The 229924-nt window shown below is 44.0% G+C and carries 232 protein-coding genes, 5 tRNA genes, 1 pseudogene and 1 riboswitch (2 of these 239 cut by a window edge); of the genes and pseudogenes, 66 read left to right on the forward strand and 172 right to left on the reverse strand.

Features of this window, described 5'->3' with window-relative positions; all coding sequences use genetic code 11:
- From AC4JOV_RS11205 to yajC, 9 genes are all read right to left on the reverse strand, one after another.
- Positions 1-225, reverse strand: the start of a protein-coding gene (locus AC4JOV_RS11205; RefSeq protein WP_229937501.1) for a hypothetical protein. It extends 381 nt beyond the left edge of the window; the window shows 225 of its 606 coding nt (coding positions 1-225); its start codon is at positions 223-225; the stop codon falls past the left edge of the window.
- Entirely contained in the window at positions 218-1351 is a 1134-nt protein-coding gene (locus AC4JOV_RS11210; RefSeq protein WP_229937500.1) for a succinyldiaminopimelate transaminase, read from the reverse strand. The genes AC4JOV_RS11205 and AC4JOV_RS11210 overlap by 8 nt, the downstream gene beginning before the upstream one ends.
- Positions 1352-1396: 45 nt before the next feature.
- Entirely contained in the window at positions 1397-3106 is a 1710-nt protein-coding gene (gene dacB / locus AC4JOV_RS11215; RefSeq protein ID WP_229937499.1) for a D-alanyl-D-alanine carboxypeptidase/D-alanyl-D-alanine endopeptidase, read from the reverse strand.
- Positions 3103-4260, reverse strand: a complete 1158-nt coding sequence (locus AC4JOV_RS11220) for a MalY/PatB family protein (protein WP_229937498.1) — start codon at positions 4258-4260, stop codon at positions 3103-3105. The genes dacB and AC4JOV_RS11220 overlap by 4 nt, the downstream gene beginning before the upstream one ends.
- Before the next feature lies 1 nt (position 4261).
- Complete coding sequence (ovoA, locus tag AC4JOV_RS11225) at positions 4262-6361, reverse strand: 5-histidylcysteine sulfoxide synthase (protein ID WP_229937497.1); 2100 nt, start codon at positions 6359-6361, stop codon at positions 4262-4264.
- A gap of 45 nt (positions 6362-6406) precedes the next feature.
- The gene (locus AC4JOV_RS11230) at positions 6407-6745 is read right to left on the reverse strand and encodes a DUF6394 family protein (protein ID WP_229937496.1); all 339 of its coding nucleotides are present in this window, start codon (positions 6743-6745) and stop codon (positions 6407-6409) included.
- Positions 6746-6977: 232 nt separating this feature from the next.
- Positions 6978-7952, reverse strand: coding sequence for a protein translocase subunit SecF (secF, locus tag AC4JOV_RS11235; RefSeq protein ID WP_229937495.1), 975 nt, complete (start codon positions 7950-7952; stop codon positions 6978-6980).
- Complete coding sequence (gene secD / locus AC4JOV_RS11240; protein WP_229937494.1) at positions 7952-9523, reverse strand: protein translocase subunit SecD; 1572 nt, start codon at positions 9521-9523, stop codon at positions 7952-7954. The genes secF and secD overlap by 1 nt, the downstream gene beginning before the upstream one ends.
- Positions 9516-9803: a preprotein translocase subunit YajC gene (yajC, locus tag AC4JOV_RS11245; protein ID WP_229937493.1), complete on the reverse strand. Its 288-nt coding sequence runs from the start codon at positions 9801-9803 to the stop codon at positions 9516-9518. Before yajC ends, secD begins: the two co-directional genes overlap by 8 nt.
- A gap of 12 nt (positions 9804-9815) precedes the next feature.
- On the opposite strand from yajC, the gene AC4JOV_RS11250 reads away from it, so the two are divergent.
- Genes AC4JOV_RS11250 through AC4JOV_RS11285 form a run of 8 tightly spaced genes read left to right on the forward strand, consistent with a single transcriptional unit; the run spans position 9816 to position 16952 of the window.
- Complete coding sequence (locus AC4JOV_RS11250; protein WP_229937492.1) at positions 9816-11090, forward strand: apolipoprotein N-acyltransferase; 1275 nt, start codon at positions 9816-9818, stop codon at positions 11088-11090.
- Positions 11090-12877, forward strand: a complete 1788-nt coding sequence (gene asnB / locus AC4JOV_RS11255) for an asparagine synthase (glutamine-hydrolyzing) (RefSeq protein ID WP_229937491.1) — start codon at positions 11090-11092, stop codon at positions 12875-12877. The genes AC4JOV_RS11250 and asnB overlap by 1 nt, the downstream gene beginning before the upstream one ends.
- A gap of 52 nt (positions 12878-12929) precedes the next feature.
- Entirely contained in the window at positions 12930-13301 is a 372-nt protein-coding gene (gene yidD, locus AC4JOV_RS11260; RefSeq protein ID WP_229937490.1) for a membrane protein insertion efficiency factor YidD, read from the forward strand.
- Positions 13267-14286 (forward strand): dihydroorotase, encoded by a 1020-nt coding sequence (gene pyrC, locus AC4JOV_RS11265; protein ID WP_229937489.1) that lies wholly within the window; start codon positions 13267-13269, stop codon positions 14284-14286. Before yidD ends, pyrC begins: the two co-directional genes overlap by 35 nt.
- A complete protein-coding gene (locus tag AC4JOV_RS11270) occupies positions 14279-14923 on the forward strand; it encodes a carbonic anhydrase (protein ID WP_229937488.1) in 645 nt (214 codons plus the stop codon). The genes pyrC and AC4JOV_RS11270 overlap by 8 nt, the downstream gene beginning before the upstream one ends.
- A 54-nt stretch (positions 14924-14977) precedes the next feature.
- Positions 14978-15895 carry a cysteine synthase A gene (cysK, locus tag AC4JOV_RS11275; protein ID WP_229937487.1) on the forward strand — a complete coding sequence of 306 codons (918 nt, stop codon included), beginning with the start codon at positions 14978-14980 and terminating at the stop codon, positions 15893-15895.
- Positions 15896-15903: 8 nt separating this feature from the next.
- Positions 15904-16494 (forward strand): aminotransferase class IV family protein, encoded by a 591-nt coding sequence (locus AC4JOV_RS11280; protein WP_229937486.1) that lies wholly within the window; start codon positions 15904-15906, stop codon positions 16492-16494.
- Between the two features lie 8 nt (positions 16495-16502).
- Positions 16503-16952: a hypothetical protein gene (locus AC4JOV_RS11285; RefSeq protein WP_229937485.1), complete on the forward strand. Its 450-nt coding sequence runs from the start codon at positions 16503-16505 to the stop codon at positions 16950-16952.
- Between the two features lie 18 nt (positions 16953-16970).
- Here AC4JOV_RS11285 and AC4JOV_RS11290 read toward each other — a convergent pair whose 3' ends face one another.
- A complete protein-coding gene (locus AC4JOV_RS11290) occupies positions 16971-17879 on the reverse strand; it encodes a LysR family transcriptional regulator (RefSeq protein WP_229937484.1) in 909 nt (302 codons plus the stop codon).
- Between the two features lie 203 nt (positions 17880-18082).
- Here AC4JOV_RS11290 and AC4JOV_RS11295 point away from each other — a divergent pair, with 203 nt between their 5' ends.
- The 5 genes from AC4JOV_RS11295 to AC4JOV_RS11315 all read left to right on the forward strand — a co-directional run bounded on the left by AC4JOV_RS11295 (position 18083) and on the right by AC4JOV_RS11315 (position 22853).
- Positions 18083-20149: an ATP-dependent helicase gene (locus AC4JOV_RS11295; protein ID WP_229937483.1), complete on the forward strand. Its 2067-nt coding sequence runs from the start codon at positions 18083-18085 to the stop codon at positions 20147-20149.
- A gap of 192 nt (positions 20150-20341) precedes the next feature.
- Positions 20342-21184 carry a tRNA pseudouridine(55) synthase TruB gene (gene truB, locus AC4JOV_RS11300; RefSeq protein WP_229937482.1) on the forward strand — a complete coding sequence of 281 codons (843 nt, stop codon included), beginning with the start codon at positions 20342-20344 and terminating at the stop codon, positions 21182-21184.
- Positions 21172-21951 (forward strand): 4-(cytidine 5'-diphospho)-2-C-methyl-D-erythritol kinase, encoded by a 780-nt coding sequence (locus AC4JOV_RS11305; protein WP_229937481.1) that lies wholly within the window; start codon positions 21172-21174, stop codon positions 21949-21951. Before truB ends, AC4JOV_RS11305 begins: the two co-directional genes overlap by 13 nt.
- A 323-nt stretch (positions 21952-22274) precedes the next feature.
- Positions 22275-22556 carry an Imm27 family immunity protein gene (locus AC4JOV_RS11310; protein ID WP_229937480.1) on the forward strand — a complete coding sequence of 94 codons (282 nt, stop codon included), beginning with the start codon at positions 22275-22277 and terminating at the stop codon, positions 22554-22556.
- An 18-nt stretch (positions 22557-22574) separates the two neighbouring features.
- A complete protein-coding gene (locus tag AC4JOV_RS11315) occupies positions 22575-22853 on the forward strand; it encodes a DUF7957 family protein (RefSeq protein WP_229937479.1) in 279 nt (92 codons plus the stop codon).
- Between the two features lie 428 nt (positions 22854-23281).
- On the opposite strand, the gene truC is transcribed toward AC4JOV_RS11315, so the two are convergent.
- Entirely contained in the window at positions 23282-24052 is a 771-nt protein-coding gene (truC, locus tag AC4JOV_RS11320; protein ID WP_491522154.1) for a tRNA pseudouridine(65) synthase TruC, read from the reverse strand.
- Positions 24045-25247 (reverse strand): cytochrome c family protein, encoded by a 1203-nt coding sequence (locus tag AC4JOV_RS11325; protein WP_229937477.1) that lies wholly within the window; start codon positions 25245-25247, stop codon positions 24045-24047. Before AC4JOV_RS11325 ends, truC begins: the two co-directional genes overlap by 8 nt.
- A 240-nt stretch (positions 25248-25487) precedes the next feature.
- Between AC4JOV_RS11325 and smpB the strand changes: the two genes are divergently transcribed.
- Complete coding sequence (gene smpB / locus AC4JOV_RS11330; RefSeq protein WP_229937476.1) at positions 25488-25949, forward strand: SsrA-binding protein SmpB; 462 nt, start codon at positions 25488-25490, stop codon at positions 25947-25949.
- Here smpB and AC4JOV_RS11335 read toward each other — a convergent pair.
- From AC4JOV_RS11335 to AC4JOV_RS11435, 21 genes are all read right to left on the reverse strand, one after another.
- A complete protein-coding gene (locus tag AC4JOV_RS11335; RefSeq protein ID WP_229937475.1) occupies positions 25943-26872 on the reverse strand; it encodes a hypothetical protein in 930 nt (309 codons plus the stop codon). The genes smpB and AC4JOV_RS11335 overlap by 7 nt on opposite strands.
- Complete coding sequence (locus tag AC4JOV_RS11340; RefSeq protein WP_229937474.1) at positions 26872-27453, reverse strand: hypothetical protein; 582 nt, start codon at positions 27451-27453, stop codon at positions 26872-26874. The genes AC4JOV_RS11335 and AC4JOV_RS11340 overlap by 1 nt, the downstream gene beginning before the upstream one ends.
- A gap of 82 nt (positions 27454-27535) precedes the next feature.
- Complete coding sequence (locus tag AC4JOV_RS11345; RefSeq protein ID WP_229937473.1) at positions 27536-30601, reverse strand: efflux RND transporter permease subunit; 3066 nt, start codon at positions 30599-30601, stop codon at positions 27536-27538.
- The gene (locus AC4JOV_RS11350; RefSeq protein WP_229937472.1) at positions 30594-31667 is read right to left on the reverse strand and encodes an efflux RND transporter periplasmic adaptor subunit; all 1074 of its coding nucleotides are present in this window, start codon (positions 31665-31667) and stop codon (positions 30594-30596) included. The genes AC4JOV_RS11345 and AC4JOV_RS11350 overlap by 8 nt, the downstream gene beginning before the upstream one ends.
- The gene (locus tag AC4JOV_RS11355; RefSeq protein WP_229937471.1) at positions 31667-32857 is read right to left on the reverse strand and encodes a TolC family protein; all 1191 of its coding nucleotides are present in this window, start codon (positions 32855-32857) and stop codon (positions 31667-31669) included. The genes AC4JOV_RS11350 and AC4JOV_RS11355 overlap by 1 nt, the downstream gene beginning before the upstream one ends.
- Positions 32850-33173 (reverse strand): hypothetical protein, encoded by a 324-nt coding sequence (locus AC4JOV_RS11360; protein WP_229937470.1) that lies wholly within the window; start codon positions 33171-33173, stop codon positions 32850-32852. Before AC4JOV_RS11360 ends, AC4JOV_RS11355 begins: the two co-directional genes overlap by 8 nt.
- A 96-nt stretch (positions 33174-33269) precedes the next feature.
- Positions 33270-33575, reverse strand: coding sequence for a hypothetical protein (locus tag AC4JOV_RS11365; RefSeq protein WP_229937469.1), 306 nt, complete (start codon positions 33573-33575; stop codon positions 33270-33272).
- A 403-nt stretch (positions 33576-33978) separates the two neighbouring features.
- A complete protein-coding gene (gene rplS, locus AC4JOV_RS11370) occupies positions 33979-34338 on the reverse strand; it encodes a 50S ribosomal protein L19 (protein WP_229937468.1) in 360 nt (119 codons plus the stop codon).
- Positions 34328-35023 carry a tRNA (guanosine(37)-N1)-methyltransferase TrmD gene (trmD, locus tag AC4JOV_RS11375; RefSeq protein WP_229937467.1) on the reverse strand — a complete coding sequence of 232 codons (696 nt, stop codon included), beginning with the start codon at positions 35021-35023 and terminating at the stop codon, positions 34328-34330. Before trmD ends, rplS begins: the two co-directional genes overlap by 11 nt.
- 1 nt (position 35024) lies before the next feature.
- On the reverse strand, positions 35025-35546 hold the full coding sequence (gene rimM / locus AC4JOV_RS11380) for a ribosome maturation factor RimM (protein ID WP_229937466.1): 522 nt from the start codon (positions 35544-35546) through the stop codon (positions 35025-35027).
- Complete coding sequence (locus AC4JOV_RS11385; RefSeq protein ID WP_229937465.1) at positions 35546-35788, reverse strand: KH domain-containing protein; 243 nt, start codon at positions 35786-35788, stop codon at positions 35546-35548. Before AC4JOV_RS11385 ends, rimM begins: the two co-directional genes overlap by 1 nt.
- Positions 35789-35794: 6 nt before the next feature.
- The gene (gene rpsP, locus AC4JOV_RS11390) at positions 35795-36022 is read right to left on the reverse strand and encodes a 30S ribosomal protein S16 (protein ID WP_229937464.1); all 228 of its coding nucleotides are present in this window, start codon (positions 36020-36022) and stop codon (positions 35795-35797) included.
- A 266-nt stretch (positions 36023-36288) separates the two neighbouring features.
- Entirely contained in the window at positions 36289-37647 is a 1359-nt protein-coding gene (gene ffh / locus AC4JOV_RS11395; RefSeq protein WP_229937463.1) for a signal recognition particle protein, read from the reverse strand.
- 60 nt (positions 37648-37707) lie between these two features.
- On the reverse strand, positions 37708-38445 hold the full coding sequence (locus tag AC4JOV_RS11400; protein ID WP_229937462.1) for an RluA family pseudouridine synthase: 738 nt from the start codon (positions 38443-38445) through the stop codon (positions 37708-37710).
- Positions 38423-38725 (reverse strand): DUF167 domain-containing protein, encoded by a 303-nt coding sequence (locus AC4JOV_RS11405; RefSeq protein ID WP_229937461.1) that lies wholly within the window; start codon positions 38723-38725, stop codon positions 38423-38425. The genes AC4JOV_RS11400 and AC4JOV_RS11405 overlap by 23 nt, the downstream gene beginning before the upstream one ends.
- Positions 38715-39848, reverse strand: a complete 1134-nt coding sequence (gene waaA / locus AC4JOV_RS11410) for a lipid IV(A) 3-deoxy-D-manno-octulosonic acid transferase (protein WP_491522155.1) — start codon at positions 39846-39848, stop codon at positions 38715-38717. Before waaA ends, AC4JOV_RS11405 begins: the two co-directional genes overlap by 11 nt.
- A gap of 50 nt (positions 39849-39898) precedes the next feature.
- The gene (locus AC4JOV_RS11415) at positions 39899-40618 is read right to left on the reverse strand and encodes a zinc ribbon domain-containing protein (protein ID WP_229937459.1); all 720 of its coding nucleotides are present in this window, start codon (positions 40616-40618) and stop codon (positions 39899-39901) included.
- Positions 40619-40644: 26 nt separating this feature from the next.
- Complete coding sequence (locus AC4JOV_RS11420; RefSeq protein ID WP_229937458.1) at positions 40645-41376, reverse strand: Nif3-like dinuclear metal center hexameric protein; 732 nt, start codon at positions 41374-41376, stop codon at positions 40645-40647.
- Positions 41377-41632: 256 nt separating this feature from the next.
- Positions 41633-42526: a glycine--tRNA ligase subunit alpha gene (gene glyQ / locus AC4JOV_RS11425; protein ID WP_229937457.1), complete on the reverse strand. Its 894-nt coding sequence runs from the start codon at positions 42524-42526 to the stop codon at positions 41633-41635.
- A gap of 22 nt (positions 42527-42548) precedes the next feature.
- Positions 42549-43043 (reverse strand): 5-(carboxyamino)imidazole ribonucleotide mutase, encoded by a 495-nt coding sequence (gene purE / locus AC4JOV_RS11430; RefSeq protein ID WP_229937456.1) that lies wholly within the window; start codon positions 43041-43043, stop codon positions 42549-42551.
- Positions 43044-43147: 104 nt separating this feature from the next.
- Positions 43148-44497 carry a peptidase U32 family protein gene (locus AC4JOV_RS11435; protein WP_229937455.1) on the reverse strand — a complete coding sequence of 450 codons (1350 nt, stop codon included), beginning with the start codon at positions 44495-44497 and terminating at the stop codon, positions 43148-43150.
- 81 nt (positions 44498-44578) lie between these two features.
- Between AC4JOV_RS11435 and AC4JOV_RS11440 the strand changes: the two genes are divergently transcribed.
- From AC4JOV_RS11440 to AC4JOV_RS11450, 3 genes are all read left to right on the forward strand, one after another.
- Complete coding sequence (locus AC4JOV_RS11440) at positions 44579-45358, forward strand: histidinol-phosphatase (protein WP_229937454.1); 780 nt, start codon at positions 44579-44581, stop codon at positions 45356-45358.
- A gap of 134 nt (positions 45359-45492) precedes the next feature.
- Positions 45493-46923 carry a type I glutamate--ammonia ligase gene (gene glnA / locus AC4JOV_RS11445; protein WP_229937453.1) on the forward strand — a complete coding sequence of 477 codons (1431 nt, stop codon included), beginning with the start codon at positions 45493-45495 and terminating at the stop codon, positions 46921-46923.
- Positions 46924-47185: 262 nt separating this feature from the next.
- Positions 47186-47572, forward strand: coding sequence for a hypothetical protein (locus AC4JOV_RS11450; RefSeq protein ID WP_229937452.1), 387 nt, complete (start codon positions 47186-47188; stop codon positions 47570-47572).
- Positions 47573-47745: 173 nt separating this feature from the next.
- On the opposite strand, the gene AC4JOV_RS11455 is transcribed toward AC4JOV_RS11450, so the two are convergent.
- The 9 genes from AC4JOV_RS11455 to AC4JOV_RS11495 all read right to left on the reverse strand — a co-directional run bounded on the left by AC4JOV_RS11455 (position 47746) and on the right by AC4JOV_RS11495 (position 59076).
- Entirely contained in the window at positions 47746-49053 is a 1308-nt protein-coding gene (locus tag AC4JOV_RS11455) for a cation:proton antiporter (protein ID WP_229937451.1), read from the reverse strand.
- Positions 49054-49069: 16 nt separating this feature from the next.
- The gene (locus AC4JOV_RS11460) at positions 49070-51244 is read right to left on the reverse strand and encodes a transglycosylase domain-containing protein (protein WP_229937450.1); all 2175 of its coding nucleotides are present in this window, start codon (positions 51242-51244) and stop codon (positions 49070-49072) included.
- Between the two features lie 68 nt (positions 51245-51312).
- Positions 51313-52404, reverse strand: a complete 1092-nt coding sequence (locus tag AC4JOV_RS11465) for an aminotransferase class I/II-fold pyridoxal phosphate-dependent enzyme (RefSeq protein WP_229938361.1) — start codon at positions 52402-52404, stop codon at positions 51313-51315.
- Between the two features lie 43 nt (positions 52405-52447).
- Positions 52448-52999: a septum formation inhibitor Maf gene (maf, locus tag AC4JOV_RS11470; protein WP_229937449.1), complete on the reverse strand. Its 552-nt coding sequence runs from the start codon at positions 52997-52999 to the stop codon at positions 52448-52450.
- Positions 52999-53478 (reverse strand): hypothetical protein, encoded by a 480-nt coding sequence (locus tag AC4JOV_RS11475; RefSeq protein ID WP_229937448.1) that lies wholly within the window; start codon positions 53476-53478, stop codon positions 52999-53001. The genes maf and AC4JOV_RS11475 overlap by 1 nt, the downstream gene beginning before the upstream one ends.
- Before the next feature lie 5 nt (positions 53479-53483).
- The gene (gene alaS / locus AC4JOV_RS11480) at positions 53484-56048 is read right to left on the reverse strand and encodes an alanine--tRNA ligase (protein WP_229937447.1); all 2565 of its coding nucleotides are present in this window, start codon (positions 56046-56048) and stop codon (positions 53484-53486) included.
- A gap of 307 nt (positions 56049-56355) precedes the next feature.
- Positions 56356-56790: a hypothetical protein gene (locus AC4JOV_RS11485; protein ID WP_229937446.1), complete on the reverse strand. Its 435-nt coding sequence runs from the start codon at positions 56788-56790 to the stop codon at positions 56356-56358.
- 52 nt (positions 56791-56842) lie between these two features.
- Entirely contained in the window at positions 56843-57850 is a 1008-nt protein-coding gene (gene murG / locus AC4JOV_RS11490; protein WP_229937445.1) for an undecaprenyldiphospho-muramoylpentapeptide beta-N-acetylglucosaminyltransferase, read from the reverse strand.
- Between the two features lie 44 nt (positions 57851-57894).
- Positions 57895-59076 (reverse strand): FtsW/RodA/SpoVE family cell cycle protein, encoded by a 1182-nt coding sequence (locus tag AC4JOV_RS11495; RefSeq protein WP_229937444.1) that lies wholly within the window; start codon positions 59074-59076, stop codon positions 57895-57897.
- 205 nt (positions 59077-59281) lie between these two features.
- Between AC4JOV_RS11495 and AC4JOV_RS11500 the strand changes: the two genes are divergently transcribed.
- A complete protein-coding gene (locus tag AC4JOV_RS11500; RefSeq protein WP_229937443.1) occupies positions 59282-61375 on the forward strand; it encodes a peptidoglycan D,D-transpeptidase FtsI family protein in 2094 nt (697 codons plus the stop codon).
- A 15-nt stretch (positions 61376-61390) separates the two neighbouring features.
- Here the strand turns inward: AC4JOV_RS11500 and panC are convergent, their stop codons facing one another.
- Complete coding sequence (gene panC / locus AC4JOV_RS11505) at positions 61391-62215, reverse strand: pantoate--beta-alanine ligase (protein WP_229937442.1); 825 nt, start codon at positions 62213-62215, stop codon at positions 61391-61393.
- A gap of 164 nt (positions 62216-62379) precedes the next feature.
- Here panC and prfB point away from each other — a divergent pair, with 164 nt between their 5' ends.
- Positions 62380-63474 (forward strand): peptide chain release factor 2, encoded by a 1095-nt coding sequence (prfB, locus tag AC4JOV_RS11510; protein WP_229937441.1) that lies wholly within the window; start codon positions 62380-62382, stop codon positions 63472-63474.
- Between the two features lie 209 nt (positions 63475-63683).
- Here prfB and AC4JOV_RS11515 read toward each other — a convergent pair whose 3' ends face one another.
- Positions 63684-64334, reverse strand: coding sequence for an ABC transporter ATP-binding protein (locus tag AC4JOV_RS11515; RefSeq protein WP_229937440.1), 651 nt, complete (start codon positions 64332-64334; stop codon positions 63684-63686).
- 105 nt (positions 64335-64439) lie between these two features.
- The gene (locus AC4JOV_RS11520) at positions 64440-65315 is read right to left on the reverse strand and encodes an AraC family transcriptional regulator (RefSeq protein ID WP_229937439.1); all 876 of its coding nucleotides are present in this window, start codon (positions 65313-65315) and stop codon (positions 64440-64442) included.
- Positions 65316-65466: 151 nt separating this feature from the next.
- On the opposite strand from AC4JOV_RS11520, the gene AC4JOV_RS11525 reads away from it, so the two are divergent.
- Together AC4JOV_RS11525 and AC4JOV_RS11530 are read left to right on the forward strand one after the other, a co-directional pair.
- On the forward strand, positions 65467-66888 hold the full coding sequence (locus AC4JOV_RS11525; protein ID WP_229937438.1) for an acetyl-CoA carboxylase biotin carboxylase subunit: 1422 nt from the start codon (positions 65467-65469) through the stop codon (positions 66886-66888).
- Positions 66889-66902: 14 nt separating this feature from the next.
- On the forward strand, positions 66903-67538 hold the full coding sequence (locus AC4JOV_RS11530; protein WP_229937437.1) for a carbonic anhydrase: 636 nt from the start codon (positions 66903-66905) through the stop codon (positions 67536-67538).
- Positions 67539-67615: 77 nt separating this feature from the next.
- On the opposite strand, the gene tsf is transcribed toward AC4JOV_RS11530, so the two are convergent.
- From tsf to bcp, 4 genes are all read right to left on the reverse strand, one after another.
- On the reverse strand, positions 67616-68677 hold the full coding sequence (gene tsf, locus AC4JOV_RS11535) for a translation elongation factor Ts (RefSeq protein ID WP_229937436.1): 1062 nt from the start codon (positions 68675-68677) through the stop codon (positions 67616-67618).
- A 3-nt stretch (positions 68678-68680) separates the two neighbouring features.
- Entirely contained in the window at positions 68681-69610 is a 930-nt protein-coding gene (gene rpsB / locus AC4JOV_RS11540) for a 30S ribosomal protein S2 (protein ID WP_491522156.1), read from the reverse strand.
- A gap of 238 nt (positions 69611-69848) precedes the next feature.
- The gene (locus tag AC4JOV_RS11545; protein ID WP_229937435.1) at positions 69849-70085 is read right to left on the reverse strand and encodes a hypothetical protein; all 237 of its coding nucleotides are present in this window, start codon (positions 70083-70085) and stop codon (positions 69849-69851) included.
- Positions 70086-70132: 47 nt separating this feature from the next.
- A complete protein-coding gene (gene bcp, locus AC4JOV_RS11550) occupies positions 70133-70600 on the reverse strand; it encodes a thioredoxin-dependent thiol peroxidase (protein ID WP_229937434.1) in 468 nt (155 codons plus the stop codon).
- Between the two features lie 45 nt (positions 70601-70645).
- On the opposite strand from bcp, the gene AC4JOV_RS11555 reads away from it, so the two are divergent.
- A complete protein-coding gene (locus AC4JOV_RS11555) occupies positions 70646-70852 on the forward strand; it encodes a hypothetical protein (RefSeq protein ID WP_229937433.1) in 207 nt (68 codons plus the stop codon).
- A 36-nt stretch (positions 70853-70888) separates the two neighbouring features.
- Here AC4JOV_RS11555 and AC4JOV_RS11560 read toward each other — a convergent pair whose 3' ends face one another.
- From AC4JOV_RS11560 to AC4JOV_RS11575, 4 genes are read right to left on the reverse strand one after another with little or no spacing between them, the layout of a single operon-like run.
- A complete protein-coding gene (locus AC4JOV_RS11560; protein WP_229937432.1) occupies positions 70889-72337 on the reverse strand; it encodes a S1C family serine protease in 1449 nt (482 codons plus the stop codon).
- A complete protein-coding gene (locus AC4JOV_RS11565; protein ID WP_229937431.1) occupies positions 72334-72780 on the reverse strand; it encodes a 2-thiouracil desulfurase family protein in 447 nt (148 codons plus the stop codon). Before AC4JOV_RS11565 ends, AC4JOV_RS11560 begins: the two co-directional genes overlap by 4 nt.
- 3 nt (positions 72781-72783) lie before the next feature.
- Positions 72784-73254 carry a DUF420 domain-containing protein gene (locus tag AC4JOV_RS11570; protein WP_229937430.1) on the reverse strand — a complete coding sequence of 157 codons (471 nt, stop codon included), beginning with the start codon at positions 73252-73254 and terminating at the stop codon, positions 72784-72786.
- Positions 73255-73280: 26 nt separating this feature from the next.
- Positions 73281-74729: an aldehyde dehydrogenase family protein gene (locus AC4JOV_RS11575; protein WP_229937429.1), complete on the reverse strand. Its 1449-nt coding sequence runs from the start codon at positions 74727-74729 to the stop codon at positions 73281-73283.
- 156 nt (positions 74730-74885) lie between these two features.
- On the opposite strand from AC4JOV_RS11575, the gene AC4JOV_RS11580 reads away from it, so the two are divergent.
- Entirely contained in the window at positions 74886-75806 is a 921-nt protein-coding gene (locus AC4JOV_RS11580; RefSeq protein WP_229937428.1) for a branched-chain amino acid transaminase, read from the forward strand.
- A gap of 93 nt (positions 75807-75899) precedes the next feature.
- Complete coding sequence (locus tag AC4JOV_RS11585; protein ID WP_229937427.1) at positions 75900-77021, forward strand: prohibitin family protein; 1122 nt, start codon at positions 75900-75902, stop codon at positions 77019-77021.
- 115 nt (positions 77022-77136) lie between these two features.
- Here AC4JOV_RS11585 and AC4JOV_RS11590 read toward each other — a convergent pair whose 3' ends face one another.
- Positions 77137-77859, reverse strand: a complete 723-nt coding sequence (locus AC4JOV_RS11590) for a 2OG-Fe(II) oxygenase (RefSeq protein WP_229937426.1) — start codon at positions 77857-77859, stop codon at positions 77137-77139.
- 166 nt (positions 77860-78025) lie between these two features.
- Between AC4JOV_RS11590 and hisIE the strand changes: the two genes are divergently transcribed.
- Positions 78026-78691, forward strand: coding sequence for a bifunctional phosphoribosyl-AMP cyclohydrolase/phosphoribosyl-ATP diphosphatase HisIE (hisIE, locus tag AC4JOV_RS11595; RefSeq protein ID WP_229937425.1), 666 nt, complete (start codon positions 78026-78028; stop codon positions 78689-78691).
- Between the two features lie 777 nt (positions 78692-79468).
- On the opposite strand, the gene purF is transcribed toward hisIE, so the two are convergent.
- The 8 genes from purF to AC4JOV_RS11635 all read right to left on the reverse strand — a co-directional run bounded on the left by purF (position 79469) and on the right by AC4JOV_RS11635 (position 88409).
- A complete protein-coding gene (gene purF / locus AC4JOV_RS11600; protein ID WP_229937424.1) occupies positions 79469-80842 on the reverse strand; it encodes an amidophosphoribosyltransferase in 1374 nt (457 codons plus the stop codon).
- A gap of 1 nt (position 80843) precedes the next feature.
- A complete protein-coding gene (gene dapB, locus AC4JOV_RS11605; protein ID WP_229937423.1) occupies positions 80844-81614 on the reverse strand; it encodes a 4-hydroxy-tetrahydrodipicolinate reductase in 771 nt (256 codons plus the stop codon).
- A gap of 12 nt (positions 81615-81626) precedes the next feature.
- Positions 81627-82565 carry a thioredoxin-disulfide reductase gene (trxB, locus tag AC4JOV_RS11610; protein WP_229937422.1) on the reverse strand — a complete coding sequence of 313 codons (939 nt, stop codon included), beginning with the start codon at positions 82563-82565 and terminating at the stop codon, positions 81627-81629.
- A 172-nt stretch (positions 82566-82737) separates the two neighbouring features.
- Positions 82738-83055, reverse strand: a complete 318-nt coding sequence (gene trxA, locus AC4JOV_RS11615; RefSeq protein ID WP_229937421.1) for a thioredoxin — start codon at positions 83053-83055, stop codon at positions 82738-82740.
- 149 nt (positions 83056-83204) lie between these two features.
- Positions 83205-83993, reverse strand: a complete 789-nt coding sequence (locus tag AC4JOV_RS11620) for a phytanoyl-CoA dioxygenase family protein (protein WP_229937420.1) — start codon at positions 83991-83993, stop codon at positions 83205-83207.
- 120 nt (positions 83994-84113) lie between these two features.
- The gene (locus AC4JOV_RS11625) at positions 84114-84446 is read right to left on the reverse strand and encodes a YraN family protein (protein ID WP_404820161.1); all 333 of its coding nucleotides are present in this window, start codon (positions 84444-84446) and stop codon (positions 84114-84116) included.
- A gap of 90 nt (positions 84447-84536) precedes the next feature.
- Entirely contained in the window at positions 84537-86159 is a 1623-nt protein-coding gene (locus AC4JOV_RS11630; protein ID WP_229937418.1) for a YcaO-like family protein, read from the reverse strand.
- Positions 86160-86291: 132 nt separating this feature from the next.
- A complete protein-coding gene (locus AC4JOV_RS11635) occupies positions 86292-88409 on the reverse strand; it encodes a molybdopterin oxidoreductase family protein (protein WP_229937417.1) in 2118 nt (705 codons plus the stop codon).
- Positions 88410-88524: 115 nt separating this feature from the next.
- On the opposite strand from AC4JOV_RS11635, the gene AC4JOV_RS11640 reads away from it, so the two are divergent.
- On the forward strand, positions 88525-88773 hold the full coding sequence (locus AC4JOV_RS11640; RefSeq protein WP_229937416.1) for a hypothetical protein: 249 nt from the start codon (positions 88525-88527) through the stop codon (positions 88771-88773).
- A gap of 2063 nt (positions 88774-90836) precedes the next feature.
- Here AC4JOV_RS11640 and AC4JOV_RS11645 read toward each other — a convergent pair.
- From AC4JOV_RS11645 to AC4JOV_RS11680, 8 genes are all read right to left on the reverse strand, one after another.
- A complete protein-coding gene (locus AC4JOV_RS11645; protein WP_229937415.1) occupies positions 90837-91334 on the reverse strand; it encodes a YajQ family cyclic di-GMP-binding protein in 498 nt (165 codons plus the stop codon).
- Entirely contained in the window at positions 91334-92596 is a 1263-nt protein-coding gene (locus AC4JOV_RS11650; RefSeq protein ID WP_229937414.1) for a homoserine dehydrogenase, read from the reverse strand. Before AC4JOV_RS11650 ends, AC4JOV_RS11645 begins: the two co-directional genes overlap by 1 nt.
- Before the next feature lies 1 nt (position 92597).
- On the reverse strand, positions 92598-93818 hold the full coding sequence (locus AC4JOV_RS11655) for an aminotransferase class I/II-fold pyridoxal phosphate-dependent enzyme (RefSeq protein ID WP_229937413.1): 1221 nt from the start codon (positions 93816-93818) through the stop codon (positions 92598-92600).
- 70 nt (positions 93819-93888) lie between these two features.
- Complete coding sequence (locus AC4JOV_RS11660; protein ID WP_229937412.1) at positions 93889-94518, reverse strand: hypothetical protein; 630 nt, start codon at positions 94516-94518, stop codon at positions 93889-93891.
- Complete coding sequence (gene rlmB / locus AC4JOV_RS11665) at positions 94505-95191, reverse strand: 23S rRNA (guanosine(2251)-2'-O)-methyltransferase RlmB (protein WP_229937411.1); 687 nt, start codon at positions 95189-95191, stop codon at positions 94505-94507. The genes AC4JOV_RS11660 and rlmB overlap by 14 nt, the downstream gene beginning before the upstream one ends.
- A gap of 28 nt (positions 95192-95219) precedes the next feature.
- The gene (rsmI, locus tag AC4JOV_RS11670) at positions 95220-96032 is read right to left on the reverse strand and encodes a 16S rRNA (cytidine(1402)-2'-O)-methyltransferase (protein ID WP_229937410.1); all 813 of its coding nucleotides are present in this window, start codon (positions 96030-96032) and stop codon (positions 95220-95222) included.
- A gap of 168 nt (positions 96033-96200) precedes the next feature.
- A complete protein-coding gene (rpmE, locus tag AC4JOV_RS11675; RefSeq protein WP_229937409.1) occupies positions 96201-96401 on the reverse strand; it encodes a 50S ribosomal protein L31 in 201 nt (66 codons plus the stop codon).
- Between the two features lie 184 nt (positions 96402-96585).
- Positions 96586-97326, reverse strand: a complete 741-nt coding sequence (locus tag AC4JOV_RS11680; RefSeq protein WP_229937408.1) for a DUF4395 domain-containing protein — start codon at positions 97324-97326, stop codon at positions 96586-96588.
- A gap of 316 nt (positions 97327-97642) precedes the next feature.
- Here AC4JOV_RS11680 and AC4JOV_RS11685 point away from each other — a divergent pair, with 316 nt between their 5' ends.
- Positions 97643-98812 carry an OprD family outer membrane porin gene (locus AC4JOV_RS11685; protein WP_229937407.1) on the forward strand — a complete coding sequence of 390 codons (1170 nt, stop codon included), beginning with the start codon at positions 97643-97645 and terminating at the stop codon, positions 98810-98812.
- Positions 98813-98846: 34 nt separating this feature from the next.
- Here AC4JOV_RS11685 and AC4JOV_RS11690 read toward each other — a convergent pair whose 3' ends face one another.
- Both AC4JOV_RS11690 and AC4JOV_RS11695 read right to left on the reverse strand, forming a co-directional pair.
- A complete protein-coding gene (locus AC4JOV_RS11690; protein WP_229937406.1) occupies positions 98847-99515 on the reverse strand; it encodes a 16S rRNA (uracil(1498)-N(3))-methyltransferase in 669 nt (222 codons plus the stop codon).
- Positions 99499-99924: a hypothetical protein gene (locus tag AC4JOV_RS11695; protein WP_229937405.1), complete on the reverse strand. Its 426-nt coding sequence runs from the start codon at positions 99922-99924 to the stop codon at positions 99499-99501. Before AC4JOV_RS11695 ends, AC4JOV_RS11690 begins: the two co-directional genes overlap by 17 nt.
- 77 nt (positions 99925-100001) lie before the next feature.
- On the opposite strand from AC4JOV_RS11695, the gene AC4JOV_RS11700 reads away from it, so the two are divergent.
- Positions 100002-101219, forward strand: a complete 1218-nt coding sequence (locus tag AC4JOV_RS11700) for a molybdopterin molybdotransferase MoeA (protein ID WP_229937404.1) — start codon at positions 100002-100004, stop codon at positions 101217-101219.
- A gap of 168 nt (positions 101220-101387) precedes the next feature.
- On the opposite strand, the gene AC4JOV_RS11705 is transcribed toward AC4JOV_RS11700, so the two are convergent.
- The 11 genes from AC4JOV_RS11705 to AC4JOV_RS11755 all read right to left on the reverse strand — a co-directional run bounded on the left by AC4JOV_RS11705 (position 101388) and on the right by AC4JOV_RS11755 (position 111763).
- A complete protein-coding gene (locus AC4JOV_RS11705) occupies positions 101388-102218 on the reverse strand; it encodes a hypothetical protein (protein ID WP_229937403.1) in 831 nt (276 codons plus the stop codon).
- Positions 102215-102766 carry a hypothetical protein gene (locus AC4JOV_RS11710; RefSeq protein WP_229937402.1) on the reverse strand — a complete coding sequence of 184 codons (552 nt, stop codon included), beginning with the start codon at positions 102764-102766 and terminating at the stop codon, positions 102215-102217. The genes AC4JOV_RS11705 and AC4JOV_RS11710 overlap by 4 nt, the downstream gene beginning before the upstream one ends.
- A gap of 994 nt (positions 102767-103760) precedes the next feature.
- Positions 103761-104420, reverse strand: a complete 660-nt coding sequence (locus AC4JOV_RS11715) for a c-type cytochrome (protein ID WP_229937401.1) — start codon at positions 104418-104420, stop codon at positions 103761-103763.
- Positions 104421-104466: 46 nt separating this feature from the next.
- Entirely contained in the window at positions 104467-105048 is a 582-nt protein-coding gene (locus AC4JOV_RS11720; RefSeq protein ID WP_229937400.1) for a 6-pyruvoyl trahydropterin synthase family protein, read from the reverse strand.
- Positions 105049-105133: 85 nt separating this feature from the next.
- Positions 105134-105892, reverse strand: a complete 759-nt coding sequence (locus AC4JOV_RS11725; RefSeq protein WP_229937399.1) for a 7-carboxy-7-deazaguanine synthase QueE — start codon at positions 105890-105892, stop codon at positions 105134-105136.
- The gene (gene moaA, locus AC4JOV_RS11730) at positions 105892-106866 is read right to left on the reverse strand and encodes a GTP 3',8-cyclase MoaA (RefSeq protein WP_229937398.1); all 975 of its coding nucleotides are present in this window, start codon (positions 106864-106866) and stop codon (positions 105892-105894) included. Before moaA ends, AC4JOV_RS11725 begins: the two co-directional genes overlap by 1 nt.
- 337 nt (positions 106867-107203) lie before the next feature.
- Positions 107204-108154, reverse strand: coding sequence for a c-type cytochrome (locus AC4JOV_RS11735; protein ID WP_229937397.1), 951 nt, complete (start codon positions 108152-108154; stop codon positions 107204-107206).
- A gap of 10 nt (positions 108155-108164) precedes the next feature.
- Positions 108165-109385, reverse strand: coding sequence for a cytochrome b (locus AC4JOV_RS11740; RefSeq protein WP_229937396.1), 1221 nt, complete (start codon positions 109383-109385; stop codon positions 108165-108167).
- A gap of 10 nt (positions 109386-109395) precedes the next feature.
- Positions 109396-109902, reverse strand: coding sequence for a Rieske 2Fe-2S domain-containing protein (locus AC4JOV_RS11745; protein ID WP_229937395.1), 507 nt, complete (start codon positions 109900-109902; stop codon positions 109396-109398).
- 151 nt (positions 109903-110053) lie between these two features.
- Entirely contained in the window at positions 110054-110914 is an 861-nt protein-coding gene (locus tag AC4JOV_RS11750; protein WP_229937394.1) for a hypothetical protein, read from the reverse strand.
- A 537-nt stretch (positions 110915-111451) separates the two neighbouring features.
- Positions 111452-111763, reverse strand: coding sequence for a hypothetical protein (locus tag AC4JOV_RS11755; protein WP_229937393.1), 312 nt, complete (start codon positions 111761-111763; stop codon positions 111452-111454).
- A gap of 100 nt (positions 111764-111863) precedes the next feature.
- Here AC4JOV_RS11755 and AC4JOV_RS11760 point away from each other — a divergent pair, with 100 nt between their 5' ends.
- Both AC4JOV_RS11760 and AC4JOV_RS11765 read left to right on the forward strand, forming a co-directional pair.
- Positions 111864-112199, forward strand: a complete 336-nt coding sequence (locus AC4JOV_RS11760; RefSeq protein ID WP_229937392.1) for a type II toxin-antitoxin system RelE/ParE family toxin — start codon at positions 111864-111866, stop codon at positions 112197-112199.
- The gene (locus tag AC4JOV_RS11765; RefSeq protein WP_229937391.1) at positions 112196-112480 is read left to right on the forward strand and encodes an XRE family transcriptional regulator; all 285 of its coding nucleotides are present in this window, start codon (positions 112196-112198) and stop codon (positions 112478-112480) included. Before AC4JOV_RS11760 ends, AC4JOV_RS11765 begins: the two co-directional genes overlap by 4 nt.
- A gap of 288 nt (positions 112481-112768) precedes the next feature.
- Here AC4JOV_RS11765 and AC4JOV_RS11770 read toward each other — a convergent pair whose 3' ends face one another.
- The 6 genes and pseudogenes from AC4JOV_RS11770 to mnmG form a co-directional block, all read right to left on the reverse strand.
- Positions 112769-113245 carry a hypothetical protein gene (locus AC4JOV_RS11770; protein ID WP_229937390.1) on the reverse strand — a complete coding sequence of 159 codons (477 nt, stop codon included), beginning with the start codon at positions 113243-113245 and terminating at the stop codon, positions 112769-112771.
- A gap of 1 nt (position 113246) precedes the next feature.
- Positions 113247-114032, reverse strand: a pseudogene (locus AC4JOV_RS11775) (polymorphic toxin type 10 domain-containing protein); the annotation flags it as partial.
- A gap of 127 nt (positions 114033-114159) precedes the next feature.
- Positions 114160-114309, reverse strand: a complete 150-nt coding sequence (locus AC4JOV_RS11780; RefSeq protein WP_229937388.1) for a hypothetical protein — start codon at positions 114307-114309, stop codon at positions 114160-114162.
- A 417-nt stretch (positions 114310-114726) separates the two neighbouring features.
- Positions 114727-115164: an Imm70 family immunity protein gene (locus AC4JOV_RS11785; RefSeq protein WP_229937387.1), complete on the reverse strand. Its 438-nt coding sequence runs from the start codon at positions 115162-115164 to the stop codon at positions 114727-114729.
- Positions 115165-115177: 13 nt separating this feature from the next.
- Entirely contained in the window at positions 115178-115939 is a 762-nt protein-coding gene (locus AC4JOV_RS11790) for a hypothetical protein (protein ID WP_229937386.1), read from the reverse strand.
- A gap of 312 nt (positions 115940-116251) precedes the next feature.
- Entirely contained in the window at positions 116252-118123 is a 1872-nt protein-coding gene (gene mnmG / locus AC4JOV_RS11795; protein WP_229937385.1) for a tRNA uridine-5-carboxymethylaminomethyl(34) synthesis enzyme MnmG, read from the reverse strand.
- Positions 118124-118290: 167 nt separating this feature from the next.
- On the opposite strand from mnmG, the gene ribE reads away from it, so the two are divergent.
- Positions 118291-118908, forward strand: a complete 618-nt coding sequence (gene ribE / locus AC4JOV_RS11800) for a riboflavin synthase (RefSeq protein ID WP_229937384.1) — start codon at positions 118291-118293, stop codon at positions 118906-118908.
- Positions 118908-119204, forward strand: a complete 297-nt coding sequence (locus AC4JOV_RS11805; RefSeq protein ID WP_229937383.1) for a cupin domain-containing protein — start codon at positions 118908-118910, stop codon at positions 119202-119204. Before ribE ends, AC4JOV_RS11805 begins: the two co-directional genes overlap by 1 nt.
- A 3-nt stretch (positions 119205-119207) precedes the next feature.
- On the opposite strand, the gene AC4JOV_RS11810 is transcribed toward AC4JOV_RS11805, so the two are convergent.
- The 4 genes from AC4JOV_RS11810 to AC4JOV_RS11825 all read right to left on the reverse strand — a co-directional run bounded on the left by AC4JOV_RS11810 (position 119208) and on the right by AC4JOV_RS11825 (position 121476).
- On the reverse strand, positions 119208-119984 hold the full coding sequence (locus tag AC4JOV_RS11810; RefSeq protein WP_229937382.1) for a tRNA (5-methylaminomethyl-2-thiouridine)(34)-methyltransferase MnmD: 777 nt from the start codon (positions 119982-119984) through the stop codon (positions 119208-119210).
- 20 nt (positions 119985-120004) lie between these two features.
- Positions 120005-120310: a hypothetical protein gene (locus tag AC4JOV_RS11815; RefSeq protein ID WP_229937381.1), complete on the reverse strand. Its 306-nt coding sequence runs from the start codon at positions 120308-120310 to the stop codon at positions 120005-120007.
- Entirely contained in the window at positions 120304-120822 is a 519-nt protein-coding gene (luxS, locus tag AC4JOV_RS11820; protein ID WP_229937380.1) for an S-ribosylhomocysteine lyase, read from the reverse strand. Before luxS ends, AC4JOV_RS11815 begins: the two co-directional genes overlap by 7 nt.
- Positions 120823-120906: 84 nt before the next feature.
- Positions 120907-121476, reverse strand: a complete 570-nt coding sequence (locus tag AC4JOV_RS11825) for a DinB family protein (protein WP_229937379.1) — start codon at positions 121474-121476, stop codon at positions 120907-120909.
- 93 nt (positions 121477-121569) lie between these two features.
- On the opposite strand from AC4JOV_RS11825, the gene AC4JOV_RS11830 reads away from it, so the two are divergent.
- Positions 121570-122211, forward strand: a complete 642-nt coding sequence (locus AC4JOV_RS11830) for a TetR/AcrR family transcriptional regulator (RefSeq protein ID WP_229937378.1) — start codon at positions 121570-121572, stop codon at positions 122209-122211.
- A gap of 39 nt (positions 122212-122250) precedes the next feature.
- On the opposite strand, the gene AC4JOV_RS11835 is transcribed toward AC4JOV_RS11830, so the two are convergent.
- The 6 genes from AC4JOV_RS11835 to AC4JOV_RS11860 form a co-directional block, all read right to left on the reverse strand.
- Entirely contained in the window at positions 122251-123204 is a 954-nt protein-coding gene (locus tag AC4JOV_RS11835; protein ID WP_229937377.1) for a thiamine pyrophosphate-dependent enzyme, read from the reverse strand.
- Between the two features lie 2 nt (positions 123205-123206).
- Complete coding sequence (locus AC4JOV_RS11840) at positions 123207-124442, reverse strand: 2-oxoacid:ferredoxin oxidoreductase subunit alpha (protein ID WP_229937376.1); 1236 nt, start codon at positions 124440-124442, stop codon at positions 123207-123209.
- Positions 124443-124451: 9 nt separating this feature from the next.
- Positions 124452-124907, reverse strand: a complete 456-nt coding sequence (locus AC4JOV_RS11845) for a 4Fe-4S dicluster-binding protein (RefSeq protein WP_229937375.1) — start codon at positions 124905-124907, stop codon at positions 124452-124454.
- Positions 124908-124923: 16 nt separating this feature from the next.
- Entirely contained in the window at positions 124924-125487 is a 564-nt protein-coding gene (locus AC4JOV_RS11850) for a pyruvate flavodoxin oxidoreductase subunit gamma (protein WP_229937374.1), read from the reverse strand.
- 150 nt (positions 125488-125637) lie between these two features.
- On the reverse strand, positions 125638-126270 hold the full coding sequence (locus AC4JOV_RS11855; RefSeq protein ID WP_229937373.1) for an HAD family hydrolase: 633 nt from the start codon (positions 126268-126270) through the stop codon (positions 125638-125640).
- Positions 126271-126335: 65 nt separating this feature from the next.
- A complete protein-coding gene (locus tag AC4JOV_RS11860) occupies positions 126336-127823 on the reverse strand; it encodes an MFS transporter (RefSeq protein ID WP_229937372.1) in 1488 nt (495 codons plus the stop codon).
- Between the two features lie 251 nt (positions 127824-128074).
- On the opposite strand from AC4JOV_RS11860, the gene AC4JOV_RS11865 reads away from it, so the two are divergent.
- The 3 genes from AC4JOV_RS11865 to AC4JOV_RS11875 all read left to right on the forward strand — a co-directional run bounded on the left by AC4JOV_RS11865 (position 128075) and on the right by AC4JOV_RS11875 (position 130757).
- A complete protein-coding gene (locus AC4JOV_RS11865) occupies positions 128075-129547 on the forward strand; it encodes an NAD(P)/FAD-dependent oxidoreductase (protein WP_229937371.1) in 1473 nt (490 codons plus the stop codon).
- A 127-nt stretch (positions 129548-129674) separates the two neighbouring features.
- Positions 129675-129836, forward strand: coding sequence for a hypothetical protein (locus tag AC4JOV_RS11870; RefSeq protein ID WP_229937370.1), 162 nt, complete (start codon positions 129675-129677; stop codon positions 129834-129836).
- Between the two features lie 105 nt (positions 129837-129941).
- Positions 129942-130757 carry a peptide deformylase gene (locus AC4JOV_RS11875; protein ID WP_229937369.1) on the forward strand — a complete coding sequence of 272 codons (816 nt, stop codon included), beginning with the start codon at positions 129942-129944 and terminating at the stop codon, positions 130755-130757.
- Here AC4JOV_RS11875 and AC4JOV_RS11880 read toward each other — a convergent pair.
- From AC4JOV_RS11880 to AC4JOV_RS11910, 7 genes are all read right to left on the reverse strand, one after another.
- The gene (locus AC4JOV_RS11880) at positions 130754-130972 is read right to left on the reverse strand and encodes a hypothetical protein (RefSeq protein WP_229937368.1); all 219 of its coding nucleotides are present in this window, start codon (positions 130970-130972) and stop codon (positions 130754-130756) included. The two genes, AC4JOV_RS11875 and AC4JOV_RS11880, sit on opposite strands and share 4 nt — an antisense overlap.
- A gap of 70 nt (positions 130973-131042) precedes the next feature.
- Positions 131043-131603 carry an RDD family protein gene (locus tag AC4JOV_RS11885; RefSeq protein ID WP_229937367.1) on the reverse strand — a complete coding sequence of 187 codons (561 nt, stop codon included), beginning with the start codon at positions 131601-131603 and terminating at the stop codon, positions 131043-131045.
- A gap of 270 nt (positions 131604-131873) precedes the next feature.
- Positions 131874-132263: a 30S ribosomal protein S9 gene (gene rpsI / locus AC4JOV_RS11890; protein WP_229937366.1), complete on the reverse strand. Its 390-nt coding sequence runs from the start codon at positions 132261-132263 to the stop codon at positions 131874-131876.
- 2 nt (positions 132264-132265) lie between these two features.
- On the reverse strand, positions 132266-132688 hold the full coding sequence (rplM, locus tag AC4JOV_RS11895) for a 50S ribosomal protein L13 (protein ID WP_229938360.1): 423 nt from the start codon (positions 132686-132688) through the stop codon (positions 132266-132268).
- A gap of 521 nt (positions 132689-133209) precedes the next feature.
- A complete protein-coding gene (locus AC4JOV_RS11900) occupies positions 133210-133878 on the reverse strand; it encodes a response regulator (RefSeq protein ID WP_229937365.1) in 669 nt (222 codons plus the stop codon).
- A gap of 73 nt (positions 133879-133951) precedes the next feature.
- A complete protein-coding gene (locus AC4JOV_RS11905; protein ID WP_229937364.1) occupies positions 133952-136675 on the reverse strand; it encodes a RecB-like helicase in 2724 nt (907 codons plus the stop codon).
- On the reverse strand, positions 136672-139041 hold the full coding sequence (locus tag AC4JOV_RS11910; RefSeq protein WP_229937363.1) for a PD-(D/E)XK nuclease family protein: 2370 nt from the start codon (positions 139039-139041) through the stop codon (positions 136672-136674). The genes AC4JOV_RS11905 and AC4JOV_RS11910 overlap by 4 nt, the downstream gene beginning before the upstream one ends.
- Positions 139042-139207: 166 nt before the next feature.
- On the opposite strand from AC4JOV_RS11910, the gene hemN reads away from it, so the two are divergent.
- Positions 139208-140584: an oxygen-independent coproporphyrinogen III oxidase gene (hemN, locus tag AC4JOV_RS11915; RefSeq protein WP_229937362.1), complete on the forward strand. Its 1377-nt coding sequence runs from the start codon at positions 139208-139210 to the stop codon at positions 140582-140584.
- Between the two features lie 11 nt (positions 140585-140595).
- Here the strand turns inward: hemN and AC4JOV_RS11920 are convergent, their stop codons facing one another.
- The 19 genes from AC4JOV_RS11920 to rdgB all read right to left on the reverse strand — a co-directional run bounded on the left by AC4JOV_RS11920 (position 140596) and on the right by rdgB (position 157628).
- Complete coding sequence (locus tag AC4JOV_RS11920) at positions 140596-141144, reverse strand: FixH family protein (protein WP_229937361.1); 549 nt, start codon at positions 141142-141144, stop codon at positions 140596-140598.
- Positions 141131-141760 (reverse strand): hypothetical protein, encoded by a 630-nt coding sequence (locus tag AC4JOV_RS11925; RefSeq protein ID WP_229937360.1) that lies wholly within the window; start codon positions 141758-141760, stop codon positions 141131-141133. Before AC4JOV_RS11925 ends, AC4JOV_RS11920 begins: the two co-directional genes overlap by 14 nt.
- 121 nt (positions 141761-141881) lie before the next feature.
- Positions 141882-142112 carry a DUF4006 family protein gene (locus tag AC4JOV_RS11930; protein WP_229937359.1) on the reverse strand — a complete coding sequence of 77 codons (231 nt, stop codon included), beginning with the start codon at positions 142110-142112 and terminating at the stop codon, positions 141882-141884.
- Between the two features lie 12 nt (positions 142113-142124).
- Positions 142125-143012, reverse strand: coding sequence for a c-type cytochrome (locus AC4JOV_RS11935; protein ID WP_229937358.1), 888 nt, complete (start codon positions 143010-143012; stop codon positions 142125-142127).
- On the reverse strand, positions 143009-143227 hold the full coding sequence (locus tag AC4JOV_RS11940; RefSeq protein ID WP_229937357.1) for a cytochrome c oxidase, cbb3-type, CcoQ subunit: 219 nt from the start codon (positions 143225-143227) through the stop codon (positions 143009-143011). The genes AC4JOV_RS11935 and AC4JOV_RS11940 overlap by 4 nt, the downstream gene beginning before the upstream one ends.
- 9 nt (positions 143228-143236) lie before the next feature.
- Positions 143237-143902 (reverse strand): cytochrome-c oxidase, cbb3-type subunit II, encoded by a 666-nt coding sequence (ccoO, locus tag AC4JOV_RS11945; RefSeq protein ID WP_229937356.1) that lies wholly within the window; start codon positions 143900-143902, stop codon positions 143237-143239.
- A 14-nt stretch (positions 143903-143916) separates the two neighbouring features.
- On the reverse strand, positions 143917-145386 hold the full coding sequence (ccoN, locus tag AC4JOV_RS11950; RefSeq protein ID WP_229937355.1) for a cytochrome-c oxidase, cbb3-type subunit I: 1470 nt from the start codon (positions 145384-145386) through the stop codon (positions 143917-143919).
- 365 nt (positions 145387-145751) lie between these two features.
- Positions 145752-146792, reverse strand: a complete 1041-nt coding sequence (locus AC4JOV_RS11955; protein WP_229937354.1) for a D-alanine--D-alanine ligase — start codon at positions 146790-146792, stop codon at positions 145752-145754.
- 115 nt (positions 146793-146907) lie between these two features.
- Positions 146908-148029, reverse strand: a complete 1122-nt coding sequence (carA, locus tag AC4JOV_RS11960) for a glutamine-hydrolyzing carbamoyl-phosphate synthase small subunit (protein ID WP_229937353.1) — start codon at positions 148027-148029, stop codon at positions 146908-146910.
- Positions 148029-148580 (reverse strand): DUF507 family protein, encoded by a 552-nt coding sequence (locus AC4JOV_RS11965; RefSeq protein ID WP_229937352.1) that lies wholly within the window; start codon positions 148578-148580, stop codon positions 148029-148031. The genes carA and AC4JOV_RS11965 overlap by 1 nt, the downstream gene beginning before the upstream one ends.
- A gap of 103 nt (positions 148581-148683) precedes the next feature.
- Positions 148684-149937 (reverse strand): adenylosuccinate synthase, encoded by a 1254-nt coding sequence (locus AC4JOV_RS11970; RefSeq protein ID WP_229937351.1) that lies wholly within the window; start codon positions 149935-149937, stop codon positions 148684-148686.
- Positions 149938-150786 carry an ATP phosphoribosyltransferase regulatory subunit gene (locus tag AC4JOV_RS11975; protein WP_229937350.1) on the reverse strand — a complete coding sequence of 283 codons (849 nt, stop codon included), beginning with the start codon at positions 150784-150786 and terminating at the stop codon, positions 149938-149940.
- Positions 150787-150791: 5 nt separating this feature from the next.
- Complete coding sequence (locus AC4JOV_RS11980; protein WP_229937349.1) at positions 150792-151895, reverse strand: pyridoxal-phosphate-dependent aminotransferase family protein; 1104 nt, start codon at positions 151893-151895, stop codon at positions 150792-150794.
- A 65-nt stretch (positions 151896-151960) separates the two neighbouring features.
- Positions 151961-153160 (reverse strand): ArsS family sensor histidine kinase, encoded by a 1200-nt coding sequence (locus AC4JOV_RS11985; RefSeq protein ID WP_229937348.1) that lies wholly within the window; start codon positions 153158-153160, stop codon positions 151961-151963.
- Positions 153161-153835, reverse strand: coding sequence for a response regulator transcription factor (locus AC4JOV_RS11990; RefSeq protein WP_229937347.1), 675 nt, complete (start codon positions 153833-153835; stop codon positions 153161-153163). It lies immediately after the preceding gene.
- 15 nt (positions 153836-153850) lie between these two features.
- The gene (locus AC4JOV_RS11995; protein ID WP_229937346.1) at positions 153851-154360 is read right to left on the reverse strand and encodes a Spy/CpxP family protein refolding chaperone; all 510 of its coding nucleotides are present in this window, start codon (positions 154358-154360) and stop codon (positions 153851-153853) included.
- 182 nt (positions 154361-154542) lie between these two features.
- Entirely contained in the window at positions 154543-155076 is a 534-nt protein-coding gene (locus AC4JOV_RS12000; RefSeq protein WP_229937345.1) for a YceI family protein, read from the reverse strand.
- 77 nt (positions 155077-155153) lie between these two features.
- Positions 155154-156992, reverse strand: a complete 1839-nt coding sequence (ciaB, locus tag AC4JOV_RS12005; RefSeq protein ID WP_229937344.1) for an invasion protein CiaB — start codon at positions 156990-156992, stop codon at positions 155154-155156.
- A 30-nt stretch (positions 156993-157022) separates the two neighbouring features.
- Positions 157023-157628 carry an RdgB/HAM1 family non-canonical purine NTP pyrophosphatase gene (rdgB, locus tag AC4JOV_RS12010; protein ID WP_229937343.1) on the reverse strand — a complete coding sequence of 202 codons (606 nt, stop codon included), beginning with the start codon at positions 157626-157628 and terminating at the stop codon, positions 157023-157025.
- Between the two features lie 117 nt (positions 157629-157745).
- Here rdgB and AC4JOV_RS12015 point away from each other — a divergent pair, with 117 nt between their 5' ends.
- Entirely contained in the window at positions 157746-159077 is a 1332-nt protein-coding gene (locus AC4JOV_RS12015) for an MFS transporter (protein ID WP_229937342.1), read from the forward strand.
- A 744-nt stretch (positions 159078-159821) separates the two neighbouring features.
- Here the strand turns inward: AC4JOV_RS12015 and AC4JOV_RS12020 are convergent.
- The 3 genes from AC4JOV_RS12020 to AC4JOV_RS12030 all read right to left on the reverse strand — a co-directional run bounded on the left by AC4JOV_RS12020 (position 159822) and on the right by AC4JOV_RS12030 (position 163505).
- Positions 159822-160310: a DUF4405 domain-containing protein gene (locus AC4JOV_RS12020; RefSeq protein WP_229937341.1), complete on the reverse strand. Its 489-nt coding sequence runs from the start codon at positions 160308-160310 to the stop codon at positions 159822-159824.
- 353 nt (positions 160311-160663) lie between these two features.
- Positions 160664-162646 carry a transketolase gene (gene tkt, locus AC4JOV_RS12025; RefSeq protein ID WP_229937340.1) on the reverse strand — a complete coding sequence of 661 codons (1983 nt, stop codon included), beginning with the start codon at positions 162644-162646 and terminating at the stop codon, positions 160664-160666.
- Positions 162647-162650: 4 nt separating this feature from the next.
- The gene (locus AC4JOV_RS12030; protein WP_229937339.1) at positions 162651-163505 is read right to left on the reverse strand and encodes a polyprenyl synthetase family protein; all 855 of its coding nucleotides are present in this window, start codon (positions 163503-163505) and stop codon (positions 162651-162653) included.
- A gap of 58 nt (positions 163506-163563) precedes the next feature.
- Between AC4JOV_RS12030 and AC4JOV_RS12035 the strand changes: the two genes are divergently transcribed.
- The gene (locus tag AC4JOV_RS12035) at positions 163564-163788 is read left to right on the forward strand and encodes a hypothetical protein (RefSeq protein WP_229937338.1); all 225 of its coding nucleotides are present in this window, start codon (positions 163564-163566) and stop codon (positions 163786-163788) included.
- Positions 163789-163860: 72 nt separating this feature from the next.
- Here AC4JOV_RS12035 and AC4JOV_RS12040 read toward each other — a convergent pair whose 3' ends face one another.
- Both AC4JOV_RS12040 and AC4JOV_RS12045 read right to left on the reverse strand, forming a co-directional pair.
- Positions 163861-164379 carry a shikimate kinase gene (locus AC4JOV_RS12040; protein WP_229937337.1) on the reverse strand — a complete coding sequence of 173 codons (519 nt, stop codon included), beginning with the start codon at positions 164377-164379 and terminating at the stop codon, positions 163861-163863.
- A 3-nt stretch (positions 164380-164382) separates the two neighbouring features.
- Positions 164383-164622: a hypothetical protein gene (locus AC4JOV_RS12045; RefSeq protein WP_229937336.1), complete on the reverse strand. Its 240-nt coding sequence runs from the start codon at positions 164620-164622 to the stop codon at positions 164383-164385.
- Between the two features lie 87 nt (positions 164623-164709).
- Between AC4JOV_RS12045 and AC4JOV_RS12050 the strand changes: the two genes are divergently transcribed.
- Positions 164710-165408 carry an SDR family NAD(P)-dependent oxidoreductase gene (locus AC4JOV_RS12050; protein WP_229937335.1) on the forward strand — a complete coding sequence of 233 codons (699 nt, stop codon included), beginning with the start codon at positions 164710-164712 and terminating at the stop codon, positions 165406-165408.
- Here AC4JOV_RS12050 and AC4JOV_RS12055 read toward each other — a convergent pair.
- The 3 genes from AC4JOV_RS12055 to AC4JOV_RS12065 all read right to left on the reverse strand — a co-directional run bounded on the left by AC4JOV_RS12055 (position 165405) and on the right by AC4JOV_RS12065 (position 168832).
- Positions 165405-166730 (reverse strand): MATE family efflux transporter, encoded by a 1326-nt coding sequence (locus AC4JOV_RS12055; protein WP_229937334.1) that lies wholly within the window; start codon positions 166728-166730, stop codon positions 165405-165407. The genes AC4JOV_RS12050 and AC4JOV_RS12055 overlap by 4 nt on opposite strands.
- Before the next feature lie 9 nt (positions 166731-166739).
- Entirely contained in the window at positions 166740-167063 is a 324-nt protein-coding gene (locus AC4JOV_RS12060; protein ID WP_229937333.1) for a hypothetical protein, read from the reverse strand.
- A gap of 165 nt (positions 167064-167228) precedes the next feature.
- Positions 167229-167303, forward strand: a riboswitch (cyclic di-GMP riboswitch).
- Positions 167304-167515: 212 nt separating this feature from the next.
- Positions 167516-168832: a DUF2130 domain-containing protein gene (locus AC4JOV_RS12065; protein WP_318532952.1), complete on the reverse strand. Its 1317-nt coding sequence runs from the start codon at positions 168830-168832 to the stop codon at positions 167516-167518.
- 112 nt (positions 168833-168944) lie between these two features.
- On the opposite strand from AC4JOV_RS12065, the gene AC4JOV_RS12070 reads away from it, so the two are divergent.
- Complete coding sequence (locus AC4JOV_RS12070) at positions 168945-169454, forward strand: 2'-5' RNA ligase family protein (protein WP_229937331.1); 510 nt, start codon at positions 168945-168947, stop codon at positions 169452-169454.
- Between the two features lie 360 nt (positions 169455-169814).
- Here the strand turns inward: AC4JOV_RS12070 and AC4JOV_RS12075 are convergent, their stop codons facing one another.
- The 3 genes from AC4JOV_RS12075 to AC4JOV_RS12085 form a co-directional block, all read right to left on the reverse strand.
- Positions 169815-170720 (reverse strand): TraB/GumN family protein, encoded by a 906-nt coding sequence (locus tag AC4JOV_RS12075; RefSeq protein WP_229937330.1) that lies wholly within the window; start codon positions 170718-170720, stop codon positions 169815-169817.
- Positions 170721-170746: 26 nt separating this feature from the next.
- The gene (gene purN, locus AC4JOV_RS12080; protein ID WP_229937329.1) at positions 170747-171304 is read right to left on the reverse strand and encodes a phosphoribosylglycinamide formyltransferase; all 558 of its coding nucleotides are present in this window, start codon (positions 171302-171304) and stop codon (positions 170747-170749) included.
- 62 nt (positions 171305-171366) lie between these two features.
- On the reverse strand, positions 171367-172779 hold the full coding sequence (locus AC4JOV_RS12085) for an NAD(P)H-hydrate dehydratase (RefSeq protein WP_229937328.1): 1413 nt from the start codon (positions 172777-172779) through the stop codon (positions 171367-171369).
- A gap of 228 nt (positions 172780-173007) precedes the next feature.
- Here AC4JOV_RS12085 and AC4JOV_RS12090 point away from each other — a divergent pair, with 228 nt between their 5' ends.
- The 9 genes from AC4JOV_RS12090 to AC4JOV_RS12130 all read left to right on the forward strand — a co-directional run bounded on the left by AC4JOV_RS12090 (position 173008) and on the right by AC4JOV_RS12130 (position 181191).
- Positions 173008-173619, forward strand: coding sequence for a DUF302 domain-containing protein (locus AC4JOV_RS12090; RefSeq protein WP_229937327.1), 612 nt, complete (start codon positions 173008-173010; stop codon positions 173617-173619).
- A gap of 225 nt (positions 173620-173844) precedes the next feature.
- Complete coding sequence (gene rpsU / locus AC4JOV_RS12095) at positions 173845-174057, forward strand: 30S ribosomal protein S21 (RefSeq protein WP_229937326.1); 213 nt, start codon at positions 173845-173847, stop codon at positions 174055-174057.
- Between the two features lie 135 nt (positions 174058-174192).
- Positions 174193-175356: a formate-dependent phosphoribosylglycinamide formyltransferase gene (purT, locus tag AC4JOV_RS12100; RefSeq protein ID WP_229937325.1), complete on the forward strand. Its 1164-nt coding sequence runs from the start codon at positions 174193-174195 to the stop codon at positions 175354-175356.
- Positions 175356-176285: a D-2-hydroxyacid dehydrogenase gene (locus tag AC4JOV_RS12105; RefSeq protein WP_229937324.1), complete on the forward strand. Its 930-nt coding sequence runs from the start codon at positions 175356-175358 to the stop codon at positions 176283-176285. Before purT ends, AC4JOV_RS12105 begins: the two co-directional genes overlap by 1 nt.
- A gap of 174 nt (positions 176286-176459) precedes the next feature.
- Positions 176460-178064 carry an FAD-dependent oxidoreductase gene (locus AC4JOV_RS12110; RefSeq protein ID WP_229937323.1) on the forward strand — a complete coding sequence of 535 codons (1605 nt, stop codon included), beginning with the start codon at positions 176460-176462 and terminating at the stop codon, positions 178062-178064.
- Entirely contained in the window at positions 178064-178261 is a 198-nt protein-coding gene (locus AC4JOV_RS12115; RefSeq protein WP_229937322.1) for a hypothetical protein, read from the forward strand. Before AC4JOV_RS12110 ends, AC4JOV_RS12115 begins: the two co-directional genes overlap by 1 nt.
- The gene (locus AC4JOV_RS12120; protein WP_229937321.1) at positions 178258-178989 is read left to right on the forward strand and encodes a succinate dehydrogenase/fumarate reductase iron-sulfur subunit; all 732 of its coding nucleotides are present in this window, start codon (positions 178258-178260) and stop codon (positions 178987-178989) included. Before AC4JOV_RS12115 ends, AC4JOV_RS12120 begins: the two co-directional genes overlap by 4 nt.
- A gap of 150 nt (positions 178990-179139) precedes the next feature.
- On the forward strand, positions 179140-180522 hold the full coding sequence (locus AC4JOV_RS12125) for an AAA family ATPase (protein ID WP_229937320.1): 1383 nt from the start codon (positions 179140-179142) through the stop codon (positions 180520-180522).
- 9 nt (positions 180523-180531) lie between these two features.
- The gene (locus tag AC4JOV_RS12130) at positions 180532-181191 is read left to right on the forward strand and encodes a DUF4276 family protein (RefSeq protein WP_229937319.1); all 660 of its coding nucleotides are present in this window, start codon (positions 180532-180534) and stop codon (positions 181189-181191) included.
- A 187-nt stretch (positions 181192-181378) separates the two neighbouring features.
- Here the strand turns inward: AC4JOV_RS12130 and AC4JOV_RS12135 are convergent, their stop codons facing one another.
- The 3 genes from AC4JOV_RS12135 to leuC form a co-directional block, all read right to left on the reverse strand.
- Positions 181379-182068 carry a hypothetical protein gene (locus AC4JOV_RS12135; RefSeq protein ID WP_229937318.1) on the reverse strand — a complete coding sequence of 230 codons (690 nt, stop codon included), beginning with the start codon at positions 182066-182068 and terminating at the stop codon, positions 181379-181381.
- Positions 182069-182180: 112 nt separating this feature from the next.
- Positions 182181-182804: a hypothetical protein gene (locus tag AC4JOV_RS12140; protein WP_229937317.1), complete on the reverse strand. Its 624-nt coding sequence runs from the start codon at positions 182802-182804 to the stop codon at positions 182181-182183.
- A gap of 87 nt (positions 182805-182891) precedes the next feature.
- Positions 182892-184178 carry a 3-isopropylmalate dehydratase large subunit gene (gene leuC, locus AC4JOV_RS12145; protein ID WP_229937316.1) on the reverse strand — a complete coding sequence of 429 codons (1287 nt, stop codon included), beginning with the start codon at positions 184176-184178 and terminating at the stop codon, positions 182892-182894.
- Positions 184179-184394: 216 nt separating this feature from the next.
- On the opposite strand from leuC, the gene AC4JOV_RS12150 reads away from it, so the two are divergent.
- The 9 genes from AC4JOV_RS12150 to AC4JOV_RS12190 all read left to right on the forward strand — a co-directional run bounded on the left by AC4JOV_RS12150 (position 184395) and on the right by AC4JOV_RS12190 (position 193977).
- A complete protein-coding gene (locus AC4JOV_RS12150) occupies positions 184395-185738 on the forward strand; it encodes an NFACT RNA binding domain-containing protein (protein WP_229937315.1) in 1344 nt (447 codons plus the stop codon).
- 47 nt (positions 185739-185785) lie between these two features.
- Positions 185786-186544 (forward strand): phosphatidate cytidylyltransferase, encoded by a 759-nt coding sequence (locus AC4JOV_RS12155; RefSeq protein WP_229937314.1) that lies wholly within the window; start codon positions 185786-185788, stop codon positions 186542-186544.
- A gap of 11 nt (positions 186545-186555) precedes the next feature.
- Positions 186556-187623, forward strand: coding sequence for a 1-deoxy-D-xylulose-5-phosphate reductoisomerase (dxr, locus tag AC4JOV_RS12160; RefSeq protein ID WP_229938359.1), 1068 nt, complete (start codon positions 186556-186558; stop codon positions 187621-187623).
- 117 nt (positions 187624-187740) lie between these two features.
- Positions 187741-188274 carry an RBBP9/YdeN family alpha/beta hydrolase gene (locus AC4JOV_RS12165; RefSeq protein ID WP_229937313.1) on the forward strand — a complete coding sequence of 178 codons (534 nt, stop codon included), beginning with the start codon at positions 187741-187743 and terminating at the stop codon, positions 188272-188274.
- Positions 188275-188386: 112 nt separating this feature from the next.
- The gene (gene tsaD, locus AC4JOV_RS12170) at positions 188387-189400 is read left to right on the forward strand and encodes a tRNA (adenosine(37)-N6)-threonylcarbamoyltransferase complex transferase subunit TsaD (protein ID WP_229937312.1); all 1014 of its coding nucleotides are present in this window, start codon (positions 188387-188389) and stop codon (positions 189398-189400) included.
- 114 nt (positions 189401-189514) lie between these two features.
- On the forward strand, positions 189515-191830 hold the full coding sequence (gyrB, locus tag AC4JOV_RS12175; protein WP_229937311.1) for a DNA topoisomerase (ATP-hydrolyzing) subunit B: 2316 nt from the start codon (positions 189515-189517) through the stop codon (positions 191828-191830).
- Positions 191830-193263 carry a bifunctional diguanylate cyclase/phosphodiesterase gene (locus tag AC4JOV_RS12180; protein WP_229937310.1) on the forward strand — a complete coding sequence of 478 codons (1434 nt, stop codon included), beginning with the start codon at positions 191830-191832 and terminating at the stop codon, positions 193261-193263. Before gyrB ends, AC4JOV_RS12180 begins: the two co-directional genes overlap by 1 nt.
- Positions 193260-193637, forward strand: a complete 378-nt coding sequence (gene queF / locus AC4JOV_RS12185) for a preQ(1) synthase (RefSeq protein ID WP_229937309.1) — start codon at positions 193260-193262, stop codon at positions 193635-193637. The genes AC4JOV_RS12180 and queF overlap by 4 nt, the downstream gene beginning before the upstream one ends.
- A 94-nt stretch (positions 193638-193731) precedes the next feature.
- Entirely contained in the window at positions 193732-193977 is a 246-nt protein-coding gene (locus tag AC4JOV_RS12190) for a hypothetical protein (protein ID WP_229937308.1), read from the forward strand.
- Positions 193978-194014: 37 nt separating this feature from the next.
- Here AC4JOV_RS12190 and AC4JOV_RS12195 read toward each other — a convergent pair whose 3' ends face one another.
- From AC4JOV_RS12195 to AC4JOV_RS12290, 20 genes are all read right to left on the reverse strand, one after another.
- A complete protein-coding gene (locus AC4JOV_RS12195) occupies positions 194015-194230 on the reverse strand; it encodes a putative glycoside hydrolase (RefSeq protein WP_229938358.1) in 216 nt (71 codons plus the stop codon).
- Between the two features lie 213 nt (positions 194231-194443).
- On the reverse strand, positions 194444-194809 hold the full coding sequence (locus AC4JOV_RS12200; protein ID WP_229937307.1) for a hypothetical protein: 366 nt from the start codon (positions 194807-194809) through the stop codon (positions 194444-194446).
- A 328-nt stretch (positions 194810-195137) separates the two neighbouring features.
- Positions 195138-197228 carry an elongation factor G gene (fusA, locus tag AC4JOV_RS12205; protein ID WP_229937306.1) on the reverse strand — a complete coding sequence of 697 codons (2091 nt, stop codon included), beginning with the start codon at positions 197226-197228 and terminating at the stop codon, positions 195138-195140.
- Positions 197229-197239: 11 nt separating this feature from the next.
- The gene (rpsG, locus tag AC4JOV_RS12210) at positions 197240-197707 is read right to left on the reverse strand and encodes a 30S ribosomal protein S7 (protein ID WP_229937305.1); all 468 of its coding nucleotides are present in this window, start codon (positions 197705-197707) and stop codon (positions 197240-197242) included.
- Positions 197708-197830: 123 nt separating this feature from the next.
- Positions 197831-198202, reverse strand: a complete 372-nt coding sequence (rpsL, locus tag AC4JOV_RS12215) for a 30S ribosomal protein S12 (protein WP_229937304.1) — start codon at positions 198200-198202, stop codon at positions 197831-197833.
- 283 nt (positions 198203-198485) lie between these two features.
- A complete protein-coding gene (gene rpoC / locus AC4JOV_RS12220) occupies positions 198486-203018 on the reverse strand; it encodes a DNA-directed RNA polymerase subunit beta' (RefSeq protein WP_229937303.1) in 4533 nt (1510 codons plus the stop codon).
- On the reverse strand, positions 203011-207168 hold the full coding sequence (rpoB, locus tag AC4JOV_RS12225; RefSeq protein ID WP_229937302.1) for a DNA-directed RNA polymerase subunit beta: 4158 nt from the start codon (positions 207166-207168) through the stop codon (positions 203011-203013). Before rpoB ends, rpoC begins: the two co-directional genes overlap by 8 nt.
- A gap of 212 nt (positions 207169-207380) precedes the next feature.
- The gene (gene rplL / locus AC4JOV_RS12230) at positions 207381-207752 is read right to left on the reverse strand and encodes a 50S ribosomal protein L7/L12 (RefSeq protein ID WP_229937301.1); all 372 of its coding nucleotides are present in this window, start codon (positions 207750-207752) and stop codon (positions 207381-207383) included.
- Between the two features lie 84 nt (positions 207753-207836).
- Positions 207837-208325, reverse strand: a complete 489-nt coding sequence (rplJ, locus tag AC4JOV_RS12235; protein WP_229937300.1) for a 50S ribosomal protein L10 — start codon at positions 208323-208325, stop codon at positions 207837-207839.
- Between the two features lie 202 nt (positions 208326-208527).
- Positions 208528-209232, reverse strand: coding sequence for a 50S ribosomal protein L1 (gene rplA / locus AC4JOV_RS12240; protein WP_229937299.1), 705 nt, complete (start codon positions 209230-209232; stop codon positions 208528-208530).
- Positions 209233-209298: 66 nt separating this feature from the next.
- Complete coding sequence (gene rplK, locus AC4JOV_RS12245; protein ID WP_229937298.1) at positions 209299-209724, reverse strand: 50S ribosomal protein L11; 426 nt, start codon at positions 209722-209724, stop codon at positions 209299-209301.
- Positions 209725-209759: 35 nt separating this feature from the next.
- A complete protein-coding gene (gene nusG / locus AC4JOV_RS12250; RefSeq protein ID WP_229937297.1) occupies positions 209760-210290 on the reverse strand; it encodes a transcription termination/antitermination protein NusG in 531 nt (176 codons plus the stop codon).
- 8 nt (positions 210291-210298) lie between these two features.
- Positions 210299-210478: a preprotein translocase subunit SecE gene (gene secE, locus AC4JOV_RS12255; protein ID WP_229937296.1), complete on the reverse strand. Its 180-nt coding sequence runs from the start codon at positions 210476-210478 to the stop codon at positions 210299-210301.
- Positions 210479-210494: 16 nt separating this feature from the next.
- Positions 210495-210570 (reverse strand) — tRNA-Trp (locus tag AC4JOV_RS12260).
- A gap of 25 nt (positions 210571-210595) precedes the next feature.
- Entirely contained in the window at positions 210596-210748 is a 153-nt protein-coding gene (rpmG, locus tag AC4JOV_RS12265; protein WP_229937295.1) for a 50S ribosomal protein L33, read from the reverse strand.
- Positions 210749-210792: 44 nt separating this feature from the next.
- Positions 210793-212004, reverse strand: coding sequence for an elongation factor Tu (tuf, locus tag AC4JOV_RS12270; protein WP_229937294.1), 1212 nt, complete (start codon positions 212002-212004; stop codon positions 210793-210795).
- Between the two features lie 130 nt (positions 212005-212134).
- Positions 212135-212209 (reverse strand) — tRNA-Thr (locus AC4JOV_RS12275).
- Positions 212210-212335: 126 nt separating this feature from the next.
- Positions 212336-212412: transfer RNA gene (locus AC4JOV_RS12280), tRNA-Gly, on the reverse strand.
- A gap of 17 nt (positions 212413-212429) precedes the next feature.
- Positions 212430-212514, reverse strand: a tRNA-Tyr gene (locus AC4JOV_RS12285).
- Positions 212515-212575: 61 nt separating this feature from the next.
- Positions 212576-212652: transfer RNA gene (locus tag AC4JOV_RS12290), tRNA-Thr, on the reverse strand.
- 155 nt (positions 212653-212807) lie between these two features.
- Here AC4JOV_RS12290 and AC4JOV_RS12295 point away from each other — a divergent pair.
- The 4 genes from AC4JOV_RS12295 to AC4JOV_RS12310 all read left to right on the forward strand — a co-directional run bounded on the left by AC4JOV_RS12295 (position 212808) and on the right by AC4JOV_RS12310 (position 216802).
- Entirely contained in the window at positions 212808-213545 is a 738-nt protein-coding gene (locus AC4JOV_RS12295; RefSeq protein ID WP_229937293.1) for a YaaA family protein, read from the forward strand.
- A gap of 221 nt (positions 213546-213766) precedes the next feature.
- Positions 213767-215131, forward strand: a complete 1365-nt coding sequence (mgtE, locus tag AC4JOV_RS12300; protein ID WP_229937292.1) for a magnesium transporter — start codon at positions 213767-213769, stop codon at positions 215129-215131.
- Between the two features lie 20 nt (positions 215132-215151).
- Positions 215152-216318, forward strand: a complete 1167-nt coding sequence (locus AC4JOV_RS12305) for a calcium:cation antiporter (protein WP_229937291.1) — start codon at positions 215152-215154, stop codon at positions 216316-216318.
- 151 nt (positions 216319-216469) lie between these two features.
- On the forward strand, positions 216470-216802 hold the full coding sequence (locus AC4JOV_RS12310) for a translation initiation factor (protein ID WP_229937290.1): 333 nt from the start codon (positions 216470-216472) through the stop codon (positions 216800-216802).
- A gap of 344 nt (positions 216803-217146) precedes the next feature.
- Here AC4JOV_RS12310 and AC4JOV_RS12315 read toward each other — a convergent pair whose 3' ends face one another.
- From AC4JOV_RS12315 to AC4JOV_RS12335, 5 genes are all read right to left on the reverse strand, one after another.
- On the reverse strand, positions 217147-217800 hold the full coding sequence (locus AC4JOV_RS12315; RefSeq protein WP_229937289.1) for a YeeE/YedE thiosulfate transporter family protein: 654 nt from the start codon (positions 217798-217800) through the stop codon (positions 217147-217149).
- A 126-nt stretch (positions 217801-217926) separates the two neighbouring features.
- Complete coding sequence (locus AC4JOV_RS12320; RefSeq protein ID WP_229937288.1) at positions 217927-218433, reverse strand: YeeE/YedE thiosulfate transporter family protein; 507 nt, start codon at positions 218431-218433, stop codon at positions 217927-217929.
- 134 nt (positions 218434-218567) lie between these two features.
- Positions 218568-219842 carry a SagB family peptide dehydrogenase gene (locus tag AC4JOV_RS12325; protein ID WP_229937287.1) on the reverse strand — a complete coding sequence of 425 codons (1275 nt, stop codon included), beginning with the start codon at positions 219840-219842 and terminating at the stop codon, positions 218568-218570.
- A complete protein-coding gene (locus tag AC4JOV_RS12330; RefSeq protein ID WP_229937286.1) occupies positions 219826-220188 on the reverse strand; it encodes a DUF309 domain-containing protein in 363 nt (120 codons plus the stop codon). Before AC4JOV_RS12330 ends, AC4JOV_RS12325 begins: the two co-directional genes overlap by 17 nt.
- Positions 220188-220409 (reverse strand): (2Fe-2S)-binding protein, encoded by a 222-nt coding sequence (locus tag AC4JOV_RS12335; RefSeq protein WP_229937285.1) that lies wholly within the window; start codon positions 220407-220409, stop codon positions 220188-220190. The genes AC4JOV_RS12330 and AC4JOV_RS12335 overlap by 1 nt, the downstream gene beginning before the upstream one ends.
- 54 nt (positions 220410-220463) lie before the next feature.
- Between AC4JOV_RS12335 and AC4JOV_RS12340 the strand changes: the two genes are divergently transcribed.
- Positions 220464-220796: a TraR/DksA family transcriptional regulator gene (locus AC4JOV_RS12340; RefSeq protein ID WP_229937284.1), complete on the forward strand. Its 333-nt coding sequence runs from the start codon at positions 220464-220466 to the stop codon at positions 220794-220796.
- Positions 220797-220904: 108 nt separating this feature from the next.
- Here the strand turns inward: AC4JOV_RS12340 and AC4JOV_RS12345 are convergent, their stop codons facing one another.
- The 5 genes from AC4JOV_RS12345 to AC4JOV_RS12365 form a co-directional block, all read right to left on the reverse strand.
- Positions 220905-221558, reverse strand: a complete 654-nt coding sequence (locus tag AC4JOV_RS12345; protein WP_229937283.1) for a LexA family transcriptional regulator — start codon at positions 221556-221558, stop codon at positions 220905-220907.
- Between the two features lie 366 nt (positions 221559-221924).
- Entirely contained in the window at positions 221925-223127 is a 1203-nt protein-coding gene (locus tag AC4JOV_RS12350) for a molybdopterin molybdotransferase MoeA (protein ID WP_229937282.1), read from the reverse strand.
- 92 nt (positions 223128-223219) lie between these two features.
- Positions 223220-223654: a molybdopterin synthase catalytic subunit gene (locus tag AC4JOV_RS12355; protein WP_229937281.1), complete on the reverse strand. Its 435-nt coding sequence runs from the start codon at positions 223652-223654 to the stop codon at positions 223220-223222.
- 154 nt (positions 223655-223808) lie between these two features.
- Entirely contained in the window at positions 223809-224030 is a 222-nt protein-coding gene (locus AC4JOV_RS12360) for a MoaD/ThiS family protein (RefSeq protein WP_229937280.1), read from the reverse strand.
- 3 nt (positions 224031-224033) lie between these two features.
- Complete coding sequence (locus AC4JOV_RS12365) at positions 224034-224261, reverse strand: hypothetical protein (protein ID WP_229937279.1); 228 nt, start codon at positions 224259-224261, stop codon at positions 224034-224036.
- 49 nt (positions 224262-224310) lie between these two features.
- Here AC4JOV_RS12365 and AC4JOV_RS12370 point away from each other — a divergent pair, with 49 nt between their 5' ends.
- Together AC4JOV_RS12370 and AC4JOV_RS12375 are read left to right on the forward strand one after the other, a co-directional pair.
- Positions 224311-224466 (forward strand): hypothetical protein, encoded by a 156-nt coding sequence (locus tag AC4JOV_RS12370; RefSeq protein WP_229937278.1) that lies wholly within the window; start codon positions 224311-224313, stop codon positions 224464-224466.
- A gap of 116 nt (positions 224467-224582) precedes the next feature.
- On the forward strand, positions 224583-225233 hold the full coding sequence (locus AC4JOV_RS12375; protein WP_229937277.1) for an MqnA/MqnD/SBP family protein: 651 nt from the start codon (positions 224583-224585) through the stop codon (positions 225231-225233).
- On the opposite strand, the gene AC4JOV_RS12380 is transcribed toward AC4JOV_RS12375, so the two are convergent.
- The 3 genes in view from AC4JOV_RS12380 to gltX are tightly spaced (at most 28 nt apart) and all read right to left on the reverse strand, a layout consistent with a single transcriptional unit that may run on beyond the window.
- On the reverse strand, positions 225230-227716 hold the full coding sequence (locus AC4JOV_RS12380; protein ID WP_229937276.1) for a putative bifunctional diguanylate cyclase/phosphodiesterase: 2487 nt from the start codon (positions 227714-227716) through the stop codon (positions 225230-225232). The genes AC4JOV_RS12375 and AC4JOV_RS12380 overlap by 4 nt on opposite strands.
- A gap of 2 nt (positions 227717-227718) precedes the next feature.
- Complete coding sequence (locus AC4JOV_RS12385) at positions 227719-228630, reverse strand: substrate-binding domain-containing protein (protein WP_229937275.1); 912 nt, start codon at positions 228628-228630, stop codon at positions 227719-227721.
- A gap of 28 nt (positions 228631-228658) precedes the next feature.
- Positions 228659-229924, reverse strand: partial view of a glutamate--tRNA ligase gene (gene gltX, locus AC4JOV_RS12390; RefSeq protein ID WP_229937274.1) — the 3' portion only. The gene runs 123 nt beyond the window's last position; 1266 of the gene's 1389 nt are visible here — the last part of the coding sequence; its start codon lies beyond the right edge, outside the window; its stop codon occupies positions 228659-228661.

The following is a 229924-nucleotide window of genomic DNA, read 5'->3' on the forward strand; positions in this document are numbered from 1 at the left end:
CAGGTTCTCCGCAAGCTTATCAAAAGCACTGTTCACAATAAAGGTGAAGATCTCGTTGATCTCATCTTCAGGTGATTCGATGATCAGTCTCGCGTCCAAAAGCTGATATCCTTTGGCAATACTCTGCTCCTCTTTACACTCTTTTTCCAGTCTCTCTATATTTGCCAGGAACTCAGGGTCTTTTTTGAGCTCTTCGGCGTGAATGTCCGGCATTTCGTTATTCATTTATCTCTCCCATACACATTTTTATACGTTCTAACGCTTCTTTTGTTTTTTCCGCTTCATAGACCAGGGCAAGTCTTACATACCCTTTTCCTTCACCTTCCCTACCAAGGAAAGATCCGGGAATCACTTTGAGGTTGTACTCCTCATAGAGTTTTGTAGTAAAAGCGATCTCGTCACCGACTTTGAGCCAGATATAAAAGGTTGCTTCCGGGGCATCGACTCCGAGAACCTCTTTGGCTACTTCGAAGTTCTTTTTATATTTCTCTCTAAAGAGATCGACATGATCCTGGTCTGCCCATGCAACTGCAGCTGCATACTGCAATGGCAGCGGTGATGCACAGCCGATATAGGTTCGGTAGACCATATACTCTTTCAGTATCGCTGCATCCCCGGCGATAAATCCGGAACGAAGACCTGGAGCAGAAGAGCGTTTTGAGATCGAGTTGATCACCAACACGTTTTTGAAACTCCCATTACCTGCCTCTATACTGGCATTGAGCAGAGAAGGGATCGGATCATTCAGATAGAGGTCTGCATAACACTCATCATTGAGCAGTACGAAATCATGTTTGAGTGCCAGTGTGACCCACTGCTTCATGTCCTCCATACTCATCACGGATGAAGTCGGGTTGTTTGGTGAGTTGAGTATCACGAAATCCGCTTTGGCCAACTGCTCCTCATCGATGAGAGGTTGAAAGTTGTTTTCTTCGTTCAGGTTCAGGTAGATCACCTCGGCTCTGCTTGCTTTGGCTGCCCCCTCATAGATCTGGTAAAACGGATTGGGGAATACCATCACAGGGTTCTCTACATCATGCAGTAAAAACTGCGGAAAATTAAAGAGTACTTCTCTGGTCCCGAAGCTAGGGATGATCTGATCTTTATTCAGCTCCAGATCAAAACGGTTTTTGAGATACTGAAGCATCCCCTCGCTCAGCAGATCCTCTCCTGCTGTTTTGGGATACTTGTTGAGCAGCTCACTATGCTCGCTAAATGCATGTTGAATAAATTCCGGTGTATCAAACTGAGGCTCACCGATCGTTAGACTCAACGGTGAAAATACCTCATTTGGAGTAATGTTTTCCAGCAGGTTATTCAATTTCTCAAAAGGATAGGTTTCGAAGTTCATTACAGTCCTATATGCTCTATAAATTAAAGAAAGATTATACCGTAATTACCTTGTTACAATAAACGCACCCTTGTTGAACTTCTGACGTATCTTCGGTAGTGCTTTTTGCGCACTTTCCCTGCTTGGATATCCTCCTATCAGTACCTTGTAGCGCTTCTCATAGACTACTTTATAGCTAAAGCCGCTCTTTTCTATCTTGGAGAGATAGTGACTATCCGGCTTCTTCGTCACGGACGCTATCTGTATATAGTAGTTCCCTGAAGTTTTTTTACCCTTTTTCGGTGTAGAGGATGCCTCTTTTGTCTCTATAGTAGCAGGCCGGTCCACTTGTTTTGAAGCTCTTTTGGCGCTATCTTCATTTGGTGTTTTCCTGGATTGTGCCAACCAGTTAATGATACTGTCCTGCAGTTCCACCGCGCGGAATCTTCCCCTTTTTGTATTGACCAGGATCACGACACTGTAATAGTTCCCGGCTCTGTCTTTGACATAGCCGCCGATATTTTTCACATATTTGAGTGTTCCTGTTTTCATCCAGGCTCTTTTTTGCGCCGGTTTATAGCGGTAACGTTGTTTGATCGTACCGTCTTTCCCTGCGATAGAGAGGGTCTCCATCCAGCGGGTACCTAAAACCCTGTAGGCACTCTCATAGACTTCAGAAAACATCCTTGCAGACATTTCAGAACGTCTGGAGAGCCCCGAACCGTTATCCAGGAAAAATGCTCCTGAACGCAGGGCACCCTGACTTTTCAGCAGGTTGATCACGGCTTTTCTCCCCTTCTCTACCGTAGCCGGTGCACCATAGACCTTTGCACCGGTGAGTAGCAACAGGTGTCTGGCATAGATGTTGTTACTCTCTTTTAAGGCTTTTGAGATGATCTCTTCAAGGGGCTCTGAGCGGTGGATATAGAAAAGCTTGGCACTCGGGGGAACACGCGAAAGCTTCAATCCTCCAGTGATCTTGATCCCCTCTTTCTCCAGTGCCTCTTTGAGTGCATAGTAGAAAGCTTTATAGGGTTTGGTAACGATCTTGCATACCTGACGCTCTTTACAGTGTTTTGAAAGTTCACCTGTCAGTATCAGCTGGGGTACTGGTGATTGCATATCTACTTTGGAACCTGCCCATGCATATTTTCCACGGCATGATCTGTTGACAAATTTCACTCTGTTGACTACCTTGTAGCTTGGATCCTCTATCTCCTTATGGGCAGACTTCTTACGGGGTGTGATACAGACCGTACTGGTACGTTCATTGAACATCATCGCATCAGGCCATGCATTATAGGCACTGTAAGGGTAGTTATCAAAGTGTGCACTGTCCTTATCCCCTACATCGAAATAGCTTCTATCTATCACCACATCCCCATGGATCTGATGAATACCTCTTTGTTTGATTTGCTCGACAATTTCCGGCAGATCATCAGAGCCAAAAGAGGGGTCGCCATGCCCTTTGACGACAAGGTCACCCTCCAGGCTTCCTGAATGCAACGCTCCATTCGTATAGAACTGTGTCGGCCAACGGTAATCAAACCCCATCTTCAACAGCGCCCCATAGGCGGTTACGACCTTGATCACTGAGGCAGGTTTGCGTATCTTATCTGCGTTGAGTGATGCCACTACCCGGTCACTCCCAAGCTCTTTGATATAGATACTGACATCTTTACTCGGAAGTTTTGACTTGTTTAGAAAGTACTGAATGTCTGCAGGAAGCGCAAAAAGCCAGACTGAGACCACAAACCATATAAGGATACCTCTCACTTGAGCTCCTCATAGGCACGAAGCAGCTGCTGCATCGCTTTGTGAAGTACCTCTTTGGAGGTGCCGATATTTAAACGCATAAATCCCTCTCCCGCTTTACCGAAACTCACCCCTTCATTGAGCCCGAGTTTTGCCTTATTGATAAAAAATGCTGCCAACTCTTCTGAAGAGAGTCCCAATCCCCGGCAATCGATCCAGACTAAAAAAGTCGCTTCAGGCTCCACCACTCTGAAGGGAAGATCATGGGCAGTGATAAAGCTTTTGACAAACACTACATTCTCCCAGAGTGCAACTTTCAGCTCGTCCAACCATCCTTCACCTCCCTCATAGGCTGCCATCAATGCTTCGATACCAAAAGGGGTACCGTTTGTAATCCCTGATCTGTTTTGCTCATGGATATAGGCATGACGCAATTTCCTATTCGGAATGATCGCATAGGAGCTGTTCAGCCCTGCGATATTGAATGTCTTGGACGGGGCATTAAGCACAACAGAGTGCTGCGCTACTTTCGCAAAACTTCCCAATACATGATGCATCTTTTTATAGACGATATCGGCATGGATCTCATCGGAGACAATGACCACCTCGTTTTCCAGACAGATATCGATCATTTTTTCCAGCTCCTCTCTCTCCCATACCCTTCCTGTAGGATTGTGAGGTGAGCAGAGCAAAAAGAGCTTCGCCTCCTTTGCCTTGGCTTCAAAATCGGCAAAGTCTATAGCGTAAGAGCCGTTTTGATAGATCAGTTGATTATCCAGAACCTGCCGACCCTGTCTGCGTACCGAACCTGAAAACGGCGGATAGAGCGGAGTCTGCACGATAATACTGTCCCCCTCCCTACTGTAGGCATGGATCGCAAAGTTGAGTGAAGGCACAACCCCGTAAGCCGGTACGATCCACTCTCTTTCAATACGCCATCCGAACCGTTTCAGGTACCACACTTGAATCGCATCAAAATAACGGTCAGGATAGACGGTATAACCATAGACCGGATGGGCTGCCCGCTTTTGCAATGCTTCCTGTACACATAACGGTGAAGCGATATCCATATCGGCCACCCATAACGGCAGCAGATCATCACTACCGAACTTTTTGACCGCTTCATCTAGTTTAACAGTGTAGGTTCCCTCTCTTTGTACTGCTTCCACTCTCATCTCACTTTCTCTTTTTTTGCCACACGCTCATCTGGGCTATCGTATATTGATGTTTTCTTGCCGTTTCCCGGATCACAAACGGGATCTCCCGGGTATCTACCAAGTTAAAATCCTCACCTAAATGCTCCATAAGACCATCCAAGGTAGTCACCGCAACCCCATCCCTTTGATATCCCCCGATCCACTTCTCTTTAGGGGTGTACGCTTCCATCCAGGTATACGGAGAGGTGAGGATCACCATCCCCTCTTCATTCAGGCGTGCAGCCAGTGAATCAAGAAATTTTCCGGGATCATAGAGTCTGTCGATCAGATTGCCCGCAAAGATCAAATCAAACCCCTGATGGATAGGCTTGAGGTTACAGGCATCTGCTTGCCAGAAATTGACTTTGTGCGCGACATCTTCCAACCCGTAACTTTTTAGGCTGACCTCTTCAAGAGACTCCAGCTCTCCTTCTATAGGGATACTATAACGTAACACACCTTGTTCTTTAAGAAGCTGCGCCTGTTGGATAAAGCGTGCGGAGAAATCCACTCCCACTACCTCATCAAACTCACGTGCCAGTTCAAAACTGCTTCGACCGGTGGCACATCCGACATCAAGTGCTCTTCTTTTGGGTCTATCCTCCATATACGCTAATACAAGTTCGGCACACCTTTGGGGATAATTTGCCACGCCAAGAGCGTTCTCTCCCCAACCGAAGTGACAATACTGAGAAATAAGCGTATCGCTCCTGTACTCCGACGTTTTGATATCCTCTTCATAGCTACTCTCTACATACCTGAATCCTGCAAATTGATAGAAGTGACGTCTGAAGGCGTATCTGCTGCTCTCTGCCGCAAGATTTCCGCAACTGATCCATGATCCGCCTTTGATCAAGTTGTGTTTCCCATCAAATGTAGGTACGGTAAAATCATCATAGGCCGGATGCACCTTAAACCCCGCATAAGGGTAGATAGGGGTCCGTGTCCACTGCCAGACGTTGCCTATCACATCATAAAAACCGTTATGTTCATAAGCGTCTACCGGTACGCTTGAAGCAGCACCTTCCAGTGCGATATTGGCCGGGGCCTTCTCTCCCCAGGACAAAAGCGGCGGGACCTTTGCAAAGTCTCTGAGGCGAAGATATTCATCCTCTGTAGGCAAAGTGACGGTAATACCCAACTGCCTGCTTTTCCATCGGCAGAATGCTTCAGCCTCCAGAGAGTTTACCTCTACGGGCCAATTCAGGGGCAAAGGTATCTCTCCGGTCAACGTACGAAGTCTATAGCCCTTTTCTGCAGGGATCCAAAAACGAGGAGAAGAGACTTTTTCATACACACGCCAGGCATTCCCCTCATCACTCCAATAGGATAGAGTCTCATACCCCTTATCTTCAACAAACTCCAGAAACTCCTGATTACTGACAAGATATTTTGAGGCTTTAAAGTCCGGTACCTCACAGCTGTGCTCTCCATACTCATTATCCCAGCCGTAGAGCGGAGGGTGTATCGCTGTCCCTGCTTCTACCGATCCGCCCGGCACCTCAAGCAGTCTGTTTTGAGGAGACGCTCCCACCCTCTCTGAAGCTTGCCATACTGGATGTTGTCTCAGATATCTCAACGGAAGCTGACGTATCAATACGGCAGAGGTCTCCAGGTGGATATTTTCATGCTCGATGCCCATCAGGATTGTCCACCAGGGAGAGCTCTCCGTGATAGGGAGTTCCAAGGGAAGGGTGTCAATGACCCGACTGACAATCTTAAAAACCTTCTCACGATACGCTTGAGTCTCCTGGAGCGAAGGCCAGGCATAGTGTTTCTCATCCAGGTCATCCCAGCTCATCTCATCGACGCCAACCGCAAAGATCGACTCTAATTCCTGGTCTAGTCCGTCCTCTATCAGTTTTGCAAGTTTGAATTTATTGATAAAAAAGACCGCTGTGTGTCCATAGTAAAAGATCAGTGGATGTCGAAGCGGATCTGATTTTTTAAAATAGGCACCTTCATCAGAAAGCACTTCAAAGAGTGACTCGTAACGCCGGTAACAGGAGTGAAAATAGGTTTGGATCTCGTGACGCTTAGACGCAGCGTCACTTCCTGTGAGCAGAGGGGTTCTTGGCATCAATCCACTCCTCTTCTCTGTATCGAAGATACAATGCACAGAGAACTAAAACTCTGTTTTTTGTTTTGCACTTTCTATCATGGAGATGAAGATCGTATAAAGGTTCGCGATCACCGCACCGATTACCAATCCGACAGCCATATCCACATTACCATAGAACTTCATCGCAAAAAACGCAGGGATCAAGTGCAGATCCGCTACCAGTGAACCAGCCAGTAGTTCAGCAGAGAGAACATTTCTCACCCCGATCTTCATCAAGGTAGAAACCACATTGACCGATCCTGCGATAAACAGTGCAACCAGTGAATGTTCAAATATAAATGCCGCTGATGTCGTCAAAGACATCAGCGTAAAGAACATGTAAAAAACTTTACCCCAGTTCATTCTGACTCCTTAAGTCTCTTTGACGTTATTATAACGTACTATGCTAATTTGCCCAAAAGCAAAGCTTCTGAGCACGCTGTTGTCCTCAGCGGACGGCTCACAACGCTGGCGTTGTTATAGCGTCCCCTGTTCGTACATTGCACGCATCTTCTCTTTTTATGCTTATTTGCTTAGAAACAAAGTTCCTAAGCACGCTGTTGTCCTCAGCGGACAGCTCACAACGCTGGCGTTGTTATAGCGTACCCTGTTCGTACATCGCACGCATCTTCTCTTTTTCTTTTTCTCTCTTAAGCTTTTCGGCCTCTTTAGCTCTGAAGCCGCCTACCGAGAAACCAAGCCACATCAGGATAGGTGAAGCGACAAAGATCGATGAGTAGGTACCAACGATCACACCTACAAGCAGTGTAAATGAGAAGCCGTTAATGATCTCTCCACCGAACAGGAAGAGTGTCAATACTACAAAGAATGTTGTCAATGAGGTCAGTGTCGTACGTGAAAGCGTACGTGATACCGACTCATCGATAATGCCTGCAAGGTCAGGATCTTTGATCGTTCTGATCCCCTCACGGATACGGTCAAAAACGATAATCGTATCGTTGAGTGAATAACCGAGGATTGTCAGCAATGCCGCCAGGATATCCAGGTTGACCTCTACACTGAAGAGTACGATCATCCCCATCGCAATCGTCACATCGTGTACAAGTGCCATCACAGATGCCACGGCAAAACGCCACTCAAATCTGAATGATACATAGATCAAAATACCGATGATCGCCAGTACCATCGCCATCAACCCTTTCTCACGAAGCTCTGAACCGACCTTCGCACCGACCATGTCGACACGTCTTACCTCTTTAAAGCCTTTGGTATCTTTGAGAAGTTCTCTCACCTGGTCACCGATATCCACTCCGACACTCTTCGAGCTTGTTTTCGTCTTGATCACGATCTCTTCATCTGCACCAAAGTAGGTAACGCTGGCACCTTTATAGGCCTCTTGGGCAGTAAGTACCTCTCTGACCTCATCTATCGGGGCTTTCTGATCATACTGTACCTGGATCACCGTACCGCCGGCAAAGTCGATCCCCATATTGAACCCTTTGGTAAAGATCAGTCCCAAAGAGGTAAGCACTAGAATAATCGAAAGAACGCCAAAGCGTTTTGCCTGAGCCATCAAAGAGAGCGGTTTTTCGTATTTAAACAGTTCCATTATTTACTCCCTTTTATTCCAAACCAGTAACCCAGTCTGTTTTTATCCATTTTTGGCAATACCCACTGATAGATACCGTGTGTTCCCACGATTGCGGTAAGCATTGAAGCCATAATACCGATACTCATCGTAAGCGCGAACCCCTTGATCGCACCTGTACCGTAGGCATAGAGTACAGTTGCTGCGATCAGTGTCGTCACGTTGGCATCCCAGATCGCGGTGAAGGCATTTTTGTATCCGTCCTCGATCGATTTGGCGATCGATTTTCCTTCGTTCAGAAGTTCACGGATACGCTCATTGATGATCACGTTGGCATCCACTGCCATACCGACAGTCAGTACGATACCCGCCATTCCCGGCAGTGTCAATGTCGCACCGAAGAGCGACATAATCGCTAAAATCAAAAAGAGGTTACCGATCAATGCCACATTGGCAACCACACCTGCCATACCGTAGTAGATCACCATAAAGATGACAACAAGTATAAATCCAAGTACCAATGCCATAGAGCTTGCTTTGATACTGTCTGCACCCAGGCTCGGTCCTACACTTCTCTTCTCCATCACGTAAACCGGAGCAAGAAGTGATCCGGATCGGAGTGCGATAGCCAGATCGTGTGCCTCTTCCATCGTAAACTGTCCGGAGATCTGTACATGTCCTCCACCGATACGCTCACGGATATTCGGTGCTGAGTAGACCTGGTTATCAAGTACCACGGCCATACGTTTACCTACGCTGATCGCTGTAAAGTCACCGAATATCTTTGCCCCCTGTCCGTTGAGCGCAAAGTTGATCACCGGCTGGCTGTTCTCATCAAATCCGACTTTTGCATCAGTGAGCATTGACCCATCGAGTACCGGGATCCCTTTAAGAAGATACTTCTCTCCTGTATTGACGTCAGGCAAGATCACATCACCGTAACTTTTCGCTTCTGCCGGACTCATCGAGTGTACACGGGCGATTCTCTCTTCATCCACTGCCATCAACTGCAGGTGTGCCGCTCGTGCGATAAGTTCACGGATACGCTGCTCATCCTCTTGGGTTTTGATCCCAGGCACCTCAACAAGGATCTTGTCTTCACCCTGTTTCGCTACCGTAGGCTCAGCCAGACCAAACTCGTTCAGTCTGCCTCTGATCGTATCCACTGCCTGGTCGATCGCATCTTTTTTGGTACGTTCGATCTCTTCCGTAGTCATCTGCAGTGAGTACTTCAAACTGTTCTCGCTAAATGTCACACCCTCCAACTCCTCTTTGAGAAGTTTGTTGACCTTGGCGATATCATCTTTGTCCAAGATCTCAAATGTGACCACACCCGTATCTTCATCCAGCTTCAATGCATCAAAAATGATCTCTTCATCATCAAAGATATACTTGATGCTGGATGCAATGGATTTGGACTTGGAAGCGATCGCAACTTCGTTTTTGACACCGAGAAGCATATGGAGCCCCCCTTGAAGATCAAGCCCCAGGGTGATCTTCTTCCCGCTTTCGCTTTGCATTAAAGACGGGATCGAAAATACCACCCCGAAAATCAGTGCAAAAGCGAAGATGACCACTCTATAGTTAAGCATCGCTACCGGTTACCTCTTCTTTTTTTGCTACAAACGTTCTGTCAAGTTTGACAATCGTATCTTCATTTAGTTTGATTTTGATAAAATCTTCTTCAGTTTTCACAACTACAGCGATAAGCCCTCCGCTTGTAACGATCTTGTCACCTTTTTGAAGGTTGTCAAGCATCTCACGGTGCGCTTTTTGCTGTTTCTGCTGCGGTCTGATGATCAAAAAATAAAAGATCGCAAATAAAATGATAAGTGGCAAAAATGAACCGATTACACTACCTTGTTGTTCCATGGATATCCTTCAATGAATAAAATTGGCCAATATTTTAACACCTTTGATATAACAAGAGGCTTTTTCATATCGTTTCTCTTATCGGCTTTTATTTACCTCCATTATTTTCACTTTTCAACTCCTGTTATAAATACGACAGTGGGGGTCGTAGGACTCTATCTCTTATTGGGTTCAGAGCGCAAGAGCTGGTTCTGGAGCGGTGCATTTGTCGGACTCTTCTGGTTTTGGTGGATTATACTCAGTTTCAAACACTACCAGATGCTCTGGGCAATGCCTATCGGGCTTTTCTTCATCGCTTTGATCTATGGTCTGCTTTTTTGGTTCATCACCTACCTGAGTGAAACAGTCGCATCAAAATTTCCTTTTCAAGAGCTGGCGGCACTCACACTGAAAGCACTGGGGCTCTTAGGATTAAGCTATATCCACCCTTTTGGTTTTGACTGGCTCAAACCCGAACTTGTTTTTGTAGAGAGCTACCTGGGGATAGAGAAGTGGCAGTTTGCCACTATACTCTCAGCGATCATCTTCACGCTCTGGCAGTCGCGTCCCTACTATCTGCTCCTGATGATACTCGCCTATCAGCCACTCCCCAAAGGAGAGATACCGGTTGATAAAGCGCTGCAGATCGTCTCTACTGCCATTCCAGTTGAGGAGAAGTGGAAAACCTCACTTCAGCCTCAGCATTTCCGGGTGCTTTTTGAGCAGATAGACAAAGCGATCGAGGCGGATAAAAAACTGGTGATCCTGCCCGAGTCGGTCTTCCCCGTATTTATCAACCGTTCCCAGGAACTCATCGACGAACTTCAAACCCGTGCCCAAAAGATCAATATCGTTACAGGAGGGCTCTTCGCTGACGGTACTGTACCGCGTAACTCTACCTATATCTTCACCAAAAACCGTATCCTGGTAGCCAATAAGGTCCTGCTGGTACCCTTTGGAGAGAGCAACCCCCTGCCTGACTTTCTCAGTGACTGGGTCAATGAAGTCTTTTATGACGGTGCGGTGGACTATATCGCCAGTGCAGATGTCACAGACTACAAAGTTGAAGACAAGGTATACCGCAATGCGATCTGCTTTGAAGCCACCAGCGAAAAACTCTATAAAGACCGTCCCGAACATATGATCGTACTGAGCAACAACGGCTGGTTTGTCCCTTCTACCGAGCCGAGTTTGCAAAAACTGCTTCTGCTCTATTACAACAAAAAGTATGATACAACCATCTACCACAGTATCAATATGTCGCCCTCGTACCTCATTCAACAGGGCATGATCAGGGAGGTAGAGTAATGTGTGCTATTTTCGGCATTGTGGGGAGATATGATACGGCCCGGGCACAAAGGGCTTTTGAGACACTCACCCACAGGGGAGTGGATGAAAGCCATGTGATCAAAAACGAACACTGCTTTCTTGGTCTGCACCGTCTAGCCATTACTGCTATCCATACGCCGCATACCCAGCCCATCCAAAAAGAGGGGTTGCTCTTTGCTATGAACGGGGAGATCTATAACTACCTGGCACTGGCCGAAGAACTGGGTATCGAGGCCAAAAGCGATACAGAGGTCGCTTTTGCCGCCTATCGACAATGGGGCGACCGTTTTGTAGAAAAACTGCGTGGGATGTTTGCCATTGCGATCATCGAGAATGAGAGTCTCAAACTCTTTCGCGATCCTTTCGGTAAAAAACCGCTCTACTATACGGTCATGGAGGGGCAGGTCATCTTTGCCAGCGAACTCAAAGCGATAGAGGCATTAAAACCCTTGGAGTTTGACAGGGAGATCCTGCCATGCTATCTCTCTTACCAGGCTGCTGTAACACCCAGAACCTTTGATAAAAACGTTTTTCAAGTCGGGGCCGGATGCCGGGTGACTGTCACGAAAAGCCGTGAGATCTCTACAGATCGCTATTTTTCCCTGCTGGATACCCCTATCACACTGCATACAAAAAAAGAGGCGATCGATCAGATTCATCAAAAACTGATAGAGTCCGTAAAACTGCGTCTTCCCGGGGAGGTAAAGTACGGTGCCCTGCTCTCTGGAGGACTGGACTCTTCACTCATTGCGGCATTGGCCGCATCCAGCGCACCCCTGCATACCTTCAGCATCGGATATGAGGGGTATGAAAAGCATGATGAACGCCCCTATGCTGCACAGGTGGCAGCACATATCGGTGCTACACATCATGCCTACAGTTTTACCCGAGAGGATTTTTTGGAGACGCTGGAAGAGATACTCGGGATCCTTGATGAACCCTTTGCAGACCCGGCGATGGTACCGCTCTTTTACCTGATGAAGCAGATACGCAAAGAGGGTATCAAGGTGGTACTGACGGGGGATGGGAGTGATGAACTCTTCCTTGGCTACCGCACCTACAAAGAGTATCTGGATATCGAACAGCTCTCCAATCTCAAACACAAAAACTGGCTTAAAACCTATCTCAAATCACACTTCTCCATGCACAAAGAGTGGGAGTGGTACAAACGTATCCTCGAAGGGAAAACCCTTTTCCGCTCCAGTGCAGAGCTCTTTACGGACCTGCAGCAAAACAGACTCTTAAAGATGAATATCAAAGATAACTACTCATTGGACTGGATCGCTTCATACAGAGAAGAGCTTGAAAAGAGCGGCCGAAATGCACCGATAGACTGGTACAGCTTTTTGGACCTCAAAATTCAGCTGGGCGAAGTTTTTCTGCGCAAACTCGACCGTATCAGCATGGCCCAAAGCATTGAAGCACGCACACCTTTTTTAGATAAAGAAGTTGTCAAAACCGTTTTTACTACAGCCCCTGAACTCAGAGAAGCACAGCTCTCTAAAGGATGGATCAAGGAGATCGCCAAAACCTACCTTCCCGAAGCGATCATCCACCGTAAGAAAAAAGGGTTTAACTATCCCTATCTGGAATGGCTGCAGAGCAGTAATGAACTGGAAATCATCCAAAGGGTGCAAAAAAAACATAAAATTTTCAATGAAACACAGCTTGAGTGGCTTCTTTCGGAAGGAAAACAGGGAAGATTTCAGCATCAGATCTTTTCACTCTATCTTCTCTGCAGATGGATAGAGAGAAAGTTCGGCTGATTGACGCACGGTGATGAATTTAGATAAAATCTGACAAAAACCAAAGTATGTAATGAACTTCAAAAAATTCTTTATCGCACCTATCAAAGGCTACCAGTACATCTCCCGCATGCTGCCCGGCAATTGCCGTTACTACCCGAGCTGTTCGGAGTATGCGAAATGGCAGTTTGAATTCAATGCACCCCATAAAGCGCTGACAGCCTCTTCACTGAGGATTTTACGCTGTAATCAACTCTTCAAAGGGGGTATCGACTACCCCTTGGTGGAGTACACCCCTCCTAAGTGGATGGATTTACTCCGTTTTAATCAATTTTGTGGCAAAATAGTTATTATCTACTGGCTTGTTCCCAAAGCCGGTACACCCCAATATTATGTACTAAAGGACTTTGATGCCACAACAATTGAGTATCCATTCACCACTTGATATGCACCTTCACCTTAGAGATGGAGAGATGCTGCACAATATCGCCAAAGCGAGTGCTCATACCTTCTCCGGTGCGATTATTATGCCAAACCTTGTACCGCCGGTTACCAACAAAGAAGAGGTCGTTGCCTACAAAGCACGTATCATGGAAGCGATCGGCGATGAGTCCTTTGAACCCTATATGACACTCTTTTTCAAACCGAGTTATGACAGAGCATTTCTTGAGTCGGTGCGTGATGAGATCACTGCGATCAAACTCTACCCTGCGGGGATCACTACCAACAGTGAAGGGGGTGTCAGCGGTTTTGATGTAGAGGCGCTTCGTCCTGCCCTCACGGCCATGAGCGAACTCGGTCTCCCTCTCTGTATTCATGGAGAGACCAACGGATTTGTGATGGACAGAGAAGCAGAGTTTGTCTCCATCTATGAGGAGCTGGCAACAGCCTTTCCCGATCTTAAGATCATTATGGAGCACATCACGACAAAAGCAAGTGTAGAAGCCCTGGAGAGACATCCGAACCTCTATGCGACGATCACGCTGCACCACCTGCTTATTACACTTGACGATGTAGCCGGAGGTATGTTGCAGCCGCATCTTTTCTGTAAACCGATCGCGAAGCGTCCTTATGACAGAGAAGCACTGCTTGAAGTAGCATTGAAAGCGCACCCGAAAGTAATGTTCGGTTCCGACTCGGCACCGCATCCGAGAGAGGCCAAAGAGGCATGCGGATGTGCTGCCGGAGTCTTCACCGCACCGATCGCACTGCAGGTACTTGCTGAACTTTTTGAGAAACATGATGCTTTAGACAAGCTGCCTGATTTTATCAGCGGTAATGCATGTCGTATCTATGGTGTGACACCTCCCGCTAAAGAGGTAGTGCTGGAGAAGAGACCGTATGTCGTACCGAATGACTACAACGGTGTGGTACCGATGTATGCAGGAGAGGAAATTGCATACTCGCTCAAAGAGGTCAAGGTTGGATAGTAAACTCACAAAGTTTGTCAAAGGGCACAACGCCTTCCAGCAAGTCAAGTTTAAAAAGAATGAAGAGCGTTTTAAGCGTCTTGTAGAACAGGGCCAAAACCCCAAAGCGCTTTTTATCGGGTGTAGCGACTCGCGCGTAATGCCCGATATGATCACCGGTGCGAAACCGGGTGATCTTTTCATCATACGCAATGTCGGAAACTTTGTGGCGCCCTATAAGCCTGATGAGGATTACCACTCTACCGCCTCAGCCATCGAGTATGCCGTAAGCATCTTGGAGGTTTCAGACATCATTGTCTGCGGGCACTCCCACTGCGGTGCCATAGAGGCATTGTATAAAGAGCTCCCCCATACACCTGAAAACCTGCACACGATCAAGTGGCTTGATCTCGGCAGGGAGGCAAAGAAGGTCGCTTCGCTTGCCTACAAGGATAAAGACCGTACAGAGATGCTGCGCTACACGGAAAAGATATCTGTCGTCTACCAGCTTGAGAACCTGCTGACCTACCCGGGGGTAAAAAGACGCATTGAAGAGGGAACGCTCTTCCTGCATGCATGGCATTATGATCTTGAAAGCGGGGTCATTGAACATTATGACGATGAAAATTTTGAATTTATTCCGTTAAGTAAAAAGTAATCTGTTAAAATACGTGACAGGATAACATTCTATCAATTCCATAAGGAGAACGTTGTGTTAGCACATGACATTACAGAACTGATCGGTAACACACCGTTGGTCAAAATCAACTCTCTCTCAGAAGAGACAGGAACAACAATACTGGGTAAATGTGAATTTATGAATCCCACCTCATCGGTCAAAGACCGTATCGCTTTCAATATGATCAATGAAGCGATGAAAGCAGGCAGGATCAACCAGGATACAACGATCATAGAACCGACATCGGGAAATACAGGTATCGGACTTGCAGCGATCTGTGCAGCAAAAGGGCTCAAGCTTATCCTGACAATGCCTGAGTCTATGAGTATCGAAAGACGCAAGCTGCTCACACACCTTGGCGCCAACCTTGTACTTACCCCTGCAAACAGAGGGATGGGCGGTGCTATAGAAAAGGCTTCCCAGCTTGAAAAAGAGTTGGATAATGCGATCATACTGCAGCAGTTTGACAACCCTGACAATCCGGATATTCACAGAAGAACCACCGCAATGGAGATACTGAAGGATACCGATAACCACCTCGATATCTTTGTGGCTGCAGTAGGGACAGGGGGTACTCTTACCGGTACTTCAGAGGTACTCAAAGAGCATCTTCCGGATATCACCTCTGTGGCAGTAGAACCGCAATCCTCTTCGGTACTCTACGGCAAATCAGCCGGACCGCACAAAATACAGGGAATCGGTGCAGGATTTATCCCGAGCGTACTCAACACAGAGATTTACGATGAAGTGATCCCTGTAGCCGATGAGGATGCATTTGCGATGTCAAGAAAAGTTGCCAAAGAGGAAGGTCTGCTGGTAGGTATCTCTGCCGGAGCAAACCTCTTTGCCGCGTTAGAGTTGGCAAAAAGACCCGAGAACAAAGGCAAAACGATCGTCACGATACTGTGCGATACGGCTGAACGCTACCTCTCCACAGAGCTCTTTGAATAATCTCTACTATGCAACCGTCCGATCTTCTTTTAGAAACCATCAAATGTGAAGGCGGAGAGGTGCATCATCTGGAGTACCACCAAAAACGGCTTGATAAAAGCAGGAGAGAACTCTTTGGTCTGACTGACACACTTGACCTCTCCTCTCTGATCAAAGCCCCTGATGAAAAACTCTACCGATGCAGAGTACTCTACTCCCACACCATGGAGTCTGTTGAGTTCATTCCCTATAGACCAAAAGAGATCAAGACCCTTAAAGTAGTTCCTTCGGATTTCACCTATCACTATAAATTTGCTGATCGAAGTGCACTGGAGAGACTCCTGGAAGAGAACCCGGAGGCAGATGATGTCATTATCGAAAAAGAGGGACTCATCACCGATACGACGATTGCCAATATCGCTTTCTTCGACGGGAAAACATGGATCACTCCCAGAGAGCCGCTGCTTAAAGGAACCATGCGTGCCTATCTTCTAGATCAGGGATTCCTCCAAGAAAAAGATATCCCCAGTGATTCGCTCGAGAGGTATGAAAAAGTGGCTTTAATGAATGCTATGTTAGGATTTAAGATCCTAAGTCACATCAATATTTTAAAATCATAAGGCAGAACATGACGATCAATCTTTTCCAAACACCGGAATATAGCGCTATCATGGAAGAACACTTAAGCAAACATCTCTCCTATCTTTTCGACAAAGATCAGGAATTTGCGATCGTTTGCGAGGTGAAGCATATCACTTTTACCCCCGAGCTTCCTTCAGATATCTATGAAACATTTAAAGATACCGTATTGTTTGTTTTAAGCGGGTATACCTACCAAAGTGCAAAAGTCGAGGATGGGATCTTTTCCTTTGAAGCGGGGTTCGGAAGTGACAACTTCGGTTCGACCGTCTCGATGCCTCTACTGGCAATCAAACAGCTTTTTGTCGGTGATACCCCCGTACTCATCAATCATGCAGAAATCAGTTCACAAGTTCTATCCAAAAAAGCTTCAACGCAAAACTCTATGGAAGCGCTTTTAAGTAACCCCGAAAATAAAAAGTTTTTGAAAAAAAAATAGGAAAGTTTCCACTGTGACTTAGGCGTCACAGTGTCCGGTAAGAATATAGTTTACAACATTCTCTACATAGGCATTATGTTTATTCTCTTTAGAGTAAGCTATATAGAAGCTTCGTGTCATCGTGTAACCACGGAGTCTCGCCTCAAACAACTCACCTCTGCTCACCTCTTCTTCGATCGCATGTTTGGAGATGATCGAGACAACAGGCTTCTCTTCGTTCTTTTTCGCTTTTTTTATCGATTGAAGTACTGCTGTGGTATTACTTACCTCACTGAGTACATCAAAACTTTGACAGGATACACCCAACTCTTCAAAGACCTCAGAAACTACCTGTCTTGTGTGTGAACCTTCATCACGGCAGATCCATTGAAAATCATAAAGCTCTTCAGTTTTAAGTACTTTCGGGATAGGCACATTACTCACTACAACAAGCTCATCTTCCAACCACTCTCTGTAGATCAGGTCATTATCAATCACAGGGGATTCAATCAGACCAAGATCCAGTTTTCTGTCTTTAAGCTTTTGCACGATATTTTGACTTAGGTCAATGCTTAGCTTTACATCATTATTGATCGCTTTGCTCATTGTGTTGAGACACTGTCCAGGGATAATATAGGTACCGATCGTGAAAGAAGCTCCCAGTCTGAACGTGATCTCCTTGTTGATGATCTTCAATACATCATTCTCAGAGGCGTGGATCTCTTTTTCAAGACGCAATGCTATCTTGTAGAGTTCATCTCCCGCTGCGGTGAGTTTGATCCCGTTCTTTTTACGTTCAATGATCTTCTCACCTAAGTATTTTTCTATAAATTTTATTTGCTGTGTTACTGCAGGCTGAGAAATACCTAGCTTAGCAGATGCCTTAGAGAAACTTCTCTCTCTCGCAACCGTCAGAAATGTCTCGAGTTTAACAAAATCTTTTAACATTGATTTCCTTTTTTTAAATATATACAACGATAACAATAATTAATCGCTATACAAAACAAATAATTCTGAAAAATATTATAACAAATTATACTTAACAGTACATAAGTTCAACTTATTAGTAAAATCAGAATTATTCTTTTCTATTCATCCTTAATCATTATAAGGGTATAATTAATAGATATTAGGAGTTCATAAGAGATTATATGGAAACAATTATAAATCAGCTTAACCCCTCACAGCGTGAAGCTGTAGAGCATATCGATGGGGCATTACTTATTCTCGCGGGTGCCGGATCGGGGAAAACAAAAACCCTGACAACAAGACTTGCATACCTGATCGGAGAAGTAGGTATCGATCCTGCCAATACCCTGACTTTGACCTTTACCAACAAAGCAGCCGCAGAGATGAGAGAGCGTGCACTGGGGCTTATGCCGGGTAGGTCCAGTTATCCGCCTCTGCTATGCACTTTCCATAAATTCGGTCTGCTCTTTTTGAAATTCCACATCGAAAAACTGGGACGTAACAATAACTTTGTGATCATCGACAGCGATGACAAAAAACGTCTCATACGCACCATTGCCAAAGAGCTGAAAATAGATCTCAATATCTCCTTCATCGCTTCAGAGATCTCGAAATACAAAAATTCACTCCTCCCTCCTGAAGTGGTGAAAAAAAATGCAGAGCTCTCTGATTATAAGAAAGTGGCTGCCATCTATGAAAAGTACCAGGAAAATATCGAAGAGAATAACCTCGTAGATTTCGATGACCTTTTGATGCTTACCTATAAAATACTCGATGAAGACCCTGTACTCCGTAAAGAGACAAGTGAGCGTTACCGCTATATCATGGTAGATGAGTACCAGGATACCAATGAGCTCCAATTCAAACTGCTCGAACACCTCTGCAGCGAACACGGCAACCTTTGTGTCGTGGGTGATGATGACCAGAGTATCTACGGCTGGAGAGGCGCAAATATACGAAATATTCTGGAGTTTTCAGAGAATTTTGAGGGTACTAAAGTCGTGAAGCTGGAGACCAACTACCGTTCTACCGAACCTATCCTGGAAGCAGCCAATACACTGATCGAGCACAACTCAAGACGTTTGGGCAAAAAACTTGTCAGTCACAAAGGGAAAGGGGGAGAAGTCAAACTCCTGCACTCTCTGGATGAATCCATGGAAGCCAAATCGATCGCGCATGAGATAGAGGCACTTTTGGACAAAGGGGTTGATCCCGAAGAGATCGCCGTTCTTTACCGTATCAATGCACTCTCAAGATCTTTGGAAGAGGGGTTCACCAAAGAAGGACTCAGCTTTAAGCTGATCGGCGGAATGCGCTTCTACGAACGGGCCGAGATCAAAGATATCATCTCCTATTTCAGAGTCATCTCCAATCCTTATGATGACTTCTCACTGCTGCGTATTATCAACAAACCCAAAAGAGGTATCGGTAAAGCCTCTATTGAAAAACTGCAGAAAGCCGCATATGATACACACCTTTCGGTATTTGCCTACATTGAGAGAATGTTAACCGGAGAACTGCCTGTTGTCATCAGCAAAAAAGTGGCAACGGCACTGGAAAAAATGGTTGAAGACATCACCTTCCTACGGGAAGAGGCTGCAGGTTCACTTGAAAACTTTATCACACTCTTTGAAGAGCGTATCAAACTCAAAGAGCACTATGCAGCCATGGTAGACGGGTTTGAACGCAACATGAACATCGATGAGTTTTACGGATACTTCAGGGATGCCGTCGCGAAAAACCTGGAACTCAATCTTGATGAATTCCTCAATGACATCTCCCTCCAAAGTGATCAGGACCAGATAGAAGAGAATGCCATTACGATCATGAGTATCCATGCGGCCAAAGGTTTGGAGTTCGAGCATGTCTTTGTCATCGGGATGGAAGAGGAGTTCTTCCCGCTGCTGGGTGAAGGATGCAATATGGAAGAGGAGCGTAGACTGGGCTATGTAGCCATCACCAGGGCCAAATCCGATCTCACGCTCTGTTATGTCGACAGCCGCTTCTACAAGGGCCGAAGAAAGATGATAGACAAAAGCCGTTTCCTTGGTGAAGCAGGCCTGATACAGGATGCCTCGCTGAAGATCACCAAAAGTTCTGCCTTCAAAAAAGGCGACCTCGTCAAACACAAGATCTTTGGTATCGGGCGCGTTCAGGCGGCTAATAAATCCGGCAAAGAGTATAAACTTCTGATCAATTTCGGCGGCAACAAAAAAGAGATACTCAGCTCTTTTGTACAACCGGTCTGATCGTAGGTCGGGGTATCCCTACCCCGACAGCTTTCTTATATCACTATTGTCGGGGTGAGGACACCCCGACCTACGAAGGAATAATGTGACATCTATTCACTACGTTATCATCAAAGTTTTGCACAGCAAAACATACCAAAACTGCTCCCTGCTCCCTGCTCCCTCTTATCTCTCATTAAAAGAGGTCTTTTAATGAATAGGTTGTTTGTCGTAAACAAGCCGATCTTCCGTTCATCCAACGGTTATATGGGGTATGTGAAACGCAAATACGGCACCAAAAAGGTAGGCTTTTCAGGGACACTTGACCCTTTTGCCACGGGATGCCTGATCGTCGCTACGGGTGTCTATACCAAACTCTTTCAGTATCTTGATAAAACCCCGAAGAGCTACCGTGCCACACTTTGGCTTGGGGCAAACTCACCGAGTCTCGATATCGAAAATGTAGACTCCATCCAGGAAGTGGCGCCTTTCAGCGAGGAGCAGGTCAAAGAGGTATTGCGTTCGCTGGAAGGTGAACTGACCTATTACCCTCCCAAGTTCTCCGCCAAAAAGATCGGCGGCAAGCGTGCCTATGAACTGGCACGCGAAGGCAAAGAGGTAGCACTCAAAACGATCACCTCTACGATCCATAAGATGAAGTTTATACACTACACCCACCCCTTTATACATTTTGAAGCAACGGTGAGTGAAGGGACCTATATACGAAGCCTCGGAGCGATCATCGCAGACAGACTGGGCGTGGATGCGACACTCTCCTCTCTCCACCGTATCCATGAGGGGGCGTTCCGCTATGAAGAGGAGAGAGCCGTCAACCCCTTCCAACACCTCGCCATCCCCATTAACCTCTATAGCGGGGATGAGAACTACCTGGAGCTCGGGAGAAAGCTCTCCGTGGAGTATTTTGAAAAGAAGGAGGATGGCACCTATCTGATAGAGACCTCCAACTTCTTTGCCATTATAGAGATCAAAGAGGGAAAAGTGAGCTACAAGCTCAATAGACTACCCAAGTTTGAGGAGGATACATGTACAGCATAAAAGCCCATGCCAAAGTCAATATCTTCCTGAAGATCACCGGACACAGAGGGGGATACCATACCCTACTTTCACGTTTTATGCGCGTAGAAGCGCTCTATGATACAATCACATTTGAGCCTTGTGTATGTGATACGTTTACTATAGAGGGATGCGAAGGGGTTCCTTTGGAATCCAATACCATCTACAGAGCTTACCAAAGTCTCAAAAGTTATACACAAAGCCCTGCACTGGAAAGGTTTTTCACATCCCATAAAGTGGTCGTCACCAAACGTATCCCGAGCCAGGCAGGTCTGGGCGGGGGAAGTTCGGATGCTGCGGCATTTATGCGCCTCTGCAATGAGGTATGCGGACTCAAACTTGATACAGAGACGCTCTCGGAGCTGGGCAGCAAGATAGGTGCCGACCTCCCCTTCTTTATCCATAACTACCCCTCTGCCAATGTCAGCGGTTTCGGTGAGATCGTGGAGCCTTTTGAAGAGGAGACGCTTCAGTTGGAACTCTTTACGCCTGAGATCGGGTGTGATACCACAGAGGTCTATAAAACCTTCAAAAAACATCTGCTTGATGATATCACACTCTGCAGTTTTACAGGGTGGGAAAAACTTGACTCAAGAACGCTGCTTGAAACAATCGCCGATCCGATCATACTCAATGATCTTTATGCTGCAGCCTTGCTCGCTTACCCGGAGCTAGGAGAGGTTCCACAGGCCAAAGAGGGGTGGTTCTTTTCGGGAAGCGGAAGTACGTTTTTTAGGATTAAAGCGTAGGGTGGGAGCATCCCACCATTATGGTGGATTTCATCCACCCTACAGCTCGCACTCACCCTTCTCTTCTTTTGTTCCCACGATTTTCGTGAGAATGTCTATGACAGTATAGCCATTCACGATATTTTAGCATATCGTATGTGAGTATGGATTACCACGTGCAACGTGGGAACCAAATAAAGAATTTATCTCCGCTGAGAGCAGTGTAAAAACGTAGACAAAACCTTATAAATTTATATATTTTATAAGGTTTTCACAAAAAGTATTTTTGATATACTCTTAATGCTGAAACAATAAGGACACTTTGTTCTTTTAGGGGTGGGTAGATGAAAGAGATATTATCGGAAGAAACTATTATTGAAGGTCAATGGCAATCCAATGGCAAAGAAATCATTGTTGATGATGTTTGCAAAAGAATTGAATGGCTAATTTCTGAGGTATTAGAAGAAATTGGCGTTGATACATCTGGCTGGAAGACACTTTATCAAGATCCAAAAGATAATCGAAAATGGGTCCTCTATTTCCCACAAAGCGAAATACATGGTGGTGGACCACCAGCACTAATGGTTGTTTCGGATGATGAAATCAGTGGCAAATATACACGTTAAACATAAAGGAATAAATTTATGGAATTTCCAATAATAATCAATCACAAGGATATCGTTCTTAAACTGTTTAACTGGATGGATTATCCAAAAAATCAGGCTGCTAGAAATGTTGAAGCTTATGACAAAAATGGTAATTGCTTATGGGTAATTGAGTCATTGAATGGCAATCCAGAAACAGATTACTATACGAATATTTCATCAAAAAATGGGGAAATTCACGCATTCAATTTTCAGTGCTATGATTGCGTTATAGATGAAAGTACAGGGAAAGTAATTTCAAATAAATTCACAAAATAACCAAAACCTTATAATCTAACATATTTTATAACGTTATTCGCTATAGCGACATTTTCAGCCTATAAATCTATACCCTTCAATAGAAAACCTTATAAAATGTTCTGTATTGGTATATTTTATAAGGAAAACCATCAAAAGAAATGTGGTCTAAAAAAAGCGTAAAGACAGGTGTTTTAATTACGTGAAATCGATTGATCACAGACAATTAATTGTGCTATAATTTCTATCTATCGGTGACATAAAATCCTGAACAGTCTCGATCAAAACCTCATAAAGTTATATATTTTCCTCTCGCTCCAAAACTGAGTTTGGGAGTATATTAAACTAATGTGTCACATGCTCCGTATGGATTCCCAAATACAATTTGGGAACCAGTAAAGCTCGCACTCACCCTTCTCTTGACTATACAAATGATGGAACAAGGGAGATTAAAGCGTAGTATCCCACGCAAAAGCATCAAAAAGCTTCCTGTAAGTTTCATCCAGAGGGGCGCTGATCTCTAACTTCTCTTTGGTGACAGGATGCTCAAAAGAGATAAAATCTGCATGCAGCAAAAGCCTATGCACATCAAACTTCTCCCTAAAGAGCTTGTTGTGTTCACCCCTGCCATGCTTCGTATCACCTACGATGGGGTGAAAGATATGCTTCATATGGCGTCTCAGCTGATGTTTGCGCCCTGTTTTGGGTTGCAGTCTGACCAGTGAGTACCTGGCAACGGGATAACGGCTTACAGGATAAGGCAGCTCTATGGTTGCCAGACGTCTGTAGTAGGTCTGAGCTTCCTGGGCTTCCTTGGTGATCCCCTGCGCTTTTTGGGCCTTGGTATCAAGCATCTGTTTGAGGGGATGATCGATCATCCCCTCCTCTTCACTGTAGCCTCTGACTACAGCGATATACTCCTTTACGATCTCCCCGTTTCGGAACATATCTGACAATACTTTAGCCACCTCTTGATCAAGCGCAAAAAGCAATACACCGGAGGTCGGTTTGTCCAGACGGTGCACGGGATAGACATACCGGCCTATCTGATCACGTACGATCTGCAGTGCGAACCTGGTCTCATTTCTGTCAATGGGGGATTTATGGACGAGGAGTCCTGAAGGTTTGTTGAGAACGATCAGAAAGCGGTCCTGGTAGAGTACCTCAAGCGCCTCTTTCTCACTGGCTTCCGACAAACCGCTCTTTGGATCGTCAGTCAAGATAGATTCTTCTCTCTGAGAAGATATACTCTTTCAGGAAGAAAGGATCAGTGACGCCGATCTCTTTCGCCATCTTTTCACTGATCAGGCGGTAGGAGAAGGTGTATTTTGCATGGGTTGCACCTTTTGGTACATCAAAGGTATACTCCTCTGTCGTATTCCCTGCCAGTCTCGTATCTTTTGATTTTGATTTTGCCAAATGAGGGATTGTCTCCTCCCCTTTGTCATCTACCCATTTGGATGCCAATACTTTTTTCTCTTCACCCACTTTTTTGTCTGACCTGTCAAAATAGTCGACATGCAGGATAATCTCTCTCAGGCCGTATCCCGTCGGGATAAAGTGCGGTGTTTTGTTTTTCAGCGTGAGGGTAAACTTCCCTCCTCTTGTGCTGCTTTTGACATCGATGTAGTTGATCATGATATTGCTGTTGTCTACACTCGCAAAACGGTGCTCCCTGACCATTCTCGGCTTGGGTTTGTCGCCCGCCACACTATAGTTGGAAGCAAACCCTTCAAACTTCTCGCTCATATGGCACTCTTTACACCCTTCCTTCGAGCCCATTTCGTCATACTCTTTTCCTGTGGCATAGACTTCGACACCATGGCTGTTCGAAGCGCTGTGGTGACATACAAAACAGAGCGTAGGATCATCCGACATAAAGTGCGCCCTCTGTGCTGTTTTGTGATAAGGGGATACCGCATCGTCAAACGGTCCGAACATCGTCCCCTGCTTTCCGAACTTCACACTGTTCATTCCCTCTGAACCTTTTGACTTATCCAGATGGATCTCATCGATATTGTGACAGACGACACAGTTGATACCGTTTTTCATATTTTCGGTATTCAGTACCCTCTCCATCTCTTCTTTATTCTCTTCAATCCCCATCAATAGAAGGTATTTGTCCTTCTCTGCCACCGTTTTTTTGGTGATTCTTGGGTTATGGCATTTGGCACACTCAACCTTCATCTCATCCAGTATCAGTGTAGGGTTTTTCCGAACCATGTACTCCAACGATTTTTTGAAAAGATCATTTTTGGAGAAGTGAGAATTTGAGTGTCTAGAGGTTTCCCATCTCTTAGAGATCTCCATATGACAGGCATTACAGTTCTCATTGGTCTCATATTTCTTACTGATCTCTTCTGCCTGTAACATATCCACTGCCAAAAGTGAAAACACTATCCAAAACAACTTCATCTCTTTTCTCCCTTGAAAAATAAACCTACACTAATGAATCATAAAGCCCAACATACCTTCGAATCTCCCAACTTTTCTTTTCCCTCTATGATCTTAGATCTGACTTCTTCTATCAACAACGCCTTAATATTATAGTAAATTATAACATGCTTAGATTAATTTATTCGTCATTTATTCCACCATTCAGCAAACTCTCATTATGCTATAATTACGCGAAAATATCTTGACAAAAGGAACGTTTTGGCTATCAATATCATCGCACAGAATAAAAAAGCCAGACATGAGTATGAAATTCTTGAAAAGTTTGAAGCGGGGATCGTCCTTACCGGGGCCGAGGTAAAAGCACTGCGCGCCAAACGTGCCAACCTCCAGGATGCCTATTGCCGGTTTATCAAAGGTGAGCTTTTTCTGATGAATGCACATATCGCCCACCTGGAGACTGCAAGCAAACACTTTACACCCGATACACGGGCACCGCGGAAACTGCTGCTTCACAAAAAAGAGCTTGAAAAGATCTATGTGAAAGTACATAAAGAGGCCCTTACGATCGTCCCCCTGATGCTCTACTTCAATGAACGCAACCTCGCTAAAGCCAGTATTGCTATCGCCAGAGGGAAAAAACTGCATGACAAACGTGCCGACCTCAAAGCCAAAACACTGGATAGAGAAGCAAAACAGGCGATGAAAAACCGTTCCTACTGAGCCCTGTTCAATCGCTTTTCTTTCAGCCTTTCATAGGCTGAAAGATACCCCTTTTTCTCTCTCTTTCTTTCTTCACGTCTCTTTTTCAGTTTCTCATAGCTACTTGGTTTAAGTGCTTGAATTTTTTGAAGCATATACCAGGATGATAAGCGTTCTTCACCTATAAATCTGTCGATCCACTGTTTAACCCACTTTGCCACATAGGAAAAAAATGCTCTCAAAGGGATATGAAACAGCCTTTCTATCCACTTTTCAACACCTTTTAAAGCCCTCTGCAGATCTCTATAGAAGCTTTGGAAAAAACCTTTCAGAAATGGGATCTTCTCCAGCCACTCCAATAACCAGGAGAATATCACCACTTCGACAACAGGAGCGATCCAGCTCCCCCAGAGGTAATCGGTAAAGAAGTAGCCAACAGCCGTTGCAGATTTAAGAAAAATCGCCAACAAAAAGCTCCAGAACTTTGCCACAAAGACCTTAATGGCTAACATCCAGCCCATAAACTTTCCCACAAACCCCAATGAACCGAGAAATGCTATCGTAGCGATGAACTGTTTTATGATCGGAAACTTTTTAAAGTTATTCTTGACATAATGCCCCAGTCGCAAGAAGTCATCTTTCACATGGTCCAAAAAATGTATCTTGATATGATGGGTAAGAACCTTCTCGATAAAGTAGCGTTTACCAAGGCCGGTTGCCGAGAGCAGAGCGATTTTTTTTATAAAAAGGGCAAAAATAAACTTTCCCTTTACAAGAAAAAACGCCGAAAGGATAGCAATCAGGTGATGTTTGGTAAAAATGAACAGACGGATCAACAGGGCGACTAAAAAGGTACGGCTCTCTTCAATAGTGAAAAGTATACCTAAAAGCAATAGCATACCCAACAGAACTGCCCAAATCCAAAAAAGCGTATCTTTTTTCATTATTTCGATCTGCGTAACCGCCCTTTGATCACTCTGTAAAACTGTTTTATTTTTGTGATAAAAGGACTCTCTTTGGCAAAGTACTTTGCTTTCAATGTCTTGAACCACTCTTTGACTCTTGTTTTTACCCTCTTGAGTCTATCCATTGTCCGGATATAGATCTCACATGATTTAAGCCACGCTATCCCATCCATGATCTTCTCATAGATCCATTTGAACCAGCCAAACTGCATCAGTTTATCTTCTGTGACCCTGAAGAGCCAGAAGGTAAATGCCGCCACAGGGATCTTCGCTATATAGAGTGCCGCACCCAATACCACCTGTCCGCTTACAAAAAGCACACCTGCATATACACCGAATGCCTCCACAACAGCCAACAACATCACAAAAACAAAAAGAATCAACGTAGGATTGGCGCTATGTACCTTCACCTCTATACGCTGAAGTATCTTAAGCGAATGGACATAGGTATAGACCGGTTTGGCAATCCCTTCCCATATCAGCTCTTCAAAGATGATATAAATCATCACGACAATAAGCTGTAAAAGCGTTATCACTCTATGTTTGACTGTAGATAGCATGAAAGAAGAGTCCCCTATAACTCGGTTTTAGCTAATTATAGCAGAGTACAAATGAATTTACCTGCGTGTGAACAGGAGAGTATTACCTCTCTTGTTCTTTAACAAACTTCAAATACAGGATGGGAAGTACTATCAGTGTCAGCACTGTGGAACTTATCAAGCCGTTGATCACCACGATGGCAAGCGGACGCTGAATCTCTGAACCGGGTCCTGTAGCAAAGAGTAATGGAATAAGACCGAAGGCAGCGATAGAGGCGGTCATAAGAACAGGCCTGAGACGCTTGACCGACCCTTCAATGACCGTATCCATCAAGGTGTAGCCGTTTTTGAGAAGATAGTTAAAATAGTTCACAAGTACGACACCATTGAGTACAGCGATCCCCAGCAGGGCGATAAAGCCTACAGAGGCCGGAACAGAGAGATACTCCCCACTGAAGTATAATCCGGCAAACCCGCCGATGAGTGCCAAGGGGACATTCACCAGTACAATCGTAGCCTGAAGCAGCGAACCAAAGGATACAAAGAGCAGTATAAAAATAAGAAACAGTGCGATAGGAACGATAATGCCCAGTCTGCTTGCAGCTCTCTGCTGATTCTCAAACTCTCCGCCGTAACTGAGGTAATATCCTGCCGGTAGTTTCACCTCTTCCTCCACTCTCTTCTTTACATCCTCAACAAAGCTTACCAGGTCACGCCCTTCAACATTGGACTGTACCACTGTTTTACGGTAGCCGTTTTCATGCTCTATCTGTACAGGGCCTGTTGTGGATTTAAACTCTACCAGTTGGCTCAGTGGTATCGCAGTGCCGTCTTCAAGCGGGTAGTGGAGACGTTGTATTTTTTCCAGTGAATGCTGCAGTGATCCGTCTCCCTTCACCATCAATCCTATACGACGCATCCCCTCCTGAATGATACCCACAGACTTCCCTGTCAACATCACTTGCAGAAATGAATTCAACTCCTTCTGTGTGATACCGTGATATCCCATCACTTTCCGGTTAAAACCAAGTTCGAAGAACTCAACCCCTTCATTCGCTTTTTTATAGACATCCCTGCTTCCCGGAGTACTCTCAAGAATTTTTTTGACCTGTACGGCGATATGCTCCAGCTCGCTGTTGTCACTTCCGAAAATATCTATGGCAAGATCACCTCTTACCCCGGTCAGCATTTCGGAGACACGCATCTCGATAGGCTGTGTAAACCCGTACTCAATCCCGACAAACGCATCAAGTACTTTGCGTATCTCTTCGATCACGAATGCTTTGGACGGTTCTCTCCACTCCTCTTTAGGTTTGAGTACAAGGAACGTATCCGTATCATTCAAACTCATAGGATCAAGCCCCAGTTCATCACTTCCGGTTCTCGCAATAATATTTTTGATTTCCGGGACAGAAGCCAGAAGCCGCTTTTGTACTTTCAGGTTCAACCTTTTGCTCTCTTCCAAAGAGATGGAAGGCAGCATCTCCACACCGATAATAATACTCCCTTCATCCATCGTCGGCATAAACGTTTTCCCGGTCTTGGATGCCAGGTAGAGTGAGGTGATAAAAACAATAAGCACCGAAACCATGACCATCCTGGCATGTCCGATAGCAAATATCAAACTTGCACGATATTTTTTCAACAGGAACTTTACAAGAAAAGATTCTTTATCCGGACGTATTTTCAGTATGAATGAACTGAGTACAGGGATAATGGTCAACGCCAGTATCAGTGAACTGAATAGCGCAAAGATAATACTCAGTGCTACCGGTTTGAAAAGTTTACCCTCAAGGCCTTCAAGGCTCAGCAATGGCATAAATACAATAATGATGATCAACACACCGGTGATAATAGACGGTGCCATCTCCACTGCCGCATGATAGATAATATGTATCTTGTTCTGTTGTTTATGTGTTGTATTCCCCAGTTCTGCAGTGATGTGTTCTACCATGACGACCGCAGAGTCTACCAGAATACCTATCGCGATTGCCAACCCGCCCAGACTCATGAGGTTTGCAGTCAATCCAAAATACTGCATGGCGATAAAACTCATCATCAGCGCAAAAGGGAGGATCAGCGCAACACTGATCGCCGATGCAAAATTACCCAACATCAAAAGCAGAATGACGATGATAAGGATCACGGCTTCAAAGAGTGCGCTTTTGACCGTATCCGTAGCCAGGGTTACCAGATCAGAACGGTCATAGAATATATCAACCTTCACATCTTCAGGCAACATCGGCTCTATCTGCTTCAGTTCAGCCTTGACTTTATCAAGCACGTGTGCGGTATTGGCTCCCTTTAACCCAAGTACAAGCCCCTGTACCGCCTCACTTTCACCATTTTTTGTTACAAACCCTGAACGTGTCAGGTAACCGATACGTACCTTTGCGACATCGGCAACAGTGATTACCCTCTCTCCCTGCCGTGCCAGAGGAAGTGTTTGAATAGATAAGATCGTACTCAGTTTTCCTACGCTTCTTACAAAGATACTCTCAACACCCGATGCGACACGACCTGCACCGTCATTCTGGTTATTGGATTCAAGTGCATCAAACAGCTGTTGTACCGTGATGCCAAGGGCGCGCATCTTTACCAGGTCCGGGACCACCTCATAGGTTTTTACTTTTCCTCCCAGGGCATTTACCTCTGCAACCCCGCTGATCGAACGTATTTTAGGTGCGATGATCCAATCCAGAAGTGTACGTTTTTCCGTCAGTGACAACTTCTCCGATTCGATGGTGAACATCAAAATATCACTTAATGGTGTCGAGATCGGCGCAAGTCCACCCTCGATATTTTCAGGAAGCTCCTCTTTGATATCCGCCAAACGCTCACTTACCTGCTGTCTCGCCCAATAGATATCGGTACCGTCTTCAAAATCTATCGTGATATCACACAGTCCGTATTTAGAGAGTGAACGCATAATACTCTGGTGAGGTATACCCACCATCTTCATCTCAACAGGAATGGCGATACGCGACTCTATCTCCTCAGGAGTCATACCTCCGGACTTCAAAATAATTTTTACCTGAGTCGGCGATATATCAGGAAACGCGTCGATGGGCAGCTCTTTGTATGCTTTTACCCCAAAGCCGAGTATGACGACCGCAAGCAGCGTAAAAAAAAGCCTTTGTGAGAGTGCAAAACCGATGACTCTATTCATTTTCGTCACCGATAAGATTTTTCAGGATAGCCACGGAAGATACTGCTACAGCTTGGTGATACTGTTTCTCATCCGAGATATAGTAAACATCTTCATCTTCAGCGTTTATCTCTATAGAAAGAGGCATATAACCTTTATCTTTTTTCACAAAAACTGTTTTTTTTGCACCAATATTGATCACTGCACTTTTAGGAATTTTAAGCATGGGTTCTTTGATAGAGATGAGTGCATCACCTCTTAGTCCTGACTGCAGTGAGACCTCTTCAGGTACCCTGAACCTCACAAGCACTGTCTGACTTGCTGGCTCTACCACTGACGCACGTTCCACTACCTCGGACGCAAAAGTTTTCCCTCTAAACGTAATTTCTACCGGCTGATCTTTTCTCAAAAGAGTGGCATAGCGTGCTTCTATTTTACTTTCAATCCACTGTCTCTCTTCCTGGTAGATCACAAACAGTGTTTCCGAGGATGAAAGATTTTTTCCCGGTGTAGCGTTATGTACCGTGACCGTACCGTTATAGGGACTGACGATATCAAGTGTTTTGGAGATCTTTAACGTTTGAAAGAGTTTCTCAACCGTCTCGTCATTCGCCCCGTAACTTTCCAGCAGTGCTCTTGAAGCGTCACGTTTGATCTTTAGAACCTCCAGTGCAGCTTCAGCGGCGGTACACTCCTTTTGGGGGATAATCCCCTCCCCGCAAAGCAGCTTCTTCCGCTTCGTTATCGTCATCTGTTCTTTTAAAGCGATCACCGCTTTGATCGCTTGTTGCTGTTCATCTATCCAGGCACTTCCGCTCACTCTGGCTAACAGCTCACCCTTTTTTACCTGCTGATATTTGGCGATATAGAGTTGCTGCACTGTAGCGTCAAAAGGCAGAGAGATACTCTGAATCAATGAGGGTGGCGGCGTAACCTCTCCAAGAAATTCTCCAAGAGGAAAAAGAGGAGAACTTTGCAGTGGCCGGGTTTGGATATCCCAGTTTTTCTCCTCTGCCGGGGTCAGAGTGATCACTTCTGCATGGAGATGCAGTGTCAAGAAAATGATGAATGGTAATAAAAATCTCATTATTGATCCTTTTTTTCTATATGTGTATAGAGTTTAAAAAGCGTGTGATAATAGCTTTTTTGGTTGGCATAATACTCCTGTTGCAGCTGATGGTATCTCTCTTGTGTCAGTAGATAGTCAATCACGCTGCTCTCTCCTATGTTGTAACTCTTATCCATCAGAGGAAGAAGATGATTTTGATACTTTTTCAGGTTTAAGCGCAATGACTCTATCAAGATCACTCTGTTTTTCAATTCAGACTGCAAAGTGGAAAGATCATTTTGTTTTTGCATCATTGTATGCTCATGCCTCTGCTGCAGTGCACTACTCTGATAGAGTGCTTCAAGACGTTTCTGCTCTGAACGCTGACTGGTAAAATTCAAGGGAATGGAAACCCCCACACTGTATCTATCCATATCCATCTCTTTGTCGTACTGCATAGAGAGCTCTATGGATTCAAATGAGTTATCGTATCTCTGCACTTTTTTTTGCAAACTTTTCATACGTTTTTGATAGGCATCTTTTGTATAGGCAAAATGATCCCCATTCGGCAGAGTCTCTGATCGTATAGGATAGATATCTGTACAAAGCATCATTTGATTATGAGCCAGGTGACCAACCCTGAGAAGGTTTTCCCTGGAGATTTCCTGCTTTCTATGCACCTCTTTGAGTTGTGCATAGAGACTCTCTTTTTCAACCTCTAAGCGGATAAGTTCCACCTTGGAAATCTCCTGGTATCTGTATGCCTGCTGCTTTTTTCTATAAAGTTTCAGAAAGCTTTCATAGGATCTATTGACACTCTGATAGATATTTTTATCGATACAATGCTGATGGTAAAGGTCTTTCAAACCATTGTTGAAATCAAGCACTGTTTTCTCATCCTCAGAGAAAATTGCCTGATTGATCAAATGGTTGATCTCCGATTCCTGTTGAAGTATATCATCCAAGATCAGATTTTTAGATATGCCGACGGAGTACTCTTTTGCACGATTCCCAACCATAGGATCAGCCTGGGATATACTGCCGTAGAGTTCCAGGGGGTGTGACGCATTCTCTGCTTTGTTCCCAGCTTCTCTCGATAAATTCTCTTGGGAGATCGCCTGCGTCAATGAACCATTCTTGTTCGCTGATTCCAGAATCTTCTCCAATGATACACTTGAAGCAAAGATACTTTGCAGAGAGAACAGAACAACTAAAACAGTTTTACCCATTTACCTTCTCCTCACTGAGCAGTGATCCGTCCAATGCATTGATATAGAGCTGACAGGATTGTGTACCGACATAATAAAAAAGATAACGTTTTTTATGTGTAAGCTTAGGATTGATCTCCTCTCCTGCACAATAAAGGCTTGCTATCTCTGTCGCCTCGTCTTTACTCACCTTTGCAAGCTTCTGCATACGTCTCTCAACGGTTTTTTTCAGTGATGGTTTGTGATTATATGTCTTTAATGTCTGTTGTTCCGAGATACTCAATGTCTCTGCCGAGACAAAGAGTGAACTCAAAAGAAGTAATACCGGTAATTTCATAAGTCTATCCTTTTACATTTAGCCCGTAGATAAGAGTGCTACGGATCTGATATTGATCTATAATTAAAATATGGGGTGGGTAATAAAGAAAAAGGATTAGGCTATAGGAGGTTTAACCTGTTTATCTTTCAGAAGGGCAGTATGTACCCTACAGTTAAAATGTATAGGTTCCGTTTTACCAGCTGATTGAGGGATCAGTTTCAGAGGAGAGAGAATTGCTGTAAAGTGAAAAAGATAGTGAGACTCACCTATATTACCGCACTCACTTCCTTCTGTCTGCTCCATCACATATTCTGAGATATTCTCACAGAGAGACTGCTCATTGATGGCAATGAAAGCATCATGTGCGATGTTAAATGACAATGATATGATCAAAAGTAATTGAATGACCCTAGCTTTCATCTCTGCTCCTAAACTTTAGTAGCAATATAACATATCAGAGTTAATTTGTCCTTTTAATTTTAAAAATTACGAAAAATAAATGATCAGAGAGCGTTTAGCGTTTAGCGTTTAGCGTTTAGCGTTTAGCGTTTAGCGTTTAGCGTTTAGCGTTTAGCGTTTAGCGTTTAGCAAAACTGACATAGTTTTATTTGCATGTCAAGCTTTTAGAAACATTTTAAAGTTTTTTTACGACGGTATGGATAGGAATCTATACGAAATATTTTCGTTGTAGTTTGATTTAAATTGTAAGAATGGGGATATTTCTTTTTGATTTGTTGTAGATTTGTAGGTTGTAGTGAAGGAGCTTACGTTCAGTAAGTGACTGAACACTCCTTCAAAGATGAAGTAAAATAAACCGAAAGGATTATTTTCTTCTAAGCTCTTTAATACGTGCAGCTTTACCTTTAAGTGCTCTTTGGTAGTAAAGCTTCGCTCTTCTAACTCTACCTCTTCTTCTTACTTCGATATTCTCGATACTTTCAGAGTAAAGTGGGAAGATTCTTTCAACACCTACTGAGTTTGCACCCATTTTTCTTACGATGAATGTTCTACCAGTTCCTTCACCTCTGATTGAGATACAAAGACCTTCGTAGTCCTGGATTCTTTCTTTATCACCCTCTTTAATTCTTACTGATACTTTTACAGTGTCACCTGCTCTAAAGTCAGGGATGTTCTTACCTTCTACCTGTGCTTGCTCGAAGCTTTCGATATATTTATTTCTCATGTGTTATACCTTTTTTGTATAAGTCTGGACGGAAAAACTTTGTTTTACACAAAGCCAAGTCTCTTTTAAAGTCCGTGATTTTACTATGATTACCCTTTAAAAACTCTGAAACTACCTCACGACCTTGATAATTTACCGGTTTTGTAAATGAAGGTGCTTCCAAAGACGGTCCTTCATAGCTCTCTATGCTCAATGAGTCAACGTTACCCAATACCTCTTCAATGTTTCTGCTGATCGCATCACACATTACCATACTCGCCAATTCGCCACCGGTGAGGATAAAGTCCCCGATAGAAAATAGCTCATCCGCATGTGCTTCAATCACCCTCTCATCAATCCCTTCATATCTACCTGAAACCAACACAATATGATTTTTCTTTGCCAGACGTTTGGCATCATTTTGTTTAAACGGTTTTGCTACCGGAGTAACAAAAATGATATGCGCATCAGGAGATTCTTTTTTGATGCTTTCCAAAGTATCCATAAGCGGTTGCGGTGTCATAAGCATCCCGGCACCTCCGCCTACCATTGGAGCATCTACCCTGTTGTGTTTATCTGTTGTAAAGTCTCTGGGATTAAAAAAATCGATCGATATCTTCTTCTCATCAATTGCCCGTTTTAAGATACTCTCTGTGAAATATCCTTTAATGAGGTTGGGAAAAAGTGTTACAAAAGAAAAGCGCATACTAACTCGCCTCAAGGATATCTTTGGCATCCTGCGTGAAGATTGTTTTGTTCTCTATATCCGCGTTGACGATATATCTTGGGATATAAGGCAAAAGAAAGTTTTTGGCAAATCCTTCCTTGACCAATGATGCATCAGTCTTTATCGCCAGATAATCCACATCCAGCATACGCTGGATATCTTTTACTTCTCCCAAAAGTTCATCATCCTGCATCACTTTACACCCCATGATATCAAACCAGAAATGTTCACCCTCAGCCAATGCACAATTTGCTTTGGTTTCTGCTTCCGTCGCATAGATCTTAGCATTGGTAAGTCTCTTGGCAGCATCTACACTTTCATATCCCTGAAAACGTACAGTCCCTCTTTTAAGGTTCATATCCACCAGCGTAATTTCTCCGCGGTCACTATGATAGGTCTCGCCTACTTTAAACTGTTCCGGGAAGTCAGTATGGAAGTGAATCTTGAGATCACCCCAAAGTCCTACAGTACGCCCGATCTGAGCGATAAAAAATTTTTCCATTATGCGATTGGTTTTACATTAAGACGGTAGTTTTTACCGTATTTTGCTTTACAGCCGGAGATGACTGTCTTGATGGAGTTGATCATGCGTCCATGCTTACCGATAAGTTTGCCGATATCCTCATTATTGGCATAAATAGTGATCTCATCCAACTTTTCATCTATCTCGTTAATCTCTATCGAGATATCTTCGGGATGTTCCACTAACAGTTTCGTGTAAGCGATCAGGAACGCATCTACCATAAAAGATTATTTTCCAGTAATTCTTTTTACTGTCGGGCTCATTTGTGCACCAACGCTAATCCAGTAGTTGAATCTCTCTTCATCGATTTTCATATCTTTGTTTTCACTTACCGGGTTGTAGTAACCGATAGATTCGATCCAACCACCGTCTCTTCTTTTTCTACTGTCTGTTACTACGATTCTGTAAAATGGCTTCTTCTTTCTACCCATTCTTGTCATTCTGATCTTTGTCATATTCTATCCTTCGTATATTGTTATTTCTATGTCATCTTAGAGGATTAAGATGTACATATAAATCCTGACAACTACTCTTTAATGACTCAGAGCACTCATCAGGACTTTAGGATCGCGATTTTATCATAATAAATATAAAGTTTTTATTAAACAAACCGCTCACAAGGTGACTGGCTTTTCCCGATAAACTATCTATATCACACTCTAGATTCCCGATCGGAGTCGGGAATGAAGCAAAAACCTCTCTATGCGCTAAATACTAAGCACTATCTAGGCATACCCGGGAATCCGCCACCGCCTTGCATCTGCTTCATCATATCCTGCATCTGTTTCATGCCGCCCTTGCCTGAAAGCTTTTTAGCCATCTTCGCAGCATTTTTAAACTGCTTGAGTACACGGTTGACCTGCATCTGATCGAGTCCTGCACCTGCTGCAATTCTTCTTTTACGCATATTGTTGAGAAGATCCGGGTTTTCTCTCTCTTTTGCCGTCATTGAGGAGACCATCGCACGGATCATCTTGATCTCTTCAGAGTTTTCCAGATCCATATCACCGATCTGTTTTGCCATAGCTCCCATTCCCGGGATCATCCCCATGATCGACTTCATCGATCCGAGCTTCTTCATCTGATCCATCTGATCAAGGAAGTCGTTGAAGTTAAACTGCCCCTTCTTGATCTTCTGAGTCATTTTTTTCGCTTCTTTAGGATCGATCGCCGCGGCAGCTTTCTCTGCAAGTGACTCTACATCCCCTGCCCCCATCAAACGGCTGACGATACGATCAGGAATGAACTGCTCAAGGTCAGGCATCTTTTCACCCGCACCGATGAAACGAAGCGGTGCACCTACCTGCTCGCTCAGTCCAAGCGCAACCCCACCTTTACTGTCACCGTCAAACTTCGAGAGTACCACACCCGTGATACCGATCTTCTCTTTAAAGGTCTGCGCTGTTCTCACTGCATCCTGACCCGTCATCGCATCGGCAACATAGAAAAGCTCATCAGGCTGTGCCACCTCTTTGACACGTGCCAGCTCATCCATCAACGCTTCATCGATCGCCAAACGTCCCGCGGTATCGATAAGCACCACATCATAGAGCTCTTTTTCAGCTTTCTCAAGGCCCGCTTTGACGATCTGCTCCGGTGATGCGTTCTCATCGGCTACCAGGTCTACCTCGATGCCCGAAGTGATCTGTCTAAGCTGCTCTACTGCTGCAAGTCTCTGAAGGTCAGCTGCAATGACCAATACTTTTTTCTTCTTCTGTTCTTTCAGGAAATACGCAAGTTTCCCCGTTGTAGTCGTCTTACCGGAACCCTGAAGACCGATCATCAGTACCACGGTCGGAGGCTTGGAAGCAAAAGTAAACCCTTTTGGTGCCCCCTCGATCGTAAGGATATCTGTCAGTTCTCTTTGAAGTGCTGCCATAAACTGGTCTTTACCGATACCGTTTTTCTTAGTATCCAGTTCGACCTCTTTGATCAGCTCTTTGACCACTTTATGGTGAACATCCGCTTTCAGAAGTGATTTTTTTAGTTCGGCAGTCGCTTTCTTGAGTGCTTTTTCGTCATCATGAAAACGAATCTTGCCGATGGCATTTTTAAAACTGTCGGTTAACGTATCAAACATTTCTTACCTTGAATTCTCGATTATATTGTTGTGATTTTATCCAATCTTGGCTTATAGGGCCTATTTATACCTGCGGATATCCTGAGGCTCCGGTGCTTCAAACGTATAGTCAAAAATGGACATCTTTGCCGAATGCAGCAATATACGCTTGGACTTTGTCACTGAACCGTACTGTTCATCTCCGACGATCGGATGTCCTACACTTGCCAGGTGGACACGTATCTGGTGTGTACGTCCTGTGGTGATCTCCACTTTTACCTTGGACTTTTTCCCCTGGACCTCATCCGGAGTCACCTTGGTATAGGCTTTTTTACCACGAACCGGATCGATTTTTGAGAAGGCTTTTCCTTTTTTGATCGTAAGGATAGGATCATCGATCTCCATCGTGTCATAGACGACACCTTCCACCCAGGCGATATACTCTTTTTTGACTCTACGGTTCTTGAACTCTTTGATCGCTTTGTCGATGAATGCTCTGTTTTTCCCCAGCAACAGAACCCCGGAAGTATCCCTGTCGAGTCTGTGTAACAACTCAGCACCCTCTATCGCATCCTGAATGTCATAGCTGTCTATCTGTGCCGGTTTATTGACTGCGATAATGTTTTCATCCTCATACAGCACCTCCACATCACTCGGGTACTCGATACGGAACTTTGTCTCTGTATTGATCTGTGCCCTGGCGATCTTTACCTGTTTATCTCCTACAAATACCAAACCCCTATCAATAAGTACTTTTGCTTTATTGTTTGAGATACCCTCTTGTATTGCCAATACTTTAAATGCTTGATCCGTAGCCATTACTCTCTATCCATTCTTTAAATTTTTCTGTAAGAGGAAACTCTATACGCTTGATCTTACTCTGTTCCCCGCTCTTAAATACAATATCGCTTTTGGCAACCTTGAAACTTTTTGCCAAAAACTTTATCAACTCTTTGTTTGCCGCCCCCTCAACTGCAGGGGCTTTGATCGTCACCTTGATCGCATCCTCGCCGTATTCGCCTGCAAATGCATTTTTGCTGGCAGCAGGCTGTGCTTTGATACGAACCGTTACCTGATCTTCGTTAATACTATAAAACATCTTCTATACTCTCCACTATCGGCGAGATATCACTTCTTTGTTTGATCACAGTAGGCTTCAGCAGATGGTGCTGCAAGAGTCTACGGGAAAGATTGAATGACTCGACCACAGCGATACCCTCTATCGCACCGAAAATATCTTTCTGGTTAAAGTAGTGTTTGCCCGAAATGATCTTACAGCCGAACTGTGCTGCCTCGGCAGCATTGTGGCCCCCGATAGGTTCAAACGCTCCTCCGAGGATCACGATATCCGTCACCGCATAGATATTCACCAGTTCACCCAGCGTGTCTATCAGTATGATGTCACTCTCCAGACTCTCATTGTCCGAATACCGGTGCCACTGCAGCGTATGAAGCCCGGCAACCTCTGCGATGAGATCAGCGACCCTGTCAAAACGCTCAGGGTGTCTTGGAACCACTATAAGTTTAGCATCTTTTTGCTCGGCTTTAAGTGTGAGATAGGCATCAAGTATGATCCCTTCCTCACCCTCATGTGTGCTGGCACCGCATACGATCAACCCGGATGGCTTCTGCAGTGCTTTTGTCGGTGCGGTGAGTTTGGCAAGTTTGATATTTCCGGTCACAGACACATTTTTAGCTCCCAGAAGTTCCAAACGCTCTTTATCTTGCAGGGTTTGAGCATAAACCTCATCGATCGATCTAAAGATCTGTCTATACAACCAGCGCATCTTATAGTATTTCGGAAATGACCTGTCACTCATCCGTGCATTGATCAGAAGTGTCTTTGCACCTCTGCGTTTTGCCAGAGTAAAAAGCAGATACCAAAACTCTGCCTCCATCACTACCAGTACCTTTTGCGGCTTTAACCACCCAAAAAGCAGTGGTTCAAAGGGGAGATAACGGCTCTGTTTCGTATAGGCTTTTACGACATTAAAACCTGTCTGGGTTGTTGTGGTCATACGCAGCAGTTCCTGAGGCAACGCTTCTACCAGTGGCTTAATCGCCAGTGCTTCCCCGAAGCTGCAGGAGTGAAACCATACCCCATCACTCTTCAACGGACTGTTTTTCCAAAGAAAAAATCGTGCAGGTAACGATATCCGATACTTTTGTTTGAGTGCAAAGAGGAGTAAAAAAGGCAGCGCAGTGAGATAAACCACTGCCATCATAGTACTATAGAGAAAAAAGAAAAGTTTCTCCATAGCTTTTCATTTCATTACGCTTCAGGCGTAACACGCTCAATGTAAAGGATTCTTCCACAGTGTGGACAAGTGACAATCTCTTCTGCTTTGATCACCTCAGCATAGGTTTTATCATTGAGTTTCATATAACATCCGTAACATGCCTGCTTTTTGACCGGAACAACTGCCGTGTTGCCTGCCCAGATACGGATCTTCTCATAAAATGCCAGAACCTTCTGCTCAAGGTTTCTTGTAAGCTCTTCTCTTTTTGAGAACAACTCACCTTTCGCCTGCTCGATCTCAGCTTTCTCAACATTTACGACTTCATTGATCGCTGTAAGCTCTTCGTTACGTGTGTTAAGTTTCTCTTCTGCCTCTTTTAAAAGCGCTTTCTTGGTCTCATTAACACCCTGAAGTCTTTCGATCTCTTCATTGGCAAACGTCATCTTCTCTTTTGCGATATCTTCTTCGAGTGAGAGTGCCTGCATCTCTTTTTCAGTACTGATCTCTTTTGCTTTTTTTGCATTGCTTGCCAACTGCTCGTTGAGCATCTTCAACTGCTCATCAAAGCTCTCGACCTTCTCTTCGTTTTGAGAGATCTCTTCATTCAGCTTAGTGATCTCTTCCTGCACAGTATCCACTTTTTTCTGTGCTTTGTTTACTTTTTTGTCTGCTGCCTCGATCTGCGGTGCATAACTGTCAATTGCCTGATCGTTTTTCGCAATTTCGATCAATTGATTTAGATGTTTGTTCATCTTGTTCCTTTAAAGGGTTTGGGGTTCTAGATAGTATTATCAATCTCAAACGGATTTTTAGATTGCGCAATTATAGCCAAAAGAGGTAAAACTTTCAACTCATCAAAAAGTATCTCTGCAAAGAACTTTTCACTCTCATAGTGTCCGATATCGACCATCATCAGATCTTCACTCATCGCTTTCATCGCATCATGGTATTTGATATCTCCGGTCAAAAAACAATCCGCATCAACCATATCGATCAGTGAAGCACCTGCACCTGTTGTCAGGGCGATTGAGGTGATCTTCTCTTTTTTCCCTACCACTTTAAGTGTCGGAAGGCCGAACTTCTCTTTGAGCAGTGCAAGCAGCGCCTTATAGCTCCATTCACCCCGGGCCATACAGACAAAAGGGACTTCCTTCTCCATCTTGAATCCAAGTACCTTTTCAAAAACATATCGATTGAGATGTGTCTGGTCGAAGTTGGTATGAAGTGCGATCAGTGACTGCTTTTTGAGGATCATCTTCTCGATCAGGTTGGAGGGGTATTTCGAGAAATCCAACTGTGTCAATTTGCCGAATATCAACGGATGATGTACGAGAAAAAGTGTCCCCTCCTCAGCCTCTTCGATCATCGTTTCATCAATATCGAGTGAGATAACAGCCTGTGAGACCTCTCTTGACATATCACCGACGATAAGACCGGAGTTGTCCCACTTCTCCTGAAGTTCAAAGGGACTGATCTTATCAAGGAAATCGTAAACTTCTTGTAGTTTCATTACGTTTCTTTCATATCCTAAATTAATAATCACACAGTGTGTGCCTGTCGTTGCGAACGACCTTCTACCCCATTTACGCTTTAGCGACAGGGGTATCGGCATTTAGTGCCAGAAAAGCGAAGCGATTCGAGAGCAACGACGATTTTTTGCTTCGTTTTTTCTCCTAGTGAAGCGTAGCGGTGACGAAGTCATCACTCTCTTTGAAAAAAAAATGAAGAGAGCATCACCGCCACATATTTAGATAAAAGGATGGTTTTTAACCCTTCACTCGCTTATTTCTCTCTTCTTCCTGCGCTTTATAGAGTTGTGCACAACCGATCGCCAATTCACGTACTTTGAGGATATAGTTCTGTCTCTGCGCCTGAGAAACCGCTTTTCTTGCATCAAGCACATTAAATGCGTGTGACGCAGTCATACATTGATCATAGGCCGGGAGAGGAAGTCCTTGCTCCAGACAGAGTCTGCACTCCTCACTTGCATCCTCAAAATGCCGGAAGAGCTTCTCTGTACTGGCTACTTCAAAGTGGTATTTACTGAACTCATACTCACTCTCTTTGTGTACATCCGCATAGGTCGTTACCTCATCACCGTTTCTGTTCCAAACGATATCAAAGACAGACTCAACGCCCTGAAGATACATTGCCAGACGCTCGGTACCGTAGGTGATCTCAACCGCCACCGGGTCACAGGCGATCCCTCCGACCTGTTGGAAATAGGTGAACTGTGTCACCTCCATACCGTCAAGCCATACTTCCCAGCCAAGTCCCCACGCACCAAGCGTAGGAGACTCCCAGTTATCCTCAACAAAACGGATATCATGCTCTTTCAGGTTAAGCCCCAGGTACTCCAGAGACTTCAGGTAAAGCGCCTGGATATCATCCGGGCTTGGTTTGATCAATGCCTGAAACTGGTAGTAGGCACCCAGACGGTTCGGGTTCTCTCCGTAACGGCCGTCTGTCGGTCTACGGCTTGGAGCTACATATGCAGCACTCCAGGGTTTGCTGTCCAGACTTCTAAGCAGTGTCGCAGGGTGGAATGTCCCCGCACCCGCCGGGATATCATACGGCTGTACGATATTACATCCCTGCTCGGCCCAGAACTGCTGGAGCTTTAATAGTAGTTCGCTAAATGTGATAGCATCTTTATTCATAATATTCCTAACTTTTAACAGACTAGAGTCTTACTTCGATTTCAGCTGAGTCAAGCTCTACTTTCTTCGCTTTTGCGATACGGTCTTCCTGAAGCTTCACTCTGAGTTCATCATCCTGTAGTGCCATGATTTGGATCGCAAGGTACGCGGCATTTGTCGCACCGGCTTTACCGATCGCTACTGTACCTACAGGCATACCTGCCGGCATCATTACCGTACTTAGAAGGGCATCTTCACCTTTGAGAGGACCGCTCTCCATCGGTACACCCAAAACCGGTTTTGTAGTCGTTGCTGCAAGCGCACCTGCAAGGTGTGCCGCCATACCTGCAGCAGCGATAAATACCTGTGCACCTCTCTCTTCTGCATCTTTGATGTAGTTCTTTGTTCTTTCAGGACTTCTATGTGCCGAAGAGATGATCAACTCATACGGTACACCGAACTTCTCAAGTGTAGTACCACACTCTTTCATCACATCAAAGTCACTCTTGCTTCCCATTACAATCGATACGAATTTCATTTTTTTCCTTTTAATTGATAGCTACGCTAGCGTTCTTTTGGCAAAATGCATATCTCAACCCGACACTCACTCTGTCAAACTCAAATATACATTCCAAAACCACCTTAGTCACACACGTGGTCTTTAGGCACCATATGCATCGGAGTAGAGTCCTCTGTCAACCCTTTTTTCTCCAATGCTTCGGCAATACCGCGTCTGAGGATCGTATACCCCGGAAGCTCGGCTGGAAGAATGATATCATTCAAGTCACCGCTGTGGATACACTCAAACTCTTTGCCAGAGACGGCAATCATTTTCTTGAATGTGAGCCAGTATCTGCCGTCATGCTCTTCGATCTTGCCGTACTCATTATCTACCAGTTCCACACTGGCCCCTACAGGTAGCACGATCTCTACTTCGTCCCCGATACAGGTCTTATCTTTACATCGCCATGTTTTACCGTCTTCACTAACCAGTGCAGCGACCTGATGGGTACCGTTCTGGATCGTGAACTCATGGGATTCGGTATCCTTGCGCTCAAACGGACGGGAAGTGAGGTAGGCATCGGTGAATCCTCTGTTTTGTGTCGTGTTCAGCTCCGCCTGATACTTCTCCGGTTCAAATTTACCGGCATAGAAATCATCGATTGCCGCACGGTATGCTTTGGTGACGACACCCGTATAGTACGGAGACTTGGTACGTCCCTCGATCTTGAGCGAATCGATCACACCTGAAGCGAGTATCTCATCCACGTGTGATGCCATGTTCATATCTTTGGCATTCATGATATAGGTACCGATACCCTCTTCTTCATCCAGTCTGAAGGTCGTACCGCTTTGAGGATTGTGTGCATAGATCTCATACGGAAAACGGCAGTCATTGGCACAGCTTCCCCTGTTTGGCACACGCCCTGTCTGTACTGCAGAGATCAAACATCTTCCTGAGTAAGCAAAACACATAGAGCCATGTACGAAAACCTCCAGCTCAAGATCAGGCAGTACCGATTTGATCGCTTCACAATCTTTGAGGCTGATCTCACGCGCTACGATGATACGCGTCACGCCCATATCATAGTAGACCTGCGCATCAAGGGCATTCATCACATTGGCCTGGGTAGAGAGGTGGATCGGGATATTGGGTGCAATCTTATTTGCCATTTTCACGATCCCCGGGCTTGAAACGATCAATGCATCCGGCTCCAGTTCAGCCATCTTTGCGATATGGTTCTCATAGAGTTTTACTTGTGAGTTAAACGGGAACGAGTTGATCGTCGTATAGACTTTTTTACCCCGCTCATGGGCATACGCTATCCCCTCTTTATAGGCATCCATATCGAACTCTTTACCCGAACGGATACGCAAAGAGAAAGTACTCGTACCGCCATAGACGGCATCGGCACCGTAATTGAGTGCGATCTTCATCTTCTCCAGGTTACCTGCCGGTGCTAAGAGTTCTACTTTTTTCTTTTCAGTCATGTTCTGCCTATTTAGGATAATTTTTGCTCTAATTCTACCTAAATAGTAGTAAAAATCTGTTTTTATGTTAAAATTTGCCTCATGAGAATTGACATACACAACCACACTACCCGCTGTAATCACGCAGAGGGATGCATCGATGAGTATATAGAAAAAGCCATAGCACTGGGGATAGATGTCTACGGTTTTTCCGAACATGCACCGATGGACTTTGACCCGCATTACCGCCTGGCATTTGAAGAGATGGAGGCATACCGCTGTGATGTATTGGGCGCCAGAGAAAAATACAAAGAGAAGATCGATATCCTCTTTGGCTATGAGGTAGACTACCTTCCGGGGCATATGGATGATCGTGTACTGGGTGCGGATGTGGATTACTTCATCGGGTCGGTACACTTCATCGATAAATGGAGTTTTGACAATCCCGAATTTCTGAGCGGCTGGAAAGACCGTGACGTCGACGAGATATGGACAGCCTACTTTGAAGCGGTCGAAGCGATGGCAAAGTTCGGGAGATTTGATATCGTAGGACACCTTGATCTGATCAAGGTCTTTAAGTATCTGCCAAAACAGGATATAAGACTCCTTGCCAAGGATGCGCTCAAAGCGATCAAAAAGGCCAATATGGTACTTGAACTCAACGCCGCGGGCCTTCGTAAACCTATCGGTGAGATCTACCCCTCCAAAGCACTGCTTGAAGAGGCCTTTGAGCTGGAGATCCCTATCACTTTCGGTTCGGATGCCCATAGCCCTGAACAGGTCGGATTTGCCTATGGGGAGGTCACCTCATTGGCCAGTGAGGTAGGCTATACAAAAGCGGTCTATTTTAAACAGCGTGACCGTATGTTGGTTACTTTTTAAACAGCAAGAAAATACTCTAAAACTTTAAGTTCAATCAATTGATGAATATTTCATCACAAAAACTGCCGCCTCTAAATATTTACCTGCTATAATTGTTAGATAATTTCAATTAATTAATGTCAGAGGAGAACCTAATGGGTAAATTTGTGAACAACACAGATGAATTTTACAAATATTGTGAAGAGAACGAAGTTGAGTTTGTAGACTTTAGATTTACAGATATCAAAGGTGCATGGCACCACGTTACATATAGACTGCATGCTGTTAGTACAGAGATGCTAGAAGCGGGTCTTCCATTTGACGGATCATCAATCGAAGCATGGCAGCCGATCAACAAATCAGACATGATCCTTAAGCCGGATGTTGAGACATCATTCCTTGATCCGTTTACAGCGGACAGTACGATCATAGTAGTCTGTGATGTTTACGATATTTATAAAGGTGAACTCTATGAAAAGTGTCCAAGATCGATCGCTAAGAAAGCACTTCAATACCTTGATGAAGCAAACATCGGTGATGTAGCTTACTTCGGTCCGGAAAACGAGTTCTTCGTATTTGATAACGTAGAGTTCAGAGACGATATCAACTCTGCTTACTACAAAGTAGATACTGAAGAGGGTGGTTGGAACACTGATACTAAATATGAGTACGGTAACCTTGGTCACAGACCAGGAACAAAAGGTGGATACTTCCCTACAATGCCAACTGACTCTATGGTAGACCTTAGAGCTGAAATGATGCTGATCATGGAAGAGATCGGTCTTGAAGTTGTACTTGGACACCACGAAGTTGCACAAGGTCAAGGTGAGATCGGTATCAAATTCGGTACGCTTCTTGAAGCAGCGGACAATGTACAAAAATACAAATATGTAGTGAAAATGGTAGCACACCTTAACGGTAAGACTGCAACATTTATGCCAAAACCACTTTACGGTGACAACGGTAACGGTATGCACGTACACCAGTCTATCTGGAAAGACGGTAAAAACCTATTCTACTCTCAAGGTGAGTACGGTAACCTAAGCAAAACAGCACTTGACTACCTAAGCGGTATTTTCAAACACTCAGATGCTGTTTCTGCATTTACCAATGCAACAACAAACTCATACAAGAGACTTCTTCCAGGATTTGAGGCACCATCTATCCTGACTTACTCTAGCCAGAACAGATCGGCAGCATGTCGTATCCCATATGGTGCAGGTGAAGCAGCGACAAGAATCGAGACAAGATTCCCGGATTCAACTGCATGTCCATACCTTGCATTCGCTGCACTACTTATGGCAGGAATCGACGGTATCAAAGCTGGTGGTTACCCAATGGTTGGACCAATGGATGAAGACCTTTTCGAACTTAGCCTTGATGAGATCAGAGAGAAGAAAATTCCTCAGATGCCACACACGCTTAGAGAAGCTATTGAAGGTCTTATCGCAGATAATGAATTCCTTAAGCCGGTATTCTCAGAAGAATTTGTTACTGCTTACCAACACTACCAGTTCGAAAGACAGATCTGGCCGGATGAAGGTAGACCGACAGCATACGAGTACATTACTACTTATTCATGCTAATCTTTCCTCTCGGGCTTCTGCCCGGGAGAAACTTATCTTTTCTATTTATCTCACTACTTTTAAAACCAATCAAACTTCTCCATCATAAGTCTCTAATAAATCATCATAAAACGATCCTCCCAGAGTACATTTTATAAGGTTTTAACACAAAACATTTTTGGTATACTGCTAATACTTTAATGAAGGGGAAAGAGGAGATTGTCTCACAGTAAGTGCAAGCACAAAGTTCCTCTAGTAAATAGTTAGACAAAAAGGAATTAACTTGCAAAATTACGATGATTTTACTGCCAGTCATATTTTTTGTAATGATAAAAACAATAATACTATTTACATTAATGATGAGGGTCAAAAATACATTATCAATGATTCTAAATTAAAACAAAAGCTTCAAGATATTGAAGGCTATAGAAGTTTTATATATCCTGAAATAAAACGTAGATTTATTTCATTTCTTCCAGCAATGTTTATATCTTCTATTTTACTTTTTATTTATAATATCCTTTTTAATGAACCCACAGAAACCATAATGACTGTTGTAATGATGGGAACTTATTTATCTATACATTTATATCTACCATACATATTTCATAAAAAAATATCTGATATTTTGCAAAAATGCAGTATTGTACATGAAGATAATAACGTATAAGGTCTAATAACACTTTCCCTCATTCCCATCGACCTCAATGGGAGCGAAGAGACGATACTCTCACCTCCTCTATTTTGGTGCGTGGTTACGCACCCTACGCGAAAGATAATTGCTCTCGAGATGATTTATTCCACATCGGGAAATATGGAACGAGTCAGAGATGTTATGATCCTCTAGTGTGCAAAGAGCTTTTTCTCTTCCTCTTTTTTAAAGAAGGTAAAGTAGCTCCAGAGCGTCGTACCGTAGACAAAGATAGAGAGGATCACCACACCGGTTGTAACCACTTCAAAGAGCTCTTTATAGGCAAATGAATCCGGGATCATATGTACGAGGATGATCGAGAGCGCCCCTTTCATCCCCGAGAAAGTGAGGATAAACCATCCTTCAAAACCGACCGGTTTGATATGTTTTACTTTGTTGCCCCAGAAAGCGAACTTTGCCATGGAGAGCGCGCGGATCAGTGTCGTGATGATAAACATTGCGAGGATCTCTGTTTTGTACTCCCAGAACTTCTCCAGGCTTACCATCTCGGCCAGGACAAAGAAGATCATCACAGCTGCGATATATCCGAACTCTTTTGCCATCTCATAGATATACTCCATACGCTCGGAGGTTGTTGCGTCTATCCCGTGCAGACGGAATCTCTGCAGAAAGGTTTTGCTCTTTTTGGCATCTTCCCCTTCAAGCTTTTTCATATCGATATCGATCCATGCCTTCGTTGCAATGATCGCCGTGATCAGTGTCAGGATACCGCTGACATGAAAGTGTTCAGCCACGACATAGGCGATATAGGCTTCAATGATAAAAACAAAGAGCTCCCCTCTCTTATCATTGATCAGTTTCATCAGCATATAAAAGAGATACCCCAAGGTGATACCGATCCCCATACTCACTGCAAAGACGCGCAGTGCATCGACGGTCGCCTCACCTGCATCGATACTGCCGCTCATCATCCAGGGAAGACCGATAAAGAAAAAAGCGATAACCGCGGTTGCATCATTCCCCAGTGACTCACCCTCTATCAATACTTTGATATCATGGCTGATCCCCTGAAAACGTGAAAGTACTGACTGTACACTGACCGCATCCGTTGCCATATTGATCGCAAACAGAGAGACATAGGCCCCGAGCGTCAACCCTTCAAAGATATCCATATAATAGAGGCTGGCTCCTGCAGTGATAGAGAGTGCTACGGCGAATACAGCCAGATAGAAGATACTCCAAGCGTGTTTTTTGATATCCGAGAAGTGCAGGTGCAAGGCATCGGCCATAAAGATCAGAGGGATACAGAAGAGTATCACCGTATCAAAGTAGAACTTCAGGTCGATAGGCACCGCCATTTTGGCATAGGTATAGACTAGATAGGAACCGATCAGCAGGAGAAAGACTGAAGGAATTTTCAGTCTCGCTGACACACTGTCAGAGAGAACCACAAGCGTTAAAATCGTAATAAGCAATATCTCGGGTGCAAAACTGTGCATCGTTGTCCTTTAGCTGTTAAAAGAGTGTTCCGCTATCTTCTGATACGGGTGTCTTCGGTACTTTTCTTTTCGGATGAAGCGGATCATCTTCCTCTGTCTCACCACTCTCTTCTCCGTCAATATCGATCGTCTCAGCATACCCTATATCATCTCCGCTCGGTTCATCGTAGTTGATCACCTCTACGATATCGGTATCCTCAACAGGGATAATACCGGTCTCGTTTGCATCCGCAGGAATATCCATACTCTCGTTAAAGCCATACTCATCTTTCGGCTTCACTGTCGGAAGCGGGGAGTGTTTCGTATAGATCTCGCTCTCCCCTTCATAGCTTCCCCTGTAGACACCCTCCGGGATATCAAAGGTACGCTTGGTATCAGGATAGACTTTAAGCAGTTCTCTAAAGTAGTAGGAGAATGCAGGTGCAGCAAGTCCGCCACCTGTCGCACCTCTGCTTGCGATACGTCTGTTATCGTCACGTCCGAACCATACGATCACTTCGATCTCGGGAGAGTAGCCACAGAACCATGCATCGATACTGTTGTTTGTCGTACCGGTTTTACCGGCAAGCTCGATCCCCTCTACTCTGGCATTACGCCCCGTACCTCTCTTCACAACATCCTGCAACACACTGGTCATCAAGTAGGCCTGCTCCGGTGTCGTAAAGTCAGCGATCTCTTTAGGGCGTGTCTCATAGATCACAGCCCCCTCTTTAGAGACGATCTTGCTTACCAGTCTCGGTTCGATCATATGCCCGCTGTTGGCAAAGACTGAAAAGATCTGAGCCATTTTCAGGGGACTCAGTCCCAGGTTCCCCAGCGCAATGGACATATCTCTCGGGATATGCGGAACATCCAGGAACGCAAGCCTCTTACGGATCGTACTTACCCCAAGATCTGCTACCAGGTTGATCGTAGCAAGGTTACGTGAGTGGACCAAGGCCTCTCTGAACGATACAAACCCTTTAAAGTCGCGCTCATAGTTTCTAGGTGCCCAGATCTTGCGCTTGCCTTTATAGTAGTACTGAAACGTTCTGGCAAGATCGGTAAGCGGTGTAGCCGGATTATATCCCATATCCAGTGCTGTCTGGTAGATAAACGGTTTAAAGGCTGAACCGGGCTGGCGTTCGGTCTGTGTCACACGGTTAAACGCACTTCGCTCATAACTCTCCCCTCCGACCATCGCCAGGATATTCCCTGTTTTACTCTCTACAGCAACCAGTGCTGCATTGAGCGTCGTTTTACCTACCTTCTCTTTATACTTGTTCAGTGCTTTTTCATACGCAAAAGTGACTGCCTTCTTGGCGATCTCCTGCTGCTTCATATCCACGGTGGTATAGATCTTGTACCCGCCTGTACGAATATCCCCGAGTTTCCCGTTAAAACGTCTTACGACTTCATCGACGATATAGGGTGCGATATTTTGTGTCAAAGAGGTCTGGTAAACAGTCGGGGACTCTTTGACTGCTTTGAGATAATCCTCTTTTGTGATCCATCCTATACTTTTCATACGGTAAAGGACATTATTGGCACGGTCCAGTGCCCTTTGGTAGTGCTTGATAGGGTTATAGAAGCTTGGTGCATTCGGCAACCCGACAAGTATCGCAGCTTCCTTCATCGTCAGCTCGTTGAGCTCTTTATGGAAGTATCCGTTTGCTGCGGTTTTGATCCCAAAGTAGTTGTTTCCATAGGAGATCTCATTGAGATAACGCTCGATGATCTCCTCTTTGCTTAACTCGTTTTCTATCTTCAGTGCCAGGATCGCTTCTTTCATCTTGCGGGCCAATTTTTTTTCACTGCTGAGCAGTTTGTTTTTGATAAGCTGCTGGGTCAGTGTACTTCCACCCTCTACAAAAGCACCGGCCTGGATATCTTTGATGATCGCACGGAAAATCGCATCGGGATTGACACCGCTATGCTCGAAGAATTTGGTATCTTCCATCGCTACCAACCCCTCTACTACAAAACTGGGGAGTTCATCATACGTTGCATAGAGACGGTGTTGTTTTTTAAAGACATAAGCCAGTCTGTTGCCGTCCTTATCCATAATGACAGAAGAGATCTCAGGTTTATAGTTGATGAGTTTATCCGCATCGAGTTTTACCTCTTCATAGGCATAGATAAATGCTGCCAAAAGTGCTGCAGAAAAGATGATTGCCAGGATAATGGAACCTTTTATAAGACTATGAAACACTGATTACCTTTCGTTAAACTCTTATTATTTTATCGTATTTAGTTCTATAAGACAAAGGAGAGATCCTTTCAGTCCAGATTGTGGTGGATCAGTGCCAGTGCATGTCTGATCTCACGCATCGGTACCCCAAGAGAGAGAATGACTCTCAGGATCGGGCGGGCTACCGTCGGCTGCCTGATCGCACCAACGAGGTACCCTTGTGCCATCAAGCCTTTTTGCAGATAAAGTGCCTGTTCATTGCTTTGTACTTCTATCGGTAAAATAAGGCTTTGAAGCTCGATACCATACGTTTGTTTGACAAACTGCTGACGCTTTTGTATCTCTTCTCTTAACTTCTCTGCCTTTTTACGGATATATCTGAAATTGACCAGTGCCAGTGCCGTATCGATCACCGATGGAGCGGTGGAGTAGATGACGGACTTCGCACGGTTCTCCAAAAAACTGATGATCTCGTTGCTCGCCAGGATATAGGCACCGTATGAGCCGTATGCCTTACCCAGTGTACCCATCTTGATATGACGTTTGGTGATAGGAATGCCGTAGTGTTCAAAGATCCCTTGAAGCTTCCAGCCAAGTACACCCGCACTGTGCGCTTCATCCACGATCAGAAGTGCCTGCTTCTCTTCAGCCAGATCAAAAATCTCTTTTTTGGCAAGCTCGCCGCTCATCGAGTAGACCCCCTCGATCGCAATGATCTGGCGTTTGGCAGGAGAGGCTTCAAGCTTCTCTCTGAGATCCTCTGCATCATTGTGTTTGAAGGTCACGACACGGTCTCCCAGAAGTTGTGAAGCCAACACACCCGAAGCATGATACTCCTCATCCATAAAGAGTATATCGCTTTTGCGAACCAGTGACTCGATCAGTGCCATATTGGCCAGAAACCCTGAACCGACGATCAGGCCATCTTCAAAACTGTTCGCCTCAGCCAGCTCCATCTCAAAGATACGGTGGATCGGGTGATAGCCATTGACCAGCATACTTGCTTTGGGGGAGATCGTCTCATAATCCTCCAGAAGTTTGATCGCTTTTTTGAGATGCTTTTTTTTGGTAGAGAGACCCAGATAGTCATTGGAGGCAAGATCCTGCAGGGTATCATCATAGAGTTTGCGCTCTCTAAAGCGCCCGGCTCTTTTCAGTGCTTCTATTTCATTCTCATACATCATCTTATTTTCCTAACCTATTTTCCCGGCCTATTTGCCCAACCTATTTTCCCAACCATGGCAGCAGTGTCTCTACCTGGAGCCCCATGGCCGTACTCTCAAATCCATCCACTTCAAGGATATACTTTTTACAGAATCCCTCTACCATACATCCGCCTGCTTTCCCCTGCCACAATCCGCTCTGAAGATATGCTTCCATCTCCTCTTTCTCAAAGGGTGCAAAGCGGTAATGCGTGGCTGAGATATCTGAAAAGAGCAGTGTTTTGGAGCGGTAGTGGGCGGAAGAGATGATCGAGATCGTTGAGCCGCTCTGTATCTCAAGGATACGTCTCGCATCTTCGATATCTTTAGGCTTGCGAAGGATCGAACCGTCCGCTGCAGCGATCACGGTATCTGCGCACAAAAGCGGGATATCGAGCCCAAACTCCCGTACTGCAGCCTCTAGCTTTCCTTTACTTGCCGTATAGACAAAGTCTTTGGCAACCGTCGTCGTGATCTGCTCTTCATCATAGTCAGGTACTCTTTGTATAAAATCGACACCAAAGTTTTTCAGAAGCAGCGCTCTCGACTCCGAAGCTGAACACAAGGTAATCATCAGAGTCCTCTAAGTGCGATACCGGTCCAAAGCGCTGCAAGCCCCAAAAGGATATTGATCGGCAGGAGCAGTTGCGGTATCAAAGCCATCATGGCTTTTGCCCCGGGAAGGTCACCTGCATCAAAACGCTTTTGTGCGTTTCTACGCTTCAGGTACATCCAGCTGAAGTTCACCGCCATCACTGCCCAGATAGACTCTTTGAAGAGAAAGATCATCTTCTGCTCGCCATGGTGCCCCTGCTGCGCTACGGCCATGATAAGCCCTGTGATAAAAATCACTACGATAAACGGGATCACAATATGAAAGAATTTTCCTACCAGCATCAGTGTCTTGCCAAGCTTGATCCTCGCATCATCGATACTCTGCATCGTAGGGTGTACGGCAAAGCGTATCGCGATCATTCCTCCTACCCAGATAAAGGCAGAGAGCACGTGCAAAAAGACGATCGTATGGGCATAGTTCGTATAGAGTTCAGTCATGATATTTAGAGGTTCTCTTCTAGGTATGCCAAGGCTTTTTCTTTCGCTTCAGCGATCTTGGACGGGTCTTTACCTCCGGCCTGGGCAAAGTCCGGACGACCGCCGCCTCCGCCGCCTAGTACCGGTGCGATCTGCTTGATCCAGTCACCGGCTTTGATCGCAGTCTCTTTGCTTCCGCATGCAAGCATGACTTTATCACCCTTTTTCTGGAAAAGCATCACTGCGATATTCGGATACTTGTTCTTCGCCTCGTCGATCATCTCTTTGATATCTCCGGCTTCCACCTCATCCACGATGACGTTCACACCGTTGATCTCTGTCACGCTTAGCTCTTTTTTCGTTGAGTTAAGTGCTGCCTGAAGCTCCTCTTTGAGCGTTTTGATCTGCTCTTTGAGTTTTCCTATACCTGCGATAGGATCCTGGTTTTTCACCTCTGCTTTGACTGACTCGAGACTATCTTGAAGCTCAAAGAGATACTTCGTAGCGGCAATACCACAGATCGCCTCGATACGTCTTACCCCTGCACTGACACCGCTCTCTTTGCTGATAACAAAGAGTCCGATCTCTGCAGTGTTGTCTACGTGTGTTCCGCCGCAAAGCTCTACAGAGACATCTCCCATACTTACCACACGCACACTCTCACCGTACTTCTCACCGAACTGTGCTTTGGCACCCAATGCTCTGGCCTCATCGATATTCATCTCCTGAGTTGTAGAGGAGACACCTCTGGCGATCTTCTCATTCACCCAGTTTTCTACCGTTCGGATCTCTTCTGCACTCAGTGCCTGAGGATGGGAGAAGTCAAAACGAAGTCTGTTCGCCTCAACCAAAGAACCTGCCTGAGAGATATGCTCTCCAAGGATATCATAGAGTGCTGCGTGCAGCAGGTGTGTCGCAGAGTGGTGTTTGACAATCTCGTTTCTCGCCTGATCCACGATAGCAACCACGCTATCATCAACAGAGATCGTTTCAGTCGCTTCTACTTCCGAAAGGTTCATCCCCTGGAAAAGCTTGGTATCGAGTACCTTCGCTTTACTTTCAAGCTGACCTCTGTCACCGATCTGACCGCCCGACTCTGCATAGAACGGTGTCTCTTCAAGCATTACCCATCCTATACTTCCCGGCTGCAGACTTGAAACCTGTTTAAAGTGCTCATCCAGGAGTCCAAGAATTTTTGTCTGGTATGTCTGCTTCTCATATCCTACAAACGTGTTCTGACCGAACTGTTCTTTAAGCTCCTTGAAGTCACCCGTTGCAGCCGCTTCACCGGTACCTTTCCAGCTTGCTTTAGACTGTGCTTTCTGTGCTTCCATCTTGCGATCGAAGCCTTCGCTGTCCAGTGCAATACCTTTTTCTCTGAGCATATCTTCAGTAAGGTCAAGCGGGAAACCGTAGGTATCGTAGAGTTTAAATGCCACTTCACCGTTAAACATATCCGTGGTATTCTCCAGCTCTTCTTCAAAGAGTTTGATCCCCGCATCGATCGTATCGAAGAATCTCTCCTCTTCGAGCTTCATCGAAGCCTTGATCGCTTCAGCCTTCTCGATAAGGTATGGATACTGCTCACCCATCACTGCACCGATCGTATCGACCAGCTTGTACATGAACGGTTCGCGCAGTCCAAGCAGGTATCCGTGACGGATCGCACGGCGCATAATACGGCGAAGTACATACCCGCGTCCCTCTTTGTCGAAGTTGACTCCCTGAGCAAGCAGGAATGAGGTAGAACGGAGGTGGTCTGCGATCACACGGTAACTTGCAGAGTTCGGTGCTTCATACGCATACGCTTCACCTACAAGCTCACCGATCTTCTCAAGGTACGGCATAAAGAGGCTTGAGTGGTAGTTGTTGAGCACGCCCTCTTTGATCGCTGCAACCCTTTCAAATCCCATACCGGTATCGATACTCGGTTTTGGAAGCGGTTTAAGGTTCCCTTCGGCATCTCTTTCATACTGCATGAAGACAAGGTTCCAGATCTCAAGGAATCTGTCTCCCTCTCCACCCATATGGTCTTCAGGACCGTTGAAATGCTCTTCGCCCTGGTCATAGAAGATCTCACTGCACGGTCCACATGCACCTGTATCTCCCATCTGCCAGAAGTTGTCTTTGTCTCCAAAACGCATGATACGATCAGCCGGAACATGTGCCTGCCACAATTCAAAGGCTTCATCATCATTCTCATGTACCGTGACCCAGAGTTTGTCTACCGGAAGCCCAAGATACTCAGGAGAGGTCACAAACTCCCATGCGTATGCCATCACCTCTTTTTTGAAATAGTCTCCAAAAGAGAAGTTACCCAGCATCTCAAACATCGTATGGTGTCTTGCCGTATATCCCACGTTGTCAAGGTCGTTATGTTTACCGCCTGCTCTGATACAGGTCTGTGCTGAAGTCGCACGCGGAGGGTTGGGGATAGGTTCTTCACCTGTGAAGATCCCCTTGAACGGCACCATCCCTGCATTCACAAAAAGCAGTGATCCGTCATCATCGATCGGTATAAGCGGTGCAGAAGGGACAACCGTGTGTCCTCTGCTCTCAAAATAGTCTAGAAATTTCTGTCTGATATCCATTGATTTTACCTCAAAAAAGGCATTATTCTGCCTTTAAAAAATTGAGGATATTTTATCTAAAATGTAGTTAATCTGCGGTTGGTGTAAAATGATACTTTTATCATAGGGTGACAAATAAAGAAGCTGTGGCCCGGAGACACGGGGAACCGGAGCTAGAGGATGAGGGGAAACAGTAACGTATAGTTACATTTCAGAAGATATCTAACCAGGAAATATGTAGGTCGGGGTGCCCCACCCCGACACCATAGATCATTTTCTATAAGCGTATGCTCCGCTCAAGAGACGTTTGGCAGTGCCAAACCTACAACTATTCAAAAAAGTAGAAATCACATACATCACCAGGATAATAAGGATTTTCATATGTAGGATCAAAATCAAACGCACCGTCATAATCTGTTTCGCCAGAAATACCTGAGTCACACGAATATTCAACGTCTGCCAAACCTACTGTGCCACTCGAGTTTGCTCCGAGATATAGTATATTATATTCAGAAGAGACTGTGTCATCTAGATCCCAAAAAGTACAAGTATCACCATCTCTCATCCGAAACTCACCATGATCACCGGTATCTCCTACATAAGAATCACATTCATAGTAAACACCTTCTACCCCTACATACTCACCCAAAATATCATCATAGGTCTGAAGATAATAGGTATGGTCATAGGAGTCACTACCTCCACATCCGTTCAGCGACAAGACAGCCACTGCTGCACTCAAAAAACCTGCGATCTTTTTCATACTTCTCTCCTTTCACCTCTCATCTATTTGAAGATCGTACAAAAGAAACGTGTTAGATTTGTGTAAGGAGCTGTGCAATCTTTCTGCTTCCCTCTTTCTCCACACTCTCCATCAGCCCTCTGCTTTTCGCTTCCAGGTCCGTATCAAGCAGAGACAGGACCTTCTCTTTGTCGATCTCGTTTTCACGCATCAGCCATGCCAGCTTTTGCTCTACCAAAAACTTCGCATTGTAGTACTGGTGGTCACTGGCTGCATGAGGATAAGGGATAAAGAGTGTCGGCAGTGCCGTAGCGGAAAGTTCCCAGAGCGTCGATGCCCCCGAGCGTGCGACTGCGAAGTCCGCCGCTTTCATATACTCTGCCAGCTTCGTCGTAAACCCGAATACCTCTGCCTCGATCCCCAGCTTCCCATAGGCTGCACTTACCTCATCGATGTTTCTCTCTCCGGCCTGGTGGATGATCCTGATCCCTCGTTCTTTGAGTATCGGTGCAAGGGAGAGAGCCAGATCATTGATCCCTTTGGCTCCCTGTGAACCGCCTAGAAAGATGACTGTTTTCACCTCTTTTCTGATCCGGGCATTCTCAAAAAACACCTCTTTGATCGGATAGGCCTTCACCGGGCTCTCTTCAAGATAGGAGGAGATAAAGAGATCCGCATAGGGCTTGAGCAGTCTGTTGAGTGAGCCCAGTGCGGCATTTTGTTCATGAATGACTAACGGTATACCTGAAAGCTTCGCTGCCAGTGCAGCAGGTGCTGCAGAAAATCCCCCCACAGAGAAGACAACACTGGCCTGATGTGACTTGAGTATCTTGCGAACTTTCAGGGCAGAGGTGAAGATCTTCCAGAGTGAACCGATCTTTCCCAGCAACCCCTGATTGACCACTCCCCTGCTCTCCAAAAAATAGGTTTTGGCAAAATCGCTGTCTTCGGCAAACCATGCCTGGTCCTGACCTTTTGTGGAACCGATATAGATCAGCTCCTCCTCTTTCAAATGCTCTTTCACCGCTTTGATGATCGCTAAGTGGCCGCCTGTTCCACCACCTGTCATGACGATACTCATATAGTTCCTTTCTGTCTATTACAACTTGAGATTTATTGCCCAGTTTACAGCATACGCCCTTCTGCATCCCTGGGTACTTTTTTGGAGATCATCAGTACCATACCGATCGCCAGACCAGCGGCCAGGATATGCGATCCCCCGTAGCTTAAAAACGGTACAGCGATCCCCTTGATCGGAGTGATCCCCGAGATCCCGTAGGAGTTCAGCACAAAGGCAAAAGCGATCAACAGTCCGATACCGACACTGAACAGATAGTAGATAGGATCTTCGACTTTTGCAGCGATCTTGAAAATACGGTAGATGATAAAGAGTATGGCAAAGCTCACCAGAGCCAGTCCCAAAAAGCCGAACTCCTCGGTAATCCCTGCCAGGATAAAGTCCGTATGGACTTCAGAGAGATATCCCAGTTTAAACTGTCCGTTACCCAGTCCCTGTCCAAAGTAGCCACCGTTATGGATCGCGTTGAGTGAGTTAGAGATCTGGTAAGGCTCTTTGGCCGCATCGACACGAAGATTCTGTACCCCTTCAAACGGCAATAGCGAGAGGATGTTATCCTGTACGGTACTCCACCAGCTCTTGATACGGGCAACCCTGTGCGGTGCAGCGAAGATCAGTGCAACAAATGCCCCGAATGCTCCGGCGACCAGGGTTAGGAAAAACTTGTAACTGCTTCCGACCAGCAAAAAGAGCACCACCAGTGTACCCCCGAGTACGACAACCTGTCCAAGATCCTTCTGGAAAATTGCGATCAGTACCACGGCGATCAGAAAGAGTGCGATATAGGGGGAAAATGCCTTGAGCTCTTCTGCAAAGCTCTTCATATTCTTGCTCTGAAACTTTCTGGCGAGACTCCATGAGAGGAAAAAGACAAAACCGATCTTGAAAAACTCTACCGGCGCGATCGAGATCGGTCCCAGGTGGATCCAGCGTTTTGCACCCCCTACAGCCTTGACAAGAGTTGAAGGGAGAAACTGCATCGCTATCAGAAGAAGGAAAAACGTAACAAAAAGGACCATACTTATAGGTACGAACCACCTGTCCGGATCCATTTTACTGATGGTGATCATCGTCATCAAAGCGATAAAGACCGCAATCGACTGTCGAATGAAAAAGTGGAAATCACTATAATGGAAGTGCAGCACGGTATAGGTCGAAAGCGAGTAACTCATCATCAATGAAAATGTCAAAAGTGCTACGACGGCTGCCAAAAGCGGTTTATCTATCATAATACGGTATCTCTCAATGGAATGCTATTTTTTTGAATGAATCCGTCAGTCCTGCAAGAATTCAACTTTTTCTATGAAAATTTTCGTAAAACTGTGACTAGGATACTAGATCGGACCAAGCTTAAAGGGTATTTTATCAGAGTTAGTAGATAAATTTGATAAAATCACACTATATTGTCCGGGTGGAAGGTCATACAGGGAGCGCATGAAAGAAGCAGTCAACAACAGAGCGATCAAGAAAAAAAGCAGTAAAGTACTGACACTTTTTTTGCTTTTGGCACTTCTTGTGACCATTTTTCTATTATCGGTACTCAATACGATCCACTCTGATCGGCGTATCCCGAGTGAGCATGCCACACTGCATGACCGTTCACTCCGTGGATCGATCATCTCCGCTGACGGTTATACCTTAAGCTACTCTCAGAAAACCTACCAGGCTGTCGTACGCGGAGCAAGTATCAAACCGGAAAAAAGAGCACTTTTTATCAAGTTTTTCAGTATCTACAGCGGTATCTCCATCGAAGATGTACGAGAGAAATTTACCGATAAAAAGGGCCGGCCTGTCACGGGGAATATCATACTCTCCAAGGAACTCAATGCAAAATCGGCAATGCAGCTCAAAGAGCTGGCATATAAACTGAGAAAATTGGATGTTTTTCAATGGGTGGAGAACAGCAACGGCGTCAAAGTACTCTACGGGCTGGATGTCATCGAAAACGGGGAGAGCAGACGCTTCCCGCTCAAAGATGTCCTAAGCCCTACAGTGGGATACGTGGGGGACAGACAGGAGGGACGATATATCCGTCCGCAGGGTAAAAAAGGACTGGAGAGACAGTACGAGGAGCATATCACTTCCAAAAAGAACGGCTATTTTCAGGGGAAAAGAGATGTCATCGGTACGGTCATTCACGACAAAAACAGTATGAAGATCAAACGTATCGACGGGCTTGACCTGCACCTCAACATTCCCTTGGCCCTGCAGCGCCGTATCGAGATCATGCTCGATGCCATGAAAACGCAGATCGATGCGGAGGAGATCATTGTGGGTGTGATGAAAAGTGAGACCGGGGAACTGCTCACTCTTGCCAGTTCGGAACGGTTTGACCCTTCCCATATCACCCAGAAAGATATCCCTGCGCTCAACCCGAAGTTTGCAGAGTACCCATATGAAGCAGGGTCTGTACTCAAACCGCTCACCCTCTCCGTCGCGCTCAAAAACGGTGTGATCACCCCGACGACGAGGATCAACACCGAAAACGGCCGGATGAAGATAGGAAGGTTTACGATCAGGGATGACCACAAGTATGAATCATTGGATGCTGCAGGCATTATCATCCACTCTTCCAATATCGGTAGTTCCAAAATATCATGGAGACTGACAGGAAAACAATTCAGGGAAGGTCTGCTTGCCTTCGGTGTCGCCAAACCCTCCGGTATAGACCTCTCACGTGATCTTCCCGGAAAACTCAAGCCTCTTTACCTGCTGAATCATGAACTGCATCGTGCCAGTACCTCCTACGGGTACGGTATGCATATCACCTTTGCCCAGCTTTTGAAGGCCTACTCTGCATTTAATAACGGTGGGACAGCTATGACCCCGAGGATCGTGAGCTATCTTGAAGATGCCAAAGGCAACCGCTATACACTGGATCCTGAAGTACCGGACCTTCCTGCGATCGATCCAAAGACCTCCCAGGTCGTACATGATATTCTGGTCCGTGTCGTAGAAGAGGGGACAGGGACAAAGGCACAGTTTCCGGGTCTGGAGATCGGAGGGAAGACCGGTACGGCCCATATCGCGAAAAAAGGACGCTACCTGCGAGAGTATCACAGCAGTTTCTATGGCTTTGCCAATGATAAAGAGGGAAACAAGTATACGATCGGGGTGCTTGTGATCAAAGCCAAAAAATACCGCAAATATTTCGCTTCACAGTCTGCCGTACCGACCTTCAGAAATATCGTAGAGATACTGGTCGACCAGAACTATCTCAAACCGGATGTCAAAGAGTCAGAGGAGATAGAGACCAACGAACTGCTCTACCAGCTAGAAGAGGAAGAGCCTGCCCTGCCTGAGACCCCTGCCCCGAAAAGGGAGACGCTCAGCGATGATACGGCTGCACCGGACAGCGGTGATAAACCCCAGAGATCGATCAGAGAGCTCTTTGAGCTCAAAGAGAAACCTAAGCCTAAACCTAAACCGATACCTAAACCAAAGCCAATACCGGTACAGAAGCCGGCCCCTAAACCTAAACCGGTTCAAAAAATCAATCTCGAAGAGCTTGATCAGCAACTCTTTTAACAAAAGTCTACCGGGCTATATCCAGATATTGTCTATCAGCCTCGGTTTTCCTATCCAGGCAGCGACCAGAATCATCGTATTGCCTATCTCCACTTTTTCCAAAGGTCTGAACGCACGGTCAACGATCGCAACATACTCCACCTCATCCGCCTCTTTGAGGACTTCCATCATCTCAGCCTTGATCGCTGAGACGTCAAGTTTCCCACCCATGATAAGCTTAGAGGCACGTTTGAGTGAGCGTGAGAGGCAGAGTGCCCGTACTTTCTCTGCTTCACTCATATAGGCATTGCGGCTGCTCAGTGCCAACCCCTTCTCATCACGGACGATCTCACAGGGAATGATATTCACATCCATAAAATAGTTTTTGACCATCTGTGCAATGAGTGCCAACTGCTGCGCATCTTTTTTCCCAAAGTAGGCATTGTCCGCACCACTGAGGTTGAGCAGTTTCATCACGATCTGAAGCATCCCGTCAAAATGTCCCGGACGCTTGTGTCCCTCCAGGATATAACCGCGGATAGCAGGTGCGCCGATACGGAGCTCATCAGCTTCGTACATCTGATCGATAGTCGGCATAAAGAGGATATCTACTTTTGCCAACGTACAGATCTTTCTGTCCGCCTCCTCCCTTCGGGGATAGGCATCCAGGTCTTCACCTTCCAGAAACTGTGTCGGATTGACAAAGATCGAAACGATGAGATGATCATTCTCTGCTCTGGCCTTTTGTATAAGAGAGAGATGTCCCTGATGCAAAGCTCCCATGGTCGGGACAAAGCCGATACTCCCCTTCAGTGCTTTTTTTGCCTCTTGCAACTCTTTGATCGTATGTACAATGATCATCACTAACCTCAACTTTCGCTCAATTTTGGTAAAATTTTACCAAAACTATCCACTAGAGAAATTAAATCAGGGTGATACCTGAGGCAAAATAGTTCTACTTTAGTGCGATACCTTGATAAAGAGCTTATGCCCGTCAAGAAGATAATATATAAAGGCTTTTCACTATGGACGCGTACGAATACGGCGAACTGCTAAAAACACTTTCCACAAAGATGGAGAATATCACCAATATCGTCAAACCCGATGAGCTTCAGGCAAGACTGTCAGAGATCGACGCTATGCAACAGGATCCCAGTTTCTGGAACGATGCTGAAAATGCCGGGAAGATATCACAGGAGAAGACAAGAACAGAGAGGGTTCTTGCCACCTATAGTAATGCAAATGATGCCCTTCAGGACGCCATTGAATACTTTGAACTCTCCAAAGCAGAGGGGGATGAAGAGACGCTGGAGATGCTCTATGAAGAGGCACCGAACCTTGAAGCCAATACACAGGCGCTTGAGATACAGATGATGCTCAGCGGAGAGCATGACAGCAACAATGCCATCGTCTCTATCCACCCGGGTGCAGGAGGTACGGAGTCACAGGACTGGGCAAGTATGCTCTACCGCATGTACCTGCGATGGGCTGAACGCCATGATTTTAAAGTAGAGGTCCTTGACTATCAATCAGGGGAGGAAGCGGGGATCAAAGATGCCTCTTTCATTATCAAAGGGGAAAATGCCTACGGGTATCTCAAGGTAGAAAACGGTATCCACAGACTGGTACGTATCAGTCCCTTTGACTCCAATGCCAAGCGTCATACCTCCTTTACCTCGGTCATGGTTTCACCGGAGATCGAAGATGACATCGATATCGAGATAGAAGATAAAGATATCCGTATCGATACCTACCGTGCCTCGGGTGCAGGCGGTCAGCACGTCAACAAAACTGAGTCAGCGATCCGTATCACCCACATCCCGACCAATATCGTCGTACAGTGTCAGAACGACAGAAGTCAACACAAAAACAAAGCTTCTGCCATGAAGATGCTCAAGTCACGTCTCTATGAGTACGAAATGGCCAAAAAACAGGCTGAACTGGACGGGATAGAGAAGTCAGAGATCGGATGGGGCCACCAGATACGCTCTTATGTGATGCAGCCCTACCAGCAGGTCAAAGATACCAGAAGCAATCAGGCATTTACCAATGTCGATGCGATCCTGGACGGAGATATAGATAAGATGATCGAAGGTGTTTTGATCACTCAGGCAAAGTAAGCCTACTTTTTTGGAGACTCTTCTTTTGCCTTCATGGGTCGCACTGCTCCACCATTCCGGTTCCGTCACTACAAATGTGAAACTATTCACATTTGCTTAACGTTCCTCATCTTCCTCTTTGGACAAAAGTTTCGTCAGGAGAATCGAACCGTAAAAGACAAAAAAGAGCATACCGACAGTATAGAGGATGTCCATCAATGCGATATCTTTCATAGACTCTCCTTGAGGTGTCTCTCTTCAAGCGTATAGATTTTGTTACACCGCGCAGCCATTTCACTGTCATGTGTCACCAAAAGCAGTGCCGCTTGATGTTGCTGGATATAGGCCAAGAGCACATCCATCACCAGTTTGGCCGTCTCCTTGTCAAGGTTACCTGTCGGCTCATCAGCGAAGATGACACGCGGTTTTTTGCTCAGTACCCTCGCGATGGATACACGCTGCTGCTGTCCGCCCGAAAGGTCTCCTATCTTGTGTTCCATCAGCTCTTTGATCTCCAGTTTTTCCAGCAGGCTGTCATCGATCTCCTCACCTGAAAGCATCGTAGCGACATTAACATTCTCCATTGCACTCATCCCCTTAAAGAGATAGTGAAACTGAAAAATGATACCGATCTCATAGCGGCGCAGCTCTTCGAGTTCACCCTCTTTTAACCTGTAGAGCTCTTTATCCAACAGCTTTACGCTTCCCTTGTCGGGTTTCAAAAATGTAGAGAGGATATGCAGGAGTGTAGACTTGCCGCTGCCGCTCCGTCCTACAATAGCAGCAGACTCAGTCGCATTCAGTACAAAATTTACATCATCAAAGAGTGTATATTCAAAACCGTGAGAAATTTCCTTGGCCTCTAAAAGAGTTTGTGACATCTATCATTGCCTTTAAATAAGTTGGGTAATTCTAACATAAAAGATTTTTGAATTGTCAACAGAATCATCAATAACTCTCTTGACTCAGCCCATAAAGTGAAAATATTAATAGGTGATAGAGACATAAAAGCTGATATCAAACTCGTCATCCTCACTGAGAAAATTGTTTTTTTTGTAGATCACATAGGAAGGTTTTGTCGTGGTCTCATAGTCACTCTTCACCAGCCACTCATGATAGACCCAGTGAATGAACTTCAGCATATCCCCGTGTTTCCCCTGCAGATCAAACTTTGCATAGACTCCGTCGGATATCTTGAACTTGGGCAGACGCTGGCTGTTGACCTTCTCTTCTTTCGGTGTAGTGACGCAGGCGATATATTGACATTCTGCCAGCGGGGTGATCGTAGGGTTGTCATGCAGCAGAGCGATCTGTGTAGACTCCCTGATATCATGACTCAGTATCCATGTCTGCATCTTCTGCCATGTCTCCTTGACATTGACATCATACCCCCGGTTACGGATATAGTAGCTCTCAATAGAAGGCATCTTTACGATCGTCGGTGTCATTGCACTAAAATCAGCCTGAGAACGCATCGCATTTTTTGACTGTCTCAAAATCTCGTTGGAGTAGCATTTGTACCCGCCCTGACGCCAGGCTTTCGGCGTCATACCAAAACGCTCCTTGAATACTTTGATAAAAGAGGATTGTGAGCTATACCCGCATTCATTGGCAACATTGGAGATCGTGGAGTATTTATTGGTCAAAAGAAGGTTGGCCGCCTTTTGCAGCCTGATAGACTTGATACTCTCATAGATATTCTTCCCAAACGCCTCTTTGAAGATACGGTGCATATGAAACCTGCTTACATCCAGATCTTCACTCAGCTCTTCAATATCGATATGTGTATCGATATGCGTATAGATATAGTACATCATATCATTGGCCAGTTTGGTTCTTTTTTCCAATGTCTCTTTTTTCATACGCTCCATTATATCAAGGATAAACACAATTATACACATAAATAGACACTATATTTAGCAATAACAGACAATTAACAGTGCAATAAATATGAAGAAGTAACACCTTCAATCATCCTATAATGACATAAACTTTCATAGAAGGAATGATAAGATGAAAAAAATCAACAAAATCCTTATCGCAAACCGCGGTGAGATCGCACTGAGAATTATCCGTGCATGTAAAGAGCTTGATATCCAGAGTGTATCGATCTACTCTGAAGTGGATACCGAAGGGGTTTGGGTCATTAAAGCAGATGAATCTTACCTGATCAAAGGGGATGTGCTTCAGGCCTACCTCAATTATGACAATATCATCGCTGCCGCAAAAAAATCCGGCTGCAATGCGATCCATCCGGGGTACGGGTTCTTGTCTGAAGATGCAGACTTTGCCAAAGCGTGTGAAGAGAACGGCATTATCTTTATCGGTCCCAAAGCGGAACATATCGCTCTTTTCGGGGACAAGATGGCATCCAAGGTGGCGATGAAAGAGGTTGGTGTACCGATACTTGAAGGAACGAACGAACCGATCCTGGATCAAAAAGAGGGAGCCAGAATCGCAGAACAGATAGGATTTCCCGTCATTATCAAGGCAGCATTCGGCGGGGGCGGCAGAGGGATGAGGATCGTCCATAAAGCAAAAGATTTTGAGTCAATGTTTGAAAGTGCTACCTCTGAAGCAGTGAAGTTTTTCGGAAAGGGAGAGGTATTTATCGAAAAATATGTCGAAAACCCCAGACATATCGAAGTACAGATCATTGCGGACAAATACGGAAATGTCGTACACCTTGCTGAGCGAGACTGTTCGATCCAGAGAAGACACCAGAAGGTGATCGAGATCGCCCCCTCTCCCCGTCTTAATGATGAAGTACGAAAAGAGCTTTACCGCATCGCCACAAAAGCAATGTTCAAACTGGGATATGAAAGCGTAGGTACCATTGAGTTTCTTATCGATGAAGAGGATACGATCTACTTTATCGAGATGAATACCCGCGTGCAGGTTGAACACCCTGTCACAGAGATCATCAGCGGTATCGATATCATCCAGAGAATGATAGAGATCGCTGAAGGCGACAAGCTCAAATTCATGCAGGAGGAGATCAGCTTTAAAGGGTATGCGATCGAATTCAGGATCAATGCGGAAAACCCTGAGAACAACTTTATGCCCTCCTCCGGAACAATCAGCGCCTACCTCACACCGGGCGGCCCCGGAGTAAGGCTTGATACCAGTGCCTATGCAGGCTATACTGTACCGACGAACTATGACTCGATGATCGGAAAACTCATCGTCTCGTCACTTGACTGGGAAGGTGCGGTCAATAAAGCACGCAGGGCACTCGATGAGTTCTTTATCGAAGGGTTGCCGACCAATATCCCGCTGCATCAGCAGATCGTCAGGGATGAGGATTTTATCCAGGGGAAGTTCACTACCAACTACCTTGATGAAAAGCTTCCCAAGTTCCAGGTGGTAAATCCCGAGACCAAGAAAAAGATAGAAAGCAAACTTAGATCGATATTTTCAAAATTTCTTTTTTAACAGAGGGAGATACTATGGATATGGCTGAGCTTATTGAAGGTAATCTGGCATTTCAAAACGCTTCTTTTAAACTTTTCAAAGAGGATTATGAGGCACTTGTAAAACATGGTCAGGCACCTGAAGTCCTCTTTATCGGTTGCAGTGACAGCAGAGTAGTGCCTGACCTTATCCTCCACTCAAAGCCGGGGGATATGTTTATTTTGAGAAATATCGGGAACTTCGTACCTCCCTTCAAAGCGGACAATGAATTTCATGGAAGTGCTGCAGTGATCGAATATGCAGTCAGTATCCTCAATGTCAAACATATCATTATCTGCGGGCACTCTCACTGTGGTGCCTGTCAGGCACTCTATCAGGAGTTTGATGACGATATAGGCCTCATACATATACGAAAATGGCTTGAACTTGGGGCAAAGGCCAAAGCAGAGGTACTCAAAAAGTATTCACAGACATTAAATCAAGAAGAACTCTATCGTAAAACAGAAAAAGTCTCTATCCTCTATCAGCTTCAAAACCTACTCACTTATCCTGAAGTGAAAAAAAGGATAGAAGAAAAAAAACTTGAAATACATGGATGGTACTATAGAATAGAAGACGGGATGATTGAAACTTATAATAAAACAAAGAAATGCTTTGAAAGAATGAACTAAAAAATAAATTTGAGGAATAAAAAGAAAAGAATGAAAAGTTCTATAAACGGCTATTTAGCCGTTTATAGCGTAGTAGATTATGCCATTTGTGCAGCAACTTCAGCAGCGAAGTCTTCTTCTTCAACTTCGATACCTTCACCTACTTCAAGTCTGATGAAGTTTGTGATCTCTGCTGTACCGCCAGCTTTTTTCGCTTCTTCTTCAATGAACTGAGCAACAGTTTTGCTGTCATCCATTACGAATTTTTGATCAAGAAGACACTGCTCTTGGTCAAGTGTCGTGTTGTCAAGGATAAATCTTGCCACTTTACCCGGAAGGATTTTGTCCCAGATCTTTTCTGGTTTACCTTCAGCTGCAAGCTCTTTTTTCATCTCTTCTTCAGCCGCTGCAATAACTTCGTCAGTCAGTTGAGACATAGATACGTACTGTGGTACGTTTTTAAGAGGTTTACCAAGTCTTACTAGCTCTTCGTTCTCTTTTTCGATCGCAACGATTCTACCTTGAGTCTCTGCTGCAACGAATGCCGGATCGAAATCTTTGTAAGAAAGTGTTGATGGGCTCATTGCTGAAGCGTGCATTGCAACACTCTTAAGTGCCGGTTGGATTTTTGCTGCAGTTTCTGCTGAATCACATTTAGCCTCTACGATCACACCGATCTGCTTGTTTGCATGAAGGTAACCGTTTACTGCAGATGTCTCGTCAGCCTCAAGTAGACCTGCTCTTCTTACAACAAGGTTCTCACCGATTGTTGCAATGTTCCCAGCCATAAACTCGGAAAATGCTTGACCGTTGATCTCTGAAGCGTTGATCGCATCCGCATCAGCAAGGCTGTTTGCATAGGCATGATCAGCGATCTGAGCAAGGATATTTTGGAATTTTTCGTTTTGTGCAACGAAGTCAGTCTGTGAGTTCACTTCGATCACAACTGCTTTGTTACCTTCAACTTTTACAGCGATTGAACCTTCAGCAGCTACTTTGCTTGCTTTCTTCGCAGCAGCACCGATACCTTGGTCTCTTAGCCACTCAACTGCTTTGTCCATATCACCATCTGCCTCAGTCAATGCCTTTTTACAGTCCATCATACCTGCATCAGTCATCTCTCTGAGTTTTTTGATATCTTTTGGTCCGAAGTTTGCCATTTTTTACGCCTCCGCCAATTCTTTTGCTTCTGCTACAGCTTCAGGTTTTACTTTTGCTGCTAGTGCTTCCTCTTCACTCATTGCTGCAACTTGCGCATATGTTGTGATCCCTGCTTCATTAAGGTTGTCTTGTCCTACTTTACCGATACCTGAAAGTTTTGTAAGGTCATCAGCTTCTGCTGCTGCTTCAGCCATTACTTCTTCAACCTCAGCTGATGTTGGTGCTTCAGATGCTTCTTCACCATGTGTTTCAGCGTATGCTGCTTTACCTTCGATGATCGCGTCTGCCATCTCTTTACAGAAAAGGTTTACTGAACGGATCGCATCATCGTTACCTGGGATTGGGAAATCTACCATATCCGGATCACAGTTTGTATCAAGTGGTGCGATCACTTTCATACCAAGTCTTCTTGCTTCTTTTACTGCAATGTGCTCTTTTACTGTATCGATTACGAACATCATGTCAGGAAGTTTTTTCATATGTCTGAAACCTTCAAGGTAAGAGTTAAGCTTCTCTTTCTTTCTTCTAAGCATCAATGCTTCTTTTTTAGTAAGAAGGTTGATCTGACCGCTCTCTTCCATCTGCTCGATGATCTCAAGTTTTCTGATAGATTTTTTCATTGTTGGGTAGTTAGTCAACATACCACCTAACCATCTCTCAGCTACGTATGGCATTCCAGCTCTCTCTGCATGCTCTTTGATCGCTTGTTTTGCTTGTTTTTTAGTACCTACGAAAAGTACAGTCTGCCCTTCAGCAGCAGCATCTCTTACTACGTTATATGTATATTTGAAGTATCTAAGTGTTTTTTGAAGGTCGATAATATAGATGTTTTTTCTTGCTCCGAAAATGAACTTTTTCATTTTTGGATTCCATCTTCTTGTTTGGTGCCCGAAGTGTACTCCACACTCGAGTAGGTCTTTCATTGTTACCATAATTTTCTCCTTGGTAATAGTCATTAACATTGTTAGAAGCACACTGCTTCATCTCTAAGGTTTAAGCCGCTGTAGTCCTTAATGCGTAAACGCACAACCGTTCAAGGAATAACTACATGTGTATTTTTATCCCATTGCTGGGATTTGGAACGCGATTATACAGTAAGAATGATTAAAATTTTATAAAATGATAGAGACAGTGCGTGAAGTGAGGGATAGGGTGTTTAGATAGAAGGCATCACTCCTTATAATACTTTTGACGCGCACGCACTTTACGGTAACGCTTCCATGAGGAAGTGATAAAAAAGTAGATAGCCCCGATAACAACTAAAACATTCACTATCAGGATATCAAATTGAAAGACTATGAAACATAAAATTCCAATAAGTACTAACTCAACAAGCAGATAGATCAAAGGCATGATAGCTGATTTATGTCTTCTATCTTTACCTTTTTTATCATACTGATTCATCATCCGGGCTCTCCCTTTTTTTATTTCTCACTGTTATATTATACACTAATTCAGTTTTTCAACGATTCAAGCTTCTCTTTAACGGCTTCTACATGCCCTTTGACTCTGACTTTTTCCCATGCTGCTGCGATATTTCCATCCGGGTCAATGATAAAGGTACTTCTGACGACACCCATATACTCTTTGCCGTAGTTCTTTTTGAGCTGCCATACGCCAAACTTGTTACACAACTCTTTATCTTCATCGGCTAAAAGGGTAATACCAAGCTCCTTTTTCTCAATAAAGTTTCTATGCTTTTTAGGTGAATCAGGGCTCACTCCGAGGATAATCGCATCCAAATCGTCAAACTGAGGCAACGCCTCGGTAAACTCGCATGCTTCGGTCGTACATCCGGGAGTATTGTCTTTAGGATAGAAATAGAGCACAATCCATTTGCCTGTAAGGTCTCTCAGACAGATCTCCTCCTCATCCTGATTTGGAAGACAAAACTCCGGTGCTGCTGTTCCAACTTCTAACATCCTATTTTCCTTTTTATTTTTGAATTCTTTTGGTAGTATAACAAAATGAATGAAGAAACTAAAGAGATACTGCTGCTTCAGATAGAAAAACTGATCGCTTATGGCAGTACGGAGAGCACCATCAACCCTGACCTGCTGCAATACCTGAGTATGAATGACCTGATCTCCATGCGTAATAATTTGATGGAGAAAGTCGGGAGGCTCAGTGACGAAGATAAAAAGTGGCTGGAGCAGTTTAAAAAATATGAGTGATCAAGGGAGGTGAATAGTGCCTCAGGCAGGCTGCCTCTACTCCCTAAAGTCGATCGACTTGTCAAACTCTATATTATACTTTTTCAGTATCTCTTTTTGTTTGGCCTGGGCCTCTGCTCTGTCGATCACAAGTTTTATCCCGTCTGCATCCTCAAAGACAAGATACTTCTCTTTACTCCGCTTCACCTTCTGATAAAAATCTTTGAAATCCACATAGGTCTCACCGTTCACCTTCTCTATGGGCCACATCCTAAAGTCTGTATTTCCGCGGCTGATATCAGAAGCCAATACTTTTAACAGTACTGCGATCTCTTTTTTCTCTTTGGTCGGCCACTCTCTGGCATATTGGCTCAACTGCATCTGATTGATCTTTGTCGAGAGAACAAGGTTTCGTGATAGAGGAGAGAAGATATACCCTCCCTCTATAAAGTAACTCGGCATCTGATCATACTGTGTAGTCTTCACAAGCAATACATCATCAGCGATCTTCGTCAGCTTCGCTTCGATCTCCATCGGTTTGCCTTCACGGATCAGACTCAGCCTTACACGCTCTCCCATCTGATGCATATCCACATAGTAACCGAAGTCGGTATATTCATGATGACGGAACTCCACTGTACCGTCATTGGCTATTTTATGTCCATCTATGTGGGTAATGATATCCCCCTCTTTGACCAAGCCTTTCAGAGGTGAGTTATAGACGATATCCGCAACCAATTTTCCGGTGCTCGCCTCATCAAGCCCGTAATAGGCCTTGAGGGCCGGGTTTTCAAGTCTCTGCGTCACGATACCAAGCTCCGGGAAGCCGTCATACCGGCCATCCTGCATATCTTCAATAAAATGTTTGACCATACTTACCGGTACGAGATAACCGATATTTTGAGAGCTCGTGATCACCTGCATCACTACCCCGACAATCTTACCGTCAGAGAGAGCAGGACCACCGGAGTTTCCGGGATTTACTGCCGCATCCACCTGTATCGCCAAAAAACTCTCTCCGCTATGTGCGTAACGGTGATGCTCTATACGTGAGACCACACCGATCGTAGCAGAAAGCGTATTCCCACCCATCGGATACCCATAGACAACGATCTTCTGTTCCACATGCGGCAATTCACCAAACTTCAAAGGTGTGACATCACCGAAAAACTGTGCATCAGCTACTTTGAGGAGTGCCAGATCAGCCTGATGCGACACCGCATGCACCGTCGCGATAAAACGCTTACGTTCTCCATACCTCTGTACTTCCAGGAATGTCTGGTTGGCAACGACATGCGCATTGGTCAGGATATATTTTTCTCCGCTTCTACACTCGATGATCGCCCCGGACCCCGTACTTTGTCTCATAGAGGAGCTCCAAGGCTGCTGATAATTCAGTGCCTTGGAAACAGTATATATCTTTACTATTGCCTCTTTTGTCTGTTCATCCTTGGCTTGTGCATAGAGTGATACAACCGACAGGAAGATAACCCATATATATCTCATTGGTTCCCTTCAAACTTCTCTGCATCTACGGCAGGTATATTTCGCGCTATGGCCTCTTCTGCCATCAGACCTGCAGCAGTGTCAGACAACAGGGTTTTCTCTTTATCATAGAGCCGTGCACTGCATACACCGCAGCTGGGACTCCGGTCTTTACCGATAAAGAGATCGATCTGCCCATGTTGCTCAAAGAATGCTTTTGCATACCTGCGTATCGGCTCGGAACGTGATTCACCGCTCTCATTGCAGAGCGCTTCAACCCCGCGTTGGGTCTCTATCAGGTCCATGGCAGGACGGGGAGAGCCGAATGCCGCATCCTCCGGACAAAAAGGGATCAGCTCATCCCCTTCAAGCATGTTAAGCAGTGACGGCGCATAGTTGTCTGCACCGTCATAACGGCATCTTTCCCCTAGCAGACAGGCTGATATCGCTACCTTTCTCACCATTTTCTAGTTCACAAAAAGGATGTAGTAGACCCAGATCCCGGTGACTGAAGTCATCAGGATACCGATAAAGGTACGGATCCCTGCTTTTTTATGAGATATAGTATACATACCGGGCAAAGCATTCACACGACGGTATCTCTTGGCTCTTAAAAGTGTAATAATCCATAGCACCAAGGTGATCACAGCGATAGAGATGTGAAAGATGAGTACCCAGAAGGCATACCCTTTAGGCGTTGAACTTCCCTCCATAAAGGTATCAAAGCCCCCTACACTACGTACACCATACTCAAAGTAGGCAACCACGATCACCGATACGATAAAAAGCGTCTTCTGTACCGTCGCATGAAGATTGTACAATTTTCTCCTCGCCAATGAAACAGCGCCCAAGATCAAGAAAGGCAAAAGTGCAACAATGACTGTGACAATATCCATAAAGAGCGGTGCTCTGGTCCCCAAAAATCCTGCTTCAAACATCTATTTTTATCCTTTTTCTTTATTGTTTAGCAAATCACTACTGATTTGACTTCGGTAAATTCTTCCAGTGCCCATTTGGGCCCTTCTCTTCCTACACCGGAGAGTTTGCTCCCGCCATACGGCTGCACATCAAAACGTAACGTAGGGATATCATTGATCACAACACCGCCACACTCCGCATCATCGATAAACTGTTGTGTACGCTTCAGGTCATTGGTAAAGATACTGAACTGCAGTCCATACGGAGAGTCATTCATCTTCTCAACCGCAACCTCGTAGCTGGGTACGCTGACCAGGCTGACGATAGGAGCAAACACCTCTTCACATACGATCTTCATCTCATCTGTTACATCCGCCATCACGGTAGGAGGGAAGATCCCCTCCACGTCATCTCCGCCGGCAACGACTCTGGCCCCTTCGTTTTTGGCACTTGCCACCCAGCTTTTTGCCCGGTGAAGAGACTCATCGTCGATCATCGGACCGATAAAGGTATCTTCTTCATAGGGCGAACCTACTTTGAGCTTCCTGGTCTCGGCTGCCATCGCCTCCGCAAATGCTTCGTAGACCTCTTCATTCACATAGATACGCTGCAGAGAGATACAGACCTGGCCGGAGTTATAAAATGCCCCGAAAGCACACCGCTGCGCCGCATAGTCGATATCTGCACTGCTGTCGATATAGGTTGCTGCATTCCCGCCGAGTTCAAGACTGATCTTTTTGATCCCTGCCTGCTGGGTAATGATCTTCCCGACAGGTACGGAGCCTGTAAAGCTGAGTACTCTCGGGATAGGACTCTTCACCAGTGTCGACCCGACTTCCACATCACCGTATACCACGGAGAGCGCATCCTTGACCGCATACTCGGACTCGACAAACAGTTTGGCAAACATATAGGCTGTCATCGGCGCTTCCGGTGTCGGTTTGAGTACGACAGCATTCCCCGCACCCAATGCCGGAGCGATCTTGTGTGCAACAAGATTCAACGGAAAATTGAAAGGCGTAATACAGGCAACGACGCCGACAGGTTCTCTACGGAAAAATGCTGTGGTCTTTTTCCCTGAAGGCATCAGATCTGTCGGCAGCGTCTCACCATGCAGGTTAGCCAGCTCCATCGCAGTGATCTTAATCGTCTCTATACACCGGTCTACCTCTACTCGGGAAAAAGCAATCGGTTTTGCCACCTCTTTAGCAAGCATTATTGCAAAATCTTCACGGTTTTCCTGAAGCTTTTTCGCGACATCCTCCAACCATAAGATACGTTGAGAGAGCGGTGATTTTTTGCTCTCTTTGGCAGCTTCCTGGGCAATTTTGAGCGCCTTGACGGTATCATCCGCATCACACTGAGGTGCCCGGCTTACCACCGCATGATCAAAGGGGCTTTTTCGCTCCTCCATCTGCTCTTTCGTTGCTTCGGTCGAACCAAAAAATATTTTTGCTTCAGCTACCTGATCCTTCTTCCCAAACAGTCCAAACATTTTTACACCTTCCATAACTTTAAAGTATAAAAGTCAATTTTTTTGATTATAACTAAAGAGTGGTAAATATAGGGTGTGCCTTTGCCCCCGGCTAACCGATTTTTAACGGAAATTTCGATATTATCTTTTCTAAAATTCAATGATAGAGACAAGAAAATGAATAAAGCAAAATATATCTGGATGGATGGTGAACTTACACCTTGGGATGATGCTCAGGTGCATATCCTTACACACACACTGCACTATGGAAACGGTGCTATCGAAGGAACCAAAGCCTACAAAACAGTAGATGGAAGATGTGCGATCTTTAAACTGAAAGAGCATACACAGAGATTGATCAACTCCTCTAAAATGACACTCATAGATGTACCCTACACACTTGAGGAGCTCAATGCGGCACAGGTAAAACTGCTACAGGAGAACGAACTCTTTGAAGGTGCTTACATCAGACCGCTTGTCTATCTTGGGTATGGGGTTATGGGACTCTATCATAAAGATGCACCTGTAAATGTATCCATCTCAGCATGGGAATGGGGTGCATATCTTGGTGAAGAGGGGCTGAAGAAAGGGGTTCGTGTAAAGATCTCATCATTCAACAGAACAGGGAACACTTCAGGTATGGGTAAGGCAAAAGCCGTTGCCAACTACCTCAACTCCCAGATGGCCAAATTTGAAGCGGTGGAGTCAGGATATGATGAAGCCCTGCTCAGGGATGACCAGGGGTATATCGCTGAAGCTTCAGGTGCATGTTTCTTCATGGTAAAGGATGGGGTATTGATCTCTCCTCCGAATGACAACTCACTGGAGTCTATCACACAGATGACGGTGATTGATTTAGCAAAGGATTTGGGAATCGAAGTAGTAAGACGCCGTATTACACGTGAAGAGATCTACATTGCTGATGAGGCGTTCTTTACCGGTACTGCTGCAGAGGTTACACCGATCCGTGAAGTAGATGCGCGCATTATCGGAAACGGCAGCCGTGGACCGATCACTGAAAAATTACAGAGTGCCTACTTTGATGTTGTTGCAGGGAAAAACCCGGACTACATCCAACACCTTACCTACATCAACTAACCAACAATTTCTTACTCTAACCCTCTTTTAAGCGGGTTTAGGGTTATATACCCTAAAATTACTATAGAATAACTCACAAAGGAATATGGAAATATGCCAGCAGATATGAACGACTATTTTAAAAAGAAAAAACCCAATTTGAACATGAACAAACCGAACAACACCGGCGGTACAGGCGGCGGGAACAGAGGCGGAGGCAATCCCCTGGACGGACTGGGCAAAGGTGCACCTTTTATCCTGATCATCCTAGTGATTGCATTTGCACTCTTTGCTTTCAAACCTTTTACCATCATCAACTCCGGTGAAGTAGGGATCAAGGTAAGAACAGGTAAGTTCGATGACAAACCGTTACAACCGGGACTTCACTTCTATATCCCCGTCTTTCAGAAGATCATCCCAGTCAATACACGTGTAAGGCTGATCACCTACTCAAATGCCAGAACTTCTGCAGTAGGGGATGACTATGCGCGCGGTATCTCACAAGAGAGTTTTGAAGGCGGGCTTAAAAGAAACCCTGCGATCCAGGTCCTGGATAAAAGAGGTTTGACGGTCAATATCGAGCTTGCAGTGCAATACAGCATCAAAGCTGCTTCCGCACCAAAGACCATTGAGATCTGGGGTGCAAGCTGGGAGGAGAAGATCATCAACTCAAAAGTACGCGAAGTCGTACGTGATGTGATCGGTCAGTACACGGCTGAGCAGCTTCCGGAGATGAGAAATGAAATTGCTTCTGCGATCCAGACAAAGATCACAGAAAAAGTCATGGCACTTGAAGCACAACCTGTAATCCTCTCTTCAGTAGAACTGAGAAATATCGATCTTCCAACCAAGATCAAGGATCAGATCGAAAGAGTGCAAATTGCCAAGCAAGATGTCACTATTGCAGAACAAGAGAAAGAGAAGGCAAAACAACAAGCACAAAGAGCAGCAGAAGTAGCACGTGGTGAAGCAGAGAGAAACCGTATCGAGGCCCAAGGTCAGGCGGACAAGATCCGTATCGAAGCGGAAGAGCAGGCAAAAGCGAACAAACTGATCTCTGATTCACTGACACCGCAGCTTATCCAGCTGGAGCAGATCAAAACGCAAGCGAAATTCAACGAAGCACTCAGAGTCAATAAAGATGCTCAGATCTTCCTTACACCTGGCGGCGCAGTACCGAATATCTGGGTAGACGCTAAAGGCAAAGAACAGAAAACCATCTCTGCACAGCAGTAAAAAATAGTAGGTAGCAGACAGTAAGTATCTGCCACCTACTCTCTATCTCTAACGTAAAGCATTTGAAACAAATGCATACCCAACCTGCTCCTTACTACCTACTAACTACTAACTATCAACAAATCGCATCATGCCACTGTACCAGTGTCAGCCTATATCCCGTTTGGACAGGCAGTACTTCATGTGAAAAATAGGGATTGCTGGGAAAGACGACCATATCTCCGGCTTCGGCCTCGATCTTTACAGGTTCGCCCTTTTCATTATAGAGGTAGTTAAAGAGCAACTCCCCTCCACTGAAACTTTCACTGCTATTTCGTGCATTGCTCTGATGGGCGGTAGCAAAAAGAACCGTCGTCAGTTTACGTTCGGGGGCGACACACTTAAAGCCTACTGTCTCTCCGTTTTCATCTATCAGCTCACTGGAGTCATCCGCATGCTTTACATAGAAGTACCCCTCTTTATACTCCAGGACCTGAATATCGGTCGAGAGAGTCATGACGGCTGCAAAATACTCCTCTATCAAGGGTTTGTACTTGAGAAACTGTTTCTCATAGTATTCAGCATAAAAATCATCCAATGTATAGATGTTCGTCTTTCGATACTCTGTCACGACATCCGATTCTATGATCCCGCTGATGTTTTCAAGCTTGACTGCTGCTTGTTGACTCTCATCATCCTTCTTGACAAGGGAAACCAGTTGTCTGCAAAGTTCAGGAGTAAAGAAATTTTTAATGATTAAATAAGGGGTATCCTTATAAGCACTTGGAAGCAATCTATTGGTGATATCCAACGTTTCCAATCGTGCATCACAATAGATATGGTTACTGATCTGTATCATCTAAAGCTCAAAAAATAAGATAGCTATAAAGCATCGAATTATAATCGAAAAAACGGCTTTTTATTCTAAAAAATTTCTTAAATTCTTTCTCTTTCTTCAGGGATAGCTGACAGTTTAAAACCAAACAGCTATAATGTCATCACTATAAACGCTATGGAGACCTATCATGCAGATTGACTGGCAAAAAAATCCTCTTATTCCTGCGATCGCACAGGATGATCAAACCAATGAAGTGCTCATGCTTGCCTATATGAATGAAGAGGCATATAATCTAACGCTTGAGACCGGATTTGCTCACTATTTCAGTAGAAGCAAACAGCGTATCTGGAAAAAAGGCGAAAGCTCAGGGCATACACAAGAGATCAAAGATGTTCTGCTTGATTGTGATGCAGATACCGTGATCTTGAAAATCAAGCAAAACGGTGTCGCCTGCCATACCGGACGCAAAAGCTGTTTCTTTACATCCGTTACCCAGGATAAGATCATACTGGACAAAGAGGTAGATACCGATGCGATCTACGGTGTGGTCGATACCCTCTACCATACGATCCTGGAACGTAAAAATGCCGATGCGAGCCAAAAATCATGGACCAAGAAATTGCTGGATGACAAAGCGCTGATGCTCAGTAAGATACGGGAAGAGGCAGACGAAGTATGTGTCGCGATCAATGAAGAGAGTGATGAGCAGGTGATCTATGAGAGTGCCGACCTCCTCTACCATACACTTGTCGGACTGGGATACAGAGAGATCTCGCCTGACCGTGTAAAACAGGAGCTTGCAAGACGCTTCGGCATGAGCGGTATCGAAGAGAAAGAGAGCAGAAAGAAGTAGAGATATTTACTTCTCTTTCTTTTTGTGAGAGATACAAGATAGACGCTCTTGTAACGTTTTCCCCTGACCCAAGCTCAAAACTTGAGGTATCCATCCTACACACTCTTTGCTATTCATATTTCCCTCTCCGGTAACCTTCATTGTCTCGTCCATAGAACAGTACACACTACAACTCAACCTTTCACTCGGTTCGTATGATGGAGATCGATAGATCTTTCTCTCTACGACAGGGGTCCTATTTTATAATTAATGATAATGAATAATATAAAATACTATAATGATTCTAATAAAAGTTTATGCTCTGAATTTCTTTAACGTAAATATAATATATAAAAAAGTATAATCCTTTCTTTAAATTAACTAAAGGAAAAACACAATGGAAATTATGGTAGCTGTATACAGTACTGTTCTAGTAGTTGCTTCATCGATGTTTGCTTATTTTAACACAGGCAGCCGTAAGCACTAAGTTCAAAGAGGTATGATACACTCTGTATCATACCTATTCTCTTCGCCGAAGCGATGCCGCTATTCTTTTTATAGATTTTTATAATAGATCGAAAAGAATATTGTAAGCGCAGACTCTCCAAAAATCAAACAGTTTCAACACTTTTATCACAATAGACTTTCATCATCGCGAGATGCATTCATTAGCACATTACAGTCAGGATAGAAACCTTTTGGGCACTTATGGGGATAGAGGTGAGTGAGTTATATCGTATTATCTGGAGAAGAGATTCCCACGTATTACGTGGGAATAAAATGAATGAAGAGGTGAAACTAGGACTCCGAACTACAACAGCCCGGACTCTCGGCATTACCACCGGCAAAATAGTTTCCGTCAAAACTTACCAGTGAATAGTTTCTCTCTGTACCCAACGACTCTTTAAGCCCTTCAACAGAGAGGAACCCGAGTGAGGTTGCACCGATCTTCTGTGCGATCTCATCAACAGAGAGACTCGCTGAGATCAGTTCAGCCTGGGTTGGCGTATCGATACCGTATCTACACGGATACTTGATCTCCGGTGCAGCGATACGCATATGTACCTCTTTCGCCCCTGCCTCAAGCAGCATTTTCACGATCTGCTTGGATGTTGTACCACGCACGAGTGAATCATCGATGATAGCGATACGCTTGCCTTCGATCAGATGTTTGACAGGTGAGAGTTTGAGTTTTACTTTGAGGTCCCTGATCTCCTGTGTCGGTTCAATGAAGGTACGTCCTACATAGTGGTTACGTACGATTCCCATCTCAAACGGTACGCCAAGCCCTTCTGCATATCCTCTGGCAGCCGCTACGCCGCTATCGGGTACAGGCAATACCAAATCTACCTCTGCCGGTACCTCTTGAGCAAGTCTTCTTCCCATCTCAAGACGTTTTTGATAGACATTCTTGCCATCGATGATCGAGTCCGGTCTTGCAAAATAGATGTACTCAAATGCGCACGGGTGATAATCCGCTTCAAAAAGCTTCTCGGACTGAGGTTCTTTCCCCTCTTCAAAGATCAACATTTCACCCGGTTCAACATCACGGATAAACTCTGCACCGACCAGGTCAAAGGCACATGTCTCAGATGCTACGATCCATCCTCCATCAGCAAGTCTTCCCAGACTCAACGGACGGATTCCGAAACGGTCACGGATCACGAACATCTTGCTTCGGCTCTGGATTGCCAGACAGTATGCTCCCTCGATCCTGGTGATCATATCTTTAATACGGTCTATCAGTGAATCTTTTTGACTTTTTGCAATCAGGTGCACGATATTCTCTGTATCCATTCCTGTCTGGAAGATCGCACCCTTGTCGATCAGGTCATTACGTACCTCATACTTGTTTACAAGGTTACCGTTGTGTGCGACAGAGATCTCTCCGAGTTTATAACGGGCAAATACCGGTTGTGCATCAAGGACAGAGTCATCCCCTGCCGTAGAGTACCTGTTGTGACCGATCGCACAGCTACCTGTAAGTACCTTAAATGCATCATCATCAAACACATCCGTCACCAGACCGCGCGCTTTAATCAAATGGATTTTTTCATCATCCGCACTTGAAATACCTGTAGATTCCTGCCCACGATGCTGCATCGAGAAAAGTGAGTAGTAAGCTACCTTAGAAGCATTTTTTGAACCGTAAACACCGACAATTGCACACATATTATATTCCTAAACAGTCATTAATCGAGTAAAGACCCGGTTTTTCTTGAGTGATCAGCCATTTTGCAGCCCTGATCGCACCTTTGGAGAATGTCTCACGGCTGGTTGCCGTATGGTTAAGTTCTAAAAACTCACCATCATTGTAGAAACCTACCGTATGACGCCCCACAATATCTCCGCCGCGCAGTGCCATCACTGCGATCTCATCTTTGCTTCGTGCACCGATCTGTCCGTCACGTCCGCTGATACGGACATCACTTAACTCGAGCCCTCTCCCTTTTGCAGCAAACTCTCCCAGTGTAAGTGCCGTACCTGAAGGTGAATCCACCTTGTGTCTATGATGCTGCTCAACGATCTCGATATCGAAATCCGTCAACGTTCGTGATACCTGCTCTACCAGCTGCTTAAGCAGTGCAATACCTGCCGACATATTGGATGCATAAAGTACAGGCATCTCTTTGGATGCTTCAAGCATCAGGTTTTGCTGATGCTCAGTAAAACCTGTCGTTGCGATAACCAGTGGTGTGGGATTTTTCAGTGCTGCTTCACATAACTCCTGTGTTGCTTCAGGTGCAGAGAAGTCAATCACCACATCACAGTTCTCCAGCAGGGTCTCCATGCTGTTCGTTACCAATACATTACTTGGGAACTCTCTAGTGAGTTCGCCAAATACATGTACCGCACCCAATGGGAGTTCTGTATCATCCACCAGGGCATCGATCAATAAGTTTCCTACTCTGCCCGTACTACCTACGATTCCTACTTTTGCCATCTAAACTTTTCCTTATGCTTGTTCTTGAATATATGAAATTACCTGAAGTGCAGCAGTCGCCCCGTCTCCTGCTGCAACAACAACCTGCTTAGGCGCCTCAATACGCATATCACCTGCGGCATAGAGTCCTTCAACAGAAGTTCTCATGCTAAGATCTACGATGACTTGACCCCAATCATTCATCTCACAGATAAATCTGCCGTTCTCGTCTTTAAGTACGCTGTTGTTGACATTGTGTCCGACAAAGACAAAGAGGCCAGGTGTATCAAGCTGTGTAATCTTACCCTCTTTATCTTTGAGCTTCACACCGCTTACACCCATCGCATCACCGAGCACCTCTTCTATCACCGTGTCCGTAATGAGATGGATATTCTCTTTTCTTTTGACTCTATCCACAGTTGAAGGTGCTGCTTTGAAGGTATCTCTTCTGTGTACGACATAGACATCTGAACAGATATTCGAAAGGTAGTATGCCTCTTCAAGTGCCGTATCTCCGCCGCCCAGTACAGTCACGGGCTTATCTTTGTAGAAAAAACCATCGCAGGTTGCACAAGTACTTACACCGCGTCCGAAGTACTCATCTTCGCCGGCAAATCCTGCTTTTTTTGGTGTTGAACCTGTACAGACGATGACTGTCATTGCCTCTACGCTTTCACCGCTTTCCAGTGTCACGGTAAAGTGATCTCCTGTTTTGGCTACACACTCTACACGTTTCATCTCATGCTTCAAGCCGAAATGAAAACACTGCTCCTGCCAGCTGTCCATAAAATCCATACCTGTCTTCGTATGTTCAAAAAATCCTGGATAGTTTTCAATCTCAGAGCTCTGTGTAATCTGCCCGCCGGGCATTCCTGATTCAAAAAGCACTACATTTTTCAGTCCACCGCGTGTAGCATAAAGCCCAGCGGTCAATCCTGCCGGTCCGCCACCGATGATCGCACAATCTAACATTCACAGTTCCTTCAAAAAAGTAAAATGTTTAAACAAATATATCACCTATTGATATCTATTATACTATGAAAATACTTGGTTAAAAATTTTAGGAGATTGTATCTAAATGTTGATATAGATAAGGTTTATTGAGAGAGTCTGCATCAAAGCAGACTCAGAATATGACTGTAAATTATAGTTGTGCGTTGATCTTTTCAGCAAATGCATCTTTGCTTGCTGCACCAACCATCTGATCTACTACTTCACCGTCTTTGAAGAAAAGGATAGCAGGGATTGATCTGATTCCGTATTTTACTGCAAGCTCTTGCTCTTCATCAGTGTTTACTTTTGCGATAGTTGCTTTACCGTCAAAATCTTCAGCAAGCTCTTCAATTACTGGAGCGATCATTCTACAAGGTCCACACCATGGAGCCCAGAAATCTACCATTGTTACACCTTCAGCTACAGTTGCATCAAAGTTACCAGATGTCAATTCTACATATTTACCCATGTTTATTCCTTTTTATGAAATTAATGAAGTTATTATAGCCTAATAAGTTAAATTATCAATATTAGTGACTTATCTTCTTCATTATATTTAGTTTTTTTTCTTAGTTTACTCATGTAAATAAGAGTATTTTACTCCCGTATAACTTATGCCTAGATAAACGGCAGAGAAATTTCCGGGAATTCCGAGGAACGCGATCCCTCTTCCGCTTTTGTCCGTGCCCCTTTTACCGTATAGACGAAAGAGATCTTCGGCGTATCTGTTTCATTCTTGTTTGCACGGTGAAGCAAAAGCGAATGAAAGATGATCACATCCCCTCTCTTGAGTGTCGTAGAGACCTTCTTTTCGATCAAAGGAATATTCTTCTCACACTCCTCTCTAAAGTACTCTTTCTCATCAAACTGATCCGCATCAAATTTCATACGGTGCGAACCCGGGATAAACTCCAAGACACCGTTCTCATTATACTCATCATCCAGTGCCAGCCAGATACTGACAAGATTATTATCACTGTAACGCCAATAACGTCTATCCTGATGCCACCTGGTCTGGGTACTTCGATGCGGCATTTTTGTCATGATAGAGTTATGGTGTGCGGTGGTGATCACTACCTGATCATCCAGTATCTGTTGCAGTACAGGACGCATCTTCCCGCTCTCCATCCACTCTTTGAAGAGGATATCTCTCTGATAGACCTGTCTGATCCTGCGAACCGTTCCCTCTTCGCCCAATACACGGCTGGTATAATCTTTAACATCCGTCCGGATGAGTTTGGATTTTGCATCATACCCTGTCTCTGTTTCGATCGGTTCGACACGGTATTTGAGGTGAACTTTTGCAACCTCAAGAATCGCTTCACACTGTACAGGATCGGCAAAATCTCTTAAAATGATAAAACCGTCATTTTGAAACTGTGCAAGCTGTGCGTCAGTAAGTTTCATCGTTTTACCTTTAGGTGAATTTATGATAATTATAGCAGGTTTTTATGTTAATTTACTCGGAAGTTTAACTTCCGGGCAGACAATGCTCTTTAGCAGATATCTCATAGCAAGAATTTCTTTTTAGAGTGTGATATTTTCTATCAGTTCAACCTCGTCTTTTCGTATCAAAAGTGCATCGATACAAAAGGCCATATCAAGACCTTTATGCTTCAGATAGTGGTGTGCAGAGTTGATCACTTTTTTGAGTTTTGAGGGTGTGATATTGTAGACGGGGTCAAAGTCACCGTAACTGCTTTTGACCTCGATAAAGTGAAGGATATCCTCTTTGGTCGCAATGATATCGATCTCTCCAAGCTTGCTTGCATAGTAGTTGCGCTCTATGATCACAAACCCGTTTCTTTCCAGAAAACCGGTAGCCAGCTCTTCACTTTTCTCACCGATCTTTCTGCTCATTTCCTGCATCTTCTACCTCCTTGCACTTGAGATATACTATTATCTCATAAGAAGAGGGAGGAAAAACAAAAAATGTCATTTTGACATATTCTATCCTGAAATCCTGGATTTCTTTTCTGTGAGCCTGTCATATAACTCAAGCATACGCAGATAATCCTCATGCAGTGTCGTATCAATCATCATCTCTTCCAGCCCCAGAACACGCCTTGCTTTTTGTACATCTTCAGGAAGATAAAGCATCTTGAATGCCTCTTCATATGCTTCAAACGGCAACCCTGCTTCTTCCATCCTGATCAATTCGGCAACGATACGTCCGACAGGATGGGAACCCATCTCCAGCAGCATCAGCGCATTTTCTCTCTCATCGGCCAAAAGATAAAGCTGTGCCTTGAGATCGGCCATCGTGAAATTGTGCTTAAAGATCACGCCGATATAGGCTTCGATACTGATCGAATCATCCAGGGGTTCAACCGCATCAAGGATATCTTCAAGATCATACTGATCCAAATGAAGTATCATCTCTCTGATCTGTTTTCCGGTATTTTTATTATTGTAGACAAGGTCTTCAACAGGATAGACCTCTGAAAAGTCCGGGACAATGACCTGACAGGAATAAAATCCAAGATAGTCATACTCTCTTAGATACATCTCCTTGCCCAGTCCACCCAAAAGGGATTTCAGGTAACGCAGTTCATCTTCCGTTCCTTCTCCCCGGTAAGCCCATGGTGCATAATCAAAACTTTTATCTCTACTTAAAAATCCAAATCCGAGCTTCCCGGTCGAATCAATGTAGTGCGACTCAAGATTGAAACTGCTTGATACAAGGCTCATATCAAAAGTCGGTTTTTCAAAGGCATCCAGATCCTCCAATCCCCGCCCCTGCATCAGTTCTGTCATCGTTCTTTCAAGAGAGACCTCGAGTATCGGATGGGCACCAAAGGATACGAACAGCGAGGCATTTGTCGGATTGATCAGCGAAATTGCCGTCACGGGAAACTTTCCTCCCAGAGATGCATCAAGTACCTCAACCCTGTAGCCGAGTTCCCGAAGCTTCATCACATCACTGTATACCCTTTCAAAAGACGCTAAAAGATCCTCAGGGAAAGAGGGAAGTGCGTAACCGTTTTTAATGATCTCCAGCTTTGCATGACGTTCAAATATCTCACTGAGTGCCTGTACCTGTGCTTCCTGAGGTGTGTTACCTGTCGCAAGACCGTTGCTGACATAAAGGTTGTTCAGGATATTCAGGGGGAAATAGACTTTTTCATTGGTAGACTGCTCTATAAAAGGCAAAGCGATAATCTTGGAATCATGGTCACTGTTAAAATCTAACAAGTCTTCCGCACAGACTTCTCCCTCAGGATCATAGAATCTATGCAACACATCATTAAGATACGCTCCGCCAAATTCAAAGGCAACTTCATCCGGGTAGCTTTTGCGCTCCGGAAGGTAAAAATCGTTGAAAAATGTATTGGTCTGCAGCCGTTCGATATACTCTCCAAGAGCACTTGCCATCGATGCCAGGGAATTGATCCCTTTCCCGTTGGAGTAGATATGATTTGGCGCTTCGACGGAAGCCAGGTTGACAGAAAAACAGTGTTCAAGCGGGTGTTTTTCCTCTGAAAAAGAGGGTTCGCATCCTGCATCTTTGAGGACAGCTTTCATTTTTTCAATCGAAATTTCCACCGGGGCGGTCTTGGACAAAAGGTTCATAACTATTCTTTGCATTGGATTTTATTGGCGCAGTATAGCCAAAATCTCTGTCACTTTACCGTAACAGAGCAGCAGTCTATTCTCAACATCTTCACCCGAAGCTGTAAGCTTCATGGTTGTCTCTCTATCCGGTTACCCGCAGGCGATCTCATCACCTACAGGGAGTATGTCTACTTTGACCGACTTGAAGCGTGCCGTGAGGATCAGCTCATCTGACTCATCACCGAATATCGCATTGATACGGCTCTTGGCGTGGTGGAAAGTACAGAAAAGTGTTTTCGGCTTGACCTTGTCCGTATACTTCACTGTGAGTGCTTCACTCTCGCCATACTCACTTTTGAGGATGACCTTGTCACCGAACTTTCCTTCATCCTCGACCGAAGCCAGGACCACATCCTCACTGTGTTTGTTGTAGAGACTCTCGGTCTGCTTGGTCTGAGCGGCATTGTTATAGTGTGCCAGTGTACGTCCTGTCGTCAGATAAAAACCGTTGAGTGAGTCATCAAAGAAAGACTTTTCCAGGATAGAGGCTATCATCCCTCTTGGCTCGTACTGTTTATAGACATACTTTCCAAGCCCATCTTCGGTACGGAAGTCAAGCAGGTGCAGTACCGGGGTATCCTCATGGTAGATAGGCCACTGCATACCGCGTTTTCTGTGACGTTCCAATCTGTAGTAGTCAGCTCCGGAGAAACGTCTCGGTGCTCTTACCCGTACCTCATTCCAGACATCTTCACTGCTCTTGAAGTGGAAGTTTTCCCCATCACCGAGCTTGCCTGCCATCTGTGCAAGCACCTCCCAGTCATCAGGAAGATCAGACTTCACCAGAGGCTGTGAAAGATGCAGTCTTCTCATTGCATTGACATAGACACCTGTCTTCTCATAAGCACTCTTTACCCCGATCACGATATCCGCACGTTCTGCGATATCTGTCATAAAGAGCTCCTGTACCATCAGGAAATCAAGCTGCTCCATTGCCTTGTCGATCTTGTTCAGGTTTGGATGGATATGTGTGAGATCCTCACCCATATTGAGCAGTGCCTTGATCTTGCCATCCAGCATCGCATCCACAAGCTGCGGTGTCATCAACCCGATCTCTTTAGGTGTCTGATAATCCGGATCATAGTACGGCAGACATCCCATATCACAGGCACCCTGTACATTGTTCTGTCCCCGCAGCGGCATGAGCCCGGCACCTGTCTTTCCGACATTTCCGGTCATCAATGCCAGGTGAGTGATCGCCATCACGGCATAGGATCCGTCAAGATGCTCAGTGATACCAAGCCCCCAGAAGATCATCGATTTCTTCACCGCATACTCTCTGGCAATATTCGGGATCATCTTTGCCAGGTACTCATACCCTTCGATCTTCTCCATGAATTTCGGATCGGCATACGGGTCATTGAGGATCTTCTCTTTGAACTCCTCAAACCCTTTGGTACGGTTAGCGATAAAACTCTCATCATAAAGCTCTTCATCGATAATGACATAGGCCATCATATTGAGCACCAGCAGGTTCGCCTCAAACGGGATAATACAGTTGTGCTTTGCCAGTTTAGCCAGTTTGGTCTCACGTACATCGATTACGGCAAGATTGTTATGTGTTCTGGCCATATCGATCATACGGTTGGCGATGATAGGGTGTGCTTCCATCGTGTTTGAGCCGATCACCACCATAAATTCCGTCTCATAGATGTCATTGTAGGGGTTGGTCGCAGCCCCTTCACCGATCGTTGTCCGCATCCCTTTGAGTGACGGAGAGTGACAAACCCTTGCACAGTTGTCTACATGCGGTGACTCCATCGTCTCACGGCAGAACTTCTGGAAACTGTAGGCAGATTCACAGGAAGTTCTCGCCCCGCCGATCGCACAGAAACTGTTACCGCCGTAGGTCTCTTTGACCTCCTGAAGCTTCTCCGCTGCGATACTGGTAGCCGTATCCAGATCGCAGGTCATATACTCACTGTTAAACTCGCTCAGTCTATCAGTATACTTCTCAGCCAAGGCCGGGTTTCTCTCAAGAAAAGCCTTCTTGATACGCGGCTCTCTGATACGGTTTTTGGAATCCACAAAGTCATACCCGTATTTCCCCTTGATACAGAGCTTACCCTGTGAAACCACACCGTCTTTTTGCGCATAGATCTTCACGATCTTGTTGTCCTGGACCTCTGCCGTGATATCGCACCCTACCCCACAATAGGTACATACACTCTCGATCCCCTGCTTCTCACCATCATGTTTTTTAGTCATGGAACTGCCTTTTTAACACTTTTCACATTAAATTGGACTATTTTTATCCTATTTAGCCTTAAAATAAAGCTTTCTTAGCTATTATCTGCAAAATATTATATCGAAAGGATAAAAAATGTTTACTATTAACGTAGAAAAAGAGTGCGGATGTTTCAAAAGAAGCGCATTTGAAAACAACAAGAGTTTTGAATCGAAAGACGATGCATTGATGCAGGCAAAATTGATGGAGAACCACATGAACCAGAAGTTCTGTCAAAAACACCTCTTCACTGCAGTAGAAGACGGTGACAATATCAAGATCAAAGTAGAGATGAAACCACAAGCTACTTCAGGAGGATGCTGCGGCGGCGGACACTGTAGTTAATCGGCTTGCCGATTAGCTACATAGAAAACCTTATAGAGTTATATATTTTATAAGGTTTTCATACTTCACTATTTTTTTCATTTTGCCCTTTATAAATTTTATATCCCACAATTGATAAACCTATCATTAAAAATACAATTCCTAAAAATAGACATTCAAATTCAACACAGTAAAACTTAGATCCTCTGGAAGGTGAAGTAATTTCATAATAATTTAGCAACCAAATAATACCCCAGTTATCAATGACAATCCTACTAAGAATAATTTATCTATTTTCATTAACTTCCCCCTCACTATTGCTTCTTAAATTATAACAAAAAGTATAAATTGATAGTTTATAACAAAGCGTTAAGTGTATTTGTCAATGAGCATTTGACATGCAGATGCAAAGATATATATTTAATAAACAAAAACTGTCATCCCGAACGACCTTGTAAGCGAAGCGATTCGAGAGGGATGACGATTTTTTGCTTCGTTTTTTCTAAAAAAATGAAGAGAGGAACACCGCCTCATGCTATATTCGAGGTAGTTAGATTCCCAATCAAGTTTGGAATGACGGGAAGGAGTTATTCTCTCGTTCCCGATCTTCCGATCGGGAATGCGCACTGACCATAAGGGAAGAAGTGCCCTTGGGGTGCAGATGCTATTTTTCTTTTCTGAAGAAGTCTTTGCTTCGCAAACCGCATTTGCTGACTTTGGTTCGTTTCTCTTTTTTTGTTGCATCGACCTTGTGCTTGCACTCTCTGTGAGAAAAAAAGAAAATGAACATTTAATCAAGGTTATTCATTCTTTGTCTACTTTTTTTAATAAAAAGTAGACAAAAAAGCGTCACTTCGCAAGTGAGCGGACGTGACTACAGCGTGTTTGCTTCGCAAAATATGCACGCTTTCGTCACTGCTCACCCAATGCTACGTGACAGAAGAACAAATCTAAATAGTTCCTCTCGCCCCTAAACTGAGTTTAAAAGTGAATATTGAATTGATGTGTCACATGCTTCGTATGGATTCCCAAATACAATTTGGGAACCAATAAAATACACTCTACAACGCCCTATAATCACACGAAGTGTGCCTTGTTGTGGCGAACGACCTTGAAAGCGAAGCGATTCGAGAGGGATGACGATTTTTTACTTCTGCCTACGTGGCTACACGTTGTTACGACCACTCCGGTTTCGAAGCTATAAACAACAAGAAGTTGTTGTTTATTTAACGCTTCTCATCTAAAAAAAATGAAGAGAGAAACACCGCCTCATACAATACTACGAGGAAATTTGATTAAATATATCTGCCATCTAGCGATGAATTTACAGTTGTAAACTATGTCTCTTGACTATACAAGATACGGAGCGAGGAAAATACATCCAACCCTCTATTTTGGTGCGTGATTACGCACCCTACGCGAAAGAGTTCTTATCTCATCACTCCGATATCGATGTCTTATAAAGAAATCATCTGTGGTGTCGGGGTACCCTCACCCCGACCTACGACTTTCTTCTATCTAACACAAATAACACCTTGTTTGAGTGGGTACAAGTTCAAGTATAGGAAAATGCGATAGCCGTTTGTGTTTTTATTTTATGTATGCCGTAGGTACTTTTTGGGGTTCGTTGCCTACGCGGCTTCACTTTATTCCGATCGCTTCGGTTCCTGCCCTACAAAGGCAAAGCAGTTTGCCTTTGCTATACGGACTTCATCTTTGTCACATCAACAAAGAAAAAAAATGAACATTCAATCAAAAATCAATACTTTACTCCTCTACTTTTTTAGTAACAAGTAGCGACCAAATATTTGAAATTACAACAAGTGTTGTATGTTACTTTTTAGAAAAGTAACCAAAATCGTCATCCCTCTCGAAACGCGACACTCTATTTTGCACTTCTGCAAATAGAGTTGCTTACAAGGTCGTTCGGGATGACAGTTTTTATTTACTGGATATATTTTCGCATCTGCACACCAAATGTTCCGTGACAAAAAATAGTTAAAATAGTTTATGATTTTAAAATTGGGTTCCCGATGCCCGCAGGAAATGCCCTTGGGTGCAAAATCGGGAATGAGAAGAAGGGGTTATTTGAAGTTACCGAAAGTTAGCGGTGCTTTGAGATCAAGCTCTCTCACCAGCTTCATCACTGCCTGAAGATCATCGATCTTCTTACCTGAAACTCTCACCTCATCCCCCTGGATAGAAGGGGTCACCTTGAGCTTGGCATCTTTGATCGCCTTGACGATCTTTTTGGCTTCATCTTTATCGATCGTATCCACGATACGGTAGATCACCTTGGTATTACCCCCGCTGATCCCTTCGGTCTTTACCTCTTCAAGAGACTTACCGGCAATATCTCTTTTGATCAGCTTTGAGATCAGGATATCTTTGAGTGCATCGATCTTCTGGTCGCTTGATGAGCTGAGAGAGAGGGTCTTTGCCTTCTCATTGAGATCGATCTCTGCTTTGATCCCTTTGAAGTCAAAACGTGTCGCTACCTCTTTTTCAGCCATTACGACGGCGTTTTTCATCTCCATCATATCCAGCTTCGCACTGATGTCAAAATAGTGATCTTTCGCCATTACTTCTCTATCCTCATCATCACAACCTCACCGTATACGCACGGCTCGACTTTAAGTGCATCGATCGCTTCTGTGATCTGTGCCTCTTTACACTCATGTGTCGTAAAGAGAAGCTTTACTCTCTCATCATCCGTATGCGGTTTTTGAAGCATAGACTCGATAGAGATCCCCGACTTGTCAAGGATACCGCTTACTTTTGAAAGTACGCCGCTCTCATCATCCACTTCCATTCTCAGGTAGTAGTGTGTCGTAATCTCATCTTTTGAGAGGAGTTTGAGTCCGGACTCAAGCCCTTTTTTATATCCAAGCATCGGCCCCTGGTTACCTCTTACGATATCTACGATATCTGCGATCACCGCGGAAGCTGTCGCATCACCGCCGGCACCCGGTCCGTAGAACATTGTCTCGCCTACTCTGTCACCTACTACGCTTACGGCATTCATCACACCGTCCACTTTGGCGATCATAGACTCCTGCGGGATCATTGTTGCATGCACACGCAACTCTACACCGTTATCTGCTCTTTTTGCGATTCCCAAAAGCTTGATCTCATACCCGAACTCTTTGGCAAAGGCAACATCAGTCTGTGTGATCTTATCGATACCTTCGATCACGATATCTTCAGGTTTTGCATCGATACCGTAAGCGATAGAAGAGAGGATCAGCAGTTTATGTGCCGCATCGAACCCGCCTACATCAAACGTCGGATCAGCTTCTGCATACCCGAGATCCTGCGCCTCTTTGAGGATCTCATCATACTTGGCACCCTCGTTGATCATCTTGCTAAGCATATAGTTACACGTACCGTTCATGATCCCCTGGATCGATTCGATATGATTGGCTGCAAGTCCGTTACGCAGTGCACCGATGATCGGGATCCCTCCGGCTGTACTTGCTTCGTACATCAGCGGCAGATCACCTGCAAGCTCCTGGAGTTCATATCTGTGATATGCAAGCAACGCTTTATTGGCTGTGACCACCGCTTTTCCGTTTTTGAGTGCTCTTTTTACCAGTTCATACGGCTCTTCCACACCGCCCATCAACTCTACAACGATATCGATCTCAGGATCGTCGATAACATCTAGTGGATTATCAGAGAGAGTGATAGTGACATCTCTCTTTTTAGAGAGGTTTTTTACCACACCGGACTTTGCAATGATCTTCTTACCCGCTCTCGCCTCAAGGATATCAGCATTTGACTCCAAGATATTCGCAACGCTTTGACCTACAGTTCCTACTCCAAGAATCCCTATTTTTACCATTTTATTTACATTCCTCTAAAAATACTTTTAGTTTATCAGCCGCTTGCTGGATACGTTCTTCATCAGCGATCAGTGCGATACGCACATGTGAGTCATCACCAAATGCGATACCGGGGCTTACTGCCATATCTGCACGTTTGATCAACTCCTCAGAGAACTTCAGTGAACCCATATGCATACACTGCTCCGGGATACGTGCCCAGATAAACATACTCGCCTTTGGCGTACCGATCTGCCAACCTGCTTCGTTGAACGCTTTGACCAGGTAGTCTCTTCTTCTCTGGTAGCGCGGTGCTGTCTCTTCCTCCGCGATCGCATAATACTTGTTCAAAGTATCTGCAGCAGCCAATTGTACCGGGGTGAACATACCATAATCAATCCAGCTTTTGAGTTTCTGAAGTGCGCCTACCAGACTTCTGTTACCTACAAGGAAGCCCACTCTCCATCCAGCCATGTTGTATGATTTTGAAAGCGTATAAGCTTCCACAGCAACATCTTTTGCTCCCTCTACCTGAAGGATAGACGGAGATTTGTAGCCGTCAAATGCGATATCAGCATAAGCGATATCAGAGATCACATAAAAACGCTTCTTCTTAGCAAGTGCAACTAATTTCTCATAAAAGTCAAGCGTCACCGTAGCAGTACTCGGATTATGAGGGAAGTTCACAAGTACATATTTCACCGGCATATGCTGTACATCTATGGTTGACTCGATGAGTTCAAGATATTTTGCCTCATCTACTTCATAGTTCTCTTCATTGAAAGGGATTTTGATACCGATAGGTTTTGCACCGTTGATACTGAATGCATAGGCATGGATCGGGTAGGTCGGGTCCGGAACCAATGCGATATCTCCCGGATTGGTAACAGCCTGAACCATGTGGAAAAATCCGTCTTTACTCCCCATTGTCGCAACAGCTTCACGCTCAGGATCAAGATCCACATTATATTTTCTTTTGTACAGGTTACAGATCGCTTCTCTAAGCTCAAAAAGGCCTTTTCCGCTTCCTGCACTATAGCCGTGTGTTCCCTGTCCCTGTTTACGTACATGTGTTATAAGAGACTCTACGATCTGCGGCGGGGTATCCTGATCGGGGTTCCCCATAGAAAAATCGACAATATCCCTACCCTCTTCTTTTGCTTGAGCCTTAAGCTCATCGATTGCTGCAAAGACATACTTTGGCAGTTGATTTATTTTTTCAAATTGAATTTCGTCAAACATCTTTACTCTTTACTCTTTTTTTTATTCTTTTACTTTTTTAGAAAAATTATTTCGTCTCTATCCCTAAACCCTACGCTTCTTCAGGAACCCGGGCCACATTTGTCTCTTCCGGTTTTTCTTCTTCTGCCTCAACCGGCTCTATGACCTCGACAACCGCTTCAGAGACTTCCGCCTCTTCACCCTGCAGTTGGGTCTCTGTCACTGTCGCTCCTTTTTTATCGCTGTTGACAATTTCATTCCACTTTTGCCTGATCGTGTGAATGATATCCAAATCACTTCCCGTGCCGTTTTCCATCCCCACTGTTTGCTCTTCAACCTCTTCTTTAAACGGTTGAAGCGGGTTGAAATGTGACCTGTCGTATTGTGTCACAAAGTACCAGGAGGCATAGGCAAGCAAGAGAAGTACAATAAAGATCAGCCACTTTGACTTCCCTCTTTTTTGTTCAATCAACATCCCCGAAACAATAATGCCACTCTCATCCGTATCCTGCTCGGCATAATATGCTTGTGCCTCACTTCTCAACGTAGCCAGATCTGCATTGAACTCACGCTCAATAATCGAGATAAAACCCATGGTTTTTACTCTTTCGATATTTTCAAACCTCTTCTCTAAAAGATTTTCGATATTCTCTTCAGAGATATTGGTTTTTTTACTGATATTTTTAAGGCTGTGTTCTTCAAGAATGTCACTTAACTGCATATACCATCCTGTGTATTAATATCGCAGCTGCTGCACTGACATTAAGAGAATCAAATGCATGCTGCATCTTGATAGAGACTGTCGTATCTATCCTTGAAAGTACTTTTTTTGAAAGCCCTTTATCTTCACTTCCCATCACCAATACTCTTTTAGGTGCAACACTGCAACTCTGCACGGCTTCTCCATCCATTGAAGCACCGTAGAAGTGATATCCCACCTGCTTAAGCTCGTTGATATTGTCCAAAATATTGTGACTGATCATAAATGGCATATCAAGCAGTGCACCGGCACTTGTTCTGGCAACTGCTGCGAAGTTGAGCTGTTTCACTCCCGAAGCGATAATCGCGTCTGCTCCCAGTGCATAGGCACTTCTTACAATTGCACCGATATTTCCCACATCTGTAAGCCCATCCAGCACCACGATAAAATCATTCTGTTTGATCTTTGCAAAACTTGTCTGTTCAAAAGGATTCATCTCTATCAGAATCCCCTGATGATTGCCGCCTTTTGCCATCGATTGGGCCCACTTAGGCTCTAAAAACTTGATCTTATCATGATACTTGTGAAATAAAGGCTGAGGAAGGATCCCTTTCTTAGCAACATATACCGTTTTAATCTCTTCCTCTTTATGCTCTAGAGCATAAAAACAGACCTGTTTTCCATAGATAATCATAGGTGCGATTTTACCTTTTTTTTGCTGTTTAAGTCTTTATCAGTTCCTGATACCACTCTTTTACACTTTTCCCACTTAACATGGAGAGTAGTTTCGCCTTGGGTTTCGGGGGCAGATCCAGTGACAAAACCTCGGAAAAAGAGAGACTCTTTTCAAGACTTTTTTTCGCACTGATCACAACAACCCACTCACCCCGGATCGTCTCATTTTTTAACCGTTCATCCAACTCTTTTGCACTGCCGCGATAGTAACGTTGATACTTTTTTGTGAGTTCTTTGGCTAAAAAAAGCTCTCTCTCCCCATCCACAGCTGCAATCTCTTCAAGAAGCTTCTCCAGCCTGTGCGGTGACTCATAAAGTACGGTATTAAACCCGTTATCCATTGCTTCGGCGAGTGCTATCGTACGCTCTTTACCTTTGTGGGGCAAAAATGCATAAAAAAGAAACTTCCCTTCCTCAAAACCCGATGCCGCATAGGCTGTGGTCACGGCACTTGCGCCCGGCAGTACATCATACTCTATATCCTTTTCCTGGCAATACGCTACAAGTATCTGCCCGGGATCAGAGATGACAGGCATACCCGCATCACTGACATAGACTACATTTTTACTCTCCAGTATCTCACCATACTCTTCAAGGCGTGCATGGCCGTTATGTTCATTAAAAGAGATAAAATCTGCATGGGGATAGAGCATCTCAAAACGTTCTTCAAGAAGTTTTAGAAGTCTTTTCGTTTCTCTGGTGTCTTCACATAAAAAAAGCTCTGCTTTTTCAAAAAGCTTCATGGCTCTGATAGTAATATCTTGGGGGTTTCCGATGGGAGTTGGTATGAAAGTTAACAAAATTAGCCTTAAGAATAAGAGCTAAATTACCAGTATCAGCCAAAGGCGACTAGTCGCCTGAGCCTACTGCTGAAGTAAACTTAGCGTTAGCAATCTCTCACAAAGAAATTTGCCTGAATGGCAGGTTTTTTGAAAGAGACGAACTAGTGTAACGGTCTACTTGATAGTTTACTGAAGGTTAAATTTCTTCTTAAACTTCTCAACTCTACCAGCTGCATCAACGATCTTCTCAGAACCTGTGAAGAACGGGTGACATGCATTACAGATATCGATACTCATTGTTTCTCTATCTGATTTGATCTCAAATTTGTTACCACATGCACATGTTACTTCACATGCTTTGTAATCCGGGTGAATATCTTTTCTCATTGTGTTACCTTTTAAATAATTTAAAATGTGACAGGTAACTAACCTGTTCTAGCACAAAGGCTCTTCCACTATCTTCAGTCCGATAGGGGTCGCTGCAACACTCTAGTGGTGAGACAACTTTAGGGCGGAATTATACCGAAATAGTTTTAAATATTTATAAAACTGATCACTCTGCATCATTTCTCTAGAAGTCATCATCTCCAAACTCTGCTTCCATCTCTTTCTGATACGCCGCGTCCTTCTCTTTTTGAAGTTGTGTCTCTGTCAGAACCGTTTCATGAAGAAACTCACCGAAGAATGTTTTAGGCTCTTCATAGGCTAGAAAGAGGTACGTCCCCACAATAAGCCCGACCATCGTTAAAGCAGTAATCGCTTTTTGTACCGGATTAAACATCTGTATCGGCTCTTTTTGACGTATTTCACATACGCCACCCGGACAGTGTTGAGGGTCATCTTTCGTGATAGCTTTGTAGATCATACACCCTACACATATGGAAAAAGCACTCTCCAAAAACGTAAGTACAAGACAAAGTACACAGATCAACACTTTATAAAAATTGATGTCCCAGTGTATTACAAACCACCAAAGCATAGGAAGAGAGATAAGCCACCCCAGTGTCCATGCAAAACGTTTCTGCATCGCACCTACATACTCCGGTTTTTGATTTTGTACGACAAATTTTCCCAAAAGCATAGAGGGGGCATAGTTCGGACTGATCATTCTTGCCGTAAAATCAAGAAACAGAAATGCCAGATAGACTCTTGCTACGATAATGTGGTTAAATCCTATACCGACAAAGATGACGATCATCCCCAGCGTTCCAAGTATCCCTGCTGCAGCGCGTGCTTCTCTCTCATTGATCACTCTGATATCATATCCGGGAACTTTCTCCCCGTATTCCCATAAAAAACTGTGTAAGTTCAAAAATTTTCCTTTTGTCACTTTGATCTCTCTGCAATCACTCCTTGAAACTCTCTATCAACTCATCAGATACGCAAAAGAGGTCACCCGGGGTTTGCTATGCATTATTTGTTTTACTTTATATTCAAAATAAAATAAAATCATGCTTATAGGGATGCATGATAAAAAGTTTAAAGGAAAAAGGAAGGAGAAGCAACAGAGGTATTTTCAAAGCACAGATCAGAGAGCTCTCTGCACCAGAGAGAGAAACCATACGCTATCCTTTTTCAATTATTTTATGTACAATCAATCCTAAAAACAGAAAAGGCCATCCACTGCTATGAAAAAAAACATGCTTTTGCTTCTATATACGCTATTTTATCCGGAGTGTCATGCAGAGGAGACATCTTGGGGTACATTTGACGCCCATATCGAACTCTTTCACTACCATATAGCAGCACAGGAGGAGCAGGAGTCGCAGGCGACTGTAGCGGGCGGATATCTACACTATACCTCCAAGCCCCTCTATCACGTTGGTTTTGGTGTCACACACTATCTTTCACACCTGATATTCGAGTCCCACAACCCGGCTTTAACCTCATTGACCGACTCAGCAGGAGAGGATATCAATCCCTTAAGTGAACTCTACGCCTACTATCAGGATGAGACCTTCTCTCTCAAGATAGGAAGACAGCAGATCGAGACCCCCATGCTCAATAACGATACGACCAGACTCATCCCTTTCAGCTATAAAGGGGTTACCTCCCGTATCTCCTGGGATACAACATCCTTTCTCTCTTTGGGATATATCACGGAGTTCAGGGCCAATAACAGCGAGGACTATACCGAGTACACCTCAAGCGGTCTGGCAGAGGATGGCGTAGCCTATCTTGGTTTTCATACGCAATTCGGGAGTGTCAAGCATCAATGGTACTACTATCATGCACCCAAACTCTTCAATACACTCCATATGGAGGTAGCGGCAAAAACCCCTTATGATAATGCCAGAATGTTTCACTATGGGATACAGGCCATCTATACATTTAACAATGGAAGCGGGGAGAATACACGGACAGGCAATAACGGGGGCGGAGATGTCAAACTGATAGCAGCCAAACTGGGGATCGCGTCTGAAAAGTTTTCCTATACCGGTTCACTCTCATACAACTTTGGGGAAGACGGGATCAACAGAGGGTATGGAGGCCTCTCTTCTCTCTATACAAGCTCTATGATCACCAACGGGAAAAAAAGCGGACACCCCTTTGCCAAATCCCTGAAAGTACATTATACATACTACTCTCCCACCAAAGAGAAAGCCTACTCCAGTGCGCTACACTTCACCAATGTGACCTACAGTGACGATAGCTCCCATACGATCAATTCACTCTATATCGATCATAAGTTCAAGTTCAGGCCAAGGGAGTATATCCTGCTCAGATACGAACGACAATGGATTGCCGAGGAAGATGACAAGAGCTACTTCAGGATCATCAGTGCTTACACTTTTTAACCCAGAGGGATACTTCGCCGGGATATACCCGGTTTTATAACAGTATCTTGGAAGCCACGGCACAGACGGCACTCTCGCTTTTGAGTACCAGCGGCGTATCAAAACCTACAATTTTTTCAGAGGAGAAAAGTGCCGTTTCTTTTTCCGTCACTCCCCCTTCACACCCGATCACGATCGTACCGACCGGCATTTCAGATGAGAGTGTATGTTCTGAAAAGTTCAGAAGATAGCTTTCAGGGTTGGTAGAGAGAAACGCTTCCAGACTCTCAGCCATAGCCATCTCCATCATCACACTTCTTCCGGACTGCTGGGAAGAGTTCAACAGGATCTTCTCCCAGCGCTTGAAGTCCGGTTTGAAACTTTTTTGTGAACGGTCACAGTAGATGAAGGTGATCTTCGCCACCCCCATCTCGTTGAGCGAGGGAAGCACCTTCTCCACACTCTTGGGATCGATCATACACCATCCTATATGCAGGTCATGTTTGGCTTTCACTTCAAGTGTTTTACTCTCTTCCAGGATAAGTGTCGCACTGCGTTTATCCATCTGCGTGATAAGATAACGGTGGATCAAACCATCTTCCAGGTTACGCAGATAGAGGGTATCATCTACTTTGTGACGGCGCACCTTGAAGATATACCGGTGATCGTCCCCCTCCAAGATCAGTGAAGGCTGCCCTGATAAAGCATTATAAAGATATAACACCCTTAGCCCTTAACACCATCAAAACAACCATCGCAGCTACCAGCAGGATCTGTATCACACCGATCTTGACAAACAGTCCCTTGATCAGTTTATAGGTTGTAGGGTTCCCCAGGTTGGCGACCTTTACCAGTTTGTGTTTGCGTATCTCAATGTACATCATCACTACCCAGATCACGATCATCACGATAATAGCCAGACTCATAGCGTATTCTCCCATGACCATTGCCACAAGCCCCGCAAATGCGATCATCGTAATGATCGCCTGAAAGATAAAGGTATAGATCAGACTCACTTTTTTAAGTGCCTGAGGATTTTTGGCGGTCATCATCGGCATAAATAGCCCACCCACTAAAAAGCCCAAAAACAGTTTTATCAATATACTATGTGTAAATAATATCGTCTCAATCATCAAATATCCTTCTATTCATAATCGGAATTATACTCTAATTTGTTATAATCCCCATAACTCATATAAGAAGGTTTATTATGCTCGTATCCATCCCTCAGGCACTGGATCTCATCCATGAGAAGATCACTCCTTTAGACGGTGAGATCATCCCTATTGAATACTCGGTCGGCCGTGTAGTACAGGAGACCTATACCGCACACTTCAATCTCCCCAGATTTGACAATTCAGCGATGGATGGCTATGCAGTGAAAGTCTCTGATGCCGGTTCTACAGTACATTGCAATCAGGTGATCTATGCAGGGGACAATCCCACAATGGAACTCAAAATAGGCCAGGCGATCAGGATCATGACAGGAGCACCTATCCCCAAAGGATGTGAAGCGATCATACCTATCGAAGAGGTAACCCTCGACCAGGACAAAGTCACACTTCCGGGGCACATCAAGATGGGTAACTTCATCCGCCGTGCAGGAGAAGATATCGCAAAAGGGACAACCTACCTCCACCGAGGAGAGGTGATCAATGCCTATAGTGTTGCATCACTTGCCTCTCAGGGGGTCACGCATATCTCTGTAACCCGTAAGATCAAGGTCGCCATCTTCGGGACAGGTGATGAACTCCGTCCCCATTTTGAAAAGATCGAAGATCACCAGCTTTATAACTCCAACTCTCCTATGTTTCTGACCAGAAGTAAAGAGTTAGGCTGCGAAGTACGCTTCATCCGCTCTTCGGTTGATACACTTGAAGCGCTGCAGGACTCCATCGCTTCCGTACTCGATGCCGATATTATCATCACGAGCGGCGGGGTAAGCGTAGGTGACAAGGATTTCACTAAAGAGGCATTTACCAATCTTGGCATGCAGATACATTTTCAGAAAGTCGATATCAAACCGGGGCGTCCAACGGTATTCGGAACCATCGGGAAAACCGCTGTGGTGAACCTCCCCGGGAACCCGCTCGCTTCCATGGTAAACTACGAGCTTTTTATCCGTGCGATTATCCGTAAAATGAGCGGAAGAGCGGATGCATGTCATGCGACTCTCACTACCGTACTGGGAGAAGATCTGAAACTCAAAGGGGGGAAAACCACCGCACTGCTGGGTACATTTGACGGAGCGTCATTCATCCCGCTCCATCAGCAGAAACCGGGCATGGTCTCACCGATGCAGAAAGCAGAGGGGATGATACTGCTCACTACCGATATCACTGAACTGCCGAAAAACACCCCGGTCAAAATGATCCCGCTCAGATGGGAACTCTATGCAGAGAAGAGCGTCGATCTGATGAACCGCTAAGCGGTTGATTCCGATAAACACTCTTCTCGTTCCATATCTCCCTATAGATGGAACGAAAAAACTATAGTTTTTTAGTATCTAGACTTCACCTAGGCATCCCGCAAGCTGGAGCTTGGGGACGAGAGAAAGTCGATAAAACAACCAATATTACAAACAGTAACTTTTTCATTACAACTTCTCTGACATCTCTATGTATGGTGTCGTATTGAAGTCACATCCTTCTATCCAGCTCTGGTCTTCCCAGCCATCATCATAAATACCTCCACTAAGGTTTTTATTATATTCCCCATAGGCTCTTGCTCTCTGTGTAGTATTAAACTGAATATACTCCCTCTCTCTTATTTCTTTTATTTGTGTTTCAGAATCCTTTAATACAAGAGGCTTTCTACCAAAGTAGTTTGCTGACAATGAAGTAAAGCTCCAATAACATTTAACTGCTTGTACAGATATTTTTCTTCTTTCTCGTGCCTGAGATGGGTCTTGAATAATATACCTAAATGCACGTGCTTCCTGCATCTTCAACGGTATCATAATAGGGTGTTCATCCTTATATCGCTTGTATATCCATCGCTCCACATCATCCCTGACATCATTGTTGTTTGAGTCTATCCCTAGCAGCGTGGAGTCATTAAGTACTTTGTCTGGTTCCGGTGGCAGTCTGTGACCATTCACTTCCCAGTAAATATCCAAATTCAACGTATTGGAGACGAGCGTACCTATCTTCGCCTGCAAGGTTACATTGCTGTCTTTGAGAGCAGTTAGTGTCGTACCGTTGATCTCCACACTTCCACTCGGTGAGATGATCCACGCTGTCTGCTCTGTCAGATCCTTGACGGTGTTGTCTTTGTAGTTTCCTCTTACACTGAGTGAAACCTGCTCTCCCAGCTTCATAGCAGTGACATTACTCTCCAGTGTCAAACCGACCAACTGATCTCCGGCAGAGAGTAACTCTCCCACAAGAAGCGTTAAACAAAACAATAAGAGTAGGATCTTTCTCATGGAAGATCCTTCAGAATACCATTTTCATCAAACTCACATTTTTCTTTAGATATTCCTGTTGCACCATATACACCCCCACTTAATGCAGAGTTAAATCGCCTATATGCCATATGTCTTTGAAGTGTATTAAATTGAATTACACTAATTTCCTTTTCTAAATCACGATATCTATCTAAAACATAACTTTCGTTCTTATCCTTAAACTTGGGTAGAATTTTCCAATATCTCCAATAACCCTCACAATCAGATGAATTATCTATATGCTTCATAGTATCCTTTGCCTTACTCGGATCAACGATCACCTTCTGATATGCCCTGGCACTCTGCATAAAAATCCCCCGTTCTATAGGATGGTCGTAGGTTTGGTATATCCACCGCTCCACATCATCCCTTACCCCATTGTTGTTTACATCGATACCAAGAAGCGTTGCATTGTTGAGTTTTGGATCTGGCTCTGGAGGGAGTTTGTGACCGCCGATGATCGTCATATCGTCTGATGAAAAAAGAATAGATATTAAGATAAAGCATATAGATAAGAGACGTTTCAAAAGATTCCCCTTCTTTTTGACTACGACTATTATAGCGAATGAGATTTTAATGTGTTTTGTCACTGAGCATTTGGTGTGCAGATGCGAAAGCGTGCAATATTGCGAAGCAACACGCTGAGAGCATTGTCCGCACACTTGCGAAGTGACGATTTTTTTGCTTCGTTTTTTTCTAAAAAAAATGAAGAGAGAAACACCGCCTCATATAATTCTACGGGGAAATTTGATTAAATATATCTGCCATCTAGCGATGGGTTTACAGTTGTAAACTATGTCTCTTGACTATACAAGATACGGAGCGAGGAAAATGCATCCAACCCTCTATTTTGGTGCGTGATTACGCACCCTACGCGAAAGAGTTCTTATCTCATCACTTCGATATCGATGTCTTAGAGAGAAATCAACAATGGTGTCGGGGTGAGGACACCCCGACCTACACTCTCCTTCTATTTAATTCAAATAACACCTTGCTTTAATGGATGAAAGTTAAAGTATAAGAAAATGCGATAGCCATTTGCACTTTTTTTCTTTTCTAAAGAAGTCTTTGCTACACAAACCGCATTTGCTGACTTTGGTTCGTTGCCTACGCGGCTTCACTTTGTTCCAATCGCTTCGGTCCCTGCCCTACAAAGGCCTTGTGCTTGCACTCTCTGTGAGAAAGAAAAAAAATGAACGTTCAATAAAGCGAGAAATACCACCTCAATAAATAAAAAGAGAATTAAGTTAAAAAATTAGATTCCCAATGCCCGCAGGAAATGCCCTTGGGGTGCAAGTTGGGAATGACAGAAAGGGATTACTTGAAGTTTTCAAAAGAGAGGTGCTTGGAGATCATCGATCTTCTCTTCCCTTACAGCAGTATCCTCTTAAGTCAGATATAATAGATTGGATAAAACGACTAAAGGGTATATTCCGACAAATACTCAAATGTCTATTAGATTAAATTAAATTTTCGAAGATAAACGAGTAGTCTGCCCATATAGGACAGACCCGTTAGATATTAAAACGTAGCGATATAGGCTGAGACAGCTTTGATATCTTCATCGCTCATGGTAGCGACCTGCCCTTTCATAAGTGCTCCCATACCGGCTACATTTCTCGTACCGGCTTTATACTCTGCGATCTTGGTCTCAAGATCGGCAGCACTTTGTCCTGCGAGCACCTCAGACTTTCCGAGTGCCTTTGTCTTACCGTCAGCACCGTGACAGCTTGCACACTTCGCATAGAGTGCTTTTCCTGCTTCATTGTCTGCTGTAGCCGGGGCTTCTGCTTTCTCTTCTGTCTCCGGAGCCGGTGCTGTAGCATCAGCAGCCTCTTCAGCCGGTGCTGCTTCCTCACTCTCAGGTGCTACAGTCTCCTCCACAGCTTCCGTCGCTTCGGCAACAGTCTCTTTTGCCGCTTCTACAACCGGAGCTGCTGCTTCTTTTGTCGCTTCTATCGCTTCTGTTGCTTTTTCTTTCGCACTCTCTGTTACTTTTTTAGTGGTATCCACAGCTTTTTGTGCTGTCTCTTTTACCGCTTCTTTCGCATCTTTTACTGCAGACTGGGTCGTCTCTTTTGCCGCTGTTGCAGTTTCACTTGCCGCTTTTTTTGTCTCTTCACTACACCCTGTAAAAAGTACCGCCGCCGCTACCATTGAGAGTAATACCGTTTTCTTCATCATGCTTCCTTTAAAAATGATCTATAATCATTATACAGTAAATGGGTTAAACGATTGCAGGATTGATGATTTTCTCTCTTTTCAGAAGTTTTTGCCAGATTTCCGGATCACCCCACTCTTTTTGTACCTGTGTGGAGAAGATGATCTCTTCAAGTTTGATCTCACCCATCAGGCTGCTGTGGGCATCCTCCTGGAACCCCTGTGCATACCCGGTATCGGTCTCATGTACGATGATACTGTGCAGCTTCACTTCCCGCTCGCCGTTTTGCATTGCTGTACACTCCAGGATACGCTCAACGATCAGATAGATCACACGGCTGAACTGTTCAGCCGAAGGAGAGACCGGAAGCTCTACCCATCTGGCACTATGAGCTTTCATCGCCTGAAGGTATGCTGCATCATCCCTGCTCCATAAGGTAATACTGTGATCAAACGAATCTATCAGCTCTTTAATAGTCAGCTTGGTCAAACCAAAATCATAGACCATCTGTCCATCATCAAGGTAGTTAGACTCCAAAAGTACTTCAACCTTGTAGGAGTGTCCATGGATATTCTGACTGCATCGTTGGGTCGTACATCCACGTACAATATGGGCATTTTCAAATTTAAACAGTTTACGTATGATCATCCATAGACTCCTTCATCAAAGCTTTCTGAATGAAAGCATACCACAACTTCTCACTATTAACTATTCACCTATAAACGCAACGCGTTTATACTCCCTGTGTCGTATCAAACACACGGATATGTAGTCTATCACTATAGCGAAAATTATGCTGCATACAAAATGCGAAAACCGCTTGATCATTTTTCCTGATCGTATCACGGCTCTCTCCTACCGGCATACAGTAGACTGCCAGTTCAGGAACGATCTCCCGGATCTCATCTATCTCTTCCAGTGCTGTACTCTCGATCAATGGAGCATCAATCGTAAATTTCAAAAATGCGTCATCTGCCGATGATGCGATTGCCTTTAATGCATCGGGTATGATACGTTTTGACTTCGCTTCACCGCAATTGGAAAGCTTGAGCGAAAGAGAGAAGACACAAGAGCCATAGGCCGGATAAGCAGCAAAGTCTATCACCACTGTCCCGTTTGTCTCGAAGGTGACCTTCACACCCTTCTCAACCAGCCACTCCACCACGCTATAAAACGTTTTATCTTTATGATAGAGAAGCGGCTCTCCGCCGGTGATCACCAGATGCGGCAGATATCCGATCTCTTCAAACGCTCTATCCAGTTTCTCTATCAGTCCGGAGGCCTCTTCTACCTTTTCCCATGATTTGGCGAAGCCTCTATCCACAGCAAAGTAGGTATCACATCCATACCTTACTTCCCCATCGATCTCATAACGCGATCCGAATCCGGGACAACTCAGATTACACCCCGCAGTCCTTAGAAAATAGGAAGGTACACCTGCATACTTCCCTTCACCCTGGATAGAAAAAAACTCTTCGGTAAGATAAAACATCAGCCGCCCGTCTCATAAAATGCACGCTTGGATATCTCTCTATCTTCAAGCTCTTCTTCACTCCAGCGATTCTCTTTTGGTTTATCCTTGAGTACCTGGGCAAGTACCTCCGAGGCAGCTTCAACATCACCCTTCTTCACATGTTCAGCAATACTCATCGCCTCATCAAAGTAGAGACACGGGATCAAAAAGCCTTCGGCAGTCAACCGGATACGGTTACAGCTTTCACAGAAATCATGCTTATGTGGATCGATCAACCCAAACTCATATCCGTCATCAAGCAGATAGTTGAATGAGGGACTTGCCCCTTCACGCCCAAGTGCTTTGATCGTATGACGCTCTTTGATCTTGGCAAGGATCTCTCTTCCGTGCATCCCTTTAAGTGCTCTGTCCGCATGTTCATTTTCCATATACTCGATAAAGCGTACTTTCATCCCCCTCGCTTTACAGTAATCCATCACATCAAGAATCTCATCATCATTGATACCCTTAAGCGGCACCATATTGATCTTCACTCCCAGTCCTACTTCAAGGGCTTTATCTATCCCTTTAAGTACCTCACTTAACACATCTTTCCCAGCGATCTTCGCAGCAACATCCGCTTTGAGTGAATCGAGTGAGATATTGAGTCTTTTCAGCCCTGCATCCTTCAGCCTCTGTGCAGCACCGGGGAGCAGATACGCATTGGTGGTAATCGCCAGATCGATATCAGGTTTATACTCAGAGATCATTTTGATAAATTTATCCAGATCTTCTCTCAGCAGCGGTTCCCCACCGGTAATTCTGATCTTGTTTACCCCTTCATCAATCGCTACCTTCACAAACAAAAAGAGCTCTTCAAAACTGAGGAGATTCTCTTTGGGTACCCATGAAAAAGGCTTTTCCGGCATACAGTACTGACATCTGAAATTACATCGCTCTGTCACTGAGATACGAAGGTAATTCACAGTACGTCCATGTCCATCTATTAGCATTATATATCCATAATATTCTCAAAAAAGTAACATTCCTGAGATAAATTTTTGTGTAGGGTATCCAAAACTAGATAAAAATAGGATAAACGACAAATAACAGGTAGTAAGTAGTAAGTAGTAAGTAGTAAGTAGTAAGTAGTAAGTAGTAAGTAGTAAGTAGTAAGTAGTAAGTAGATTTTACATCTTACAATCAATATGTCAAGTATTTAGAAAAATTTAACGAGTAAAACGAAGTTAAAAAAGCGGCTAGCCGCTAAAGCGACCAGTCGCGCGGGCACTCTGCCGAAGAGAACCCAGTGTTAACGCAGCAAATAGGGCTTTGCCCTATTGCGTCCTATTAATGTAAGTCTCTCCACTGATACTTTTTCCATAGGAATGCAAGGAAAGAGAATACTACAAAGAAGATCAGAACATACGGTCCGAGTTCCTCTCTTTTCGGCTTACTTGGATCACCGATCTCAGTAAGATAAGCTTCAACTTTTTCGTACCCCTCTGGGTTTAGACCAACTCTTGGCATAGATGTACCAGGAAGCTGTGTTTGAGGGTTCTCAACAAATGTCTCAAGGAAGTGTGCACTTCTTGCTCTGATAATGATTGAAAGATCCGGTGGTAGTTTACCCATGTAACCTTTCACACCGTCCTGTGCTTCAAGTACTTTGATCTGATGCGCCAATGCATCTTTTTCATACTTGAACGTCGGTGTATCACCCAGCTGAGTCATCTTCGCATAACGCATTGCATGACATCTACCACACGCTTCTGTGAATGCCTCTTTTGTTGTAGGCTCTTCTGCTTTCTTCTCTTTAAGATACGCAACCACATCAGCGATAGACTGATTATCCATAAACATTGTCATCACCGGTCCCATAGGGTGCATCATTGTATCTGCAAACTTGTGGTCCGTGTTCATAGCCATTGCAGGATCTTTGATCAATGCAATAAGATATTTTTTATCATACAGTGCACCTGCATGGTCAAGACTTGGAGGCACGACACCACCCATTGCTGCCGCACCATCCATGTGACATCCCATACACATTGCAAATCCGGCTTCACCTGCTGCGGCATTACCTTCAAGTTTTGCGATCTCGTTTACTTCACCCCAAAAAGCTTTTTTTGCTTCTTTTTTCTCAGCAGATATAGCACCTTCGATATCTGCGGTACCGTCATAAGTAAAACCATGCCCTTCGACATGCTTATGCATCTGCCCGTGAGCAAACGGTTCCACACCCCAGTAAAGGATAAGTGTAAAGGCTGCAACAACTCCTAATATTTTTAGTTCTTTCATCCTCTACTCCTTATAGTTTCTTTTCTGCTTTAGTAATGAACGGCAATGCAACCCATAGTGCAAAGAATAGCAATGCTGAAACAAGACCGATCTGGTTCCAAATACCTTCAGGAGGCAGTTTACCCATTACAGTAAGCACGAGTACGTCAGCCAGCATCAACCAGAACCATACTTTAAAGAGACCTCTTTTACTTGCCGGAGCAACGTTAGGACTTCTGTCAAGGAACGGAAGCAGGAAGAAGATCACCTGTGCGATACCAAATGCGATCAGACCCGGATCTTTAGGGAACGGTCTAAGAATCTCATAACTCCACAGGAAGTACCACTCCGGATAGATATGCGGTGGTGTTTTCAGTCCGTCTGCCGGATCGAAGTTCACCGGATCCATTGCAAAGTTAAAGTGATAGAATACAAGGTAGAAGAACAGGATAAAGTAGATACCCATTACAAATACGTCTTTACTCAAGAATACCGGATTGAATGGAATAACTTTAGACTCTTTTTTCTTACCTGCTTTATAAAGCTCAGCAGCTTCTTCAAAATCGAACTCTTCACCTTTTTGGTTATTTACGTGTGGAATTCTTAATGTACCGAAGTGTAGAACGATAAGTCCGATAATCACCAATGGTAAAAGAAGTACGTGAAGCATAAAGAATCTTGTCAAGAATGCATCACCAGGAACATAATCCCCTCTGATCCACTCAACCAATCCATACGCCTCAAGAGAACCGCCAGAGAAAAGGTTTGTAATAACCATACCGGCCCAGTAACTCATCTGTCCCCATGGAAGCATATATCCAGAGAATGCCTCAGCAGAGAATACCACGAAAAGAAGCATACCGGAGATCCAGATCATCTCTCTACCTTTCTTGTAAGAACCGTAGTAGATACCTGTGAACATGTGGATATAGATAATCAAAAATACTACCGATGCACCTACACCGTGAATATGTCTCCATAACCATCCGTACCCTACTTCTGACATGATCGTATAGTTTACAGAATCAAATGCCAATGCAGTATCCGGCTTGTAGTACATCAAAAGGAAGATCCCTGAAACAAGAAGCAATCCGAATGTTGCTGCAAGTACCATACCCATTGCCCATAGGAAGTTGATATCTTTCGGAATCCAATACTCAGTTGAAAGTACTCTTTTAAGTGTATTAACCGCTAAACGTTCGTCTAACCATTTCTCAGAAAATGGTTTTGCGTTTTCATCAAATTTTGCCATCTTCTCCCCCTTATACTGTTAGACCAGCGTCTTTCATTTTCTTAAATTCAGGTCCCTCTTCACCAAGTACTATCGTTTTCCCGTCAAGTTTAAACGGTGGAATCTCTAGCGGACTTGGCGGTGGTCCAAATATCTCATGTCCTGATGGATCGAACTCTCCACCGTGACAGGCACATCTGAAGATCTTCTCCCCCGGTAGATATGCCGGAATACACCCAAGGTGGGTACATAGACCGATAGCAACAAGAAATCTGTCAGAGCCAACTACCACATCTCTGTCATCTGCTTTCATATCCGCTGATTTTTTCAGTACAAAAATCGGCTTCCCCCTCCATTTCTCTATATTGAGCACATTTTCCTGTGCAGCACTTAGATCAATAGTAGTAAAACCTGCAGCTTTTACGCTTGGCAATGGATCCCAGCTACGTTTCATTGCATAGAGTGCACCTAAGCCACCCAATGCAGTGAAACCGCCAAGAGCCATACCCATAAAGTCTCTACGACCTTGCTCTTTCATACTTACTCCTTTCCTTAATTTTTTAACCCTGTATTATAGACTATATTAGATTTAAATATAATTGGGTTCAAAAAAAAATTATGGATGGGTGGATTTTGTTACGAACGGTAAATTAGGAGTAGAGAACTCCTAATATTGATAAGAAATTAAACTAATTTTCAAGTTTTTTCATCAATTTTTCTGCGATAAGCTCTACAGAAACGGAAAGTGTTTTGTCACTTTTTTTGTTTTTGTCAACGGCATCATAGGCAGCCCTGTCAAAACCTTCAACTACCGGTATCTCCAGACGCTTGATCACCGAGAGCGGGATGATATCTTCTCTAGCAGTGTTGATATAGACCACTTTTGCACCGCAGGCATGGGCTTCCAGGGCAGTCTGTCCCGATGCTGTCACGACATGGGAAGAGGTTTTGAGCAGCGCTTCATACTCTTCGGCTTCATGCAGCCTCTCAAAGAGTGCTGCCAACTCATCTTCATATTTTACAAAAAAGTAGTTTCCAAGCAGCAGTTCCATCCCCGAATTTTGGAAAAATTCCTTATGGCTCAGTATCTCTTTGTCATAGTCTGCATCGGAGAGGAAGAAAAGTACTCTCTCCTCTTTAGGCTCACTCTCATACATACTGTCTACAATGAGTGCCTCGATACAGCCCGCCTCGTCACACTCTGGCCTCAGGAGTACCTCACTCACCCGTACCTCATCCTCCGGGCCATTGGCAAAACGAAAGACATGAGAGAAGTCTGAACAGTACTTCTCGATACGACCCCTGTCATCTTCGGGTGTATCCATGATGATACTATCCCCGGTATCGGCGATCGCATCGATATCCATCACACCCTCGATCGTCACATAATCGCGCAGCCCAAGCTCTCTGGCTGCAAGCCCTGCCCTGAAGTCATTGACCAGAAGTCTTGTCTCTACGCCTTTCTCGTTTAACGCTTTTAACAGTGCTACTGCTCTTTTGACTCTGTCCAGACCGATCTTGTGCCCGCTGTTTGCATAATAATATAACATCTATCATCCTTGTTTTACTATCTCTATATGTCGTTATACCGAAGTTAGCTAAAAAACTGTTATCTATTCTTCTCTTTTTATCCCAAATCGGATGCAAAATACTCTGTGAGTTACCTACAGACCCCTCACAATTCAAATCTCCTATGGGATGGACAACCAAAAGGGTTTCCGAAATTTTGCAATCACACACCATCCCTCTCTTTTGGTGCGTGGTTATCTACCCTACGCAACTGTCATATGCAAAAAACTTTGATATCCACATATTAATGCAAAAAGCATTAATAACTCGGCTATTTATATAAATTACTACAACTAGGACCTTTGCTTCGAAAAACAATAAACTTTGATAATAATTCAAGAAAGTATAATATTACATTTTATATCTTCAGATATTGCACATATATAATTCTATGAAAGTATATATTTCTATCAGGATAATAGGAAAATCATGGTGCGAGGGTCATAATACCTCGCACCATGTTAAAAAAAGAACACGCTGGAGTTCAGCGATATGAGTTTATTTTATCGCAATATGGGTTACACCTGAGGACAGGTGGAACCAGTTAAACTGTCAAACCGCTCTTCATATAAGTCCATGAATGTGCTTTTCATCTGACAGGTATATATCAGTATATTCCAGATCGTTGCTCTTTTCCTGGTAGAGAACCTGTGCCGTTTTCCATCGATCATTCCGTCAAGTATCAGTATGCCATATCTATTGATGACGAATTTCACTTTAATATCCGACTCTATATCCTTTTGTTCTGATCTGATATACCCCTTCATTGTACATAACTGTGTAGCCAAACCAATCATCCACTTTGATTCCGTATTCGGGTAGTGTTTCATCTTCTATCCTTTTTTGGATAGTAAAACACAGTGATGGGAGAAAATTTTATTTCAGCGTAAAAGATATTGACATAGTGTATCTTTTTTGATACACTTGTATATGAAAAAAATCAGTGCGCTCTTTTATGAAAACTCAAACGGCAAGAAACCTGTACGTGAATGGCTCTATTCTCTGGATGAAGAGGATAGAAAAGTTATAGGCAAAGATATCAAAACCGTGGAATACGGATGGCCTATAGGGATGCCCGTATGCAGAAAACTGGAAAGCAAACTCTATGAAGTAAGAAGCGATATTTCCGATAAAAGGATTGCAAGAGTTATTTTCACCGTGATAGATGAGTATATGATACTGCTTCACGGGTTTATCAAAAAGACGCAAAAGACACCAAAGCAGGACATTGATCTTGCATTGAAAAGAAAAAAGGATATTCAATGAAACTAACAAAAAATATGAAAAGTGATTTTGATGAGTTTTTGCAAGAAGAAGGTATCTATGAAGAGGTCAATGATGTGGCGATCAAACGGGTCATTGCCTATCAGATAGCAGAAGAGATGAAAGCACAAAAGATCACTAAAACCAAAATGGCAGAGCTCATGCATACAAGTCGTGCGGTCGTTAACAGACTTTTAAATCCGGACAACGACTCATTGACCCTAGGAACATTAGAGTCTGCGACTACGGCATTGGGAAAGAGGCTGAATATTACGATTGTTTAGAGCAGCCTCAGAATACCAATCCAAGCCATGTCTTCTGCTTTATTGGGCTAGGGGAGGTATACTTTCTATTGTTTTACTGTAAGGAGGCATGCCCAAGTTTAACTTGGGCACGAGGAAGCTCCACTATTACTGCTTTCTCCGCCTCCGCAGGCTGTTAGGATCGCGGAGATGGTCAGGGTTGTTAGTAGGGTTAGTTTATTTGGTTTCATTTTTTTCCTTCTTTTTTATGTTTTCTTGTGTTTTGCGGTTATGCATTCATTCCATATCGGGAGATACGACGAGTTAGCTTCAGCCTTTCAGCTTTTTTAATACAATAAGAAACATAACACTTAGAAATATAATTGTGCCAACAATTTGAATTGCCCTAATAACAATATTGTATTTTTTTACTGATACAGCATTTTTTTTCATTTCGGGGCTGAGATTATTTTCAATTCTCTCTAAATCACCAGGATGATAATAAACATTATTAACTGTCTTATATGTTTCACCTTCGTCTCCTCTAGCTCTACATTCTAAAAATTCAGCTAATTTAATAAAAGTATCTATTTCTTCATCCTGTGATGTACTTATCCAAATGTATCCAGCATTATAAAATGCGCCAAATTCACCTTTGCCCTTTTTTTCTATAATGGTAAAACTTTTGCCATCATCTTCAAATATTTTAAATCTAGAAGATTTTTCTATTTTCTGTTTAATATCACTATATTCAAACTGATCATCTTTATTGGTTACATTAGATACTAAAGATATATGATAACCCATATTAATCTCCTTCATTTGTTAGATAATCATATCCTGCTTGTGCACCTGTAAATACTCCTGCGCCAGATTGAAGTTTTTTTGTATCAACAATACCATTCCCTCTCTCATAAAGCATAGGAATACCTTCACCAAAATCATTATTATATTTTCTTTTGTGTGCACTCCATTGCCCTGGTGTCGTAAGATCAGCCCAGATACCAGAGTTTCCATTGTCACCCCAACTTAAATCAGGTTGTAGTCCATCCCTTCTATTAGAACCTGGTAAATAGTTATTTGCTTTATCTGATAATTTGCTATCAACGGCATCTGATGTTGCCCTATGAATTCTTGTTCCTTCCGTTGCTGCGTTAGCAGTAGTATCAGCATTTTTAGCTACTTTATTTGCTTCCTTCATAGTTTTAGCTACATCAGTACCAATTTTTGCAGAATCGGAAACTGTATTCCCAGCACGAGAAGCTTTTAGTCCAGCAGAAGCACCAGCTGGCAAGAAAGGAACACCAGTAGCAACCCCATCATATACAAGACCTAAAGTATCCAATGCAGCCCATCCCCAATTTCCTTCACTAACGTTATAAGCCAAAGACGCAACACCAATTCCAAGATTTGCAATATCCCAAGCAGTTTCCACGGCCTCCCCATCTGGGTCTACCAAATTAACTGGATTGTTTGCTGTATATGTAAACAGACTAAGGTTCTTCGGATTAAACACCCCACCATTAGTCTGCCCAGACATATACTCATTCAGTATCGGATCCGGACTCTGCCACACAGAGGTGCGAGGGTCATAATACCTAGCTCCATGTCATGAAAAAGAACACACTGAAATTCAGCAATTTATTGATCTATTTTATCGTAGGTGGATTTGGATTTGCTTGTCACCTAGCGGTGGATTATGCTTTACTGTTGTTTTAGATTTAGGTATGGATTCCACATTGGGAAATGTGGAACCAGAGAAGAAGTCTTGTCTCTACGCCTTTCTCGTTTAACGCTTTTAACAGTGCTACTGCTCTTTTGACTCTGTCCAGACCGATCTTGTGCCCGCTGTTTGCATAATAATATAACATCTATCATCCTTGTTTTACTATCTCTATATGTCGTTATACCGAAGTTAGCTAAAAAACTGTTATCTATTCTTCTCTTTTTATCCCAAATCGGATGCAAAATACTCTGTGAGTTACCTACAGGCCCCTCACAATTCAAATCTCCTATGGGATGGACAACCAAAAGGGTTTCCGAAATTTTGCAATCACACACCATCTCTCTTTTGGTGCGTGCTTATCTACCCTACGCAACTGTCATATGCAAAAAACTTTGATATCCACATATTAATGCAAAAAGCATTAATAACTCGGCTATTTATATAAATTACTACAACTAGGACCTTTGCTTCGAAAAACAATAAACTTTGATAATAATTCAAGAAAGTATAATAATACATTTGCATTCCCATCGGGACGATGGGAACGAGTTATGGAAACGAGTTATATATCTTTCTCCGCCTCAATAGAACAATTACTTTTATAAAATGCCATTCCTTCAATTGTATACTCCAAACGTTCAAAAATTGTCTGACCAGAATTAGAAATATAAAAATTCTGTAAATTATCTGTATTATAATTAATATTCGGCATATTCTTGGGAATCTCTAAAATATTATCTTCAAAAGACCATACTGCATCGGCTGGAGCAAGTTTAGAAAACTCATTTTTTATAGTTATTATTTCTTCTCTAAACTTTTCTATTTGTTCGTAATTAACCCCTGCTTCTTCATCAAAATATAAATGATTCATTACAATAGGAAATCGACTTCCCCATTTACCATCTTCGAGCTTATAACATATAGTCGAAAACCATGAATAGAGTGTCTCTGAATATCCAAATTCAATCCATGTACCAAAAATTTTAAATCCTACTATCACTGTATTTACCTTCTTATTGTTTAAATATTATATCTTCTGGTTTAATATTACTACCTGTTTTATCTATAATATTTTGCCTTATTCTACCCTGTTGTTCAAAAGAAATATTTTGTCCTCTAACATCTATAACTACCTTCTGTGTCATATCACTTGGCAAATTATCTGCCCTTTGGTTAATTTGTTTAGAAACATTATTGACAAGACTTGACTCACCACCTGATCTACTTAAGTTATAATTTTTAACTTCTATTGCTTGATCACTATAAACTACATCTGGTTTAACAGATCCTTTTGTTCCATTTGTAACTTCTTCACCATCTTTATAAGATACTTGTTCCTTTGAATTTGGATAATCACTAGCTACATCTTTTTCTGATTGTCGCCAACTAGGTCTTTTATTGTTTTTACCTACAAGAATAACTGCAGCCATACCAGCAGTAGGTGCTATATCTTTAATAATCGTACCTGAACCATCACCATAAATTCCATCAAAAACCTCTTTATCTGTTTCACCTATTCCTAAAGTAGTTTCTGCATAGTTGGCTCCATCTTTTGCAGTATCTTGAAGACGACCTAATGTGGCACCATATGTTGTCTCTTCTAAGTTTTTGTCTTTATTGGCATTTATCTTGTCATTGGCATATTCAAGCATGTCATTCAAATTTACATCAAACTTCTTTTCTATTGCATCTTTAAGCTTATCCGGATTACTTAATAATTCTCCTGTTTTTTCTTTTTTTCGCTCCCACGTTGTACGTGGGAGTGTATATCCCATGTTATTTGATCTTAGAATCTGCATTCCCACTCTCAGAGTGGGAACGAAGAAAGCTGGCACCTATTTGCCATAACGTTATACTGTAATATCTGTATTCCTGATTTAGAGTTCAAGAACATAGAAAAATATGGATGTATAGATTCACGAAGAGTGCAAGCACAAGATAACGACTTCTTCCTATGGATTATTGTATCTTATTTGGCTTTAGGAGTTTACATGTTGTTTCGCGTCGCGTATACATTCCCAAACTCAGTTTGGGAGCGAGGCGAAGGCGCGTTCCATATCGAGGAATAGAGAACAAGAGAGAGAAAATTACTTCTTCCCTTTCTGTCTCATCTTGATATGAACATGCAGGATCTCCAGGGAAGCCGGTGTGATACCTGAGATCTCGGATGCGGCAAAGAGTGTCGGAGGACTTGCCTTTTCCAGCTTCTCTACCACCTCATTGCTCAATCCCGAGACCGTTCTGAACTCAAAGTTTTCCGGTATCTTGATCTTGAGCATATCTTTCATCTTGTCGATCTGTTTGAGCTGGTTTTCGATATAGCGGCTGTATTTTGCCTCGATCAGTATCTGCTCTACCACCTCATCGCTGTACTTATCGAACTCCGGCAGCAGTGTGACCAGTTTCGCTCTGTCAAAATCACCGCGGCCGATCACATCGATCCATGCGGTTTTATCATTGATCTTGACAGCACCTATCTCTTCAAGCTGTGCAAGGAACTCTTTGGTCGGAGTCACAAAGTTCTCCTGTAAAAAGCCCATCGCCTCTTGAATGTCCGCTCTTTTAGCTTCAAACTTTTCGATGTATGCTTCATCCAGCAACCCAAGCTGCTCACCATAAGCTGAAAGCCTCATATCGGCATTGTCTTCACGCAACAGCAGTCTATACTCGGCACGGCTTGTAAACATACGGTAGGGCTCTTTTGTCCCTTTCGTCACCAGGTCATCGATCAACACCCCGATATAGGCTTCATCACGTCTGAGGACCAAAGGCTCTTTACCCTGTATACTGAGTGCCGCATTGATACCTGCCATCAGCCCCTGTGCCGCTGCCTCCTCATATCCGGTAGTCCCGTTGACCTGCCCTGCACAGTAGAGCCCTTCGATCTTTTTGGTCTCAAGGGTATGTTTCAACTCCGTAGGGTAGATATAATCATACTCGATCGCGTAGCCGTAACGTACGATCTTGGCATGCTCCATCCCTTCCACCGAACGGATCATATCAAGCTGCACATCAGTCGGCAATGAAGTACTCATCCCGTTGATATAAAATTCAGTCGCTTCCATCGTCTGAGGCTCTACAAAGATCTGGTGGCGTGGACGGTCCCTGAAACGGTTGATCTTGTCTTCGATACTTGGACAATATCTTGGCCCCATCCCTTCGATCTGACCGGAGAACAACGGTGCACGGTAAAAGTTGCTCTCAATGATCGTGTGGGTCTCCTCATTGGTATAGGTGATATAGCACGGAAGCTGGGTAGGATTGAATCTCTTTTTATCCGTACGGAATGAAAACGGCGGCGGAGGCACATCACCGGGCTGCTCTTCCATCACACTGAAGTCAATACTTTTGCCGTCGATCCTTGCACAGGTACCTGTTTTCAGACGTCCGATCTCAATCCCCAATCCTCTCAGATACTCAGCCAGCTCTACAGAGGCAAACTCCCCCTGTCTTCCGGCAACCTGTTTCTTCTCACCGATATGGATCAGCCCGTTGAGGAATGTCCCTGCCGTGATGATTACCTTAGGGGCCCTGTACTCATTGCCAAGCTGTGTCGTAACACCCTTGACCACGTTATCTTCGATGATCAGTCCCTCTACGATCTCCTGCTTGACATCAAGATTCTCCGTATTGAGCACGACATTACGCATATAGATTCGGTAGGCATCCATATCGATCTGTGCCCTGGTCCCTCTCACTGCCGGACCTCTGGAAGCATTCAGTGTACGGAACTGGATACCCGTTTTATCCGTACACACCCCCATCTCTCCACCGAGTGCATCGACTTCACGTACCAGGTGTCCTTTTGCCAAACCACCGATGGCAGGGTTACAGGATGAAGCACCGATCTGTTCGGCCAATATCGTCACCATCAGTGTCTTCACACCCATACGCGCCGGAGCAAGTGCTGCTTCGATACCCGCATGACCGCCACCGATGACTATTACTTCATAATTCATTATCTACCTCTTAACCTCTCGTTCCCAACGTCCCCGTTGGGAATGCATATCCGATTGTCAGCATTATGGAAGCGTATCTGTTTCCAAAAGTGAAGTATGCATTGGAACGAGAGAAAATATATATTTCGCTATAATTATCGAATTATATCCAAATATATTGAGGTACTATGTTCACAGGTCTTATCCGAGAAATCGCCACGGTCAAAAGCTATCGAAACAACATTTTGACGATCCAATCCAGGCACAAGGCAAAACTGGGAGACTCCATAGCGATCAACGGTGTATGTCTCACCGTTATCAAAGTCAACAGTGACGGGTTTGACCTGGAACTGGCTGATGAGACACGCTCGATCATCGATGAATCAAAGATCCAGGGCCGGGTGCATATGGAACCTGCGATGAAAATGGATGACCGGTTCGAAGGGCATATCGTACAGGGGCATGTGGATTGTGTGGGAACCGTAACCAAGATCACGCCACGGGAAAATGCCACGGATTTCATTATCAAGGTTGACCCGAAATATATCGCCCATATCGTCCCAAAAGGCTCCATCACCATAGACGGTATCAGCCTTACCGTGAACGATGTCTATGAGGAGAGCTTTCGTCTGACCATCATTCCCCACACACTCAATGAGACTTTGATGAAAAACTATCAGGTGGGTACAAAGCTCAATGTAGAGACGGACCTTTTTGCAAGATATATCGATCATATCCTCTCTCACAGAAACAGGAAAAAACCGATGAGCTGGGATGAAGTAGATGCGATACAGATGAGCTACTGATGAATCTTTTTGAGTACGAAGTACCCACTGAAGGAGAATCTTTTACTACGCTTTTCGAAAGTGACAAACTCACCATCAGCCGCATCGTGAGTTCCGACAGAGTCGAACCCAAAGAGTACTGTCAAGAGGTAGATGAGTGGGTCATTCTCCTGGAAGGAGAAGCGACACTCAAGATAGACACGGAAATAAAAACACTCCACAAGGGAGAATTTATCTCTATCCCTGCCCATACACCCCATGAAGTACTCACTACCCAAAAAGGTACACTCTGGCTGGCACTTTATATGCAACCATAGCAGTTATAGAAACTCCTCATCCTTGAGACTTTTTGCCTCCTTGTTCCGCTCTTGTTTCAGCTCCATATCGACATACTCCAACCCTTCGATCATCTGAGGACTGGCGATGGTTGACCGTCTTGCATCTTCACCGTAATAGAGAAATATCTCAAAGCCGTTCTCATACAATCCCATACGTGTAGCGATGGCAGTCGAATAGGTGGTAATGATCGCATCATCGTTGCAGATCGCACGGATATCCCTGAAGTACTCTGTCGTCCAGAGCAGAGGGTTCTGTTTGGGACTGAAGGCATCCTGATAGACGATATCGATCTTCTCTTTGATCTTTGGTATCGACTCTCTTGCATCACCGATGAGAACCTCTATTTTAAACTGTTCATCCTCATAGTAGAAATTTTGAGAGAGTTCCCGGATCATAGGCTGTAGCATATCAAATGCTTCGGGGTACTCAAATGTTGAAAGAGACGCCACAAGTTCCCGGTCAAATTCAGGTGAGAGGATATGGATCTTTGTATCCAGACGGTTCAACTTGACATAGTAGAGGGTAGCCAGGGTGTTATACCCCAGACCGAAACAGATATCCAAGATCGTCAAATGATCTTTTGATTTTTGCAGCGTAAAAGCGGGGATCACATGTTTTTGCAGGGACTCCTGTAACGCTCCATCTTTTGTAGAGTGGTAGGCCTGGTCAAACTCCTTGGAGTAGAGTGTCTTTGAACCGTCTTCCGTGACGATCACCTCTTTTTGTGACCTTAGAGATTCATTATATCCACTATCCAATCTTACTCTTCCTTTCTCTCTTAAAAGCCGATCTCATCCAGCTCTTTGAACTTGAATGCAGAGAGTATCTCCTCGATCGTCTCCTCTTCTCGGCGTGCAAGACACATCATCCCTTCATTCATAAAATCCATGGCATTTTCAAAACGGTTTTCAAGGATGACAAAGTCGATCCACTCTGCACCGCTCTCCGTCCTGTCATCATGAAAAGAGATCGCTTTCGCTTCCCCCTCATCAAAATCTACCAGGGCCCACTTTTTCATCTCTGCGAGTGTCGTGATCTTGGCCTGGTTGCCTGCTTCACTCTCTACAGGGATAAGGATTAGCATGATGATGCCTTTTTAAGTTGTTTTTTGCTCATTTTCAACGCTTTATTGCTCATCGTACCGATACCCTCATCAAGTATTTTCTGAGCGATCTCCTGCGCCTGTTTCAGAGAGTGCATCTTACAGGTTCCGCACTGGTAGATGTTCAGTTCAGGGATATCCCCTTCACTTTTCACCCCAAGCACATCTTCCATTGACTTCTTCCATGCTTTCGCCACCTCTTTTTTCTTCGGTGTCCCGAGCAATGACATATAAAAACCGGTACGGCATCCCATAGGTGAGATATCGATGATCTCTACATTTTTACTGTTAAGGTGTTCTCTCATAAAGCCTGCAAAAAGATGCTCCAGGGTATGGATACCCTTCTCGGAGAGCATCTCTTTGTTGGGTTGGGTAAATCTCAGATCAAATACAGTGATAGGATCACCGCTTGGGCTGCTCATCTTTTTTGCTACACGTACTGCAGGTGCCTTCATTTTGGTATGGTCTACTGTAAAACTGTCTAATAATGGCATAATCTATCCTCAATTTTTTTCTGATTATAGCATCAGAGTATGAAAATTAGATATACATCTGAAATAATCTGCAGTCTCAATTTTTTATTGTTTCTTTATCCCCTTAATGATGGCCTCTATCTGCCGTCTATGCACAAAGGTATGTATCGCCATAAAGATACTCCAGTCAATGTTGTTGAGTTCGACAAACCAGGGATGCGGTTTTGTCATATTGGATTTACGCTTGGGGAGTTTCTCTATAAAGCTGTTGTAGACTCGGCTCAATGCCAAAAATCTACTAAGCTCATCTTCTACACTCCCCTGAGGTTTGACATTTTCTATCTTTATCTCCTCTTCTACACGTTCCTCTTTTGAAAGCGTATGTATCACTCCCATAATGCCGTATCCAACGATATTGAGATGTTCTATCACCATATTGATCGAATAATCACGCGAGTGATCTTCGATGCCAAAAACACGATCGATCATCACGCGTTCCTGCCACTTCTCCTCCTCAACCTCTTTCACCATTTTTTCTATGCGTTTTACTTCACTGTTAAACAGTCTGAGTGCACTCTCCCAACTGAATACCCTTTTCCCTAACGGCACCAGAATATATTTCAGTGATAACTGTTCCAACTTTGGTAAACCGCCGCCCGGTTTTGCTTGATTCATACTCTACCCCTCTTTTTGGTTTTATTCATTGTATTCAAATCAAACTTAAAATTAGAGTAATTACTCTAATTTTACTTTGTTATAATCATCTCTATGAAAACAAGCAAAAAAAAGATGACAAAAGAGAAGATCAAAGAAGTTGCTATTGAACTCTTCAATAGAGAGGAGACCCTATCGGTGACAACCAACCATATTGCCAAAGAGGCAGGTATCTCTCCCGGGAACCTCTACTACCACTATAAAAACAAAGAAGAGATACTCATAGAGATCTATCAGGAGATGTCTGATACATTTGTAGGGTATAACAGCTTTACACGCATTATACAGAGTGACAATCCGCTCAAAGAACTCTCAAAGATGTTTGATCTCTATGGAGAGCTCTTTTGGCACTACCGTTTCTTGATGCGGGATGCAACGGTACTGATGGCAATCTATCCTCGACTTAAATCGATTTTTTCGGAACGTCAGGAGAAAAGGATAAAACAGATAGAAAGCCTGTTGCATTATCTGTTGGAGCAACATATATTGGAACGTATACCGGCAGAGGAGATTTCACTTCGTGCCAAACTGCACTGGTTCATCTCTACCTATTGGCAGACATTTATTACCACAGGTTCGGAAATTACAAAACATTCCATTAAAGAAGCCAAAGTTGTTATTTTTAAATTGCAGTTATACCCTTATCTTTCAGAAAAAGGAAAAGAGATGTGGGAGGAAATTGAGGATATTCGATAAGCGGACGGAAAGTTCCGTCCGGAAATGGGAAAAAGAAGATTAGATTCTTGCTTCTTCTCTACGTTGTAGCATTTCCCATTGTTCATTAATATCTTGTTGTACTTTGTCAATGATATGTCTGTTCTCTGGTTTGAAGAGGTGTTTATAACGCCCTTGAGCACCCATATACTCTTCAACAGTGATGATATTCTTTGGTCTGTAAAGAATGTTGAGTTCATGACCGTCAATGATCTCATAAACCGGGAACATCAATGAATCTGTTGCCAGGTCAGTGACACCGATCGTATCTTTTGGATCGAACTTCCACTCTGTACAACATGGAGAAACAGTGTTGATGAAACATGGACCTTCAGTCTCCAATGCTTTTTGGAAACCTTTTGCCATAGACTTCCACTTGTTCGGTGCAAGCTGAGCAACATATGGTGCACCGTGTGCAGCCATGATCGCAACCATATCTTTTTTCTTCTCTTTCTTACCGTAAGAGTGTAAACCTGCTTGTGCTGTTGACGTCGTTGCACCGATAGGTGTTGCAGATGATCTTTGACCACCAGTGTTTGCATAGTTTTCATTGTCCAGACAGATATAGGTAAAGTCATGACCTCTTTCAACTGCACCTGAAAGCCATTGGAAACCGATATCATATGTAGAACCGTCACCACCGAATGCTACGAATTTTACCGGAGCATCATTGTCTGCCAATGTACCTTTTCTTTTACGTGCTTTATGCATTGCTTCTGCACCGGCAACTGCAGTCGCCGCATTTTCAAACCCGATATGGATCCAGGAAGTATCCCATGAAGTAAACGGATAAACCGCTGTAGATACCTCAAGACATCCTGTATTGGTAGAGATCACAAGGTTGTCATCTGTACAGTTCATAAGTTCTCTTACGATCATAGAGTGAGCACAACCCGGACAAAGGGTATGTGCCCCCTCGAATCTGTCGTTACTCGTTGAAAATTCTTTTAAGTTTTTAATTGATGTAATTGCCATAATTAACCTCTTTTCGTTTGGAAGAATCCAAGGCTTGGTCCTCTAAGTCCAGAGAACTGTTGGATATCTGTTGTAATATAACCTGCATCTGCATGTGCCTTCTGCTCTTTAAAGATTCTTTTCGCTTCATCGATAGAGAAGTCACGTCCACCAAGACCATAGATAAAGTTTGTTGTAAGCGGTCTGTTTTGTGTTGTAGACAATGCTGCAGTAACTTCATTGTAGAATGCACCCATTGCACCACCCGGGCTTGATCTATCCAGAATTGCCACTGATTTTGTATTTTCCAGTGCATCTCTTACATCATCAAACGGGAACGGTCTGAAACATCTTACTGCAACCACACCTGCTTTGATACCTTCTTCAGCTCTAAGCTCTTTTGCCGCTACTCTTGCTGTTTCAACAGTCGTACCAAGCGCAACGATCGCTACTTCAGCATCTTCCATATCATATGACTCAACTCTGTTGTATTTTCTACCTGATACCTTTTCAAAGTCAGCGAATACCGCGTCAATGATAGGACGAGAATCCATCAATGCTTTGTGTTGTCTTGCTTTGTGCTCAAAGTGCCAATCTTCTTCTGTCTGTGCACCGTATGTCACCGGTCTTGAGAAGTCAAGCATGTCATCTACAGGCTTAAACTCTCCTACGAAATCATATGCCGCTTCATCACTCAACGGATAAACGTTCTGCGCCGTGTGCGATGTGATAAATCCGTCTTGGTGTACCATTACCGGAAGTCTTACATCATGGTGCTCACCGATTCTAAAAGCACACAATGCCAGGTCATATGCCTCTTGTGCATTGAATGCATCAAGTTGAATCCAACCAGAGTCACGCCCCAGATACATATCCGCATGGTCACCACGTACATTCAGCGGTGAAGCCAATGCTCTGTTTACCACATTAAGTACGATCGGAAGTCTCATACCGGATGCCTGGTAAAGTACCTCAGCCATCAACGCAAACCCTTGTGAAGATGTTGCGGTAGATACACGACCACCTGCAGCAGACGCACCGACACATCCTGACATTGCAGCATGCTCAGACTCTACCATAACAAACTCACCGTCGATATAGCCGTTTGCTACATAACTTCCGTAGTTTTCAACAATTGGTGTAGAAGGCGTAATAGGATACGCCGCAACAACATCAATCTGTGCTTGTCTCAACGCTTGAGAAGCAGCGAAGTTTCCATCCCACACTTCTCTTTCTTGTAAATCGTATTTTTCTGCCATACCTGTTCCTTACTTCTCTTTTTTCTTTTTCTCTGGCCACTGAGACAATGCCTCATCCAGTGGAGTATATTCACTAAACATTAGGAGTGATTTAGGATTTGTCGGACATACTTCCACACATACCTCACACCCTTTACAGTGATCGTAATCGATACCCAGCATCTGCTTATCTCTTGATAAGATCGAACTATCCGGACACCATACCCAACAGTTTTGACAGTCGATACATACGTCAATATTGAATACAGGTTTTTTTACTCTCCACGATGCAACCGTTGCCGTATATGAGTTATGGTTAGAGTATGTTCTCTCTTCTGCTTTCTTGTTTGCAATACCTGTTGCATCACCTTCAAATGAAGGGAGAATACTTCCTTGTGTGACTTCATGCCAACCAGCTAGATCACCACCACTCTCTAGTCCCTGCTGTCCTCTGTTGTCATTTGCTAATAAATTTAAATCTTGCATGCTTAATCCTCTTTTCTTACTTCACTTCGTTGTACGCTTTTGTGATCGCTGCCATATTTCCGTCAATGATCTTCTGAGGGAACTTTGCAAGTACTCTCTTCATATTTTCCAAGAAATAGTCCAGTTCAAACATACCTGAAACCTTTACAAATGCACCAAGCATCGGAGCATTCGGAATAGATCTTCCGATCGTGTCAAGTGAAATTTGTACACAGTCCACTGTGTATACTCTGTCTTCTTTACCTTTGAGAGAAGGGATACCTTCGATCAACTCCTCTTTAGTGAGGTGTGTCGTAATGATATATTTTGTATGATCTGCTTCATTCTCAACAATATTATCAGTAAATGCCAACGCAGGATCGATTACCAGGACATAGTCAGGGTTCATAAACTTTGCATGGTTAAAAATTTGTTCATCGTCAATTCTGTTATATGCTCTTAGCGCGGCTCCCCTTTTTGCTGAACCGTACAGTGCGAATGCTTGAACTTCTTTACCAGTTGTTGCAACAACGTCCCCTAGACCTTTAGCACCAGATACCGCCCCTTGACCAGCACGGCTGTGCCATCTAATCTCTGTCATGTTTTCTCCTATCTATTATAATAATAAAACCCTCTAGATAACACTAACTTATACAGTAGTGTTGTACAGAGGGCTCTATCATAATATTTTTCCTATTGTAGTCATGAGACTCTTAAAGCGGGTTGAAATTATAATATATTTAAGCTACACCTATCGGTTTGCTATAAATCGTACCGCCTCTAATGCATTGGAATGAATGTAATCAGTACAATTGATCAAATTCACTTCATCCGCATAACCGCATGTTACCCCAATACCTATAACATTAGCTTCCTTAGCAGAAAGCATATCCATACAGGTGTCACCCACCATCCAAATCTTTTTTGCACCTTTTGGTAACGCCTCGAGTGCTTTCTGGATCGGTTCAGGGTGCGGTTTCGGGTTTTCCACATCTTCCCTGCCGACCAATACTTCAAAGTGCTGCATCAGCCCCAGGTGTTCCAGGAGTTCGATAGAGTACTTTGCCGTCTTGGTGGTCACTACACCCAATGTTGCATATTGGCTTGCAAGCTCTACCGCCTCTCTGGCATTGGGCAGAAGTACCGTCTTTTGACAGGAGATGGTACGGTAGTGCATTTTATACGCATCCACATAGTCCCATACCCTCTCCTCTGCTACACCCAGTGTAGAGAACATCGCATCAAGCGGATGTCCGATCTCTGCTTTGATAAGCTCACTTTCGGGTACGGTATCCCCCTGTGTTTCATACGCCACCCTGAAGCTCTCCAGTATCGCTTCGGTCGAATCGATCAGGGTACCATCGAGATCAAAAAGTATAATCATAGCTCTCCTTTTGTCTCTTTTTGAGAACAAAGTTTGTTACTATATACCAGACTTTCAGTATCGTGTCAAGCACGGGATTCGGAAGAGCGCCTCTTTTTTCCATCCGGATCGGGATTAAATTTCCATATGGTAACGATCGGGAGAATGAGACCGACTAAAATAACCGTCCAAAGCAGAATACCGAGTTCATCGTAATTTGCAGGTACGACAACGATGCCATTCTCCCGGACCTCGCGTGTCACGACAAAAAGTTTATTGAGATACTTGCTGAATATCCCCGCCGCACTGAGTGCAATATTCATCAAGGATGCCATCAGCGCGAACCATGTCCCTTTTTTGCCTTCCGGTGCATAGATCGCCACCAGGGTCAGCATCAATACTCCGGCAATATATTCAAAAGGTGATGCGATCGCCGTATCTACCAGTGCCACGGTTCTTGCATCGAGACCCAACATCGTATGCAGATCATAATACATCCCGAGTACCGGCATAGAGAGGATCGTCCCTATAATAGTAAGGAAGATCAGCACTTTTGAGATCGATTGATCCACAATGAACTTGGAACTGAACCACATCCCGGCAAGAGCTATCCCCCCGCCTATCATTGCAAGTTTGGCAAAAAAGGCTTCATCAAATCTCAGGACATCGATCTCCCACCACTGCAGTGCAGGTCCGACACTCGGCATTGCCCGGTAGACAAAGATCACGATCATCGCCATCTTGATATGGTGAATCGTATTCGGATCAAGATCCTCTATCAACGTTCGCAGCAGATAGAGCACAACCCCCAGTGAGATCACAAAAACAATCTCCTGGGAGTAGGGAATATCGTTATACCCTACAAAGATCACAAATACGGCAAAGGCGAATCCACCGAAGAGCACCTGCTTATTGAGCGGTGAAACCGGTACCGGATTCAGTTTGACAAAACTTACTCCAAGGATTGAAAGAAGAGGAATAAAAAGCGAAAGTGTATAAACGGTCTCATAACTGTAGATAGCTGCCATCTCACCCCCCAGCCATCCCATGACAAAGATGGCAAAACCGAGTGAAAGTTTTGCAAGTACCTGGATCATAGCAAGCTCTTTTTTGATCTCTTCAGGGCTTTGTGTACGATCAATCACCTCTGTACTCATAGTATCTGCCACGACATCCTGCATCACAAATCCTACGACACCGATCACTGAAGCAAGGATATAGATATGCTCTTTACTATACATAGAGAAGAGCGTATGCTCCCCTACAACATCGATCAGCATCAGTGTACTGATCGTGATCAGGAGTGCCCCGATAAAAACGTAGATCTTCCGGTTGGATCCGAAAAGTGTTACAGAGTCTACCAGCTGTCCAAAGATCATCTTGATGGTCCAGGGTACCGTCAACCAGACACTCAGTACCAGCAGATCTTCCGCACTCAGACTTAACTCTTTTTTCACCCAAAAATCCCTGGCAATAGCAACAAATACACTGGAACCATAAGCAAAATATATCAGCAGCAACGGTAGATAACGCAGCCTTATCGCACGTATCGGAGTCAACAAAAGATCTTTCAATGCGTGTATCTCCTCTTCTCACTTATCTATAGGATATCTATGAAGTCAAAATAGTAGCATAGAATTCATTAGCCTCTATCTCTCATCGACACTCAGGAAGAAAATCAATCATATAATACTGAATTATGTTTTATATAATAAAAAAATATAAAAATTAATTAAACATATAAAATCAATAAAATTAATATATATTTAACATTTTATTTCATAGAATCAATGTTCACGAAATTATTTTAGAAAAAAGGAAGGAAATGGCACGTTTGGTAGTTATGGGTGGTGGAGTCTCTGGACACACTGCTGCAACATTCGCAAAAAAATGGTTAGGAGAGGGACACGAAGTAGTCGTCGTCACACCAAACTCTCAATGGAACTGGATTCCATCCAACATCTGGGTAGGTGTGGGACAAATGACAAAAGAGGATGTAGTATTTCCTCTTGCGCCTGTCTATGCAAAGGCGGGGATTGATTACAGACAGGCAAAAGCAGTCTCAATTCATCCAAATGGAAAAGCTGAGAGCAACACGCCTTATATCACGATTGAATATACGGTTCAAGGGAAAGAGGGAACGACTGAAGAGATCACATACGATTATCTGATCAATGCAACAGGACCTAAACTGAACTTCGATGCGACTCCTGGACTGGGTGACGGAAAAGGCGGTATCGGTGAGCATACAGTATCAGTATGTACAGCAGATCACGCACTCCATGCGAACCTTGAGCTTCAGCAGATATTTGAAAAAGCAAAAGCAGGGAAAAAACAGAAAATTGTAGTCGGTACAGGACACGGTATGTGTACCTGCCAGGGAGCGGCATTTGAGTATATCTTCAACATTGAACATGAAGCAAAAAAAGCCGGCGTAAGGGATATGGTTGAGATCAACTGGATCTCAAATGAGTCGTTCCTCGGTGATTTCGGTATCGGCGGGCTTCATATGAAGCGTGGTGGATACGCAGCAAGTTCCAGACTTTTTGCAGAATCACTCTACTCAGAGAGAGGGATCCCTTGGACGATCGGTGCACATGTAAGCAAAGTAGAAGACGGAAAACTTGAGTATGAACTCCTTGACGGTAGTACCGGAGAGATGGAGTTCGACTTTGCCATGCTGATCCCGCCATTCGCAGGGGTAGGCCTAAAAGCCTACGATAAAGACGGTTCAGATATGACTGACAAGATCTTTGCACCAAACGGCTTCCTGAAAGTGGATGCGGACTATACGCCAAAACCATATGAAGAGTGGAAAGCAAGTGACTGGCCAAGAACCTATCAAAATCCTGAATTCAAAAATATCTTTGCATGTGGTATCGCATTTGCACCGCCGCACCTTATCTCCAAGCCAATGAGTTCGCCAAACGGTACTCCGATCAACCCGACGCCTCCAAGAACAGGGATGCCTTCCGGTATCATCGGTAAAGCAGTTGCACACTCGATTTGTGATATGATCCAGAAAGGTGAGAATGCGCACCTGCATGAAGCTTCCATGGCTGAAATGGGTGCTGCATGTGTGGCATCAGCAGGGAAAGGTCTCACTACCGGTACAGCAGCGGCATTGACCGTCTATCCGGTCGTACCTGACTTTGACAAATACCCTGGACTGGGACGTGACCTTGACTATACTTTCGGTGAGATAGGACTTGCGGGACACTGGATCAAACATATCCTGCACCATATGTTCATCTACAAAGCAAAACTCAAGCCGGGCTGGACACTGATCCCTGAATAGGAAAAGCGTCTATTAAACGACCTTCTGCTTGCACTCTCTGCGTGAGAGTTGCTCGTCATGTATAGCTTTGAACGCGTAGCTGTGAAAGTAACAGTTACAATAAAAATAAATCATTTAGGAGAAAAAAATGCAACAGATAGAAGAGAGAATTCGCGCATATGACCAAAACTTTACAACAATGATACCAACGAGGTTTGTTAGATTTCTGAGAACCTGCGTACTTTGGCAGATCATCAGATTTGTCGTGATCAACCTTAAGATGATTGTGGTTGTAGGCAAAAGCCACTAACACGACACTCTCCTGCCCATGGCAGGAGTAATCTACACTTTCCCAACTCTTTTTAAAAACTATCTATTTTAATTAGCTTTTACAAATAGTTGAATAAGGTTGCTTATGGTACAAAAACTTGTTATCTACCCGGATGAACGGGTCAATATCGCCTGTACAGATGTACGTTCTTTTAACCAAACACTTTGGGATGTGATCGAAGATATCAGAGATACAATGATCGAACATGATCTTGATGCATTATCTGCAATCCAGATCGCCTACCCCTATAACATCGTCCTTATCAAAGAGGAAGACGGCAGCTACAGTGAATATATCAACCCAAGGATCATCGGAAGCTACGGTACATTTGACTCTAAAGAGAGTACGGTATATTATCCGGAAATTACACAAACGATACCCCGTGCACAAAGTATCAAAGTGATCTATGAAGACCGTAACGGTAAACAAAAATCTATCGATATCGATGATAAAAAGTATGCTGCGACATTCCAGCGAAAGGTGGATTATCTCTTCGGAGGGACATTTCTAGATAAAGTAAGCAAAGAACATAAGGAAAATGTACTCGAAGCGTTAAAAAACTGCGGCTTGGTCCCGGAAGTAGAAGTGTGCCCTACTTTTTCGAAAAAAGATTACTTTGTCAGTTTCACGGACAAACTGCTTTTTGTCATGGGGCTCACACTTCTGGCACCGCTCTTTGATCTCTCAAAAGAGACCATAAGTACACTTTACACGGTGGATAAATTTATCCTGCCGATGGTCTTCGCCTTGATGGTAGGATTCTTTTTCTATGCGCAGTATGAAGCAAAAAAATACTCTCAGTGCAGCTCCTGTCAGATAGGAAACAATATAGGGGTGATCATTAAACGTACAGTCGCAGGGATCGCTCTGGCCGCCGGAGCCTATTTTATCCTTGGCTAGTTTCTTTTCTTGAAGACAAGAAGCGGCAGGAGTCCGAAATAAGCCAGTGTCCCATAAGCCTGGTCGATCTTTACATCAGGCTTGATTTCCAAGATAAGCTTCTTGATACTCTCTTCATCCATATCACCGAGGTATTCACCTTCACCGTGATTCTCTTTATAAAGTTTTACCAGAAGATGCGTATCTTTTTCTTCCTGGTATTTCCATATTCTCATGCTAGCTCCTCTCTTCTTCTCAGAAGATATTTTTTTAAGATACTTTATCGGTTCTAAATCTGTCAAAGATCTAATTACCTATATATACGCTTAGATTTATTATGATTGCAACAATCCAAACCGCTATACCGGCACCCAACCTTAGTGTACCAATAGGTTGACATGAGACCTTTACATCATACGCTTCATCCCAGGAGGTTATCCCGTGGTCAGTATATCTATTATATGCCATGATCAAAGTAATCAACGAAATAATAGGAAGAGATAAAGCCAAACCTTTGAACCATAAAGTAAAAGTTCTCTTCAAACTTCTCTTATAGTCCAGATATTCTCCATTGTTACGGAATACAGTGATACCCAATAATTTTTTACCCGGAGTCGTACCGAAACTGGAAATGATATTGGCCTCTATAAAAAAGTAGATCATCATGACAAAAATCATAGAAATATATTCGGGTATCACGGATAATATATGCATATCTACGCCAAGAATCACAAAGAAAATGCCTATAATAACCCCTACAAGAGATCCTACTATCAGTGTACCGATAGTAATATCTATGACACGGGCAAAATAACGTAACCATGCTTCTTTATTCAATGATGATGGCCTTGTTTCCGATGCTTCCATGATTTTTACCCCTACTTTTTTCTAAGTAAACATTATAGCTTTACTCTCTTGAATAAATGATGCATTGCTATATCTATAATGAAAGTATCTTATGAAATAGAGTTTTTGATGTATGAGATTTTAAAATAGAATATAAAGGGGTGACAAGAGGGAAAACCTCTTGTAAAAAAGATCGGTAAGATACCGAAAGAGTTTTCGGCATAAGACCGAAGGAATTTCCGGTATAACACCGAAGGAATTTTCCAGAGCAGAGCTCTGAGAAAAGACCGATTATCTTTTTGAGAACTGAGGAGATCTTCTCGCTTTTCTCTTACCTGGTTTCTTACGCTCAACCACTCTTGAGTCACGAGTAAGAAGACCCATTGGCTTCAAGATCGCTCTGAAAGACGGCTCATACTCTACTAGCGCTTTTGTAATACCGTGTTTTACAGCATCAGCTTGTGCAGCATAACCACCACCAAGTGTAGACGCTTTGATGTTGAGCGCTTCAAGTTGCTTTGTAGCTTCAAGCGGTAGTCTTACTTTCATTTTGAGAGTCTCGTGACCACCTAGCCACTGATCAAGTGTCTTACCGTTGATGCTGATTTCACCGTTACCCGGTGTCAACCATACTTTAGCGATAGCTGATTTTCTTTTTCCTGTTGCGTAGACAGTTGCCATTCTTACGCCTCCTTATTGATCTGTGCAGTGTGTGGGTGTTCAGCACCTGCATACACTTTTAGTTTTTTAAGCATTGCTCTACCAAGTGTAGTCTTTGGAAGCATACCTCTAACCGCTAGCTTATAAAGTTTTTCAGTATGGTTTTCCAACATATCACCAAGTTTTTTGCTCTTTGTAGAACCGAAGTAACCTGAGTGAGTAAAGTACTCTTTGTCTTCCAATTTGTTTGCACCTGAGAATACTGCTTTTTCAGCATTGATGATTACTACATAATCACCACAGTCTACATTTGGTGTAAATGATGGTTTGTGCTTACCTCTAAGAATTGAAGCTACTTCAGTGAGGATACGACCAAAAGTTTTACCTTCAGCATCGATCAAAACCCAGTCTCTTTGTACTTCATGAGGTTTTACGACTTTTGTCATTTTCATGATGTTTCCTTGTTTTATTGTTTCCCTTTACGGTCTCATATCTCATGATAACCGTCTCGGTTTCAAAGCTAAAAAAGCAACGTAGTTTGCTTTCCATGACGCTTTTCATGCTTTTTGTGGACGGATTGTATCGAGTTATTCTTAAAATTTATTTAAATTAAGTTTAAGTTAAGTTTAATACTCTATTTTACGAATATTTCTGTGAATTTGTCTGATAACTATGCCGAATGCAGCCTCATTCAAGCGAATAAGAAAAACCGGACTTCAAACTGAACATGCGCTAAAATGTATGATTTTAAATAAGTGATAGTAAGATAAGCTGTATCAACCGGCACCCCTCTTCCCCAAAAAAATATGCTGGTCTCCACTCCCTTACAGCAATATTACCTACCCATTGTTACAGGAACGTAACAATAATAATTTTTATTCTTAATTTTTTGAAAAATTTTATTTTAGTTACTTTTCAGGCGGTTGATTCGGCACAACATAGAAGGATATTGCACTGCTTCTAAGAGCTATCCTTCCAGTTTATAGCCGATACCCTTGACCAGTTTCAATGGGAAATCCGGCAGTTTGTGTTTTAATCTGTAGACAAGCTGTCTACGGGCTTCATCGCTCACCTCTTCCCCATACCATATCATCTCCGACAAGTGATCATAGGAGACAATTGCCCCGTTCGCTCTGATCAGCGCTTCTAAAAAGCTTTTTTCCTTCTGAGTGAGCTCTATCACCTCTTCATTTCGGTAAAAAGTTTGATGGATTGGACAGTAATCATAGCTATCATTGATCTTTTTTCTTTTATAGAGGTTTTTGTCATTTTCCCTTAAAACGATGAGATCCAGCAACGTAAGCAGTTCATCTTCACGAAAGGGCTTGATCAAATATCCTGTGAAGTCCAGTGTAGAAGCATTTTTTAACGTAGTCTGGTCATTATAGGCACTTACCAGGATGACTGAACAATGATAGGTGTCCTGGAGCATTTTACAACACTCGATACCATCTATCTCTCCATCGATATTGATATCAGAGATTACTAAATTAAGAGGGGTTTGCTCAGCAAGTTTCAGGGCACCCTGAGCACTCTTTGCTACACCGACTACCTCATGGTTGTGCCCTACTACAGTCTCTCTGATATGCATCGCGACAATACTGTCATCTTCAATGATCAAAACTTTCATTTTCATGATGTATTATAGTATATTACGCTTCAAGTTAAAATAAAAAATCCATAATAACTGTTAGATACCCCTCCACATTTTATACCTCACTAAATTCAATACGCTCTTCCAAAAGATAGAGTATCACTCCCCTTGTCGGCTTTCCGGTCAGTTTCTCCAGTGCCTTTTTATACCCCTGCACCTGAGAGTGGTGTTTCAGGTGATGTTTCTTCGAACTTTTATAGTCTATCACCAGACAGCTCTCCTCATACTCCAGAAGCAGATCCACCTGCCTAAGCTCACCGCTATAGGCAAATGCCCTCTCTTTACTCACTTTTGCACCATACAGCAGCTCTTGAAAAGCACCCTCCCCTATAAGCCTCTCAATACGTACTTGGATCTCTCTCATCTGCTCTCTATCCAGCTGCTGCCCATATCTGTTCTGTAGAGAGACAAGTGCTCTATCGAGGCTGGGAAGATCAAAGCGCACCATCATCTCAAGTGTATAGTGGAGTGCCGATCCAAAAAGCATTGCGTTAAAATCCTTCTCTTCCTCCTCTTCCTCTTTGATGATCTCCTGGGTACCGTAATGACTTATTTTCACTGTGGTTTGCTGCGTCTTTTTTTGCTCTCGTTCGGATACCGGCGCTACAACCTCAATCTCCCCGGTCTTCAGGGGAGAGATGCCTATCTCATCAAAGATAGAATCCTTCTCTTTTCGCACGACGATCATCCCCTCCACTGCCCGGGTCAATGCCACATAAAGTACATTTTTTCTATCTTTGATCTCTGAGCGTTTTCTGGAAGCGATCAAACGCGCATAGTGATCATCAAAATGATCCCTGCCTTTCATCCGGTAGAGGATCTCCTCTACAAACAGAGTATCATCATAATGAAAAAGCAGCGGGGACTTGTCACTGTTTGGACGGGTCAGTTTATCCAGAACGATCACATAACCGAACTCCAGACCCTTTGAACCGTGTATCGTCATGATATTGGCTCCGTGTACTGAGTGTTCAGCCACCCCGATCGTACTGCTTTCAAACTCCTCTATAAAGGTAGGGATATCCCCAAAGCTTCCTGCGAACTCCAGTAGCTTCAGGATATTTTTGTCCGCTTCAAAATACCCAAACTCACGTACCAGCCTGTCCAGTACTGTCAGAGGCTGCATCAAAGGGGTATACCAGCTAAGATCGATATCCGCCAATCTTTTGCCCACCCGTCCCAATAGTGCCTCGGCATCTATGCGTTCATTACGATAGAGATACTCCGTCATCCTGACAAGTGCAGCAATCTTTGGGATATTTTTGAGTGAACTTGAGGTCTTCAGCAGTGTATCGATACCTGCATATTCACAGGCCTCCTGAAGCTGCTGTCCATCCTTATTGGTACTGACCAGGAAGGCGATCTCATCTACATCCACGCCCAGCTTGATCAATCCTTGTGCCTGTTTTACCGCCTCCTCGATCACCTCATCAGACTCTACCACCTCCACATAGCCCTCTTTGGCACCGGGTCTGCTCTTTTGGGGAATATACCCCGTCATAGAGGGTTCAAACCAGCGATTGACCTGCTCTATCACATGTTTGCAGCTTCGATAGTTGGTATCCATCGGTTCGATCGTAATATCGTAATGTTCTGCCACTTTGTCAAAAAGTTCTTCCACCCCGCCGCGGAAACGGTAGAGTGACTGCTTGGTATCACCTACGTAAAAAAAGCTCTTGAATTCACTCTGTCCCTCTCCCGAAAATATTTCATCGATCAGCGGTTTGAGCAGCAGAAACTGCAGGGTCGAAGTATCCTGGAACTCATCGAGCAGAATATGCTTGAACTTTGCATCGATCTTGAAGTACAAAAATTCACTGGAGATGCTCTCATGCAAGAGCCTATAGGTAAAATAGGTCAGATCATCAAAGCTCAATATACCGGAGAACTTGGCATTGGTGATCTTGGCATTCTTATAATAGTCATAGATCTTGAAGAGATTATAGAGTACCACCTGCTCTTTGGCTGTTGCCCAAAGCTTGAGTGCCTCTTTGAGCCGGGCATAGACGACTTCGATCTCATCATTGATGCTCTTTTTAAACCAGGAGTGTTCACCCAAAAACTCGTTTTCAAACAGTTTTTTGCCAAAGAGCTCTTTGACAGTTTGTGTCTCGAACTGTTTGAGAGACCTTGCGGCCGCCCCCGCTTCCTTCAGGACTCTGAGCATCTCCAGCCTCAGCGACTCACACTCCTCCTCGGCACGCTGTACCGAGTGATGTACCTTCTCTGCTTCAGGCAGAAGCGGATCGATCGTATAAAAGCCCTGCATCAGATCAAAGATCTTGGCAAAACGTTTATCCTCAATATCCATTGCAAGCTTCACCAGTGAGGAGAGCAGTCCCTGCGCCTGCACCTCATCCAAAAAGTGACGCTCCAGGGCATCATCTCCCTGCTCTTTTGTCACAAAGTCAGGCTCAAGGCCAAGCTCGAGTGATGCTGCACGTAAAATCGAGGAGAAGAAACTGTCCAGCGTAACGATATGTGAAGTCGAGGCAAGAAACTTTGACAAAACCTCAGGTTGTCTCTCAAGCAGCTCTTCCCTGTTTAACTCCGTCTCTTCACAGATCGCATTCAGAAACGCTTCATCCCTCTCCAGGTTACGCAGAGAATCCACCACCCTCTGGCGCATCTCGGAAGCCGCCTTGTTGGTAAAGGTCGCTGCCAGAATGGAACTGGCTGACTCTCCCATAAAGAGCAAAGAGAGATAACGCACAGAGAGCGCAAAGGTCTTACCGCTCCCCGCACTCGCCGAATAGGCCAAAAACGGTTTGAAACTCATAGATACTCTCCTCTCTCACACATCAGTTGGTATTCACAGTAGGTACAGGTAGAGAGCTTTTCACACTTCTCTGCTACAAAAGAACTCGTCTGTTTGAGTTCGATAATATGCTCTGCCAAAAGCTCGTTCTTGGCTTCCAGCGCGGTGATCTCCTCGATCTTCCCCTCTTCAAAGAGTTTGACAAAGGCCAGTGAAACATTCTGGTACTTTTTCTCAAGCAGATGATGGTAGATACTCATCTGAAAGTCCTTCAGTGTCTCAAGGTTTCGGCTCTTCTGCGCCTCTGCCGTACTGCCGCTTTTGTAGTCAAGCACCAGCGTGCGTGTCGCATCCTGGTCGATACGGTCGATACGCCCTTTAAAGCGCAATCCGCCGATCTCGCCTGAAAACTCCTTCTCGCGCTCTACTACCTCCCATCCGGACTCGAAGTGGGCAACCTGACTTGAGATAAACCCTTTGAGCTTCTCTTTCCAGAGCAGTTTTTGATAGTTGGTTTTGGCATCATCCCCAGGCAGTAGTTGATCCATCAGACGGTAGAGCTTCCCCTCCATCTCTTCGATAGAGAAGTAGTGACTTTGCTCTTTAAAGAGATACTCCAAAAGCTCATGTAAAAAAGCCCCTTCATTTTTCTCTTCCTCTTTTTTTGCATCGATCCTATGGATATACCGGTAGTAGTATTTACGTTTACACTCCAGGAAGGTTTTGAGCCTGGAAGCTGACCAGGTAATGGCTTTGGCATCAAATGAGGTGACTGCAGGATCTTCTGTTTCAACGGTCTGCTTTGGCTCACTGTAGAGCAGTGCAAGTGAAGCCTCCGCCTCCTTAGCCTCCTGCAGCCCCAGTTCATAGAGAAATTTTGAAGGCAGCCTGTTCTCACTGCTGGCGTAGATGATCACTGCCTCATTTGCCTCTTCCAGCAGTCTTTTATAGTACTGCTTTTGCAACGATTCTCTGTCATTCCGTGTCGGCAAGCCGGCAAAAGCCCTGACACTCGAGTTGAGAAACTGGTCTTTGCTTGAGCTGGCAGGGACGATACCGTCATTGAAATCTACGATGACCACACCTTCGAAGGAGACACCCCTCGTCTCAAGTACCCCCATCACCGTCACTTTACCGCCTCTTACATCATCCAGCGTAATGTTGCTTAGTGCCTTCATCCAGAGATAGAGCCACTCCTTAAACCTCAGTTCCTCCTCTTGAAAGGTATGCATAAACTGCAGGTACTTTTCATAGACCCTTTCATTGGACTGTACCTTTTTTTCAGTCGTTTCTTCTAAAGATATATCCAGCAGGTTGAGTGTATCCAATGTCTGGGTGAACCGCTTGACATCACATACTCCGGAAGGTATCGTTTCTCTTACCTTTTCCAGCTCCACACCGTACCGTTGCAACAACAGAGCATCTTCTTGTTCAAAGCCTCCGAGATAACGTGAAAGTACCTCCAGAGACTTATAGACTCTTCCCTCACTATAGTCATATCCCATTGCAAAGTTGAGATTATTCAACCTGTCAAACAGAGAGAAGTAAGCTTTGAAACTCTCATCTGGCAGGATCACAACAATCTTCTCAGGAGATATTCCCCGCTGTACCATCTCCTCTATCTTCTCAAAAGCCAGAGCGACCTCTTCACTACGTTCACCTACCTGAAAGACCTGCGCATTGACCTTGGAACTGTTGGACACCGTCTGCAGGATGCTTCCGGAGGTAAAATCTATCGAAACATCAGCATTGAGAGGAACTGCCACATCATATGCTGCGAACCGCTCCTGCATTTTCCTGTTGAACCTGCTGGTACTGTAATGGATAACCAGAGGTACACGTTGAGAGACTTTTTGCAGTAGCTCCAGTTCGAACCGGCTCAGATATCCCTCCAGATGCACCTCTATCTTTTGATAGTTTTGTACAAACCCTTCATTGATCTCATAGGTTGCAGGGATAAATGCTTTATCAGTAAGACCTCTTTCCTCAAGTATATGATGATAGTTGTCCAAAAGCTGTTCAAGGATATCAAGGTGAGTGTCAAACTCGGCATAGGCATCGGCTTCCCGCAGTCTGTCAAACCCGACTCCTTCGGCTGCCAACTCTTCATAAAATTTGAAGATCGCATCAGAGCGTGTAAAGAAACGGATAAGATCGAGATCGATATTGAGCCCTTCAAATGATTCAAACCTGGCAGCCTCTCTCAGAAAAAGAATACGATGCAGGGGATCAACCTGAGTCTTGCCATCAAGCAAAATCAGCCGGTTTTCAAACTCATCCATACGCATCAGCGTCGGTAGAAACCCCTCACTTTGTTTCAATGATGCACTGACTTCTCTTAGTGCTCTGGAGGTAGGATAGACATGAAGTTCACTGCAATTTAACATGGTCGGTATCTCTTCTGTTGCATTATCGTTGTAATCATAGGGTGTAGTATATCACAGCCGTTGTAAGTTTAGCCACTCTATCCCATATTGACATCTAATGATATAATTTTGCTAATAGTGCCTTTTGGATATAATCTTAGGATTTTAAAAGTTAGGAAGGATAGTGATGGCAGAGCTTCAAAACGCAGCACTGATACAAAAGTACAATATTCCGGGACCAAGATACACCTCGTATCCGACTGTACCGTTTTGGGATAAAGAGGGGATCTCGATAGAGAACTGGGAAGAGACGGTGAAACGTTCATTTGATGAGAGTAATGAGACTGAAGGGATCAGTCTCTATATTCACCTGCCCTATTGCGAAAATCTCTGTACGTTCTGTGCCTGCCATAAGCATATCACGGTACAACACTCTGTAGAGGATCCCTATATAGACGCATTGCTTGCTGAGTGGAAACTCTATGTTGACCTTTTGAAAGAGACACCGGTTATCCGTGAGATACATCTCGGTGGAGGAACTCCGACATTTTTCTCAGCAGCAAACCTGAAACGTCTGATCGATGGCATCTTCGCCTATGCAAAACGTCCCGAGAGTTATGACTACAGCTTTGAAGCCCATCCGAATAACACGACGGAAGAACAGCTGCAGACACTCTATGATCTTGGATTCAGACGTACCAGTTTCGGTATCCAGGATTATGACCCGACGGTACAAAAAGCGATCAACCGTATCCAGAGCTTTGAGGATGTAGAGAAGATCCACACCCTTGCCAAAAAAATCGGCTATGAGTCGATCTCTCATGATATCATCTTCGGCCTGCCGCACCAGAACAAAGAGAATATCAAAACAACCATTGCCAATACCGTAAAACTGATGCCTGACCGTATCGCCTACTACAGCTACGCGCATGTGCCTTGGATCAAAGGGGTAGGACAGAGAGGATTTGATGAGAATGATCTGCCTAAAGATGAGTACAAACGAGAGCTTTACGAGCTGGGTAAACAGCTCTTTTTCGAAGCGGGGTATGAAGAGATCGGGATGGATCACTTTTCGCTGCCTACAGACAAACTCTACAAGGCGATGAAGAACCATACACTGCACAGAAACTTTATGGGGTATACCGCAGGAAAGACACAGCTGATGATCGGGCTTGGCATGTCCTCCATCTCGGACAGCTGGTACAGCTTCGCTCAGAATGAAAAACGTGTAGAGGACTATATCAGTAGAGTCAATGAGGGTAAACTACCTGTATTTAGAGGGCATCTGCTTACGCAAGAGGACCTGATCGTACGTAAGCATATCCTGAACCTCATGTGTAACCTTGAAACCTCTTGGAGTGATGAGAAGATGAAACTGGATAATATGCCTGAAATACTTGATCGTCTCAAAGAGATGGAAGAGGATGATCTGATCGAGATCTATGAAGAAAAAGTTGTAGTCAAAGAGTCCAGTCGTATGTTTGTACGAAACGTCTGTATGGCTTTTGATCTGAGATTGGTGGCTGCACAGCCTGAAAATAGAATCTTCTCTATGACGATCTAGATCGTCATAGTTTAGGGTTTAAGATACGCAGGTATCTCTGAATATCCGATAGTATCGCCCACCTTTGCACGAAGCTGCAATGTATATCTCCCCGGTTTTGTGATATTGACATCCTGGATAGTATATTCACCGCTGTGGTAAGGTACCGACTCGATCATCAGGTCATCCTCCCGTGTGTGAGGCCTGGTCAACATAAATGAAATATCGGCATCTACTACAATACTTCCGTTTTTCTTCGTAACAATATAGGTAAACGCATTGGCACCCTTCGAGAGTACGACGGGATCTTCTTGTATACGTTTGGAGTTTACATTCTCCTTCACCTTCATCGTCTCTTTACCGATAAGTTCTATGGAGTACTGATTGTCAAAAGCAACCTTCTTCTCCATGATCTCATTGATATTAAGGTCTGCCGTCTGATATTTCATCATATAATCATTTGATTCTTGAACGGGTAAGCTTGATGCTGACTTTACAGTCCAATACCCCAAAGTAATACCCAGGATAAAAAACCCGAGTATCATATGCGGCCAGTAGGTTTTCTCTTTATTGTTTGCCATATCTTATCCTCTTGATCAGTGGTCTCAATAAGAAGATCCAAAAGACAAAGATAGCCCCAGAATAGACAAATACTTTGAGTATCGTAATAATATACCCTGTCTCATCCGGAATCGTCGTGGTCATCTTGACACCTTTCGACGCTGCGATCTGGTCTGCCAATGTCGAGTAGGATTGTACTACACCGATATTGTGCTTATCCTCATCACTGTTCTTGTCTTTTACTGCAACGATATCAATTGCAGCATCTCTTACATCGTCGTAATCATACAGTTTTTTTACTTCATTTGAAGAAGCGATAAAGGCGATTCGGCCTTTTTGTCCCGACTCTTCGGTAATCACTGCATAGGGTGCAAAAATAAACAGAACATAGGGCTTGCTCATATTACTTTCATACTTCTTGCTGTACTCTACAAAATTATATCTTTCAGGAAAGGACTCGTTCGTTGCCACAACATAGGCATTGATGCCTGTTTTTTCTGATAACTCTTTGCCCATCTCCTCAATCATCTCAGAAGCTTGAGGTTTTAAAATATTTTCGTGAAGTATATGTGTTGCGTTAAGAAGTAGTGGAAGTAACAAAGCAAGCAAGGTTGCCCTTACTTGTACTTTGCTCATATAATTTATCCTATAAATAGGTGGTTAGGAGTTGCAACTGCCCATAGTGTAATGATAGCAGTAATTACCATACCCCACGCTAATACTTTATCCATAATAGTAATCATTGTTTATCCTTTTACTACTTAGCATCTTGGAAGGCAAAGTCTGCATTGTCTTTGCTCTTCATCTTTACATTATCCAAACTACCTGTAATTGGAGTCGGGTCATATGCATTTGTAGCATTTGCACTTTGAACTTTAATTGCACCGTATGTTAGGAAAACAAGGATTGAAAGCAACAATACTGTTGCTATCAACATTCCCGTAACACCATGAAGACCGAATACACTTCTACTAGTATTTTCTGCCATGCTTACTCCTTCTTAATACTGCAGTGACTGAAGGTAAACAGTCAATGCTTTTTCTTGAACAGGTGTGATCATCGTCTTGAATGACGGCATTTGACCGATAGTACCCTTCTTACCGTTTGTAAGAACATTATGGATCAATGCATCATCGTATCCGGCAATGTTTGGTGCCATACCCATGTTACCTTTACCGTCAGCTCCGTGACATGATGTACATGCTGCGAACATAGCCGGTGCTTCACCTTTCATACCGCCTGCAACATACTCAGCGATCGCTTCAGCATCTGCACCGCTTGCCATACCTGCCGGCATTGCACCCATAGGGTAACCAAGCTGGTTTTGACCGTTGTTGATCACATCTAGTACTTGCTCTTTGCTCATTCTTGCTGTAAAGTCATGTGCTTTTCCGGAAAGACCGTCACCTGTGATACCGTGACATGGTGCACACTGTACCAAGTAAACTGATTTACCCATTTGATTCAGTGTTGCCTGATCCGGGTTAGCATGCTTCTCTTCATACTTAGCCTGGTACGCCTTTACCTCTTCATTGTACTGACCGATTTGGCTGTATGCATTCACTGGGTATCCCCATAGGAAATACCATACTGTCCAGATCAATGTACCGAGGAAAGAGTATGCCCATCCACCAGGAAGTTCATTTTTATACTCACCGATACCGTCCCAATTCTCTTCAGCAAGTTCTCCACCTGCTTTGTCTGTTTTCATCTGGTTGACATATTTTGCTGATACACCAAATGTAAGTACTGCAATTGCAACTGCACCAAATAATGTCAACTGGTTGATCGGGTCATCCAGGTTAACATTCATCTGTTTTACAACTACCAAAGTTGCAACGATCAATGCTGCTGCAAAAGCTAAAGCTTTTATCATCAAACTACTCATTTGTTTTGCTCCTTCTTTTCACTCTGAGCCTCGGATTTTTCATCTACAGGTCTGCTGTCGATCTCATCGTCTAACGCAATATTCCCGTATTTCTCGTAATCCTTCTCGCCCTTCTTTTCACTTCTATATAGATGTATGATATATCCATACAACATTATCACCAAAAAAATGGTCATAAAGAAACTGGCATAGCCTTGAAGTTCTCTAAGGTCCATTTTTTCTGCTTACTTCAATCTGTTAAGATATGCGATCAACGCAACAATCTCAGGTACTTCCCCTCTTTCTAGAGCGGCTTTAACCTCAGGGCTTTTCATATCAGCAGCGATCGCATTTGCTTCAGCAAGTACCTTTGTTTTATGTGCTTCCCACGCTTCTTTTGAAGGTTGGAACTCATCACCATACGGTGTACCAAAGATATTTTTAACAGTTACCGCTTCAGCATATGCTGTTTCGATATCAGCTGCGTTAGTAAACTGGTGCTTATATGCAGGCATAATTGAACCTGGAACAACCGCAGTTGGATCCCACATATGGTTTTCATGCCAGTCTGTTGTACGGTAGTTACCTACACGGTGAAGATCCGGACCGGTTCTTTTTGATCCCCAAAGGAACGGTCTATCATAAGCATACTCTCCAGAAAGTGAGTACTGACCATATCTGTCAGTCTCTGATTTAAATGGACGAATAAGCTGTGAGTGACAAGCAATACAGTTATCTTTTTTATACACTTCTTTACCTGCAAGCTCAAGAACAGAGTAAGGCTTAAGCCCTGCTACCGGTCTTGATGCTTCAGCAAAGTTAGGCACGATCTCGATAAGACCTGCAAACGCAATAACAATAAATACTCCTACTGCAAAGAAGAATGGATTTTTTTCTAACCAATGAAACATAATAACCTACCTCCTTATGCTGCCATAGGGCTTCTGAACTGCGGTTCTTCTTCGATTTTCTTAGAAGCCGTTATCGTCATAAACATATTGTATGCGAACAGAACAAACCCAGCTACATACAATACACCAGCAACTGCTCTGATCGTATAGTATGGGTGAAGTACTGTCACTGTATCGATAAATGAGTACATCAAGTTACCATACTCATCTACTGCTCTCCACATCATACCTTGTGTGATACCAGCGATCCACATAGAGGTAAAGTAAAGAACAACTGCAGTTGTCTGTACCCAGAATTGTGCTTCCATCATCTTCTTAGAGTAGATCTCTCTTTTGAACATTCTTGGAGCCATATGGAACAGTGCAGCCATGATCATGAATGCAACCCAACCAAGTACACCATCGTGAACGTGTCCAGGAATCCAGTCAGTAAAGTGTGCAATCGCATTTACAGATTTAATCGCTTGGATCGGTCCTTCAAGTGTTGAAAGCATATAGAATGTAGATGCAAGTACCATGAATTTGATCAGTGGGTTTTCAGTCAATTGATTCCACTCACCCTTCATTGTAAGAAGCATGTTGATCGCTGAACCCCAAGATGGAAGGATAAGTACTACAGAGAATACTGAACCCATTGTCTGCATCCAGTCAGGAACTGTAGACCAGATAAGGTGGTGTGAACCAGCCCAAAGGTAAACGAACATCAATCCCCAGAAAGAAAGAAGTGATAATTTATATGAATAAACTGCCTGTCCAGACTCTTTTGGAAGGAAGTAGTAAACCATAGCAACGATAGGCACAGTAAATACGAATGCAACCGCATTGTGTCCCCACCACCATTGAACTAGTGCATCATTTGTACCGGCATACATAGATACTGAGTGCATCATACTACCAAGTCCACCTGCTGCGAAATATGTAGGTACTTCCATGTTGTTAAATAGATAAAGCATTGCCACCCCTAGGAAACAGGCAATGTAATACCACATAGAAATATAAAGCGCTTTTTCTCTTCTCATACCGATAAGACCGAACATAGCCACACCCCAAAGTACCCAAACAACTACTGTCAGTACATCTAGCGGCCACTCCATCTGTGCGTATTCTTTATTTGCTGTTACTCCCATAAACAGTGTTACCACCATCCATGCTGCAAGGATAACGTATAGAACAAATTGTAGTTTCCCTACAGCCATCAAGAATGGCGATTCTGCAAAAGATACTTTCATTACCCTTTGAGCTGAATAGTAGAACGTTGCGAAAACTCCACTTACCGTGAAACCATAAATTACGACATTCGTATGTAATGGTCTGAGTCTTGAGAACGTACCATATTCCCCAAATAGATAGTTTAATTCAGGAAAAGCTAACTGTGCGGCAATTAGCGTCCCGATTAACATCCCAACAAGACCGAAGATAATTGCTGTATATGTAAACAATTTTGCGACGGTATAGTCATATTCCAATGCTGCGTTTGACTGCATGCATACCTCCTTATAAAATTTCATATGTTGTAAAAAGTCACAACATGCAACGACTATTATAGTGTTAAATTAATGTTAAATTACTTAAAGCTTATAGATAAAAGTTTCGATGATACAAAACGCCACAGTTTCCCAACCAGTGGGCATTTGGGGAGTTTTAATTGGACATAAAAAGTCTTAATTAGAGGGGGTTTTTACGTCGAAACTTTATAGGAGAAATATACTCTTATTTTTTTATCATGTCAAAAATAGCAGCAGAGTTTTAATGGGAGATAATAACTCTTAATTATATGGGTGGATTAGGTAGAAAGATGGCAGGGGATACGATATCCCCCTTCTTTTGATCATACCCGATATGGGCACTATCAGGCTTTGCCTTTTGCAGATTGTATAGAGTGGATATAGTCGTAGCTGATCTGAATTTTCTGTTCTTTCGGAAGATTTTGGATCACTCTCTCTACCATTGCTTCAAAATCACTGAAGAGATAGTTTGCCATTGAACCAGGGATCGGATTGATCTCATTGAGGTAGACCTCTCCCTCTATGACAAAGAAGTCACAGCGGATAATCGCCCCTTTAAAGAGTGGATCATAAATCTTTTTGAAAGTATTTTGTATTTTTGATTCAAGTTCCTTGTCGATATCGGCTGACAATACCTGAGAGTCACGGGAAAAATCCATGTACTTCTTCTCAAAGTCCAAAAACTCCTCTTTATGCGGTTCTTCTATGATGGAGAGTTCCCATTCACGTGTAAATGTACCTGCCTGGTTGTACTCTTTTACTCCCTCAACAAAGGGCTCAATGATCACATCCGTATCAAACTCAAAAGCGACATCCAGCGCATAATCAAGCTCTTCACTGTTTTTTACGATACTGACACCGATACTTGAACCAAGACGAACCGGCTTGACGATCACAGGATACTCCATCGTCAAGTTTCTCTTCTCATTTTTTGGGAGATGCTGATAGGCTACCGTTTTGACACCAAGATTCTCAGCAAGGAACTTCGTATAAAGTTTGTTGTAGCTCAATGCAGACGCTTCCAGTCTCGGAGAGATAAACGGAATGTTATAGAACTCCATGAGTGATGCGATCTTTCCGTCTTCACCGTCTCTTCCATGGATCAGATTCAACAGCGCATCAAAACCAAGCTCTTTGGAACCGAACATACCTTCGATGTAGAATGCCCCGCTTTTTAAAACAAGTTTTTTGGACTTTTTATATGCACCGGAACTGAAAAAATTGGATTTCATCTTTTCCGGTTCGATCAGATAAAATTGGCGCTCAGCATCGATAAAGATAAAAGAGAGTTCCGTCTTTTTAAAGACTTTTTTCATCGTAATCGCTGAGACGATACTGATCTCATGCTCATAGGTAGAGCCACCAAAAAGAATTGCTAATTTCATACTTCTCTCTTTTATACATTAATGCCGGGGTACCGATACCCCAAAGCTATCATCCATCAAAGTATCGCAAAGCGATACTTTCCATACCTGCTACTTACTACCTGCTATCTACTACCTATTTTAGCATCTCTGCAAACTCTTGGAAGACATAAGCACTCTCATGAGGACCGGGACTTGCTTCCGGGTGGTGCTGCACTGACATGATCGGTGCATCTTTATACTTCACCCCTTCGATCGTATTGTCAAAAAGGTTGATATGTGTGATCTCTGCCACCTCTTCGATACTATTAGGCACGTTGTAGTTGTGGTTTTGTGCAGTGATCTCTACTGTACCGCTCTGCATATTCTTTACAGGGTGGTTACCGCCGTGTTGTCCAAACTGCAGTTTGAAGGTATCATATCCATGAGAGATAGAGAGAAGCTGATGCCCAAGACAGATACCGAACATCGGTACTTTTGCTGCGATGAGATCTCTAATCTTCTCCTGCTCCTCTTTAAGGATCAGCGGATCTCCAGGTCCATTCGACAAGAAGACACCATCGATCTCTTTGGCTTCAAATTTCTCAATGATCTCAGAAGAGGAGATACTGTTCGGAACAACTGTCACTTCCATTCCTGCATGGGTCAATTCGTTGAGGATATTACGCTTGATACCAAAGTCCAGTGCAATGATTTTTTTGCTAGTCTGAGGCTTTGCATAAGCAAACTCAGTCATATCATAACGTGCCTCTTGATGGACATACGGCTCTTTTGTACTCACCTGCTCGATATAGTTTACCTCTTCGATACGCGGTGAACTCTCCAAGACTTTTTTGAGCTCCTCCTGATCGTGGATCTCAGTAGAAGCCACCATCATCATAGCCCCCTCATCTCTGAGCGTTTTCGTGATGTATCTTGTATCGATATCCGTGATCCCGAGTACACCATGCTTTTTAAGAAGTTCCGCCAGTGTCTCTTCAGACCTGAAACTTGACGGTCTGTCCTGATAGTTACGTACGATGATCCCTTTGCAGTGCGCTTTACTGCTCTCCATATCCTGGGCATTACATCCCACATTACCTATCTCGGGCATCGTAAATGTCACAAACTGTCCTGCATACGATGGATCTGTCGCGATCTCCTGATATCCTGTCATCGATGTGTTAAATACACACTCTCCTACACTTGTACCCTCTGCACCGAAACTTTTCGCCTCAAGAAAGAGACCGTTTTCAAAATAGAGTGAGACTTTGTTCATTATAACATTCCTCTTTTAGCTAGTTCTTCCTGATACAGTCTCTCATAGAGCAGTTCATACTCTTGTGAACCCGGTATCACCTCTTTTTGCATATTCTTGATCTTGTTATAGACGATATCATCTATCTCTTCATACGCATTGGCAAACTCTTTAAATGATTTAAAGATCACGTTTTTAATCTGATTTTCATTGACATCATACTCTGCCAGGTAGTTCTCATAGAGTTCATCAAGAATCACGTGAGCCAGATCGTTGTATCTGTCATCATAGTTCATGATCACACCATACTCTGGAGCCAGTTTCTTTTTGATCATAAAGAAAAGCTGTCTCTCATCGGCATGCTGAAACTCGATCTCTTCATCATTCTCTGCCAAAATCGACTTCACCTTCTCATCCAATGCACGCTCTTTGGCAAGGTTCTCATCGATAATTTTTTTTGCAGCCTCTACCACTGCTTCTCTACCTTTTGGCATCGTTACAAAAGGAGCATTGGCAAGGTCGATACCGATCTTTGTGGCTATATATCCAGTCTGTTGTGGTTTAAGTCTCATATTACTCCTTATTTTTAAAATTATACCGCAACTCGAACAAAGTCCGAGCTACGTGCCCACGCTGAGTTTCTTTCAGCAGCCGGCCCATCATGCCGGTACAAATCTATCTTACGATCGTGTCATCTCTCTCAGGACTTGTTGAGATAATACCGATCTTTGTACCGATCATTGCTTCAAGTGCTGCGATGTAAGACTGTGCTGTCTCAGGCAGTTCCTCAAAACTTCTTGCCCCCTCGGTTTTCTCCCATCCAGGGAAGGTTTGGTAGACAGGTTTAGCATCTTCGAGATCATACGGTACATAATCAATCTCTTCACCTTCGACCTCGTAAGCCACACATACTTTGATCTCTTCAAAACCATCCAGTACATCCAGTTTCATCAAGGCAACCTGATCTGCACCGTTCACACGTACTGCATGACGCATGGCAACCGCATCAAACCATCCGCATCTTCTTGGACGTCCCGTAGTTGTACCGAACTCATGTCCGTTCTCTCTAAGCGTATCACCGTCTGTTCCAAGATCTTCACTCGGGAACGGACCGTTTCCTACTCTGGTACAGTATGCTTTTGCAATACCTGTTACTTTACCGATATCTTTAGGGTTGAGTCCCAGGCCGGAACACGCCCCTGCACTCACCGTTGTCGATGATGTAACATACGGATATGTACCATGGTCGATATCCAACATCGTACCCTGAGCACCCTCCAGTAAGACTTTTTTATCCTCATCAAGGATCTCCCATACCATCTTTGTCGTATCAACGATATAGTTTCCAAGTGCCTCTTTATACTCGTTCAACTCTGCAAGCAAGGTATCTCTGTTTGGCATCTCTACGCCCATCGCATCAAAGATCGGCTTATTCATCTCAAAGAACTCAATGATTTTATCCGCAAGTTTTTCAGGGTGGTGCAGTTCGCCCAGTCTGTGACCTACACGCGCGATCTTATCTCCGTACGCAGGTCCGATACCTTTTCCTGTCGTACCGATTGCTTTGTCACCTTTCATACGCTCTCTTGCCTGGTCGATCAGCGCATGGTATGGAAGCAGTACATGTGCCTTGTCAGAGAGGAAAAGACGTCCTTCAAGATTCTCAAACTGACTCATCTCTTTGATAAAGTCTTTCGGCGAAATAACTACACCGTTTCCTACGATATTTTTTGCATTTGGATTGAGTACGCCTGATGGGATCAGGTGAAGCGCATACTTCTTTCCATCCAGTACGATCGTATGTCCTGCATTATGCCCCCCTGCAAAACGACACACATAGTCATGTGTTTGTGCCATATGGTCAACAATCTTACCTTTTCCTTCATCTCCCCACTGGAGACCTACGATCAAATCTGCTTTACTACTCACTTACATACCTTTACTTATTTTACTTGCGATACACTCATCGGTATAGAGTGCAAACCCTGCCGCTTCCACACCGTCTATACTGTATGTGCCGCCTGTTGCGATCAACGCATTATCTTCAAACATTCTAAATGTCAATGAATCATAGTATCTCATCTTCGCATAAAATAGCGGAGCGACTACCACTTTAGCATACTCGATGCCGGAAGCAGCCTCTCTTATCTTTTCGAGCTCCTCTTTGATATCATGAGGGAAAAGACTAAGATCATCCAACTCCTCTACCCTATGCATCTTGACTAGCTGTTCGATCCACGGCAATTCGGCTTTCATGATCTGCTCTATATGCATCGATTTGAGTACTTCAAGACTCACACCGTACTTCTCATTGAGAAGATGAGGAATACGGATATTTGAGATCTGCATAATCGGTGCCTCATCCAGTTTCTGAAGAAGCGTTGCAGTGGTCTGCGCAACTTCCACAAAATCCCCATTGATGATCTCGGCACCGATCTGGTACTGCTCTTTGGTTGCAAAAGTAACGATCGGCTGGATATAAAACCATTTTTTAGACTCGGTACTGCGACCCAGTCTTTTTGTAACGATACGTACGACATCTGCTGCAGAATCGGCACGCAGTGTCACTTCATTATTGCTTGCATCATTCAGTCTGACCAACGGTGTTTTCTCATCAAATGCATCATGTTGATGATAAGAAAAGAGCGGTGTTACGATCTCTTCAAATCCAAGTGATTCCAATGTTTCGCTTGCAGTGGCTTCAATCTGACGTTTGATCTTTGCACTGGTTCCGAAATAGAGACGGCTTCCGCTTGGTATCTCATGTTCAAATATCATAACTTCTACGCCTTGTAATAGGTTTCATTAAACACACGGCTTGCTGTACCGTCAAACGTACGTCTACCTAATTCATCAAGTGCCAACTCGATACTGTTTACTACCCATGCAGACTCATACACCGGGATCAATCCCATCTGGTTGATACGGAAGATCTTCCCTTTGAGGTGATCCTGACCACCTGCCATATTGACCCCGTATTTGGTCTTAAGCAGCTTACGGATCGGCTCGGCATCCTCGTCGAATACAGTACTCATCGAGAGTGCCGGAGTCTGCGGATACATTTCAAAACCGATCGCCTCAAGCGCCGCCTGTGTAGCCTTCGCTCTTTTTGCTGTCGCTTCGTAGAGTGCATCAAAGCCCTCTTTTTCGATCTCATCAAAGATCGCATTGAGACCGATGATCAATGTCGTTGCCGCAGTATACGCTGTCGTGTTTTGCTGCTGTTTCTTGATCTCGCTTGCAAGGTTGAAGTAGTAGTCTTTTCCTTCACCGATCTTCTCTACTGCTGCATTGCTCAATCCGATCATTGCAAGTCCCGGAGGAAGCATCAATGCCTTCTGACTTCCCGTCACCAATGCATCGATATTGGTCACATCGATAGGCTCGACACCTACCGCAGTGATCCCGTCAGCCACAACCATGATCGAAGCATCTACCGACTTGATATAGGCAGCGATCTCTTCAACCGGGTGACGCAGTCCCCCCGCACTCTCACTCACCTGAATGAACATCGCATCGATATCAGGGTTGGCAGCCAAAGCCTCTTTGACATCGTCAAGACTAGCCGGCGTATTCCACTCGTATTTTAGCTCTACAAGTTCTTTCCCCATGCTCTTAACGATCTTTCCAAAACGCTCACCAAATTTTCCAGCATTGACTGTCAACGCTTTTTTCTCACATAGGTTGAGCACACACGCTTGCATCGCACCTGTACCGGAACTTGCCAGCATCACACACTCATCCATGCCATAGAGCTTCATCAAACGCTCTCTGGCCTCTTTGAAGATCGCTTCAAATTCAGGAGTTCTGTGGTGCAGTGTCGGTGTCGCCATCGCTTGACGTACTGATTCGGGTACCGGTGTCGGTCCAGGAGTAAAAAGTAGCATAATCATCCTCTTAAATAACCGCTTTTATCACGGCATAATTGCTTGCGATTATAGCCAAAATGAGGTTAGAGGATGTTTTTGAAATTTATGGTAAATCTATTTTTACCCTCACCGTAACTGTATTCAAGGCCCATACTGTGCATGTTTAGCACCTCTTTTACGATATATAATCCCAAGCCAAAACCTGATCCGTTACTGTTTTTTTTATCTGAAAAAGCTTCCAGATATGCCTTAAAATCACCCTTCAAAGGCTCTCCTTCACTCACAAAAGAGAGGCTGTTATCCTCATAGATTATCTCCAGGTTTTGCCCATATTTCAAAGCATTATCGATCAGATTTTTAAATACGATACTCATCGATGAAAAGTCTGCAAAAATTGTTTGGTCCGTGACATTTGTCTCTATCGTTTGATCCAGATATAAAAAGTCTTTTGCCTCATCGATCAGGTCAATAATACGGAGTTCTTTTTTGGATAGGATATAGTTCTCCGAGGTGATCTGTTCAACCTGTGCCAACTCTTTCAGTAAAGAAGCAAGCCTGGAGAAAATCGCATCCAGCATCGATTTGGTTTTGGGGTCGTCAACGATCTCTGTAAGGATCTTTCCTTTGGTTACCGGGGTGTTGAGTTCATGAAAAAGATTACGGATAAAGAGCTTGCGTGAACTTGAAAGTTGCTGGATTTTGGAGACAGACCTGTAAAAGGCATTGGAGACCAGGGAGATCTCATCATTTTTATCTGAAAAAGTGTACTTCGTTAATGCCCCTTCACCGTACTGTTCGATATCTTGTTGCAGTGTTTTCAACGGCACAAGGGCTTTCCTAAGCAAAATATACATACTGACCAGTAACAAAATCGTACCCAGCATTACCAACAGCGGTACAAAAAAACGCTCCCAGTATGCCCTGTCGTCTCTGAGAAGAAGATTGATACGGTGATTTTCAAGCGAAAGATACATATGCCCCTGATATCGTATGAGCCTTCCTCTTTTGGGAAGTGCATGTATCTGTTCAAATCCTGAATTTTGCCTGAGGATCTCTTCTTTCTCTTCACCCGTGATTTGGGTAAGTTGCAACTCTTCAAAGAGCTTTAGGGGATCCTGCTGGGTGATCCTGTACTCATGCATAATGATTCTGCCTTTGAAGAGAAGATCACTCCTCTCTTTTTTGGCGATATGCAGTATAAAAGAGCCGCCTGCGATCAACGTCGCAAAGAGGGCGATGATAAACAGAATATTCAATTTAAAAAAAAGAGAGTGCCGGTTCATCTACGCTCCAATATACTTATACCCTATACCACGGATAGACTTGATATATCTGGGATTTTTGATATCATCCCCGATCTTCTGACGGATTCGGCTGATGATCACATCGATACTTCGATCACTGCTCTGCCATTTAACGGCATTGATGCTGTTGACGATAAATTCACGGCTTACTACCTGATGTTTTTTCTCCAGTAGAAGCGAAAAAATCTCATACTCGGCAAGGGTGAGGTCAAGTACTTCACCCTCCTGTGTAATCTGCATTTTCACCTTGTCAACCTTGAACTCTTCCTCTTTGGAATGAAAAGAGAATCTGTCATAACGCTTGATGGTTGCCTGGATCCTTGCGACAAGCTCTCTGGGTTCGTAGGGTTTGGCGATATAGTCATCTGCTCCTACATCAAAAGCCACGACCTTATCGCTGACATCGGCACGGGCTGTAGAGATGATTACGGGAAGGTTGGGATAATCGGTTTTGATATGTTTGCACAGTTCAAGACCATCCATCTCCGGAAGTCCCAAGTCAAGCAGTACCAGATCATACTGTTCGATCTTCAACTTTTCAAGTGCCACTCTCGGCAAGGAGACGGAAAAGACCTCTATACCATATTTGGCAAGGTACGCTTCCAAAAGCTCAGTGATCTGAGCATCATCCTCTACCATCAAAATACGAGACATCTCTCTTCCTCATGCTTAACTTTTAGATAATTGTATCCACTTTTCTCTTTGCGCTGGAGTGAGGATAGTAAAGATCTTCTCCATTCTCTCGGCTCTTTTTTCCATCATCGCTTCACGGCGTTTTTCCCTCATCTTCTCTCTCTGCTCCATTCTCTCTTTCATGGCAGCTTTAAATGCCTCTTTATCAAATTTCTCGGCTGACATAAAGTCACTGAGATCAACGTTTCTCTGCCTCTTGCCTCTTTGCTCTTTCATCGCTTTTCGCTCTGCTCTCTGTGTCTCTCTGAATGCCCGAAGCTCTTCTTTTTGTGCCGCTGTAAGATCAAGCTGACGTAAGGTTCTGTAGAGGTCATCTCTCTTCTTATGATGTTTACCTTTAGTGTATTTGCATGATTTCATATTTTTGTAACCTTGACAAGCGTGCATACCCTTAGAATCTTGACATGGTTGCATATCCGGCCCCATAGCCATAAGTGTCGAACTCAAACCGACTGTTGCAATCATTGCGATCATAGTTTTTTTCATTTTCTATCCTTTATAAAAGTATTCTATCTCTATCTCTTGAGATACTACAATCATAAAAGAGTTATGTAAATTTTGTGTCAATGTTTTGTGAACAAGTGTAAATAACGTAGAGGGGGATAAAGCTGCCAGAGTAAACGAGTACTCCAAAAGGTATGCAAGAGGAAGCTCTTACATACTATAAGCTATTGAAATTGAAGTAAAAATCCGACTTCGACATCCTGCCATGTTTTACCTGCATGCAGGTCATAACACGCTTTATTGATCCCCTTGAGTGAGGGGAGCATATCAAAATCACCCAGATCGATATATCCTTTTGCGATCACCCTGTTCTCTTCTGCCTTATAGAGCATAGGAACAATTACGCGCTTGCTGTTCATTGTGATCTCAACTTCCAAAGCGTCAGGTTTGACAGAAATGATCTTCGCCTCGATCACGTGTGTGAACTGAACATAAAAGAAGTCACTTAGCAGTTTTTTATCTCTCTCTGCATTTCCGCTGTTGACGCTCTTGGTTTGAATCTTCACGCTTAACCCGGTCAACATCTCTTCAATGTTCTCTGCCGATCTATTACCGGCAATTTCTACCGTATCGAAGCTACCGCTTACACCCGATTTTGCCGCTGTTTTAAATGCCGTAAACCCTACTTCGACACTGCTGACTTCATATCCGAACAGTGTCAAACTTATCATCAAAAATGCGATCAAACTTTTTTTCATCATTACCCCCTTCTGTCTTCTTGAAAGTAACTATTGTATGTGCTTCATCTCAAAGTAGGTTGAGTTAACGACCTACACTAATCCAAAACGACCGTCTCCTGCCCGATCTCTTTGTATCTCGTATAGTAATGCTCGACAAAGGCTCTGATCTTTTCATCCACAGGCAGGAAGACACCATCGAGTTTTTCAGCATAATCACCAAGGTACCCGTACGCATCCTTTTTGTCAAGATAGTGTTTTGCCAGTTTTTCATACGCGGCAATATAGGCCTCTTTCATCGCATCGTATCTGCCATAATCGATCCGGATCTGATCATCATACGTGATCACTCCCGATCCAAAGAGGATATCAAGGTGGATCAACCCCTCACAATAGTAAGGGAGAACTTCTCCGACTTCTCTCCATGCCATCAATCCCACTGCCCTGGAGACCAGATCGTCTACGACATGCTGTTTCATCTCCTCTTTCTCATTATGGAAAAAGGCCATGAGCCCGCCTGTAGTCGCTTTGAACTCTTCGATGTTTTTAAACTGTCCTGTACCGTTCATCTTCATTTCGGTATCGCTGTCGATCCAGAGGATATGGCCAAACTCATGTCCTATCGTTGAGATATCATAGATCTCGTGCCACAGTTCAGGATTTTCAGAGATCAGTGCACGCTGTGACTTCACAAACGCCTCACCGAAAGTCTCTACACCAAGCTTCATCACCGGTTTGCTCTTTTTGGACTCCATGACAAAATCTGCATAGGCGAAGATCTTTTTGCCAAGCTCTGCAGAGACCTGTTCATCATTCGGTACCACCTGTGCAGAGAAGAGTCCGTTAAACTCCGCTCCGTAGTAGAGTACCGGCTGCCCGATATAGAGCTGTGTCTCTTCTACCTGAGTGATATTTTTATCGATGATCCTGTCTGCATCTTCTCCACCTATCTTTCCTGCCATCTCTTTTGAGAAGGCACTGATATTTTCCCTGGTATGTGAACTTGTCTGCAACCTAGGGTTGACGATACGAAGATCCCACTCAAGCGCAACTGCTTTTCGGTAGTGATCTTCATAGTACTCAAGAGGGTGTCCTATCTGTATCGGAGTGGTGACTTTCATCCAGGCCCTGTCCACATTGGCCCAATAGGTAATAAGTTCGTCAGGGTTGGTATGCCCGAATGCATCATAGATCGTACCCAGATACTCCAGCCATGCCTCTTTCTGATCATAGACCTCATCTTCCAGAGTGCTCAGCTCATCGATAAAGAGTTTCAGTGCATCACGGATCTGCTCCACCTCTTCTTTAAATGCTTCGGCATAGGCCACACGTTTATAACTGCCGTCTTTTTGCTGATGCAGTACCGAATAGCAGCGGTCTCCCACTTCACCCGTACTATCCAGATCAAGCAGGTTATCACTCTGCAACTTTTCAAAGATCTGCTCCTCATCACCGTTGAAGAGCTCAAAAAGATCCCGGTTGACCCCGTTGATGATATGTGCAGTCCATGCACTTTGCCATCCGCTTATCGCTGCTCCCACCGCATCAACCCCGGAGATGATCGTACGATAGAACGGAGTGAGGAGCTTTTTATCATTGATCCAGGTGATCAGGCCCTGGTGGCGCTCAAGATGGAAGTTGCTTACGAACATATAGGCCTGCTCTTTCTTATCCAGGATCTCTGTCTGCGTCAAGCCGCTTTTTTGCAAGACCTGTTCCAGTGCATCTTCACGCAGACTTACGATACGTGTCAATGCCGCCATGATATTCTCTTTTGTATCTTGCAGCTCCAGATCGGAGAGAAAGGCATCTACAACCTTTCCAGCTTCGGTATGACCACCCTCCAAAAGTCTGTAATACCCATTCAGTTCGTCTTGTCTCTTCTGCAGCTCATCATAGATTAACTGCAGGTCTTCTTCAAATTTTTTATTTTCCATCTTCCCCTCCTCTGATTTTTTTAACATAGATTATTTATCTTTCAACATTTTGATGATCGGCTTTGCAAGCTCCATGGCCTGCCCGCGGTGGGAGATCTTCTTTTTCGTCTCATCATCCAATTCACCCAGCGTCTTATCAAAACCGGCCGGGATGAACATCGGATCATAACCGAATCCTTTCTCTCCTCTTGCTTCATCGATCACCTCACCATGCATCCATCCATGCACTACATACTCACCATATTTGCTGACGATAGCGATCGCAGCCGTATAGTATGCAGGAGTACGCTTCAAGCCTTTTGCTTTGACCGCATCGATAAGTTTATAGAGATTATCCTTATCCGTTACTGCTCTCTCTTTGATATCTTCCTGTGCATAGCGTGCCGAATAGATACCCGGCGCACCGTCCAGTACAGGTAACGAGATACCGCTGTCATCAGAGATTACCAGGTAGTCTTCTCCCAGTTTTTCATAGATCGTACGGGCTTTGATCAGTGCATTCTCTGCAAAAGTCTTTCCCGTCTCTTCGATCTCAAACGCTCCCAAAAGATCAGAAAACGGTGTGATCTCTGCCTCACACATCTGCTTGAACTCTCGCAATTTTCCTTTGTTTCCCGTCGCCAATACCAGCTTCATTAAAAAGTTACTCCTCATCAGGCAATATCTATTAAAATTTTATCATCTTTTCTTAACTATATCATTATATAATAAGAGTAAAATTATCCTTATTTAGAGGATTTCCGAGGTTATTGTATGTTTAAACAGATATTCCCGCTCAGCTCTATCGTTGCCCTGCGCTTTTTTGGACTCTTTATCGTTCTTCCGGTACTTTCTGTCTATGCTCTCGAGATGGAGGGTGCCACGGCATTTCTAGCCGGTGTGGTTGTAGGTGGATATGCACTTACCCAGGCGCTTTTCCAGGTACCTTTTGGACTGATGAGCGACAAACTGGGAAGGAAAAAAACCCTGCTGTTCGGACTGATCATCTTTATTATCGGATCAGTGATCTGTGCACTCAGTGATGATATCTATACTTTGATGCTCGGACGTTTCCTGCAGGGTGCAGGGGCGATCGGATCGGTGGTATCAGCGATGATCGCTGACCTGGTAAAAGAGGAGCAGAGAGCGCATGCGATGGCGATCATGGGTGGAACCATCGCAATGAGTTTTGCCGCGGCGATGATCATCGCACCGATCGTTGGAGGTAACTGGGGGATCGACAAGCTCTTCTGGCTCACTGCGATACTCTCTCTCATGGCGATCGGTATCCTCTTTACTGCCGTCCCCCAGCCTCCAAAGATCGTTCACTCTTATGCAGAGGAGGAGTCCAAAATGATAGATGTCTTCAAGGACAAGTCCCTGACCCGTATGTATATCACTTTCCTCTTCCACTCTTCGATCATGACAATGGCCTTCTTTATCATCCCACTCGTGATGACACAAAGTCTTGCGGATGGTGGATTCGGATGGGAGAAAGCCGAACTCTGGAAGGTCTATCTCCCCGCGATGATCTTCGGACTGCTCTCGATGGGTCCTGCTGCAGTCTTCGGAGAGAAGTACGGGAAAGGCCGTCAGGTCTTTATGGTCTCGGTAGCCGTGATCTTCCTCGGCTTTATCGCGATGGGATATGCAACCTCGCCATGGCTCTTTATCGTCGGCGTGGTGCTCTTCTTTATCGGGTTCAATATGTTCGAACCGCTGCTGCAAAGTTTTGTGAGCAAGTTTGCCAAAGTCCACCAGAAAGGTGCAGCGCTCGGTGTGGCAAACACTTTTTCCTATATCGGTATCTTCCTTGGCGGTCTTCTCGCGGGATATGTGATGGACCACTACGACAGGGGGGCACTGGCACTGATGGTTGCGATCCTCAGTGCAATGTGGTTTGTCTGGGTCATGACGATGCCAAACCCGAATAACCGTGGAAACGTCTACCTCCCGCTGGACATCTTCGATAGAGAAAAGGTCGCTGCCCTGACAGAGCACGAAGCGATCGTGGAGAGCTATATCAACGAGACGGAGAACATTGCGGTAGTGAAGTACGAGAAGGACCTAATCGATGAGGATGAAGTGAGAGGATTACTGAGTTAATCCTCTTGCTCCCAAATTGTGATCTCAAGTTTTTCTTTCGTTCCCACGATTTTCGTGGGAATGTATATGACAGTATAGCCATCCAACAGATTTTAGCATATCGTATTGGAGTATAGATTAGCACGTGCAACGTGGGAACCAAATAAAAACTATTCAATGCAGTACGAACAGTAGGGTGGGAGCATCCCACCATTATGGTGGATTTCATCCACCCTACAGCTTGCACTTCCCCATCCGTTCTTGGTGAGCTTGTCGAACCATTCCAACAAATATATCCTTCGACAAGCTCAGGGTGAACGGAAACTCTAAACTCCCCGTTGTCAGACACAAAGATGGAAATATATACTACTTTTTACCCTCGTTACGTCTCTCTGAGGCGTAATGCATACCTGAGTCCAGTATACTTTTTTGTCATTGTCCATCGTTAGATGGTATGTAAATTGAAGAGGCTTGACTTGCATCTAATGATAGGTTTCAGATGAGTTTAGAAAATAGAGTGATGCAGGCATTACACCTTGGGAAAGGTGTAACGAAGAACGCATTTGTCGTAGGGTGGGAGCATCCCACCATTATGGTGGATTTCATCCACCCTACGGCCGCTGTAGCTCTGTCATTGCCAAACAATATATCATCATCTCAAGAGGCGTTTGGCAGTACCAAACCTGCGACTCAACGAGATATAAATTTACCAGGTTTTATTTCCATCTATCGATGGGTTTCATATCAATTTTGCATATAGTATCTCTATTCCTTTGTAATGATACTTACGATCTTAAAAGGAGAAGTTCCGTTCTTTTTGGCTAGCTCCATCAGTGAAGTTTCATGGCTAAACGACAGGTTGGATTGCTTCAATTTAAGTTCAGCTGTTACCATATCTGAACCGAGAATAGCAACTGCATCTTCAATGGGAGAGGATAAAACCGCTTCAATCATGATCTTTTTCGGGTTTTCTCCTTGAGATGAAGCCGTAGCGATAAACCCCATCGCAGTGACCAAAGTAATCATCACAGCCGATACAAATACCTTTTTACTGAAATAACGTTTCATACTGTTCCAGTTATAGAATACGTGGAACAGCACTACCGCAACAAATACCAACCCAAGTATCTCATGCATATTTTTTGTAAATGTATCCAAAATATGAAAATACATCATCACACCGGTAATCCCCATTATCAGAAACAGTGTTGCGGTAAATGATGTTGCCATCTCTCTTTTTGTATTTCTTGTCATAAAATTCTCCTTTGAAATTACTCTGTTCAATTGCCTACATCTATGTTATAGTGTAGAAAAAGTTTGTAACTAGAGTATGAACGTATTGTTAATGGATGTAAATACGACTCACTATCAGCGCTATATTGCATCAAATAAACTTCCGGCTTTGCCCTGATCAAAATAGCCATGGCAATCTTATAACATATTCTCTATCAGAATATATATTGATACTGTACAGATTTTAAATCAGTGAATAGTAGATTAGTTTGTGGGTTAAAGTGAGGGAGGTGTTACACCTTTTAAAGGTGTAACAAGAGGGAATGGATTCCCGATCGGAGTCGGGAATGACGAAGAAAAACAAAGAGTTAAAGTTAACACTCTTCCTGAGTGACTTCTTTGTACTCTACACCCATGAGCTTACATGCACGTCTCATGATGTTCTCTTCTGTAAATCCGAACTTCTCAAAGAGTAGATCAGCCGGTGCAGATGCCCCGAATGTCTCCATACCGAGTACATCATCTGCATATCTGTAGTACTCAGTCGCTGTCGCAGCTTCTACTGCAAGTACTTTAGTGTTTGGATCGATCACTTGTGCTTTGTATGCCTCGTCCTGCTCATTGAAGAGATCAAAACACGGTACAGAAACTACGTTTGCTCTGATACCGAGTGCTTCCAGGGAACATGCAGCCTGAAGACACGGCATAAGCTCGGAACCGGATGCCATCAATGTAACGTTCGCATCTTCTCTTTTCTTCACGATGTAGGCACCGTTACTCACCTCACCGAAATCTCTCTCCGGCTTCAATGTTTTAAGCTTCTGACGGCTCAGTACGAAACCGTGCGGTGCTTTCATCCCAAGTGCAGTCTTCCATGCTTCTGCGTTCTCAGTCGCATCTGCCGGTCTCCATACATAGAAGTTCGGCAGTGCTCTGAACTGGCTTAAGTGCTCGATAGGCTCATGTGTCGGTCCATCTTCACCCACACCGATACTGTCGTGTGTCCAGACAAAGAAGTTCTGGATCTTTGTCAATGCCGCGATACGTGCTGCAGGCTTGAGGTAGTCAGAGAAGACAAAGAAGGTTGCATTGAACGGGATCGTTGTACCGTAAAGTGCAATACCGTTTGTGATCGCTGCCATAGAGTGCTCACGGATACCAAAGTGAAGGTTTTTACCTTTCGGGAAGTTCCCCATATCTTTAAGCTCAGTCTTGTTGGATGGTGCAAGGTCTGCCGAACCACCGAGGAAACTCGGTACCGCTTTTGCGATCGCATTGAGGATCTTACCGTTACTGTCTCTCGTTGCCATCGCTGCTTCGTTACTGAAGTCCGGGAACTCGATACTTGAGAAGTCAGGGTTGAGCATACGCTCCAATGCCTCATTCTGCTCCACTAGCGGTGCCTCTTTTTGTCTATGGATCCACTCTTTTTCAGCCAGTTCACCCTCTTCAACCGCACATCTGAATCTAAGCAATACATCTTCAGGGATAAAGAACGTCTTGTCGCTGTCGAACCCTTGCGTCTCTTTTGATCCGCAGATGATCTCTTCACCAAGCGGTGCACCATGCGTATGGTGTGAACCTTCCAGGTCACCTGCACATCTACCGATGATCGTATTGGCGATGATGATCGTCGGTTTATCGGCATTTTTCACTTCTGTCAGTGCTTTATCGATCTCATCATAGCAGTGACCGTTGACCTTGATGACATTCCAGTTCTGCGCTTCAAAACGCTTCTCTACGTCTTCACTCCATGCGATACTCGTGTCACCTTCGATCGTGATGTGGTTGCTGTCATAGATCAAAACCAGGTCTTTCAGCCCAAGGTGCCCCGCAAGTGCACATGCCTCATAACTGATCCCCTCTTGTAGGTCCCCATCCCCGCATAGACAGTAGACTTTATGGTCGATCAGCTCACATGTCTCAGAGTTTACCTGGTTTGCCGTATAGGTTCTCGCCATGGCAAAACCGACTGCGTTGGCTACACCTTGTCCCAGGGGTCCTGTAGTGATCTCTACACCCGCTGTATGACCGTGCTCAGGGTGACCCGGAGTCTTAGAGTCAAGCTGACGGAAGTTTTTCAGGTCATCCATGCTCACATCATATCCCCAAAGGTGAAGCAGCGAATAGATCAGCGGAGAAGCATGACCGCCTGAAAATACCAGTCTGTCACGGTTCAGCCAGTTTGGATTTTTCGGGTTGTGAGAGAGGTGTTCAGAGAGTACCACCGCGATATCAGCAAGCCCCATCGGTGCACCCGGGTGTCCGGAGTTTGCTTTTTGTACCATATCAGCTGCTAAAAATCTGATAGTGTTTGCCATCTTTTTGCGCATAATATTTTGCTCAGTCATAGCCATTATATTAATCCTTTGTGTGTCTATGTAGATATTGTTCCATCAAGGGGTTCAAAGCTGTCTGCAGCTTCTCATCAAACGATTCAAATCGTCTTTGCAAATCTTTCGCAAGATCATCGGCCTCTTTGATACTCTGTTCAAGTCCCAAAAGATTTACAAAGCTATTTTTATCCGTATCATTTCCGGTAGTTTTACCCGCTTCTTCCGGGCTCTGTGTCTCATCGATGATATCATCCTGTATCTGGAACAGCAGACCTAGGTCGATACCAAAGTCATAGAGTGCATCCTGTACTTTTTTATCCAGTCCTACGATCACTGCCCCCATCACGAGACTTGCCGCGATAAGCTTGGCAGTCTTGTTGATATGCAGTACTTTTACCTGTTCGATATCAAGCGGTTGGTTTTCAAAGTAACAGTCGATCGCTTGTCCAAGTACCATACCCTGACCTCCACCGTTGCGTGCAAGCAGTTCTACAAGCTTGATCTTCACATCTTCTCGGAACGCTGCTTTGGCAATCATCAAAAATGCATCGGTATTGAGGGCATCTCCTGCAAGTATCGCAGTCACCTCATCATAACGCTTGTGAAGGGTCTTGTGCCCACGTCGGAGATCGGCGTTGTCCATAGCAGGAAGATCATCATGGATCAGGGAGTAGGTATGAAACATCTCTACGGCAAGCGCAACAGGGAGTGCCCCTTCATAGAGCATCGGTTCATATGCCTCAACGATACTTAACAGCAGCATAGGACGGAAACGCTTCCCGCCGGCAAGCAGCATTGCACCCAGTGCATCTTCATACACAGGGTGGAAAGTAGCTACTTCAGGAAGGTGCTGTGCCAAATATGTCTCAAATCGTTGCATGGGTACTCTTACGTTAAAATATTGCGCAATTATATCGAATTTGGATAAAATGTCCCTCATGGAAAAACATACACAGTTAAAACTCATTGTCTGGACAAAAAGAGTATCGGGGGTGATCGCTTTTTTTGTATGGATTTTTATCCTCTACAGCGTGATGCAAAGCTCCGCACCTTTCAGGGAACAAGCCCCCTACTGTATGGCAGGTACGATGCTGACCTTCGGGGTACTTACAGCGATATTCAAGGGGTTGGAGTATTGGGAACAGTCAGCAAATAGTAAGTAGCAGGTAGCAGGTAGCAGGTAGCAGGTTTATGTTGTCAAAAAAGGCATTAAAAATGCCTTTCAGTCCTGTTGCCTACTCTTTTACTTTACATTTTTTGGAGATCTCTTTGACTATCTCTTCTAAAGATTTCCCCTCTACATTGACAACGACATCCGCCACTTTTTTATAGGCTTTTTCTCTTTCATCATAGAGTTTTTTTGCCTCTTTCTCTTTGGCAAAGAGTGGTCTTTTAGCTAGTTTTGCTTCAGCGTTTTTAGCCGTCTTAAGGCGGTTGAGTATCCACTCAAACGAGGCATCCAGCAACACTACCGTCCCCATCTTATGGAGGTTTTTCACCTTATAAAACCCACCCCCACAACTGATCAACGTACCTTGAACCGAATCGATGATCCAGTCAGCTGTCTGCTGCTCAAGTGACCTGAAGTAGGCTTCACCTTTCTTTGCGAAGATCTTTTTGACCTCTTTGTTCTCTTTGGACTCGATCAGGTCATCCGTATCAATGTTAAATACCCCGTACTTTTTAGCAAAAGCACGTGCCGTTGTCCCTTTGCCGACACCCATAAATCCGATTAAAATAATATTCTCTTTCAAGTTCTACACCATATTGTAACGATCGATGATCTTTCTAAGACGTTTTCTCAGGTTTTTCAGTGCCGTTTCGGCATTCTCACCCTCAGCGATCAGTGAATCAAACTCATCAAACTGTATCTTTGCAACCCAGCCGATCTTCGTATGCAACTTGATCCCGACAAAACGTACCTCACCGAAATGATCTTTTGCCATTTTGTGGATACGTTCTATACGCTCTTCTATCGTTTTTTTCTCTCTGCTCATTTACCTTCCTTCTTCTCAAGATCAATCAAGGATGATCTCTTTCTTCTGCTATAATTATAACACAGCTATCAAACAAAAGGTATTCAGATGAACAATATATTCATTACCGGTGTAAATACCGGATTGGGGAATGCCCTCGCAGTCTCCTATCTTGAGAAAGGCTACAAAGTCTATGCCGTAGGGAGAGAAGTACCCTCTACACTCGATAGAAACCCCAATTTTTTCTTCTTTCCTTATGACCTCTCTGAAACCTATATGCTTAAAGAGACGCTTCGGGACTTCATCAAGGAACGTTCTTTTGAAATCGCGATCCTCAATGCAGGGATCCTGGGCGATATCAAACCGCTGCACCAAACGAACTTAATGCAGATCAAAGAGGTGATGGAGATCAATGTCTGGGCAAACAAAGAGATCATCGATGCACTGAGCCAATACTCCTTTGTGCAGCAGATCGTAGGTATCAGCTCCGGGGCTTCTGTCAACGGTTCCAAGGGATGGGGTGCCTACTCACTCTCCAAATCATCACTCAATATGCTCTTGAATGTCTATGCCAAAGAGCTTCCTGATATACACTTCACTGCGCTTGCTCCGGGAGTGATCGATACTGCTATGGTACGCCATATCATTCACAACATCGATGAGAGGAAATATCCCTCTGTCTCAAGGCTGAAAGAGGGAAAGATCCAGTCACCCAAAGAGGCGGCACACCTGCTTATCCAAACCTTCCCGAAACTTTTTGAGTATGAGAGCGGCAGTTTCCTCGATGTCAGGACAATGGAAGATTAGACTCTGATCTTTTGCCATTTCCCTTTATCGAAGGTCTTCCATAGCCATACCGCTTTGACAAAGGTGTCTGAGATCATCGCCAGATAGACAAAGAGTATATCTTCAAAATACCAGCTCAGTATATATGCAGGGATAATACGTACGAACCATAGAGAGATGAGATTGATGCGCAGGGTCCTTTTGGTATCCCCTGCACCCCTGAGTGCCCCGGATAATACAAAATTGAATGCAAGAGGTATCTGGGAAAGCCCAACGATCTGCAGGTAGAGACTTGCCTCTTTGATCGTCTGGGCATCATCGGTAAATACCCACACAATTTTTTCAGGCATAAAGATCATAAAAAAGGAAAGAAAGAACATCAACCCTACCGTATACTTGAGCACCAGGATCACATCCGCTCTCGACTGATCAGGCCGCTTGGCCCCCAGCCCCTGTCCCATCAGCGTCATCGCCGCAATCGTAAAACCGATACCGGGCATAAATGCGACACCCTCTACGCGCAGACCGACCTGGTATCCGGCAAGTGCTTCAGTACCATAGTATGCGATGATCGCCGTAAAAAGCATAAAACTTCCCGCACTCAATGCACGTTCGATAGAAGCGGGTATCCCCACCTTCAGGGCCCTGAGTAGCAAACGCTTTGAGTAAAACCATACAGGGATAAAAAATGTTTTTTGTTTGATATAAAGGTAACCATAAACCATAAACTCCAGCAGATTGACGATCACTGTACCGAGTGCTGCACCCATGACCCCAAGCTCAGGAAACCCGAACGCTCCGAAGATAAGCAGATAGTTTAAAACAACATTTAAAACAATAGAGACGATCTTGATCTGCATAGGAGTCTTCGTGTCTCCGCTGCTGTTGAGTGCCGAGATAAACACCAGCTTCACAAACACAAACGGCAGCATCCAGGTAAGCATCGTTACATAGTCACTTCCCAGTATTGCTACCTCTTGAGCCGTACCGAACCAGAGATAAACCTGAGGTGCGAGGAGATACCATAAACCTGATATCGGTATACTCAGAACCAGTGCGAACCGAAACAGTGTAGAGAGACCTGTAGAGGCACGCTTTCTCTGCCCTGCCCCGATAAAACGTGAGAGAAGTGCCGTTGTCCCTACATGCAGGAGTGTCATGGACGAAAAGACGAACATCAGTGATTGCAGTCCAAGACCGACCGAAGCAACAGCATAGGCCGACAACCTCCCTACCATGATCAGATCAGTAATGATCTGCAGCATATCCAGCAGGGAGTTGATCGCAGCCGGTATAGAGAGTTTGAGGACCTTTTGGTGTCGTTGAGGAAAATAACGAAGCAAAGGATCCCTTTAGAGTGTTGTGATATGAGAGAGATGCCAGTAGAGTCCCACGATGATAACCGATGCCCAGCTCATCACCCACATCACTGCACGTAATGTCTTATTGTTTCGGAACTGTTTTCTTGTTTTATAGAGTACGATCGGATATCCCACCAGGGCTAACACTGCAGGGAGATACGCCATAAAGGTAAGATCGTATTTTTCTACTGCCAAACGTACGGCAACAAAAGAGGTATAGACAAAAGCATAAACGATCAACAACATCACTGACTGAAAGATCACAAAATAGAGATAGAGTCCTCTCTTTGTCATCGCATCATCATACTTCTGCATCGTTTTACTCCTTTTGTACACTCTCCCCCGCATGAAAATGATCGCGAATTATATCCAATCTGCGATTCAACACGATATAAAAAAGAAAAAATATTTTTTATCTACTTTTTAAGATTTAATTAAAGTTAGTTAGATTATAATACGTGTATTAAAGATATACAGTATTATTTGTTGTGCCAAACTTGTTGTGAAGCAAGGACGGAAAGCCACGGGTCTCAAGCAGATAGCCGGGTTACCAGATATTATATTTATTATAGTACTCTTTCCAGTTCAATTTCACTCAATTTTCACATTTTATAATCTTTTGTTTTTAATAGGTAAGATTAGGCGTTTATAAAGTATCCTTTAGTCCCTCCCTCCCTTTTTTCCTAGAGGTACCATAAACGTCTAACATTACTTGAAGATCCAATACCTCCCCCTTATAATCAATCACTATATTTTATGAAATTTATTTACTCTTCCAGTAGATTTTCGTCCTCATTCATTTCCAATGCATCGATATGTCCCAGTGCGGCATGCCCGGCGATTCCCTGCAGTGCACCGTACATCTCGGTAGTATTTTGCAGTACACCGTCTATCAGTTTCTGACGGCGTTTCCAGGTTGCCATAAGAGAACGTTTCTCCTTGTCCAGTTCGGATTGCATCTGCATAAAACCGTCCACAATGGCCTTAAGCTGCATATTGAACTCGTTGCCCGTCAGGTAGTTGTAGAGCAGTGTCATCTTGTCGCTTTTGTTCTCCTCTTTCTGTACCGTTGCATGAACGCGTATCAGACTTTCTCTCAGCAGTGAAACCGACCCTTTGAACTCCTCCAGGCTGCAGATCCAGATACCCTCCACAAAGCCCATGCGCTCCATACCGCTTGGATAGACAGAGGTGACAAGTACACCGATATCGGCATTCACCTTCAGCATATCCTGCTTGAGCTTGCTGATCCATCCGTCACTCCACGCCTTGGTGTTCTTACTCTCATAGCAGATCACCCCGCAGTTCTGTACTTCCCGTGTATGCACGGTCTGGATACAGTCAGCTCCGAAGGCTCCTTTTTTGACCTCTTCGACACTGTCAAAAGGAAACTGTGCAGAGAGCCAGTTCTCTATCGTCAGCTCCAGGGCCTCTCCCTGTACCTGCATACTCGCTTGCTCAGCCTTTCGTTTGGCATTTTCGATATCACGCTTCATCTGCTCGATCTGCTCGTCTTTGGCCTTCAATTTCAGTTCGTTCTCTTCAGCCACCTGCTTTGTGATACGTTCTCTCTCATCAAGTGCCAGCTTGTCAAGTCTCTCTTTCTCTTTTTTGAGCTCTTCACTGACCAGCTTTTGTGCCTCAAGTTTGGCCAGGGAAGCAGCCTCCTCTTTCTCACGTTTGAGCTGTTCGATCATCACCTTGGCTGCATTGAGCTCCTGTACCTGACGGGACTTCTCCTCGATCTCCTTTTGCAGCAGTGCTACCGATTCGCTCTGTTCCAGAGTCAGCTCTTTTTTGATCTCATCATAGAGTTTGTTGCGCTCCTGCTTGAGCTGTGCCCTTGTAGCCCTCTGCAACTCCTCGTCAAACTTCTCTTTCTCTTCCCTCAAAGCCTCTTCTCTGGCTTTTACCGCATCGATATGCGTCTTATACTCTCTACGCTTCGCCTCTATTTCTTCACGGAGCTTCTTTTGCTCAATAAGATGCTGCTGTTTGAACTTCTCTTCGATCTGATGGTAGAAGATCTCATCGATATCGATCTGTGTCCCACAGTTGGGGCATTTTATAGTTGTGTTGCTCATCATTTTTCTCCTAAGAGTATCTATTTACCTAATTGTGCCATACTATGATAAGAAATCCATACAATTATCTCATATTGCCATATCTGCTATAATAAACCAAAAAAGAATATCCATGAGACTCTTTATCGCCTCCCCCGTCATTCTCGATGATTATGCCGCTATCAAAGAAGAGTTCAAAGATATCATCGAAGGTACATGGGTGGCAGAAGAGAACCTGCATATGACCTGGGTCTTTCTGGGGGAGAAGCCGAAAGCGCACTCCACCATAGCGATGATGTCACACCTCAGCAATCTTGAGAGTGAAATAGAGATCGCCGAGCTTGGATACTTTGGCAGGCCTCCCAAGATCTTCTTCGCCAGAGCGGAACAGAAAACACTCTATGAAAAAGCCCGCGACCTCAAAGAGGCGGGCTTCGACCTCTACCGTTTCAAACCGCACATCACACTCTGCCGTATCAAAGCGATACATGACTACAGAGCCTATAAAGAGAAGATGAAGGAGTATCGGGAGAAGAAGTTAGGGATCATCCTCCCGCAGATAGCACTCTACGAGAGCAAACGGACCTCCAAAGGGTTGGAGTACCAAAGCATTTACGAAATAGAAAAACCCATTAATATTTAAGATCAATTGAAAAGATGGGAACACTTGGGTGTTATATATTAGCGCCAGCCGTTTGTGTTTTTATTTTATGTATACCGTAGGTGCTTTTTTTTCTAAAGAAGTCTTTGCTACGCAAACCGCATTTTCTGACTTTGGTTCGTTGCCTACGCGGCTTCACTTTGTTCCGATCGCTTCGGTTCCTGCCCTACAAAGGCAAAGCAGTTTGCCTTTGCTACACGGGCTTCATCTTTGTTGCATCGACCTTGTGCTTGCACTCTCTGTGAGAAAAAAAGAAAATGAACAGAACAAACCATTACTATCTTTACTTTCTTAAAAAAAGTAGAGAAAGAAGGTATTGATTATTGATTGAAGATTCAATTTTTACTGAACCCTCTCCACCTTATACCCATCTCTTTTTAATTTCTGAATCAGGTTTCCACGCCCCAGAAGATGTGCCTGACCTACGATGATCATCGTTGTCTGTTCTTTTTTCAGGTATTGTTTGATTTTTGAATACCATTGGTTATTACGCTTTATAATGACATTGTTATACATAGTGCTTGGCGTCTCTTGTGCCAATAAGCGTTCTGTTCTCTCTGTATCGCCTGTTGTCCAGGAGACAACCATTTCAACCTTTTTCAGTATCTCTTTTTTCCTCTTCTCTTCACTATTTGGTTTATTGAGCATCTTTTTCAGATTTTTGATATCTTTGGATAGCGGTGTAGAAGAGAGTGCGGAAAGAGCACTTTGGACACTCTCCAGACTCGCAACACGTTTTCCTCTTTTTCTTGCTGCTTTTTCAAATATGCCATCGACACCGTAACGTCTCAACTCTTTTGTTGCTACGGCATTCAGGCTAAGATAAAAGAGCCAAGGCTTCATTCTGTTGGCAAAATACTTATCCATTTTGGTCAACTCGACAATCTCTGTATATCTCTGATACTCACTATCGGTGAGATAATCGCTGATCACTTTGCCATCGGGCAACAGGCCATGCTTTTTCCCATAAGCAATAAACTTATTTTTGTTTTCTTCACTTGAGAGTGTCTCGAAAACCAACTCTTCCGATGCTTCAAAACTTTCTCTCAGTTTCGGCCCATACCACTTCACTTCTTTCGGCAATACATGTATAGAACCAAATAGATAGACTCTGCTCTGTTTACTGCTTGCTACCCATAAAGCCGGTTGTGAATTCAGTCCATACGATGAACTTTCCAGGCTTGGTTCCGTACAAGCGGATAGGAAAAATCCGACCATTGTGACCAAGATAATATTTTTCAGTTTCATTTCTCTTCCCCTGTTTTCTGATAATTTTAATGCAAAATTTCCCGTATCGCCTCTTCCAAAGCCACCTTCTCTATCGCTCGCACCTCAGCATAATACTCCTCAAAACCAAGTCCCGATTTCTCTACCTCTTTTTGCAGGATGATCTCACCGCCATCGAGCTCGGAAGTCACCCAGTGCACAGAGACACCGCCTGTCGGATACGCATCTTCATAACTTCGTTCTATCGCTTTGAGCCCTTTATGCCTAGGAAGAAGTGAGGGATGGAGATTGATACTTTTGACCTGCTCTGTAAAGACCGGAGTAAGGATACGCATAAACCCTGCCAGCACCGTCAGGTCTACATCATAGGGAGCAAGCCTCTCCACCACCGCCGTGTCAAATGCCTCTCTGCTCTCATATACTTTTGAGTCGATGATCTCCAGGGGGATAGCATTGTCTCTGGCGATCTCTATACCCCCGGCTTGAGGATTGTTGGTCAGCGCTACGGCAATTTCCAGATCCTGTTTATGTAAAGTAGTAACAATATGGGCAAAGTTACTCCCCTGCCCGCTAAAAAGTACAGCGATTTTTTTACGCTTCGGCATATAGCGCCTCACTTGCATTGAATTTTAAAAAGAATAGTACCGAAACTATCCACTATTCACTATTAATGATGCACTTCGAGTAACGCAATTTGCTCGATAAGGTCTGTGGCAAGCATCGCATAGCTTGAACCCGGATAGTTCTGTGCTGCCCTGGAGAGAGCCAGTGAACTCTGGATCGCAGCATCAATCGCGGGATAGCCCTGCGCAAGCAAAGAGACGATCAATCCGCTGAGTACATCACCGCTGCCGCCTTTACTGAGCTTGGTACATCCCAGAGGATTGATATAGAGCTTCTCCTCCTGCATGATCAGCGTATTGGCTCCTTTGAGAAGGAGGGTGACATGCGGGTATTTGCGGTTGAACATCCGTACCATCTCAAAACGTTTGGACTGCACTTCAGATACCGTCAAAAGTTCACCCGTGAGTATCTTCCAGAGTGAAACAAACTCTTTGGGGTGTGGGGTAAGTACGATCTCTCTGTCTCTCTGCTCTGTAATGGAAAGTAACAGAAGAGAAGAGAGTGCATCCGCATCCAATACGATAGGTAGATGTGAATTGATCACATACTTTTGTAAAAATTCTTCTTCAAAATGACCTCCCAGCCCCATACCGATAGCCAGTGCCGAAGTGGTATCGGGTACGGTAGAGGCATGCATCAGGTACGGCGGGGCAGAGATCTTCTCGTGGATCACCAGTGTCGTCAACCCCGCACCAAAACGTGTCGCTGCTGTACCGGCGATGATCCCCGCACCCTCTTTTTCCCCGGTAAAGATCGCTGCATGTCCGAACATACCTTTATGGGTCACCTCTTTCTCTCTAAAAGGAAGCTTCATATCTTCCGGTTCCAGCACAAAGGTATCACTCTCATCTTCATAAAGTTCACTGCTTACCCCCAGGTTGATGCGTACGATTTTCCCAATGATATCTTTGCTTTCGTCCAGATAGAGTGCCTCTTTATAAGCTCCCATTGTCAATGTGATATCCGCATTGAAAGCCAGCGGCATCAGTGCACCGTCCTCTCCTACTCCAGTAGGAAGGTCACATGCGATCTTGCACCCTTCAAAACTGTTCATCTTGTGCAGAAGCTGTACCGTTTGATCATCCAGAAGACGGTTGAGGCCCGCAGCAAAGAGTGCATCTACGACCACATCCGCATCTTCCGCTTCATCCGACTCCTCAAACCCTAACGCCTTCAGCCTGGATAACTGGAGTTTTGCCATAGGTGATTTCACCCCGAAAGGAAGATAAAGTTTCACATCATAGTCACGATAGAGCAGCCTTGCCAGTACGATACCGTCTGCACCGTTGTTGCCCGGACCGGCAATGATCGATACTGAACTCCCTTTGGCAAAATGTCTGCCTATATACTGTTCCATCCCCATTGCGGCATGTTCCATCAGGATATCTTCCGTCAATGCATACGCATCATAACACCTCTTATCAAGCTTCTCACACGATTTAAATACTTTCTGCATCTTTATCATCTCCTCAATCTCTTTCGATTTTATCATAAATGATCAATAAAAGCTATCAAAACACGCTTTTAATAAGAAAGTCTTAAGATAATAATATATTAATTTTATATTACTATCTATAATTAATATTGATCAATAAAGTTAATCAAAATTTAAAATATTCTTTTATATGATTGCACATACTGAGATTGACTATGGCGGTTTATTCTCAAAAAGAAAAGGGACAACATGAATTTTTTGAAAAATCTTTTTAGCCTTATTGGCTTTATCGTAATAGCAGCGACCATCTTTGCCTTCGCAAAGTTTGATCTGGGGACAAGAGCAGTACAGGTAACACAACTTGATGCACAGGCATTGCCGGAATATATGAAAATGTTTGACAAGGTACTGGAGACGGGTGATCCGGCAAAAGGAATGATCCGTAAAAAACAACTTGTTATCCCCGAGGATATGACAAAAGAAGAGGCATTTGAGCTATCACTCGAGATCATGGATGAAGTAGCAGCACAATACGGACTGGCAATGGTAGATCAGAAAACCATGCCAAGAGAGGGTAAACTCTTTAGAGACGGCGGTAAACTGACTCATATACGCTCCTACTGTTCTCCGACAATTGCTGATAAATTCCTGACACACTCAGGAGAATTCATCGGGTTTATGCCATGTAGAATCGGTTTTGTGGAAAATGACAAAGGTGAGATCTGGGTCTATACAATGAGCATGGAACTGATGATCAATGGCGGTTATCCACTCTCTCCTGAGCTGTTAGCTCTTGCGAATGAAGTGAGAACAGGGATGTATGCCATGATGGAAAAAGCTGCGGCACTGGAAGAACTATAAACAACTTCTCCTATAAGCTACCCATCTGGTAGCTTAAATTTTCTCTTCGTACCACTCTAATCTACTACATTATTCACAATAAAATATCCAATAAACCGTATTTTATTGACCTGTCTAAATAGAGGTTTAGCCTATCTTAAAAATAAATCGATATAATCCGCTTTACTTTTATCCCTTCTGCCGTAATAAGCGCAGGAAATTTTGATAAGGAAGGGGGTGCTTGAGATGCCAGGAATTAAACTAACTTCACGTGATTCATTTGATGATGCGTACAGAAAGTTCAAAAGACAGTGTGATAGAAACCTTATCGTAACTGAAGCAAGAGCTCGTAAACACTATGAGACTGCTACTGAGAAGAGAAAGAAAGAGAAGATCGCTACTAGAAAGAAGATCCTCAAGAAGCTTTTCATGCTCAGAAGATACGAGTCAAGACTCTAATCATATCTTCACAGGGCTTTCGCCCTGTAAGCTTACTATCTACTCATTCAATTTTTAACTCCATAAAACATTTTTCATTACGCCTTAGCTAACTTTTCGGTAAAATTATTCAATTATTTTTTTGAAGGTATTCCGATGACATATACATCTCCACTACAACAAAACTCCATCAAGATCATGCTGCTTGGTTCAGGTGAACTGGGTAAAGAAGTTGCGATCGAAGCACAGAGACTCGGTGTCGAAGTAATCGCGGTTGACAAGTATGAAAATGCTCCTGCTCACCTGGTTGCCAACCGTGCCTATGCGATCAATATGCAGGACAAAGAAGCCGTTCTTGAGCTGATCGAAAAAGAGCAGCCGACATTTATCCTTCCCGAGGTTGAAGCGATCAGTATCGACGCACTGTTTGAAGCTGAAGCAAAAGGGTTCCATGTGATCCCGAATGCTGAAGCCGTGAACAAAACGATGAACCGCAAGAACATCCGTGTTTTTGCTGCTGAAACGCTTGGACTTAAGACAAGCAGTTATGAGTTTGTCACTACCCTGGAAGGACTCAAAGAGGCTGGCAAACGTATGGGATTCCCTTGTGTGATCAAACCTGTCATGAGCTCTTCGGGGCATGGACAGAGTATCGCGAAGAGTGCGGATGATATCGAGAAGTCCTGGGAGATCGCAAAAGAAGCACGTGGTGATGCGAGTGAACTGATCGTAGAGGAGTTTATCCCGTTTGATTATGAGATCACACTGCTGACTGTGCGCAATGAAACAGGTACAAGCTTCTGTGAACCTATCGGACACGTACAACAGAACGGTGACTTTATCCTTTCCTGGCAGCCGATGCCGATGAGCGACATCGCACTGCAAAAAGCAAAAGATATCGCAAAAGCTGTAACTGACGGTCTCGGTGGTCGCGGTATCTTCGGTGTAGAGTTCTTCGTGAAAGGGGATGAAGTATACTTCTCGGAGCTCTCTCCACGTCCGCACGATACGGGAATGGTCACACTCATTACCCAAAGCCAGAGTGAATTTGCCCTGCATGTAAGAGCAGTACTTGGCCTGCCGCTTGAGTTTACTTTCTATGGAAGCGGTGCATGCGGTGCTTACAAAGCCAACAATGAGAGCCATACACCGACGCTCGAGATCCCTGACAGTGCCTTCACGAAAGACAGCTTTGTAAGGGTCTTCGGAAAACCTGAATCACATGTAGGCCGCCGTATGGCAGTCAGTCTGGTACTTGATGAAGTCGAAGAGGCGAAGAGAAGAGCGACGCAAATCGTAGATCAGATCACGGATGCCTGATGAATATCGTAATTCTGGATGCAAAAACACTGGGTGATGACCTCGATCTCAGTGCACTCGATCAGTTCGGCAAGGTTGTAAGATACGAAACTACGGATCCCTCGGAGACCTATGAGCGTATCCGCAATGCTACCGTTGTCATCACGAACAAGGTTGTCATCAGCAGACTCCATATGCAGCGATGCCCGCTTCTCAAACTCATCTGTATCGCAGCGACCGGTATGAACAATGTCGATCTGGATGCTGCAGCCCAGATAGGTATCGAAGTCAAAAATGTTGCAGGGTATTCGACCCAATCCGTGGTACAACATACCTTCGCGATGGCACTCTATCTTCTGGAGAAGATGGCCTACTATGATAAAAGTGTCAAAAATCAGGAGTGGAGCCGTTCGGGGCTCTTTACCGATGTGAGCAAACCATTCTTTGAGATCGCCGGGAAAAACTGGGGTATCATAGGCCTGGGAGAGATAGGAAAGGGAGTTGCCAAAGTTGCTGAAGCCTTTGGTGCCAACGTAAGCTACTACTCCACCTCAGGTAAAAACAAGGATGCGAACTATAGACAGCAGAGCCTCGAAGCGCTTCTAAGCAGTTGTGATATCGTCTCCATCCACGCACCGCTGAATGCACAGACCCGAAACCTCATCCATGCGGATAATCTCAAACTCCTCAAAGAAGAGAGTATCCTGATCAACGTAGGACGCGGTGGGATCGTCAACGAGGCTGATCTGGCAAAAGAGCTGGATACCCGAATCCTCTATGCAGGACTCGATGTGGTAGAGAAAGAGCCTATCCCGGCTGACACCCCCCTGCTACACATCGAAGCACAAGAGAGACTCCTGATCACACCGCATATCGCCTGGACAAGCAAAGAAGCGAGAGTTAAGCTCTTGGAGGGTATTGTTAAAAATATTCAGAGTTATTTTATCTAATTTAGTACACTATATGCACTAAATAGTATAAAAAGGAATCTACATGAACACTCCTTACCAACAGATGAACGCATTGCCAAGCAATGCACCCCAAGGGCACTTCTTTCAGGGCGCCTATCAAACCTGCTACCTGCTACCCACTACTTACTACCTTACATCTATCGGAGCAAAGCGATGATAGATGTACTCATTATCGGCAGCGGCGGCGCGGGACTTAGCGCGGCACTTGCTGCGAAACAGGAAGGCGCTTCGGTACTGGTAGTCGGCAAGAGTTATCCCACCACTTCTCAAACCTCTATGGCTCAAGGCGGGATGAATGCCGCACTGGGCAATGTCGAAGAGGACCACATCGCTTCGCACATTGCAGATACGATCAAATCAGCACACGGTATCTGTGATGAGAATATGGTACGAAAGATGTGTGCCGACGGACCGGAGGTGATCGGGTGGCTAGAGCAGCTGGGTGTCCCTTTCTCAAGACTGGATAACAATCAAACGGGAATTTCAACTGTGGCACAGCGCCAGATGGGCGGGGCCAGCGCAAAGCGCGCCTGTTATGCACAGGACTATACGGGACTGAAGATCCTCCATACCCTCTATGACACCTGTCTCAAAGAAGAGATCGACTTCCTCGAGGAGCACTATCTGCTCAATCTCATCACTGAAGAGGGAACCATCAAGGGTGCCACCTTCCTCGATATCCGCAGCGGTGAAGTCCTACAGATCGATGCCAAATCCGTCGTGATCGCTACGGGAGGTTTCGGAGCACTCTACCACGGCTATACGACCAATGCCTACGGCTCTACCGGTGACGGTATCGCGGCAGTACTGCGCGCAGGCGGGGCGGTCAGTGATATGGAGTTTATACAGTTCCACCCTACGGCACTGAAACACTCCAGCCTGCTTGTCTCAGAAGCGGCCCGTGGTGAAGGCGGCTACCTGCTCAACAGTGATGGAGAGAGGTTTGTCGATGAGATAAAACCGCGTGATATCGTAGCCCGTGCGATCTTTGAAGAGTTTGAAGCGGGCAAAGAGGTCTTTCTGGATGTCCGACACCTGGGGGAAGCAAAACTGATGGAACTGCTTCCGCAGGAGGTAGAACTCTGCCGTCTGCACGAGCAGGTTGATCCCGTAACAGAACTGATCCCTATCAAACCTGTAGCCCACTATACGATGGGAGGGATCGATGTGGACGATGCCCTGGAGATCAACGGTATCAAAGGATGTTTTGCCGTAGGGGAATGTTCCAATGCCAAGATTCACGGTGCAAACCGCCTGGGTGGGAACTCCTTGCTTGAGATCACAGCCTTTGGAAAGTTCGCCGGCCAAAATGCCTACAAACATGCGATGTTTGCCAGTACCAAAATCGCGGAAGATACGCAACGCATAAAAGACAAAACCCATATTGAAACGATCTACAGCCAGGAGTCAAGTCTCAACTTCTATGAAGCCAGAGAAACACTGGGAAAACTCTTCTATGAGCATGTCGGAATCGTACGGGAGAATGAGAGACTCAACCAGGCACTTGAAGAGGTGATTACGATGCAGGTAAGCTTGTCTAAAATGGGTATCGAAGACAAAGCTCAAACAAATAACCAGAACCTGATAGAGTTTTTGGAGTTCAGCAATGCCCTGCTTCTTGCACCAACAGTGATCTCCTCGGCCATCGCAAGAGATGAGAGCCGTGGAGCGCATTTCAAACGGGGATTTGAATCCGAAGATGACGAGCGGTTTAAGAAACATATCGTGCTTCAGTGGAACAGTAAGGGAGAAAAATAATGACAGAACAAATCTCACTCCCTACACTTACAAGACGGCATCTATTGGAAGATTTGGTTAATGCGGCAGCTGTTTGCATTTTTTTTCTTTTGGTTCGTTTCTCTTTTTTTGTTGCATCAACAAAAAAAGAAAATGAACGTTCAAACAATACACAAAACCATTTCATGCTACTTTTTTTTAATAGGGGTATAAAATGAAAATAAAAGTATTACGTAGTGAAACCAACACTCATCAGGAATACATCCTTCCGGATGCAGAAACTACGCTTCTCAAAGCACTTACCCATATCAAGGCCACACAAGACGCCACTTTGACATTCAGTGCCGGATGCCGTGCCTCGGTTTGCGGTACCTGTGCAGTACGTGTAAACGGAAGAGAACAGCTCTCCTGCTCTTATAAGGTACAAGACGGCGATATCATCGAACCCCTTCAATATCATCCGGTGCTACGCGATCTGAAAGTAGACAAACAGCCTGCCAAGAAGACACTCTCCGTATCCACTGCATGGCTGCACAGTTTTCAGGAAGCTGCCCAGACTCATGCGGATGAGAAGAGGAGCGAAAGACAGACCGACTGTATCCTCTGTGACAGCTGCTACTCCGCCTGTCCTGTACTGGCTGTCAATCCGGACTTTCTGGGACCATTTGCCCTCACACGCACCTACCGCTACAGTGTAGATAAACGGGAAGAGGATATCAAAGACATTATTGATCATATACAGACCAACGGGGTGTGGGATTGTACCCTCTGCGGTGAGTGTACCGCAGTCTGTCCCAAAGGGATCGACCCGAAAATGGATATCACTATGCTGCGTGGGACTTCGGTACAGCAGGGGTATGAAGACCCGTCATTTGCACAACAGAGTTTTGGAACACCGGACTTTGGAGGCGGAGGATTCGGATTCGATCCGAATGCAGGGTTTTGATCCATACAACTTTTATAATCTTTAAAAAGTAAGAAACAAATTATTACACTTGATAAATAAGATTGCCTAGGCTTAAAGGTCGTTAGACTAGGTATACTCTTTTACACACTTCTGTTATAATATTTGAAATTGTTCTTAAGTTAGGTACACATGATTACAAAAATAGAAATACACGGTTTTAAATCTTTCAATAATTTTGAAATGGAATTTACACCATTAACAGTTGTTGCTGGTACAAATGCATCAGGTAAAAGTAACTTATTTGATGCTTTGCATTTATTACAAAAGCTAACTGAAACTGATTTAAGAACAGCTTTTTCAGGTGAAAGAGGTGAACCTTTAGAATTATTTACTCAATATAAAGAAAATAATTATGCAAAGATAATTTCGATAAATGTTGAAATGTTAGTAGATAACTATATAAATGATAATTGGGGAGTTGATGCAACCCTGAAATATACAAGATTACGATATGAGCTTTCAATAGAAAGAAGAAAAAATAAACTGGATTTAGATGAACTACATGTTATTCACGAAGAATTAAGAAATATAAAACATGATGATGATGATTGGGTCAGAAACTTTATACCAAATCAAAATAAGTATACCTGGAGGCCAAAAGTTTCAGTGGGAAGACGAGGTAAACCATATATTCAAACCATAAAAGATGGCAATACAATTTCTTTTAAAATACCACAAGATGGTAAGGCAGGTGGAAAATCAACACCTGGTAATGCTGTTTCGCAAACCATCTTAAGCAGTATTAATTCTGTTGACTTTCCTCATGCATTTGCTGCAAAAGAAGAAATCAGAAAATGGAAATTTTTACAGTTAAATCCAGAAGCTTTAAGACAACCTAGTAAATATTTATCAGAATCTTCCCTTAGTCCAGAAGGTGATAATTTAGCAGCAACATTATTTAGGATCAAACAAGATAATGAGTTTAATATAAAGCTAATCTCAAGAAAATTAAATAATTTACTACCTAATATTGTCGAAGTTGATGTATTAGATGATAAGCCAAATCAACAATATTTAGTCAAAGTAAAAAGTGAAGAAGAGGGAGAATATACCTCGAGGGTTTTATCTGAGGGAACATTAAGACTATTAGTTTTGTGTGTATTGTTATATGATGATACCTTTAAAGGCTTATTATGTTTTGAAGAACCTGAAAATGGCATCCATCCAAGTAGAATTAATACAATGGTGGAACTTCTCAATGATTTAAGTATTGATTTTTATGATCCTGAGTCACCATTACGTCAAGTTATAATCAATACACATTCTCCAACTTTAGTAAGCAATACAATAAAATTACAAAACTCAAAAAAAGTATCAATTTGGTTTAGTAGATTAGTATCGAAAAAAATCACTTCTCAAAATAAGCCTAAAATGATCAAAGTTACTAAAATGCTTCCTGTAATTCCAAATCAACAAAAGAACTTATTTAAAAGCTCAAAAGAAGAACAGCGATTAACTCTGACCGAAGTTAAAAAGTATCTTGAAGACTTTACAACTGATGAATATCTATAAAGAACTACAATGAGTGAATTTTTGACAATTGGATTACATGCTGAAGGGCCAACTGACCATAAACTTTTAAAGCATATTATTAGGAGAACTGTTGAAGATATCATATTAAACTGTGATAAGGATATAGAAATAAACCCTATTATAGAAATTGATAAAATATCAGGGTCCTATAATCAGAATATTGAACATGCAGCAAAAGAAGCATTTGACTCGGGAATAAAATGTTTAATTTTACATTGTGATGCGGATAAAAGCACAATCGATCATGTTATGTATCATAAAATAACTCCAGCAATTGAAACAATACATAATCATACCGATAAAACAAATATGTGTTCAAATCTTATACCTCTTGTACCAATTTATATGTCAGAAGCTTGGATGCTAAGTGATATTGAATTATTAAAGCAGGAAATTGGTGCAGAACGAATTGATAATGCAACTTTAGGATTAACAAGGAGTGCAGAAAGCTATGCAGACCCTAAAGCAACTCTTGTAGAGGCAATTAGAATTTCGCAAGCATCCAAAAGTCGACGACATCGTAATTTTAATATCTCAGACTTATATATACCATTAGGGCAAAAAACACCATTAACTAAATTAAAACAATTATCATCCTATCAACAATTCTACACTGATTTAAAATCAATTTGTTTACCATATTGCTAACCTATAAGTCAATTTTTATGACTTATCCGAATATGCTTTGAAAAAGATTGTGATCTCCGGCACCTAGGTGAAGCAAAACTGATAGAACTGCTTCCATAGGAGGTTGAGCTGTGTCATTCGCACAACAGAGTTTTGGAACACCGGACTTTGGAGGCGGAGGATTCGGATTCGATCCGAATGCAGGGTTTTAACCCCCTCTTACATAGGCTAAAGCATCTTCCAGTTCATAGTAGTAGCGGAAGGTATTCACCTTCTCTTTTTGATGCCAGCTGCTGATAAGCAGATACTTCTTTTTAACCTTTTCAAGCTTTGAGTATACAGAGTCTCCGGAGGCCTTCTCTTTAAAGGTATAGAGACGGTCATCTATGACATGATAACGCTCTTTAAAAGAGGGGATATTCCCTACAATAGGATTATACTCGACATACTTCCCATCAAATGCTACGATGACAAGCTCTCTCTCTGCAGCTTCCAGAGAGACATAAAAGACGTTTCCTGTCAATTGTGTCTCTAAAGAACATTTCTTTGTAGCTGTTACGTGCGTATTTCCTGATCCGGTTTGATCTGTGATAAGAGGGTGAGAAGCGTGCGCTTTTTTTTGTTTTACCTTGGCCTTTGTCATAAAAGCATCATTGAAAACTTTTCTATAGTGCCGAAGTGCCTGCTTGGCAGATACCTTATCTTCTATAGTGCGGGAGTGTGCCCAGTGCAGTGATCCCCGTTTTTCTATGATCACATTTGATCTGAGCTCGGTCTTTGCAATACGATTGACCATCTTCTGGAGTGCCGAACGGTTCTTATATAACCCCAGATGAATTACATAACCTGCCTCTATTGTTACGCTGAAAAATAGCAGAACAAAAAGGATTTTTCTCATTAATTTTACCTTTCGCCCTACCCTCCAAAACAATAATAAAATTTATTAAGATGTATAGTATATAAAATAGATAAAAAATGACTTAAGCTACCAATTCTATCAATAATCTTTATCAACTTTTATTCGAAAATGCTTCAAAAAACATCCCTATCACAGTACCCGCCATCAAAAAGTAACCTATAGCTCTTGTTACTCCGGAGATCAAAGACTCATATGCCAATACGCCTAAACTACTGAAGAGATAGTGAAAATCATGCATGGCCTCCACACCCAGGAAGGACTTATGCGCAGGCAGGATCGCTCCCTCGTGTGCCGTGGACATATACCAGGCCGTATAATCCATCGAGATCCCCAGGATAAACAGTCCCATCAGAAAAGCGATCCTGTTTCCCTTCTTTTTATAGTAGTAGGCGATACCCAATGGGAAAAGCCACTGAAACAGCGTCCCCATACTCACCATCAGAAACTTCGGACAAGGCAGGAGATAACAGACGCCATGCCCGCCTTCATGTACGATACCTAAAGTCTGGTTGATGGCAAACTGATAGATCGTGAACAAATATTCTGTAATGCTGGTGATATGATGAGACGTGTTTGCGTAGGGTTTATAGTTGATATAAAGGATGAAGAAAAGAATAAAAAATACCAGAACCGCCTTTTTGGCAGATCTAGTAGGAAGAATATCCTGTTCACTCTTCTTTTTGGAGAAAAGATGAGTGAAGTCGGATCTTTTCAAAATAACTCCTTGCCTACACGGCTTCGTGCTAAAGCACTATGACCGTTTCGGTTCCAAACCTATAAACGTGAAGCAGTTCACGTTTATTTAACGGTTTTCATCGCGAGGGTCTACGATCTTTCCTGCAATTGCTGAAGCTGCAGCCACTGCCGAGTTCGCCAAATAGATCTCGGAAGTTCTCGCACCCATACGCCCTACAAAGTTACGGTTGGTTGTGGCTACACAACGCTCTCCGTCACCGAGAATACCCATATATCCGCCAAGACATGCACCACATGTCGGGTTAGATACGACTGCTCCCGCTTCGATAAGGATATCCATCAATCCCTCATGCTGTGCCTGAAGCAGGATCTTCTGTGTACCCGGTGTCACGATCATACGTGTATGTTTAGCCACACGTTTACCCTTCATAATCTCAGCAGCAATTCTAAGGTCTTCGATACGTCCGTTTGTACAAGAACCGATCATTACCTGATCGATCTTAAGGTCATCTGCTACTGCTGTTTCGATCGGCTTACCGTTTTCCGGAAGGAACGGATAAGCGACTACAGGAGAGAGTGCAGCAGTATCGATCGTAATCGTCTGACAGTACTCTGCATCCGCGTCAGCATAATGGATCTTAGGCTCTGCTCTCAGTCCACCGTTTGCAGCTTTTCTCTCTTCAAGGTACTTAAGCGTCACATCATCTACGGCAAAGACACCGTTTTTTGCACCCGCTTCGATCACCATGTTTGAGATAGAGAATCTATCGGCCATACCAAGGTACTGTACCGCTTCACCCGTAAACTCGATCGCTTTGTAAAGTGCACCGTCCACACCGATCATACGGATCAACTCAAGGATGATATCTTTTCCGTAGATGTGTTTACCAGGCTTCCCTGTAAGCTCAACCTTGATCGTCTCAGGTACTTTGAACCAGTTACCTCCGGTGATCATACCGAATGCAAGGTCTGTACTTCCCATACCGGTAGAGAATGCACCGAGCGCCCCGTGCGTACAGGTGTGAGAGTCCGCTCCGATGATCACATCACCAGGAACAACAAGCCCTTTTTCCGGAAGCAGTGCATGCTCGATACCCATATCCTTCTCATCAAAGAAGTACTTCATATCATGCTTGTAGGCAAACTCTCTACTGATCTTTGCCTGGTTTGCTGAAGCGATATCTTTCGCCGGGATATAGTGATCCATCACGATACAGAAGTTATCCGGTCTAGCCAGTTTTGTCGCGCCACTCTCTTCAAATGCTTTGATAGAGATCGGTGTCGTAATATCATTACCGATAATCATATCGATATCTACTCTTACGATCTCTCCAGCCTTTACTTCACGTCCAGCATGCTCTGAAAAGATCTTTTCTGTAATAGTTTGACCCATTATAAAATCCTAATCTTTGAATATATTACGCGAATTATAGCGAAATATGTTTATGCTTTAATTCCCTATCTATAATAAGACTTGTCGCTCGAACGACCTTGAAAGCGAAGCGATTCGAGAGAGCGACGATTTTTTGCTTCGTTTTTTCTAAAAAAATGAAGGGAAAGGTTACTTTCATCATCATGATATTGCAAACAACTTTGCTATAATCCCACTATGAAACTTTTTGAGCTTAAAGCGATTGCAAACCACTTAAATGACTTTACGTTTATCAGCCGTGCAAGACGTGTGGAAGATAACACCATAGAGCTTGTCTTCGATAAAAAAGAGAGCTACTTTTTCACTATGACCAGAGGGCACAGCTTTATCTACAAGGCACCCTCACAACGTCCGATACAGAGCTATAATGCACCCTTTGATACCCTGCTTCACTCACTCCTTGCAGCAAGCAGGATCCTCTCTGTCGAAGTACCGGGAAACGACCGTATACTGCGTATCAAGGTCGCTCCAAAAAGCTCCTATAAAGATAAAGTCATCGTGTTTCAACTGGAATTCACCGGGAAAAATACCAATGCGATACTCCTGGATGAGAATGAGATCATCATCGAGGCCCTCAGGCATATTGATGCACAAAGCTCTTTCAGGGTGATACGTCCCGGTATGGAGTTGCTTGCACTGCCTCCGTTTGAGAGAAAAGAGGAGAGGGGTGAGCTCAATGATGTCGATGCATTTTTAGAAGAGCAGTATACACACATTCAGGCCAAAAAACTAAGAGAGCTCAAAAAACAGAAGCTTACAGCGACACAGAAAAAAATCGATAAACTCAAACAGCTTCTTGACAAGCTGCCAAGTGAAACAGAGCTTGAGAGAGAAGCAGGAAAATTTGCCAACTACGCCAACCTCATCCTGGCAAACCTCTACCAGATCAAACCCTACGATAAAAAGCTTGAGACCTATGACTTTGAGGGGCACCAGGTCACTATCCCTTTCCCGAAAAACATCAAGATCAACAGAATCTCGGATTATTACTTTAACCTCTCCAAGCGTTCCAGGAACAAGGCTAAAAACATTCATATCGAAAAGAGTAACCTGGAGAGCAAAAAAACGTTTTATGAGAATATCCACTATGCGCTGGAACAGGCTACTACACCCTATGAACTGGAACTTCTCGTGCCGAAACGTGCCAAGTCCCTCAGAAAAAAAGAGAAACTCAAAGAGGGGGAACTCTTCTGGATCGAAGACTATAAAGTACTTGTCGGACGCAACAGCAATGAAAACCAAAAACTACTCCAGCTTGCCAAGGCCAATGATGTCTGGATGCATGTACGGGATATCCCCTCCTCGCATGTCATTATCCGCACGGACAAACAAAATCTGCCTGACTCGGTCCTCCAGGCGGCGGCCAAGCTTTGTGTAGACTTTTCAGTGAAAAACCCGGGAGACTACGCAGTTGACTATACCAAACGTAAATTTGTGAAAGTCCAGGAGGGTTCGAATGTACTCTATAACAAATACAACACCATCCACGTGACCAAAGAGGGTGTGGAAATCAGAGTATAACTCACCATTTGATATAATATTCTCCATATTAAAATCAGGGAACAATTATGATACAAAACCTTTCAGAGTATCAACAGCGTTTAGTGACAGGTGTAGGTCTCATCGCACTTGTCTTATTTATAGGGATTATTGACAACTTTACACTTACCTGGGCATTTTTGGGTGTGGTGTATATCATTGCTTTTTTTGAAGCGATGAGACTCTTTGGACTTCGATCCAACAGTGCCTTCTTCTGGGCAGCTTTTATCTGGATCGTCGCCTATTTCTATCCAAATCCTGATGACCTCTTCTTCTTTGTCGCCGTGGTTTTTGGTGCCTCTATTGCCTATTTACACAACTTTGATAAAAGACTTATTTTACCGTTTCTCTATCCTGTCAGCGGAATGCTCTTTATCCTGATGATCTACCATGACTTCGGTATCATGACAATGCTGTGGCTGGTAGTCACCATTACAGTGACAGATACGGGAGCCTACTTCACCGGTAAAAAGTTCGGAAAAACAAAGTTCTCGGATACCTCTCCGAACAAAACACTCGAAGGCGTTTACGGCGGACTCTTCCTGGCGACAGTGATCGGAAGTATCGTCGGTGCCGCTACTGTACCGTTCTGGATCGCGGTAGTAGTCACCTTTATCACTTCTGCTGCTTCAGTATTCGGTGACCTATTCGAATCCTATCTCAAGCGTGAGGCTGGGGTCAAAGATTCCGGAGATGTCCTTCCCGGACACGGTGGCATGCTTGACCGAATCGATGGTTACCTCTTTGGTGCGATCATGATGTTGATCTCTATGAGGGCTTTGATCTAAATATGCAGAGTATCGTACTATTAGGATCTACCGGCTCTATCGGAGTCAATACACTCATCATTGCCAAGCAATACAATATTGCGATCGAAACACTCGTAGCAGGAAACAATATCGAACTGCTCAACAGACAGATCGCAGAACATCACCCAAAAACCGTTGTCATCGCCAATGAAGCAGACAAATCCAAGGTGAATCACCCGGATGTACGTGCGGGCAGTGAAGCGATCTTAACCGCCATCGAAGAGAGCGAAAGCGATACGGTGGTCAATGCGCTTGTAGGGTATGTGGGATTGGCTCCTACACTCAAAGCAACCTCTCTTGGCAAAAAAGTGGCCCTGGCAAACAAAGAGTCACTGGTCGTTGCCGGCGAATTTATCGATATGTCACTGATCACCCCGATTGACTCTGAACATTTTGGCCTCTGGTACCTGATGAATGAGCGTCCCTTCTCCAAGCTTTATATCACGGCAAGCGGCGGGGCATTCAGGGAGTGGGAGATTGAGAAGATGCAAAATGCACGCTTTGCAGAAGCACTCAAGCACCCCAACTGGTCTATGGGAGACAAGATCACCATTGATTCGGCGACCATGACCAACAAGCTCTTCGAACTGCTGGAGGCCAAATGGCTCTTCAACACGACCAGTATCGATGCCATGATCGAGAAGAAATCCATCGTCCATGCCCTGACCGAGTTCAAAGACGGCTCTACCACGGCACACTTTGCCGGGGTGGATATGAAACTGCCTATCGCTTTTGCCCTGCGCAAAGAGGTGAATGAACCGATCCTGCCTCCTACGGATCTGCTGGCTATGGGAAGCATAGAGTTCCTCCCTATAGAGGAGAGAAGATACCCTATCTGGCAGATCAGAGAGCATATCCTGACGAACCCGCATCTGGGTGTGGTGGTCAATGCAGCCAATGAAGAGGCGATCGAGGCCTTTAAGCATGAGAAGTGCAGCTTTTTCGGAATGAGTGAAATGGTACTGGATGCCTATAAAAAGTTTGAAAACTTCAGAGCCTGTACGATCGAAGAGATCATTGCAATAGACAGAGAGGTAAGAGACTATGTTTCTAAGTAATAGGGAGCAGGGAGCAGGGAGCACTAAAAAGTTCCCTATAGATAAAAGCATTGCAATGCAATGCAAACCAAACCTGCTACCTGCTACCTGCTACCTACTCCCTAATAAGGGGGCTCTATGAGAACCCTTATTTTGCATGGGTGGGGCGGAAGCGATGCACCGCACTGGCAGGCAGAATTGGCGGCAGAGATTGCCAAAAACTACGGTACGGTCTCCTTCCCTCTGCTGGATAACTGTCACTTCCCCAGCAAAAACCGGTGGATCAAACAGGTGAAGCAGCTCATCAAAGCGTTTAACCCCGATACCGTAGTCTGCCACTCCCTGGCAAATACACTCTGGTTCTGGCTCTGTGAGGAAGAGGACATGAGTACGGTGGAACGGCTCTTTATGGTCTCACCTCCCAGCCTTGATACAGAAGAGAAGACCATCAAGAGCTTCTTCCCCGCACCTATGCCGAACGATCTGCATGCCAAAGAGGTCCGGATGATCGTCTCTGACAATGATCCCTGGATAACAGTGGATGAGGCCCAAAAAATGGCATCCCGTTATGATATACCGCTCAGCGTCATCGAAAATGCGGGACACATCAATGCAGATAGCGGATACGGGAAATGGGAATGGATAGAACACTTGGTGATGGAGAAGCAATGAGAAGAGATGAAACTATAGGTCGGAGTGCCCTCACCCCGACAATCCAGTCACAAGCAATCACAATAATGTCGGAGTGGGAACACCCCGACCTACTACAAAAGAGAAATGGAATATGATTTTAAGTATTGAAAGCAGCTGTGATGACAGCTCGATAGCGATCACAGAGATAGCAACCAAAAAGGTTCTCTACCACAAAAAGATCTCACAGGAAGCCGAACACTCCTGTTACGGTGGTGTCGTGCCTGAACTCGCTTCCAGACTGCATGCCGTAACACTTCCTAAAATACTCGAAGAGACCAAACCCTACTTTGAGAGGCTTAAAGCAGTAGCCGTGACCAACCAGCCCGGACTGGGCGTAACCCTGCTGGAGGGGATCGCTATGGCCAAGACTCTGGCATCCCTCCAGAAGATTCCGTTGATCTCAGTACATCACCTCAAAGGGCATATCTACTCGCTCTTTATCGAAAAAGAGACCACCCTGCCTCTCCTGGTGCTCCTTATCTCGGGAGGACATACCCAGGTGATACGGGTAGAGAGTTTTGAGCGTATGGAGATACTGGCAACCAGCATCGATGACAGTGTGGGAGAGAGCTTTGACAAGGTCGCCAAAATGATGGGGCTGGGGTATCCCGGAGGTCCTCTCATCGAAGAACTTGCCCTCAAAGGAGATGAAGACCGTTTCGATCTGCCTGTTCCGCTTAGAAACTCAAAGCTGATTGCCTTTTCACTCTCCGGGCTAAAAAATGCCGTACGTCTGGAAGTGGAAAAACTCGGAGGGGCTGAAGGGATGAGCGAACAGGACAGGTGTGATCTTTCTGCCAGCTTCCAAAAAGCGGTCAAGCTTCACCTGCTCCAAAAAAGCAAAAAGATCTTCAAATCCGAACGGATCAAAGACTTTGCCATTGTAGGCGGAGCTTCAGCTAACAAATATATCAGAGGGGCCTATGAAGAACTCTGCAATGAGTTTGGGAAAACCCTTCATGTCGCACCGTTGCAATACTGTTCGGATAATGCGGCCATGATCGGCCGATATGCATTGGAAGCCTATGAGAAAAAAGCGTTTATCGACCCTTATGAGATCGATATTGTCGTCACCAAAAAACAGCAGGCGGGAATGCTCCTGTAGCCTCACACACCTCTATTTTCCAACTCTCCCCAAGAGTTGGGGTTTTACACGTCACTTCTAAGCACTTTTTAGCTAAAATATATACTATTATAACCCCACAAAACGGAGTGCAAAATGGCAGAATATGGTGCTAGTAACATTAAAGTCCTCAAAGGTCTCGAAGCGGTAAGAAAAAGACCGGGGATGTATATTGGTGACACCTCTGAAAAAGGGCTTCACCACCTAGTCTACGAAGTCGTCGACAACTCGATCGATGAAGCAATGGCAGGCTATTGTGATACGATCAAAATCACACTTACAAAAGAGGGTTCTGCGATCATCGAGGATAACGGTCGCGGTATTCCTGTCAAAGAACACCCGACAGAGAAAATCTCTGCAGCGACAGTCGTACTTACAGTCCTTCATGCGGGTGGTAAGTTTGACAAAGATACCTACAAGGTTTCAGGTGGTCTTCACGGGGTAGGTGTCTCGGTTGTAAATGCACTTTCCAAAAAACTGGATATGACGATCTTCAAAGATGGTGAGATTCATACACAAAGCTTCCAAAAAGGTATCCCTGATGCACCGCTGACATCCGGGGACACTACAAGAAAACACGGAACAAAGATCGAGTTCTGGCCTGATGATACGATCTTCACAGAGACAGTGACCTTTAAAAAAGAGGTCCTGATGAAGCGTTTCAAAGAGCTCTGTTACCTCAATCCAAAGATCGCCATCGATTTCAGGGATGAGAGAGACGGGACGAAAGAGCTCTTCCACTTTGAAGGGGGTATCCGCCAGTTTGTAGAAGATATGAATACCAAAGAGGCGCTCTCTACTGCACAGTTCTTCAGTGGAAAGGCAGATGATATAGAGATCGATGTTGCGATGATGTACTGCCAGGCAGACAGTGAAAAGGTACTCTCATTCGTAAACAACATCAAAACGCCTGACGGGGGTACCCACGAAGCAGGATTTAGAGCCGGTCTCACCAGATCACTTGCCAGCTATATCTCCAAAAATGCCAATGCCAAAGAGAAAAATACAAAAATCACCGGGGATGACTGTAAAGAGGGGCTCATCGCTATCGTATCCGTACGTGTTCCTGAGCCGCAATTTGAGGGGCAAACCAAAGGAAAACTGGGTTCAAGTTATGTAAGACCTTTGGTTCAAAAACTCTTTAGCGAGAACTTCAACAAATATCTTGAGGAGACTCCGATCGAAGCCAAAGCGATCATGGAGCAAGTCCTTCTTGCTGCACGTGGACGTGATGCGGCAAAACGTGCAAAAGATCTTGTCAAACGTAAAGACTCTATGAGTGTCGGAACGCTTCCCGGTAAACTCGCAGACTGTCAAAGTAAAGACCCTGAGATTTCCGAGATCTACCTGGTGGAAGGTGACTCTGCAGGAGGTTCGGCAAAACAGGGACGTGACAGAGTATTCCAGGCGATCCTGCCGCTCAAAGGTAAGATTCTGAATGTCGAAAAAGCACGTCTGGAAAAAATTCTCAAATCAGATGAGATCAAAAATATGATCACGGCACTCGGATGCGGGATCGGTGATGAGTTTGACGAAGAGAAACTCCGTTACCACAAGATCATTATCATGACCGATGCCGATGTCGACGGTAGCCATATCCAAACGCTTCTGATGACTTTCTTCTTCAGGTTCCTTAGACCGGTGATCGAGAATGGATACCTCTACCTGGCACAGCCACCGCTTTACCGCTATAAAAAAGGGAAGAATGAGATGTATCTCAAAGATGATGTAGAGCTGAACAACTTCCTGATCGAAAACGGTATATCGGCAATTGAAAGCACGACAATGGGTAATAACGACCTTATCGATCTCTTCAAGCTTGTGGGGCACTACAAAATGACGCTTAAGGACCTTGAGAACCGTTTTGCCCTTCCTGAGGTAGTACGTTATATGATAGAGAACCCTGATATCATCGGGACATCGAATGAAGCGCTCTTTCAAACGGTTGAAGGCTACATTAACGATCTGGGCTATAACATCCTCAACAAATCGGTTACGGAAGAGCAGATCCACCTTTATGTACAGACAAATGACGGACTTGAAGAGTTGATCATCGATGATGTCCTCTTTACCAACCCGCAGTACAACAGTGCGATCGAGATCCATAAACGTATCAATGACCATATCACAGAAGAGTTTGCCAACCAGGACCTTCTTGAACTTTTCGAACAGATAGAGAGTAGTGCCAAAAAAGGTGCCTATATCCAACGTTATAAAGGTCTGGGTGAGATGAACCCTGAACAGTTATGGGAGACAACCATGACACCTGAGAACAGAAAGCTGCTTCAGGTGAAGATCGATGACCTGGAGAGTGCCAGTGAAACCTTCACACTCTTTATGGGTGATGAAGTTGAACCGAGACGTAACTACATCGAAACCCACGCAAAAGATGTCAAACACCTGGATGTATAATGCTCTTATCCGAACTTGAGGAACGGGGAAGACGCTTCAAGCTTGCCCTCAGGGCAGCTCTACCGATTCTTCTACTGGTGGGGCTGGTCTTCTACTCCAGCTACTTCAAAGGTGAAGTGATCGATCTTAACTTTGAAAATAAACTGCTGATCGCTGCAATCGTTTTTATCTCCGTCTATTTTATCTACTTCTTTTTGGAACGGAGTGTTGAAGAGTCACTGATAGACCCTGTCACACATGGATTCAACGAAAAAGCATTCTGGCAAAAACTCAAAAAGAAGAAATCCAATGCCTTAGTACTACTGGTCATCGATAACCTCTATCTGATCAATCAGAACTATAGTAACGAGCAGGTAGATCTCCTGCTCTATAACATGATACAGAAGATAGATCATTATTTGCGGGAGAAAGGGATAAAAGAACCACTCATAGCAAGACGTTACGGTGCGGAGTTTCTTATAGGCTTGGATACAGTGGATGAACCTATACAGGATATTATCAATGTTTTTATCGAAAAATACAGTACGATTGACAGTATAGAGTTGGATTATCAGTATGCAGTGATCACCAATCCAGATTACAATCTCCAAAAAGACATCTCGCAGCTTAGAAATATTTTGAATTCTAATCAAAGTAAAGGAGAGTCCTCCAGAGAGCTGGTTAAAGATGCAAAAGAGTATAGTGAAATCGAGCAGACCATTATCACCGCTATGAAAAAAGGGGAGCTTTCACTCTCTTTCCGTCCGCTTCTTAACCTACACAGCGGCCGGATAGACACCTATGAGATCGCAGTCAAACTAAAACATCCAACCAAAGAGTATATTTTACCGCGGGTCTATCTACCTATTATCAACAAAATGGGTCTGGGAAGGGAGTATGATATGATGCTGCTTAAGCACCTTATCCGGTTACTGCCTTTGATTGATCCAGAGATCTCTCTCACCTTCAATCTTTCGCCTTTTTCATTGAGAGATAAACAGTTTCAGGACAAGTTCTTTAAACTGCTTGAAGAGTCAAAGATCGACGCATCCAGACTCATCATTCAACTCTATGAAAGAAAGACACACCATAACCTTAGCGGATACCTTAGAACGCTCAAACAGATACGGGCACAGGGTATACGTATCTGTATCGACAATTTCGGTGCATCAAATGCCTCTATGGAATACATGAAGCACTTCTCATTTGATATGATACAGTTTGACAGAGAGTATGTCACAAAACTCTCTGACAAAACCACTGTGGCAATGCTGGATTCATTGATAAAAATGTCCAAAGAGCTTGGCATTACTACTGTCGCCAAATGGGTCGATAAAAAGGAACAAAAAGAGAAGCTTAGATCACTCGGCATCGATTATCTGCAAGGATTCGGGATCGCAAAACCGGTTGATGAATACCAACTTATAGAACAATACAATAAAGGAAAACAATGAAATACGGTGAAAAAGAGATACGTGAATTTGACATTAATGCAGAGGAGAACTTCTGGCCAAATGAACATGAAAAAAATTATACGATCAATATAGAGCTCCCTGAGTTTATGTGTATGTGCCCAAGATCCGGTTACCCTGATTTTGCGACACTTAAACTCGCCTATCAGCCGGACAGAACAGTCATCGAACTCAAGGCACTCAAGCTCTATATCAACTCATTTATACACAGATATATCTCCCATGAGAATGTTGCCAATGAGATCTATGATACACTCCACAGCAAACTTCAGCCAAAGTCAATGAAACTGATCGCTGACTTCAACCCCCGTGGAAATGTGCATACAGTTATAGAGATCGATAGCGAGAAGTGCTAAAGAGAGATAAGCTGTAAGCAAATAAAATATGTCAATCTGACATATATTCACTGCTTCCTCTAAAAATCTATTATGATATCTCAAAAGGAGTTGTATGATAGATTTTTTAGAAGTAAGTGAACGAATTCGTACGATCCTGCGTTCTACACTGAAAAAAGAGAAGATTTACGACAGAGACATCGCGCATGCTCTCAAACTTGATCCCCAATACTATGCCGTGATAAAAAAACGTAAAAGGATCCCTTATGAAGCCATAGCACTCTTTTGCCAACACCACAAAGTGAGCATGAACTGGATACTTTTCAGCCAACCTCCAAAGTCATGTGAGAAAACAGCTTGATATTTTATTTGATGCCCCATTTTTATAAAGAATAAACTCACTTCAAAATACCATCTGAACAGTATCTGTTGCACGCGTTCCATAGCATCCAACCGCTGCTTCCGAAATCTTCACTCGCACGTATCTGTTCATTGATCTCTTTATTACCGTAATAACGTCTGTCAAAAGCATAATCTTTAAATGCCTGTAGCCAGGGACGGTAACGAAGAGGAGAACCATCCCGTTTATCACACCAGCCATATAAAGGTACTATTGATAAGTAAAATAAAGAGTATACATCTGATTAAAACAGGTCTAAAGGATCGATAATGAGTGATGAGACTAACCATCTTTTCCCTACCAATCACTTTGTCTTCCTGCCATTGCAACCTGTTTTTCATTACGGTTAAAAGATATTTTTTTAGCGTATGGGAAGTGTAGAAAAGAGTATAGATTTTTACTTCTAGAAGTAAAAATCAACTAATGATCAAAGCTTGATAAAAAAGAAGTATTTCTTCTCCTCAGTTGATTTACCAAAGCCGATCACTTCAAGATCACTGTACTGATGGTTCACGTTGAGTCTCACTTCATACATCATCTTATCCATATCGTAGATCAGAATATGCTTGATCAATTCACCGATTGTCAATGTATGGGAGGAACCATCGATCCTGATCATCAGTTTTCTGCCTGCTTCATCCAGTGCAAAACTGTTAAGTGCTGCCTCACCGCCATAAATGAGCTTTTCAGGATCATTGGCATCCTCTTTGAGCAGCATGGCATGCACCGTAAAGTCAGGCTCATTGCCTATCTCTACCCTGATATCTTCAATAAGGTCTATAATGAATTTCATGGAGTTCCTTTAAATACTATGCTATTGATATTTTAATTATATGAATAGAATAATATTTTAAATGGTTTAAATTTAGAAGTAGTTTACTGTAGTTTTCTCGAAGAGAGTGCAAGCACAAGGAAGGTTGTATTGAAGGAGCGTACTCCCAGTACGTGACTGAGATGCTCCCTCAAAGATGCAGTTCTGGCACTAAATGCCGATACCCCCGTCGCTAAAGCGAAAGTGGGGTAGAAATACTGCTAAAGATTAGCCGTTACGCTTTTCGATGATTTCACTCAGTACGTAACTGAGTTACTCCTTCAAAAATGCAGTAAAGTACTGCTAAAGATTATCCATTTCTCTTTTCGATGATCTCTTTAGCTACGTTACTTGGAACTTCCTCATAGTGATCGAATTCCATAGCATAAGTTGCACGACCCTGAGTCATCGATCTAAGGTCAGTTGAGTAACCGAACATCTCTGAAAGTGGTACAAACGCGTTAACGATCTTGTTACCAGCTCTGTCGTCCATTCCGTTTACCTGGCCACGTCTTTTAGAAACGTCACCGATCACGTCACCCATGAACTCTTCAGGTACTTCAACTTCAACTTTCATCATTGGCTCAAGGATCACTGGGCTAGCTTCTCTACAACCCTCTCTGAATCCCATAGAACCTGCAAGTTTAAACGCCATCTCAGAGGAGTCAACATCGTGGAAAGATCCATCGTAAAGTGTTACTTTAACATCCTCTACCGGATAACCTGCTTGGATACCTCTAGCCATAGCTTCCTGAATACCTTTATCAACAGGCCCGATGAATTCTTTCGGAATAGCACCACCTTTGATCTCATCAATAAACTCATAACCAGCACCAGCTTCTTGTGGCTCGATTCTGAGGTATACATGACCGAACTGTCCACGACCACCAGACTGTTTAGCGTACTTGTACTCTTTTTCTACAGAGCTTCTGATCGTTTCACGGTAAGCAACTTGTGGCGCACCAACTTCTGCTTCTACCTTAAACTCTCTTTTCATACGGTCAACAATGATCTCAAGGTGAAGCTCACCCATACCAGAGATAATAGTCTGTCCAGACTCTTCATCCGTAGCAACTCTGAATGATGGATCTTCTGCAGCAAGTTTACCAAGTGCAATACCCATTTTTTCCTGGTCAGCTTTTGTTTTAGGCTCAACTGCAACAGAGATAACCGGATCCGGGAAGTCCATTCTCTCAAGAACTACTTTATCTTTCTCAGAACAAAGTGTATCACCAGTTGTAGTTGACTTAAGACCAACAACCGCACCGATCTCACCAGCGTAGATCTCAGATACTTCTTCACGTTTGATCGCGTGCATCTTCATGATACGACCGATACGCTCTTTTTTGTTCTTAGTTGAGTTAAATGCATAAGAACCAGACTCAAGAACACCTCTATAAACACGGATGAATGTCAATTGACCTACAAACGGGTCAGTCATGATCTTAAATGCAAGTGAAGCAAACTCACCGTCATCAGTAGATTCTACTTCAACTTCAGCCTCTTCATCATCCATCATTGTACCCTTGATAGCCGGAGACTCAATTGGTGATGGAAGGTAATCTACAACAGCGTCAAGAAGTGTTTGAACACCTTTGTTTTTAAATGCTGTACCAACTGTCATTGGAACGATGTGCATTGCGATAGTTGCTGCTTTGATCCCTGCTTTGATCTCATCTTCAGAAATCTCTTCACCTTCAAGGAACTTCTCCATAAGCTCTTCGTTACCGTCAACAGAAGAGATCTCTTCGATCATCTTTTCACGGTACTCTTCAGCTTTATCCATAAGTTCTTCACGGATATCCTGCTCAGAATACGCAGAACCCATTGCAGCCTCAGCATCCCATACGATCTCTTTCATTTTTACAAGATCAACAACACCTTCGAAGTTATCTTCAGCACCGATAGGAAGCTGGATAGGAACCGGGTTACCTTTAAGTCTCTCACGGATCTGTCTCTCTACTTCGTAGAAGTCTGCTCCGGTTCTGTCATACTTATTTACAAATACGATAGATGGTACACCATATCTGTTTCTTTGTCTCCATACAGTCTCAGACTGAGGTTGAACCCCACCAACAGCACAGAATACAGAAACTGCACCGTCAAGTACTCTCATTGAACGCTCAACTTCGATCGTAAAGTCAACGTGCCCCGGAGTGTCGATGATGTTGATCTGCTTACCAGCCCAAGTACAAGTCGTCGCAGCAGAAGTAATTGTAATACCTCTCTCCTGCTCCTGCTCCATCCAGTCCATTGTAGCAGCACCGTCGTGAACTTCACCGATTTTGTGCTCAACACCTGTATAGAAAAGGATTCTTTCAGTAGTCGTTGTTTTACCAGCATCAATATGCGCAGCAATACCGATGTTTCTTACATCTCCAAGTTTATGAGATCTTGCCATAACTTATTTCCTTACCATCTGTAGTGAGCAAATGCTTTGTTAGCTTCTGCCATTTTGTATGTATCTTCTTTCTTCTTGAAAGCAGAACCTTTTTCAGTTGCAGCATCCATAAGCTCATTGCTAAGACGCTCCATCATAGTTCTTTCATTTCTTTTTCTTGCTGCATCAACAATCCATCTGATTCCAAGTGATTGCTGTCTTACAGGTCTAACTTCCATAGGTACTTGGTAAGTCGCACCACCTACTCTTCTACTCTTTACTTCCATCAATGGTTTTACATTATCCATTGCTTGGTTAAAGATCTCGATACCTTTTTCACCTGTCTTTGATTCAATTCTCTCTAACGCAGAATAAACTACTTTTTGTGCTGTACTTTTTTTACCATCAAGCATTACAGCATTGATGAATTTTGTTAAAACTTTAGAACCGTATACTGGATCCGGAAGTACCGGTCTTACGGGAGCTTTTCTTCTTCTCATTTTTTTACCTCTTCAATCTTAAATTGTTGATTTACTCAAGTCTTGTCCACGAAGGTTCACTGACAATACCTGCATAAGCCTTCTATAAAGGCCCACCTCTTTTAAGTATTTATCCTAAAATAATTATTTAGGTCTCTTAGCACCGTATTTAGATCTAGCAACAGTTCTGTTAGCCACACCTGAAGTATCCAATGCACCACGAACAATGTGATACTTAACACCAGGTAAATCTTTTACCCTACCACCACGTACAAGTACGATAGAGTGCTCTTGAAGGTTGTGACCTTCACCACCGATATAAGCGATCACTTCGAATCCGCTTGTCAATCTTACTTTAGCAACTTTTCTAAGTGCTGAGTTTGGTTTCTTTGGAGTAGTTGTATATACTCTTGTACAAACACCTCTTCTTTGAGGACAGTTTGCAAGCGCTGGTGATTTTGATTTTTTAATCACCTTCTTACGTTCTTTACGAATCAATTGGTTAATTGTTGGCAATCGTAATCCTTTCTGTGTTATTTTGAATTGAATCTTTGGTTTTTACACCATCTTAAAACACTAATGTGCTCTAAAATCGTATAATTCCAAAAAATTATCACTAGAAAAATGGAGGCATATTATATCGAAAAATTCTTACAATTTTCTTATGTTTTAAGGGGAGAGCAAAGCGGGATAAATGCCCTGAATTAAAGGAGTAGAACGACGTTTCTGCTTTTCAAATCTTATTAGAAAGCCGAATGCTCTTTTCGAGTCATACAGAACCACACATGTGGTTCTGCTGCTACTCTGCTGATGTACTGAATGTGATATTGTCGATATCGACCATACCTGTCCCCACAGGGATCAAACGACCGATAACCACGTTCTCTTTCAGATCTTCCAATGCATCTACCGTACCGGCGATAGAAGCTGAAGTCAGTACTTTCGTAGTATCCTGGAACGATGCTGCCGAGATGATAGAGTCTGCACCAACCGCTGAACGCGTAATACCTACAAGCAACGGCTCAGCAATTGCCGGTTCACCGCCAAGTTTAAGCACACTCTGGTTCTCTTCCTGGAACTTACGTCTGGATACAATATCTCCAGCGATGAATTTACTGTCACCACTGTCTACAACTTTCACCTGACGCATCATTTGTGACGTTACAATCTCAATGTGTTTATCTGAGATGTTAACCCCTTGACGGCGGTAAACCATTTGTACTTCAGAGACAATGTACTCATAAAGCGCTTTCTCACCAAGTGCTGCAAGGATATCATGGCTTGAGATCGTACCGTCAGTCAATTTCTCACCTGCGTGTACATAATCTCCCGCATGCACCAATGCAGTTTTATTCTTATCAATGAACTGCTCAGTGATCTGATCACCCTCACCTGTAATGATAAGTCTTTGTTTACCACGTAGCGGTTTACCGAAGCTTACCACACCGTCAATCTGTGCGATCAAGGCGATATCTTTTGGACGTCTTGCTTCAAAGAGTTCAGATACTCTTGGAAGACCCCCGGTAATATCGCTTGATTTGATCGCCGCTTTTGGCGTTTTAGCAAGGATATCTGCCGTACTTACTTCTGCACCATCCTGAACAAATAGGATTGTCTTAGGATCAAGCTGATAACGGATGATCTCTCCTGATTCTGTTGCAAGAATGATCGCCGGTTTATAAGCCGCCGGGATATATTCATTCAACTCAAGTCTTGACTCTCCTGTTACTTCATCGAACTGCTCGATAACTGTAACACCAGGGATGATATCTTCAAACTTCAACGTACCTTTTTGCTCTGCGATGATCGGCTCTGAGTATGGATCCCACTCTGCCACTACCGTCTGCTCGATCACTTCAGGAGCAGAGAGGAGATCTCCTCTTTCCACTTTCTGATCATTCGATACCTGAAGCTTCGATCCTCTTGAGATATAGTGTCTTCCCGCTTCCCTGTTGTTCTCATCGACAACCACAGCAAAGAGACCTTTTTGCGTCACTGCATCACCCTCTTTACTGTCAGGATGTGCTTCAAGGTAATCTCCTTTAAGCAGGAAGAACTTCACCGTACCGCGTGATTCAGAGATCACTTTTTGTGTCACAGGTGCACCATTTTCCACTTTAAGCTCTGAAGCAAACGGGATACGTGACGGTACAGACCAACCTTCATTGATCATATCAACAATAGAGTCACCCTCTTGTACCATATCACCGTCTTCAAACGGAAGGAAGAATTTCCCTTCGATCTTACCTGCAACCCCTGCAAGTTCGTTTGATTTTGCTACATCAGACTTTCTTAGGTTGTATTTGATCTCATCCTGACCATCAGCCGCTACAGAGATGACATACTCGTCGTGTGTAATCTGGATCTTCACTTTACCTGAAACCGTCGCTTTGATTTTTGGCTCAACCAAAAGTACACCGGCATTTCTTCTGTTTGCAACGATCAATTTATCTTCAGTATTTCTATAAACTGAAAGGTTATAGTAACGGATGAAACCTTCTTTCGTCGCTACGATTTGTCTCTCTTCCTTACCTGCTGTCGCCGTACCACCGGTGTGGAATGTACGTAGTGTAAGCTGTGTACCCGGCTCACCGATCGATTGTGCTGCGATAACACCGACTGCTTCACCACGTTTTACGATCTTGTTATCTGCCATGTTCAGACCATAACACTTCGCACAGATACCTTTCGGTGCTTTACATGATGACGGAGCTCTCATAACTACCGATCTAACTCCCGCATCCTGAACACGCTGAGCCATCTCTTCATCAATCAATGTTCCCTCAGAAAGCAGTACTTCAGAGGTAATAGGATCAATCACATCCTGAGCCAATACTCTACCGTAGATACGATCTGCCAATGGTTCGATCATCTCGTTACCCACAACGATATCAGATACTTCCACACCTTCGTGTGTACCACAGTCATTCATCACGATCTTCACGTTTTGTGCAACATCGATCAGTTTTCTTGTCAAGTAACCTGCGTTCGCTGTCTTAAGTGCTGTATCGGCAAGACCTTTTCTCGCACCGTGTGTTGAAATAAAGTACTCAAGTACGTTCAGACCTTCACGGAAGTTTGAAGTAATCGGTGTCTCAATGATCGATCCGTCCGATTTCGCCATTAGACCCCTCATACCTGAAAGCTGTCTGATCTGAGCGGCAGAACCCCTCGCACCAGAGTCAGCCATCATGTGAACTGAGTTGAATCCGTCTTTATCGGCTCTGATCTTCGCCATAAGTCCTTCAGCGATACCGTTGTTCGCATCCGTCCAGATATCGATAATCTTGTTATAACGCTCTTGATCAGTCAAAAGACCCGCACCATACTGTCTCTGGATCTCTTTTACATCTTCAGTAGCGGCCTTTACAAGTTCCTCTTTCAGCTCAGGGATCTTGATATCTTCAACAGAGATCGATACACCGACTTTCGTTGCATATTTGAAACCCATATCCTTAAGATTATCCAGGAATGTTGCAGTCTCTGCAACCCCGCCGATCTTGTAGATATAGTCAACAAGCGCACCGATATCTTTTTTCTTAAGAATCTTGTTCCAGTACTTTTCAGGTACATAGTCAGGAATGATCGATTTCAGGATCAATCTACCTGCAGTCGATGTCGTGATACGACCCTCTACCACAGTTCTGATACGTGCATTCAGGTCAAGGGACTGCTGTTCAAATGCGATCTCAACCTCTTCTACGTTCGCAAAGAGTTTGTGCTCACCTTTGACATCATTTTTCTCAAGTGTCAGGTAGTAAAGACCCAAAATCATATCCTGAGACGGTACGGCGATCGCTTTACCTGATGCAGGAAGCAAAATGTTCATTGAAGCAAGCATCAAGACTTTCGCTTCGGCTACTGCTTCATCTGAAAGCGGCACGTGTACTGCCATCTGGTCACCATCGAAGTCGGCGTTGAATGCCGCACAAACAAGCGGGTGAAGCTGAATCGCTTTACCTTCGATCAATCTTGGGTGGAACGCCTGGATCGAAAGTTTGTGAAGTGTCGGTGCACGGTTAAGAAGAACAGGATAGTTCTCAACAACCTCTTCCAGACACTCCCATACTTCGTTCTCCTGTTTCTCGATCATCTTCTTCGCTTGTTTAAGGGTCGTTGCATACCCTTTCTCTTCAAGCTTCGCCATCAAGTGCGGTTTAAAGAGCTCGATCGCCATCTTCTTCGGAAGACCACACTGGTCCATACGGAGGTCCGGACCGACAACGATAACCGAACGTCCGGAGAAGTCAACCCTTTTACCGAGAAGGTTCTGACGGAAACGACCCTGCTTACCTTTGATCACTTCAGAGAGTGATTTCAATGGTCTTTTGTTCGCACCTTTTACTGCATTTCCTCTTCTACCGTTATCAAAAAGCGCATCCACAGACTCTTGAAGCATACGCTTTTCGTTTCTAACGATAATCTCTGGTGCATCAAGTTCGATCAATCTTTTCAAACGCTGGTTTCTGTTGATGACTCTTCTATAGAGGTCATTTACATCCGATACCGCAAACTTACCGCCGTCAAGACTTACAAGCGGTCTTAGGTCAGGTGGAAGTACCGGAAGCTGAGTAAGCATCATCCATTCCGGTCTGTTTCCTGAATGCAGGAATGACTCGATCACTTTCAATCTTTTTACGATCGTTTTTCTCTTTGCTTCTGATCTTGTTGCCTGGATCTCTTCTTTAAGCTGGTTGTACATCTCTACGAGGTCAAGGTCTGCTAGAAGCTCTTGAATGATCTCACCACCCATACGTGCATCCAGATCTGTATCAGAAAAACGCTGCATGATCTGCTGGTACTGCTCTTCGTTAAGCACATCGTACTTCGCCAGCGGGCTAAGTCCTTCACTGTCGTAACTTGCACCACCCGGTGTTTTTACGATATATGCTTCGTAGTAGAGTACACGCTCAAGGTCTTTCATCTTCACACCAAGCAGTGTACCGATACGTGAAGGAAGTGAAGAGACATACCAGATATGTGCAACCGGTGCAACGAGGTCAATGTGCCCCATTCTGCTTCTTCTTACTTTAGATGTCGTAACTTCAACACCACACTTTTCACAAACCACACCTTTGTAACGCATCTTCTTGTACTTACCGCACAGACACTCGTAGTCACGGATCGGTCCGAAGATTTTTGCACAGAAAAGCCCGTCACGTTCAGGCTTTAGTGTTCTATAGTTGATCGTCTCAGGTTTTTTAACCTCACCGTAACTCCAAGAAAGAACCTTCTCAGGACTCGCTACTCTCAGTTGAAAGGCTTCGATATCACTCGGTCTCTCTTCACTGTTCAGATCTATCGGTATTAAATTTTCTAGTTGCTTACTCATCGTCAACCTCCACTTCATTTTTCGGTGCATAAAGTTCTGCATCAAGTCCAAGGGCTTGAAGCTCTTTTGTTAGTACGAACATTGTCTCAGGAACACCGGACTCAGGTACCGGCTCTCCTTTTGTAATTGCTCTGTATGCTCTTGCTCTACCTTCAACATCATCTGACTTGATTGTGAGCATCTCTTTTAGGATGTGTGATGCACCATACGCTTCAAGTGCCCATACTTCCATCTCCCCAAATCTCTGTCCACCAAAGAGTGCTTTACCACCCACCGGCTGCTGTGTTACGAGAGAGTAAGGTCCAGTCGAACGTGCGTGTACCTTCTCGTCAACGAGGTGGTGCAGTTTAAGCATGTACATATATCCTACGTTAACACGCTCCAGCATCTGTTCACCGGTTTTCCCGTCAAAGAGTGTCATTTTACCGTCAGTATCTATCTTAGCCAACGCAAAGAGTTTCTCAAACTCTTCAATGTTTGCCCCTTCAAATACCGGTGCGGCAAACTTCACACCTTTTGCCCAGTCTCTACCGTACTTGATCAGATCCTCATCACTCATCTTCGCCAATGTCTCTTTCGCATTCATCAGTTTTGCAACATCAGCGATATTTGTCATTTTCGCTCTAAGCTGTTCAACGAAATCAGCCTGCTTGCTATCGAACATCTCCTGAATTTGAGTACCAAGGTTTTTACCTACAAGCCCCAAGTGTACTTCAAGGATCTGTCCGATGTTCATACGAGACGGTACCCCCAGTGGGTTAAGAATGATCTCAACCGGCGTACCGTCTTCCATATACGGCATATCGATCTCAGGTACGATGTTGGAAACGATACCTTTGTTCCCGTGACGTCCTGCCATCTTATCCCCGACTTTAAGCTTACGCTTCGTTGCAACATATACTTTTACAAGTTTCGTTACACCTGAAGGTAGGATATCGTCTTTTTCAAGTACTGAAAGCTTCTCTTCATGCTCGGTTTTGAGTCTCTTCTTCTGCTTAAGGAAGTAGTTTTTAAGTGATTCATACTCTTTTTGAACCTCGTCAGAGTAAGACTGTACCACACCTCTTAGGGCAAATCTGTTCACCTCTTTGATCACTTCCTGATCAATGATTGATCCTGCTTTATACTCATCCTCACCGATCGTTACATCTTTAGCAAGCTGTTGTTCTGAAAGGTACTTAGCGATACGAAGGATCTCTTCTCTATCTATCATCAGAAGCTGATCATGGTGATCACTATCTAATTGTGCTTTCTCTTCTTCATAGGCTTGGATCGCACGTGCATCTTTCTCGTATCCTTTTTTCGTAAATACCTTGATATCTACAACCACACCTTCCATAGATGCAGGACAGTAAAGTGATTTGTTCACAACATGCCCGGCTTTTTCACCGAAGATTGCTCTAAGTAGTCTCTCTTCAGGTGTAGGTTTGATCTCACCTTTTGGACTTACTTTACCCACAAGGATCATACCAGGCTTCACATAGGTACCGATCTTAACGATTCCCGACTCATCAAGGTGAAGCAGTTCATCTTCACGGATATTCGGGATGTCTCTTGTGATCTCTTCAGTACCGTGCTTAAGCTCTCTTGCTTCTACCTCTTTTTCATAGGTATGCACTGAGGTAAAGGTATCTTCACGGATCAGTTTCTCAGAGATAATGATCGCATCCTCGTAGTTATACCCGTTCCAAGGCATAAAGGCAACACGGATATTCTTACCGATCGCAAGTTCACCCTGGTCCATGTTGGCACCATCGGCGATCACTTGTTTCGCTTCGATCTTATCTCCAAGCTTCACGATAGGTGTTTGCGTAAATGTCGTGTTCTGGTTCGTTCTCATGTTTTTATCAAGTGGGTAGTGGTCGATGTATACACCGCTCTCATCTTCACCCATGATATAAACATTCTTACCATCCACTTTTTCAACCGTACCGCCACGTGTAGCTTTGACACTTTCCCATGCATCACGGCTTACGATCGCTTCCATACCCGTACCGACCATCGGTGCTTCAGTTTTGAGAAGCGGTACTGCCTGACGTTGCATGTTTGATCCCATAAGCGCACGGTTTGCATCATCGTGCTCAAGGAATGGAATAAGCGCTGCAGCAGAACCCGAGATCATCAATGGAGAGATATCGATAAGGTCTACTCTCTTTGAGTCGTTCAACTCGATGTTACCGTTCAGTCTTGTTTCGATCAAGTCACCTACGATCTTTCCATCTTCATCAACGATGGTTGAAGCAGGCGCGATACACTTGTCTTCTTCCTGTGTTGCAGTCACATAGATGATCTCATCCGTTACTTTACCGTCTTTTACCACTTTATACGGTGCTTCGATAAATCCGTGCTCATTTACTTTCGAGTAAGTAGAAAGCGTGTTGATCAAACCAATGTTTTGACCTTCCGGTGTCTCGATCGGACAGATACGCCCATAGTGTGTCGGGTGAACGTCACGCACTTCAAAGCCGGCTCTCTCTTTTACAAGACCACCTTCACCCAGTGCAGAGAGTCTTCTTTTATGCGTTACCTCAGAAAGCGGGTTCGTCTGGTCCATAAACTGAGAAAGCTGACCGCTTGAGAAGAACTCAAGGATCGTGTTCGTGATCATCTTGGAGTTGACAAGATCATGAGGCATGAGATCATCAAGGCTTCCTGAGATCGTAGTCATCTTGTCCCTGATCGCTTTTTGCATCTTCACAAGACCATTGTGCAGCTCGTTACCAAGCAATTCACCGATCGCACGGATACGTCTGTTACCAAGGTGGTCTCTATCATCGATATGACCTTGACCGTTTTTCACTTTGATCAGGTATTTCACTGTATTGATCAAGTCTTCTGCAGTCAGGATAGTCGTATACTCCGGTGTCTCAAGACCAAGCTTGTGGTTCATCTTCATACGACCGACTTTTGTAAGGTCATATCTCTCCGGATCAAAGAAGAGCTGCTTCAAGAATGCTTTTGCTGCTTCAGGAGTAACAGGCTCACCCGGTCTCATCACTTTATAGATACGGATCGCTGAAAGTACATTCTCATCTTCGATCTCTTCAGTCTGCTTCAAGAGTCTCAAGCTCTCCTGATCAGCAATGAAAGCATTGATAATAGAGTTGTCCGATCCTTCTGCAAGGTCATCGATAACCATGATGCTGTCGATTCCCTGTTCGATCATCTTCTTGAGTTTCGTCTCATCAAGCGGTGTGACTACATCGTAAAGTACTTCACCGCTCTCCTGGTCGATCACAGGCGTAGCAAGGTGTCTCTCCATCAGTACATCAACTGGATATTCTACCCACTCCAGTCCCTCTTCCTGTAGTGCCTGTGCTTTTTTCTTGGTCAATCTCTTACCAAGGTTTACGACTGTCTTACCGTTTGCATCTTTGACGTCATAATCGGCTCTACCGGTAAAGTCATCCGGATTGAACTTCGTAAGGAATCTGTTGTCCTTGATCACGATCTCTTTTGTAGAGTAGAAGAGTTTTACAATGTCCTCTTTAGAGTAATCCAATGCTCTGAACAAAATCGTTACAGGAATTTTTCTTCTTTTATTGATACGTGCATAAAGAATGTCTTTTGAATCATATTCAAAATACAACCAAGAACCGCGATCAGGGATGATCTGTGCTGAGTAAAGAAGTTTTGCCGCAGCCGTAGTCCCCTCTTCTTCCTTGAAGATAACACCCGGAGATCTGTGAAGCTGGTTCACGATCACTCTCTCAACACCATTTACGATGAATGATGTTCTGTCTGTCATCAATGGGATGTCACGTACAAATACTGCCTGCTCTTTGATCTCTTTTGGATCAAGTTTTTCACCGGTCTTCTCATCTCTGTTCCAGATCGTCAAGGCGATGTTCATCTTCAATGAAACAGAATAAGTAAGCCCTCTCTCCATACACTCACGTACAGTATACTTAGGCTTGATGATGTCTGAACCTTTGTAGGTAAGTGTCAGTCTGTTTTGTTGGTCATGGATAGGGAAAGATGTTTTAAAAACCTTCTCTAATGTAGAGTTCTTTCTATCTTTTTTACTCATCATCAAAAAGTCATCGTAACTTTGTTGTTGAAGTTGTAAAAGGTTTGGGATCTCTATTTCTCTTGGGGTTTTTGAAAAATCGACACGAAGTCTATTACCAGAATGTAAAGAGTTTAACATGGTTATCCTTCTTGTGAATGGTTAAGGTTAATGGTTAATATCGTTGTTATTAAAGTTTCGTAACTTATAAATTACATATAGTTAGATACACCAAGAAACTATTAGAGGAGGGTATGAAAATGTCTCATCTCCGAATAGTTTATCACTGTACCTAACGAAGGTTATTTTGTCAAGTCAGGCGGATGCCTGACTTTGGAGTAAAGTAATATCGATTACTTAAGCTCACAAGAAGCACCAGCTTCTTCAAGTTGTTTTTTGATATCTTCAGCTTCTTCTTTAGAAACACCTTCTTTAAGTGTAGATGGAGTCTCTTCAACAGCAGCTTTAGCCTCTTTAAGACCAAGACCAGTGATCGCTCTAACTACTTTAATAGTGTTGATTTTTTTCGCACCAGCGTCAGTAAGAACAACGCTGAACTCTGATTGCTCTTCTGCAGCTTCAGCAGCACCAGCACCACCAGCAGCTACTACAGTAGCCTGTGCAGTTACGCCAAATTTTTCTTCAAATTCTTTTACTAGCTCAGAAAGTTCGAGCACTGACATGTTAGAGATAAATTCAATTACATCTTCTTTAGTTGTTGCCATAATATTTTCCTTATTATATCTATTATGCTGAAATCATAAATGATTTACTTATAAGAGAGCAGTGATTGCTCTCACCACCCGCTATTAAGCCTCTTCTTCTAGTTTCTTCGCTAATGCATCCAAACCGATTGTAAAGTTCTGTACCGGTGCATTCCAAACGTTGAGAAGCATACCAAGAAGCTCGTCTCTTGTAGGAAGTTTCGCCATAGCATTGATTGTTTCAAGGCTTGCTACTTGACCTTCGATCAGACCAGTTTTGATAGAAAAGTGATCTTTGTTGTCAGATGCAGCTTTATCAGCGATTTTACAAGGCAATACTTGAGTTTCACCCCAGATAAAGATATTAGTATCTGTAAGTTCAAGTGCTTCGCATCCAGCTTCTTTGATCGCAAGTTGTGCAAGTTTGTTTTTAACAACTCTTACTTTACACTCTTGCTCACGTGCATTGTTTCTTACTGCTTCAAGTGCTTCAACTGTCATACCTTTGTAATCACAAACGACAACAGCACCAGCTTCTTTGAATTCGCCAGCCAACTCAGCAACGATCTCTGCTTTTTGTGCTCTAGTTAACATATTTTCTCCTTTCGACCTACAACAGGGTGTGAATCATTCACCCATCTATCTCTTCAGATTAGATTAATTAAGCTTTCGCCCCTATTGTCTTTGACCTAAATTTGAGAACAGTATTCTCAAAAAAGAAGTTATATAAAAATAACTGCTCTATTGAAAATAGCTCAAGAGACAGCCTAAGCTGTTCTTGATTAAAAAAATTGGATTATTTAATTTCCATTACTTCTGCAGCATCCAATGTCACTGAAGGACTCATTGTAAGTGACACTGCCGCATTGGTGATGTATCTACCTTTTGCAGATGCAGGTTTTGCTTTGTTGATTGTTTCAACAAGAGCTGTAAAGTTCTCTTTGATCTTCTCAGTACCAAAGCTTACTTTACCGATACCAGCGTGGATATTACCTTTTTTGTCAACTCTGAAGTTTACCTTACCGGCTTTCGCTTCAGATACAGCTTTTTCCACATCCATAGTTACTGTACCGGTTTTAGGGTTAGGCATCAAACCTTTTGGCCCAAGGATTCTTGCTACTTTTCCAAGTACACCCATCATATCAGGTGTAGAGATTACTGTATCGAAGTTGATGTTTCCTGCCTGGATCTCTTCGATAAGGTCTGTACTACCTACGATATCAGCACCGGCAGCTTTAGCTTCATCTGCTTTTGCGTCTTTTGCAAACACTGCTACTCTTACAGTTTTACCTGTACCGTGTGGAAGAACAACAGAACCTCTTACCATTTGATCTGCATGTCTTGGATCAACGTTAAGGTTAAGTGCAACTTCCACTGTTTCATCAAACTTAGCTGATTTTAGTTCCGGAAGTGTAGCCATTGCTTCATCAACACTGTATACTTTCGCTGCATCTACTTTTTTTAGTAGTGCTTCTCTTCTTTTACTTACTTTCTTTGCCATTATATTCTCCGCTTTTATGCTCCCACATTCTATCAATGTGGTCATGATTCATTATTCTAAATCGTATTAGTCTACGATCTCTACACCCATACTTCTACACTGACCGGCGATGATATTTGCTGCCATCTCTCTGTCGTTTGTATTAAGGTCTGCAATCTTCTGATCGATGATCTCGTCAAGTTTTGCTTTGTTGATCGTACCTACTTTAGTTGTAATAGGGTTATCAGTACCTTTTTTGATCCCTGCAGCTTTCATAATAAGCTCTGATGCCGGCGGCTGCTTAAGCTCAAATGTAAAACTCTTGTCTGAATATACAGTGATGATAACAGGAACTTTGAAGCCCATCATATCTTTTGATTTTTCATTGAATGCTTTACAGAACTCCATAATGTTCAAACCACGTTGACCAAGTGCAGGTCCTACCGGTGGCGACGGGTTGGCAGCACCAGCAGCAATGATCATTTTGAATTTACTATCAATCTTTTTTGCCATCTCTTTGTCCTTCTATTTTGATTTAACCACTCGGGTTATATGATTTTTTCTACTTGTGTATACAGTATCTCTACCGGTGTGTTTCTACCAAAGATAGATACATTCAGCTTCAGTTTACCGTGATCAAGGTCATACTCCTCAACAATTCCGGTAAAGTTTGCGAATGATCCATCGATGATACGTACCATTTCACCTTTTTCAAAATCTACCTTAGGTTTAGGAGCTTCTTTTCTCTCCATTTTCTCTAAGATATTTTTGATATCTGCCTCAGAGAGTGCAGTAGGAGTCTTTTGTTCACCGATAAATCTAGATACACGTGGCAAAGACTGTATCTTATGCCATAAATCAGTATCCAGATCTATATGTGCAAATACATATCCTGAATAAAGTGTTCTCTCAGTGATTTTCTTCTGACCGTTTTTAACTTCAATTACTTCTTCAGTTGGGACTACAAGTTCTTTGACTTTATCTTCGATTCCATGATCAATTGCCAGTTGTTCAATTGCTCTTTTTACAGATTGTTCACTACCTGCATATGTCTGGATTGCATACCATTGATAAGCCATCTTCTATCCTATAATACTGATGAAACGATGGATGACATTAATAAGTCAACCAGTGCTAAAAATATTGAAATAACAGTTACTACGAGAACAACCGCTAAAAATGCTTGTCTTACTTGTACTTTAGTTGGAAATATTACTTTATGTATCTCTGCTTTCGCATGTGCAATAAAAGTTGAAAGTTTTTCCATTTGTATACCCTTTTAGTGGCAGGCCAAGAGGGATTCGAACCCCCAACACCCGGTTTTGGAGACCGGTGCTCTACCGTTGGAGCTATTGGCCTAGCTTTGAATAAAGAGGCAAAGCTATTAGAGCTTCATCTCTTTATGAACAGTGTGTTCTTTACACCACTTACAATATTTTTTAAGTGCAAGTTTTTCTGTTGTATTTTTTTTGTTCTTTGTTGTGTGATAGTTACGTCTTGTACACTTCTCACAACCTAGGTGAACAGTTTCTCTCATCATATTCTCCTATGATGTATGCAAGGGGAAACCCTTGCAGACAATTATTCGATAATTTTACTTACGACACCGGCACCAACTGTTCTACCACCCTCACGGATCGCGAACTGAGTACCTTGCTCAAGAGCTACTGGAGCGATAAGTTCAACGTTGATTTTAACGTTGTCACCTGGCATAACCATCTCAGTACCTTCTTGAAGTTTGATTGAACCAGTTACGTCAGTTGTACGTACGTAGAACTGTGGTCTATAGTTGTCAAAGAATGGAGTGTGTCTACCACCTTCCTCTTTAGTAAGTACGTATACTTCTGCTTCAAACTTGCTGTGTGGAGTGATTGAACCTGGCTTACAAAGAACCATACCTCTTTGTACTTCGTTCTTGTCAATACCTCTGATAAGAACACCACAGTTATCACCTGCTTCACCACAATCCATCTCTTTACGGAACATCTCAACACCAGTAACAGTTGTTTTCATAGTGTCTTTGATACCTACGATTTCAACTTCGTTACCAACACATACAGTACCTCTATCTACTTTACCAGTAACAACTGTACCACGACCTTGGATAGTAAAGATATCTTCGATTGGCATCAAGAAGTCTTTATCAGTATCTCTTTGTGGCTCAGGGATGTACTCATCTACTGCATCCATAAGTGCAAAGATCTTCTCAGACCACTCACCAAGATTACCAGATTTTGCTTCTTCAAGTGCTTGGTATGCAGAACCAGCGATGATTGGTGTATCGTCACCTGGGAAGTCATACTCAGAAAGAAGTTCTCTAACTTCCATCTCAACTAGCTCAAGCATCTCTTCTTTATCTTCATCATCAAGCTGATCTTCTTTGTTCAAGAATACAACGATGTATGGTACACCTACTTGCTTAGAAAGAAGGATGTGCTCTCTAGTTTGAGCCATTGGTCCATCAGTAGCAGCAATAACTAGGATCGCACCATCCATTTGTGCAGCACCAGTAATCATGTTTTTAACGTAGTCGGCGTGACCTGGACAGTCAACGTGAGCGTAGTGTCTAGTCTCAGTTTCGTACTCTACGTGAGAAGTAGCGATCGTGATCCCTCTTTCTCTCTCTTCCGGAGCGTTATCGATCTGATCATAATCCATTGCGTTACCTGCACCCATTTTCAGGTTAAGACACATTGTGATCGCAGCAGTCAGAGTTGTTTTACCGTGGTCAACGTGACCGATAGTACCGATGTTAACATGCGGTTTCGTACGTTCGAATTTTTCTTTAGCCATGCTTTTCTCCTAGCTTGATTATGTTTTGAAAGGCAATATTATACCTAATATTTCTTATGACCCCATAAACCCATATGGACAAAACTATTACAGGCCTGTAACACTTTTGTCCATATATTATATTTTGGAGTGGAGCCCATAGTGAGACTTGAACTCACGACCTCTTCCTTACCAAGGAAGTGCTCTACCCCTGAGCCATATGGGCATAAAACCTTAATTAAGGTTAATTAACTTATCACTGTTTGACATTGTTTTGAAAAATTATGAGTGTTTGATTAAGTAGTAATGTGAAGTATTTAATGGTTTTCACATCAGCTCCCAGATCATACCATGGAGCGGGAAACGGGACTCGAACCCGCGACCCTCAGCTTGGAAGGCTGACGCTCTAGCCAACTGAGCTATTCCCGCGTCGTTTATGGTCAACATGGTGGTGAGTGGAGGATTCGAACCTCCGAAGACGTAGTCAGCGGATTTACAATCCGCCCTCGTTGGCCACTTGAGTAACTCACCAAAAATCATTAAAATGAATTAATGTTAATGTTGTTTCTGGTCAAACACTGATAAATTTTTATGGAGCTGGTAAAGGGACTCGAACCCCCGACCTGCTGATTACAAATCAGCTGCTCTAGCCAACTGAGCTACACCAGCACCATCATTCTAAGTTGTTCCACTCAAAATGGACGGGAATTATAGACAAAAAAGTTTTGGTTGTCAAGGGTTTTTTGAAAAAAAATTAAAAATTTCTCTTTTTTATCTATTTTTATTAAAATACACCCCTAAAATACGACGTTAAGATGAGAAAAATGAAAATACTATTAGCACCAAGCGAAACAAAAAAACCCGGAGGTGAGCAGCCTTTTGATATCAGCAGTCTACTTTTTAATGAACTGCTTCCCTATAGAAACAAGCTTCTGCATCACTATATGAACATTCTGCAGAGAGGCGATCTCGTCCAACTCTCAAAAATGTTCGGACTCAAAAAAGAGACAGACATAAGAGCACATATGAAAGATATCATTCATGAACCTGCGATAAAAGCCGTTGAACGATATACGGGTGTGGCATTTGACCATCTTGGGTATGAGACACTTGATGCGCCTGCAAAAGACTATATAGATAGACATGTCATTCTCTTTTCCAATCTTTTCGGTGTACTCCGTGCCGATGATATGATACCGGAGTACAGACTCAAACAGGGGGAAGCGGTGGGAGAGATCAAAGTTGAGAAGTTCTACAGGGAGCATCTCACAGAATTGATGGACCATTATCTTGCCGAGGAGGATATCCTTGATCTGCGCGCCGGTTTTTATGATAAGTTCTACAAACCTTCCAAACCCTACACAACACTTAAGTTCGTTAAGGAGGGAAAAGTGGTGAGCCACTGGGCCAAAGCCTATAGGGGGATCGTACTCAAAGAGGTAGCTAAAGCAGGAGTAGAGACTCTTGATGCCTTTATGAAACTGCCGATCGAGGGACTGAGTGTCCAGGAGATACAAACGAAAAAGAACAGAACCGAGATCATCTACGAGATAGAGGCATAGCTTCAGCTATGCTGTCTCCTCTCTTACACTAGAAGGATTCTTACTCTCTATAGAGCGCATAGAGCTATACAACATACCTTTTCCTCTATATACGTGATTGACATAATACGCTCAAATCATTGCCAAACGATCGACAAAAAATGTATACTAAAAAAAGATTCTTTTATGCTATATTTCACTTCTGAAAATATTGGCGTTGATGATGAGACAAAGGTATGATAATGAATGAAGAACTCCTCTTGGATATAGAGAAAATTAGACAATACATCCTTGAATACAACACCGGACTCTCTCTAAGTGTCCACCCTTATGAGATCGCTGATCTGCTTATTGAGATCGAGGAAGAAGATAAGCGCCTCTATCAGGAACTTTTAGCAGAGCTGCCGCATATTCTGCTCGCAGAAGTCCTTGTCGAGCTTCCAAAGCTCCTGCAGGAAGAGTTTTACCTGGCACATGGGGCCAAAGAACTGGCCGAGCTCACACAGGAACTGGATACCGATGATGCTGCCGACCTGATCCAGCATATCGAGGTGGTCGATGAGGCCAAAGCCGGTGATATTCTCAGCAACCTCTCTAGTGAAGATAGAGATACGATCGAAGAGTTGATCTCCTATAATGCGAACGAAGCGGGTGCCTATATGCAGGTGGAGGTTTTTTCGGCACATACCGATGAGACGATCGGAGATTCGATCAAACGGCTCAAACATATGAAGGCGACCAACCAGGTAAGCAATGTCCACCATGTGTTTGTCGTATCAGGCAGAAAAAAGTTTCTGGGGATGATCCCGCTTGAGGACCTGATCCTGCATGGGCCCAAAGAGTACTACAAAGATATCATAGAAGCAGAGGGAAAGATCACCGTTTCAATCAAAGACAGCGATGAGATCAAAGAGGCCATTGAAGCCGTCAGCAACTATGACCTCAGTGTCATACCGGTAGTCAATGAGAAAGGTACCCTGCTTGGACGTATCACCTCGGATGATATTTACGATATCATCGAAGAGGAAGCAACTGACCAGATCTACCACCTGGCAGGGGTGAATGACGAGGCTGAACATGAAGAGAGTCTCTGGAAAGTAGGAAAAGCCCGGGGAGTTTGGCTGGGGCTGAACCTTCTGACCGCGATCGCCGCTTCACTTGTCATCGGTCTCTTTGACACGACCATCCAGTCACTGGTTGCACTGGCTGTCTTGATGCCGATCGTTGCCTCTATGGGCGGCAATGCCGGTACTCAGACACTGACCGTTACCGTCAGACAGATGGCACTTGGGGATATCGATCTCGATGAAGCCAAAGAGACCATCTATAAGGAGGTAGTCGTTTCACTGATGAATGGGATGCTCTATGCCCTTGTGATGGGGCTTATCGCATACTGGTGGTTTGCTCTGCCGATGCTTGGCGTGGTCATCGGTGCGGCTATGATGATCAATCTTCTCTCTGCCGGATTTTTTGGTGCCGTGATCCCTTTGGGGCTTAAAAGGTTCGGCATTGACCCTGCCATTGGATCAACCGTGTTACTGACCACAGTGACAGATGTCGTAGGTTTTTTCAGTTTCCTTGGTCTGGCAACCATGGTTTTACTTTAAATTAAGGATATAATGCAGTTATGGAAAATTCTGAAACCCAACAACACACTCCGTTCAAATACATTATCGAAGATTATTGGGACATCGCCGTAGGGATCATTGCCATCCTTATCGCTATCATCATGCATAAAAGCGGCAGCGGCACGATGGCTACCATGTTCGCCGCACTGGGGATCGCCGCACTCTCTCTGACAGTCTCCGAGATCGCAGAGATCCTTTCTGAAAGACTGGTTGAGCCCTACGGGAGTATGGTACTTACCTTCAGTGCGGTCATTGTAGAGATCGTACTGCTCTATCTTATCCTTCGTGAAGCCCTGCACTCCCCTGAAGTCGTAGAGACCGTCAAAGGAGGTATCATCTCTGCAGTGATCGTGGATATGAATGTCCTCTTGGGGCTTGCTGTGTTTATCGGGGGGTTGAAGTTTGTCGAACAGGAGCACAACAAAGAGACCTCAAGTACCTACACGACGATCCTTTTTGTCACAGCACTGGCACTGTTGGTACCCAGCCTGCTCAGCCATACGGAACACGGAGATGAAGTGATCAAAAAAGCCAGCTACAGTATCGCTGCAGTGCTTATGCTCTTCTATATCATTATCTTTATCTTCCAGACCAAGACACACACACATTTTTTCCAGGCTACGGCAAAAAGCCGTTTTTTCAGGCTGAAAAGAAAACTCAAAGAGGGCGAAGAGCTCAATGAAGAGGAGCACAGCGACTATATCTTTGAAAAGTTCAACACTATCGCCAACTTCGTTGTTGTCTTTGTACTTATCGCCCTGATCGCCATCGGGGCGGAGGTCTTTGCCAGCGACGGGGTAAAACTCGCCAAAGAGTATGGCATCTCTGCAGGAATTGCCGGTTTGATCATTGCGATCATCTCGGTCTCGCCTGAAATCTTTACTGCCATCAAGGCTGCACGAAATGACCAGATACAAAGGGTCGTCAATATCGCCATGGGAGCTTCAGTGGTCTCTATCCTGCTCACCGTACCGATCCTCCTTGGGCTTGCCTATCTGAGCGGACTGAGTCTCATGCTGGACTTCAACCCCCTGCAGGTAGGCGCACTGATCATGACGGTGATCCTTGCATGGAAAAGTACCGAAGAGGGACAGACCAACTATTTTGAGGGGCTTTCCCACCTGATGTTCTTTGTCTGTTATGCGATCATCGCGGTATATTATTGATATCCAATCAATGATATACCATATACAATGAGGATAAGATGAAACTACCAAGCGAAGAGACACTCTATAAGATCATGATCTTTTTGCTGTCACTCTTCGTTTTGCTTGGGATACTTTTCGATACACACTATAACTAAAGGTACGTATATTTATGAAAGAAAATCTATTTGAAATGGGAGCGAACTTTGGAGATGAGTGGTCATCAGACAACAAAGAGAAACCCTCCAAAAACAAAACAACAGAGGTGAAACCACCCGAAAAACATCAGCTTCACTTTGCCAAAGAGAAACGGCGAGGGAAGGTAGTCACGATCGTCAAACCTTTTCAGCTGGAGAAGAAAGCGCTTCAGGCACTCTTGAAAGTATTGAAAAAGAAACTGGGTACAGGAGGAACGATCAAAGAGGATACACTGGAGTTCCAGGGAGAAGTCGCCGAACTGTTGCGTACCCACCTTGAAAATTTGGGATATAGGTTTAAGAAGTAGGTAGCAGATGAGAAGCGTAAAGTAAACAACAACTACTTGTTGTTTATAGCTTCGGAACCGGAACGGTCGTAGCGAAGCGAAGCCGTGAAGGATTAGGTAGCAGGTAGCAGGTAGCAGGTAGCAGGTAGCAGGTAGCAGGTAGCAGGTAGCAGGTAGCAGGTAGCAGGTAGCAGGTAGCAGGTAGCAGGTAGCAGGTAGCAGGTAGCAGGTAGCAGGTAGCAGGTAGCAGGTAGCAGGTAGCAGGTAGCATTTTTTCATGGTTTAGGTAAAACCACCCTTAAACAGTAAAAGCTTTTCAAAGAAAAGCCTGCCAAACCTGCTACCTGCTCCTTACTATCTACTCCCTATTTCAGATCCGGTCTTTGATCCGCAGGAAGTTTGTCCAGATCCGCTTCATCAAACATCTCGACTTTCGGGATCAGTATCGCGATCAGTGTTACGGCGATACCGAAGATCAGTACGACGGTATGTTCACTTCCAGGGAAAAGTTCGGGCAGTGTCAGTTTCCCGGCACTCTCTCCCATCAGCGGCTTAAAGATATCATCATAGTAGAGTGTGAAGAGCAAACCTCCCAAGAGACCACCGATCGCACCGACCAGAACATCGATACGCCCCTCGGCGATTGAGACAGGCCCCGTTCCGGGACATTTACCCAGGATCGCCATCGCGATACCAAAAAGTATACCTCCGATCACAAGCCCCTGCCAAAGGATCGGCTTCACATGATAGTGCGCATATCCCGATTCGATCATAAAGTAGAGCCCGATACTGCTCAACCCTACCGTCAAAAAGAGCATTTTGGGAACGATCGTGTCTTTCAGCATCGAAAACCCTGCGATCTTCTCGAACTTATCTACCCTGGTATACTGGATGATCCCGCCAAAAATGATACCGATCAGCAGGACGAGCATCAAAGAGCCGTACTCCTGCTGGACGACATTTTCAAACATCTCTCCGATACGAGAGAAAAGCCCTGTATTTTCTGTCACTGTGTTCATCCTACTTCTCCTCGTTTTGATATAACGTGATCTCAGCAAAGCCAAGATCACTACGTTGACACTGCGTCCACTTCAGCAGTGGGCTCACTGCACTTGTGCAGTTCATTGAATAAAAATGTTTCATTTTTATTCCTTCTCTTTTACATTATAAAAGAGTCTACCCGTGATAATCAGTGTCACCATTACCACACCACCGAAGATGATCGCCGAGATAGCGATCTGACTCATCCCTGAAAGGAAGTGACCGCTTGTACATCCTCCTGCCATTCTCGCCCCGATGATCATAATGAATCCGGCAAAGAAACTCCAAACCATACGGGAAAGCACTGACGTGTTTTTATATCTCTTCCATCCTGTCGGGATGAAAGAGATACGGAAGGATTTGGTCAAAAAGAGAGAGGTGATAAAACCTCCGATCAGCATCCCAAGAAGCATCACCCCTTCCCAGGCACCTGATTTTTCGATCTCTTTGAGATAGCTGTACTTCTCAAAATCAAGATCAAATACCAATCCTGCAAAGTACGGTACATAGGTCGAAGCACCGATCGCCCTGTCTGCCCCATAGATAGAGAAGGTCATCAACAAAAGTGCGGAGAGCAGTATCCCGCCCATCCACCATGGAAGTCTACTCATAATAACCCTTTATTATTTTTGTAAAATTATAACAGAGGGTTAACTAAATAATAAAATTTAATTATCTTATGAAGTTGTTCAATTTTAGTGAGGAGCGATCTAACTCTGGTCACACTATGATCGGTACGCTCCTCTCAACGGCCTGTCGCAAGTGTATAAAGTACCATCTCATCATTTTCCAGAAATGCGTTCACCTCTTCGTCATAATAGGCGCCGATCCCGCTGCATCCGATCCCCAGATAGTTTGATGCGATATAGAGCCGATGTCCGATGATACCAGCTTTTTGATACATGGCCTGATAGTTACGGGCTTTGGAAGTAAGGAAAAAGGTCACCGCACCCTTCTCCGCCAGACTATACTGCTCAAGAGAGAGATACCCCGCCTCTCTTGCAAAATCTCCGTATTTGATATAGGCACCCTCTCTCTGAACGCCAAGCGGCATATCCACTACCCGGTTGAGTACGGCATAGACCGATACCTCCTCGTCGCAGTCGGAGAGTACCGGTTGCGTGATCATCTCCATGATATAAGAGAATTGTGCTTTGGTGATCGCACCGCCCTCAAATCCCCTCTGGGAACGTCTATTGAAAATCGTCTCTTTAAGTGTATCATACCTATAGTCAAACCTGGGGGCATTGAGTGCTTTTCGGCATCCTTCAAGCCGCATTGTCTCCCTGTACGCACGCATGATCTTCTCATTGGGTTCAAATGTTCCGCTCCCCTCTACATAAGGCAGTGCAAACTCCACTGCATCGATCTTCTGCGCTTTTCTGGGGATGGCCAGCATCGCTGCAGAGAGGAAGAACTCTCTCTCCTCAAAGCCGAACATCCGGTTGAGTTTCTCTCTATCCATAGTGTAGAGTATCTGTACGGCATGCGGTTTAAGCAGGGCTGCAGCTTCTATACTTCCAAGCAGATGTCCTGCATCCAACAGACAATAGCGAAAGGCACGGTCTTTATACTTCCAGCTGGAACGGTAGTAGATCGCCGAGACCAAAAAAAGATACCCCTCCATCGCATGATCATACCCCAGATAGGGCTCCAGTCCCTCCTCTTCGCTAATGGGTGCGATTAGCGTGATAGCGTGCGTGGCTACCTCATAATGGTAGACCCCGTCTTCTACTCCCTCTACCCCTCTTGACTGAAAATAGAGTTCATTGGGATAGAGTGCGCCTGCACTGGGATTGATACGGAGGTAGTACTCAAAACCGGGATAACTCTTCTTCGCCGTCAATCCCGCAATGTGGTAGAGGAAATTATCCTCTTCATTCTCAAGGTCGAGTTTTCGTTTTGGATAACTGTCAGGATAGTTTTTATAGGTAGAGGGTTGAGAGGACCAGTCAAGCTGATTGGGATTGCTCCTCACCGACACATAAGAGTGTTGTGTCTGCTCATGATACCAAAACATCAAAGACCTCTTGGTGTCTTCTCTTCAGAGCTTCGATCTTCTGACACGCATCTGCAAAGAGTGGGGCATGTTCTATCTCCGGTCTGCTCATATGCTTGTAGCGCTCATAGGAGGCGATCACCTTCTGCGCTTTTGCAGGCATCTTCTTTCTGTTGCGTTTGATATGTTCAAAAGTGATCGCACCGTTGATCAACCCCTTGACAAGATTGCGCAGCGGATGGTAAGAGAGACGTAGCGGATGCCATGCCTCCTCAAGCACTTCGTGTGCTTCAAAATACTCCTCTTTATCAAGCAGCATCATATATTCTCTGAGTGCACCTTCAAGATCATAATTCATCTTCAGCATTAGATATATCCTCTCTTCACCATCCCTATCGCCATTGCCATAGAGAGTCCGTCATTGTTATACCCCTCTTCCCGGCAATTCTCACAGGTGTCACCGCAGACAAAGTCAGTATCCTCCAAGATCTCCTGAACGGTATTGATCTTATGCTCCTTGATGTACGTTGCAAGCTGCCCCAGTGTGACATCATGGCAGTAACATATCAGTGTACTCTCATCAGGCATCAGGATATCTCCTTATTTGTGTATAATGCCAATATAGCATATCAAGGTAAAAGTATGACAAGTGAAGAGAAAAATATCATCAAAGAGAAGATAGAGAGCGATATCGCCACACTTACTTTGCAGATCAAAACACTTGAAGAGAAAAACATGCCCGTTGCTACCGACTGCAGCCTCGATGCGCTTACCCGTACAGAAACGATAAACGCACAGGAGATCAACCACAAGATACTTGATGCATCCAGGCTACGCCTTACCAGACTGCAAAATGCCCTGCTTCGGGTAGATAGAGAGATGTTCGGTATCTGTATAGAGTGCGAAGAAGAGATAGGCTTCGAACGGATGAGCATCCGTCCTGAATCTGTAAAATGCGTGGCGTGTGCAAATTAGTGCTGAGTGCTGAGTGCTGAGTGCTGAGTGCTGATAATAGCAAATCACACTTTCGTTCATCTTATCAAATATTTTTCTCAACACTCATTGCTCAGCGCTCAACGCTTATTAAAGGCTTTCTATGTTTCCTACTACTTTTCCGACAATAGAAACCTCGTCCGGAGCCAGGACTTCAGGAGAGTAGTTCTTGTTATCCGAGATCAACTCTACCATCCCGTCTGCTCTTTGGCGGATACGCTTGATAAAGAGCCCTGCTGTGGTTGAAGCAATAAAGATACCGTCTTTGTTGAGACTCGTCTGGGTGCGGTCGACAAATACGATCGATCCGTCCTGAAGGGTCGGCTCCATCGATTCACCATCCACATGGATCGCTTCCAGATCGGTATTGCCCACTCCTACCATACTGTGCATCACTTTCTCATCGATCGTGATCATCTCGAAATTTTCATCAAAAACCTCGGCCCCGCCCCCTGCACTTGCACGGATATCCGAAAAGTAGCGTACATGAAAGAACTTTTCTGTCTCCTCTTTGAGCATATCGACCGCCTGATCGAAGAAGAGCCAGTTCACTGATATCTTTCTAAGGGCACAGAACTCCAGGATCTCTTCATAAGGGATGGAGTTACGCTTCTTCATCGTAGCAAAAGTACTCTGAGGGATATTGAGAGCAGAAGCAACATCTTTATCAAAGACTTTTTTCCCCGGTACACTTTCAGAAATCACATCTTTCAGTTTCTCGATAATTTCACTTAAAATCAACATTTCGATCTCCTTATATTATATATATCACTCAAGTGAGGATTCGTTTTTACATTATAGTATATTTTTTCTAAAAGTATTACAATTTGGGATATTTTTATTATTTTAATCCATATATGACATATTATTTAACAAGAAAACGTCATATCTAAATGGTGGCTTTCGTGATTGGCAGCGTGATAATCACGCAGGGGCGGTCTGTCTAAGAGACTATATGCTTAAGAAATTTTCTTCTAAGCGCATCTATATAAAAGGATGGAAAATGAATTATAAAAGCGAAAGAGATCTTATCAATGAAGCGATCAATGCAGGATGCCAAACTGTAGCCCAGCTGGCACTCTATATCAAATTACACACAAAGGTCACAGCCTAGTCCAGGACTAGTACTGTTACCTCATCCCCTTTCTCTTTGGGTCCCTCCTCCTCAGAAGTAAAGAGCAGCGCCACATCTCCAAGCATATTGGTCAGGATCGCAGAGCTTCCTACCTTTTTATCTTCAAAATCAACATGATACTTGCCACCTATCAGATTGAGGTTACATGCGGTAAACTCTGCTTTTTTCGCACGTTTGTTAAACGGTTCATCCAGTATCGCTTTGACCTTACGCAAAGCGCACTTGCCTTCCTGCAGTTTTGCGATCAACGGCAAGAGATAAAGTAGTGCGGTTACGGTTGAGGAGTAGGCAAAGCCTGGCAGCCCGACAATGAACTTGTCTTCTTTCCTTGCCACCATAATATGCTGCCCCGGTTTGATACGTACACCTTTGAAAAGGACTTCTGCACCGAGCTCAGCAATGACATCTTTGACAAAGTCAAAATCACCTACGCTCACCCCACCGGTCGTCACTACGATATCACTCTGCTCCAGTGCAGATGCTACTGCATTCATGATACTCTGCTTATCATCCTTGACACAGCCCATCTGAAGTGCCCTTCCGCCGTACTTCGCGGTAATAGCTTCGAGGATATAGTTGTTAGAGCTTCTTATCTGGGCATCATTGGTCTGCGTCTCTCCGAGCTCTAAAAGTTCTGAACCTGTAGAGAGGATAGCGACAGTCGGCTTCTCATAGACCAACGGAGTTACCACATTGAGACTGGCCATCACTCCGATCTGAGGGAAATCGATCATAGTACCTTGAGGGATCAGCTTTTGCCCTTGGGCATAGTTTTCACCGACTTCTCTGACAGCAAACCCGTACGGCACTTCCTCTTTGATGATGATCTCATCACCCTCCACCTCTACATTCTCTATAGGGATCAGTGTATCTGCACCCTGAGGCATCAATGATCCGGTAAAGGTTTTGATACAGCTTCCGCCCAGTACTTCCTCTTTTTTGTCGGATCCTGCAGGGTTGATACTTGCGATCTTTAGCCTTCCCAGAGTGATATCCTCATGTTTGAACGCATATCCGTCCATTGCCGACGTCGGGAAAGCCGGAGAGTTATGATCGGTAATGATATCTTCAGCCAATACATACCCTAATGACTCCATCAGGTAAAGTTTTTTTGTCTTATAATGATTGATCTGCTGATCTTCTATGATCTGCATCGATTCGTCAAAGTGCATAAACATATATGTTGTGTTCCTTATCTTCGTAGGGTGCGTAATCACGCACCATTTTAATCTATCGTTTCTTGGTGCGTGATTACGCACCCTACGCGCAGTTAGTGTAAAAGTCCTGAACCGTCCATCGGCGTACTACGATCTTCTGCGTAGATTCTTTTGCCCGCTATCACGTCATACTTCCAGATCGGGGCATTGGCCTTAAAGTCCTCTACAAACTCGTCAATCAACTCCAGTGCCACACGGCGCTTGGGAGAAAATACCGCAGAGATATATGAAGAGGTGTGCACAGGGACATCACCGATAGCGTGTGCCATCTTGACGATCGCTCCCCGCTCTTTGGCTTTTTGCTGCCAACGCTCAAACCATGATCTCAATACCGGTTCATAGATATCAAAGCTCAGTGCATCTATCTCACCTTCAGCACGGATCGTACCGACAAAAGGGATATACGCTCCATAGTTTGACTCTGCTTCTTCATCCAGCCAGCGCCCAAAGATCTCTTTGACATCCAGCGGTCCGCTATATAATTCCATTAAAAAGTTCCTTTTTAAAGTGAAAAGTGAATAGTGTAGGTTGTTTTGCAAAGCAAAACTTTTATCAAATTAAAGGCGGTACTTTTAGTACAGCATACCCTCACTACTCTCTCTTCACTTTTCACTATTAGCTTATTTTGATAAGATCAAAATATCATCCACCACACACAGGAGGAAGGATCGATACCCTGTCTCCATCTTTGAGTTCAAAGTTACGATCATTCACCATCGTATCATTTACAGCTACGGCACACTTGCTTAGCCAAGGTGCGATCGTCTCATCTTCTTTTAGCTTGACAGAGACATCGGCAAGTGTATCGGCCTCTATCTCGATCGGTGCTTTACCTATAGGACCTAAAAATTCTACTTTTATCATATATCACTCTTTTTTTATGCTAATTTGGAGAGAAGCTAAGCTCCTCTCCACGCTTTTGTCCTCAGCGGACAGCTCTTTGCTAATTTGAAGAGAAGCTAAGCTCCTCTCCACGCTTTTGTCCTCAGCGGACAGCTCTTTGCTAATTTGAAGAGAAGCTAAGCTCCTCTCCACGCTTTTGTCCTCAGCGGACAGCTCTTTGCTAATTTGAAGAGAAGCCAAGCTCCTCTCCACGCTTTTGTCCTACGACGCTGCATTTCACAACTTTTCATTTAGTAAAAAGATGGCATCAGGCTTTCGCCAGGAAGTGCTTCGCCTGCACTGCATTTTAATGTTTGTCAGCGGACGGCTCTTTGCCAATTTGAAGAGAAGCAAAGCTCCTCTTCACGCTCTTCTCCTCAGCGGAGACTTCACAGCGCCGGTACTCTTTAAAGTATAAAAACATAAAATACTTTCCAATTGACTCGGATTATAAAAGTTGTTTGCTATAATTACGCTTAAAACCTAAATTCGACGAACTTAGGTTTATCAGATTTTTGGAGCATATCTATATCGATGTTATTTGGTTCTATCAGTTACCTTAACCTTCTCCCTTTTCAGCTCTTTTTGAAAAAACATATTCGCTCCAATGCCGCAAAAATGGCCTTTGGCTATAAGCGTGCCGTACCGAGCCAGATCAACGCCTCACTCAAAAGAGGAGAGGTCAATGCCGCTTTTATCTCATCGATAGAGTCCAGAAGACGTCAATGTACCGACCTGGGGATCATTGCAAACAAAAAAGTCTATAGTGTCTTCGTCATTCCCGGAAAAGAAGAGATCGATCCCGCTTCCGCTACTTCCAACCGACTTGCAAAAGTGCTGGATCTTAAAGGGCAAGTGCTTATCGGGGACCAGGCACTCAAGTATTATCTCTCAGGCGGTGAAGGTATCGACTTGGCAGAGGCTTGGTATGCAGAGACGAAACTTCCTTTTGTCTTTGCCCGGCTCTGTTATAACCGACACAAAAAAAATGTAGAGGCACTGGCAAAAGAGTTTGCTCATACCAAGGTACGTATACCCCAATATATGCTGAAAAGAGAAGCCAAAAAAAGAGGGATCACACCCAAAGAGGTGTTGTGGTACCTGGAACATATCAACTATACCATGGACTACCGATCTAAAAAAGCGTTAAAGCTTTTCTTGACTCGTGCACACAAAAAACACTAAAAAGGCCGATTGATCTTGTCGCACAATCTTTTGAGTCTCTCAAGATCCATAGGTTTTGCATAATAGTACCCTTGGACCTCATCGCATTCAAGCCCCTTGAGATACGTTAACTGCTCTTCGGTCTCTACACCTTCTGCTGTGATCTTCAAATCAAAGGTCTTGGCTAGAGCTATGATCGCTTTGACAATAGCGACACTCTCCTTTGACTCCGGAATTCCATCGATAAATGACTTATCGATCTTCAGGCGTGTAACGGGAAGTTTTTGCAGGTATGCCATCGATGAATATCCGGTACCGAAGTCATCAATGGCTAATTCCACCCCCATATCTCTTAATTTGTAGAGCGTCTGAAGTACCTGTTCTTTATAGTTGGCAGAAAAGCTCTCTGTGATTTCAAGCTCGATCATGCTCGGATCAATCTCTGTATTTTGTATCACCTTCTCAACCATCTTGGCAATATCATCCTTAAAAAGTTGAATGATTGAGATATTGATGCTTACCTGCTGCATCGTATATCCCTCTTTACGCAAATTCATGAAATCACTACAGGCTTTTTGTGTCACCCACTCACCTAATGGTATGATGAGATTGGTCTCTTCAAGCAGGTCGATAAACTCATCCGGTCCAAGAAGACCAAAATGCTTGCTTTCCCATCGAAGAAGGGCTTCCATACCTATGATTTTCCCGGTACTGATCGATATCTTCGGCTGATAGAGAAGATGGAACTCTTCACCGTGACGGATCGCCGATTTCAGTGCATTGATCCATTCCGCCCTCTTTTCCACTTCAGAGGCCAACTGTTTTGAAAAGAAACTGTATCCGTTATGTCCACGGTCTTTCGAGTGATACATCGCCATATCCGCATGTTTGATCAGGGTCACCGTATCCTCCCCATCTTCAGGGTAGACAGAGATACCGATACTTACGGTAGTATTGAGCGTATGTTCATCCAATACAAACTGTTCATTAAAGAGACTCAGGATCTTTTGCGCTGTCTCTTCAAGTACTTTTGCCCCTTCTATATTTTCGATCATCAGGATAAACTCATCTCCGCCGATACGTGCCAAAGTATCGACAGAACGTATCGCATGGTTCAGTTGTGTCGCGACTGCCTGCAAAAGCTTGTCACCGACATTGTGTCCCAGCGTATCATTGATCTGTTTGAACTGATCGATATCTAAAAACATAATCGCCAGCTTTGTGCCGTTTACTTCCGCTTTATGGAGCGCATATTCAAGTTTGGACATAAAAAGACGTCTGTTAGGCAAATTGGTCAAAGCATCATAAAAGGAGAGAAACTCAAGGTCTTTTTGGGATGCTTTCAGCTCCCTCTCCCGCTTTTGTATCGTCTGGGCCAATTGATTGATATTCTCAGAGATCATCTCCAGTTCATCGCCGGTATGAACAGCTTCTGAGGGGGTATAGTCGCTACGTTCTATCTTCTCTATCTGCCCCATTACCTGGTTAAGCGGCTGTGTCAACCTCCGTAAAACAAACTGATGCAGAGATAACAGTACAAAGAGAGTGACGATCACCAAAATAGAGAGCAGCTGATACCTGTTCTCATACAGGGTATCAAGAAGTATTGAAGTATCAAGCCCGGCAGTGAAATAGACCATACCGTTTTCGGTTTTGAGCTTTACTGCTGTGCAATAGCTGTCATTTTTCTCAAAAACTTCCAACCCATCAAATCCTTTGGGGTTATTGAGGAAAAGCGCATGGGACGCATACGGTGAGTGCTGACTTGTCTCCAGCTTCATCCCCAGCGCATTGGAGAGTGCCGATAGATCACTGCTTGCAATGATATGGGAGATCTCGATATGCGCCTTGATCTGCTTACCATCCTTGCTATAGAGACTCTGATGTGACTTGATGACCAGATTTCCGTTTGCATAGTGATAGGTTATAATGCCTTCAGGAAAGTTTTGCATACTATAGTACGGCCTATGCTGAAAGGGGATCAGCGGATCTTTTTTGTAGGATATCTTTTGATAGGTTTGTTGACTCTCAAGTTTACTCTGGAGTATCCGGTCACCTTGCTCATAAGAGAAAAAATTCAGTCTGTACTCATCCCTCTCCTTCTGAACAAAGGCGATGAGTTCTTCATCTTTATCATAAAGGGCGATATCATCGTTCAAAGAGAGCTTCACTCTGTCAAGCAGTTGCTTGACGATCATTTTTTTCTCTTCATCCAACAATATCGCATGATAGTCATACTTGTTTTGATAGTTATTGATCAGGTCAATCGAGCTGATAAGATACTTATCCGTCTTAATGAAGGAGACCCCCTCCTTTAGCTCTTCCTCAGTCTGTTTGGTTTCATTGTAGAGTCTGGTAAAACCATTGACCATACGTTTTTTGGTATTTGCCATATAATTTTTTTTCATGACCGTATCAAAATAGATACCCAAAAAACTTACCAGTACAATGATTGCAACCAATACTAAAAGTGAAAGACTATGGCTGAGTTTTAGATTTTTCATTTTTAAAATATAGGGGACACCTCTTTAACGTTCTCTTTGGTCACCAATTTCACCGGTATCTGAATATGTTTGGGGACACCCTCCCCTTTCAGCAGTGTCACTGCAACCTCCGCAGCTTTTTTCCCTCCCAGCGGGAACAGTACAGAGGCGCTCTGTGTCCCCTGCATAATGGCCTCTTTTGCCTCACTTGTATAGTCACATCCTACCATAATCAATGAGTCCGGGTCAATACCGTGGCGACGTAACACGGCACGTACACCGCTTAACATACTGTCACTTTCAGAGAAAATGGCATCCAGCCGGATACCTTCAGAGATAAGCTTTTCCATCTCTATAATCGCATCTCTTCTCAGGTAGTTGCCTCTGCGTGTGATCACTTGAATCTTTTCATACTTTCGGATCTCTTCCAGGAAACCTTGTGTTCTTTGCTCTGTGACATCAATATTTTCCAACCCCTCAAAGAGCAGTACTTTTCCCTCTTGGTTCAACTCCTTGGCAATAAACGCTGCTGCAAGTGTACCGATTTTCCGATTGTCCGAATTGATAAATGTCGTGTAGCCATCCGTATCAACCCCCCGGTCAAGGATCACCACCTTGATACCTGAACTGTACGCTTTTTCGACTACCGGGACTATGGCTGAAGCATCATTGGTACCTACGATCAGGACATCCACTTTTTGTGCGATAAAGTGCTCTATCTGATTGATCATCAAGGAGATCCTGCCTTCGGCATCTGAAGAGAGAAACATTATATCGGGATAATGGGAAAGCGTCTCTTCTACCTCATGCACTTGTGCTTTCCTGAAATCATTTGCCATCGTATCCTGAGCAAATGCCACCAGAGATTTCTCCGAGGCACAGAGAAGACCCGTTACGATAAACAATAGCCATATCACATAGCGCACGGGCTTCATCGTTCCCTCCTTCTATTAGGAAAATGATCTACTCGATCTCAGCGATCGCCTTGTTGATTCTTTCTACTGTCTCTTCCACTCCCAGGATCGCCATGATCTCATCCAGTCCTGAACCCGTCATACTTCCAAGCAGACTGACGCGAAGCGGCTGGCCGATCTTACCGAATCCGATCTCTTTGGTCTCAACGATCTTCTCGAGTACCTCATGGTAGTCACATGGAAGGTGGAGTGCCTTTTCCCAGTTTTGCAACATCTCGGCAAAGTCTGAAAGCACCTCTTTTGCCTCACCTTTAAAGGCTTTTTTTGCTGCTTTCGCATCATATACTGCAGGGCGATGAAGGATCAACTTGATCTGCTCTGCCAGTTCAACAAGCGTCTTTCCTCTCTCTTTGGTTGCATCAAGCAGCAGTTCGATCTTATCATGCTCTCTGATATCCACACCAAACGGGTGAAGCAGATCCGCCAGTCTATCGTTCGGCGTATTTTTGATATAGTGGGCATTGAGCCAAAGAAGCTTGTCCAGGTTATAGTTTGAAGATGATCTGCTCAGGTTGTTCGGTTCAAAATGTTCTATCATCTCTTCGATACTGAAGATCTCCTGGTCCCCGTAACTCCACCCGAGACGCACAAGGAAGTTCAGCAGTGCTTCAGGCAGGAATCCAAGCTTCTCGTACTCCATTACATCGGTAGCCCCATCACGCTTTGAAAGTTTTTTCCCCTGTTCGTTATTGATCATCGCCACATGGTAAAACTTTGGCAGCGTGAAGCCCAATGCATTGTAGACAACGATCTGTTTAGGTGTGTTGTAGAGGTGATCATCTCCACGGATCACATCACTAAGCCCCATCAACGCATCATCAATCGCTACGACGAAGTTATAGGTCGGTGTCCCATCACTCCGTGCGATGATGAAGTCATCCACTTCGTCTGCTGAAACACTGAACTCACCTTTGACACCGTCTGTAAAAGAGATCGTTCCCTCTTTTGGTGCTTTGATACGAATCACAGGATTCACTCCCTCCGGAGGTGTCCCAGTAAAATCACGGTATCTTCCGTCATAACGGGGGCGCTCACCTGCAGCCATTTGAGACTCTCTAAGGGCATCAAGCTCCTCTTTGCCCATATAACATTTATAGGCTTTCCCCTCATCAAGAAGCTGCTGGATATACTTTTTATAAAGATCAAAACGTTTGGATTGATAGAGTACTTCACCGTCATAGTTCATCCCTACCCAATCAAATGCCTTAATGATCGCATCCAGTGCCGCTTCCGAGTTACGTGCAAGATCCGTATC

The sequence above is a fragment of the Sulfurovum sp. MH2-6 genome, assembly GCF_058374785.1.

What these genes read in the sequence shown, in the direction of transcription:
- AC4JOV_RS11210 (WP_229937500.1), bottom strand. Translation starts at nt 1,351, where the DNA reads ATGAACTTCGAAACCTATCCTTTTGAGAAATTGAATAACCTGCTGGAA.
- AC4JOV_RS11220 (WP_229937498.1), bottom strand. Translation starts at nt 4,260, where the DNA reads ATGAGAGTGGAAGCAGTACAAAGAGAGGGAACCTACACTGTTAAACTA.
- ovoA (WP_229937497.1), bottom strand. Translation starts at nt 6,361, where the DNA reads ATGCCAAGAACCCCTCTGCTCACAGGAAGTGACGCTGCGTCTAAGCGT.
- AC4JOV_RS11230 (WP_229937496.1), bottom strand. Translation starts at nt 6,745, where the DNA reads ATGAACTGGGGTAAAGTTTTTTACATGTTCTTTACGCTGATGTCTTTG.
- secF (WP_229937495.1), bottom strand. Translation starts at nt 7,952, where the DNA reads ATGGAACTGTTTAAATACGAAAAACCGCTCTCTTTGATGGCTCAGGCA.
- secD (WP_229937494.1), bottom strand. Translation starts at nt 9,523, where the DNA reads ATGCTTAACTATAGAGTGGTCATCTTCGCTTTTGCACTGATTTTCGGG.
- yajC (WP_229937493.1), bottom strand. Translation starts at nt 9,803, where the DNA reads ATGGAACAACAAGGTAGTGTAATCGGTTCATTTTTGCCACTTATCATT.
- AC4JOV_RS11250 (WP_229937492.1), top strand. Translation starts at nt 9,816, where the DNA reads ATGAATAAAATTGGCCAATATTTTAACACCTTTGATATAACAAGAGGC.
- asnB (WP_229937491.1), top strand. Translation starts at nt 11,090, where the DNA reads ATGTGTGCTATTTTCGGCATTGTGGGGAGATATGATACGGCCCGGGCA.
- yidD (WP_229937490.1), top strand. Translation starts at nt 12,930, where the DNA reads ATGAACTTCAAAAAATTCTTTATCGCACCTATCAAAGGCTACCAGTAC.
- pyrC (WP_229937489.1), top strand. Translation starts at nt 13,267, where the DNA reads ATGCCACAACAATTGAGTATCCATTCACCACTTGATATGCACCTTCAC.
- AC4JOV_RS11280 (WP_229937486.1), top strand. Translation starts at nt 15,904, where the DNA reads ATGCAACCGTCCGATCTTCTTTTAGAAACCATCAAATGTGAAGGCGGA.
- AC4JOV_RS11285 (WP_229937485.1), top strand. Translation starts at nt 16,503, where the DNA reads ATGACGATCAATCTTTTCCAAACACCGGAATATAGCGCTATCATGGAA.
- AC4JOV_RS11290 (WP_229937484.1), bottom strand. Translation starts at nt 17,879, where the DNA reads ATGTTAAAAGATTTTGTTAAACTCGAGACATTTCTGACGGTTGCGAGA.
- AC4JOV_RS11295 (WP_229937483.1), top strand. Translation starts at nt 18,083, where the DNA reads ATGGAAACAATTATAAATCAGCTTAACCCCTCACAGCGTGAAGCTGTA.
- truB (WP_229937482.1), top strand. Translation starts at nt 20,342, where the DNA reads ATGAATAGGTTGTTTGTCGTAAACAAGCCGATCTTCCGTTCATCCAAC.
- AC4JOV_RS11305 (WP_229937481.1), top strand. Translation starts at nt 21,172, where the DNA reads ATGTACAGCATAAAAGCCCATGCCAAAGTCAATATCTTCCTGAAGATC.
- AC4JOV_RS11310 (WP_229937480.1), top strand. Translation starts at nt 22,275, where the DNA reads ATGAAAGAGATATTATCGGAAGAAACTATTATTGAAGGTCAATGGCAA.
- AC4JOV_RS11315 (WP_229937479.1), top strand. Translation starts at nt 22,575, where the DNA reads ATGGAATTTCCAATAATAATCAATCACAAGGATATCGTTCTTAAACTG.
- AC4JOV_RS11325 (WP_229937477.1), bottom strand. Translation starts at nt 25,247, where the DNA reads ATGAAGTTGTTTTGGATAGTGTTTTCACTTTTGGCAGTGGATATGTTA.
- AC4JOV_RS11335 (WP_229937475.1), bottom strand. Translation starts at nt 26,872, where the DNA reads ATGAAAAAAGATACGCTTTTTTGGATTTGGGCAGTTCTGTTGGGTATG.
- AC4JOV_RS11340 (WP_229937474.1), bottom strand. Translation starts at nt 27,453, where the DNA reads ATGCTATCTACAGTCAAACATAGAGTGATAACGCTTTTACAGCTTATT.
- AC4JOV_RS11345 (WP_229937473.1), bottom strand. Translation starts at nt 30,601, where the DNA reads ATGAATAGAGTCATCGGTTTTGCACTCTCACAAAGGCTTTTTTTTACG.
- AC4JOV_RS11350 (WP_229937472.1), bottom strand. Translation starts at nt 31,667, where the DNA reads ATGAGATTTTTATTACCATTCATCATTTTCTTGACACTGCATCTCCAT.
- AC4JOV_RS11355 (WP_229937471.1), bottom strand. Translation starts at nt 32,857, where the DNA reads ATGGGTAAAACTGTTTTAGTTGTTCTGTTCTCTCTGCAAAGTATCTTT.
- AC4JOV_RS11360 (WP_229937470.1), bottom strand. Translation starts at nt 33,173, where the DNA reads ATGAAATTACCGGTATTACTTCTTTTGAGTTCACTCTTTGTCTCGGCA.
- AC4JOV_RS11365 (WP_229937469.1), bottom strand. Translation starts at nt 33,575, where the DNA reads ATGAAAGCTAGGGTCATTCAATTACTTTTGATCATATCATTGTCATTT.
- rplS (WP_229937468.1), bottom strand. Translation starts at nt 34,338, where the DNA reads ATGAGAAATAAATATATCGAAAGCTTCGAGCAAGCACAGGTAGAAGGT.
- trmD (WP_229937467.1), bottom strand. Translation starts at nt 35,023, where the DNA reads ATGCGCTTTTCTTTTGTAACACTTTTTCCCAACCTCATTAAAGGATAT.
- rimM (WP_229937466.1), bottom strand. Translation starts at nt 35,546, where the DNA reads ATGGAAAAATTTTTTATCGCTCAGATCGGGCGTACTGTAGGACTTTGG.
- AC4JOV_RS11385 (WP_229937465.1), bottom strand. Translation starts at nt 35,788, where the DNA reads ATGGTAGATGCGTTCCTGATCGCTTACACGAAACTGTTAGTGGAACAT.
- rpsP (WP_229937464.1), bottom strand. Translation starts at nt 36,022, where the DNA reads ATGACAAAGATCAGAATGACAAGAATGGGTAGAAAGAAGAAGCCATTT.
- ffh (WP_229937463.1), bottom strand. Translation starts at nt 37,647, where the DNA reads ATGTTTGATACGTTAACCGACAGTTTTAAAAATGCCATCGGCAAGATT.
- AC4JOV_RS11400 (WP_229937462.1), bottom strand. Translation starts at nt 38,445, where the DNA reads ATGGCTACGGATCAAGCATTTAAAGTATTGGCAATACAAGAGGGTATC.
- AC4JOV_RS11405 (WP_229937461.1), bottom strand. Translation starts at nt 38,725, where the DNA reads ATGTTTTATAGTATTAACGAAGATCAGGTAACGGTTCGTATCAAAGCA.
- waaA (WP_491522155.1), bottom strand. Translation starts at nt 39,848, where the DNA reads ATGGCAGTGGTTTATCTCACTGCGCTGCCTTTTTTACTCCTCTTTGCA.
- AC4JOV_RS11415 (WP_229937459.1), bottom strand. Translation starts at nt 40,618, where the DNA reads ATGAACAAACATCTAAATCAATTGATCGAAATTGCGAAAAACGATCAG.
- AC4JOV_RS11420 (WP_229937458.1), bottom strand. Translation starts at nt 41,376, where the DNA reads ATGAAACTACAAGAAGTTTACGATTTCCTTGATAAGATCAGTCCCTTT.
- glyQ (WP_229937457.1), bottom strand. Translation starts at nt 42,526, where the DNA reads ATGAATAAAGATGCTATCACATTTAGCGAACTACTATTAAAGCTCCAG.
- purE (WP_229937456.1), bottom strand. Translation starts at nt 43,043, where the DNA reads ATGAAATTCGTATCGATTGTAATGGGAAGCAAGAGTGACTTTGATGTG.
- AC4JOV_RS11435 (WP_229937455.1), bottom strand. Translation starts at nt 44,497, where the DNA reads ATGACTGAAAAGAAAAAAGTAGAACTCTTAGCACCGGCAGGTAACCTG.
- AC4JOV_RS11440 (WP_229937454.1), top strand. Translation starts at nt 44,579, where the DNA reads ATGAGAATTGACATACACAACCACACTACCCGCTGTAATCACGCAGAG.
- glnA (WP_229937453.1), top strand. Translation starts at nt 45,493, where the DNA reads ATGGGTAAATTTGTGAACAACACAGATGAATTTTACAAATATTGTGAA.
- AC4JOV_RS11455 (WP_229937451.1), bottom strand. Translation starts at nt 49,053, where the DNA reads ATGCACAGTTTTGCACCCGAGATATTGCTTATTACGATTTTAACGCTT.
- AC4JOV_RS11465 (WP_229938361.1), bottom strand. Translation starts at nt 52,404, where the DNA reads ATGTATGAGAATGAAATAGAAGCACTGAAAAGAGCCGGGCGCTTTAGA.
- maf (WP_229937449.1), bottom strand. Translation starts at nt 52,999, where the DNA reads ATGATTACCTTGTGTTCAGCTTCGGAGTCGAGAGCGCTGCTTCTGAAA.
- AC4JOV_RS11475 (WP_229937448.1), bottom strand. Translation starts at nt 53,478, where the DNA reads ATGACTGAACTCTATACGAACTATGCCCATACGATCGTCTTTTTGCAC.
- alaS (WP_229937447.1), bottom strand. Translation starts at nt 56,048, where the DNA reads ATGGATATCAGACAGAAATTTCTAGACTATTTTGAGAGCAGAGGACAC.
- AC4JOV_RS11485 (WP_229937446.1), bottom strand. Translation starts at nt 56,790, where the DNA reads ATGAAAAAGATCGCAGGTTTTTTGAGTGCAGCAGTGGCTGTCTTGTCG.
- murG (WP_229937445.1), bottom strand. Translation starts at nt 57,850, where the DNA reads ATGAGTATCGTCATGACAGGTGGTGGAACAGGCGGCCACTTAGCGATC.
- AC4JOV_RS11495 (WP_229937444.1), bottom strand. Translation starts at nt 59,076, where the DNA reads ATGATAGATAAACCGCTTTTGGCAGCCGTCGTAGCACTTTTGACATTT.
- AC4JOV_RS11500 (WP_229937443.1), top strand. Translation starts at nt 59,282, where the DNA reads ATGAAAGAAGCAGTCAACAACAGAGCGATCAAGAAAAAAAGCAGTAAA.
- panC (WP_229937442.1), bottom strand. Translation starts at nt 62,215, where the DNA reads ATGATCATTGTACATACGATCAAAGAGTTGCAAGAGGCAAAAAAAGCA.
- prfB (WP_229937441.1), top strand. Translation starts at nt 62,380, where the DNA reads ATGGACGCGTACGAATACGGCGAACTGCTAAAAACACTTTCCACAAAG.
- AC4JOV_RS11515 (WP_229937440.1), bottom strand. Translation starts at nt 64,334, where the DNA reads ATGTCACAAACTCTTTTAGAGGCCAAGGAAATTTCTCACGGTTTTGAA.
- AC4JOV_RS11520 (WP_229937439.1), bottom strand. Translation starts at nt 65,315, where the DNA reads ATGAAAAAAGAGACATTGGAAAAAAGAACCAAACTGGCCAATGATATG.
- AC4JOV_RS11525 (WP_229937438.1), top strand. Translation starts at nt 65,467, where the DNA reads ATGAAAAAAATCAACAAAATCCTTATCGCAAACCGCGGTGAGATCGCA.
- AC4JOV_RS11530 (WP_229937437.1), top strand. Translation starts at nt 66,903, where the DNA reads ATGGATATGGCTGAGCTTATTGAAGGTAATCTGGCATTTCAAAACGCT.
- tsf (WP_229937436.1), bottom strand. Translation starts at nt 68,677, where the DNA reads ATGGCAAACTTCGGACCAAAAGATATCAAAAAACTCAGAGAGATGACT.
- rpsB (WP_491522156.1), bottom strand. Translation starts at nt 69,610, where the DNA reads ATGGTAACAATGAAAGACCTACTCGAGTGTGGAGTACACTTCGGGCAC.
- AC4JOV_RS11545 (WP_229937435.1), bottom strand. Translation starts at nt 70,085, where the DNA reads ATGATGAATCAGTATGATAAAAAAGGTAAAGATAGAAGACATAAATCA.
- bcp (WP_229937434.1), bottom strand. Translation starts at nt 70,600, where the DNA reads ATGTTAGAAGTTGGAACAGCAGCACCGGAGTTTTGTCTTCCAAATCAG.
- AC4JOV_RS11555 (WP_229937433.1), top strand. Translation starts at nt 70,646, where the DNA reads ATGAATGAAGAAACTAAAGAGATACTGCTGCTTCAGATAGAAAAACTG.
- AC4JOV_RS11560 (WP_229937432.1), bottom strand. Translation starts at nt 72,337, where the DNA reads ATGAGATATATATGGGTTATCTTCCTGTCGGTTGTATCACTCTATGCA.
- AC4JOV_RS11565 (WP_229937431.1), bottom strand. Translation starts at nt 72,780, where the DNA reads ATGGTGAGAAAGGTAGCGATATCAGCCTGTCTGCTAGGGGAAAGATGC.
- AC4JOV_RS11570 (WP_229937430.1), bottom strand. Translation starts at nt 73,254, where the DNA reads ATGTTTGAAGCAGGATTTTTGGGGACCAGAGCACCGCTCTTTATGGAT.
- AC4JOV_RS11575 (WP_229937429.1), bottom strand. Translation starts at nt 74,729, where the DNA reads ATGTTTGGACTGTTTGGGAAGAAGGATCAGGTAGCTGAAGCAAAAATA.
- AC4JOV_RS11580 (WP_229937428.1), top strand. Translation starts at nt 74,886, where the DNA reads ATGAATAAAGCAAAATATATCTGGATGGATGGTGAACTTACACCTTGG.
- AC4JOV_RS11585 (WP_229937427.1), top strand. Translation starts at nt 75,900, where the DNA reads ATGCCAGCAGATATGAACGACTATTTTAAAAAGAAAAAACCCAATTTG.
- AC4JOV_RS11590 (WP_229937426.1), bottom strand. Translation starts at nt 77,859, where the DNA reads ATGATACAGATCAGTAACCATATCTATTGTGATGCACGATTGGAAACG.
- hisIE (WP_229937425.1), top strand. Translation starts at nt 78,026, where the DNA reads ATGCAGATTGACTGGCAAAAAAATCCTCTTATTCCTGCGATCGCACAG.
- purF (WP_229937424.1), bottom strand. Translation starts at nt 80,842, where the DNA reads ATGTGTGCAATTGTCGGTGTTTACGGTTCAAAAAATGCTTCTAAGGTA.
- dapB (WP_229937423.1), bottom strand. Translation starts at nt 81,614, where the DNA reads ATGGCAAAAGTAGGAATCGTAGGTAGTACGGGCAGAGTAGGAAACTTA.
- trxB (WP_229937422.1), bottom strand. Translation starts at nt 82,565, where the DNA reads ATGTTAGATTGTGCGATCATCGGTGGCGGACCGGCAGGATTGACCGCT.
- trxA (WP_229937421.1), bottom strand. Translation starts at nt 83,055, where the DNA reads ATGGGTAAATATGTAGAATTGACATCTGGTAACTTTGATGCAACTGTA.
- AC4JOV_RS11620 (WP_229937420.1), bottom strand. Translation starts at nt 83,993, where the DNA reads ATGAAACTTACTGACGCACAGCTTGCACAGTTTCAAAATGACGGTTTT.
- AC4JOV_RS11625 (WP_404820161.1), bottom strand. Translation starts at nt 84,446, where the DNA reads ATGAGCAGAAAGATCGGTGAGAAAAGTGAAGAGCTGGCTACCGGTTTT.
- AC4JOV_RS11630 (WP_229937418.1), bottom strand. Translation starts at nt 86,159, where the DNA reads ATGAACCTTTTGTCCAAGACCGCCCCGGTGGAAATTTCGATTGAAAAA.
- AC4JOV_RS11635 (WP_229937417.1), bottom strand. Translation starts at nt 88,409, where the DNA reads ATGACTAAAAAACATGATGGTGAGAAGCAGGGGATCGAGAGTGTATGT.
- AC4JOV_RS11640 (WP_229937416.1), top strand. Translation starts at nt 88,525, where the DNA reads ATGTTTACTATTAACGTAGAAAAAGAGTGCGGATGTTTCAAAAGAAGC.
- AC4JOV_RS11645 (WP_229937415.1), bottom strand. Translation starts at nt 91,334, where the DNA reads ATGGCGAAAGATCACTATTTTGACATCAGTGCGAAGCTGGATATGATG.
- AC4JOV_RS11650 (WP_229937414.1), bottom strand. Translation starts at nt 92,596, where the DNA reads ATGGTAAAAATAGGGATTCTTGGAGTAGGAACTGTAGGTCAAAGCGTT.
- AC4JOV_RS11655 (WP_229937413.1), bottom strand. Translation starts at nt 93,818, where the DNA reads ATGTTTGACGAAATTCAATTTGAAAAAATAAATCAACTGCCAAAGTAT.
- AC4JOV_RS11660 (WP_229937412.1), bottom strand. Translation starts at nt 94,518, where the DNA reads ATGCAGTTAAGTGACATTCTTGAAGAACACAGCCTTAAAAATATCAGT.
- rlmB (WP_229937411.1), bottom strand. Translation starts at nt 95,191, where the DNA reads ATGATTATCTATGGAAAACAGGTCTGTTTTTATGCTCTAGAGCATAAA.
- rpmE (WP_229937409.1), bottom strand. Translation starts at nt 96,401, where the DNA reads ATGAGAAAAGATATTCACCCGGATTACAAAGCATGTGAAGTAACATGT.
- AC4JOV_RS11685 (WP_229937407.1), top strand. Translation starts at nt 97,643, where the DNA reads ATGAAAAAAAACATGCTTTTGCTTCTATATACGCTATTTTATCCGGAG.
- AC4JOV_RS11695 (WP_229937405.1), bottom strand. Translation starts at nt 99,924, where the DNA reads ATGATTGAGACGATATTATTTACACATAGTATATTGATAAAACTGTTT.
- AC4JOV_RS11700 (WP_229937404.1), top strand. Translation starts at nt 100,002, where the DNA reads ATGCTCGTATCCATCCCTCAGGCACTGGATCTCATCCATGAGAAGATC.
- AC4JOV_RS11705 (WP_229937403.1), bottom strand. Translation starts at nt 102,218, where the DNA reads ATGAGAAAGATCCTACTCTTATTGTTTTGTTTAACGCTTCTTGTGGGA.
- AC4JOV_RS11715 (WP_229937401.1), bottom strand. Translation starts at nt 104,420, where the DNA reads ATGAAGAAAACGGTATTACTCTCAATGGTAGCGGCGGCGGTACTTTTT.
- AC4JOV_RS11720 (WP_229937400.1), bottom strand. Translation starts at nt 105,048, where the DNA reads ATGATCATACGTAAACTGTTTAAATTTGAAAATGCCCATATTGTACGT.
- AC4JOV_RS11725 (WP_229937399.1), bottom strand. Translation starts at nt 105,892, where the DNA reads ATGTTTTATCTTACCGAAGAGTTTTTTTCTATCCAGGGTGAAGGGAAG.
- moaA (WP_229937398.1), bottom strand. Translation starts at nt 106,866, where the DNA reads ATGCTAATAGATGGACATGGACGTACTGTGAATTACCTTCGTATCTCA.
- AC4JOV_RS11735 (WP_229937397.1), bottom strand. Translation starts at nt 108,154, where the DNA reads ATGAAAGAACTAAAAATATTAGGAGTTGTTGCAGCCTTTACACTTATC.
- AC4JOV_RS11740 (WP_229937396.1), bottom strand. Translation starts at nt 109,385, where the DNA reads ATGGCAAAATTTGATGAAAACGCAAAACCATTTTCTGAGAAATGGTTA.
- AC4JOV_RS11745 (WP_229937395.1), bottom strand. Translation starts at nt 109,902, where the DNA reads ATGAAAGAGCAAGGTCGTAGAGACTTTATGGGTATGGCTCTTGGCGGT.
- AC4JOV_RS11750 (WP_229937394.1), bottom strand. Translation starts at nt 110,914, where the DNA reads ATGTTATATTATTATGCAAACAGCGGGCACAAGATCGGTCTGGACAGA.
- AC4JOV_RS11755 (WP_229937393.1), bottom strand. Translation starts at nt 111,763, where the DNA reads ATGAAACACTACCCGAATACGGAATCAAAGTGGATGATTGGTTTGGCT.
- AC4JOV_RS11760 (WP_229937392.1), top strand. Translation starts at nt 111,864, where the DNA reads ATGAAAAAAATCAGTGCGCTCTTTTATGAAAACTCAAACGGCAAGAAA.
- AC4JOV_RS11765 (WP_229937391.1), top strand. Translation starts at nt 112,196, where the DNA reads ATGAAACTAACAAAAAATATGAAAAGTGATTTTGATGAGTTTTTGCAA.
- AC4JOV_RS11770 (WP_229937390.1), bottom strand. Translation starts at nt 113,245, where the DNA reads ATGGGTTATCATATATCTTTAGTATCTAATGTAACCAATAAAGATGAT.
- AC4JOV_RS11780 (WP_229937388.1), bottom strand. Translation starts at nt 114,309, where the DNA reads ATGTTATATTATTATGCAAACAGCGGGCACAAGATCGGTCTGGACAGA.
- AC4JOV_RS11790 (WP_229937386.1), bottom strand. Translation starts at nt 115,939, where the DNA reads ATGGGATATACACTCCCACGTACAACGTGGGAGCGAAAAAAAGAAAAA.
- mnmG (WP_229937385.1), bottom strand. Translation starts at nt 118,123, where the DNA reads ATGAATTATGAAGTAATAGTCATCGGTGGCGGTCATGCGGGTATCGAA.
- ribE (WP_229937384.1), top strand. Translation starts at nt 118,291, where the DNA reads ATGTTCACAGGTCTTATCCGAGAAATCGCCACGGTCAAAAGCTATCGA.
- AC4JOV_RS11805 (WP_229937383.1), top strand. Translation starts at nt 118,908, where the DNA reads ATGAATCTTTTTGAGTACGAAGTACCCACTGAAGGAGAATCTTTTACT.
- AC4JOV_RS11815 (WP_229937381.1), bottom strand. Translation starts at nt 120,310, where the DNA reads ATGCTAATCCTTATCCCTGTAGAGAGTGAAGCAGGCAACCAGGCCAAG.
- luxS (WP_229937380.1), bottom strand. Translation starts at nt 120,822, where the DNA reads ATGCCATTATTAGACAGTTTTACAGTAGACCATACCAAAATGAAGGCA.
- AC4JOV_RS11825 (WP_229937379.1), bottom strand. Translation starts at nt 121,476, where the DNA reads ATGAATCAAGCAAAACCGGGCGGCGGTTTACCAAAGTTGGAACAGTTA.
- AC4JOV_RS11830 (WP_229937378.1), top strand. Translation starts at nt 121,570, where the DNA reads ATGAAAACAAGCAAAAAAAAGATGACAAAAGAGAAGATCAAAGAAGTT.
- AC4JOV_RS11835 (WP_229937377.1), bottom strand. Translation starts at nt 123,204, where the DNA reads ATGGCAATTACATCAATTAAAAACTTAAAAGAATTTTCAACGAGTAAC.
- AC4JOV_RS11840 (WP_229937376.1), bottom strand. Translation starts at nt 124,442, where the DNA reads ATGGCAGAAAAATACGATTTACAAGAAAGAGAAGTGTGGGATGGAAAC.
- AC4JOV_RS11845 (WP_229937375.1), bottom strand. Translation starts at nt 124,907, where the DNA reads ATGCAAGATTTAAATTTATTAGCAAATGACAACAGAGGACAGCAGGGA.
- AC4JOV_RS11850 (WP_229937374.1), bottom strand. Translation starts at nt 125,487, where the DNA reads ATGACAGAGATTAGATGGCACAGCCGTGCTGGTCAAGGGGCGGTATCT.
- AC4JOV_RS11855 (WP_229937373.1), bottom strand. Translation starts at nt 126,270, where the DNA reads ATGATTATACTTTTTGATCTCGATGGTACCCTGATCGATTCGACCGAA.
- AC4JOV_RS11865 (WP_229937371.1), top strand. Translation starts at nt 128,075, where the DNA reads ATGGCACGTTTGGTAGTTATGGGTGGTGGAGTCTCTGGACACACTGCT.
- AC4JOV_RS11870 (WP_229937370.1), top strand. Translation starts at nt 129,675, where the DNA reads ATGCAACAGATAGAAGAGAGAATTCGCGCATATGACCAAAACTTTACA.
- AC4JOV_RS11875 (WP_229937369.1), top strand. Translation starts at nt 129,942, where the DNA reads ATGGTACAAAAACTTGTTATCTACCCGGATGAACGGGTCAATATCGCC.
- AC4JOV_RS11880 (WP_229937368.1), bottom strand. Translation starts at nt 130,972, where the DNA reads ATGAGAATATGGAAATACCAGGAAGAAAAAGATACGCATCTTCTGGTA.
- AC4JOV_RS11885 (WP_229937367.1), bottom strand. Translation starts at nt 131,603, where the DNA reads ATGGAAGCATCGGAAACAAGGCCATCATCATTGAATAAAGAAGCATGG.
- rpsI (WP_229937366.1), bottom strand. Translation starts at nt 132,263, where the DNA reads ATGGCAACTGTCTACGCAACAGGAAAAAGAAAATCAGCTATCGCTAAA.
- rplM (WP_229938360.1), bottom strand. Translation starts at nt 132,688, where the DNA reads ATGACAAAAGTCGTAAAACCTCATGAAGTACAAAGAGACTGGGTTTTG.
- AC4JOV_RS11900 (WP_229937365.1), bottom strand. Translation starts at nt 133,878, where the DNA reads ATGAAAATGAAAGTTTTGATCATTGAAGATGACAGTATTGTCGCGATG.
- AC4JOV_RS11905 (WP_229937364.1), bottom strand. Translation starts at nt 136,675, where the DNA reads ATGAGTTTCAAACCGTTTTTGGCCTATTCGGCGAGTGCGGGGAGCGGT.
- AC4JOV_RS11910 (WP_229937363.1), bottom strand. Translation starts at nt 139,041, where the DNA reads ATGTTAAATTGCAGTGAACTTCATGTCTATCCTACCTCCAGAGCACTA.
- hemN (WP_229937362.1), top strand. Translation starts at nt 139,208, where the DNA reads ATGGCAGAGCTTCAAAACGCAGCACTGATACAAAAGTACAATATTCCG.
- AC4JOV_RS11920 (WP_229937361.1), bottom strand. Translation starts at nt 141,144, where the DNA reads ATGGCAAACAATAAAGAGAAAACCTACTGGCCGCATATGATACTCGGG.
- AC4JOV_RS11925 (WP_229937360.1), bottom strand. Translation starts at nt 141,760, where the DNA reads ATGAGCAAAGTACAAGTAAGGGCAACCTTGCTTGCTTTGTTACTTCCA.
- AC4JOV_RS11930 (WP_229937359.1), bottom strand. Translation starts at nt 142,112, where the DNA reads ATGGCAGAAAATACTAGTAGAAGTGTATTCGGTCTTCATGGTGTTACG.
- AC4JOV_RS11935 (WP_229937358.1), bottom strand. Translation starts at nt 143,012, where the DNA reads ATGAGTAGTTTGATGATAAAAGCTTTAGCTTTTGCAGCAGCATTGATC.
- AC4JOV_RS11940 (WP_229937357.1), bottom strand. Translation starts at nt 143,227, where the DNA reads ATGGACCTTAGAGAACTTCAAGGCTATGCCAGTTTCTTTATGACCATT.
- ccoO (WP_229937356.1), bottom strand. Translation starts at nt 143,902, where the DNA reads ATGTTTCATTGGTTAGAAAAAAATCCATTCTTCTTTGCAGTAGGAGTA.
- ccoN (WP_229937355.1), bottom strand. Translation starts at nt 145,386, where the DNA reads ATGCAGTCAAACGCAGCATTGGAATATGACTATACCGTCGCAAAATTG.
- AC4JOV_RS11955 (WP_229937354.1), bottom strand. Translation starts at nt 146,792, where the DNA reads ATGAAATTAGCAATTCTTTTTGGTGGCTCTACCTATGAGCATGAGATC.
- carA (WP_229937353.1), bottom strand. Translation starts at nt 148,029, where the DNA reads ATGAACAAAGTCTCACTCTATTTTGAAAACGGTCTCTTTCTTGAGGCG.
- AC4JOV_RS11965 (WP_229937352.1), bottom strand. Translation starts at nt 148,580, where the DNA reads ATGAGACTTAAACCACAACAGACTGGATATATAGCCACAAAGATCGGT.
- AC4JOV_RS11975 (WP_229937350.1), bottom strand. Translation starts at nt 150,786, where the DNA reads ATGATATTTGAACATGAGATACCAAGCGGAAGCCGTCTCTATTTCGGA.
- AC4JOV_RS11980 (WP_229937349.1), bottom strand. Translation starts at nt 151,895, where the DNA reads ATGCTACTTTTTACTCCTGGACCGACACCGGTACCCGAATCAGTACGT.
- AC4JOV_RS11985 (WP_229937348.1), bottom strand. Translation starts at nt 153,160, where the DNA reads ATGAACCGGCACTCTCTTTTTTTTAAATTGAATATTCTGTTTATCATC.
- AC4JOV_RS11990 (WP_229937347.1), bottom strand. Translation starts at nt 153,835, where the DNA reads ATGTCTCGTATTTTGATGGTAGAGGATGATGCTCAGATCACTGAGCTT.
- AC4JOV_RS11995 (WP_229937346.1), bottom strand. Translation starts at nt 154,360, where the DNA reads ATGAAAAAAACTATGATCGCAATGATTGCAACAGTCGGTTTGAGTTCG.
- AC4JOV_RS12000 (WP_229937345.1), bottom strand. Translation starts at nt 155,076, where the DNA reads ATGAAAAAAAGTTTGATCGCATTTTTGATGATAAGTTTGACACTGTTC.
- ciaB (WP_229937344.1), bottom strand. Translation starts at nt 156,992, where the DNA reads ATGGAAAATAAAAAATTTGAAGAAGACCTGCAGTTAATCTATGATGAG.
- rdgB (WP_229937343.1), bottom strand. Translation starts at nt 157,628, where the DNA reads ATGAAGCTGGTATTGGCGACGGGAAACAAAGGAAAATTGCGAGAGTTC.
- AC4JOV_RS12015 (WP_229937342.1), top strand. Translation starts at nt 157,746, where the DNA reads ATGTTTAAACAGATATTCCCGCTCAGCTCTATCGTTGCCCTGCGCTTT.
- AC4JOV_RS12020 (WP_229937341.1), bottom strand. Translation starts at nt 160,310, where the DNA reads ATGACAAGAAATACAAAAAGAGAGATGGCAACATCATTTACCGCAACA.
- tkt (WP_229937340.1), bottom strand. Translation starts at nt 162,646, where the DNA reads ATGGCTATGACTGAGCAAAATATTATGCGCAAAAAGATGGCAAACACT.
- AC4JOV_RS12030 (WP_229937339.1), bottom strand. Translation starts at nt 163,505, where the DNA reads ATGCAACGATTTGAGACATATTTGGCACAGCACCTTCCTGAAGTAGCT.
- AC4JOV_RS12035 (WP_229937338.1), top strand. Translation starts at nt 163,564, where the DNA reads ATGGAAAAACATACACAGTTAAAACTCATTGTCTGGACAAAAAGAGTA.
- AC4JOV_RS12045 (WP_229937336.1), bottom strand. Translation starts at nt 164,622, where the DNA reads ATGAGCAGAGAGAAAAAAACGATAGAAGAGCGTATAGAACGTATCCAC.
- AC4JOV_RS12050 (WP_229937335.1), top strand. Translation starts at nt 164,710, where the DNA reads ATGAACAATATATTCATTACCGGTGTAAATACCGGATTGGGGAATGCC.
- AC4JOV_RS12060 (WP_229937333.1), bottom strand. Translation starts at nt 167,063, where the DNA reads ATGCAGAAGTATGATGATGCGATGACAAAGAGAGGACTCTATCTCTAT.
- AC4JOV_RS12065 (WP_318532952.1), bottom strand. Translation starts at nt 168,832, where the DNA reads ATGAGCAACACAACTATAAAATGCCCCAACTGTGGGACACAGATCGAT.
- AC4JOV_RS12070 (WP_229937331.1), top strand. Translation starts at nt 168,945, where the DNA reads ATGAGACTCTTTATCGCCTCCCCCGTCATTCTCGATGATTATGCCGCT.
- AC4JOV_RS12075 (WP_229937330.1), bottom strand. Translation starts at nt 170,720, where the DNA reads ATGAAACTGAAAAATATTATCTTGGTCACAATGGTCGGATTTTTCCTA.
- purN (WP_229937329.1), bottom strand. Translation starts at nt 171,304, where the DNA reads ATGCCGAAGCGTAAAAAAATCGCTGTACTTTTTAGCGGGCAGGGGAGT.
- AC4JOV_RS12085 (WP_229937328.1), bottom strand. Translation starts at nt 172,779, where the DNA reads ATGCAGAAAGTATTTAAATCGTGTGAGAAGCTTGATAAGAGGTGTTAT.
- AC4JOV_RS12090 (WP_229937327.1), top strand. Translation starts at nt 173,008, where the DNA reads ATGAATTTTTTGAAAAATCTTTTTAGCCTTATTGGCTTTATCGTAATA.
- rpsU (WP_229937326.1), top strand. Translation starts at nt 173,845, where the DNA reads ATGCCAGGAATTAAACTAACTTCACGTGATTCATTTGATGATGCGTAC.
- purT (WP_229937325.1), top strand. Translation starts at nt 174,193, where the DNA reads ATGACATATACATCTCCACTACAACAAAACTCCATCAAGATCATGCTG.
- AC4JOV_RS12105 (WP_229937324.1), top strand. Translation starts at nt 175,356, where the DNA reads ATGAATATCGTAATTCTGGATGCAAAAACACTGGGTGATGACCTCGAT.
- AC4JOV_RS12110 (WP_229937323.1), top strand. Translation starts at nt 176,460, where the DNA reads ATGATAGATGTACTCATTATCGGCAGCGGCGGCGCGGGACTTAGCGCG.
- AC4JOV_RS12115 (WP_229937322.1), top strand. Translation starts at nt 178,064, where the DNA reads ATGACAGAACAAATCTCACTCCCTACACTTACAAGACGGCATCTATTG.
- AC4JOV_RS12120 (WP_229937321.1), top strand. Translation starts at nt 178,258, where the DNA reads ATGAAAATAAAAGTATTACGTAGTGAAACCAACACTCATCAGGAATAC.
- AC4JOV_RS12125 (WP_229937320.1), top strand. Translation starts at nt 179,140, where the DNA reads ATGATTACAAAAATAGAAATACACGGTTTTAAATCTTTCAATAATTTT.
- AC4JOV_RS12130 (WP_229937319.1), top strand. Translation starts at nt 180,532, where the DNA reads ATGAGTGAATTTTTGACAATTGGATTACATGCTGAAGGGCCAACTGAC.
- AC4JOV_RS12135 (WP_229937318.1), bottom strand. Translation starts at nt 182,068, where the DNA reads ATGAGAAAAATCCTTTTTGTTCTGCTATTTTTCAGCGTAACAATAGAG.
- leuC (WP_229937316.1), bottom strand. Translation starts at nt 184,178, where the DNA reads ATGGGTCAAACTATTACAGAAAAGATCTTTTCAGAGCATGCTGGACGT.
- AC4JOV_RS12150 (WP_229937315.1), top strand. Translation starts at nt 184,395, where the DNA reads ATGAAACTTTTTGAGCTTAAAGCGATTGCAAACCACTTAAATGACTTT.
- AC4JOV_RS12155 (WP_229937314.1), top strand. Translation starts at nt 185,786, where the DNA reads ATGATACAAAACCTTTCAGAGTATCAACAGCGTTTAGTGACAGGTGTA.
- AC4JOV_RS12165 (WP_229937313.1), top strand. Translation starts at nt 187,741, where the DNA reads ATGAGAACCCTTATTTTGCATGGGTGGGGCGGAAGCGATGCACCGCAC.
- tsaD (WP_229937312.1), top strand. Translation starts at nt 188,387, where the DNA reads ATGATTTTAAGTATTGAAAGCAGCTGTGATGACAGCTCGATAGCGATC.
- gyrB (WP_229937311.1), top strand. Translation starts at nt 189,515, where the DNA reads ATGGCAGAATATGGTGCTAGTAACATTAAAGTCCTCAAAGGTCTCGAA.
- AC4JOV_RS12180 (WP_229937310.1), top strand. Translation starts at nt 191,830, where the DNA reads ATGCTCTTATCCGAACTTGAGGAACGGGGAAGACGCTTCAAGCTTGCC.
- queF (WP_229937309.1), top strand. Translation starts at nt 193,260, where the DNA reads ATGAAATACGGTGAAAAAGAGATACGTGAATTTGACATTAATGCAGAG.
- AC4JOV_RS12190 (WP_229937308.1), top strand. Translation starts at nt 193,732, where the DNA reads ATGATAGATTTTTTAGAAGTAAGTGAACGAATTCGTACGATCCTGCGT.
- AC4JOV_RS12200 (WP_229937307.1), bottom strand. Translation starts at nt 194,809, where the DNA reads ATGAAATTCATTATAGACCTTATTGAAGATATCAGGGTAGAGATAGGC.
- fusA (WP_229937306.1), bottom strand. Translation starts at nt 197,228, where the DNA reads ATGGCAAGATCTCATAAACTTGGAGATGTAAGAAACATCGGTATTGCT.
- rpsG (WP_229937305.1), bottom strand. Translation starts at nt 197,707, where the DNA reads ATGAGAAGAAGAAAAGCTCCCGTAAGACCGGTACTTCCGGATCCAGTA.
- rpoC (WP_229937303.1), bottom strand. Translation starts at nt 203,018, where the DNA reads ATGAGTAAGCAACTAGAAAATTTAATACCGATAGATCTGAACAGTGAA.
- rpoB (WP_229937302.1), bottom strand. Translation starts at nt 207,168, where the DNA reads ATGTTAAACTCTTTACATTCTGGTAATAGACTTCGTGTCGATTTTTCA.
- rplL (WP_229937301.1), bottom strand. Translation starts at nt 207,752, where the DNA reads ATGGCAACAACTAAAGAAGATGTAATTGAATTTATCTCTAACATGTCA.
- rplJ (WP_229937300.1), bottom strand. Translation starts at nt 208,325, where the DNA reads ATGTTAACTAGAGCACAAAAAGCAGAGATCGTTGCTGAGTTGGCTGGC.
- rplA (WP_229937299.1), bottom strand. Translation starts at nt 209,232, where the DNA reads ATGGCAAAGAAAGTAAGTAAAAGAAGAGAAGCACTACTAAAAAAAGTA.
- rplK (WP_229937298.1), bottom strand. Translation starts at nt 209,724, where the DNA reads ATGGCAAAAAAGATTGATAGTAAATTCAAAATGATCATTGCTGCTGGT.
- nusG (WP_229937297.1), bottom strand. Translation starts at nt 210,290, where the DNA reads ATGGCTTATCAATGGTATGCAATCCAGACATATGCAGGTAGTGAACAA.
- secE (WP_229937296.1), bottom strand. Translation starts at nt 210,478, where the DNA reads ATGGAAAAACTTTCAACTTTTATTGCACATGCGAAAGCAGAGATACAT.
- rpmG (WP_229937295.1), bottom strand. Translation starts at nt 210,748, where the DNA reads ATGAGAGAAACTGTTCACCTAGGTTGTGAGAAGTGTACAAGACGTAAC.
- tuf (WP_229937294.1), bottom strand. Translation starts at nt 212,004, where the DNA reads ATGGCTAAAGAAAAATTCGAACGTACGAAACCGCATGTTAACATCGGT.
- AC4JOV_RS12295 (WP_229937293.1), top strand. Translation starts at nt 212,808, where the DNA reads ATGAAAATACTATTAGCACCAAGCGAAACAAAAAAACCCGGAGGTGAG.
- mgtE (WP_229937292.1), top strand. Translation starts at nt 213,767, where the DNA reads ATGAATGAAGAACTCCTCTTGGATATAGAGAAAATTAGACAATACATC.
- AC4JOV_RS12305 (WP_229937291.1), top strand. Translation starts at nt 215,152, where the DNA reads ATGGAAAATTCTGAAACCCAACAACACACTCCGTTCAAATACATTATC.
- AC4JOV_RS12310 (WP_229937290.1), top strand. Translation starts at nt 216,470, where the DNA reads ATGAAAGAAAATCTATTTGAAATGGGAGCGAACTTTGGAGATGAGTGG.
- AC4JOV_RS12315 (WP_229937289.1), bottom strand. Translation starts at nt 217,800, where the DNA reads ATGAACACAGTGACAGAAAATACAGGGCTTTTCTCTCGTATCGGAGAG.
- AC4JOV_RS12320 (WP_229937288.1), bottom strand. Translation starts at nt 218,433, where the DNA reads ATGAGTAGACTTCCATGGTGGATGGGCGGGATACTGCTCTCCGCACTT.
- AC4JOV_RS12325 (WP_229937287.1), bottom strand. Translation starts at nt 219,842, where the DNA reads ATGTTTTGGTATCATGAGCAGACACAACACTCTTATGTGTCGGTGAGG.
- AC4JOV_RS12330 (WP_229937286.1), bottom strand. Translation starts at nt 220,188, where the DNA reads ATGCTGAAGATGAATTATGATCTTGAAGGTGCACTCAGAGAATATATG.
- AC4JOV_RS12335 (WP_229937285.1), bottom strand. Translation starts at nt 220,409, where the DNA reads ATGCCTGATGAGAGTACACTGATATGTTACTGCCATGATGTCACACTG.
- AC4JOV_RS12340 (WP_229937284.1), top strand. Translation starts at nt 220,464, where the DNA reads ATGACAAGTGAAGAGAAAAATATCATCAAAGAGAAGATAGAGAGCGAT.
- AC4JOV_RS12345 (WP_229937283.1), bottom strand. Translation starts at nt 221,558, where the DNA reads ATGTTGATTTTAAGTGAAATTATCGAGAAACTGAAAGATGTGATTTCT.
- AC4JOV_RS12350 (WP_229937282.1), bottom strand. Translation starts at nt 223,127, where the DNA reads ATGTTTATGCACTTTGACGAATCGATGCAGATCATAGAAGATCAGCAG.
- AC4JOV_RS12355 (WP_229937281.1), bottom strand. Translation starts at nt 223,654, where the DNA reads ATGGAATTATATAGCGGACCGCTGGATGTCAAAGAGATCTTTGGGCGC.
- AC4JOV_RS12360 (WP_229937280.1), bottom strand. Translation starts at nt 224,030, where the DNA reads ATGATAAAAGTAGAATTTTTAGGTCCTATAGGTAAAGCACCGATCGAG.
- AC4JOV_RS12370 (WP_229937278.1), top strand. Translation starts at nt 224,311, where the DNA reads ATGGCATCAGGCTTTCGCCAGGAAGTGCTTCGCCTGCACTGCATTTTA.
- AC4JOV_RS12375 (WP_229937277.1), top strand. Translation starts at nt 224,583, where the DNA reads ATGTTATTTGGTTCTATCAGTTACCTTAACCTTCTCCCTTTTCAGCTC.
- AC4JOV_RS12380 (WP_229937276.1), bottom strand. Translation starts at nt 227,716, where the DNA reads ATGAAAAATCTAAAACTCAGCCATAGTCTTTCACTTTTAGTATTGGTT.
- AC4JOV_RS12385 (WP_229937275.1), bottom strand. Translation starts at nt 228,630, where the DNA reads ATGAAGCCCGTGCGCTATGTGATATGGCTATTGTTTATCGTAACGGGT.